This is a genomic window from Paenibacillus sp. FSL R7-0333, assembly GCF_038000365.1.
Lineage (GTDB): Bacteria > Bacillota > Bacilli > Paenibacillales > Paenibacillaceae > Paenibacillus_AQ > Paenibacillus_AQ silagei.
In genome coordinates, this window is sequence record NZ_JBBOBZ010000001.1 from 5,592,686 (window position 1) to 5,823,371 (window position 230,686).

A 230,686-nucleotide genomic window follows, 5' to 3' on the forward strand; every position below is an offset into this window, starting at 1 on the left:
CCTCTCCGTAGGGAAGCTTCACCGCCTGCCAACCGTCATGAGCTGCATACTCGAACATACCGCTCCGCTTCATCATCATCACCTGCACTGCCGGTCCGTCCGGAGGATAAAAGTCCGCCTGCTTCGTAGCCTGTTCCTCGAACACATCCGTCCAGGCACCTTGGAAATACAGCGCATTGACAAGGACGGCAACAGCCTGCGGTCCTGGCGGCTCCGTGAGCATCTCCTGAATCTTGTCCCCCGTATGGTCCGCCACCCATCCGTTAATCTCCTTCACAGACTTCTCTGCCGACAGGTCCGTGGTCTTAATCTGCGCGTCATAGAAATCCTCACCGGTCTTGAGATAGTCCCTGCGCAGCGTCAGACCCTTCATACCCCAGACCGAATTCGCGATCTTCAGCTCCACGCCCGGTCCCCCATCATTTAAGAGCTTCATTAATGACTGATGGCCGGTATTCAGCTTCTGCCGTTCGTCCGGGGTATAGCCGAGCAGCTTCCCCAGCTCCTCTGCCGTCTCTCCGGCACTGCCGTTATAGGCCAGGGCCAGAGCGGCAGCGGCACTGTACGGGGATATCGTCAGGTTCCCGCTCCCCTGCTTCCATAACTGGCTGAACAGCTTCACACCCAGCTGGTTGCTGCTGTCCGTCAGACGCGAACCGAGCTCTGCTGCGGCAGCCTGTCTCTCCGCATAATTCATGCCCGAACCTCCTTCACTGCAGCCGCCCAAGAGCAGCACGGTTAGTATAAGTGCGGATAATCTTCTGCCCATGCCAATCTCCTCCCTGTATCTCCGTAACCTCTCTACCCACTGACGCTGCGGATTGGGAAAAGTTGCAAATTCATAGCGGCAGGCATACAAAATTGCTATTCATTATATTGAAGGCTTATCTTTCTATGCCATCATTTGCTATACTCTATATTAACGAAAAAAGTTAAAAACTAAAACAAAGGGGATATCCTTGATGATTATTCAGCCAAAAACACGCGGCTTTATCTGTACAACAGCTCACCCGGAGGGATGTGCCGGACAAATACAGGAACAGATCGATTATGTACGGTCCCAAAAGAAGCTTACCGGCCCGGTGAACGTGCTGGTCATCGGCGCTTCCACAGGCTATGGACTAGCTTCGCGGATTGCCGCTGCCTTTGGCGCAGGCGCGAACACCATCGGCGTCTTCTTTGACAAGGCTGCTGAAGGCACCCGCACCGCTTCCGCAGGCTGGTACAATTCTGCTGCCTTTGAACGGGAAGCGGCCAAGCAGGGGCTGAAATCCTTCAGCATCGTCGGCGATGCCTTCTCGAATGAAATCAAGACCAAAACAATCGAGCTGATCAAGGCCGAATTCGGCACCGTTGATCTGGTCGTGTACAGCGTGGCCTCCCCGCGCCGCACCCATCCGGTAACCGGAGAGGTATTCTCCTCGGTGATTAAGCCGGTAGGCCAAGCCTACTCGAACAAGACGATGAACTTCCACACCGGAGAGGTCTCTACCGTTACCATTGAACCGGCTACAGAGGATGAAGTCCGCCAGACCATCGCCGTGATGGGGGGGGAAGACTGGGGCATGTGGATCAGCCAGATGCAGGAGGCCGGTGTGCTTGCAGTCGGAGCAACTACCGTAGCGTACTCTTATATCGGACCCAAGATTACACATCCTATCTACAAGGATGGAACCATCGGCCAGGCGAAGAATCATTTGGAGCAGACCGCCATTGCCTTGAACGAGCAGCTCTCCGCCACCGGCGGCCGGGCCTTCGTATCCGTGAATAAGGCACTGGTTACCCAGTCCAGCTCGGCGATCCCGGTGGTGCCACTGTATATCTCCGCCCTGTACAGAGTCATGAAGGAGAAGGAGCTGCACGAGAACTGCATCCAGCAGATGTACCGTCTGTTCGCAGACCATCTGTATAACGGCGGAGAAGCTGCTGCAGACGGCAGCCACCTGATCCGTATTGACGACTGGGAGATGCGCGAGGATGTGCAGATCGAGGTCATGAGACGCTGGAATGAGCTGGAGACGGATAATGTGCCTGAGCTGGCGGATCTGGCAGGCTATCAGGACGACTTCTTCCATCTGTTCGGCTTCCGTACCGAAGGCGTAGACTATGAAGCTGAGACAGACCCTGCCGTAGAGATTCCTAATATGGTATAAAAGCTTGACGTTTGCTGTACGCAGCGCAAGGAAGCCGTTCCCTCCCGGGAGCGGCTTCCTTTGCGTTCTATCCAGCCTGTGGGCGGCCTGCGCCACGAAGGGTCACAGCCACGCCGGCCTATTCGTCCCGGAGCCGCTTCTGGTACAGCACCACAGACACAAGGGCCAGCACGGCTGTCCACGCTGCAATAATTAGAAGAGGCGGCCACACCTCTCCCGCCGAATAACCGGCTGGGCTCAGGTTCAGCAAGTGCACCAGCTGGCTGCTTGGCATGTAATCCAGCACCCCGAACACCGGATAATTCTTCGCCAGTACGGCACCCCAAGGTGCGCCCATGAAGATGAAGGCTACCGGGATGATCGATAAGGACGCATCCAGTAAGGTTTTGGAATAGAGACCGCAGATCGTCCCGGCTGCCGTGTAGAGAACAATGGAAAGCACGATCGCGGCTACGAATACCCCTATATTTGCAGGCTCATAGCCAAACAATAGTGTAGAAATGGCGAGAACCACCGTCGACATGACAAAGACCAGACTGCTTTTACCCATCAGCACATCCATTGTTGTAGCCGGTGTCAGCATGAGTGTACGCAGCGTGTTGCGCTCCTTCTCTTCCGCAATCAGGCAAGCTTGGGCGAAGCAGGTCAGTAGAACAAACGAGCTGTTGAACAGAAATCCGGCGGCTCCCGGCAAGGATGCACCTGCGCTTTTGAACAGCACCGCAAACAGAATCGGAAACAGCAGCATAATGGACAGCGCATAATTGCGCGAGAATTCCTTATAATCCTTCACAAAGATCGCGCTGGCCCGCTTATAGGAGATGTTCATAGCAGCTCACTTCCCGTCATTTTGATAAAAATATCACCCAGGCTAGGTTCCTTCGTCTCTACCCGTTCAATGAGTCCGCGCTTCATCCAATCCGCGATCCGGTCCGCCGTGACCCCATCCACCGGAAGCTCATAAGCCTCTCCGCTGGTAAGCTCCACCCGGATCAGGTTCTCGCGGTGCTGCCGCTTCAGCTCCCTTGGTGAGCCGATGGTCTGGATGCGTCCCTGATAGAGAATCGCCACACGGTTACAGAGCAGCTCCGCCTCCGCCATATCATGCGTCGTGATGAAGATGGTCGTGCCCTTCTCATTCAGATAACGTAAACCTTTATAGATATGCGCTGAATTCACCGGGTCCAGTGCCGAGGTCGGCTCATCCAGGAACAACAGCTCCGGCTCATGGATAATGGCGCAGGCCAGCATCACCCGCTGACGCATCCCTTTGGACAGCGTATTTGTTTTCTTCTTGCGCTCACTGCTTAAATTAACGAACTGCAGCACCTGCTCCACCGCAGAGCGGGGAAGATCGTACAGCTTCCGGTACAGCTCCAGATTCTCCTCGATGGACAACCGCTCATACAGGCCGCTGTTATCGGTCAGAATGCCAAAACGCATCTTCTGGGCCGACTGCTGCATCGCCTCCGCCGGCTGATCGAATACTTTGGCCACTCCGCCTGTCGGCTTCAGCTGTGCAGTCAGAATCTTAATCAAGGTGGTTTTGCCTGCACCACTCGGACCGAGGAACCCGAAAATCTCCCCTTTTGGAATACTGAAGGACACCTCTGTCAGCGCATCTCTCGCCCCGAAGGTCTTGCGGACCTGTTCTACCTGAATAACCGCCATCTCACCACATCCTTATGTTGTTGATGACTTAACGTTATCCAGAATTCAGCCTTTCAGCCACCAAAACCGGGTGAATGGTACCCATTCCGGCCTGAACGGTACCTTTTACAGCTTAAGCAGCGCCTTAAGTTCCTGCAATTTGGAGCGGGATAACGGAACCACGGCCTCCTTGCCGGTGTTCAGCCGCAGACTGTAGCTGTTCTTCGTCCAGGTAATGATCTCACGTACCTTTTGCAGATTGACGATGTAGGACCGGTGGCACCTGAAGAAGCCGAAATTCAGCAGCCGCGCTTCAAGCTGGGTCAAGGTCAGGGCACAGTCATAATGCTCACCGCCGACATGCACCAGGATAGAGCCTTCTACACTTTCAATAAAATCAATCTCGGGCGGATCAAATAAAATCACCTTATCCTCCCGTTTGGTCGAGACCTTCTGCAAGGTGATGTTGGCCTCATCCTGCTTCACTGCCTCCTGCTTCTCCTCTTCCGAATCACGGATATCCAGCTGATGAAGCCCGGACCCGCTCAGCCGGTAGATGACATCACAGGAGATCAGTGCATCCTCCAGATTCGAGGTCAGAATGAGTATCCTTTTCTGCTGCGACAGGTCATCCAGTATCCGCTTCAGCTGGCGGCGGTCCTGCTCCTCCAGGTAGAAATACGGCTCCTCCAATACGAGCGTGGACTGATGGGCGAAAAAGGCCCGCAGCAGGGTCACATACACCCTTTTCGAAGAGCTGAGCTGCATCAATCTGACCTTACGTTCCTCCTTAAGCGCAAAATAATCAGTCAACACAGCCGCCCGCTCCTCCCGCCCCGACATTCGGATCAGAAACGAGATTAGCTCCTCTACCGTCAACCGCATATATTCGTTCTGCCCGGCCCACGACAAATAATTGCCGGATTCCCGGGACAATTGCTCCATTAATAACTGCTTGCGCCTCAAATCTGTGATAATACCAACCGAAGGGCTCGCAGACAGATCAAACTCAAGCTTCGGCATAATTAATTCTCCGTCTTCATATATAGGTTGAAATTGCATATCTTCCTCCCGCTCCAGACTCTCTAGGATATATAATGCAATTATAGAGTTATGCTATGTATTTGTCAGGTACGGCCACTATCAATGCTCAGGAAGGCGGATTTCTGCGATGGGACTGCATGCTCAAGGTTTTATCATCTCTTTACTCGTATTACTGCCGAATCTAATATTCATATTCTTCCCGCCCCGGAGTGTTCCCGGCTCCCTGGACTCCGTCCCGCTGATCTTTACGCTCCTGGAGCGGGCAGGTCAGATCACCTGCTTCATGATGCCCATTCTTTTAGGCCGAATGATTGCTGCTCAGCCCCTGGGAGTATCTGCTGTACTGATGGCCCTCTGCATGCTGGTTTACTACGGCTGCTGGGTGCGCTATTACCGGAGCGGGAGAGCTTTTACGGTGCTGTTCAAGCCCTGGCTGGGCATCCCCGTTCCGATGGCCGTCTTCCCGGCCCTCTACTTCCTGCTGCTTGGCGTATGGCTCCAGTCCTGGTTATTCGTTGTTCCGGCCTGTCTGTTCACCGCCGGTCATTTAGTCAACAGCTGGAGCGTCTATGGGCAGGTCCGTTCATAGCAGATCCGCAATATAACTATAGTTTTGTGCAACAAACCTACAGCTTGATCGGCTTATAATATGGTTAAGCACACTATAGCGATATGATGGAGGTTATGGCGGGTATGATGAACTGGGAGCAGGCGATTGAGCAGACGCTTACGACTACGCGGCTTAATGTGAAGCGATTTGGGAAGAGTTTTCCGATTGTAAGTATGGAGGACGGCAAATATCATCTGACCGACCACACCAACTGGACGGAGGGCTTCTGGCCCGGCATTCTATGGCTAAGCTATGAATACAGCCGGGACCCGGAGATTCATGCCGCCGCCATCCAGGCGACAGATTCCTTCAGAGGGCGCATGCTGGACGGGCAGGCGCTGGATCACCACGATATCGGCTTCCTGTACTCGCTCTCGGCCAAGGCCCGCTGGATTGCAGACAAGGATGAAGCCTCGCGTCTGCTCGCCTTGCAGGCAGCGGACCAGCTGATGAAGCGCTGGCGTCCCGGTCCGCAGCTGTTTCAGGCTTGGGGACCCGAGGGCGATGCAGACAACGGCGGACGGATCATCATCGACTGCCTGATGAATCTTCCGCTCCTCTGCTGGGCCAGCGAACAGACCGGCGATCCGGTCTATGCCAGGGCTGCCCGTATCCACGCCGAGACAAGCCGCCGTTTCCTGGTGAGGGGCGACGACTCTTCTTACCATACCTTTTACTTCGACCAGCAGACGGGGGATGCCCTTCGCGGGGGAACGGCGCAGGGGTATCAGGACGGCTCCACCTGGACGCGGGGACAGGCCTGGGGCGTCTACGGCTTCGCTCTCGCCTACCGCAGCTTCCAGGATCCGCATTATCTTGAAACCTCCAAAAGAATGGCCCGCTACTTCGTGGAGCATCTCCCCGCCGACCATGTGGCCTATTGGGATTTCGATGTCCCGCAGGAGGAAGGCACCCCGCGCGACAGCTCCGCTTCCGCTATCACAGCATGCGGACTCTTGGAGCTGCTGGAGCATCTGCCGGAGAATGATCCGGACCGGGACTATTTCAGGCACGCCGTGAACAAATCCATGGCCTCGCTGATCAATCACTACTTCACCGCAGGCCACCCATTAGAAGAGGGATTCCTGCGGCACGGCTCCTATTCCGTCAGAGGCAACGCCTCCCCGGATGACTTCATGATCTGGGGCGATTACTTTTTCCTGGAGGCGCTGCTGCGTCTTGCGCGGGGGGTTCCTGGGTATTGGTATGAGCGGGGGAGCAGAGTAAAGTGATATACTAACTAGATTTTAAGGGACGAATTAAGAACAAAATCACCCTGCGGCATCCCCATTGTGATCGGTTTTTCGACCACATTCGGCCCACACGCCTCTGCCGTACCGAATGTAGTCGGTTTTTCGACCACATCCGGCCCACACGCCTCTGCCGCACCGAATGTAGTCGGTTTTTCGACCACATCCGGCCCACACGCCTCTGCCGCACCGAATGTGATCGGTTTTTCGACCCTATCCGGCTGTTCGGTGAAATCAGCGAAGTCATTCCTATTACTGATCCAGAATATAGTCATCCTGCCGATGCTCCAAGACACTTACCCCCAACTTTATGCACAACTTTCCATATCGGACGCAAATCACAATTTCCTCTAGAGTAAAGGGCTGGAGTAACCCAGCCCCTCCTCATCAAACCGTACGTGAGGTTTTCCCTCATACGGCTTTCCGATGTTTGTCATTCATGGGCATGCAGATTACAATAGCGTTTTTAGTCCGCACTTATTGGCCATATACTTGACCTCCGGGAATGAACTCATCCATCTCCTCCGATTTCTCTTCTTTGCATACCACCGGGTGAATCGCTGCAGAATATACCAATCCAGCTTCGCTAACCTCTTTTGGCTATACTTCGTGTAATAATAATTTCTCCATCCCTGTATCTTGGGATTGAGCCATTCCACGTGTTCCTCAAACGATTTCCATCGCATGCCGGGTGGTGCTAATCGGTCTTTGACCACGCCCCGGATACGTTCCTCTGCCTTCTTCGTTAGCCACTGCTGTGTGGTATAGTACACCTTCCCTTGAGAGGTTTCTGCTTTCGTTTTTCGGTGGTGCATTCCTAAGAAGTCGAAGCCTTCGTCTCCTGTCCACAGACCTACAATGCGGGTTTTGGTCGGATGTAGCGTGAGTTCCAGACGTTCCATAATGTTGCGGATGAGTTCATACGCATGTTCCGCATCCTTTTTGGTTTTACAGACCACAACGAAGTCGTCTGCATACCTCGTCAGTTCTCCCAGCCCACTTCCGTGTTTCTCCCATAACCGGTCAAAGTAGTTCAAATAGATATTCGCCAGCAGTGGCGAAATCACGCCACCTTGGGGTGTCCCTAAATCGGAGCGCCGTACGTTTCCTTCTTCCATCACTCCCGCATGTAGCCACTTCCGTATCAGCTTCAAGATCCGCCTGTCATTGATACGCATTTGTATTAACTTCATGAGCTTCTCCTGATTGATATTGTCGAAGTAGCCTTGGATATCGATGTCGACTATCCAATTTCCTTTGCGGTTGCAGGCTTTACGAATTCGCTCCAACGCTCCTTTCGCACTTCGTTTCGGACGAAATCCGAAGGAGACTTCTTTAAAATCGGCTTCAAAGATGGGTTCAATCACCAGTTTCGTTGCCATCTGTAGGACTCGGTCACGCACGGTAGGGATGCCTAGCGGTCTTGGCTTCCCGTCTTTCTTTGGGATATAGTGCCGACGTACGGGCTGCGGATGGTAGCTGCCTTCTTTCAGTTCTCGCTCGCATTCCTTGAGGAATCTTGTTTCTCCTTGTTCTTCAATATCTGCGAGCGTTACGGCATCTACTCCCGCAGCTCCCTTATTCGCTTTCACCCGTTTCCAGGCTTCGCATAGCACATCCCACCGGTAGACTTTGTCGTACAAGGCGTGGAATTTACGCTTGTTGTTCTCCTTGGCCGCATGACCTAGCTTTTCTTGGAGTTCTTGAACTTTTTCCTTGGGTGTCGTTAGCCGTTTGGCATTCACTCACTCGTACCTCCTCCAAAAGCGTAAACAAAGCAGGGCTCCTTCCCTCCCTAAGGTTATGTTGTCCTTAGGTTCTTCGGTACTATAAGCCCCTCGGACTCCCTTCCCACAGACGGTTCACTTCGTCTTCTGGACTTATAGAGCGTCTCTTTACGGGTTCCTTTAAAAAAAATTCTTTTTTTTTTCTCCTCCCGTGTGGGGGAGGGTCTCCCCAGTTCACTGCATTATCTTTCAATCCATGCCGTTCCCTATACGCCGGAGGATTCTTCACTGCTGTTCCAAGTTCTGTACAGTTTCCTTGGCCTTCGTCTATTGATTCGAGACTCGGCATCCTCTCATCCCCTTCGCAGGGCCTTTTTGACGACGCGGCAAGATTCACTTCATGTTGCCGCCTGGATTGTTGCTCGCCCAGTCTCTGACCGGTACTTTTGTCGATGCGCTTTTACTCACAGATTTCGCCATGCGCAAGCATCCTAGCTACAAAGGTGGCTTGGTCCCTCCTTTGGTTGGACTTTCACCAACTAGATAATGCGTGCCTCTGGGCACGCAATCAAGAACAAAATCACCCTGCGGGTGAACGATGCTAATGCCTCTCTCACCGGCCGCTTTTGAGGAGCAGTAATGTTGTACTTTTGGCAGGATTTCTCTTCAAATTGAACCGTTCGCAAGCTCTGCGAATATCGCCAATTAAACGGAAATCAAATGAAAATCCAGAAAAATATTGTCTAGCGGACTCTTGTAGCGTATAGTATACTCCCATGTTGGAAGGGAGAGATTACTATGCTGAACAGGATTGAATCATTTCAAGGCTCCAGGCATTTCCGGCTGCAATATATTGCAGATAGCACCGTTGCAGCGGTTGCGGTTTCAGGCACAGGCTCACTCGCAAACGCGGCCATTATTGATCTGGGGGGACTCACTCTGGTGGTGGATACATTCGCTACGCTGGAGGCGGCTCAGGATTTGAAGGCTGCTGCTGAGCATCTCACAGGGAACCCTGTATCCTATGTAATCAATACACACTGGCACAGCGATCATACCACTGGCAATCAGGTGTTTGTGCCTGACGCTCAGCTGATTGCAACATCGGGCACTCATGAGACGATGAATTCATTCGCCAGAGACCGGGTAGCCCAGTACCAGAACAACAGAGAGAAGATGCTAGAGGCGATCGGAGAAGCTGAATTGCAATGCGAGCAGGAGACAGATACTAAGCTTCAGCAGGAAATGGCCTGGGAGAATGCAACGGACCGTGAATTTGTGAATATGCTTCCGCAGCTGGTGCATACGGTGCCGACGATAACTTTTGACCGGCAAATGACCATTCACGGCAGCAACCGCAGCGCCCAGCTCATTACATATGGCGGAGGGCATACGCAGAGCGATGCTGTTGTGTACCTTCCTGAAGATAAAGTGATCATCATCGGGGATCTGGTGCTCTCGAACCACCATCCGGTGCTGGCTAATGCCAACCCTCAGGAGTGGCTGCATATTTTGGAGCAGATTGAGCGGTTGGATGTGGAGAAGATTATACCGGGGCATGGTGAAGTATGCTCCCTGCAACAGCTTCATGAGGTGAAGGGATACATAAGCAGAATGATCGCCATCGTGACCGAAGCCGTTCAGAATCAGCAGAGTATTGAAGAGATCGAAATACCCGAAGAATACCGGGCTTGGTACTTCACAACCTATTTCAAGACAAATTTGAATAAGCTGTATGACCTGATTACTGCATCAGGGGAGTAACAGAGAGTATTCGATGTACATCTTATAACCAGACGAGGCAAGAAAAGAAGAGCATGTCCCTTCTTTTCTTGCTTTTCTCTATGCAGGCTGTGCCTTCCTAAGTACAAAACATAGCGTGTCTGCTCCCCCCGTATACGGACTCCCGCAACTATCATCGTAAACACTGTCCAGTTGAAATCCCCAAGGCAACCCTTCATCCGCAAGGGTCTCCTGTGTAAACACCGTGTTCCAGATCAACACTTAAAATAAAAGTTACTGTTTTTCGTATTTTGAACAAAATAGAATAAGAAATTGACTAATGGAAACAATAATGCATATATTAGAGGTATGATTTTGCGAAAATACTGTAAAATGAGGTGATTTAATGATTCTGGAATTTAGGGCGAAAAACTTTAAATCCTTTCAGGACGAGTTAGTTTTTTCAATGGTGCCAGCACCTAAACAAAAAGGTTTGGATTACAGTATTCTGAAGGAAAAGATCGGAGTAAAAAGTTACACCGGATTAAGTTCCGCCGTTATATATGGTCCGAATGCATCAGGAAAAACTAACATTATTGGTGCAATGGATACTTTGAAACATATCGTATTGAGAGGACATATCCGAAACGTTGATGCCAAATCTAAAGCTAATCCTGCCGCAAACCAGCTGGAATTGATACCAAACAAAAGGGATATGGATAGTACTCCCGTTGACTTTTCGATTAAATTTATCGATAGCGGCTATTTATTTGAGTATAAATTATCACTTGATCTTGGTGGTTTTTTGCAGGATGAATACAAACGCAGCATCGTATCAGAGATACTTTATGTTAACGAAAAACTAGTATTTTCTCGCGGTAAAGATTTAGAGAATCTTGAGATAAAGGTTATTAAGAAATATTCATCTATAATTAATAATGAAGAAGCCAATGTCGCCAGAAAACTTGCCCAAAACAATTTGAACAGTGAAGAGTTGTTTTTAATGAACGGCTTCAAGACAATGTTCAGTTCCAAACTGGTAGGCATCATCAATAATTGGTTTGAAGATAAGTTCTTAGTCTTTTGCAGAGCGGATGCACTACAAGTTCTGCCTTCTTTTTCAAAAAAAGATACTATCCTTATTGATAAGACAGTAAATGATGCAGCAGTTCTTTTTGGGGTAAACTCAAATGCACTGGGTTACCTTGCGCCTAATGAAGATGATGAGCCTAAGCTGTTTTCCATTTTCAACGAAAAGACTGTCATGCATGCTGAGATGTTTGAATCATATGGTACAGTACGATTCGTCAATATGTTCCCAATTGTTTTAAGAGCGCTGCTTACTGGGGGTACCTTAGTAATTGATGAATTTGATGCTTCAATTCACCCAATGGCTCTAATGAATATCATTAGCATTTTCCATAGTGATGATTATAACAAACACAAAGCACAACTAATTTTCAACACGCATAATCCAATTTTTCTTAATTCTAACCTATTTAGAAGAGATGAGATTAAGTTTGTGGAGCGGGACGAAGAGACGTCTCGTAGTAATCACTACTCCCTATCAGACTTTGGAACTAGCGGAGAAAAAGGAGTTAGAAACGGTAGCGATTACATGGCTAATTACTTTGTAAATCAATATGGAGCAATTAAGAATATCGATTTCACTCCTGTAATTGAAAAATTGCTTGACAGGGGAGTAGAATAGCTAATGTCTATTAAAAAGAAAAATAATACCTATTGGTTCACAGTAGAGGGTGAAACAGAGCAATTGTATTTGGATCGCCTTAAACAATTAATAAATACAACAGATGCAGCTACACATACTGTCACCATTGAACGAAAGGTAGAACAAAGACCCACAAAGTATGCTAAGACTATCACTGTAATAGGTAAAACTAAAAGGGAAATTACCCATTGGTTCGATTATGAGAGTAGTGAACCGGAGCATGTTACAAAGTTTAAGAATATATTGAGTGAAATTAAGGAAAGTAACAAGTTAGGAAATATGCTTAAATATCATCCGGGCTATAGTAATTTGACGTTTGAGTTATGGATGATCTTACATAAAACTGACTGCAATTTCCTCACACATCGCGATCATCACCTCCGACATATAAATAGGGCTTTTGAAGAAGAGTTTACAGAGCTTGATACCTACAAACAACGATCCAATTTCCAAAGAATACTTGGTAAAATTTCTCTGGATGATGTAAAGGCAGCAATTAGCAGAGCCAAGAATATCATGCAGCGTAATGAAGAAAATGGACTTAGATTATTAGAACACAAAGGTTTTAAATATTATTCAGACAACCCTTCCCTTACCATACATGAATCGGTAGAGAGAATTTTGAAGGAATGTGGACTTATATAACACTTTTTGATAAAGGCGACCTGCTCAGGTCGCCTTTATGCTTATAAACCTCACTGTTAATAGTTCGATTAGGCGTTATCATTAGCTCCCTGATAAAATAAACATTCCTGGTGGTTGTGTTCCCTTACACCCTCACCCGTGTTATATATGTACTTAACTGAACAAGACAAGGAGAGCCGTGAAGATGTCCAGAATCATGATTGTGGAAGATGATCCGAAGATTGCAGATCTGCTGCACTCGGCTATTGAAAAATACGGGTATGAGGCCGTAAGGGTCAGGGACTTTCGCCTGGTGTTGCAGGAATTCGAGGAGATGAGACCGGAGCTGGTTCTGCTGGATGTGAATCTGCCCAGCTATGACGGGTATTACTGGTGCCGGCAGATCCGAAAGATCTCAACTTGTCCTGTGCTGTTCATCTCGGCGCGCGATGGTGAGATGGACCAGATCATGGCGCTTGAGAACGGAGGGGATGATTATATCACCAAGCCGTTCCATTCCGGAATTGTGCTCGCCAAGATCCACAGCCATCTCCGCCGGGCCTACGGGGAATATGCGGCTAAGCGCGAGGAGCTGGTGCTCGAGAAGGAAGGGCTGATGCTGTATCCTGAAAGGCTTGAACTGCAGTACGGGCAGGCGGTCGTGCCCCTTACCCGCAAGGAATCGGATCTCATCGAGAGTCTGATGGAGCGTTACCCGAGGGTTGCCAGCCGGGAAGCGCTGCTGGAGAAGCTATGGGACCCGCAGGCTTTTGTGGATGAGAATACGCTGAATGTGAATATTGCACGGGTGCGAAAGAAATTCCAGGAGCTGGGGATGGAGGATGCCGTGCTTACCGTCAGGGGTTCGGGATACCGGCTGAACAACAGCTGGTCAGAGGTGGAGTCATGAGGCTGTTTCTCCGTGAGCATGCGTTGTTATTGGCTGTGCAGATCGTGCAATTCGGCGCTATGCTGTCCATTTACTGGCTGGACGGCTACCGCGATCTGCCGACCGCGCTCTATGCGGTCTTCATAGGCTTCTTCTTCCTCAGCTGCTACTTAATCTACCAATATATCAGCAGGCGCCGTTATTATCTTCGCCTCAGCAGACCTCTAGAGACACTGGACGAATCCTTTCAGAAGCTGGAGAACCACCCTGTATCCACAGCGCTGGAGCAGCTGCTGCACACCCAGTACGGATACTATCAGCAGCAGCTGACGGCGGTGAAGCAACAGCAGGAGCAGCATCTGACTTTCATAGACCAATGGGTCCATCAGATGAAGACGCCTTTGTCAGTCATAGAGCTGACCGTGCAGAATATGGACGAGCCGGAGTTTGCCAGCATCCGCGAGGAGCTGGAGCGTATGCGCAGCGGACTGCATACCGTGCTGTATATGGCCAGGCTGCGGGCTTTTGAGAAGGATTTCCACATCAAGCCTGTCGTCCTGCCGAAGCTGGTGAACGAGGTTGTCCATGATCACAGACGCCTGTTCATCCGCAGCCATATCTACCCCGAGGTCCACGCCTCTGCTCCGGACATTACCGCCCAGACGGATGAGAAATGGCTGTTCTTCATGCTGTCGCAGATTATGAACAATGCCATCAAATATTCAGCGGCGGCTAACACGGAGAACGGCCGGACAATCACTGTAGCCTGCTATCTCAGAGGAACGGATGCGGTCATTGAGGTCAAGGACCGGGGAATCGGGATTCAGGCGTCTGATCTCAAAAGGGTATTTGACCCTTTCTTCACCGGTGACAACGGGCGCGGACTGCGAGAGTCTACAGGAATGGGGCTGTATCTGACGAAGGAGTCCGCAGACCGTCTCGGACACCGGCTTGAGCTGGAATCGGCGGCCTGCGAGGGAACGGTGGTGCGGATTATTTTGACGGCGAATCCTTAGCTTAGCTTACAGGCATGTAATAAAAGTGAAATCTAAATCGATGGCTGAGCTGCTGCCGTCTCCGGTATATTGGTTACAGAACAAGTGTGTTGCACACATAGAAGGGGAGTACAGCCATATGCTGGAGGTAAAAAAGGTCAGTAAAATCTATGAAGGAAACGTGGCCTACCGGGCATTGACCGACATTGATTTAACCATTGCAGCCGGAGAATTCGTGGGGATAATGGGACCCTCGGGCAGCGGAAAAACCACTCTGCTGAATCTGATTGCCACAGTGGACGTTCCGACTACCGGAAGCATTAGGATTGATAACAAGGACACGGGCAAGCTGGACAAAAATGAGCTGGCGGTCTTCCGCCGCCGGGAGCTGGGGTTTGTGTTTCAGGATTTCAACCTGCTGAACACCCTGACTGTGGAGGAGAATATCGTGCTTCCGCTGACACTGGATGGAACCCGGGTCAGTGAAATGAAGCATAAGGCCCGGGAGATTGCCGGTAAGCTGGGGATCAGCGCCATTATGAAAAAACGCACCTATGAGATCTCCGGCGGACAGGCCCAGCGGACAGCAATTGCCAGAGCCATGATTCATTCGCCGAAGCTGCTGCTGGCGGATGAACCTACCGGCAATCTCGATTCCAAAGCCGCCAGGGATGTGATGGATCTGCTGGAAACGCTCAACCGTGAGCAGTCCGCGACGATGATGCTTGTTACCCATGATGCTGTAGCCGCCAGCTATTGTCACCGGGTCGTCTTCATTAAGGATGGCAGATTCTATACGGAGATTCACTGCGGGGATAACCGCCAGAGCTTTTTCCAGAAAATCATCGACACACTTTCGCTGTTAGGGGGATATAGCCATGACATTCCGCCAGTTCGCATTCCGTAATGTCACCCGGAACATGAGGCTATACACCGCCTATTTTCTCAGCAGCATGTTTACCGTGATGGTCTTCTTTACCTTTTCCATCTTTGCCTACCATCCGGTGCTGAGCGGGGACAATATTCAATCCAGTGCGGCTCTTGCGCTCTCGGTCTCCAAATGGGTGATCTATGTGTTCTCCTTCTTCTTCGTGCTCTATTCCATGAGTGCATTTCTGCAATCGCGGAAACGGGAATTCGGGCTGATGATGATGCATGGCATGACGGTCCGGCAGCTCCGGCGAATGATCTTTCTGGAGAATATGATCGTCGGGTCAGGCGCCACGTTCAGCGGCATCGGACTCGGCGTTATTTTTGCCAAGGGGATTCTGCTTGCCGGGGAGAATGTGCTTGCGCTGAACGAGCCGCTGCAATTCTATTTCCCCTTCAAGGCGATAGTACTGACGCTGATCTCCTTCCTGCTGCTGTTCGTCCTGATCTCCCTGTTCATCTCTACGGTGCTGCGCAGCGGCAAGCTGATTACGCTCATCCATTCAAACCGTCAGCCCAAGCCGGAGCCGAAGGCCTCGCTTCTGCTGTCGTTGCTGGTGGTAACACTGCTGGGAATCAGCTACTTCCTGTCTCTTCGGGCGAGCGGTCTGAGTGTGGTGCTGCTGCTCGCGCCGGTGGTCATTATGGTGTCAATCGGAACCTATCTTCTGTTCACACAGCTCAGTGTGTACCTGATCCGTAAGCTGAAGGCGCGTGAGCAGCTATTCTGGCGCAGAACCAATATGCTGCTGCTCTCTGATCTGGCCTACCGGATGAAGGACAACGCGCGTTCCTTTTTCCTGGTCGCGATCATCTCTACTGTGTCCTTCAGCGCGATAGGAGCTTTATACGGCTTCCAGTCGATGATCAACGGAGCGCTGACGCAGAAGAATCCCTATCTGTTCACCTATCAGTCCTTGGATGGAGACAGCAAGGCACAGGCCCATATACAGCTGATTGACGAGAGCCTTGGCAGAGCCGGGATTGCCGCCGAGAAAACAGGTCTGGAGCTTAACTACTATAAGGCTATGGAGGGCCGGACAATGGTTCTGGTGAAGCAATCCGAATATAACCATGTAGCCGAGATGCTGGGGCTAAATCCCATCCGGCTTACCGCAGGGAAAGCAGCCGTTGTAGATTTCGGCCTGTCCCGCGAGGGAGAAGAAATGCTCAACCAGCCAGTCGAGCTGCAGTCAGGAATCGCCATTGAGGCGGACCAGGCTATCGTATCTTGGGCCATACGGGGAGTCAGCGGTTATTACGTCGTCCCCGATGAATGGATCGGCAAGCTTGGACAGCCGCTCAAAGTGAGCCGGTATTATGCATGGCACGGAGCGATTGGACAGCCGGGTGCAGAGAAGGCAGGCGCAAAGCTGACGAATGAGCTTCCCTATGATGAGCAGTATACTTTCTATGCACTCGAGTATTTAACCTCCAAGACGAATGACGGCTTTGGCCCCGTGATGTTCATCGGTTTTTTTGTCGGGATCGTATTTTTTGTCTCTGCCGGCAGCTTCCTCTATTTCCGGCTGTACAGCGATCTGGATGAGGACAAACAGAAGTTCAGGGCCATCTCCAAGCTGGGGCTGAGTGACAAAGAGCTTCGCCGGATATTGAACCGCCAGCTCAGCCTGCTCTTCTTCGCGCCGATCGTGGTCGCCCTTATCCATGGAGCCGTTGCCCTTACAGCGTTGTCGCATATGTTCCAGTACTCCATATTCAGGGAGTCCCTGCTTGTGCTGGGCCTGTTCTTCGTCATTCAGGTAATCTACTTCTTCATTGTCCGCCTGTTCTACACGAGGCAGATCCGGTCGGCGTTGGCCGGATAGACGGCCGCGCAAGCCAAAGAAGCCGCCCCGTAAGGGAGCGGCTTCTTGCCATATCCATGGTCTATTCCAGCTGGACCCGTGGTCTATTCTAACTGCACCCGTTCGGATTCTGCGCAAGCAGCGCCCGCCCTCCGTTACGGCAGAACCGAGAAGGTGATATCGTCGAACAGCATATAAGCGAAGCCGCTGGTATAGAAGCCGACCTTGCCGGACGGGCGGTGGTTCGGATCGCTGCCGGAGAGCCTTGGCGAACCATTCACAGATACGGCGATATCTCCGCCTCTCACCGTTACCTTCACATCATATTCCGTATCCGGCAGCAGGTCATGCCCCGGCAGTACACTCTCGGTAAGCTTCTGCCACGCTATATCATACAGGATCCAGGAGGAAGATCCGTCTGCCCGGTTCCGGTAGCCGATCCGGGTGGAGCCGGAGCTGTCCTGGCGGTCGAAGATGTACAGGATGCCGTTATCTGGCATCACGGACGGCGTCTTCAGCTTGAACTCCAGCTGATAATCCGTGAAGCTGCGGTCCAGCAGGCCTGACGCGCCGTTCAGCAGCTTATAGCGGCGGTTGCCATCCGGATCAGCGGCGATGCTGCGGTTAGGGTCCACCGGCCAGCCGTTGCCCCCGTTCTCGAAGTCCGTCTCATGCATAATATTAGAGACGGTGACGGTAATATCCGCCTTGATGAGCGGATTCACCGTAGACACCGCCGAGATGACCGTCTGCCCCTCGTATACGGCATGCACAACGCCCGTATTGTCCACCGTAGCGACCGCCGGGTTGGCCGACTGCCAAGTCACGCCTGTGTCCGGCGTATCTGCAGGATCAAAGGCCACCTGCAACGGCCGCTGCTCCCCTGCGGCCAGACGCACCGCGCTCTCCGCCGGAATAATCCCGGCCAGCGTAGTCGTCAGAGCCTTGAACTGAATGTCATCGAAGTGCATCTGGCTGACATTGCTGACGTAGAAGCCGACTTTGCCCTCTGCATTGTGTCCCGGATCATTGCCCTTCAAGCGGAAGGCTCCGTCCAGATAGACGCTGATATCGCCGCCCTTCACAAGCATTTTGACACTGTATTCCGTATCCGGCTGCAGGTCATGCCCCGGCAGCTTGACTTCCTTCAGCACCGTCCAGGCCGAATTGTACAGCAGCCACGCAGAGCTGCCGTCCGCCCGGGTCTTGTAGCCGACCCGGCTGGAGCCGCTCCCGGCCTGACGGTCGAAGATATACAGGGTCGCATTATTCCCCATCACCTCCGGCGTCTTCAGCCTGAAGCTCAGCTCATAGTCGGAGAAGGTCTTGGCACTGAGCGATGAGGCCCCGTTCAGCACCTTGTACCAGCGGTTCGTGCCAATCTTCTCAATGCTGCGGTTGGCATCCTGCTGCCAGCCGTTCGCACCGGATTCGAAATCCGTGAAATCCATCACGCCGTCGCCTGCCTCCACATGAACCGTGACCGTGGCGGTCAGCAGCGGATTCTCTGCCGAGGCTACCGTAATGACCGTGCTGCCGACCGACTGGCCGGTAACATTACCTGCGCCGTCCACTGCCGCGATGGCGGGATCAGCCGAAGTGAAGGTCAGGGCGGGATGATCCGCATTCCACGGAAGCACCGCCGTGCGCAGCTTCACCGTTTTCCAGCGGTCCACGGTTATTTCATTGTCATAGACGGCAACTCCCTGCACGGGATAGCTGTCCGGACTGGTTGTCGTGCCCGCCTTGCCGTCAACGCCGATATCGTTAAACGGAATGTCAGGGAAGCCGGGAATGGCACCAAAGACATCCGCATCCGGCCGCAGCGACAGATCGCCTCCCGCCAGGTCGGTGAAGCCGGGATCTGCGGCAGTCACCCAGTTATTCGCATACTGGACCAGTCCGAACTTGTCGTAGGCCCCGTACACATTGGTCGTTACGCTGCGCGGAACCGACGGGTTGTAGACGACATTCCCCTGGAACGTATTGGTGTCGGGATAATACCGGTTCTCCGTGAAGAAATCCGCCAGCTCGGGATACTTGGTCATATAAGGGGTGCCGGTGAAATTATTGTTCGCCGCGAACAGCGCCTGCCACTTCGGCATGTAGTTGAGCGGCACCTGATCATCCGGCTCGTCGCCCAGGAACATATCCGCATAATCATAAGGAATCTTGCTGTCGATGAAGATATTGTTGCGGGTCAGGATATGGGATCCGCCGTTATTTTTAATCGCCGAATTGCCCATCTTGTAGAAAATATTCTCGTCAATGGTCAGTCCCATCGTGAAGTTGTCAGGGTATACCCCTTCTACTCCGGCTTTACTCTCGCCGATGTTATGGAAATAATTGCGCCGGATGACCGTCCCCCGCTCATGGGGCTGCTCCCCCGCATTCATATAGATCGCGCCGAGATCCGAGAAGGTGGTGCATACGTCATAGATCTCGTTATACTCCACGGTATGGTCATTGCCGAAGATCAGCACGCCGGGATGGGGCGCATCATGCAGCTCATTGTTCGACATGCGGTTGCCGACGCCGGATAGCAGCACCCCGGGATTATAGGCTTTGTGGTAGTAGGCAAAATCGTGGATATGCGAGTTCTCCACCACATTGTTCCCGGGCGCAAGCGTTGTCTTGTTGCCTCCCGCCAGCGTGACGGCAGTGCCGCCGATATGATGGATATGGCTGCTGATAATGGCATGGTCCGTACCCGGCGCCCCTTCAAAATTGTTGTAGTAGAACCGGCTCTGCGTATTGACCAGCACCCCGCTGTTGGTGAAGTTACGGATCTCGCTGTTCAGGATACGCATATGACTGCCGCCCATGAATACGGCTGCCGAATCACGGCCGTTCTCCAGAATAAGCTCGGAGAAGTCGATGTACGAAGCATTCAGTGCGTTAATCATCGGACTCTTCAGCATTGTGACTTCAATATCGGGATTCGCGGCAGCGAACTCGGCGTTCGGCAGGAAATACAGCTTGCCGGCCGGGCGGTCGATATAATATTCGCCGGGCATATCGATTTCCTCCAGCAGATTCTGCGCGAAGTGGAAGTCAGGATACCAGTTCTTGAAGATGCCGCTCATCTCCCCGTAGCGGAGGGTGATGCTCTTAGCGGCCGTATCGATGGAAGCAATCTTATTGTACGACCACTCCCAGCTGTAGCCGAAAATCCCGTCCAGCCAGATATCGTCTGCCTGCGTCCAGTACTGGGGCCGGTCATACGTATAGGTGAAGGTGCCCCCGCGCGTATGCACTTCCCCGTTCGGGTCCTTCCGGGTCGGACCGGGATCCAGGATTTCATCCATCTGGACGGTGCTCTCATTGGGCCAGCGGGCCAGGGTCATGCCCTGCCCGGCCACATACAGCTCCATCGGCGGCACCTCGCTGAGATCATTGGCCAGATAATAGCCGTGGCGGCTGAGCTGGCCGTAATCGGTGATGCCCAGTGCTCCCAGATCTGCGGCCAGCACCTTCGTTCTCGCCTCCGGGCTGATGATCCGGCCGAGAATGGCCGGATCCGTGACCGGAACGAATGCCGATTTGGCCAGCTGGCGGGAGCCTGACAGCGTAACCGACTCCCCCGGATAGGCCGTGTACGTGACCGGTTTACCGGCTTCGCCCGAATCCTGCTCCCGCAGCTCGAAGCTGGACGTCCGTTCGTACCTGCCTTCACGCAGATACACCGTGACGCCGCCTTCCGGCAGTCCCTCCTCCGTTTTGAGCGTCCGGATCGTATCGCGTGCTTTCTCAAGCGTCAGAAACGGGGCATTCAGCGTCCCGGAATTGGAATCGCTTCCATTATTGGCCACATAAAATGCGGTCCCGGACAACACCTCCTCCGCATGTACAGGGGACGCAAACGGAGTAGAGGGATTGAGCGTGAACAGCAGACTGGCCGCAAGTGCCGCAAGCAAACGTTTTTTCACCAAGGCTCCTCTTCCTTTCAACGTGGGATGTAGGGGCTTACTTCTTCAGACCTTTATCCTTAAGGAATTGTTCAAATTGTTTGGTGACTTCAGCCACGTATTTCTCTTCGCCCGCTTCCCTCAGCTTGCCGTACAGCGCAGGCCAGGTTTCTTCAAAATCAAGCGTTCCGGTCACGAGTCCGCGTTTGTATTCTCCCCACACGGCGTTCAGGTTGGCAATCTCCGTATTTACCGGCTCGGAATTGAATTTGAAGGCACCTACAGGATTAACCTCAGAACTCGAGTTGATCTTCTTGGTCTCCTCCCAGACATTCTCCGGCTGTCCTTCCTTCAGATAAGAGTTGAATACGCTGCCGAACACCCAGTCCATATTCGGCAGATAACGGGAGTCCGCTTTGGCCTTGATGTACTCCCCGTCCAACTTGTCATAGTGTTCTCCGGCAATGCCGTTGCAGAGCAGATTGTACAGCTCCTTGTCGGTATTGACCAGATTTAGCAGCATCATGGCACGCTCCGGATTAGGGGCAGTACGGCTGATCGACTGATTGGTGGTCGCTGAATAGCCGTTGGAGAACCAGTCGCTGAGCGGAACCGTAATGACATCGTTACCGCCGTTTTTGGCCTTGACCTCCGCTTCCACGCCCGGCTTCAGCGTCACGTTGAAATCGACGGCAATTTGGCCTTTGGCGAGGTAATCATTCGCTTTTTCGGTAGCGGCATCCTTGTAAATATAGCCTTCCTTATACCATTTGCTGGCCAGCCGGAAATTGTCCAGCTCTTCTTCCGGATAGCGCTGGAGCGTATACGTAGGATCATCGGTTTTGATATAGAAATGGTCATCCAGACCCGGAACTACCCAGTACTTGTCGTCATGCGACTGCGGATTGATGAAGGAAGTGCCGAATATGCCAAACGGAATGATATCCGGCTCGTTCTGCTTAATCTGGGCCAGGAACGGCTCGATGTCTTCTATTTTTTTGATGGAAGCGGTATCAAGATTATACTTGTCGGCAAAACGCTTCTGGATGATAAATCCGTAACGGGAGCCGTTGATCTGCTGGTTCGGGATACCGTAAATCTCCCCGTCCACCGAGAGGCCGTCCCACATCACCTGCGGCACCTCCGCCTTCAGCTCCGGCGCGTATTCCTCCAGCAGCTTATCCATCGGCTGAATCGCGCCCTTGCGCACCAGCTCTTCCGGCTTCAGCATGTAGCCGGTCCAGAGAATGTCGAACTTCTCGCCTGCCGCAAGCACCGTGTTCATCTTCTGCACATAATCCCCGATCGCTACAGGCATCAGCTTGACGGTGGCATTGATCTTCGCCTTCGTAATCTTGTTGACTTCCTCCTGCACCTTATCCTGATCTGCCTGAAGCTGGGACAGCGGATAGTACCAGGTTAGTTCCACCGGCTCCAGCCCGCCATCCTTCCCGCCTTCCGCAGCCGCACTTTGCGTTGCCTCCGCTCCGCTTCCTTCCGTGCCCTTAGCGGCATTACCGTTGCCGCCGTTATTGTTCCCTCCGCAGCCTGACAGCACGGATGCAGCCAGCATTACAGATGCCAAAACGCCAACCAGCCCTTTTTTCATGTAAGTGACCTCCTGTACTTAGTACATGTAATGTATGTTAACCCTTTAGGGAGCCAACCGTAAGCCCTTTGACGAAAAACCGCTGAAAAAACGGGAAGATGACCAGCATCGGTCCGCCGGCCAGTACGGCAATCGCCATCCGCGCGGAGCTGTTGGGGAAGCTGCTCAGATCAATGCCAAGCTGCCCGGTAAATTCAGAGTTCGTCGTGAGAAACTCGATGCTGTTGAGCGTCCGCACCAGCAGAAGCTGCAGCGGCACCTTGTTCGGATCATCAATGTAGAGCATCGCGTTAAACCATTCGTTCCAGTAGGTGAAGGAAATCAGCAGGCCCAGAGTAGCCAGCGCAGGCGTTGAGAGCGGCAGGATGATCCGGAAGAAAATACGGAATTCCCGTGCGCCGTCGATTTTGGCCGATTCGATGATCTCCAGCGGGATCTTGGACATGAAGCCCTTCATGACCATAATGTTGAACGGCGACAGCAGGATGGGCAGAATCAGCGCCAGCAGGCTGTCCTTCAGATGCAGATATTGCGTAATCAGAATGTAGGAAGGAACGAGCCCCCCGCTGAACAGCATGGTGAAAAATACATAAAAGGTCGTCGCCCGGTTATACCGGTAATCCTGCCTTGAAATCACGTATGCCGTCATCGCGGTCAGCAACAGCCCGGTCAGCGCGCCGATGATGGTTATCGTGAAGGTCACGCCATAGGCCCGGAGCAGGATGTCAGGCGCGTCCAGCAGATAGCGGTAGGCATCCAGACTGAAGGACTCGGGGATGAACTGGTACCCGTTTGCAGTCAGCGACTTTTCATCCGTCAGCGAGACTGCGATGACCAGCACAAACGGCAGAATGACCACCAGCGACAGCACCGTAAACAGCAGATTAATGAACAGCTTGGAAAATTCGAATGTTTTGCCCATGCTCAGGGCACCTCCTTACCACAGGGAATTATCGGGATCGACCTTGCGCACAATTCCGTTGGCCGTCAGCACCAGCACCAGACCGACCACCGACTGGTAGAAGCCTGTAGCCGCAGACATGCTTACATTGCCGACTTCACGCAGCGCGCGGTACACATAGGTATCAATGATGTCGGTAGAGCCGTAGAGAAAGCCCGAGTTGTTCGGGATGAAATAATGCAGGCCGAAGTCGCCGCGGAACATATTGCCGATAGACAGGATCAGCATAATGATGATGATCGGGGCCATCAGGGGAATCGTGATTTTGAAGGCCATCTGCCGCTTGGTCGCCCCGTCGATCCGCGCCGCCTCGTAATATTCGCTGTTAATGCCGATAATGCCGGCAAAATAAATCAGCGTGTTGAACCCCACCACTTTCCATAGCTGGACCAGAATAAGTATCACCGGCCACGGCCCGGCATCCTGGTACCAGCTCACCGGGTTCAGCCCGAAGGATTCGAGGGTGCGGTTGATAAATCCGTCCGAATGGTTCAGGAAGGCGTACGCCACATAACCTACAAGCACCCAGGACAGGAAATGCGGCAGAAACAGGGCCGTCTGGTAGAACTTGCTCCATTTCGCCTTGATTTCGTTCATCAGAATCGCCAGCAGCAGCGCTGCCGAGGTCCCCGCCAGAATGTACGCGGTATTATATAGAACCGTATTACGGGTGATCCGCCACGCCGTATCCGTAGTGAATAAGTAACGGAAATTGTCCAGTCCCACCCACTTGCTGCCGAAGATCCCGAGATCGTACCTGTAGTTCTTGAAGGCGATAATCAGGCCGATCATTGGAATATAGGCAAAAATCAATTTGTACAGCAGTCCCGGCAGTGAGAGCAGGAACAGCTCCCGGTTGCTTTTGAAATGGGCAAGCTCCCTGCCGATCCAGGATTTCTTGCGCGTAGCCGGCGGCGCCCCTGAACTTGCTTGTTGTTCCGCCAGCGGAACCTTATTCAACATAACCAAAGCCCCTTCCTTTCCTTCCTTAGCTGCAGCTGTGTGCCTGTGTCCCAGGCTTTGCACGACTAACATAGCGCAGAACCAGGCCACTGCGTTACTGTACAATTGCAAGATTGCTGTAGATCCGGGCTGTATTGTTGCCAGATTCCTGCTCCGTCCGGGCCGTGGCATGCATCGCGCAGCAAAAAGCCCGCTATAGGAACAATGTCCATTAGCGGGCCTGGCTTAAGGCTGAAAAACCTGTTTATTGGCTTTGTTTATGTGCTGCGGTCAATGGCCGATTTCAGGCGGTATTCCTTCGGCGTGGTGCCGTAGCGGCGTTTGAACAGGCGGTAGAAATAGCTTTCATTCCCGAACCCGACCTTCTCCATAATCTCTGTAACGGTCAGGTCCTTCTGCTCCAGATACTCTCTGGCGCAGGCCAGGCGGGCTGCGTTGATCTGATCAACCACCGTCGTTCCTTCCTGCGCCTTAAATACCTGGCCCAGATAGACGGAGCTCATCTTGAGCATGTCGGCGATGCGCTGCACATTAAGGTCAGGATCGGCGTAATGCTTATCAATGATTTCCTTCACGGTCTCCGCCAGCAGCCTGTTCTTGTCCTCACGCCCGCTCCGCCGCTGCTCAGCGACCTCACGCACCACCTCCAGGAGCACAGCCTCGATCTCATCCAGCGTTTCCTTTTCCAGAATACGGCGGTTGACGGCCTGCAGGTTGACTGAGACCGGGTTGACGTTGCGGCTGTTCATCTCGCCAAGCGTGTTGCTTAGCGTAACCGCAAGATGAAGCACCGCAGAGAACATATTCTCGTAGCTGAAGCTGCCCAGCAGCTCTCTCCATTTGCGGATCGTCTGCTCCGTCTCTGCCATATCCCCGCCCTTCAGTCCCTCCGTCAGCTGCCGTTCCAGCTCCTGCGGGATACGAAGGGATTCATTTGCCTCATTCTCCCGGAGCATCCCCGGCTCAAGCACCGCCCCCTTGCCGTAGATCATCCGGTAGCCGGAGTGGCGGATGGCCAGATTGTAATGCCGGGTGATGTCGCGGTAATTCGTGAACACTTCGCTCAGCGTGACTGTAAAAGTAATATGATAATAGTTGCCGATCATCTGCTGTAGCTCCCTGAACCGTTCCTCCAGCTTCGCCAGTTCCCTGTCGTCACTCCCGGCAATAAAGACCAGATGGCCGCTCTTCATATCGGCCGCTTCACAAGTGCCTTCCAGCCGCAGCTGCTCCTGGCCGATGTTGGCAATGGCGAAATACAGCAGGGACTCCATCGGCAGCCCCGGTTCGGCGGCCAGCCCCTGCAGATTGTCGATCTGCACCAGCGCCAGACGGAGCGGAGACGGATAAGCGATGTCAATGCCATGTTGCTCCCTGAGCTGCCTGAAGGCAGACTCATCCATGCTGTGGCTGGACCCGATCAGGCTGCGCAGCTGATAGAGCTTGGCAATATTCGACTGCGAGGCCCGCTCCAGCTCAAGCCCCTTCAGCTTGCTGATCATCTCGGTCACATTGGCCGCAATCAGCGACAGCTCATCCTTCGCCTGCGGAGTGCCTTGCGCCTCCTGCGGCACCAGCGTCAGCAGCTGGCCGACCGGCTTATACAGCCGCACCGCAAAGAACACGGACAACAGCACGGCCAGCAGAACAACAGACAGCGTAACCGCGATTTCCGTCCATTTCATCTGCCGGACGCTGCCCAGCACAACATCGTAATCCTGCATGCTGACAATCTGCCAGTTGTTCAGCGCTTTGCTCAGATAAGTGACCTTATACTTCCTGTCTTCATGTGTATAATTGAAGGAATCCAGCGGCTTGCCCGAGGCGCTGATCCGCGGCAGCAGCTCCCCCCTGATATTCAGCCCGGCAGGAAGCAGGCCGTCCGTAGAAATAAGCACCTCACCCTCGCTGTCCGTTACGAACAGGACATCATTCTGCCGCTCGGCCACCTGGTTAAGCGCTTTCATATTATCCAGCATCCACCCCGGCTTCACCGTCAATATCAGCACGTTGTCATTGATTGAACCCAGCGACTCCCCGTCATACAGGAAGAAGGCAAAGACGTCTATGCCCCCGCCTTTTCCGTCAAGGTCCAGGGGAATCAGCTGCAGCTTGGGCAGATCCGCCCGGGAGCCCATGTAACCCTTCAGGGAATCGTACAGAACGCGGTTATCAATCTCATGATTCAGTGACGAGAAGAACCGGTGCTGGGCGCCGTTATAGAACACGGCAGCGTGCAGATAAGGGGAAGCCGCCACGGTATGATTCAGGCGCTCGATCTTGAGAATGCTCTGCCTGTAATCCGCACCTGATTTCAGAGCCAGCAGCTCCTCATCATTGTATAAAGATACGGCCAAATCCTTAACGATGCCGTTCATGTTCTCTATATTGTAATTAATCTGGGTCAGCAGCTTACGGTCTGCCTCGTTCTGCAGGCTGAGCACCTTGCTGCGGGCGCCCGAGTTCACAAACAGCGAAGCGGCCGCCAGTGTGGCGACAACAAGCATGAAGCTGAGCAGAATCCGCTGTAAATATTTGCGCGAACGGATTGTCTGAAGTATATTCATGGTCCTCTCTCCCGGCTCTTAGGGTGACACTACTATAATCCCGCACTATTTTGCTTGTCAATCAGGGGTTCAGGAACTGGGCTGCTCCCGGAGTTCGTCCGGATCCTGGCGGAACAACTCCCGCAGCAGCACCTGCGCCATGATCCGGTGACCGGACAGATCCGGGTGGATACCGTCCCCGTAGCAGTAAGAGGCATGAAGCAGCCGCTCATGCCGGATATGCTCCAGCAGCGGTGTACGTATGTCGATGACACCGTCCGCAGGACAGCCGCCGGAGATCAGCCAGTCCGCATAACGCTCCAATACACGGTCATAATCCCGGTAAGGTGCGAGATAGCTGAAATCAGCCGCCTCTGCGGGCTGCAGCGGACCGTCCATCGAGGCGGCATCAAACGGCGGCGGTGTCAGCAGCACGGCAGCGGCTCCCGCTTCACGGATAAGAGCGCTCAGACGCTTCATCCCGGACTGATAGGCTGCAAAGCGCGCTTCCGAGAAGGGATGATAGATCCCGTCATTCATCCCGTAACAGGCAACGGCCACATCGGGACTGGCCGCCGCCAGCTCGCCTGCCAGCCGGTCATGGACACAGGGCCGCGGAAATGGATGCGCGGCTTCGCTGAGTCCCGAGACGGTCTCGCTGGGAACCCCGCACGCAAGCAGTTCCACCGCCAGCTCCGGCCGGTGCCTGCTTAAGCCTTCCCGGACCAGGCCGATATACCGGCCGTCTGCCGTAATACTGTCCCCGAGGAACAGTATCCGCAGATTTCCGGTACTTGGTTTTTCTTTATGATTCAGTACGCTGTGATTTAGTAAATGAAGCATTCTTTTCCCTCCTGACCATTACGCAGGTCCCCCCGGCTGTCCCCAGCCAGGCAAATATGCCCGCAATCTAATGGTAGCGCCGCCCGCCGTTCTCCGCCTTGACGATCCCGACCTTCTTTAGCATAATATTGCCATGACAACCAAAATACTAGCGCGGGACATTGGACTTGAGCCCGGCTTCACCTTCAGAATCCAGAAGTGCCCGCTGACCCATGATTACTACGTCCACAGCCATGACTTCTCCGAGCTGGTCGTCATCCTGTCGGGAAACGCCGTGCATATCATTGAAGGGAGAGAGTATCCGGTTACCGCCGGCCAGGTTTTTCTGATCCACAGCAACGTTTCCCATGGCTACAAGAATGTCGAAGGCATCGAATACGTCAATGTGATGTTCCAGCCTGAACAGCTGCTCCAGCAGTCCGAGCTCAGACTGCTGCCGGGGTTCCAGGCATTATTCTATATCGAGCCGTTCTACCGGAAGGAGATGTACTTCAAGGGCATGCTCTCCCTGGAAGCCGGGCAGCTCCGGGAGACGACGCGGCTGCTGGATGACATTCTGGAAGAGCATGACCGTCAGCCTGAAGGATACCGGCTGATGATCCGCACCTATTTCACCGCCTTGGTAGGCATGCTCTCACGTTATTATCAGAATAGCAGCGGCCATGAGGATAACAAGGCGCTGCGGATCGGTGAGACGGTCACCTATATCGAGGAGCATTTCCTGCAGCCGGTCACCCTGCAGTCCATGGCGGATATGGCCTATATGTCCACCCGCCAGTTCCTGAGAGTGTTCACCCGCAACTACCAGACCACGCCGATGGATTATGTGATCCGCAAGCGGCTGGATTATTCCTGCACGCTGCTGCGCAGCCCCGGCCTGAGCGTCTCCCAGGTGGCGATGGACAGCGGCTTCCATGACCAGAATTACTACTCACGCCAGTTCCGCAAAGTATTCAACTGCACCCCCACCCAGTACCGCGAGCGAATCCAGAATTCCTGACCTTATCCCCGGCCATCGCTCAGATTTCCTCCGTATCGGCGGCGGCCTCATCCCGCATGCGCTGCCGCCGCCGGTATGCCCCGGGGGTGACACCGAACCTCATGCTGAACAGGCGTGTCATATAGTTCGGGTCCTGAATACCGACCCGTTCGGCAATTTCAGCAATGTCCAGCACCGTACCGCCAAGCAGCTTCCTCGCTTCCTCCAGGCGCCGCTGCAGCACATACTGCAGCGGCGTCGTGCCGATATGCTGCTTCATGCACCTCGTAATATAATCCGCCTGGAAATGCAGCTCCTCCGCAAGCCCGGCCAGATGAAACGGCTGTCTCCAGTGGACATCCAGATAGGCAGCGGCAGCCCGGGCCAGCCGGGCCGCCGGCTCCGGCTGGCCCGTCCGCTGGCATTCCGCCTGCAGCGCCGCCAGCAGACCGGCCAGCAGCAGCTGGAGCCGGAGTGCGTTCTCTGCGCTCAGCCGGCTGTGAATCTCGTTCATCTCCTGCAGTACCGGCTCCAATGCCTCTATATCAACCGGGGCGAATTTGGGCAGGTACAGGCGCTGCTGCGCAGACGGCTCCTCATCCTCCACCGTTCCCCTAGCCAGCAGTGAAGACCAGGGGATCTCCCCGCGCCGGATATATTCCGGCTTATGCTCATGGATGAAGTGCACCCAGTAAATTTCCGTATCCTCCGCACAGGACCGGTACCCGTCATGCGGCCTTCCCGCCTCCAGCACCAGCAGTTGTCCCGCACCCACTGCGTATTCCTTACCTTCCTCTGCCATATAGAGCGTTCCCCGCTTGACCAGCAGCAGATCGTACACACCGAACGTGCGGGCGAAATGCCGGTCCCCCGGAGACCAGACCGCATGTCCCACCGTAACCAGCTGCGGCAGCGGGGGAATCGCAAATTCCAGGCACAGCATCATAGCCCCCCTTGTCTCAGGTCGATTTTGTGCTATTCAAAGTCTATATTATCACTGGCTGCCACGGCGGAAAAGAGGTACATTGACTGGGAATCCGCTTTTCATCCAATTCTCTAAGGGGTTGTGTATCCATGCGTTTCCGTCAGGTTCATCTTGATTTCCATACTTCTGAAGCCATTCCCGGCATCGGGCAGGCCTTCTCCAAATCCCAGTTCCAGTCCATGCTGCGCTCAGGTCACGTAGACTCGGTCACCGTATTCTCCAAATGCCATCACGGCTGGGCCTATCATCCCAGCGACGCCAATGAGATTCATCCCGGCCTCTCCTTTGACCTGCTGGGCGAGATGATTGAAGCCGCTCATGAAATCGGGGTCAAGACTCCGGTTTATCTGTCAGCCGGTCTTGATGAGAAGCTGGCCCGCCGTCATCCGGAGTGGCTGATCCGCGATGCCGAGGACCGTACACGCTGGGTAAAAGACTTCATGACCCCGGGCTACCATGAGTTCTGCCTGAACACGCCTTACCTGGACATCCTGCTGGCCCAGATTCATGAGGCCGTCTCCCGGTACGAGGCAGACGGTATCTTCCTCGACATTGTCGGCGTCCGCAAGTGCCGCTGCCAATACTGCGTCGCCGCCCTGCGGGCAGCCGGCCGGGACCCCCGCGACGAAGCAGCCGTCATCGCCCTCGGCGAGCAGACCTACCTGAATTATGCCCGCCGTGTGCGGGAGACGATTGATGCCGTGAAGCCCGGCCTGCCGGTCTATCACAACAACGGCCATCAGCAGCGGGGACGCCGCGATCTGGTACAGGTCAACAGCCATCTGGAGCTGGAGTCGCTTCCTACCGGAGGCTGGGGGTATGACCATTTCCCGCTGTCGGCACGGTACGCCCAGACGCTCGGCATGGAATTCCTCGGCATGACCGGCAAATTCCATACCTCCTGGGGCGAATTCGGCGGGTATAAGCATCCGAACGCGCTGCGGTTCGAAGCCGCGCTCAGCCTCGCCCATGGCGCCCGATGCTCCATCGGCGACCAGCTTCATCCTTCCGGCTGGATGGATGAAGCGACCTATGCCCTGATTGGCGCCGCCTACAGCGAGGTGGAGGCGAAAGAGGAGTGGTGCAGCGGGGTTACGTCCGTTGCAGATATTGCCGTCCTGTCCCTGGAGGCTGCACGTGAAGCCTGCCCCGGCGGACAGGCACGCAGGGGGGAACGCAATTAGCGGATGCCGGTGCGGTACGCATACTGACAGAAGGCCATTACCTGTATGACATCGTAGATACGTTCAGCGACTTTACCGCCTACAAAGTGCTGGTGCTGCCCGATGAGGTGCCCGTATGGCCGGAGCTGGCCGACGCGATCGGGTCCTTTACTGCCGGAGGCGGCAAGGTGCTGGCCACCGGACGCTCCGGCCTGAATCCGGCAGGCGATGCTTTTGCACTGAACCTGGGGATCAGCTGGCTGGGGGCCAACCCTTACCGGCCGTCTTACTTCAAGCCCCATTTCACGCCCGGCGCCCTGCTGCCTGCATCCTATGTAATGTACGGCGCGGGTCAGCTGGTGGAACTCTTGGAAGGACAATCGCTCGGTCATCTGGAGAATCCTTATTTCAACCGCGATGTCTTCACCTTCTGCTCGCACCAGCATACGCCGGGTGCACAGGAAGACAATGGGCCGGGGATGGTGGAGAGCAGCAGCGGGATCTATATTGCCTGGGATGTATTCAGCGAGTATGCGGATGCCGGCCATCTTATCCTGAAGGAAATGGTGCTGCATGCACTGTCGCGGCTGCTTCCGCTTCCTTCCCTTCGCACTACTTTGCCGGCCCGGGGCATAACGACCCTGCAGTACCAGCAGGCAGAGCAGCGCTATGTGCACCATCTGCTCTACGCCGCTCCCGCGCTCAAAGGCCGGATCGAAGTCATCGAGGATATTGTGCCGCTGCGGGACATTTCCGTCAGCCTGCGCCTCCCCTCCTCTGACCCCGTCCACCGGGTCTATCTGGCCCCGTCGATGACAGAGCTGCCGTTCACCGTCAGCAGCGGGGGCGGGATCACCTACACGATTCCTTACCTGGAGAATCATCAGATGGCGGTAATCGAGCTGGTGTAGATTAGGTCCATTTATAGTAGAATAATAAGAGCTATACCATTGCCTAGAATGAGAGGATGACCGGGATGCTTCAGTCCATTGTGCACATTGCTCTAGTCGAACAGGAGTTCTTTATCGGCAATCAGGCAGGCGGACGAGTATTCCTATTTCTGAACACCGATAACTTCTGGCGAGATTATCATCAAATGGTCTCCAGGGGGATTGAATTCGTTAGAGAACCCAAAGAAGAAGCTTATGGAATCGTTGCGGTATTCAAGGATTTGTACGGCAAACCTGTGGGACCTGCTGCAGATGAACGCAGACCACCCGATTTCCAAGCGGATACAATGATTGCACAGCACTGCAGGCCAGGTCATTGGACTCCAAATGTATCTCGCAGATAGTTATCAAGAATCTGAAGGGGCTCGTGTAACGCCTGGTTTGGAAACTTATGAGTTACCTTATAGCCTACTCTGGGGGGCACTGACACCGCCAGCTTCTGAAGAACAAATTCTCCCATCCCCTTCATATGGACGCCAATCGAAGCGGGCACAATTGTCCATTGTCTGGCATTCGTCAAAAAAGTAGTGATGAGTCCCGCTGAGTCCAGATGTACACGGGACGGACACAGCGGGTCCCACCACTGGTCATGTCTGAATTGAAACTCCCGATTCCAATTGACGAGGACTTCATGCTCTGCCGCCAATTCTTCCATTTTCACCGTATCTCCAGCCTGCCGCCCTGGTACAGCCAAGCGCAACAGCACCATTTCTTCAGTGAAAAACGGTTGAACAGTAACGCTAGGCTTTTCTTCGCTCCACCAACAGGCCGCCCATCCCTTGCTCTAATGTCTTTAAGCGGTAACTTACCGTTGCTTGTGACAGATGCAGCAGATCAACCGCTTTACTTATACTCCCAGTCCGTACGATAGCTAAAAACGCTTCTATCCCAGGAAAATACATAGAATACCTCCTCAATATATAGAAAATATTAATATAGTTCACAAAATATTTGCGTTTTACAACATTATTCTTTATGTCTAAAATTATCATTAACACAGACAAGGGGTCAAATAGTCCAGGTTATGAAAAGGTGGTTTAGCTATGAAGGTTCTCATCGTTGGTCATTTTAACGAAACTGCACAATCAAAGATTACCGGGTATTTTCCGCAAGACTGGAACGTTATCATTGTCCCGCCCGGACAAGATATGCAGCATCATATTGAAGATTGCCAGGTCCTCATTCCTGAACATATCCAAGTGGACCCTAGCCTGCTGGCTAGCGCCAAAAAATTAAAATTGGTACAGACAGGTGCAGGTTATGATAATGTCGATATCCCCGCCTGTACACAGCTCGGCATTTGGGTGGCCAATGCGGCAGGAGTGAATGCACAGGCCGTGGCCGAGCACGTAATGGCACTAATGCTGGCTTATTATAAAAACATTCCGTTTCTTGATCATTTCATGAAAAACAGGATGGATGAACATCATTTGGAGTACACAGGAAGTGAATTAGAGGGCAAAACCATGGGGATTATCGGGCTGGGCGCTATCGGAAAAAAGGTAGCTGCGTTTTGCAGCGCTTTTGATATGAATGTGTTGGCTTATGCGAGAAATACCGAAGTGCCATCTGACGGCATAGTGAAAATGACCGATTTCGATACACTCCTAAGCACATCCGACATCGTCAGTGTTCACGTACCCTTGACTGAGCAAACCAAGCACCTGATGAACAAGACGGTATTTCAAAAAATGATGAGTAGCGCTCTGTTCATCAACACGGCCCGTGGCGGGATTGTTAACCAGACAGACTTGATAGATGCCTTAAAAACCGGGGTTATTTCCGGCGCCTGCCTGGATGTGTATGAATCCGAACCCCTTCCTATAGACAGCGAGCTCCGCACGCTGGATAACGTGATCCTTACTCCCCATACCGCAGGAATGCCTGACGGCCGGAAATTTCACCAAAAAAGATATGATTTCTTCATAAAGAACATAAAACGTGTACAAAACGGGGAAGAACCTGAAAGCAGACTAAATCAGTTATTATAGTTTCAGTGCAATAAAAACAAAAAAGGTTTATGACATTGTCCAAAATACAATGTCATAAACCTTTTGGTAGTACCGGCGAGAGGACTCGAACCTCCACGGTTTCCCACTCGATTTTGAGTCGAGCGCGTCTGCCATTCCGCCACGCCGGCTTAATATCATATATATCCATCATGGATAATTAAATTTAAGATGAAAAATATTCAATAAAGTAATAATGGCGCGCCCTGAGAGATTCGAACTCCCGGCCTTTTGATTCGTAGTCAAACGCTCTATCCAGCTGAGCTAAGGGCGCAAAATATGGAGCGGACGACGGGAATCGAACCCGCGACCCTCGCCTTGGCAAGGCGATGCTCTACCGCTGAGCCACGTCCGCACACGGTATGTATTCAACTGCTTTAATGAAAATGGCGGAACCGACGGGATACTCTTCACTCCGTTACGAGATTACGAAGTATTCCTTACGATGCCTATGCTTCAACGAACCCAGGGAATTCTCATCCCTTAAGCCATTAAAAATGGCGGAACCGACGGGATTCGAACCCGCGATCTCCTGCGTGACAGGCAGGCATGTTAGGCCAACTACACCACGGTTCCAAGATAATATTGCGGGGGCAGGATTTGAACCTGCGGCCTTCGGGTTATGAGCCCGACGAGCTACCGGGCTGCTCCACCCCGCGTCAGTAAAAAAATATTCTCTTCTAGCTTACAAAGTCTGCATGGTGGAGGCTGAGGGGTTCGAACCCCCGACCCTCTGCTTGTAAGGCAGATGCTCTCTCCAGCTGAGCTAAGCCTCCATCGAAGAAGCAACTTAATGATCATAACACATTTCCATAAGATATACAACCATTAATTTTATTAAAGATGAAAGTGGTGACTCGTATGGGATTCGAACCCATGTTACCTCCGTGAAAGGGAGGTGTCTTAACCCCTTGACCAACGAGCCAGATAAGCAAACAATCTTTCGACAACAAAAGATATTATATCAAATAAAATAGTATAATACAATAGAAATATTAATATTGTATATGGTCAGTATCTACAGCATATGCGAAGTGCTTACTCCCAAGTCCTCTAAGGCACCTCTCCATCTGTAAAGCGGCCCAGGAGTCTCTGCCTTCACCACGGCTCTCCAGTCAACTGTATAGAGTCTCAGAGGAAGCAGACAAGGTAAAAGACGGACATGGAATATTGTCCCGGATATAGAAACCGGCATTTTCCAGATCAGATACAACAAAAAACCACCATTGATAATCAACAGTGGTCTTAAGTGCTTGGCAACGTCCTACTCTCCCAGGACCCTTCGGTCCAAGTACCATCGGCGCTGGAGGGCTTAACGGTCGTGTTCGGGATGGGTACGTGTGGAACCCCTCCGCTATCGCCACCAAACGGGCATTTGAATATCAAATGCTATTATTCAGGTCTCAGCATCGCCAAATGCTGAAAACAAATCTTCTTTACAGAGCTACTTGAGCTCCATAAATTACAATTTGATTCCTGAAAACTGAATCCGAAACGAATCTGCGCATTATTTTTTGGATAAGCCCTCGACCGATTAGTATTGGTCAGCTCCATGCATTGCTGCACTTCCACCTCCAACCTATCTACCTCGTCGTCTTCAAGGGGTCTTACATACTGGGAAATCTCATCTTGAGGGGGCTTCACGCTTAGATGCTTTCAGCGCTTATCCCGTCCGTACGTAGCTACTCAGCCATGCTCCTGGCGGAACAACTGATGCACCAGCGGTACGTCCATCCCGGTCCTCTCGTACTAAGGACAGCTCCTCTCAAATTTCCTGCGCCCACGACAGATAGGGACCGAACTGTCTCACGACGTTCTGAACCCAGCTCGCGTACCGCTTTAATGGGCGAACAGCCCAACCCTTGGGACCTACTTCAGCCCCAGGATGCGATGAGCCGACATCGAGGTGCCAAACCTCCCCGTCGATGTGGACTCTTGGGGGAGATAAGCCTGTTATCCCCAGGGTAGCTTTTATCCGTTGAGCGATGGCCCTTCCATGCGGTACCACCGGATCACTAAGTCCGACTTTCGTCCCTGCTCGACTTGTAGGTCTCGCAGTCAAGCTCCCTTATGCCTTTGCACTCTGCGAATGATTTCCAACCATTCTGAGGGAACCTTTGAACGCCTCCGTTACTCTTTAGGAGGCGACCGCCCCAGTCAAACTGCCCGCCTGACACGGTCCCCGTACCCGCTAAGGGCACTAGGTTAGAACCTAGATACGATCAGGGTGGTATCCCAACGGCGCCTCCGCAGAAGCTTGCGCTCCTGCCTCCACGGCTCCCACCTATCCTGTACAGATCGTACCCAAATTCAATATCAAGCTGCAGTAAAGCTCCATGGGGTCTTTCCGTCTTGTCGCGGGTAACCTGCATCTTCACAGGTATTAAAATTTCACCGGATCTCTCGTTGAGACAGCGCCCAAGTCGTTACGCCATTCGTGCGGGTCAGAATTTACCTGACAAGGAATTTCGCTACCTTAGGACCGTTATAGTTACGGCCGCCGTTTACTGGGGCTTCGGTTCACAGCTTCGGATTGCTCCTAACCGCTCCCCTTAACCTTCCAGCACCGGGCAGGCGTCAGCCCGTATACTTCGCCTTACGGCTTCGCACAGACCTGTGTTTTTGCTAAACAGTCGCTTGGGCCTTTTCACTGCGGCCCCCTCGGGCTATTCACCCTACCGAGGCACCCCTTCTCCCGAAGTTACGGGGTCATTTTGCCGAGTTCCTTAACGAGAGTTCTTCCGCGCGCCTTAGAATTCTCTTCTCGCCTACCTGTGTCGGTTTGCGGTACGGGCACCTTCTCCTGACTAGAGGCTTTTCTTGGCAGTGTGAGATCATGACCTTCGCTACTACAATTTTCGCTCCCCATCACAGCCCAGCCTTAACGATGTGCGGATTTGCCTGCACACCAGCCTCACTGCTTAGACGGACATCCATCAGTCCGCGTCACTACCCTCCTGCGTCACCCCATCGCTCATAGCGGATTACGGTGGTACAGTAATTTCAAACTGTTGTCCTTCGACTACGCCTGTCGGCCTCGCCTTAGGTCCCGACTTACCCTGAGCGGACGAGCCTTCCTCAGGAAACCTTGGGCTTTCGGCGGATCAGATTCTCACTGATCTTTTCGTTACTCATACCGGCATTCTCACTTGTATGCTGTCCAGCGCTCCTTACGGTACACCTTCAACCCACATACAACGCTCCCCTACCCCAGATGCAAAGCATCTAGCCATAGCTTCGGTGGTGTGTTTAGCCCCGTTACATTTTCGGCGCAGAGTCACTCGACCAGTGAGCTATTACGCACTCTTTCAATGGTGGCTGCTTCTAAGCCAACATCCTGGTTGTCTGTGCAACTCCACATCCTTTCCCACTTAACACACACTTGGGGACCTTAGCTGATGGTCTGGGCTGTTTCCCTTTTGACAATGGATCTTAGCACTCACTGTCTGACTCCCGGCAAGAAGTAAATGGCATTCGGAGTTTGACTGAGCTTGGTAACCCTTGCGGGCCCCGCACCCAATCAGTGCTCTACCTCCACCACTCCATTCACCGAGGCTAGCCCTAAAGCTATTTCGGGGAGAACCAGCTATCTCCGAGTTCGATTGGAATTTCTCCGCTACCCCCACCTCATCCCCGCATTTTTCAACATGCGTGGGTTCGGGCCTCCAGTGCGTGTTACCGCACCTTCACCCTGGACAGGGGTAGATCACACGGTTTCGGGTCTACGTCCACATACTTAGTCGCCCTATTCAGACTCGCTTTCGCTGCGGCTCCGGCTTCTCACCTTAACCTTGCATGTTAAACGTAACTCGCCGGTTCATTCTACAAAAGGCACGCCATCACCCATAGAAAGGGCTCTGACTTTTTGTAAGCACACGGTTTCAGGTTCTATTTCACTCCCCTTCCGGGGTGCTTTTCACCTTTCCCTCACGGTACTGTTTCACTATCGGTCGCCAGGTAGTATTTAGCCTTAGCAGATGGTCCTGCTAGATTCATACGGGGTTTCACGTGCCCCGCACTACTCGGGATCCGTCTCGGAGAGAACACAGTTTAGGCTACAGGGCTTTTACCTCTATCGCGGGCCTTTCCAGACCTCTTCACCTACCATATTCCTTTGTAACTCCATGTGAGACGTCCCACAACCCCAAGAGGCAAGCCCCTTGGTTTAGGCTGTTCCGCGTTCGCTCGCCGCTACTGACGGAATCACTATTGTTTTCTCTTCCTCAGGGTACTTAGATGTTTCAGTTCCCCTGGTCTGCCTCTGCGTATCCTATGTATTCAGATACGAGTAACTGCGAATTACCACAGCTGGGTTTCCCCATTCGGACACCCCCGGATCAAAGCTTGCTTACAGCTCCCCGAGGCAGTTTCGTTGTTCGCCACGTCCTTCGTCGGCTCCTGGCGCCTAGGCATCCTCCGTGTGCTCTTAGTAGCTTAACCAATGTGTTTTCCGTTAGGAAAACCGCTTAGCATCGCCATTAATTCAAAACTTGTTTATACAAGTTCAGCTTAAAGGAATGTTCTAAAACGCAAATTCGTTTCGGTATCCAGTTTTCAAGGATCAAGGTAAAGATGAGAGCTTAAACTCTCAAAACTGACCAACGAGTGAGTATCTAGCCGACCGGCTAGATTTAAGATTTGAATGTCACCGTTGCAGGTGACGATTCTCCATAGAAAGGAGGTGATCCAGCCGCACCTTCCGATACGGCTACCTTGTTACGACTTCACCCCAATCATCTACCCCACCTTCGGCGGCTGGCTCCCTTGCGGGTTACCCCACCGACTTCGGGTGTTGTAAACTCTCGTGGTGTGACGGGCGGTGTGTACAAGACCCGGGAACGTATTCACCGCGGCATGCTGATCCGCGATTACTAGCAATTCCGACTTCATGCAGGCGAGTTGCAGCCTGCAATCCGAACTGAGACCGGCTTTGCTGGGATTGGCTCCACCTCGCGGCTTCGCTTCCCGTTGTACCGGCCATTGTAGTACGTGTGTAGCCCAGGTCATAAGGGGCATGATGATTTGACGTCATCCCCACCTTCCTCCGGTTTGTCACCGGCAGTCACTCTAGAGTGCCCAGCTCAACCTGCTGGCAACTAAAGTCAAGGGTTGCGCTCGTTGCGGGACTTAACCCAACATCTCACGACACGAGCTGACGACAACCATGCACCACCTGTCTCAACTTTCCCCGAAGGGCACCTGATGCATCTCTGCTTCGTTAGTTGGATGTCAAGACCTGGTAAGGTTCTTCGCGTTGCTTCGAATTAAACCACATACTCCACTGCTTGTGCGGGTCCCCGTCAATTCCTTTGAGTTTCAGTCTTGCGACCGTACTCCCCAGGCGGAGTGCTTACTGTGTTAACTTCGGCACCAAGGGTATCGAAACCCCTAACACCTAGCACTCATCGTTTACGGCGTGGACTACCAGGGTATCTAATCCTGTTTGCTCCCCACGCTTTCGCGCCTCAGCGTCAGTTACAGCCCAGAAAGTCGCCTTCGCCACTGGTGTTCCTCCACATATCTACGCATTTCACCGCTACACGTGGAATTCCACTTTCCTCTTCTGTACTCAAGTCACCCAGTTTCCAGTGCGACCTCAGGTTGAGCCCAAGGTTTAAACACCAGACTTAAATAACCGCCTGCGCGCGCTTTACGCCCAATAATTCCGGACAACGCTTGCCCCCTACGTATTACCGCGGCTGCTGGCACGTAGTTAGCCGGGGCTTTCTTCTCAGGTACCGTCACTCCGGCAGCAGTTACTCTACCGGACGTTCTTCCCTGGCAACAGAGCTTTACGATCCGAAAACCTTCATCACTCACGCGGCATTGCTCCGTCAGGCTTGCGCCCATTGCGGAAGATTCCCTACTGCTGCCTCCCGTAGGAGTCTGGGCCGTGTCTCAGTCCCAGTGTGGCCGTTCACCCTCTCAGGTCGGCTACGCATCGTCGCCTTGGTGGGCCGTTACCCCACCAACTAGCTAATGCGCCGCAGGCCCATCCCCAAGCAGCAGATTGCTCCGCCTTTCATTCTTCTCTCAGGAGAAAAAAGAAATTATCCGGTATTAGCTACCGTTTCCGGTAGTTATCCCAGGCTTGAGGGCAGGTTGCCTACGTGTTACTCACCCGTCCGCCGCTAAGTCTGAAAGGAAGCAAGCTTCCTCTCAAACTCCGCTCGACTTGCATGTATTAGGCATGCCGCCAGCGTTCGTCCTGAGCCAGGATCAAACTCTCCAAATTGGTATTTAGAAAGAGCGATTGCTCATTTTGAAACATCTGACGAGAATTTACATTCTCATTTTTGGATCTCACCGAAGTGATTTCCATATACTCACTCGTTGTTCAGTTTTCAAAGATCAAGCTCGTTGTTGACATCGATTATCTCGTCATCAGCAACTTTTATAATATAACATGTTCTTCTTCTGAATGCAACACTTATTTTCGATGAAGCAAAGTGTGTATTCATCAGAGCAACATGTCCAACCTTGTGCAAGGCACCCGCCTTGCGATTGGATATATAATATAACATTATATATCCCTGCTAACAACCCTTAATTTCTACTATTTTCGAGATAGTACTATAGACTTTCATAGATATCCTATACAAGCCTCTGTGCCTGTATAACCATGCCCAAAAAGCACATGCCGGCCCTCATATCTAGCAGGACCTGCATGTGCAACTCTCCTCTTAGGGACTATCCTCTTAATTGGGAATCCAAGGAGTCTGATTCTTCTTATCTGTACTTGAACGTCCGCTTGAGCTTGAACGCGGCTTGGAGTGGGCCTTATCCTTGGCGGCAGAGTTCTGGCTGGAGGTTTTCGCTTTTGCCGCTGAAGGTTTGGATTTCCCTGGTTTTGTATCCTTTGCTGTTGTGGCCTCAGTGCGCCCCTTATCCGGCACCTCCTCCGCTTCCTCCACTACAGGCTCAGGAATCTGAATCTCGGGTACGCGGTTGTGGGCGAAATTCTCCATGCCCGGATAAGCCGGATATGGCGGAATATTCGATACCATAGGCTGTTCATACATCGGTGACACCGCGTTAGGCATGGCATTCATTCCTCCAGCATAAGGAGAAACCATCCCCATCTGCGGCATGCCGTACACCGGATACCCGTTATACATCGGCTGCTCATAAGGATAGGGCTGAATCGACATTGCGCCGCATCCGCAGGAAGGCCACGGAAGATTAACCTGCTCACTCTGGTACTGCGGAGCAAACGCAGCATTGTCACTGACAGGGCTGACTGCTGACATATTCACATTGTTATAATCCGGTTCTGCATTAGGATACCATGCTCCGGGGTATTGTCCAGGCGGACAAGGATTAACCGGCTGAGCATAGAACGGCGGGCATTCCGGCATAAACGCTGCAGGCTGAACATAACTTGGAGCGTTATTCATATTGTTCATATTCATATTGGCCATTGGCTCATATACGGGATACACGGGTGCATAATTCATAAAATACGGATTCTCGCTAAGGCCGGGATAACCATCGCTCTTTCCCCAGGGCGAGGTTTTACCCTCATCCCAGGCGGCAGGCTGAACCTCTGACTTATGATGCACTTCTTTGGTTTTCTCTTCCTGCGCGGGAACAGAGATTTGCACATACAAGCTTTGTTTCTCATAGACGGCTTCCTGAACCGGCTTGACTTCCGGCGCTTTGTTAGGTGCAGGGTTAGGTGCAGGAACCGCCAACGGAATAGGGACTGCTTCTGCAGCAGGTGCAGGAACTGGCGCTGGTGCGGGAGCCGGCTTTTCGATGACACCAGTGTAGGTTTTACCGCCAATCGCCGTTTTATCGACCACTGCCGGAGCGGTGGACTGAGCCTGAATTGGGGTCGTATTAGCTTTTACCGGATCGATGGATTGGGCCTGGATTGGAGAGGTGCTGACTTTCTTAGGGATATTCACGACTTCACCCGTCATCAGTGCATTAGGGTTCTTAAGCTGCGGGTTGGCATCAATCATATCCTTGAGTGTAACTCCCCAAGCCTTGGAGAGCTTCCATAAGGTATCGCCTTGCTTGACTGTATGCTTATAGTAGATATCGTTGTTGTCCGGAACAGGCAGAGCTACGGGCGCAGCCGGGATCTTAACCTTGTCTCCTACAGCAAGCACATCTGGATTGGTGATTTGCGGATTGGCCTCGATTATTTTTTGCAGCGGCACTCCATACTTCTGTGATAACGCGAACAGCGAATCACCTTGCTTAACAATGTGTATTTTCACGCAGCATTTACCTCCTAAAAGTATCTATTGATCGGCACTGCACCCCGGTTCAGGGATGATAGCCCTCCAGATTCGGTAGTTGCGGTACAGCCGCCTCCTTCGTTACTACATCTTATGCAGCCCATGGGCGAATGACATCCCTATATGCAAAAAAAATCCTTCCATGCTTGGCATGAAAGGATTTTTCTCTATTCGCTCACGCGAAATTACTGTACTATTCCCAAACCTTATATCCGTCTTTATCAACCACATTGCGGAATTCTTCCAGCAATTGCAGGGTAATCGGCCCGGCCTGGCCGGAACCAATGACTCTGCCGTCGATCTCACGGGCAGCAATAACTTCAGCCGCTGTTCCGGTGAAGAAGACTTCATCGGCAATATAGACATCATGCATGGTGAACGGCTCTTCCTTCAGCGGCAGTCCGAGCTTCTCACACAGCTCAATGATCGCCAGACGGGTGATTCCCTCCAGGGCACCCAGGTAACAAGGCGGTGTATAGACTACCCCTCTTTTGATAATGAAGATATTATCGCCGGAGCCTTCGGTTACATACCCTTGAGCGTTCATCATGATTGCTTCATCGGCTTCCGCCAGATTCGACTGAATCTTCACCAGAATATTGTTGAGATAGTTCAGCGATTTGATCTTCGGATTCAGGGCATCCGGAAGATTGCGGCGCTGGGAGACGGAAACGGCACGAAGACCGTTCAGATAAGCCTGCTCCGGGTAGATGGCGAGCTGCTCAACAATGATAATTACACTCGCTTTGGGGCAGCGGCGCGGATCAAGACCCAGGTTGCCGGGACCGCGTGATACGATCAGCCGGATGTACCCGTCCCGCATTTCGTTCAGGCGAATTGTCTCGGCCATAGCCTCCAGCATCTCATCATAGGCCAGCGGAATGTCCAGCATAATCGACTTCGCCGAATCATACAGCCTGTCCAGATGCTCCTTGCACTTGAAGATGTTGCCGTTATAAATACGGATACCTTCAAAAATTCCGTCTCCATATAAAAAACCGTGATCGAATACGGACACCATTGCCTTGACCTTCGTTACATGTTGTCCATCCAGATAGATCCATTGCTCAGCCATGAACTTACTGCACCTCCGCTTTCTCTTCCTCATAGGTGTATGTGGGATAGGACCCCAGAATCCGTACCTGACAGCCCAAGGCTTTGATCTCTTCAATCGCACCCGGGAGCAGTACCGATTCTATCGGTTCCAGCACATCAATATAGAAATAATAAGTACCCAGCTTCTTCTTCGTCGGCCGTGATTCAATACGGGACAAATTCAGCTTACGCCAGGCAAAAGCAGCCAGCACCTGATGCAGTGCACCAGGGAAATCCTCGGGCAGCGTAACAAGAATACTCGTCTTGTCTCCACTGCTCTTCTGCGGAAGCTCCAGCTTCTGCGGACCAACCAGCACGAACCGTGTGTAATTGTTATTATGGTCTGTAATCTGGCGTTCCACAACCTCCAGCCCGTGCGTAGCGGCTCCAAGCGCGGTACCGATGGCAGCCCAGCCTTTGCCGGGATTGCCCTTCACAATCTCAACCGCTTCAGAGGTGCTTCCCACAGACTCCAGCTCAGCCCAGGGCATAGCCTTACGGATGAACTGCGTGCATTGCGCCATAGCCACCGGATGGGACAGGATCTTGACAATCCTGGTATAATCCTTGTCCCCGTTCTCCTTCGTGAATTCCTGCGGACAGCTGATCAGATTCTGTATCGACGGAAAAATCCACTCCGCCTGCATCGGCAGATTCACTTCATTAATGAGCCAGTCGATATGCAGGCTGACCGAGCCTTCTATCGTGTTCTCAATCGGAATGACGCTGTAATCGGTGACTCCGCCAGCCGTGGACAGAAAGACATCGGAGATGAGCTTATGATGCTCCAGATGAGCAGGGTTACCGCCAAATAAATGCAGCAGCGCTTCATGCGAGACGGAGCCCTGAGGCAATAACGCTATTGATTTCATGACTGTAATTCTCCTTTTATCATATCCAAAAATGATTCGTTTTGCATCCCGTTTCTTTCAAGCAGCTCTGCCGTGACACCCGTATTGCATGGGGACAGCCATACGGTACGGGCAGAAATCCCGTTCTCCTGCATGGTCTCTGTCAAAAACAGCTCCAGCTCCTGCTTCCGCTGCTCGCTGCGGTCCACCATACATAACAGGGTCGGGCCTGCACCGCTAAGCGCAATCCCCAGCGCGCCGTGGCCCGGAGCTTCAGCCAGCAGCTTCGCCATCCCCGGCACCAGCGGTGCACGGTAGGGCTGATGCAGCCGGTCCTGCATCGCGGTGCCAATCAGGTCCAGCCGGCCTGCGGCTAACGCTGCGGTGAGCAGCGAGGTACGGCTGATATTATGAACAGCATCGCCGAGCGTAACCTCCGCAGGCAGCGCCTCTCTGGCCTTGACCGTCTCCAGCTCGAATTCAGGAATGACCACCAGAAATTCCAGCTCCTGCGGCGGCTCAATCCGGATGTAATCGGCATGTTCACCGTCCCACACGGCCGTAATAATTCCCCCGAAGAGCGAGGCTCCGACATTATCGGGATGCTTTTCGATCGTTGTAGCCATATCGAACAACTTCGCCTGACCCAGCGGTGAACCTATCATAGCATTCGCCGCAGCCAGCGCGCCAATAATGGCCGAAGCACTGCTGCCCAGCCCGCGGGTGAGCGGGATTTCCGAATACATGGAGATGGACAACTCCGGAACCTGGACCCCGGCCTCTGCAAATACCATTTGCGCAACCTTGTAGAGCAGATTGCTTTTGTCCCGGGGAAGACCGGCCATCTCATCTCCATACAGATGAAACACCGTTTCAGCGGCTTCCTCCATTTCAATCCAGGCATACAGCGACAGAGCCATGCCCAGCGTATCGAAGCCCGGACCGAGGTTGGCCGTGCTCGCAGGGACCTTCACTCTAGACCTTCCGTAAATACTCATGGCGGGTAAATCTCCTTCATTATATTTGCGCGCAAGCCCTGTGTTCCATGGACACCTGCGATAGTTAGCCTTCTACACGGTAATGGCTTTTGATGCGGTGAATGACATTCAGTTGCTCCAGATGGCGCAGCACTTTGTTCATACTCGCTCTGCTGGCGTTATGTGTGACAATGATAATTTCGGCATCAGGATTATTAGGATTGGCCTGCTGCACAACGGAATCCAGACTGACATCATATTCGGCAAACACCTGGGTAATCTTCGCCAGTACACCCGCCTTGTCATCGACATGAAGCAGCAGGAAGTTCTTGTAATAAATATCCTCGTCGCTCTTCAGCTTCTTCTGCTTGTACGGCACAATCTGCTTAAGCCCGTTGACCCCCAGCTTCAGGTTCTTGATAACCGCCACCAGATCCGCCACAATCGAGGTTGCCGTAGGCATCGCCCCTGCCCCCGCACCGTAGAACATCGTCTCTCCTACAGCCTCACCATATACATATACCGCATTAAAGACGCCGTTCACGGAGGCAATCGGGTGGTTCGTACGGATCATTGTAGGCTGGACGCTAATGCTGAATTCTTCATCCTGGCGTTCTGCAATCCCGAGCAGCTTCATCTCGTACCCCAGCCGTTTGGCAAAAGCCATATCCTCCTTGCTGACGCCGGAAATCCCGCTTACACTGACATCGCTCAGCTCTACATTGGTCCGGAAGCCCAGCGTGCCCAGAATGGCCATCTTGCGGGCTGCATCCAGTCCCTCCACATCGGACGTCGGATCAGACTCGGCATATCCCAGCTCCTGCGCTTCATGCAGTGCGTCGAGGTAAGATGCGCCTTCCTGGCTCATTTTGCTAAGGATGTAGTTGGTTGTCCCGTTCACAATCCCCATAATCTTCATAATCTTATCCGAGGAAAAGCCTTCGATCAGCGTGCGGATAATCGGAATGCCTCCCGCCACACTTGCTTCATAGAACACATCGCACTGCTTCTCCTGTGCCTTGGCCAGAATCTCCGAGCCGTGCAGAGCCATCAGGTCCTTATTGGCTGTTACGATATGCTTGCCGCGCTCCAGTGCCTCCAGAATGTAATCCTTCGTCCCTGCGATCCCGCCCATGACCTCAACAATGACATCAATCTCCGGGTCGCGGATAACGGCCCATGGATCATCGGTAATCTTGGACGGGTCCACTTCGATATCACGCGGCTTCTCCGTATTCTTCACGGCAATCCGTTCAATCAGGATCGGCGAGCCGACCTGGCTGCTCAAATCCTCCTGATTTCCTTCCACAATACGGACAACGCCCGTACCCACAGTACCCAGACCCAGCAGACCTACTTTAACCGGCTTCATTCGTATTCTCACCCCTGACCAATAATTAACGCACGCTTCACACCGGGAATTGCCTTGAGACTGTCCAGCAAGTCGCCCAGCTCTTCATTCAGATGGGAGATCTCGACAGAGATCACCACGTTCGCCCGTCCTTGCAGCGGGATACTCTGATGGATCGTCAGCACATTCGCCCCGTGAACGGCCACCGAACCGAGCACCTTGGACAGCATGCCCGACTCGTGCTCCAGATCAATCGAGATCGTCACAATGCGCTCGCGCTCCAGCTGATGAATTAAGTGTATCCCATCTTTGTATTTATAAAAAGCACTGCGGCTAAGCCCGACCTGTTCCACGCCCTCGTGTACGGTTTTGGCATCTCCTGCTTCCAGCAGCTGCTTGACCTGCATGGTCTTCAGCACCGCATCGGGCAAAATGTCCTCCCGGACCAAATAATAGCGTTCTTTCACGAACGTCCTCACCCCAAAGACTTTTGTATGTACATAGTGGACATTATACGGGATTGAAGGCTTTTATTGCAATAACTTTCTGTAAACATGGGGAAAAGACTGTCCCCCTATTAGCTAGGAGGAACAGCCTTCACCTGCAGAACCCGGTCAGCTGTAAGCAATGGTCGTCCCGCAGTAATCACAGCTGGTAGATTGGTTGGGAGCTACCGTATTCTGTGCCCCGCAGCCCGGACAACGGACAGATTTGGGAAGCTGCTGCGGCCTCGGCTGCTGATAGGACGGCTGCCCTGCAGGCGGCTTGAAGGGCGAAGCACCTGCCTGCCCCGCCTGGACCTGCGGCGCTGTATCCGCTCCCTCATGGAAGAGAAGCCCGGAGTCCAGCACCCCGTACTTCTGCAGATAGAGAAGGTCTCTATTCACATCCCCTTCACTTTGCCCGGTACGGTCCGCCAGATTCCCGGTATAACGGACTCTGCCTACGGTAATCAATTGCACATATTGATTCGCTAGCTGGGCGAACCGGAACCTGGCCTTGGCTGCGCTTCTGGCGAACGCAGCCGCAGGCAGGAGCAGCACCAAACATACGAAGATCAAACCTGATATCAGTGTGGTGGTATCCATCGCGTCATCACTGAAGATGGAAATTACGACGATACCCATTATTTGCAGGAATCCTCCCACAAATACATGGAACAACAGACTATAATTGACGGGCTTGCGGTAATTTTTATAGTGTGTGCTCAGCATGCGTACCAGCGCAAACGCAAGTCCCAACGGCATAAACAAATATCCGGCACCGATAGTTACAATATCAAAAGTAGTCCGCTCATACTTAGGCAGACTATCAGAGGGCTGTCCTTCCCGGCCCGGCAACAGTCCCCCCCGCTCATTCCCTATCCCCATTGCTGTCTATTCCTCCTATTTAAGCGCCGCCAGCTCCAGGTTACGCCGCTGGAGCGTGCTGGCAATACTCTCCGTTAACTCCTCTGTCTCCGTGTCCCAGCGGGCCGGCAGCTCCTTCAAGACAAGCAGCAGCGCCACATGGTCATGCAGCAGAGAGATCTGCTGCCTAATGATGTCTTCCGTGGCATACAATCCCGGTCTCGACACCGGGTCACTGTAGCGGAATTTCTCCTCCAGAGAATCAATCAGTTCTACCAGCCTGCTTGCCTCAGAATGCTTCCAGGTGCCGGCAATCCCTCTGATCTCCTGCAGCTCCTGCATGTGGGTACGCAGGCTCCGCGAAGCTTCCGCAGCCCTGCGCTCCCCGGAGGCGGCATTCCACCCATATCCCCCTGTAGCCACAAGGACGATGGAAGCTACAATCAGGATCAGCAGCTGCTCTCCTGCGTACCAGAGCGGACTCAGCTCCAGAATCCAGTCGAGCAGAATAGCCGAAGCAAATACCGCAGCCAGATAGAAGGCTATAATTACAGCTCCGCTGATGAATACCGGTGAAGTCCGGCCCGCTTCAGGAGCACGGCGCAGCCATAGCGTACAATACACGTAAACCACAGTCTCTGCTATACCAACAGCAAGCAGAGTCACTACGAAGCGCAGCAGCGATTCCGAGAATCCAAGCGTGAAGAAGGTACCCGCAGTAACTGCCAGAACAGCAACATAAATGCCAGTAACTAGACCCGTATATGACCTCTGCCTCTGCATTCCGTTCACCCGTTAGCCGCTCTGGTGCCGCACTCTGGACAGAATTTCTGTCCGGGCTTCAGCTCATGTCCGCAGCCTGCACACTTCAGGATCAGGCCCTCTCCACAATGCGGACAGAATTTGGCACCTGGGATGACCGCCTTACCGCAGCTATGGCATACCTTATCCTCCACCGCCGGCGGGGATTGCAGACTGCGGCCGCAGCCGGTACAGAAGCGTGCATCTGCCGGATTAAGGGTTCCGCAGTCCGAGCAGGATTTAGAAGCAGCAGGAGGTGCCGGCTGGCTGCCCGTACTGCCGTCCAGAGACATGCTACGGGTCATCCGGGTAGCTATCTCAGCCGCAGGCCCGGCCAGCCCAAAGCCCATGCCGAGCCCCAGTCCCGCATTCATCATGCCCGCCCCTATATTGCCAGGATTGCCTGCTGCCTCCTCCATAGCATCGAAGCTTCGTTCCTGCTGGTAGGTGAAGCCGATAATGTCCATCTCCGCTTTTTTGGCCAAGGCTTCCTTGAGACGTTGGGTTGCCGGATCATCATCGGGAATATTGATCGAATCAATATAGAAATTATTAAGTTCAATACCGCTGTCCAGGAACGAGGAGGATAAGCGCCCCTGAATATGCTTGGAGATTTCAACCACGTAGGCGTTGATCTCCAGGATGCTGATTTTTTTGTGCACCAGATAAGAAGAAATAAGTTCATTGATATTAGACATCAGCAGGCCGCGGAAATAACTGATCATCGTATCCTGATCGAAGACCGGCAGCGTCCCTACCAGCTTCAGCAGGAATTTGCGGGGATCTTCGATCCGCACGCCAAACTGCCCGAAGGCCCGGACCGCTACCATGATCTTGTACTTAGGGTCCTGCAGCTGCAGCGGTGCACTGGTCCCCCACTTCACATTCATGGAGTTCATCTTGTTCACAAACCATATCTCTGCGGTGAACGGAGACTTGCCGCCGAACGGCAGATTCACTACATTCGACAGAATCGGAATATTCGCTGTGCTTAAGGTGTGGCGTCCGGCTGTGAACGAATCCAGCGCCTGCCCGCCCTTGAACAGAATCGCTTCCTGGGCTTCATTCACAATCAGCTGTGTCCAGGTGCCCAGCTCCTGGTTCGGATACTTCCAGGCGAAGACACCCGGAGGTCCGTCATATTTGACTACTTCAATAATGGCCATCTGTCCATTCCCTCTTTCCTGACAGGTATGTATGATATACGCAGATTACACCCTTTGGATTCAACTTCGTGCGTCTCTTGCTATAATGATTGTAGTAAATTAATCCGGATATATAAAGAAAACTTTATTAGCAGAAATGGTTTTGCCACCTGTTAAGCAATGAAAATAGGCCGCATCTCCCTCTCGGAAGATACAGCCGATAACCTTGCTTCTCTATTAATAGTAGCTGCTGTTCTCGACAAATTCGAATTCAAAATCAGCAATGCGCACGATCGTACCTTCCACAGCGCCGCGTCTGCGCAGCTCGGCATCCACACCCATGTGACGCAAAGTACGGGCCAGCCTAAGAATCGCATCATGTGTGCTTAGCTGCATTCTCTTAATCATCCGCTCAATCCGCGGACTATTGACTACAAAGGCCTCGTTGTCACGGGTAATCGTGAATGAGTTATCCTCTTCCGCTTCCAGCTTATACACCTTGCGCTCTTTACCGGCTACTTCTTCCACCACCGGAGCCACAGGAATACTGTCAAGAATATCTGTAGCACGGTAGAGCAGCTCCTGAACGCCCTGACGGGTCAGTGAAGAGATCGGCATAATCTCAAGATCCGGGCGAAGCTCCGCGACACGCTCACGGAAGGAAGCCAGGTTCTCCTCGGAATCAGGCATATCCATCTTGTTCGCCGCCACGATCTGCGGACGGTCAATCAGCGCCGCATTGTACTGCTTCAGCTCATCGTTAATCAGTACCCAGTCTTCAAAAGGATCGCGGCCTTCCGAGCCGGACATATCCACGACATGAATGATGATACGCGTCCGTTCAACGTGGCGCAGGAACTCATGCCCAAGCCCCACCCCTTCACTCGCGCCTTCAATCAGTCCAGGCAGATCCGCCATCACAAAGCTGCGGCCGTCTCCGACATCCACTACACCCAGGTTGGGGGTAATAGTGGTAAAGTGGTACGCTCCGATCTTCGGCTGGGCAGCGGACACGACCGACAGCAGCGTAGATTTGCCCACGCTAGGGAAGCCTACAAGGCCTACGTCCGCCATGACCTTCAGCTCCATTACGATGTAACGCTCCTGACCCTCTTCCCCATTCTCCGCCAGCTCCGGCGCCGTATTGTTCGCCGTCGCAAACCGGGTATTCCCCCGGCCGCCCCGGCCGCCGCGGGCCACTACAACCTGTTGTCCATGACGGGTTAAATCGGCAAGGATCTCCTGGGTATCATCATCAATTAACACGGTTCCAGGCGGAATCCGCACGATCATATGCTCAGCGTTGGCCCCGTGCTGGCTCTTGTTGCGCCCCTTAATTCCCTTATCCGCCTTGAAGTGCCGCTGATAACGGAAATCCATCAAGGTCCGTAAGCCTTCATCCACGCGGAAGATCACATCTCCACCACGGCCGCCATCGCCGCCGGCAGGACCTCCATCCGGTACATACTTCTCCCGGCGAAATGCTACGAGACCATCTCCGCCGTCTCCGCCTTTTACATAAATCTTAGCCTTATCTACGAACATAAATGTTCACCTTCCTTACATCTCCAGCGGTAACCGCAGTTCCAAATAACCCTTGGCAGGCTGAACCTGCTCCGCCTTCATGATTTTTCCTTGTACTATATTATAAATTTGCCCCTGAAGCAGTTCGGGATTGTCTTGCTCTCCCTCACCTTTGAAAGAGATCAGAATGTCTCTTCCCTCCTGTGAAAAGCTGAGCTCAAGCTTCCGCGTGTCTCCATGCTGTGTTATTCCGCTGTACTGGTACGCTCTAACCGTCTGCATAACTACCGAAGTCAGCTCAGCTCCTACCTCTGGACTCAGCTTGTCCTCCAGCTGGAGCCCTTCCTCTACCTGTATGTCCAGCTCCAGACTGCTTCTGAACGTACGGAAGGATTGCAGATAGAACACCAGGGAAGGTACTCCCAATTTGGCAATACGGCTGTCCAGCGCAATACGCTCCTTTATTCTTTCCACACATTGTACGGATTTATCAGGCTTGCCCAGCTGGATATATCCGTAAAGCACCTGCAGATCATTCATCCAGTCATGACGATGATGATTCAGTGTCCGGTTTGCCGCCTGCTGCAGAGTATTCTCCTGTATACGCAGTTCCTCTTCATATTGACGCCGGTTGTAAACAAAGCTGAATGCAAGCACTGCCGCTACCCAGACTCCGAGCAGCAGGCATGTGAAAAGGGAGGTTTGCCAATACACGAGACCTAAAGGAAACACTGCGGATAACATGACTGCCCAGACCTTACTTTTCCAGGATTTCATTCTTTCTCCCCGTCCCTTGGTTCGCAAAATTGATTCCAATGTAAGCACTGCTTATCTTGCTTCATATTCACCATTTCCCAGTATAACACAGGCTTTCTCCGCAATCACCAGAATCCCACCACAAAGTGAGGCTTAAGCTTCGATGCTTACTCAGGTACTTTGCGGGACCCCGAAACAATTTCAAAAAAAGCCCCCGGCACTGATGCCGGAGGCTTCTCATCTTCATAGGTTCCGTAAGCTTACGCTTCCAGTGCCGCTGCTACCGGAGCGACATCCACCGGATACACGCTCACTTTTTTGCGGTCGCGTCCCCAACGTTCGAACTTCACTACGCCGTCCACAAGTGCGAACAGTGTGTCATCTTTACCGATGCCCACGTTCGTGCCCGGGTGGATTTTGGTTCCGCGTTGACGAACCAAGATGTTGCCGCCGGTTACTGCTTGACCGTCAGCCCGTTTCACGCCAAGACGCTTAGAATGGGAATCACGTCCGTTCTTTGTGGAACCAACACCTTTTTTCGATGCGAATAATTGAAGATCCAATTTCAACATGTTGTCAACCTCCTTCTTCAAATGATGACTTCCTGTATCTGAATATATTTCCTGTAGGATTTAGCAATATCCTTGAGCATCAGCACCATGGATTCCAGCAAGAGCTGTACCTTGGCGGAGACTTCGGGATCATTCACGGGAACCAGGGTTCCGCTTAAGAATCCATCCTTCATCGAAGTATCCAGAACAACTCCGGTCAGGCTCTCAATCGCATTCACAGTTCCAACGGTAACCGTCGAAACACCCGCGCAGACGATATCCTTGCCATTCCTTGCGTATTCCGCATGCCCCTTGACGGCAAAACCGACAATGACACCTTGAGCAGAAGCCCGTGTAATCCGCACGTTAATCATTAACGCACCTTCTTACGCTTGAATCTTCTCGATAGTTACTTTGGTGTACGGTTGACGATGGCCTTGTTTCTTGTGGTAGTTCTTCTTAGGTTTGTATTTGTAAACTACAACCTTATGACCCTTACCATGCTTCTCGACTTTGGCTGTTACAGACGCGCCGCTTACCAGCGGAGTTCCTGCAGTCAAACCACCTTCGTTAGAAACAGCCAAGACACGGTCAAACGTTACGCTTGCGCCGTCTTCAGCTTCCAGCTTCTCAATGAACAAAACATCGCCCTCTTGGACTTTGTATTGTTTACCGCCAGTTTCGATAATTGCATACATTGTACTTGCACCTCCTCATGTCTCAGACTCGCCTAGTCAAGGTGGCAATCCCCGGGGGAATTACGCTTCATCTACCCGATCGGAGCGGTTACAGCATGTGCAGGAATGGAACAACCAAACACATACTTGAAGATATTATCATACATATGATCCCTAGTCAATATCTCCTTACAAAACATATACAACCTGACCATCTCTTCCCTACTCCAGCCATGTCCCAACCTTGCCTGTACCGCCGCAGCACTGGCAGATCACCGGGGCAAATCCGGCGGAATCATGTCTGGCCTTCTTACGGGTCATCTCCAGCAGACCGAGATGGGTCCAGCCGAGAATATGCGTCTTGGTCCGGTCCCGGCTGATAATGCTCTCCAGCTTGTCCGTCACCTGCCTGCGGTGCTCTTCCCGCTCCATATCAATGAAATCAACAATAATAATACCGCCCGTATCCCGGAGCCGGACAAGCCGCCCGATCTCCTCCGCAGCCAGCAGGTTGGTCCGCGTTACCGTATCCTCAAGGTTCGTCCCGCCAGTGTACTGCGCTGTGTTGACGTCAATCACAGTCAAGGCCTCTGTCTCATCCCAGATGAGCGTAGCCCCGCCTTCGAGGATGATTTTACGGCTGAAGCTCTTGTGCAGTTGATCTGTCACCCCGTAAGCAGAGAAAATGGACTCCTGCCCCCTGTAGAAGCCCACAGGCTTGTACCCTTCAGGAGCCATGTCCGACAGGAAGGCTTCCGCCTCCTTCACCGCCTTGGCCGAATCAATCCGCAGCTCATCACGCTGCGGATTGAAGGCATCCCGGATGAACCGCTGGACGATACTCAGATCGCAGTGCAGCAGAGCGGGTGCCTCCACTTCCTTGGAACGCCGGGTAATCATTTCCCACTGCGCCCGCAGAAAAGCCAGATCTCCCTCCACGGCATCCAGCGGCTCGTCCTCGGAGACAGTGCGCATAATGAGTCCTTCCTCACCCTGGCGCAGCCGCTCGCCGATACCTTTGAGCCGGCTGCGCTCCGATTCCCGGCCTATTTTCTTGGAGACCCCGACATATTCGGCAAAGGGCATGTACACCATCCAGCGTCCGGGCAGTGTATAATGCGTGGTTACCCGCGCGCCCTTGCCGCCCCGCGGTTCTTTTCTCACCTGGACGACAATCTCCTGACCGGGCTGCAGCAGCATCTCAATCGAAGGCTTGACAGCCGGCTGCTTGTCCAGATGGGGATGCAATACATCATCTACGTATAGGAACGCATTCTTTTTCTGTCCGATATCTACAAAGGCCGCCTGCATACCAGGCAGCACATTCATTACCCGGCCTTTATAATAACTCCCGACCAGACCTTGCTGCTGATCGCGTTCAGCCGCATATTCCACCAGCCTCCCGTTCTCCAGAAGTGCCATGCGGGTAATATGCTGTGTACAGTGAACGATCATTTGTTTCATGGCTTCACCTCTGGTTTGAATCGTTACTCGCTTGTTACTTTCCGAAATACGAAGCAATCAGACGCTGCTCCGGCACAACAGCTACGATATCCCTGTCGTTGTTCATCACATAGATATAATGATAATGGTTACGTTTAAATAGACGCAATATCTCATCCAAAGGTTTCGCGAGCGAGGCAACTATTGGGCGGGCAATGTTCTCCGCCACTAGATACCGCTCATAAATCCGCTCACGGTTCATCAAAAAACCAACAAACCGGTACGGCAAATTACGCTGGTCCGTCCAATTAGAATAGAGCAGAAACGCTCCGATCATCAGCAGGTTAAGCCGGAGGCCGTCCCCGTTCCCAAGCGGAAGCAGGGCGTACCCTATCACAAGCAGGCTGGCCGTAATACTGACTCTGCCGGTCCACAGCAGCGTGTAATAATACGGAAGCAGCAGACTCAGGGCTGCCTGAAGGATTTTGCCACCGTCCAGCGGAAGCACCGGCAGCAGATTGAACAGAGCGATCATGGCGTTGGCTCCGATAAAATAATCCAGATAGGCGATATTTCCATACTCCACCTGCTTAAGAGCCAGCGCCATCAGAATCATAATTCCGTTCTGCAGCGGACCGGCCAGGGCAATCCCGATCTCACGGACAGCCGTAAGCCGCCCATGATCCTCTATAACCGCAACGCCGCCGAATGGCAGCAGTTGGACCGATCGTACGTTAATTCCGGCCAGCAGCGCCGCACATACATGTCCAAGCTCATGAATGAATACGATCAGAAACAAGGTAAGCAGCTCCAGGAACTGTCCGGTAAGCACGGATACCATGAGAATCAGCACGAAGAGCGGATGCAGTGACAATTCAATGCCGCAGACCCTAATCAAACGATACCACTTCGGCCGGATCAATATAAGTCTTGTCTTTCATAACTGCAAAAAACAGCAACGGGACCCGGGCATCCTCCGTCCCCTGAATCCAGCCTATTTCGTCTCCGCTCTGTACCCAGTCATCCACCGCGAGCCGTGTCCCGCTCAAATGACCGTATTCTGCCGTGATCTCCCCGGTATGGCGGACCGTAATACGGATGCCTCCCCGGGCTTCCTTTGAAACGGCCAGCACACGGCCCGTATCTACACTTTTCACCGTGACACTGGCACTTGAATCGTCTGCCGGTATAATTTCAATGCCATTAAGCGAAGTGGCAAAAGGACGCACAATACTTCCTGCAAGCGGAGCGCTAAGCTCATGGGCGGCTGTCACCTTCTCCGCCGGTACCTGTTCATCTCCGAAAATCGGAATAAAGGACGGGGCTCCATTGAAATGTTCCTCGTACCACACCTGTGCTGCTGCAAAATCCATATCATTGCTGAGGATGTCTGTAATAAAATACTGCGCCTTCACTGCCCATGGCTTCTGAACGGCAAAAATGCCCCATACAGCGCCAAAAACCAGCAGACTGGCCACTGTCCGCCGCAGCAGACCTGCACGGAATCCCCCTCCCGGTCCCCTCCCGTCTTCATCAACCCAGTGGTTACGCTGCTGCTTCCACATTGTTTCAGGGTCCGGCTCAGGGGAAGAGGCAAATTCATTCCTGTCACCCGCCCCCCATTCTCTGAATGAGGGAGGATTGTCAGACAAACGGAACCGCTCTGATGCTGCTCCAGCTGCAGGCTTCTCCTCCAGCAGATTCTGTATACGCTTCTTGCGGCGGTTCTTGGACTCTCTCGGGTATTCCATAATGATCCCTCCGGCGGGCTTGTTTTACTTCCATTTTATGAGTGGCGGAAGCCGCTTTAGAACAAGCCCTGTCCAAGTTACTGCACAACAAAAATAAGCCCGCCGGTGATTTCTCAGCAGCGGGCTCTTAACAGAAGATAGCCGTGTATAAGTGCGTGGCCGGGATTCAGCCCATTCCAAAAAATTTCTTGAGCTTCTTGAAGGCGCCCGTCTTCTGGTCAAGCTGCATCAGCGGCACCGCATCGCCAAGAATACGCCGGGCAATATTACGGTAGGCGATCGCTGCTAAGGAGTCCGGGTTCATCACGGTAGGCTCCCCGTTGTTCGCCGCCCGGATGACCTGTTCATCATCGGGTACAATCCCGATCAGATCAATATTAAGCACCTGCAGAATATCCTCGATATCAAGCATATCCCCGGACTTGATCAAGCCCTGACGAATCCGGTTGACCACCAGCTTCGGAGATTCTACCGATGACTGCTCCAAGAGACCGATAATCCGGTCCGCATCCCGCACCGCAGCATGCTCCGGAGTAGTAACTACAATTGCTTTGTCAGCACCGGCAATCGCATTGCGGAAGCCGTGCTCAATTCCCGCCGGACAATCGATCAGAACATATTCGTACTCCTTCTTAAGTTCAAGAATGATATCCTTAACCTGCTCCGGTGTAACGGCTGTCTTGTCCTTGGTCTGGGCTGCGGGCAGCATGTACAGCTCATCAAAGCGCTTGTCCTTGACCAGCGCCTGATTCAGCCGGCAGCGGCCTTCCGCCACATCGACCAGATCATAGATAATCCGGTTCTCCAGCCCCATGACAACATCCAGATTCCGCAGTCCAATGTCGGTATCCACCAGACATACTTTTTTGCCCTGCAAGGCGAGTGCGGTACCAATGTTGGCTGTTGTGGTTGTCTTGCCAACTCCGCCTTTGCCCGAGGTTACGACAATCGCTTCTCCCATGGAGGCTACACCCCTTTAAACACATTTAAATCCTGACGTAACTTCACTATATTATGAATTTTGTCGATTTGCATAGCACCGCCTGATAAGTAGGCAAATTCCATGCTGCTCTCCCGGGTTCCCCATTCATCCGGAGGCCTGCTGATAATCTCAGCAATCCGGAGCTGGGTAGGCGCGAGCAGCGAAGCGGCAATAATGGCCTCCTGGTTACCGTTGATTCCGGCGTGTGCCATCCCTTTGAGTGCTCCAAGAATATAGATATCCCCTGAACAGGTAATGGTCCCTCCCGGATTCACATCCCCGAGGAACAGCAGATTGCCCTCATGATGCAGTACCTGGCCCGAGCGGAGCATTCCGCTCATCATGAACAAGGCTTCCGTATCCTTCTCTTCAGGATCTTCAATAGCTTCAACCGAACGGATCAATAGATTCCCCTGACTCTTGAGGATCTCCAGTACCGCCTCTTTATCCTCTTCAGTAACAGCACGGTTGCCCAGCTTAATATCCACATGCACAATCGGTCCGGTCAGAATATTTTGATGGCTGTGCTCCAGCTTGTAGCGAAGCTCGCTTAAGAGATCTTCAAAGGGACACTTGTCGTCTAGCAGGAATACCAGGCCATCCTTGATGCCCTTAATCCTTACGTGCTTGGATTTAACTGTCATATGCCTGTCCCCCTATCCTCATTCATTCGTGCCGGGCCGGGCAAACTCCTTCTTTGGGTGATAAGAAAATGCTGCTGCAGCTTACGCAGCCTCCTCATCGATAGTCTCTTTCTTCAGCAGCTCCAGCTGGCGCCGGAGCGGAACGTAGAGAAGCAGGCCTGCAGCAAAATGAATGAGCATGGTAGGCAGCATATGATGCAAGAGTGCCCAATTATATGGCTCCTGGCTTAGATTAAACACATTATAGATGGCAAAAAGAATACTGTCCTCCAGCAGGCTGCCCAGCAGCACCACTGTCATCATCAGCGGCAGCGGCGCGCGGGGAATCTGGAATATCAGCCCGATCAGGTACGCAGATAAGCCCATAGCGAAGGAATGAGCACCCAGTATGCGGCCATAGAAGACCACATCATGCAGCATACCGAACGACAAGCCCAGAATAAGTGCTGTATGCCGGTGATGGTATACCGTTACGAACAGAATGACGATGAAGACGAGATTAGGAATAATCCGCATCTGCCAGCCGTCAGGAATCAGCCAGGGAAGCACTGTGCCTTCCAGAATAAATAAAATGAATAACAAAAGTACCAGGACAGGTCTGCGCATCCTCACTATTCTACACGCTCCTCCGTATAGACAACGAAGAGTTCCTTCCAGTCCTGGAATCCTGCCGCCGGCTTAATAATCGCTGTAGAGGTTAATCCGAACTGTCCGATCTTCACTTCTTCCACCGTGCCGATAGGCATACCGCGCGGATATCGTCCGCCAATCCCAGAGGAGATAATGATATCATCCTTGGCAATCGGATCGCCTACGGGAATTTTGTTCATCAGCAGCATTCCGGTCTGCTGGTCATAGCTCTCAATCATTCCAAAGGTTTTGCCTTCCTTGTTAACAGCGGTTGCTGCTATAGGAGGCTGTGAGTTGGGGTCGTTGATATCCATCATCGTCATCAGCTTCACGGTAGAGGTGAAGTTACTCACATTGCTTATAACTCCTACAAGCCCCTCGATAGAAGTTACGGACATATTCAGCCTGATGCCATCTTTTGCCCCGAGATCAATAACAAGTGTATTATTGCCCGGTTCTGTCGTTACACTGACCACATTGGAGATAAGATATTCATATTTATATATGTTCTTTTGTGCTTTAGTGAATTGAAGATCCTTTTCATATTGTTCATTCTTGGCTTTAATGAAATTAAATTGTGCCTTATCCCGGGCGTACTGTGCAGCCAGAATCTTAAGCTGCTTGTTCTCTTCGGCCAGCTCTTTCAGAGTCCCGATATCTTGGAAGAAGCCCGCTACGTATCCAGCGGGCTTGTAGAACATTTTCTGCACGAATCCGGTCGTATCTCTGAGGAAGTTCTCCGGCCAGGACAGGGTCTTCCTCTGCCCCAGGCTGAAGCCCATCAGAACGATAAACGTAACCAGCGTAATCAGCAATATAAACAGTCGTTTATTGTTAAACAGCTTGAACAATCTCGAGCACCCTCTAATAACCGTATTTCTCCAACCTCAGGGGTTGACGTTCACAGTCCGCATGATCCTAGCGTTTGGAGCGGAGGCCCGAACTGCTGCGGCTCTTGAACAAGTGGATATTCTCCAGCGCCTTGCCTGTGCCGATTGCAACACAGTCCAGCGGATTCTCGGCCACAATCACCGGCATTCCGGTCTCACGCGCCAGCAGCTTGTCCAGGTTGCGCAGAAGTGCGCCGCCGCCTGTAAGCACAATGCCGCGGTCCATAATATCGGCAGCCAGCTCCGGCGGACATTTCTCCAGTGTAACCTTCACGGCTTCAACAATTGCATTCACAGTATCGGACAGAGCTTCACAGATTTCATCGGAGGTAATGGTCAGCGTCTTCGGCAGACCGGTTACCAGATCGCGTCCGCGGATCTCCATCGTCTCAGCCTTCTCCAGCGGCAGGGCAGAGCCCACATCCATCTTGAGCTGCTCGGAGGTACGTTCACCGATCATAAGGTTATACTGACGCTTGATGTATTGGATGATAGACTCATCCGCATCATCCCCTGCCACACGTACAGAACGGCTGGTAACAATACCGCCGAGTGAGATTACCGCCACCTCGGTAGTTCCGCCGCCGATATCTACAACCATACTTCCGGTTGGCTCCCATACAGGAAGATCTGCACCGATGGCAGCGGCAAAAGGCTCCTCGATAATGTAAGCTTCCCGCGCTCCGGCCTGCTTCGTAGCATCCTCTACCGCACGCTGTTCAACGGCTGTAATTCCGGATGGCACACACACCATGACATTCGGATGGCGCTGGAACATCGAGCGCTGCTTCTGGGCCTGGCGGATGAAATATTTGATCATAGTTGCTGTAGTATCGAAATCAGCGATGACCCCGTCCTTCATTGGACGGATGGCACGGATGTTGCCCGGTGTGCGTCCGATCATTTTTTTGGCGGATTCCCCTACTGCTTCTATCGTCTTAGTATCGGTATTAATAGCAACCACGGACGGCTCTCTGACAACGATTCCTTTACCGCGCACGTAGACAAGCGTATTCGCTGTCCCCAAGTCAATTCCTAAGTCTTTCGTAAAACCACCTAACATCTTGTATGCTCCTTTTCCATGTGAATCTAGACAATTGTATTACATGTAGCCTTTCTCTTTCAAACTAACGTAGCTGCTGTCTCCGATCACCAGATGATCCAGCACATCAATGCCGACAATCTCGCCTGCCTGCATCAGCCTGGAAGTCAGTGAGATGTCTTCAGGGCTTGGTGTAGGATCACCGCTCGGATGATTATGTGCGCATATAATTGCTGCGCTGCTGCATTTCATGGCTGCCCGGAACACCTCGCGGGGATGCACAATGGAGGCATTAAGGCTACCCATGGACAATGTTTCCTGCGCAATAACATGATTCTTCGTATTCAGGAACAGACAGATAAAATGCTCCTTCTGCAAATAACGCAGCTGCTCAGTCAGAATCTCCGCCGCGTCCTGGGGACTGCGGATAATGACCGGTTCAGTAAGCCGGGAATTCGCCATACGTCTTCCCAGCTCTATGCCTGCTTTGAGTTGCACGGCCTTGGCAGGGCCGATGCCGTTAATTGTTGTCAATTCTTCAATGCTCAGATCCGCCAGTCCGCGGAGACCGCCTGCATGGCTCAAGAGCCGCTGGGCGATGAGAAGGGCTGATTCACGGTGCGCACCTGTGCGCAGCAGGATAGCCAGAAGCTCCGCTTGACTTAATGATTCCGCCCCATAATGCATCATGCGCTCTCGTGGTCGTTCTTCATGGGGGAGGTCACGCAGCATAAATGATTGCGACTCCATCCCTAACCTTCTTTCTTCGGCTACCCTTACCGGTTCAGCACCGAAATGCCAAACCCGGACAACATACCGCTCAGCAGTGACAGCGGCAGACCGACCACGTTAAAATAGCAGCCTTCAATTTCTTCCACCAGGGTGGCGCCCAGTCCTTGTATCGCGTAAGAGCCGGCTTTGTCGGCAGGCTCCCCGGTCGCTATGTAAGCGGAGATTTCCTCTTCGCTCATTGCTCTCATAGTTACAGAGGTGACCCTATGATCTACCAGGGTACGTCCCTCTGCGGAACCGATGCAGGCCACCCCGGTGTATACCTGATGCGTCCGGCCTTGCAGCATGCCCAGCATTCTGGCGCTGTCCTGCTCGTCCGCCGGCTTGCCGAGCACCATGTCGTCAAGCACAACGATCGTATCGCTGCCGATAATAACGGCATCCCGGTCTCCTGCAACAGGAATCACAGCTTCTGCCTTACGCATCGCCAGATTCCGTACAATAGCTTCAGGGCTCCATTCAGGCGGCGTACTCTCATCAGCATCGCTGGACAGCACCTCAAAGGGCAGGCCAAGCGAGGCTAACAGCTCACGCCGCCGCGGTGAACCCGAGGCCAGAATAATATGCCGCGAATTGTCATGCTCCACTGTAATTAACGTCCCTTCTTGATGCTGCCAGCTAGGGCTACAGCCTGCGGTACAGCCATACGGCTGTAATCATCCCGGCAAGACTGAGCAGGCACAGTTTCAAATGGATTGTGATGTCATAGGTTATGATGTCTAAATCGGCTTGCGGCGACCACTTGAGAACAGTCGAAGCTGTAAGAAAAGACAGAGCTTGTACAGGTTCCAGCAGCTTGGCAATCCAGGCTCCGGCCAGCCAGCCCAGAATAAGAAATAACAGCAGTGTTCCTACATTTTTCTTCTTCATTCAAGTCTTCCCTCGCCATTTTTTGACACCCTAATTATTATACGGTGAAACGGAGTGCAATACAAACTCAAAATCCATCCAGGGAATGTTTACCACGTAAGCAGCCTGCGGATCTTATCACACCGCAGGATTACGTCTGGAAATACAGCAATCCCCCGCCGGGCAAATGCCTGGTACGGGGGATCATTTATTTAGCCTATAGTCAGCGGTGCATTACGCCTCAGCTGTCAGCTCATGGCGGACAACAGGCTTTTCTGGCCGGTCAGGAAGCTCATCATGGCCTCCTGCACCTCCCAGAGCAGCCCCTCCGCCTTATTCTTATTGTATTCGTTCAGGGCGGCTATCCCCTGGCTCATGGATTTCTCCAGCCCGTCAGCGATTCTCTGCCCTTCCGGTGTGAGGCCCGGCTCCAGTGCCTTGACTGCCTGGGTCCACTGCATATGGAGATCGCTTACCGCTCCGCCAGCGTTCCCGCTGTCCCCCCCGCCAAGCAGGGAAGCAGACAAGCTGCTGAGCTCGCTTAACAGCTGGCTGCTAAGCTTGAAGTAGCTGTCCACTGCCGCCGCCGTTCCGGTATAGCGGACCTGGTTCACCGCTGGCAGGGCCACTTCTCTCACGTACAGCTCGATGCCCTGCCCCTTAAGGCCATTGCTGAGCAGCTTGGCCTGCTCACGGTCAGGAGACAATCCGGCGTACACACGGTTGCCGTCTGCCGGGTCAAGACCTGCGGCAAGACCGGCGGTCAGCAGCTCCTGCCTGGCCTGCTCCGCTCCTGCCGGTGTACTGAAGACGCCATATTGCAGCAGATAATAGCTCTGCGGCGCAACCTGAACCGGAATCTGCGTGCTCACCGCTTCTCCCGTCTGCTCAGGAGGCACGCCCGTAATATCTGCTGCGTTACCGCTGTTTGCCGCCTTTTGCCCCTGAGTGATTCCCGTCTTAACCGCTGCATCGCCGGGAGCTTTAGCAGTCTCCCCCGTCCCTCCTGTGATGAACGACAGGGCTGCGTATCCGAGCAGAATTCCCGTTCCCAGCGCTCCAGCGACGGACAGTGCGAACTTCCACCAATACGAGGGACGGCGGGTATGATAAGAGCCGCCGTAGCTATTCCCTTGAGCTCCGGATTGATCATGACTGTCTGTAGCGGATTCACGGTTATCTTCATACAGGGGGTAGTACTCATCTGCTGAATGCAGACCTTCTTCATCTGCCCCTCCATAGAAGGAATGATCCTCCGAATCTTCACTCTCTTCCCATAGATGCCTTGCAGAAGCAGGACGGACAACAGAATACAGTCCCAAATCATAGTTATCCTCAGGAGCTTTCAGTTTCCGGCGGCCGGAGCCCGGGGGCTTCAAGTAAGCTGCCTCTACAGGCCGGGGCAACTCCACCTTCTCCAGATCCACAATATATTCATCAGCCTTGGAATAGGAGGATGTCTTAATTTCCCCGCGCTGCACCTTGTCAGTGTCCTTATTCTCCAGAACCACACCGGTTTCGTTCACTTCCCGGCGCTCTGCCGTCTCTGTCCGCTGTCTGCCCTGGTTCCCGTCGAAGCGGAATGTCATTCTTCCGTTATTCAATACCCTCACCTCGCGATCTTCAGTTCTATACTGAAAGATATGAAAGATGCGAGAGAGATATGCTATTTTAATATATTTACACCAGACTAAGCAGCTTTGCCTTCACGCCGTCTGCTGCATAATGCCTGCTCAGTGTCCGGTAGGCCTGATCTGCAATAATGGAGCCAAGCTCCGGCGTGGTCAGCAGCCTGATCAGATGATCGGCAGTGCCAGCCGTTGTTCCTGCCAGCAGGATATTCCGCCCCGGCTCGCAGAGCAGCTCCTCCGAGCCCTTCAGGCTGCTGACCACCGGCGTGCGGAGGGCCCAGGCCTCCAGAATGCTGCTCTGAGCGCCGCAGTCCTCGCAGCATGAGGCAACCACAGCTCTGGCCCTGCGGATATAACCGGCTGTCTGTAAAGCTTCACTGATAATTGAAATAGAAGAGTCCTTCCGGACGGCAGCTGCGACCTCTGCATGCACCTCTCTGCTAATAATGCAGCAGCGGATATCCGGCACCGCCGCCTGAATCAGCGGATATACCTTCTTGATGAACAGCAGCGCTGCATTCTTGCCGTCAGTGGAATGCATGTCCCAGTGCAGAACGATGGAGTTATCCTTGGCAGTATCTCCCGGAGCCGCATAAGGGGGTTCACTCAAATTAATGTACGGCGGAACAACATGCACCTTACCTGCATCGGCAAAGGATAGCGCCTTAAAGGACAGCGCCTCTTCTTCTGAAGCGGCCAGCAGCAGGCTGGTCTTGTTCATTAACCGGCGCTCTTCGCGGCGGATCAGCGCATCATTCAGCTTGCGGTAGCCTGTACTTATTCCCCGCTTGCCAGCCGCCCGGCTCTGCACCCGTATGCCACCGGCACGGCGGGCGTCGGTGACGATAACAGCCCCGGGAAGCAGCGAGGCGACCAGATCCAGCCCATTGCCGAGCATGGCATATGAGACAAACACATGGCTGTAGGCATGCTGGCTGCACATCTCGGTTATTACCGCCCGCAGCGACTTGTCATTGCCGATCATCGAGGCATCCTTGCGGAGCCTGTTCAGCGGAAACAGCAGGCTTCTGCGGGTGGACGCAGGCCGCTTCACCTGATGCACGGTCAGGGCAGGACTGCGCAGAATCTGCGTCTCGCGGCGGTGGTAGCAATACTCCAGCAGATCAATATCAAACCGCTCCAGCAGCATATTAAGGAAATTCTCTGTTCTGATGTCTCCTTCCCGGTCTCCCGGTGTGTGACTACGGGCAGAAAGGAACAGCATTCTCTCTCTCATGGCTATAGCTCCTTGGTTCTATGTAAATGTGTATGAATATGTACGAAACAAAAAAGGCCGGATGACATCCAGCCCAGAAATGTGAAACTTTCGATGTAGATCTATAGTAACGCAATCCCCCTGAGAAGGTTGTCGATTTATGGGGAAAAATAATTATTTCACCTTCCATATCCCTTCAGACCAGACGAAGCAGCTTATCCTTGACACTTTCCGCCTCATAATTTGCCAGCAGAGTCTCGTATGCACGGTCCGCGAGCACTACTCCTCTTTCATGATTCTGAAGCAGCAGTGTCACACTATCGGCAAAGGAAACCGGGTCATCGGCAATCATAATATTCTGCGAATGCTCATAGAGCAGCCCTTCTGCCCCCTTGGAACTGGATACGACAGGAGTCCTCAGCGCCCAGGCTTCCAGAATTTTCAGCCTTGTCCCGCTGCCTTCCAGGAGCGGAGCTACGACCACCTGCGCCTTGCGTATATAATCCGCCACACTGTCCACATACCCGGTGATGACGATAGAGGAATCCTTCAAGGTCAGTGCCGCTACCTCCGGATGCACATCCCGTCCGACAATATACCACTTAATGTCCGGTACCCTCGCCTTAACCAGAGGATATACCTCACGGTAGAAATAGAGGGCTGCGTTAATATTAGGGAAGTAGTTCATATTACCCGGAAGAATAATCCACTGCTCCTTGGACAGCAACGTCTTGGTCCGGTAATCCTCCATGCGTATGAAATTGGGAATGACATGAACCTTCTGCGACCGGCTTGGAGCCAGTGCCTTGAAGGCCAGAGCATCCTCTTCCGAAGTAGTCAGCAGCAGATGGGTCTTGTCCATCAGCTTCAGCTCATCCCTGCGCGTCCATATAGCATTAAGGAAATAGTAGGCCTTGGCGATCCCCTTTTTGCCGTCTGCCAGCTGTGCAGACAGTCCGCTCTCGAAATTATGCGCATCGGTAATGATCACAATGTCAGGCAAGCAGCGCTGTACAATGTCGATGCAGCAGCCCAGCAGGCTGTGCGAAATAAATACATGACCGTAGGAATTCCGGCTGCAGAGCTCCATAATCTTCGCCTTCATGTCCACATCGACATGGCTCATATACGAGCAGTTCCGCCAGGTATAGAGGGAACGAAGAAGCGCTCTGCGGTAGCTGACCGTACGCTCTACTTCATACACTGTAAGTGACGGAAGTCCCTCCGGCGTCCCTGTCTTCCGGGGATTGGCATAGGTGATGAGCTCCACCTCATATTTGCCCTGCAGAAGCTTCAGAATATTGCCTGTTCTCAGCTTGCCCCCGCTATCCTGCGGATATGGATTCTCTGCGGAAATGAATAGCAACGGTTCCTTCATGGCCTCTTCTCCTACTCTCCAATGATCAATTCGCCCTGGACTGCCCGGGACATCTAGGATCTATTACCCAAGTTCGGGTGCTTGACCACGCAGTTCCTTCCCCGCTGCCGAGCTGGCGCTCAATCCTGCGATTCTATAGGGAATATAGTAACTTCGTATGCAAAAAAAACGGCCCTACACTCCCTATTAAAGGAATGTGGAGCCGTTTCTGTAATCAATGCGATGCTATCTTACCGGTTCTTCAGGCTGTCTGCCAGTGCATAACCGACCTTCCAGATATCGCCTGCACCCATGGTGATGACCAGATCACCGGGAGCAATCCGGTTCTGCAGATCTGCCAGCACAGCTTCCTTCGTCGGCAGATGCCGCGCACCGGCGTTGCTGTTCTGTACGATCAGCTCTACCAGCTTGGCGGAGGTGACGCCCTCAATCTGCTTCTCACCCGCAGGGGAGTAGATATCGGTAATAATCACTTCGTCCGCCTCGCTGAACGCACGGCTGAACGCATCCAGCAGGAAGAAGGTACGCGTGTAGCGCTGCGGCTGGAACACGGCGATAATGCGTTTGCCGGTTGCCTTGGCGGCGCTGATCGTAGCCTGAATCTCTGTGGGATGATGAGCATAATCATCAATGACGAGAATCTCGTCAACCTCGCCCAGCACCTGGAAGCGCCGTTTGGCGCCGTGGAACTTCACAATCGCAGCCGCAATGGCTTCAAAGGCAATGCCCGATTTCAGGCAGGAAATCACTGCCGCCATAGAGTTATACAGATTGTATTGTCCCGGAATAGAGAGCTCAATCCGGCCTAACACCTCAGCTCCATGGTTCATCGTATAGGATACCTGCCGGTCGCCGAGAACAATATCAGTCGCTGTATAATCAGCCGTCTCTGATTCGATCCCATAGCTGATCACTGTACCTTTTACCTTAGGCAGCAGGGATTTCAGATTCTCATCATCCGCACATACGATAGCTGTCCCGTCCTCGCGCAGCTGATTCATGAACTGAACATAAGCATCCTTCAGCTTGCCGAAGTCGCCGCCGTAGTTCTCCAGATGGTCAGCTTCTATGTTCGTAACGATTCCCAGCCAAGGATGGTATTGCAGGAACGAGCCGTCACTCTCATCGGCTTCTGCCACGACGAATTCCCCTTGTCCCGCTTTGGCATTCGTGCCGACATTCATAATCTCCCCGCCGATAATGTAGGTAGGGTCCACGCCGCAGTCTTCCATCACCAGAGCAATCATGGAAGAGGTGGTAGTCTTGCCGTGCGCTCCTGCCACCGCAACGCCCTTGCGTTCATTCAGCAGCCGGGCCAGCATCTGCGAGCGGTGCAGAATCGGAATTTTCAAACGCTCCGCTTCCACCCATTCCACATTATCCGCGGCAAGCGCCGTGGAATAGACGACCAGATCCGCGCCTTTTACCTGCTCCGCCGTATGCCCGATGAAGACCTTGGCACCTTTGGCAATCAATTTCTCCGTTAACTCCTGGGCAGCTACGTCAGAGCCTGTAACTGTATATCCCATCTCCAGCATCACCCGGGCAATCGCGCTCATACCATAGCCGCCGATCCCTATAAAATGCACACGTTCAGTAGTATCCAACAGTTCGTCACCAGCCTTTTTCAGAATCGGGTTGCCGTAAAAGCGTACTGCGCACATCAGAAATCAAATACAGCGTTCCGGACACAACTGCAAGGTCATCGTCCGCTGTGATCGTCTGCAGCTTCTGCAGCGCTTGGCCCCAATTACGTTCTACTATGATTTCCAAGTTTTCCTTGGCATATTTACTCCGCAGACTTTCTGCGATCGCCTGCAGATCTTCCGCGTCCATTTTCTTACGGAAATCCGGTTCGGTCAGGATGAGCGTATCCACTATAGGCAGTATATGCTTGAGATACGACTCGTGATGCTTATTTGCCAGCATCCCCATGAGCAAATTTAATTTACCGTAAGGCTGGAACTGTGGAAGGCTCTTCGCAAGGCTCTCAGCCCCTTCCGGATTGTGCGCGCCGTCCAGAATAATTCTGGGCGAGACGCTCACTTCCTCCAGTCTTCCGGCCCAGAATGTGCCCCGGAAGCCCTCCAGCACATCCTCGTCCTCCAGCATGAAGGCCATATACTGCCTCAGCACCTCAAGCGTCATCATGGCCCCGGCCGCATTCTCCAGCTGGTGCTCGCCTTTCATAGCAATATCCAGCTCAAGCCCGCGGAATGGCCCATTGAAGGTAAAGTGCTGGCAGCCGTCTCTCTGCTCAACATTACTATAGCTGAAATCTTCTCCCGCTAAATAGAGTGTCGAACGGGTAGCCGCCGCTTTGGCCTTCAATACAGCTACAGCCTCGGGCTGGCTCACACAGCTGACTACAGGAACGCCCGGCTTAATAATCCCGGCTTTCTCGCCGGCAATCAGCGTAAGCGTATCTCCCAGCACATCGGTATGGTCATGTCCCACATTGGTAATGACCGACACAACCGGAGTAACGATATTCGTTACATCCAGCCTTCCCCCAAGCCCCGTCTCCCATACGACTACATCGGGATAACAGACTTCGCCGTAATAGAGAATCGCGAGCGCCGTCGCCACCTCGAACATGGTCGGTGAGCCCAGCTCAGTGCCCGCAATCTCCTCTACCAGCGGGCGCAGCTGATTGGCAAGCGCAAGCAGCGTCTCCTCAGGAATATCCGTCCCGTTGTACTGGAACCGGTTCGTGAACTTCGTGATATAAGGAGAGGTGAAGGTCCCCACCGAATATCCGCTCTGAATAAGGGCCGAGGTCAAAAAGGCGCAGGTTGAGCCCTTGCCGTTGGTCCCCGCCACATGAATGAACTTAAGCTTCCGGTGCGGATGTCCGAGCTTCTCCATTAGCAGCTCTATCCGCTCCAGACCCGGCCGGATTCCAAAAGGAATCAGGCTGTTGATCCAGTCTACAGCTTCTGTATAAGAACTTAAGGGAGCGGCAGCGCCGCTCCGGGTGATCTCTTCCATGTCTGTTATCCTCTCAGTTCTGCAATACGGGCCAGCACCTTCTCGCGTCTGTCGGAATAATCCGCCTGCTTCGCCCGTTCCTCTTCGATGACTTTCGCCGGAGCTTTGGCCACAAAGCCCTGATTACTGAGCTTCTTCTCCACACGCTCCACTTCGCTGTTCAGGGTCTGAACTTCTTTTTCGAGACGAATAATCTCCTGATCGATATCAATCAGACCGGACAGCGGCAGAAGCAGCTCCGCTCCGGTAACCACGGCGGACATCATTTTATCCGGCGTCTGCGGCGCAAGGCCTGCTTCGAAGGAAGAGGTGTTGCAGAAGCGCCCGATGTAATTGTCGTTGCGGGAAATAATGTCCAGGGTGTCCTGGCTGCCGGCCTTGATAATCAGCTCGACCTTCTTGCTCATTGGCGCATTTACTTCCGCACGGATCCCGCGAACGGCCCGGATAATATCCATCAGCAGGTTCATCTCTGATACTGCCTGCGGATTCTCAAGCGCCGCATCGTACTTCGGCCACTCGGCCAAGGTGATGGATTCGCCCTGATGCGGCAGATGCTGCCAGATTTCCTCTGTAATGAACGGCATGAACGGGTGAATCAGCCGCAGTGTGCGGTCCAGCACGTAAGCCAGAACAGACTGAGTCTTGGCCTTGGCAGCTGCGTCCGCTCCGTATAACGAGAGCTTGGCGAATTCGATATACCAGTCACACAGATCATCCCAGATGAAGTTGTAGAGCAGGCGCCCGGTCTCGCCGAACTCGTACGAGTCAATTAGACGCGTAATATCGCGGGAAGTTTCGTTCAGGCGGTGCAGAATCCAGCGGTCCGCTGTGCCAAGCTCACCTGTAATGTCAATATCTTCAAAGGCTACGCCTTCCAGATTCATCAGCGCGAACCGGGAGGCATTCCAGATCTTGTTGGCAAAATTACGCGCCTGCTCTACCTTTTCCATACGGAACCGCAGATCCTGGCCCGCTGTGCTGCCGGTAGTAATCATATAGCGCATGGCGTCAGCGCCGTACTGCTCGATAACATCCAGCGGATCAATACCGTTGCCCAGAGACTTGGACATCTTGCGTCCTTCGGCATCGCGTACGAGTCCGTGCATCAGCACATCGGAGAACGGCTTCTGGCCAGTGAATTCCATGGCTGAGAAAATCATGCGCGCTACCCAGAAGTAGATGATATCGTAGCCGGTAACCAGTACATTGTTCGGATAGTAACGCTGATAGTCGCTGCTGTCCTGATCAGGCCAGCCTAAGGTAGCGAACGGCCAGAGGTTCGAGCTGAACCAGGTATCCAGAACATCCTCATCCTGCTTCAGGTCGGACAGCCCGCTGATGCGGCGTGCTTCTTCTTCATCATGTGCAACTACAAGCTCCCCGGTGGATTCAGAGTACCAGGCCGGAATACGGTGGCCCCACCACAATTGGCGGGAGATACACCAGTCGCGGACATTCTCGATCCAGTTCAGGTACGTCTTCTCGAAGCGGTCCGGCACGAAGTGGACCCCGTCACCGTCCTTCTGTGCAGCGATGGCTGCTTCTGCCAGCGGCTGCATTTTGACGAACCACTGGGTGGACAGATAAGGCTCTACTACGGCCCCGGAACGCTCACTGTGCCCAACCTGGTGTACATGATCCTCAATGGAGATCAGCACGCCTTGCTCCTTCAGGTCGGCTACGATGGCCTTACGGCAGTCGCTGCGGTCCATTCCCTGGTAAGCGCCCGCTTCCTCATTCATCACTCCGCCTTCATCCATTACGTTGATCTGCGGAAGGTTATGGCGGACTCCCATCTCGAAGTCGTTCGGATCATGCGCCGGTGTAATTTTAACTGCACCGCTGCCGAAATCCTTATCTACGTATTCATCGGCAATAACCGGAATCTCACGTAAGGTAACCGGCAGAATCAGCGTCTTACCGATCAGATCCTTATAGCGCTCATCCTCCGGATGTACCGCTACCGCTGTATCGCCCAGCATCGTCTCGGGCCGCGTGGTAGCCACCGTGATATGGCCGCTGCCATCCTTCAGCGGATAACGCAGATGGTACAGATGCCCGTTCACTTCCTTGTATTCAACCTCGATATCCGATAGCGCTGTACGGGCAGCCGGGTCCCAGTTAATAATCCGCTTGCCGCGATAGATCAGGCCCTTCTGGTACAGCTCCACAAATACCTTGCTTACCGCCTTCTTCATTCCATCATCAAAGGTAAAGCGTTCGCGGGAGTAATCGAGGGACAGGCCCATCTTGGCCCACTGGTCATGAATTGTCTCTGCATATTGGTCTTTCCAGGCCCACACCTGCTCCAGGAACTTCTCGCGTCCCAGATCATGGCGGGAGATTCCCTGCTGGCGCAGCTTCTGCTCTACCTTGGTCTGTGTAGCAATCCCTGCATGGTCCGTACCCGGCAGCCACAGGGTATCATATCCCTGCATCCGCTTGGTGCGGATCAGCACATCCTGAAGCGTGAAATCCAGCGCATGTCCGATATGCAGCATTCCTGTTACATTCGGCGGCGGAATCACGATGCTGTAAGGCTCCGCATCCGGCCGCTTGCCGGCTTCGAAGAAGCCCTTCTCCATCCAGTACGCATACCATTTCTTCTCTGCCGCTCCCGGATCATATGTAGTCGGCATGTCGCTCTGCTTGTGATTAGCTGAAGCGGTAGCTTCTGCCGCTTCCTGCCCGTTCGGCAGCTCTGCTGCTGCATTGTTGTTATCAGCCATTGTGAACCCTCCACTGTTAAATGTATTGAGTAGCTAGCGGTTTCTGAGAATACAAAAAGGCCCTTCGTCTCAAAGGACGAAAGGCCATTCTTTCGCGGTACCACCTTTGTTTCGCGCCAATAAAAAATAAACCACTGCCTTAAGTTCCCTTACAGGTTCCTGAAGCTTAGCGCGACACTCATGCAGGGTAACGGCTGCAACCGGCCGCATCCTAACCCGTCTTCATGATGAAGACAAGCTCAGAAGGGCAACTCCGGGGCGACTTCGGGGGCTGCATCCTGCGGGAATTCACACCAATGATAATCCCGCTCTCTGAAGGGCTGACCGCCTACTCTTCCCGTTCCCAGTCTTTATGCTAGTTATTACTTAGTTCAATAATACATTCAGTGTTATCCCTAGTCAACCAGCATATACACAAAGGGCGCGAAGCAGACGTACATTGATGCCTACTCCCCGCTCCAGATCACTTGAACCACATTGAAGCCCTGATGGCTGCCCGTTCCGGGAGCGCCATCCAGCGTAACAGAGAATGTGCTTCCGGCATCAATAATCGAGAAGGCTGAGGCGGAGACTTCCTCAGACTTGGAGGTAGCTCCTTTTTGCACAAAATAGTCCTTGTACGTATTGCCGAGCGTCTCCAGGCTCTGCTTCGTACGGTAGCTGAAGGTTGCGGACGGCTTACCGGTCGCCGAGCCTTCAATCAGATCAAATATCTTCGCGTCCGCCGGAAGCGGGAAATCCGCCGGCAGGCTCTTCGGCCGCTTCACAGAATCTGCTGGTGTTCCAGTGGACGAGCCTCCGGAGGAGACAGCCGGAGCTGCAGCATCACCGATGATGACCCGGCTGGTTGCAGCATCGTAAGTAACAGCAGTGTTCAGCGCTTCGCCGATGGAGCGTACAGGCAGATAAGTGATGCCGTTGTAGGTAATCGGGGCGAGGGTTTTGCCATTGCCGTCTTTGGGCGTGTACGCCTGGCCGTTCACGACGATCCCGATTTTGTTGTTCAGGAGCGCCTTGATCTCCTGCAGATTACTGGCGGCGTAGACACCGGCCGAGACTGTGAGCGTCAAGCTTAGTGCGGCCGCAGTGGCTGCCACTTTTCTCTTCATGTGAGTTATCATCCTTCCAGAAGTAGTGTACCAGCGCATAGCTGCCTGAATGTGTAATGTATGTAGGCCGGTAGTGACTATTACCCCCGGCTGAACGGTTTGTAAACCAGAAGCGGATTTCACAAAGAAACAGGAACAGCCCCATCCGTAAGGCAAGGGCTGTTCCTGTTAAGCCTGAATTCTCCGCACACCGTCAATCTCAAGGAATGTATAATACCTGTCCTTCTTCTACAATCTGACCGGACAGCCGGTTATACATAGTCAGCTCCCGGGTGCTTAGCTGGTATTTCTCGGCTATGGTATCCAGCGTCTCTTCCCGCTGCACGATACAGAGCCGTACCTTGCGGAACAGCTCTGTCCCGCCCATCCCGCCGATGAACCGGCTCTTCCACGCTGTATCATTGCCTGCCTCAGGAACAGCCTGCGCTACAGAGTCTATATTGCCCGAAAGCAGCTCCTCCTGCTCTCTGTTGGCGCGGCTTGCGCTGAGCAGCGAGGAGAAGGTGAGCGGCTCCTGCTCGGCGGCTCCCGGTTCTTTTTTGCTGCCAAGGGCAACCTTGAGATCCTGCTTCTCCTCCTGGGGAGACAAAGATTCCGCAGACAGGAAGACTTCATTGTCTGTGGCCTGGATCTCTTCTGCCGCCTCCCCTCCTTCGTTCCCTTCAAACAGCGCAGCAGCATCGTTGGCAGCGGAGGTAAGCACCGGCTCCGGCTGCGACACGGCATGAAGCTTCGCATTGCCCCAATGATCCACAGTGTTCAAGGCAGCGGTGCCTGTCTGAAGCGTGGTGTCCTCCTGAACCGAGCCGTTCACAGCCGCTGGTGCCGTCTTCTCTCTGGAGGTGAGGAAGTGAGCGGAGGCCTTATCAGCCGCCGGCTTGCTGCCTGCCGAAGAAGCCGTATCCAGGCTATGGGTCCTTACTCTGGGTTCCTTGTCCTTCAGGGGTGTGGAGAGATAGGCTGCGGGCTGGCTGTAAGAAGTATCTTCCGCGTACAGCGGCTCAGCTGCTGCCTCAGCCGGACCAGCGGAGTTCTGATCTTCCGCAGAGCCCTCTGCAGTCCCTTCGCCATAGGTCCAGAGCGAATTTTCATACAGGGTGTCATTCTCCGGATTGCGGATTTGCTCCTCAGCCGCCCTGCTGTCTCCTGCCTCCGGCGAATACGCTACCGTGTATTCCTCCTGCTGCCAGGCCGGCTGTACATCTGCACTTCCGATTCCGCGCAGCGAGAGCACTCCGGTAATGTTGACGGTTCGCATCGTCAGCAGATCAATATCGAAATTCTCGATCTCCACCCCTATGTCATCAAGTGAGCTGACCCGGGTCAGCGGAACAGTGATTTCAACAGGAATTGCATGCTCCAGACGCTGTGTAAGGTCATCCTCCCCCCGGTAGAGTCCGGTGAGCAGCAGCTGTCCGTGCAGCTCGGCACGGTCCTCCCGCTGGATGACCTGGATGTCGGGAACCAGCTCGACTTCCTCCAGCTCTGCTATTCCCGGAAGCTCTTCCGAAAGGTGAATGCGTTCATAAATATCAAACCGCAAGCCATGGGACTGGTCAAACACGGGAAATGTCCTCCTTCTTGGCATAATCTATCCCTGAGACAAGCCCAGAGTATAAGCCCAAAATGTTACTCCCCACATGTATATGCTTCAATCAGGCAGGCATGACAACTTTGCCGCTTCAATTGCGGACAGCGCCTATCCCAGGGGAGGAAGGGCCGTACGTGCATCAGGAATAGAGTAGTGCTGCGGAAGCTTGACACGCATCGTTACGGCAAGCGGATTCCCCGGATCACACTGGTTAAGCACATCTGCCGGATGAAAAGCTGCCGGCAGCGCACCCGCGCCCGGTTCTTCCTCAAACCGGAGATGATCCGGAATTCCCGGCCGGCCCGCCCGCAGATTGACCGCTCTCTGGTATACATGCAGCGTACCCGCAGCCATGACATCCAGCGAACGGGTCTGCTCTGCCCAGTGCTTAGCCTGGAGGCCGGTGCGTCTTCTCAGCTCCTCATCCCCCAGCAGCTGCTCCATCTGCAGGGCGAGCTGAGCGGCATCTCCGGGAGGAACAATCCAGCCCGTCTCTCCCTGCCGGACCATCTCCGGCATGCCTGCGGTTCCGGCGACAATCGGCGCGATCCCGGCAAGCTGCGCTTCTGTAACCGAGAAGGGCTGCGTATCCTGGAGTGAGGGCTGCACATAGATGTCGGCAGCCCGGAGTGCAGCCGGAATATTGTTCAATTTCCCGGTGAAATGGACCTTCCCCGCGATACCCAGCAGGCGGGCCTGCTCCATGAGCTCCTCCAGGAGGCTGCCGATTCCGGCCACCGCACAGATCCACTGCTGACAGCGCTGCTGTAGAATGCCTAGCGCCTCTATCAGCACATGGACGCCTTTGATATATTCAAGACGTCCGGCATACATGATTACAGGGATTCCTTCTGCAAATTGAAGCGGCGGCGTCTCTGCGGCCCGGGCTGCATATTGATGCAGGTCCAGCCCGTACGGCAAGGTATGAATACGATCCGGGCTGACCCCCAGGCTCTGCGTAAGCTGTCCGATCCACTCCGAAGAGACCAGAATCTGGTCAGCCGCCTGGGCACCCAATGTCTCAAGCCTGCGGAAATAGCTCCAGATCGGCCGCTGCTCATAGGCCTCCCGGGTCAGTCCGGGCTCAAGCCCCTTGTACTCATAGTAGGTCTCCTTGGTCAATGCCCCATGAACACTTGCGACCAGCGGAACAGGACGGCGCATGATCCGCCGTATTGCATATGAGGCTATAGGGTCCTGGGCATGAATGACATCATATTCCTCCAGCCCCAGCACAGCGGCGCCGCCCTCGAATACGTAACGCCCCAGCTCAAAGCTGAAGATGCCATGCTCCAGATGCAGCGAGGGGAACCGGCCGATATCAAGCTGGGGGAGCAGCAGCGAATAGAACGCTTTTTTATCAAAAAACTCCGTCCGGTTGAGCAAATACAATGTATTGTTCTCCACATGGCTGCCCATCAGTGTAACGGAATGGCCCTGCTCGCCCAGCTTGTCGGCCAGTTGCTTCATATACGTCCAAATTCCGCCCATATTGGTAAGGCCCCAGTAGGTGACCAGCAATATCTTCATGCATTCCTCTCCCCGGCTATAGATGTATTTAGGTGCAGGAGCAGTCTGCTCCACCCTAATCAGAATAGTATATGTAGGCTGCGGGCAGGCGGAAAGGGATATATGATCATTCCCTGCAAATTTCAAAAATATCTTTTAATCAAGAATCATCTTTTCGGGTATAATCGGTATAAATCCTGAAAGGAAATTTCCGACATGTCAAAAGCGAGGGTATTTGACCTTTTCCTATTTGTCGCATCCCTGGCTATAGCCTTCATTCCCGCGCATGCTGTAGTCCTGGACGCTACCTATATAAAAGCATTACTGCTATACACTATCTTCTCCAGCATCTACTTCCAATTGCGGATTGTGACCCGGAGCGGGAATTCTACAATCGATTATGCCATCAGCTATACCTCCTCCTTCGGGATTTTTGCCGGTCCGCTCGGCACGCTCCTGTTCGAGACTGTATACCGGTTCATCGTATATTTCTATAAAAAGAAAACAAAAACCGCCGATCCCGGAGAGTTCCTGGATACCTTCTACAATATCGGTTCGTTCACACTGGGCGGCTCTGCGGCGTACTATCTGTATACGGCACTCTCTCCCCTGGCGGACAAGCTTCCGCTCGGATACTGGCTGCTGTTCCTGCTCGTGGTCTGCGTTACCACCCTGCTGTCCTCCACCTTCCTTGTGCTGACCTTTGCCTTGTCGGGAGATATCAAGACACGCCGGGAAGCGAGGAACCTGCTGCTGCGGAGCCGGAATCTGCTGGACTTCAGCAAGGTGGCTCTTAGTAACGCTCTGCTGCTGCGGCTGCTGCAAATGGAGAAATGGGAGATGCTGATCGCCCTGTTCCTGCTCAACTATGTAGTCAGTATCTCGTTCTATTCCAAATCGCAGAGTGCCCAGCACAAGTATGAACGCGACAAATTCGAGCAGATGGCTTACCGCGACTTCCTGACCGGCACCTACAACCGGGCGCATATGGACAAGATGATGAAGGAGCTGAACCAGAGCGGGGAGTATATCGGGATTGTAGTGGCGGATATCGACCGGTTCAAAAAAATCAATGACAGCTACAACCACGCCGTTGGTGACCGGGTCATTGTTCATTTTGCCAAGACGCTGCAGAAGCATCTGCAGGAGCAGGATGTTCTGTTCCGCAGCGGCGGGGAAGAGTTCACGCTCTTCCTAAGGGACAAGACCTTCGAGGAGTGCAGGACGCAGATTCAGGAAATTCTGGACAGCCTTCACGGTCACACCGTAAGTGCAGAATTCGAGGAGCAGATCATCCGCGTGCCCTATTCGGCATCCTTCGGACTCTTTTACTATAAGGCAGACCCGGACCAGAAGACCTCTATGGAAAAAGGGTACGTCTACGCCGACCAGCTCCTGCTGGAGTCCAAGAAGCTTGGCCGCAACCGTCTGTCTTACCGGAACGATGTGCAGCCTTGACACTCGTTTCCGCGCAGAGGGGGACGGCCTATGAGGGCGTGGCAGAACCCGCCGAATGTATACTGTTTTTGGCATACATTTGGCCCGTGCGCCTGCGCGGCAGCACATTGTATGCTGTTTTTGGCATACATTTGGTCCGTGCGCCTGCGCGGGAGCACATTGTATGCTGTTTTTGGCATACATTTGGTCCGTGCGCCTGCGCGGGAGCACATTGTATGCTGTTTTTGGCATACATTCGGCCCGTGCGCCTGCGCGGCAGCACATTGTATGCTGTTTTTGGCATACATTCGGCCCGTGCGCCTGCGCGGCAGCACATGTATGCTGTTTTTGGCATACATTTGGCCCGTGCGCCTGTGCGGCAGCACATGTATGCTGTTTTTGGCATACATTTGGCCCGTGCGCCTGCGCGGCAGCACATGTATGCTGTTTTTGGCATACATTCGGGCCGTGCGCCTGTGCGGCAGCACATGTATGCTGTTTTTGGCATACAGCCCAGCTTCCGGCGGAGCAGAAACGGCTCCTCATCATAATATCCCTAATAAGAACAAGAGCCGCTCTCCGGCAACCGGAAGAGCGGCTCTTGGTGTTCCTGATGCAGGCTGCTACAGTTCAGCAGCCTTGAAGGTATCTCCACCGGCAATCGTGCCGGAGTTAAAACCCTTGTAGAACCAGCGCTTGCGCTGTTCAGACGTTCCGTGCGTGAAGCTGTCGGGCACCACATATCCCTGCGCCCGCTTCTGGATCGTATCATCCCCGACTGCGCTTGCTGCCGTCAGAGCCTCATCCAAGTCTCCCTCCTCCAGCAGATTCTCGCCCTGGACATGATGCGCCCACACTCCGGCATAATAATCGGCCTGCAGCTCGAAGCGGACCTGAACCTTGTTGAATTCAGTCTCGCTGAGGCGCTGGCGCTCTGAATTCAGTTGCTCGGAAGCGCCCAGCAGCGTCTGCACATGGTGGCCCACCTCGTGGGCAATCACATACGCCATGGCGAAGTCGCCCGGCGCCTTGAACTGCTGCTGCAGCTCATCATAGAAGCTGAGGTCGATATACAGCTTGGCGTCTCCCGGACAATAGAACGGGCCGACGGCCGAGCTCGCGGTTCCGCAGGCAGAATTCACGCTGCCGCTGTAGAGCACAAGCGTCGGGTCCTGATAAGTCATCCCCTGCTCCTTGAAGATATCGGACCAGACATCCTCGGTATCGGCCAGCACCACGGATACGAACTCGGATAACTCCTTCTCCTGGGCGCTCTGTTCATAAGGGACACTTGAGTTCGTGCCCGAGCCTGTTGAGGTCAAATTCCCCATAATATCGCCGATATTCCCTCCGCTCAGCAGCGTAACAATCACTATAATTACAATCCCGCTGATTCCGCCGCCGATCAGCTTGCCCCCGCCTCCACCGCCGCGGCCTCTGCGGTCCTCCACATTAGAACTGCCTCTTCTGCCCTGCCATTTCATGGCCTTCCCCCCAGTTATGAATACTCGCGAATGCAGATATCTTTGTACTTATTAGTGTTATACCCATAATTGCAGGGGTGCCACTCTCTTGAACAGCGAAGCCGGTCTGTCGACAAATGGAAACAGCATAGCAAAACCCCTCCACAGCCGCAGCCATGAAGGGGTTAACATCGTTTAAATGATGGAACAGCTGTTTATTTTGCAGCTTTGGCCGCGCTTAGAATGGCTTTCAGGTAACCCTGGGTATCCACCAGAGTTGCACCGCTTACAGCATCAACGACTTGCTCTTTTGTTTTTTTAGTCAGTGTAGCTTCAAGGGATTTAATCGTTTTGCCAGTTGCAAATTTCTCGATAGCCGCCAGGTTCTTGTCATAGGCTACTGTCGATTTGGCTTCTTCCGTCATGTGCTCGCTGTAATATTTGGCGTTGGTCTTTTTGGAGGCCAGCACCATATTCGGATCTTTGTAATTCTTGCCGAAGTCCTTGTCCGAGTTCGGTACGCCAGTAGCTACATCGCTACCCAGGAACTGATAATCATCCAGCGAAGCCGCAACGATTACGCCATTCTGGACTACAGCAACCGCAACGGTGAAGCATTTGGTGCCATGGGCAGCCGCTTCCACCCGGCCTACCTTAAGCGGTGCGCTCGCTGCCGAAGTGACATTGTTCAGGGCGCCGCTGTTCCCTACCCCGACAAGTGCCAACGAGATGCCGGCCACGAGCATTAACTTAGTAACTTTTTTCACAAATATTCCCCCAGTTCATCAAATAGACTGCGCTTACATACTATTTTTATCAATATATTGGAAGCCCGTCAGTTACAAATGTTACTGGAAATCTGCAAATATCTGGATTGTAAATGCGCAGAGGGAAATTAAAGGGGATATTTGGAGACCAAGCTGCCAAAATAGCAGTCAGCCTCCATAGATTAGCTACAATTCTCTTTAACCGTCACCTTGTCATTCGTGATTATTACCTTGGAATATCCGGATAAAGTCTCGGTGTAGGAGCATACTCCGATGGTTTTGGGAACGTCCGGTTCTCTCGGGTCTGAATACTTCAGATAAATTCCGCCTTCACCGCTTAAGGTCAGCCGGGGCTTAATTTTTAATGTTTTTCCGCTTTTGAGTATCTTGCCAACTTCGTCTGCTGACGCCTCCGCTGCTGCGCCGGTTACCACTCCTGTCTCCTGAATACTCAGCTCAAAGTCCGATTGATTGTCTACCGTCACCCGGAAGCTCTGAAGCTGGGCAACCAGACCCAGTACACCGTAGTTGTTGTTCAGTTGCACAACCACCATTATTCCGGCGGCAATCACCAGGGTCGAGGCGGCTAAGATTCCTAACACTCTGCGATTCCATCTCAATCTCACAGCCAGATCATCTCCTCATATTAGTAAGACGGGCTTGAGCGCGGAAATGTATCAGAGGACACGTGGGCTAACTGGTGGCTACAATGAAATAAGAGGAAAAAGGGCAACTGTTCACCAGTAAATCTACGAATATCCGGAAACAGTTGGCAAAACAACACTTATATAAGCTGAAAATAAACATTATAGGACATATTGAGAAAATTAGATGCCCTAAATCCACTTAACGTTCCCCTGGGAGAGTAATGATGCGTAAATTAAATAACATAAATCCACTTATTGTTCGATGTTTCGGCTGGAGGAGGTCGCACTGAACAACAACTAAAAAGCCGAGCCGCAATCCTCCAGATATCAGAGAAACGCGGCCCGGCTGGGCATGGCTTACATTGACTTATCTTAACTTCACAGAGCCGATTGACTAATGGCCTACTCCTGAGCTGTGCCACCGATTTGCTCGCGCAGGCGACGCATATCCTCCGGCCAGGGATCAGATACCTCGATCTTGCTTCGGGTCCAGGGGTGGGCGAAAATCAGCTTCTCGCCATGCAGTGCCTGGCGGTCGGAACTCTCCTGCTTCACCTTGACTCCCGGCTTGGAAGGTGGAGCCGGCGGCTGCTTGCCGTGGACGTGCAGACCAGGGGTGAGGCCTGCCTTCTCCTGCTCTTCGAACCAGGCCGTAATGGCAGACTTCACCTGACCAGGCTCCGAACGAAGGGGCTGCTTCTCCTTAAGGCTGTTGCCGGAAGGAATACCCGCAGTATGCCAGCCCGGTCCGCCGTAGAGGTCATCCCCGAAGAGCGGATGCCCCGCATGGCTGAGGTGGACACGAATCTGGTGCGTGCGGCCCGTCTCCAGCTGCAGCTTCACTACGGTTCCGCCGGGCAGGGCTTCACGCCCTACAATCCGTGTTACCGCCGCTTGCCCTCCAGGGGATACCCGTCTGCGCGCCGCATGATGGCGGTCACGGCCGATGGGGGCATCGATCACCGTAAGCTCAGGCGGCACTGTGCCTTCAACAATCGCCGCGTACAGGCGGGATACGTTCTTCTCACGCATCTCTTCATCCAGCACAAGCTGGGCATATTCGTTCTTCGCATACAGCACGGGTCCGGTAGTATCCTTGTCCAGCCGGTGGATATGACGGACGGCAATGCCTCCGCCGGAAGCCGCATAATGCGCAGCTACGATATGATCCAGCGTTACCTCCGTGCCGCTGCCATCCGGATGAAGCGCCATGCCCGCAGGCTTGTGGACCACCAGGCAGAAGTCGTCCTCGAACAGCACCTCAGCCGCAGCTTCCTGCCACACAGGCTCTATTCCCGCTTCCCTGTGAGGAAAAAGAGCCAGCCGCAGCCGGTCGCCCCTCCACTGGATGCCATCCTCGCGGCGCAGCCGGGCGTGCAGCTTCTCCGGCATTCCGGCTGCGCCCAGCAGCCAGGCATCGATGGCTGCCACTCTGTCGGCAGCCCCCGTAATGACCCGGCCAGGCATGGCTTCCAGCCATTCCCCGCGCCGGGTCCATTTGCCGCCGCCCGCGAAGCCGGCGGCGGTACCCGATGGGTCTGCGCCTGCACGGCGGGCAACGCCCTCCATTTCTGCGCGTTGCCCGCCGGACCGGTCCTCCGGTCCAGCCGTCATAGCGATTTCAGGGCCTGGTAATGGCCCGCAATCGTATCGTCAATATCCTGCTCGCTGTGCGCAGCGGATACGAACATTCCCTCGAACTGGGAGGGCGGAACACTGATGCCCTGATCCAGCATTTTACCGAAATAACGCTTGAACAGCTCCAGGTTACTGGTCTTGGCCGTCTCGAAGTTAATGACCGGCTCTTCTGTGAAGAACGGGCACACCATGGAGCCCACGCGGTTAATCGTCAGCGGAATCCCCGTCTCCTGCGCATTGCGCTTAAGCCCGGCTTCCAGTCTCGCGCCAAGCGACTCCAGACGGGTGTAGACCTCAGGGGTCAGCAGCGCAAGCGTGCTGTAGCCCGCCGCCATCGCCAGCGGATTCCCGCTGAGTGTGCCCGCCTGATAGATCGGGCCGGACGGGGCGATCTGCTCCATGATCTCTCTTTTGCCGCCGTAAGCCCCTACAGGCAGCCCGCCGCCGATAACCTTGCCGAAGCAGGTCAGATCCGGGTCCATCCCGAACAGCCCCTGCGCACATCCCCGGTCCACACGGAAGCCGGTCATCACCTCGTCAAAAATCAGCAAAGCCCCGTACCCCGTAGTCACCTTGCGGAGACCTTCCAGGAATCCCGGAAGCGGAGGCACAACGCCCATATTTCCGGCGATCGGCTCCACGATGATAGCGGCAATCTCGTTGCCGAAGCGCTCAAACGCGATTTTGACCCCGTCCAGGTCATTATAAGGTACCGTGATCGTATTCACCGCCACACCTTCCGGCACGCCCGGACTATCCGGCAGCCCCAGGGTCGCCACCCCGGAACCGGCCTTAATCAGCAGGCTGTCGGCATGGCCGTGATAGGAGCCTTCGAATTTGAGGATTTTGCTGCGTCCGGTATAGCCGCGGGCCAGTCTGATCGCGCTCATCGTCGCTTCCGTTCCCGAGTTCACCATGCGGACAATGTCCACCGAGGCTACGCGTTCTACCACGGTTTTGGCCATTGCGGTCTCAAGCAGGGTCGGCGCGCCGAAGCTTGTCCCTCTGGCCGCAGTCTCCTGCAGCGCCTTCACCACCTCAGGATGGGCATGTCCCATAATCAGCGGTCCCCACGAGCAGACGTAGTCAATGAAGCTGTTGCCGTCAATATCGTAGATCCGTGAGCCTTCGCCCCTCTCCACATAGACCGGGGTCAATCCTACGGACTTGAATGCCCGGACCGGGCTGTTCACCCCGCCGGGAATATATTGTTTTGCCTCTTCAAAAGCCATGCGGGAAGCCTCTTCCCGGCGGTTCAACGGCATGTTGTCCATGCTTGTTCCCTCCTGATCCTAGCCGCGCAGCCAGCGGGCTGCGTCCTTGGCGAAATAGGTAATAATTATATCTGCTCCGGCGCGCTTCATGCCGGTCAGCATCTCCAGCACAACCGCCTGCTCATCGATCCAGCCCTGCTGTGCAGCAGCCTTGACCATCGAGTACTCACCACTGACGTTGTAGGCTACAAGCGGCAGATCGAACTGGTCGCGGATAGTGCGGATAACATCCAGATAAGCCAGCGCAGGCTTCACCATCAGCATGTCCGCGCCTTCCAGCACATCGGAATCCGCTTCGCGAACCGCTTCCCGCAGGTTGGCAGGGTCCATCTGGTACGTCTTGCGGTTGCCGAACTGGGGAGCGGAATCCGCCGCTTCGCGGAACGGGCCGTAGAAGGCGGAGGCGTATTTTACCGAATAGGACATGATCGGCACCTGCTCGAAGCCATTCGCATCGAGTCCGGCACGGATCGCCTGCACGAATCCGTCCATCATGTTGGACGGCGCGATAATATCCGCCCCTGCCCGGGCCTGCGAGACCGCCGTGCGGGTCAGCAGCTCAAGCGAAGCATCGTTAATTACATCCCCGTGCACCACACCGTCTACCGTATGGGTATGCACCATGCCGCAGTGGCCATGGTCGGTGAATTCACACAGGCAGGTATCGGCGACAACCAGCAGTTCGGGATACCATTTTTTGATCAGACGCGTGGCTTCCTGCACAATGCCATCGTCTGCGAAGCCGGACGAGCCAACCGCATCCTTCGTCTCGGGAATACCGAACAGCAGTACCGCCGGAATGCCGAGGGAAGCAATCTCATCCACCTCCGCCTTCAGCGTATCCAGCGAGAAATGATAGACGCCGGGCATGGAGCTGATCTCATTCTTTACACCCGTTCCATAGGTTACAAAAATCGGCTGGATGAAATCCAGCACATGGAGTACGGTCTCGCGCACCATGCCGCGAATACCGGCGGACCCGCGCAAACGGCGGTGTCTGGTTATTGGAAAGCTCATTGCTGCAAACCCCCTGTTCAGTAAGTATATACACACATCTATTCGTCTTAAGCAGTATTGAGATGTTAAAGCTATTGCTGCTAGTAGGCCAGGCCCGATTGCAATGCTCAAAAGCAGCGCTGACAGATCCGGCAGGAACAGGCTATCTCAGCCTTGTCGATTCATTCCAGCGGCACAGCTCCTGCACCAGTCCTTCGATGGTGGCTTCTTCCGGGAGCAGTCCCGGAGTGAGGCCCGCTTCGACTGCGGTCTGCTCGGTAACCGGGCCGATGCAGGCAATCTTGACACCCGCCAGCAGAGTAAGCGGATCTTCCAGGCCCATCCGCTTGAGTATGCCGAGGAAATTGCGCACCGTGGACGAGCTGGTGAAGGTTACCGCATGGATGCGCTTCTCCTCCAGCAGCTTCACCAGCTCAATATCATCCTCCCCAGTGACAATCGTCTCATACGTATCCACCTCGGTCACTTCCAGCCCCAGCTCCCTCAGCTTTGCCGGCAGCCACTCACGCGCCAGGTCGCCGCGCGGAAGCAGCACCTTCTGCCCTGGCAGCAGCTGTGAGCCGAAGGCTTCAATCAGCCCTTCGGCCTGGAAGCGGCCGGGCAGCTCCTCGGAGATCAGCCCGCGCTCTGCGAGCGCCGCAGCCGTCCCCGGTCCCACAGCGCACAGCCGCGCCCCGTGCAAACTGCGAATATCCAGCTTCTGCTGCGTCAGATGACTCATGAAGAAGTCCACGCCGTTCGGACTGGTGAAGAACACCCAGTCGTACGCCGCAAGCCCGCCAAGAGCCGCAGCGATCTCCGCCTGCTTGCCCGCATCCCGCTGCATCACCGTCTCAATGACCGGGAACTCGTACGGCTCGCCGCCCAGCTCCTCGATCCGGTCCACCAGCTCACTTGCCTGCGCACGCGCCCGCGTCACTACAATGCGCTTGCCGAACAGCGGCAGCGCCTCCACCCACATCAGGTGCTCCCGCTGGAGCACAACATCACCGACCACAATAACCGCCGGCGGCTGAAAATCCGCTGCCGTAACCTTCGCCTCAATATCGGCCAGCGTGCCGGTCAGCGTCTCCTGATCCGCACGGGTCCCCCAGCGCACCAGTGCCACCGGGGTTTCCGGCGGACGGCCGTGCTTCATCAGCTGGGCGCTGATATAGCCGATTTTGGCGACACCCATCAGGAATACCAGCGTGCCTGTCGCATTCGTTACTTTATCCCATTGAATGGAATGATCCAGCTTATCCGGGCTCTCATGGCCGGTAATAATCGACAGGGAAGACGATGCCTCCCGGTGGGTCACCGGAATCCCGGCATATGCCGGGACGCTGATGGCCGAGGTAATGCCAGGCACAATCTCATAATAGATGCCATTCCTGCGCAGCAGCTCCGCTTCTTCACCCACCCGGCCAAAAATCACGGGGTCCCCGCCCTTCAGACGCACCACCGTTTTGCCCTCCAGAGCGAGATCCACCAGCAGCTGATTAATATCCTCCTGCTTCATCGTATGGCGGTCCGAAAGCTTGCCTACGTATATTTTCTCGCCGCCGGGCTTCATCCATTTCAGCAGCCTTGGACTGGCCAGCCTGTCATAGACCAGCACATCGGCCTTCCGGATACACTCCAGCCCCTTGACTGTAATCAGCTTCGCATCCCCCGGACCTGCACCTACCAGATATACCTTCCCCGCCATCTCCGTCATCCCCTTATCCCTCTACACATGCGATTCTGGCCTGCATAAGCTTCTCCTGAGCCCACACTATTCCCTGTCTAACCCTTACCCCTTATTCCCTTACATCCGCCAAAATCTTCTCCGCACCTCTGGCCACCAGCTTACGCGCGACCTCCGAACCCAGCTCCACCGGATCATTGCCGGTGCAGGTCTCCTTCAGAATGACTGTGCCGTCCGGTGTTCCGACCATTCCGGTTAAAGTTATGGACGGACCCGCAGCTTCGCCTTCCGGCTCAAGGATCGCGTAAGCGCCGATCGGCACCTGACAGCCACCGTTCAGGGCGCCCAGGAAGGTCCGCTCCGCTGTCACCGTGAGTGCCGTGCGCTTATCATTATACAGCGCCAGCAGCTTGCGCAGCTCCTCATCGTCCTCACGGCACTCAATACCGAGTGCTCCTTGGCCTACAGCGGGCAGGCAGACCTCAGGCGGCAAATATGCCGTAATCCGGTCCTGCCAGCCCATCCGCGACAGCCCCGCTGCTGCCAGCAGAATCGCGTCATATTCGCCGCTCTCCAGCTTCTTCAGCCGCGAATCAATATTGCCGCGTACCGGCTCAATAAGCAGATCCGGCCGGAGTGCAGCCAGTTGGCTGGAGCGCCGCAGACTGCTTGTGCCTACGCGCGCGCCTTGCGGCAGACCCTCCAGGCCCGCTCCGCTATTAGAGATCAGAACGTCGCGCGGATCTTCACGCTTCGGCACCGCACCATTCATCAAGCCTTCCGGCAATTCGGAAGGCATATCCTTCATGCTATGTACTGCCATATCAATATCCTTCGCCAGCATCGCCTGTTCAATTTCCTTGACGAACAGACCTTTGCCGCCCACTTTGGACAGGGTCACATTGAGAATCCGGTCACCCTTGGTCACAATCTTATGCACCTCAAAAGTAAAATCAAACCCATGCTCTCCGCTAAGCCGCTCCAGATCGGCAATCACATGCCCCGTCTGCGTTAAAGCCAGCGCACTTTGTCTGCTGCCCACGATAATCTTCCGCATGCCCACTCCCCCTGTTCAAGTCAGTCCCTTACTTCAGCCGCCGCCATAACTAACCCCTGAATTTGCTCGCTTGAGCTGATTCGGCCGAATTCAAAGGCATTTATACACTTCATTTGCTCAACTGAGCTGATTTGGCGGAATTCAGGTGTATTTATACACTTCATTTGCTCGATTGAGCTGATTTGGCCGTATTCAGGTGTATTTATACACCTCATTTGCTCAACTGAGCCACTTCGCCCGTATTCAGGTGTATTTATACACCTAATTTGCTAGACTGAGCTGATTCGGCCGAATTCAGGTGTATTTATACACCTAATTTGCTCCACAGAGCGCCTTTGGCCGAATTCAAGGGCATTTTTGCCCTTGCTTTGTTCGTCTCGATGGCCCAGCCACTTAAGCCCCCTATTCCTCCCGGTTGCGCGCCACCCAAGCCTCAATCTCCTCGGCCGTCCATGGTATAAAGGTGCCCTGCCGCAGCTCATTCAACACATCCAGCTTCCCCAGCCGCCGCAAAAGCCGCGAACGGTTCTCTGCCGCTGGCTCCAGCTGCTTGATGGCCGTCCGCAGCTCATGCAGGAAATCCAGATACGGCTCGTATTCCTCGCCGAGCAGCCCCGCAATCTGCTGCGTAATCCCCGCAGCCGCAGACGGTCCCGCCCCGGAGGTCGAGACCGCAACCGTGAGGCGCCCGCGGCGGAGCACGCCGGGCGTAATGAACGTGCCCGCCTCCGCATGGCTGGCCACATTAACGGGCAGCCCCAGCTGCCGGGCTTCCGCGGCAACGGCCTCGTTCACCGCCCTGTTATCGCTGGCGGCATAGACCAGCACAGCTCCCTGGAGATCCCCGGGAGCATAGGGGCGGCTGATCCATTGCAGCCGCCCCTCATCAGCCATCGCAGCCAGCGTCCCGCTGAGCGAGGGGCTGATCACCACCAGCTCCGCGCCTGCTTCCAGCAGCGGGACGGCCTTGCGCGCAGCCACCGCCCCACCGCCAACCACCACCACTCGCCTGCCTTCCACATCCAGCAGGATCGGCAAATATTTATTCATCCTGCTCACTCCAGCTCTTATCGCGAAGTTAATGTTAAATGCACCACAGTGACGATCAGCCCCGAACCACACCAATCAGCCTCGAACTACACCAATCATCCCGAACCACACCAATCAGCCTCGAACCACACCAATCAGCCCCGAACCACACCAATCAGCCCGAACTACACCAATCAGCCTCGAACTACACCAATCAGCCTCGAACCACACCAATCAGCCCCGAACCACACTGTCAGCCTCGAACCACACCATCAGCCTCGAACTACACCATTAGCCAACGACCAACCATCAGCCCCGAACCACACCAATCATCCGCGCCCCACACTATCAGCCACACCAAACCAACGTTCCCTTACTCCCCGCCCCAGCCATGGAACTCCGACCAGGAATTCAGCAGGAAGTTAAGAATAATGAAGCCGTACCCGGCAATCGCCCAGCGGGCCATGACGGTACCGCTTCGGCGGCCGGAGAACTTCAGCACAAGGTAGACGATATAGACACCCAGGCCCGTAAGCGTAGTCAGGACCTTCGTATCCTGAAAAAGCGGTGTCCGCTCTTCCGCGACAATCGACAGACCCGCCAGAATAAGCGAGGCCAGCAGCAGCGGAACTCCGGCCAGAATCGCCGTGTAGGAATATTTGTCCATCGTCTCCAGGCTGGGCAGCCTGCGGACACGGTCATCCCACTTCTTATTCTTCAGCTTCGTATGCAGGAATAGATACATTATCGCAAATACCGTCCCAAGTGTCAGTGCGGCAAAGCTCAGATTCGCCAAAATCACATGCATCGCCAGCCACCCGTGCACCGCACTCCAGCTCTGCAGCGTATGATCCTCCGCCGTCAGCCATACCCGGTTCAGCAGGAATACACTGAAGCCCGCCATGCTGAGCAGCAGGACGGTGAACTCGCCGCCGCGCATATAGGCCACCGCAAACGAGGTGACCACCATGCTGAAGGAGAACCAGAACAGGAAGTCGTAAGGCGTAAAGATCGGCAAGCCGCCCTCCTGGGAGAAGCGGATGGCCAGGCCCCCAAGCTGAAGCAGGCCGACAACAGCAAGAAGCCCTGTGCCCAGCCGCTTTCCGCCCGGATTGCGCCGAAGGCAATCCGAGAAAACAAACAGCAGGCTCAGGGCATATAGCAGCAGAGCGGCATCATATATTCCGTTCAGCAGCATGTGGCTCACCCGCCCAGCAGACCGGCTGGGGTAAGCACCGCTCCCGGCACACGGATCTCTCCGCCGGAGGGCCGTTCAGCAGAGCTGCGCTCAAGCGGTTCAACACTTTCACCGGCCGGACCTGCATCCAGCTGCTCCTGCAGGGCGAAGATTTGAGTGAAATACTCCAGTGCTTCATTCCCTTGCTTGCCGCCGGACATCTCCTTGATCACATTGATCGGATCATGCATCATCTGGTTGACAATGCTCTTGGTCAGCCGGCGGATCACCTTGCGCTGATGCTCATCCAGCTCAGGCAGCTTGTTGAACAGACTACCCATCGTTTCTTCATATATTCCGTTTGACTTGTCCTGCAGCGCACGGATCACCGGTCTGACGCCCAGCGTCTTCAGCCATTGCTGGAAATCCGCCATCTCGCCTTCAATCATAACCTCGATCTTGGCAGCTTCACTGCGGCGCATCTCCAGATTGCTCTCCACAATGCCTTCCAGATCATCGATATCATAGAGGAATACATCCGGCACACTGGCAGCAGCAGGGTCAATATCGCGCGGCACAGCAATGTCGATCATGAACAGCGGCCGTGAAGGGCGGCGCTTCATGCCCTCGGCTACCTGGGCAGCCGTCAGCACATAGCCGTCTGCACCTGTAGAGCTGATCACAATATCCACTTCATCCAGAGACTTCAGCGCCTCTTCAATCGTGCTGGGCTTACCCGAGAATTTCTCGGCCAGCTCGATAGCACGGGACAAGGTACGGTTGGCGACAATCACTTCCGCCGCGCCGCTGCTGTACAGATGCTTCACCGTCAGCTCGCTCATTTTGCCGGCGCCGAGAATGAGCACTCTTTTGCCGGTGAACATGCCAAAGATCCGCTTCCCCAGCTCCACGGCCGCATAGCTGACCGACACCGCGCTCTCACCAATCGAGGTCTCACTATGCGCACGCTTGCCGAGCGTCACCGCCTGCTTGAACAGCCGGTTAAACCAGGTTCCGGTAACCCCTTCCGCCTGAGCCGTCAGGAAGGCACTGCGCACCTGACCCAGAATCTGCGTCTCGCCAATCACCATGGAATCCAGACCGCAGGTGACACGCATCAGATGGGCAATCGCCTGCTCGTCTTCATATATATACATATGTTGCGTAAATACATCGCTTCTTACTCCGAACCACTGCTCCATGAAGCTGCGGATGAAATATCCGCACATATGAAGGCGGTCCACGACCACATAAATTTCCGTCCGGTTACAGGTGGCGACAACGACCCCTTCCAGAACGCTCTTCGTCTGCAGCAGCTGATGAAGCGCAGCAGGCAGATCCTTCTCGGCAAAAGCGAACTGTTCCCTCACCTCTACGGGAGCCGTACGGTAATTCAGGCCAACGACGACAATATGCATCGCTTGTTCACCATCCTAATCTATATTCATTGGTGTAGGCTCTGTTACTGCTTAGCAGCAAATATTAGTATCAATTTCACAAGATCTCAAATCGCTGTGTTAAGTATATCACATCAAAATACGGCTTTTAACAAAACCTTTGAACTATTTATGAATTGCAGATAATAATTATTATAAACAAGTATTTAAGTCATTTAATATAACACAATGATGAAATATTGACACACTTTATTACGGATGATAGCATATAACAAATGATCTGAGTTAACTTTTATAACATAAGTAGCAAAAATGATCTGATTCTCCGTCCCTAAGTTAACATCGCGTCAGTTATCCCCCTTCAAACCTCTCTTGTATAAGCCCGTTAATCCGGAATGGGCGTATCTACAGGCAACCGTAAATTGCCCCAGGCTACAAGAGGCCAGCCCCCTGCTGGATGTATCAGCGTGAGCTCACGGGCGAAACCGTGCTTTTCTACGCTGATGTATCCTGCTTTGGACTGCGCCTCCTTTAGCCTGGGGTTTTTGGCATCCATTATAATAGAAGGAGTGAGGGCAAATGAGTGCTTCCTACGCAAGCTTAAGTGAATCGATTCGTAAGGCCAGAAATGTGAGAATCTACAAGAATAAGGACACCGCCTATGACTTCAAGCTCTACCCCTTCGGAGAACGCGGTACGTACATTGCCCCCGAGCTAATCCGTGAAATCACTCACAATCTGGCGGATGCTGTAACGGAGCAGTTTCCCGATTTTGATTACATTGTCTCCCCTGAACCCGGCGGTCATACCTGGGGGATGCTGGCTGCCTATAAGCTGATGAAGCCGATGAATATTCTGCGCCTCAGCACTGAGCTGTACGAGAATTATGAGGTTAGTGTGAGACGCGAGACGGCGTATAATGAGAATTATATTTATTTTGACGGCTTCTCCGCCGGTGACCGGGTGCTGCTGCTGGATGATGTGATCAGTTCCGGCGCTACGATCCGCTGCATTGCTGCTCAGTTGTCCGTGATGGGCATAGAGCTTGTCGGCGTGCAGGCGATTCTGGCCAAAGGAGAGCATTACAAGCAACTGGAAGCGGACATTGGAGTACCCGTCAGATTTCTGTCCCAGGTATGAGTTGTGAAAAAATAGCAGGGGAGTGACAAGCCATGGCTTTTTATTACGAGCAGCCTTCAAGAACCTTCAGTGAGTTCCTGCTGGTACCCAGTCTGACCACCAAAGATTGCATACCCGGCAATGTGGATCTTAGCACACCGGTAACCAAGTTCCGCCGGGGAGAGACTCCCGCACTGACCATGAACCTCCCCGTGACTTCGGCGGTAATGCAGGCGGTATCCGACCACAACATGGCGATTGCGCTGGCCAAAAGCGGGGGCATCTCCTTCATCTACGGCTCCCAGTCCATCGGCCAGCAGGTCGAAATGGTCCGCCGGGTCAAAAAGTTCAAAGCAGGATTCGTACTCAGCGACTCCAACCTGCGCCCGGAAGATACGCTTCAGGATGTGCTGATGCTGAAGGCGCGCAGCGGCCACTCCACCATTGCGATCACAGACAACGGAGAACCGACAGGCAGACTGATGGGCATCGTCACCAGCCGGGATTACCGCGAGAACCGCCTCCCGCCGGATTGTCCGATTACGGAGTTCATGACCCCGCTCGCTTCGCTGATCTACGCCGAAGAAGGTATTACCCTGACCGAAGCGAACGACATGATCTGGGATCATAAGCTGAACTGCCTGCCGATTGTGAATGCCAGCGGCCATCTCGTCCATTTGGTCTTCCGCAAGGATTATGACAGCCATCAGGAGTATCCGCTGGAGCTGCATGACGACAACAAGCAGCTCATTGTAGGCGCAGGAATTAATTCGCGGGATTATAAGGAGCGTGTGCCAGCGCTGGTGGAAGCGGGGGCAGATATCCTGTGCATCGATTCTTCTGACGGGTACTCGGAGTGGCAGGCGGAGACCATCCATTATATTAAGGAGACTTTCGGGGAGAGCGTGAAGGTCGGTGCGGGCAATGTTGTTGACAAGGAAGGATTCCTGTACCTCGTAGAGGCAGGAGCGGATTTCATCAAAGTCGGCATCGGCGGCGGCTCCATTTGCATCACCCGCGAGCAAAAGGGCATCGGTCGGGGCCAGGCTTCCTCTGTCATCGAAGTGGCGGCGGCCCGCCAGGAATATTACGAGCAGACCGGCATCTATGTCCCCATCTGCTCGGACGGCGGGATTGTCCATGATTATCATATTGTGCTGGCGTTGGCGATGGGCGCTGACTTCGTGATGCTTGGCCGCTATTTTGCCAGATTCGATGAGAGCCCCGGACGCAAGCTGCTGGTCGGCGGGAACTTCGTGAAGGAATATTGGGGCGAAGGCTCCAGCCGTGCCCGCAACTGGCAGCGTTATGACTTCGGCAATACCGATAAGGAGAGCAAGCTGGAGTTCGAGGAAGGCGTGGATTCTTTCATTCCCTATGCGGGACGGCTTAAGGACAATCTCGATCTCAGCATCAGCAAAATCAAGTCCACCATGTGCAATTGCGGCTCGCTGACCATCCCGGAACTACAGCAGAAGGCCAAGATTACCCTGGTTTCCTCGACAACGATCTTTGAAGGAGGCGCACATGATGTTATGCTTAAGGAAAAGGACAGATCATCCTCGTGATCACATCCTAATCCATAAGGAGCGTCAACCATGACCCAAATTACCAAAGTTCTGGTCAGCAAGGACCAACTGCAGCAGCGAGTACAGGAACTGGGCGCTGAAATATCGCGCGATTACGAAGGCAAGGAACTGGTGCTTATCGGCATTCTTAAGGGCGGGGCCGTCTTCATGTCTGATCTGATGCGTGAGATCACCTTCCCGGTCGGCGTCGACTATATGTCGGTGTCCAGCTACGGGGCAAGCTCCACCTCCTCCGGCGTCATTACGATCAAGAAGGATATCGACATGGATATCCGCGGCAAGCATATCCTGCTGGTCGAGGATCTGATCGACACCGGCCTGACGCTTCAGCATCTGAAGGAGCTGTTCGCCCTGCGCGAGGCGGCAAGCGTGCGGATCTGCACTATCCTCAGCAAGCCTTCCCGCCGCCTCGTCGATGTTCCCATTGACTACAGCGGGATTGACATCCCGGACGAATTTGTCGTCGGCTATGGCCTGGATTACGCCGAGCAGTACCGCAATCTGCCGGAGGTCTGGATCGTAGAGACCGGGGACTAATACGGGGCTGTCCCAAAAGCTTCAAACGTTAAGAAAGCAGCGATTCTCATTATTGGAGAACCGCTGCTTTTTGTTTTTTGGTCCATTTCCCCTAAAATTATCCTGAAAAATTCAAAGCCCGCTCAGCAAATCAATATTCAGATAGTTCGTATTTCCGAGCGCACTGTTATACCCGAGTTGAATGGTGTTCGAGCCTGCGTTCAACGGTACCGCGACGGATACCGTTCCGTATGCGCTCCAGCTGGAGGTGGAATTGAACACCAGATTGGAGGTAGTAACCACTCCGTTCACTTTCACGTAGCGGGAAGCATTGCCTGCCGCCGCCGCGTAGCGGAAGGTGACAGTTCTGGTTCCTGCTGCATTCTGGTTGACATAGAAATCAATGGAGGTGCCGCTTGTGTTCCAGCCCCCGACATACCCTCTTCCGGTAAAGCCGGCATTGGTGCTCTCATTGATCATCCCGCCTCCGCCGACCAGCGTCCGCGCGGCATTCTCCGCTTCATAAGCCCCGTTGCCCGCAATGTACCCGGTGTAGCCGTCAGCGGGAACGAGCTGAAGAATAGAAGCGCCCGCAGCGGCGGCCAGGCTCTGCACATAGGAGGAGCCTGTATTACGCAGCCAGTCGCTGCCGATGATTCCGTCGCTCATGCGGCGGTGATTCCAGGCCTGCGTTGCATTCTGCTGAAGAAAGCTTAAGTATTGCGACTGTCCGCCCAGCGTACGGAGACGGTTCAGATTGCGGGCAAAGACCATTTTGAAGCCCGCGGCATCATTCTCCCCTTCATACAACAGAGTCTGGGCGGAAACCATTTTATTAACGGCATACCCGGCTGCATTGTTGGCATCCGTTAGGTAGGCGGAAGCTCCGGTAGCCTGGTACAGGGATACAGCCGCCCCCAGGAACGTTCCGTAATTGTAAGTGAAGTCCCAATCCTTAACGATACCGCTGCCTGCACCTTCAATATGATCGTTGATTTTGCTGCCACCAACTAGGGTAGATTTGGTCCAGTTATAGATTTGAGTAGCCTTGGTCAGATAAGTAGGATCATTGTAGGCACTAGACAGCTTGACTGCGGTCATAACCATCGGGGCATTCGTGGCCATATTCTTCTGGGCGTTGGCCTGGCCCGGCACATGGGCGTCCCTTCTCCACCAGATCCCGCCGCCGTACGTGCTGTCCCATTCGCTGTAGATTTGGCCAAACAGGAAGCTGGCACGGTTCAGATACTCCGTCGTTCCCGTCAGTTCATAGGCTCTTGCGCAGGCCAGCGCCCACCAGCCCAGGTCGTCGTTGAACGGATTTGTCATCATATCCGGATATTTGGCGTTGAATCCGGTGTAGATCTCATCGATCATCGTGCGGTAGACATTGCTGCCCGTGCGCTCGTAGGCATCCATTACGGTCTCCCAGAGCTGTGCCTCCCACCAGAAGTCGGTGTAGAGACCCCCGTTCGGCCCGTGAGCATGTTCGGAATGAATCAGATGATCGCTGTTGGTATAGAAGTATTTGGCGGAAGAATCATAGAATACTTGCACAAAAGAGTTCATTGCAGCATCAGCATTAGAGACGGTGAATGCCTCTGCCGTACCTCCTGCACCGGGAGACGGCACAGACACAGACAGAGACAGGGACAACAGACAGAGAACAGCAGCACTTCTTATTTTCTTCCAGGTGAACATTTCCGGGTACCCCCTTCATTTGTACATCCAGTCCATAACCGTCAGGCGGCAATACGCTAATGATCAAGCTTGGCTACTCCCTCCAGCAGCATCAGACCGCTGAGCTGTACACTGAGCTGTAACGGCAACCCGGGAACCTGCTCCCAAGAGGGTCCGCACAGGCCCAGCGTCCGGTCCAGCCCTTGCCCCCATAGCGTCCGGGCATTGGCCCATATGACTTCACGGACCCGGTCATTTCCGGGGAAATGCTGCTCCAGCTGTACCAGATAGCGGATCAGAATTCCCTTGAACAATCCGGTGTCGTCAATCCCTTCATCCGGCAGCAGCAGCGATTCAGAATGGCATAAGCGGTCTATGCAGGCCTCAGCGGTCCGGCGGGCATCTGCGGCATAGCCGGAATCGCCGGTGACACGGCAGAGCTCTATCCCCGCCCCCACGAACACGCCCTGACAGTAAGTGAATTCCCAGTCGTAATCTATCTGCCCATCCCCCTGCCGGTTCATTCCATCCCATACGAATCCGGTGTCCGGGTCCACCAGATTGGCCTGGTTCCAGCGGTAAATCCGGATCGCCCAGTTCAAATCCTCCTCCTGTCCACGCAGCGAGTATAGGCGGGCGGCCAGAATAGCGGCCGGGGCATTCGCTGGAGTGTTCTTATAATCCAGCTGATCCTTTTTCCAGGCCATGCCGCCCCCGCAGTGCTCATTCCAGGCCGTCTGAATATCCGCCCATAATTCAAGTACAGCATTCAGGTATTCCGCTTCGCCGGTAGCCTGATACGCCCGCAGCAGCGCAAGGGCGGTCCATTCCATGTCATCATAATAATTATGCTTGAACGTCCCGCCGTTATAGGCGTGCAAGCTGCGGCTCAGACTGCGGATGCGTTCGGCATACCTGGAATCCCGTGTCCGTTCGTAAGCATCGGTCAGAACATCAATGACATGAGCCTGCCACCAGTAGTAGAAATTGTCGCCTGCCCTGCTGTATTCTCGCGGATACCATTGGTTCATAATTCCGCTGTCCACATTATAGTAGTGCCGCCAGAGAGAGTCTTGAAGCCAGTCCGCACGTTCTGCCCAGTTCTCTGCTAATGATGTCCCGTTAGAATGATCCATAAGCCCACCTCCTCCTATTTTAAAATGAGGGTTGAGCCCTCGGCTGCCCCGTCCCTGCAAGCACAGCCATCCGCTCCAGCAGCTTGATGCCGCTGAGCTGGGTGCTCAATTGCACAGTGTCCGAAGGTGCCTTTGTCCAATCGGGTCCGAACAGCACCCGGTCTGCCGGCTTCCCCTGGTGCCACAGCAGCTCTGCGTTACTGCGCAGGAAGGCCTCGACAGCTCCGTCTGTCTGATCGGCCTGTGCCAGTTCTGCCGCATAGCGGACCAGAATGCCCTTGAAGAGACCGGCATCGCCGCCGCCCTCATCCGGGAGCATGCCGGAATTCTGGCCAGCGAGCTCCTTGACCGCTGCGCCGAACGTGCGCCGGGCCTCCTCCAGATAGTCACAGCTCCCAGTAACCCGGTACAGCTCGATAGCCGCACCGATATAAACACCCTGATTGTACGTATATTTCCAATCCTTATCGATCCTGCCGTCACCGGTACGGTTCATTCCATCCCAGACGAAGCCCGTCTCCGGGTCCACCAGATGGGACTGCTGCCAGTTATACAGCGTATGTGCCCACTCCAGGTCCTGTGGATCTCCAAAGGCCTGATACAGGCGGGCGGCAAGGATAGCAGCCGGTGCATTAGCGGGGGTGTTCTTGTAATCCAGCTGCGATTTCTGCCAGGCGATACCGCCCCCTGAATGGCTGTTCCAGCCGGTTCTGATATCCGTCCAGAGGATAAGAACCGTCTCTTTGTAGAGCTCATCTCCGGTTGCCTGATATGCGCGAAGCCAGGCCAAGGCCATCCACTCCATGTCGTCGTACAACTCATTGGGCCACAAGCCGCCATTACGGCGGAGCAATCCCGCATGTAGAGCGGACAGTCGTTCGCGGTACTTAGCAGCCCCAGTCCGCAGCAAGCCGTCCACCAGCACATCCACGGCATGGGCCATCCACCAATAATGAAAGACAGTATTACATGAGCCTTCCGGACAAGGTGTCTCAATGTCATACATTCCGATATCTTCGTTCCAGAAGCATTCATCCAGCGCTTCCTGCGCCGAGTCTGCCCGTTCCGTCCATTGTTCAAGCTCTATTTGCTTCATATGGTGTCTCTCTCCCCGTAAATGATTTGCCATCGACAGCTGACTTAGCCTTTGATGCCGCTGAAGGCAATCCCCTGTACAAAATAACGCTGCAGCGCCAGGAACAACACCAGTATCGGCAGAATCGCCACCAGCGCTCCGGCCATCATCGGCCCGTAGTCCGTCTGGAAATTATAAGAAAAAGCCTGCAGCCCCATCTGAATCGTTGCCTTGTCCGGATCATTCAGCACAATCATCGGCCACAGGAAGCTGTTCCAACCGGCCTGGAAGGTGAAGATGCTCAAGGTCGCCAGCGCCGGGCGGGTAAGCGGCAGATAAATCCGCCAGAAAATTTTAAATTCCCCGCAGCCCTCAATCCGGGCCATCTCCAGCATGTCAGTGGGGAGCGTAAGAAAAAATTGCCGCATAAAGAATACAGCGAAGCTCCCGGAAGCGCCGGGAAGAATAATGCCCCAGAAGGAGTTCATCAGTCCATTGCCGCCTCCGCCAAAAAGATCATTACCCCCGGCAAACGGAATATGGCGCATCACATACACTGTCGGGATCATGGTCACAATGCCGGGAATCATCATTGCCGCCAGCAGTACGCGGAACACCGGCTTGTTCAGCCTGAATCTTAGCTTCGCAAAGGCATAGCCGCTAAGAGATCCGAAAAACAGGTTAGCCAGGACGCCCGACACCGCCAGCACGAGCGAATTCCAGAAGAATAAAGCGAATGGCACCGTTGAAAAGGCTTTGCGGTAATGCTCAAAGGTCAGATGCTTCGGAAACCACTGAATCGGCATTGCAAAAATCTCATCATCCGGCTTGAGTGAGGTTAGCAAACTCCAGTAGAATGGCAGAAACATAACAACCGCTATAAGGATACATACAATATAGAAAATGAGCTTGTAGAGGCCCTGCTTCAAGGCCGAACCGCCAGTAACACCCATCCTGCAAACCTCCTTTTCCTGGACAAGCTGCTCTAAATGATCGATTCCTCCGCTTTGGAGACCCGCATATTAATCAGCGAGAAAATAAGAATGGCTACAGCAAGCACAAAGGCCTGCGCCGAGGCATAGCCCATCTGCAGCTGATTGAAGCCCTGCTGATAGATTAGGTAGACCGGAGTCTTCGTCACATTGGCCGGACCGCCCTGCGTCAGCACAAAGGCCTGGTCGAACAGCTGCAATGCGCCGATAATCGCCATCGTACTGACCAGGAAGGTCGTAGGCCGCAGCTGCGGCCAAGTGATGTAGCGGAAGCTGGCCCATTTGTTCGCCCCGTCCAGCCGTGCCGATTCATAGAGATAATCCGGGACCCCCTGCAGACCGGCCAGATAAATAATCATATTGGAGCCGACGGATTGCCAGAGGGTGAGCATGACAATGGACAGCATCGCCGTGCTTGTCTCGGACAGCCAGGCAGGACCGGTAATGCCCACATAAGACAACAAGCCGTTCACCAGACCGAATTCCGGATGCAGCAGCCAGATCCATACGGTTGCCGCCGCTACAGCCGAGGTCAGCGTGGGCAGATAATAGAAGGTGCGGAACAGCTTGACGCCCCGCCACGCCCTGCTCAGCAGCATGGACAGCAGGAGGGAAATGATAATATTCAGCGGAACAAAAATAATCGAGTAGAAGAACACATTCTTGAATGTCTTCCACAGCAGACTGTCTTCAATCAGGCGGCGGTAGTTGTCCAGGCCGACCCAGTCATTCTGGCTTAGTACATCATAGTTGGTGAAGCTTAAATACAGGGCCATCACTACAGGTATAACTGTAAACACAGTGAACAGCAGCACCGTAGGCGTAATGAATACATAAGCCGTCCGGGCTTCGTGCCGTTCCACTTTTCTCATGGAAGCCATACAACTCCCCCTCTCATCCTCCGGCAAGGCTCCATGGCAGCAGGGAGGCACCGCCTCCCCGCGGCATCAGGCTGGTTACTTAACAACCGCGTTATCCTTCAGCATCTTGTCGCCTTGTTCCTGAGCCTTTTTCAGCGTGTCTTCAATGCTCTGCTTGTTCTGCTGGTTCAGCTGAAGATTAGGCGCAAGCGCATCGGTCTCCATCACGGAATAGCCGGGATGAGTCGGGCGGATTTTGGCAAATTCCAGCGTATCCAGAAACGGCTTCCACTGCGGGTCATCCTGGAAAAACGGATCTTCCATCGAAGGCTTGAAGCCCGGAAGATTCAGACTGGTCTTGGCCCACATCAAGGCATTATCCTTGTTCGCGGTCCACCATTTAATGAATTCCCATGCCTCATCATGATGCTTGGAGCCCTCCGGAATCACGAGTCCGAAGCCGCCCATCACACTGCCCTTGTCGCCGTTCGGCCCGGCAGGAGGCGGTACAATGCCATAGTCGAGATCTTTACCGTATTTGTTATAGGTACTGAGCATCCAGGGCCCAGAATAGAGCATGGCAACCTTGCCTGTAACGAAGGCATCCTGCCCTTCGCCAAGCCCCAGCTCAAAGCCAACCTTATACACCTTGTCTTTGTTCATCAGGCGGTCCCAGAATTCAAGCACCTGCTTGCCTTGCTCATTATTGAAATTGGTTTTGCCGTCCTCTGTAAGCATCTGGCCGCCCGCCTGCTGGAGATACATATTGAACAGGCCAAGATCGCCCATGGAGAAACCTGCCACCTCCAGCTTGTCGCCGTTCCACTTGGTCAGCTTGGCGGCAGCCTGCTCCAGCTCATCCCAGGTAGCCGGAGGCTGAAGCCCCGCTTCGTCCAGCAGCTTCTTATTGTAGAATAAGGCCCGGGCATCAACGGTCAGCGGAAGCCCGTATAACTTATTGTCATGGGAGAGCTCAGTCAATGACTCGCTGTAGAAATCATCCTTGGAAATGCCGTCACGTGTTAAGTACTCATCCACCGGATGCAGCACGTTCTTGGGAGCATACAGCGAGGTCCGCCAGCGGTCCCAGAACAGCACATCGGGAGCACCGCCATTCGTAGCCGCCGTCAGGAATTTGGTGATCATATCCTGCTGCAGCACATATTTCACATGAATCTTGTCTTGTGATTTGTTGAAGGCATCCACCATGGTCTCGAACTGCTTCTGGCCTTCACCGCCCCAGTCGCCCCAGAACGTAAGCTCCGTCTTCTTCCCGCTGCTGCCGCTTCCGTCTTTGCCGTCATTTGCAGGGCTTTCTTTTCCCGAATTGCCGCTGCAGCCAGCCGCCAAGGCAGCGACCATCATCACCGAAAGTGCCGTAACCCATCCTTTTTTCATTGCTTCATCCCCTTAATTTGTATTTGTCTGTTATAGGAGCCAACGCTGCTCAGCCTCGCTTCACCTCAATTCCGCAGCGCATAAGCAGCAGCTCGCAGAACATCATATTGGCCCAGGAGAACCAGGGTCTGGTATACCTCTGCGGATCATCCGCATGAAAAGCCTCATGCATGAATCCGGTCCCGGCATCCGTCTGTTCCAGCAGCTCAAGCAGAGCCTCCTGCTCCTCCCTCTTCCCGGAGGTCATTCCCTGAACCGCCAAGGCGATAGGCCATATATAATGCGGAGGGGTATGCGGACTTCCAATACCCGCTGCGGCTTTGCCTTCATAGAAATAAGGATTGGTCCGGCTTAAAATAAGCTTGCGGGTGTTGAGATACACCGGATCATCTGCAGGCGCATAGCCAAGGTAAGGAATGGACAGCAGGCTGGGCACATTGGCGTCATCCATAAGGTTCACCCCTCCCAGGCCATCGGTCTCATAGGCGTATACCGGGCCATATTCAGGGTGCTGTACAATGCCATACCGCTTGATCCCCCCGTTAATCTGCTCAGCCAAATCTTCCGCTGCCTGTGCAAGCTCCGGGTTGCCAAGCACATCAGATGCGATTTCGCTAACGTACCGCAGGACCACGACGGCGAACATATTGGCAGGAACCAGGTAACCGTATTCGCAGGCATCATCACTTGGGCGGAAGCCTGACCAGGTCATTCCGGTATAGGCGGTCAATGAGCCTTTACCCCCGCGGACAAGGGTATCGGTCGGTGCGCAGTTCATGCGTTCAAAAACATAATCGGAACCGCTCTCATGATTCTGCTCCCTGATCCACAGCTTAATAATCTGCCACACTCCGGCTTCAAACGCTGAATTGAACTGCGTGACCCGCCCGGTGTTTTTCCATAGCAGATAGCTAAGCTGAATGGGATAGCAGAGGGAATCGATTTCGTATTTCCGTTCCCAAATCCATGGATTCATCATTGTCTTGTCTTCCTGGTGACCCCGTCCATCCGCTTCCCGGTTGAACGCATTTGCATAGGGATCAAGGGCAATATAGGCGAATTGCTGTGCGATAAGCCCTTCAATCATGCCGGCCATCTCTTCATCTTCGGAGGCGGGGATGAGGAAGGGGCGGACTTGTGCGGTGGAATCCCGCAGCCACATGGCCGGGATATCACCGGTAATGACAAAGGTGGTTCCATCCGGATTGCGCTTGATCGTTGTGTTCCAGGTGTTGAGCATACACTGTTCAAACATATCTGCCAGGTGCGGATGGCTGGGCAGTTTTTGACGTACACGGCCAGCCAGCTCCTGCAGGGAATCAGGTGTTTCCTTCATCGCTTTCAATCGGAATGACCTCCTCTGTAATGAATGAAGCGCTTTCACAAATGAGTATATTGGCATGTAAATGATATGTCAATATGTATTTTTAGATAATAATATATTAATATATGAAATACACTGATATTGACTAGACTAGGCTAACTTGCAAGCTTAAGCTTCAGGCCGGAAACAGATCACTTTGGACACAGCAAAAAAACCCATCCGGCGGAATGGGTTTTCGGATTATAACAGCTAGTTGTTACGGACAGGACCGGTCGAATTCCCGGGCACCAGTTCAGCTTCCAGCATCACCTTATTGGGGACGGCTTGCCCGTTCATAATACTGAGCACATTCTCCAGGGCCATCCGGCCCATCTCCTCTTCATTCTGCCGCATATGGGTGAAGGCATACCCGCCTCCCAGATGTGTCGGCGGACTGTCGAAGCAGATAATGGAGATATCCTCAGGTATGCGCAGCCCCAGACGTTCCACCGCCGTCTTCGCGAGCAGCGCAATATTGTATTCAATGGCAAATAACGCCGTTACGGACGGATGGCTCTGCAGATGGGTGACCAGCCGCGAGATGTCCCGCTCAATATTATCCGCATGAAAAAACTTCGGCAGCGTCGATGTTAAATCACTGACCCACAGTTCCTTATCAACCACGACTCCCCGCTGGGCATGAGCCTGAATGAAGCCCTCAATCCGGTCCTCCACCGCAGTGGTATCCACGGGAGGCGGAGACAGAAACGAAATATGCGTATGCCCGAGGTCAAATAAATACTCCGTCGCTTCAAGAGCTGCCTGCAGATTATCGGTGCTGATGGAGGCCGCAGCTACTCCCTTTAAATGTCTGTCTACCAGCACGAGCGGGAAACGTCCGATGACCAGCTTCAGAATTCCCGCATTGAAATACTCGCCCTGGGCCGGGAAAATAATCAGACCGTCCACACCCAGATTCAGCAGCTTCTGGACCGCCTGCTCTTCATTCTCCGGAACACCGAAGGTTCTGCGCAGCACCAGAAAGCAGTCATTGTCGCGTGAAGCCTGCTCCATCCCGTAAATCAGCCCTGTCCCGTAGCTGTTGCCAAAGTCGGTGATAATCAGGCCGATTGTTTTCTCATTGGCACGAATATTCTTCGCAGCCGGGGCTGTAAGGCTCATCCCCGGGTCAGGCTGCTTAGCGGAACCATCGGCCACGAACGAGCCGCGGCCGGGCTTACGGACGATCAGCCGTTCGGCGGCAAGCATCTCAAGTGCTTTTTTGCTGGTGATGCGGCTGACACTATAGGTCTCGGCCAGCTCTTTCTCGGAAGGAACCCGCTCTCCGGGTTTATAAGCCTCCGTAAGGATGCTCTCCTTCACTTCATCAAAGATCTTCTCATACATCGGCTTGGAAGAGGTTGATTCAGCCATAACGTTCCTGGTCCCCTGACGTTCATTTTTCGGTATCATACATAATAATATATCATGATATATTGTAATTGTCGATCCGGGTCACCAGAACTTGTCTACCAATAACGCCGCCACTCTCCAAGCACCCGCATCAAGGCCTCACAGTAGAAGTAATCCCCCCAGAGGGTGCATTCATCAATCCCCCAGCCCCGTGGTTTGTTATAGACACCATGCAGCAGAATTCCGTTGGAATGGGGATGCTCCTTCGTTGTGTACCGTTCAGCGAGTATAACCAGCATCTCCAGGGCAGCCTCCCTGTATCCGGCTGCACCCTGATCTTCATCGGGTAATTGCCGGCACAGCTCCAGCAGCCCGCAGACGGCAATCGCGGCGGCTGAGCTGTCTTTTTCCTGACGGTCACCATCCGTAAATATCAGATCCCAATAGACAATGCCGTCTGCCGGAAGTTTGGACAGGAAATAGTCGGCCAGCTGCCTGGAGGCGTCAAGCAGCGATGAATCGCCCGTATGCGCGTAGGCAAGCGCGAAGCCGTATATGCCCCAGGCCTGCCCTCTTGCCCAGCAGGAATCATCAGCATACCCCTGATGAGTGTTGCCGTACAGCGGCTTGCCCGTTTCCGCGTCCATATAATAGGTGTGATAGGAGGTATGGTCTGGACGGACCAGATACCGGGCTGATTGCCGGGCGTGTCGGTGGGCTATGGATGCCAGGGCGCTGTCCCCGGTCTCTTCAGCAGCCCAGTGGAGCAGCGGAAGATTCAGCAGGCAGTCGATAATCATCCGGCCGCGCTGCGCCGGGTCATTCAGATCTCCCCATGCCTGAATGATTCCAGCCTCGGGAAAGTAACGGTCCGCCAGCAGTCCGGCCGCTTCCAGCGCCATCTCCCGCGCCGCCGGATTGCCGGTAATCCGGTGAGCAGCAACCGCCGAGAGGCTGTACAGAAACCCCAGATCATGCGTATCCACCGCGATCCGCTCCTCCACCCGCCGCCGGAAGCTGTCCAGCTGCTCTTCTGCCGCTTCCCGGTACCTGCTGTCTCCGGTCCATTCATACGCCAGCCAGACCATGCCGGTCCAGAAGCTGGCCGTCCAGTCCGTATTCTCTATCGCGGGATAGACCAGATCTTGGCTGGCGGACGCCGGGAACAGCTCCGTAAATACGGGCAGATTCTGCTCAATTTTACCTACCGCAAACTTCAGGGCCTGTTCGAAGAACAGACGCTCATCCGCCTTAAGTTCACGCAGTACTTTATGCATGGCCTTCCAGCCTCCTTTTTAAGCGGAGTGTAAGTCCGATTGTCTGCCGGCCGCCGGTCAGATTGAATCTGAGGAAGGCAAGCTTATCCTTAATCAGCTTAACTTCAGCACCGTCTGAACATGCGCTGACTTCATAGCCCGCCAGATCATCCCAGTACACTAACCCGAACGGAACAGCGCTGATGCTCCCAATCTCATATTCAAGCTCAATCACCGTATCTGTCTTCAGATACTTCGTCACGAATACCGGCGGAACAGCTTCTGTGAAATCATCGTTCATGTTCAGCTTGCCGATATAATTGCGCAGCAGACGGGGCCTGCATTCTCCCTCCACGAAGGACAGCTGGCACTCTTTATCATAGTATAGAAAGGTTTCCGGCCAAGGGCCGAAACCCACTCCGCCCAGAGTCATGGTGTATTCGTTAACCTCCGGCCGTACCGGATAATCATGGGTCAGCATATAGGACGGTGCCGTGTATTCATTCTGCTCTTTATACAGGCGTACAGCATGAGGTAAAGTCGTTAAGGTAATAGGATAGCTGGTAATATAGTTGAAAAAGAGATCCAGCATCCCAGCACATTCCTCGACATGGGAAGCCGGGAATACAGTGAACCGGTCTGTGAACTCCATCTCATGGCCTTCCTGCTGCTGGAGGAAAAACACCTGCCCGTTATGATCTGTATTGAACAAATATTCATCGAACAGATGCTTCCAGTAGTCGATATTCTCTCCCGTACACAGACCGGCGCGCAGCACATCGTTGGGGTCCGTGGAATAGATGACCGGGCTGCCGGTATGGTAGGTGGAGTGCAGGTCCCGGGCGGTCCATTCACAGGCCACCACCTGGCCCCGGCCGGGATGCGGCACCTTGAAGCTTCCGCTGTCCACATACCAGGACCCCCAGGGAATGCCCTTATGGGTGATGCCATCCCACCAGAACTGCTCATAGCAATACCCCCACATGCCTTCAAAATCCAGTTCCTCCAGCACTTCAATCACTTCATTGTATATCTTCCCCCTTGCGGCCACCTTGGTGGCGGCCCATGGGAATGCCTCCTGCAACAGCGACCAATCTTCTTCCAGCCGCCGCTTCAGCACCTCCTTGGAGGAGCCAGCCTCCTCTTCGAAAAAGGGGCATTGCAGGATGACCTCATCGCCGTAGGCCGCATGCCATTCCCCGATCCGTTCCCGCAGGACCGGAATCGAGCCCCGGTTGACGATCCAGGTTACGGGAATCGCATATTTATGCGCAAGCTCCGCAGTCCGCTCAATCCCGTCAAGGGCGACACCCTTGCCCCAGTCTGCATCATAATGGGCAGCGTAGCTGACGAAGGTATAAATAAGTCGTTCCGGTTTCAACACAATCCCTCCAGATATTCATAGTTTGTTCCTGCCGGACCCTGCCCGGCGCGGCTTCTCCGCCGCTGCCCTAGTTATCTTCATACTCTCCCGGAAACCGGAGGGTTACGGCGGTAAGCTTGTAGGGCTCGCTCTCCAGCTCCATTACGGCTTTGTCCCCATAGTGCAGGCGCAGCCGGGTGTAGACATTCCGCAGAGCGTAGCCGCCATGCTCCTGCCCGGTTGCTGAGACAAGTCCGGCTTCTACCCGCTCCTTGTCGAAGCCTTCCCCGTTGTCCTCCACCTTACAGACGATGAAGGTCCCTTCCCGGTACACGCGGATGATGATCCGTCCGGTATGGCCTTCACTCCTGAATCCGTGGAGAATCGAGTTCTCCACCAGGGGCTGGAGCAGGATTTTTAGCAGCGGCTGCTCGTCCAGCCCCTCCTCCACCGTAATCTCATAGGTGAACAGCTCCTCGTAGCACTGCTGCTGTAGGCTTAAGTAACGGGTGACATGATCTACTTCCTTGGCTACGGTTGTCAGATCATGGCCGTTATTAAGCCCAAGCCGGAACAGCTGGGACAGGGAGACAATCATCTCCTTCACATCCTCCTGCTTGCGGGATTCCGATTTCCAGAGAATCGTATTTAAGGTGTTGTAGAGAAAATGAGGATCAATCTGCGCCTGTAGCGCCTTGACCTCAGAGACGCGCTTCTGCTTCTCCGCCTCGGTGACGTTCTGGATGAGCTGCTCAATTTTGACCAGCATGATGTTGAAACGTTCGCCCACCTGTGCCACCTCATCCTTGTAATCGCTGGAGAAGCGCACGGAGAGATCATTGTCACCGGCTCTGGACATCAGACGCTGCAGCCGGTAGAGAGGGCGGATCAGCAGGCCGGTCATCCACTTCGACAGAATCAGTGCCAGCGGAATGAGCGCGAGAACGATTATAAGTGTGGCCCACCACATGTAACGGATATCCTTCAGCAGCACAGCCTTGGGCTGGAAGTAGAAGATCATCCAATTATCGGGAAAGGTCACCTTGGCCCAATTGACCAGATATTCCTTCCCTTCGAACCTGTATTCAAAATGATTGCGCCCTGTGTTAACCTCGCTCTGGAAGGCCGCTTCCCGCATGGGGGCCACGAAGCGTGAATGCTCATCCATCACCGGATTACCTCCTGCGTCAATGACTGCAATGCTTCCGCTGTCGCCGACCACATTCGTCTCGGCATATTCCTTGATGGCAGACTCCCGCACATTGACGACCACCTGCACATCGGTTCCCCGATAGGCCGAGATCGGCTCAATCAGCAGGCTGAGTACACGGCCGCTGTTCTCGAACAGCCCGTCACGGTGGGCCGGAACCCAGAGCGGCAGCGTCTTCTCCTGCATAATCCGGCTTAGCGGAGTGTCCGCGAAATCCAGATTCGTCCGCTTCGCCCCGGTGACAGAATAGAATTCACTAATGGGCGTGGACACAAGCACCGAATCAATGGATGGCTCGATTAGCTGCATCTGGACCAGGGGCACCTGCAGCGCGTTGTTCAGCGCGAAATAAGAATAGTAGCTGGCCTCTGTTCCCGGCGAGGCGCGGAGAATATCCTCGAAGGGCGGACTCATCATAAAGGTCAGGACCGACAGCCGGACCTTGCGCAGCTTCTCCTCCAGCGCCTGGGCCGATTTGCCGATCATCATCTGGCTGAGCTCTGCCGTCTTGCGCTCCAGAAGCCGCGAAGCCAAGTATTGCGAGGAGACGCCTGTAACCCATATCGCCAGAATCACGATGGACACAATGCCGATCCAGAGCCTGGTTTTGAAGGTGGAATTGTGCAGGAATGTCCGCAAAATCGGCTTTCTCATCCGTTGCCCTGTCTGGGCCCATAGGCCGCCCGGAATTCCGTGGGCGTCATGCCAGTCGTTTTCTTAAAGACATCGCTGAAATAGGAGCGCTCCTCATAGCCGAGGCTTTCGGCAATTTCGGCGATGGGCCGGTCACCGGCCAACTGCAGCTTAGCCTGCTCCATCTTCTCCTGGATGACGAAAGCGCCGACAGAGAGCCCGGTCACCTTCTTGAACAGGTTGGAGAAATAGCTGGTGCTCAGGTGAACATGGGCAGCATAGTCGCCGACCAGCAGATTGAGATGTAGATGCTCACGAATGAAGCGGATAGCCGCCTGAATCGCCTCTTGGGCGCTGAATTGCAGCCGGGACTGGACCTGCGCACAGCTCAGCTTGCACAGCTGCTTCAGCGATTCGCGCAGATCGCTCAGCACCGCGCGGGGCGAGGTCAATACCTTCATTAGCTCGGTCAGCTCCGGACTCCCGGCCAGTTCAGGCACCGCATTGCGGATCAGAGCGGCAAGCTCTACACAGAGCGCCTTCGCACTGTCCGGCGAAGGCAGGGCTTCTGTCTTCCCGGCAGTTTCCAGCAGCATCAGCAGCAACTTCTCGGCCTGCCCGGCATTACCGGAGCGCAGCGCATAGACCAGTTCCTTCTCCAGATCGGCATCAGGACGCGGAAGCACCTCGGGGCGCTGCGTGATATGCTCCCAGAAGAATACACTGTTGCCGCCGGTATAGAAGGTGTAGGTTAGTGCCTCTACCGCCTGCTGATAGGCAACGGGAAGCTCATCCAGCTCCTGAACCGTCCGGCTTACGCCTGCCGATACCGTGCATTTGGAGTAACGCTCGGCGTTCTCCCGGCATTCCTCGGCGATTCCCAGTGCGCTGGCCCCGTCCCCTGTGTTGACAATGAGCACGAAGCGGTGAACCGATTCGCGGAACAGCGTTCCCTTAGCCACCCGGAGCACAGTCTCCTCTACGATGTTCTGCACGGCAAACCGCAGCAGCTCCGCATCATTAACCGGAATCTCCTCGCTTTTCTGTACGAAATGGTCAATCTCCAGCACCACGACGGCGAGCGGAGAGGACTGCATATCCATCTGCAGAAATTCCCAGCGCCTGCGCAGCGTCTCCGGTTGGGCCGAGAAGCGGACTAGCAGGCTGAGGTATTCCTGGCGCAATAACGGCATGCTCTCCCGCAGCTTCTGCTGCATGTCGCTCAGCTCCTCGCTGTGCTGCCGCTCTCTCTCCAGCTCCTCCGCAGCCTTCTTCACCACTTCGGCCAGCTGACTCGGCGTGAAGGGCTTGAGGATATAATCGAAGGCGCCCAGACGAAGCGCTTCCTGCGCATGATCGAAATCGGAATAGCCGCTGATGAAGATAAATTTGGCCTGCGGGAGCTGCGGCCGCAGCTCCCGCATCATCTCAATGCCGCTCAGTCTGGGCATACGGATATCCGTCACAATGATATCGGGCAGCTTCTTCTTCACGAGCGCCAGACCTCCCTCGCCGCTGGATGCCGTGCCCACGATGTCTATCCCCAGTTCGCTCCAGTCCATATCCCGGGAGATCCCGTTCACGACAGCGCGGATATCATCAATTACGACCATGGTATATGTCCGCTTGATCATAGGTGCCTCCTCCTTCAAAAGCCTCCTCCGGCCGGAGGAGGCGGAACTGATTATTGTTGTTCCAGATAACGCGCGTAAGCCGTATTATAGATTTCCAGTACTTCATCCAGCTTCAGCTGCTTCAGCTGCTGAACGAATGCGTCATAGCTGCCCTCCACTGCCTCTCCGCCCATGAACCACTTCTGCGAAGTTTCCATCACATAGGTTTCGATCGGCGGGAACAGCTCCTTAATCTTCTTGTCCTCGTCCAGGGTGAAGTTCAGCTGCGGCACCTGGTACTCCGGGGCGAAGTAGTTATTGTCCACATACATTTTCACGCCTTCCAGAGCGATCTTATTCGTCCATTGCTCTTCGTAGGCGAAATCCTGATGTCCGCCGATCGTCAACTGGGCACCGGTGGTCTTGATCAGATAATCGACTACAGCAGGCTCATTCAATACCTTCTCGGTGAATACCGGCTTGCCGTCCACCACCGTGTACGTTTCGCCTTCGATTCCAAAGTTATGCAGACGGCGTCCCTCTTCAGTCCACCAGAAGTCCATATAACGCAGTACAGCCGCCGGGTCCTTGGCATTCGCTGAAATCGCCCAGCCGGCATCGTTGCCCAGCGGATTGCGCTTGGTTACTTCAAATACCTTGCCGGAGATGCTGGCCGGAGGTGCGATAGGACGCAGCGAGAAATCCGGCAGAGTCGGCTGGAGCTTATTGTTGTAATTGGCGGTGCTGGCGAACCAGTCATGTACAGAACCCCCGGTATCATTCGCAAAGAGAATATCCCGTGCGGTATTGCCGCGGGTGAAGATCTCCTTATCAATCAGCCCTTCCTTGTACCACTTAGCTGTCTCGGTCGCAGCCGTCTTATACTCCGGCTCGTTCGGCCCGTATACGATCTTGCCGTCCTTCAGCTTGAAGGACAGCGAGGCATCCCACAGCGGAAACAGGGAAGCGAAGCCAGAAGTAGCATTGCGGGAGAAGAAAGGCACCTCGTCCTTCTTGCCGTTTCCGTTAGGGTCCTGTTCACGGAACGCCTTCAGCACCTCGTAGTACTCCTGAACCGTTGCCGGAGCCTTCAGCCCCAGCTTGTCGAGCCAATCCTGACGGATATACCAGCCCTCCTGGGCTTCCCCGTCAGACACGAACGGCACGACATAAATCTTGCCGTCTGAGGCAGTGATAGCACTCTTAACCGCCTTGTTCCCGTCCAGGAACGCCTTGAAGTTCGGAGCATTCTCGGCCAGCAGATCATCCAGCGGCACAAGCGCGCCCTGAACAGCGATATTATTAAGTCCGGACAGCTGGTAAGCCACAATATCAGGCAGTTCACCCGAAGCGAGCAGCAGATTCCACGCCTGGGCATCGTCGCCTCCGGTCGGAGCTACATTCTTCAGTGTGACGCCGGTAGCCTTGGCCGCTTCCTGAAAAATCGGCAAATCGCCGTTAATCTGAAGCGCCTGGCTATAATAATAGAAGTTAAGGTTTCGCGGTTCCACATTTGCTGCCGGTGTTGCGGCAGGTGAAGCAGAGGCGGCAGGCGAAACGCCTGAATTATTCGCTGACGGGGATGGGGCTGCCCCCTCGTTGCCGCCGCAGCCTGATACCAGGACGGCCATAAGCGCTGGTGCAAGCAGCAGGCTTTTCATCTTTTTCATGTACAATAATCCTCCCTTTTATCTAGTATATCTTATCCCTTTTCTATGCAAACAAGTACGCCTCCGGTCAAGGCTTCCCTGGCGGCACCGCTACTGGCTTCAGCCCTTGATGGAACCGATCATGACTCCGTGTACGAAATACTTCTGGATAAACGGATAGAAGAGCATCATCGGAAGAACGGCAACCACAATCGTGGCGTAGATGACCGTTTCTGCAATCAGATAGGAGCTGTCCGTGACCATCATGGAATCGCTCGGCTTCATCTGTACCACCAGACGGTTCAGCAGCACCTGCAGCGGCACCTTGTCCTCACTGCGCAGCAGCACCATGGCCCAGAAGTATCCGTTCCAGCGCCCTACCGCATAGAAGAGCGTAACTGTCGCCAAGGCAGCCTTGGACAAGGGCAGCATAATCCGCAGCAGAATGGTGGCCTCGCTCGCCCCGTCAATGCGGGCTGCCTCCTCCAGCTCTTCGGGAACAGACTGGAAGAAGGTGCGCAGGATAATAACATTAAAGGTCGAAATAGCGAAGCCGAAGATGATTGCACTCCGCGTATCGAGCATGTCCAGGCTGCGGAAGTTCATATAGATAGGGATAATGCCCGCATTGAAGACAAGCGTGAAGGATATCATCAGATTGATCGCCTTCCGGCCTTTGAGCCTGCGCTTAGACAAGCTGTATGCACCGCAGATCGTAAGTACCATACTGACCAGTGTACCTGCGACAGTATAAAATAGCGTATTGGCGTACCCGAGCCAAATGGTCGGCTCCCGGAAGACCGCCTTATAAGCGTCCAGTGTCGGCTCGACGGGGAACAGAATCACCCGGCCTGACACCACCGCATCCGGAGAACTGAAGGAAGCGGACAGCACATAGAGTACAGGGAACAGGACAATGATCATCAGAAGCGTCAGGAATACATAATTGAAGCGGTAAAAAATCTTTTCGCCGCGGCTTTCTGTCATGATTTCTTCACCTACCAGAGACCGTTGCCGGTGTATTTTTTGCTGAGCCGGTTAGAGATTACAATGAGGAGCAGGCCCACAACCGAGTTGAATAATCCGACTGCTGTAGCCATGTCGTAACGGCCGTTCAAGATCCCTTCCCTGTAGACATAGCTGTTAATGACGTCTGCCGTCTCGTAGGTTGCAGGCTGATAGAGCAGAATAATCGCCTCATAGCCGACCTCCAGCAGACTGCCGATCTTCAGAATCAGCATGATCATGATCGTAGGCAGAATTCCCGGCAGGGTCACATTTAGCATACGCTTCCATTTATTAGCTCCGTCTACCACCGCCGCCTCATACAGATCCGTATTGATGCCTGCCAGCGCTGCAATGTAGATAATGGCAGAGAAGCCCATTTCCTGCCAGATGCCCATCGAGACGAAGATGGTGCGGAAATACTCCGGCACGGCGAGGAAATAAATTTTCTCGAAGCCCAGCTGCTCCAGCAGAAGGTTAACAATCCCGTTGCCGGGTGCAAGCAGATTGGTTACGATGCCGCACACAACGACAACAGAGATAAAGTGGGGCAGGTAAGTAATGGTCTGCACCGTTTTTTTGAACATGGCGTTCTTCACATCATTAAGCAGCAATGCCAGCAGGATCGGTGCCGGAAATGCGAATAACAGGCTGTACAAGCTGATCAGCAGCGTGTTCTTCAGCACCCGCAGGAAGTAATCACTCTGCAGGAATGCTTCAAAGTGGCTGAAGCCTGCCCACGGACTGCCCGCGATGCCCTGAAAAACGCTGTAATCCTTGAAGGCAATCTGCAGCCCGTACATCGGCTTAAAGGCAAACAGGATATACCATAATACAAAAGGCACAAGGATCGCATACAGGAACCAGTCCCTGCGCAGTGTCTTCCCCAGGCCCCCGGTCTTGACCGGTATTGCCGGCAAGCCGTTCTGACTCTCCTTAATCCGAAGTTTCATCACTCTTCTCTTCCTTCCTTGGCTGCCTGCTCGGCCGCCGCTGTCGTAACTTTATTATAAGTAGCGGCACTGCAAGCCATAAGGCAAAATCCGATTGTGAGGGACGGTTATTCAACTGTAACCGGGTTCATCCGGATCTGCCCGAGTTATCCGAAGGCTGGTGTAAGCCACATTCTGCCCACAGCAAAAAACACCCGCTGCAGGAGACCCATCTCCAGTCTGCGGGTGTTCGGGTAATATCGTTTATCCCTGCCAGGATCAAGGGCAGGCTTAGAAGCTGCGGCTGTCCTGAACATGAATATAATTAACGCCTTGCGCAGTCAGTTTAGAGCCGCTTGTATTCGCGACGCGGACCGCCTTCTTACCTTTACCGCTGAGGGAGAAGCTGATGTTATTCGCCAGTTTGTTCTCCACAATCTGTTCGAGTGCACTGTGGAAGCCCCCGACCGTAACACCCTCCAGGTTCTCCAGTACCGGTTCTTTGCCCTCTTCAATCGTCTTGAGAATTTGATAAATTAACGACTTGCTTCCGTCCATCCTGATTCGCCTCCTGCATCTATTGTGAGCGTTTACACAACACTAGCCTTACATGCGAACTTTTCACTCTGTATATCTATTCTTTTATTCGACAACACAGACCTTTTACCTCTTATTGGAATCTAATCTTCAATAAAAAGTCTCATCTATATGTCCTCCGCTCATGCTGCTGACTCCGACTAGTCTGAACACTCCATTCACTTTGGCATAGGTATAGTTCTGACTGGGTTCATCCTTATAGCGTACCACCGCTTCATAATCGCCCGATTTCAAGCTATAGACTCCTCGGATCTCTTGAATATCTGCTGCAGGGTAAGCTCTGGTATGAATCAGGTATGCTTTGACCTCATTAGCGATGTGGCTTCTTTTATAAGGTAACCCGGTTAGCGACAGGTAGATCCCTCCTGCAACAACAACGAGTACCAGCAGAGCTATTATCGTCCCCCGGTTAGTAAGCCTCATGCGGATAACCTCCGTTCAAAGATAGGATTTTAGCTCAGAGTGAGAATAACATATTTTTACATGTTTCAATTCATTTTATCACACTGGTGAATGCCGGCAAACATACATTTCGGACTACTCATATACTCTTTCAGCTTGCGTCCGGTGAAATCAGTGAACTCCCACTCTTTTTGCCCTTGCTTCACTCTTAACGCAAAAAAGCACCCCTCAAGGTGCTTCCTGCCACTCTTTCTGCCACTCTTCCCGCCACTCTGCATCCTTATGCGTTCTGGCGGTATACCGGTGCGCCCAGCGGCGAGCTGCCTGCACCGCCGTCTACGGCGATATCTGCGCCTTGGATATATGACGAATCCTCGGAGGCCAGGAACAGCGCTACCTTAGCGATCTCTTCGGGTACACCCGCGCGGCCCAGCGGAATCGACAGTGCCATGCCTGCCTCGACCTGCTTCCAGTTATCCATCGCCGACTCTCCCCAGATCGGAGTGCGCGTTACGCCGGGCGCGATGTTGTTGACCCGGATGCCCAGCGGAGACAGCTCGGAGGCCAGCACCTTCGTCATGCTGCTGACCGCTCCTTTGCTGGCGGCATAGGCGGAATTGCCGGGTCTTCCGGCCTTGGCTAACACGGAGCCGGTCAGAATGACTGAAGCTCCAGCCTTCAGATGAGGCAGAGCTGCCTGGACGGTGAAGAAGGTACCGGTCACATTGACCCGGAGCACTTCCTCGAAGGTGGCAAGCTCTGTGCTGCCCAGCGGTGTATAGCCCGCGATTCCTGCATTCGCATAGACCACATCCAGTCTGCCGAAGGCCTCTATTGCTGCATTCACAGCCTTCACCGCACTCTGCGGATCAGTCGCATCCGCCTGGACAGCAACTACGTGCTCCGCACCCAGCTCTTCTACCGCCGCCTGCAGAGATACCGGATTACGGCCGGTAATGACCACTCTGGCGCCCTCCGCCACAAATAACCTGGCACTAGCCAGCCCAATCCCGCTATTTCCTCCAGTAATCAATGCAACTTTCCCGTCAAGCTTCCCCATCGTTAACACTCCTCATCTGTTTCATTTGAGACCGTTCGTTCTACTATAGTCAAAAAAATAATCTGTCGCGTACCAGCATCTTAGCATATTCGAGAACGATCAGTAAAGTATTATTTTTACCGGACGTTCTCGAATAGCATCAGCCTTGCAAAAAGCAGAAAATATCCCCCAATCCACAGCAGTGCCCCTATCATGATGAAGATTCCTATGTACCCCGCCCAGCCTGGCGGTTTCCTTGTGTACTTCAACAGAAGAAGCGACGCAACAACCAAAACCGCAGAGGGGATGCCTAATATCTGGAGCAGCATTATATTTACAACATCCAGGATAAACCCTTGGCTGAACCCCGGGCTCGTCTGTAACAGAAAGAGGGCCAATCCTACGATATTCACCACTACAGCGCTTATCCAGAGTATTCTAACGGGTCTAACCATACTTCACCCCCTATGCTATCCCATTACCCGCTAGTCAGAAGTATTACACCAAAGCTAACATTGTTTCCACAATACCTGTTCATCTGCTGCACCACAGTAGAAACGGCTTTCCCGTCCATTTAAAGGACGGTATCGTTTCAGCCGAACACAACGTATGCTGTTTTCCACATACATTCAGGCCGGGCCTGCTTGCGAGCACCGAATGTAATCGAAAAACCGATTACAATGGGACGGCGAGCGGCGCGTAGACCGAATGTAATCGAAAAACCGATTACAATGGGACGGCGAGCGGCGCGTGGGCCGATTGTAATCGAAAAACCGATTACAACGGGACGGCGAGCGGCGCGTAGACCGAATGTAATCGAAAAACCGATTACAATGGGACGGCGAGCGGCGCGTGGGCCGAATGTAATCGAAAAACCGATTACAATGGGACGGCGAGCGGCGCGTGGGCCGATTGTAATCGAAAAACCGATTACAATGGGACGGCGAGCGGCGCGTGGGCCGAATGTAATCGAAAAACCGATTACAACGGGGACGGCGAGCGGCGCGTGGGCCGATTGTAATCGAAAAACCGATTACAACGGGACGGCGAGCGGCGCGTGGGCCGATTGTAATCGAAAAACCGATTACAATGGGACGGCGAGCGGCGCGTGGGCCGATTGCTCCTATTACAACAAGCAAGACGGGCCCGCCCCCATAGGGAGAAGACCCGTCTTTGTCTTTGTCTTTGCCTTTGACCTTCGTCATTTGTCATTTGTCATTCATCTTCGTCATTCATTCTTTCCTGCGTCATTCGCCATTATCTTACGGACAACCTACCGCCCTGCCGTCTCAAAAGAAAACCGCGCTGTCCAGGTAGCACCTGCATCCTTAGTCACGTAGAGGGTGGAGCTGTTCAAATCCTTGACCGCCAGCCAGCCCTGGTTGGCATCGGTGAACGAGATCGTTCCTTCGAAGCCGGGAACGGTCTGCTGATTCTTCCAGCTCTGTCCGTTGTTCTTGGTGAGCCCGATGCCCACTTGCTCCGCTGCCGGCTGGTACCCTGCCAGGAAGGCAGTCTGTGTGCCGATCAGCACCATATTGCCAGGGGTGCCCGAAGCGGGGCCCTTCTTCGCTACGGCTGCGCCGCTGCCCGGAGCCGGACCGCCGCCTGCGGTCTCCTGGGCAATCACCCGGGTCCAGCTGCCGCCGGAGTTAGAGCTGCCGTAGAGGGAATAAGAGGTCTGCGACATGCCGACGCCGCCGTACAGCAGAGCATACACCTGACTGCCCTTGGCGTAGATCTGTCCGTAATTCGCCTCAGGGGTGGAGGCGCTAACTACCTGCTTCCAGGCTGCTCCGCCGTTAGTTGTCTTCATTACCCGATAGCCGCTCCCGGGAACAACTACCACAGCCCAGCCGTTATTCCTGCTGATGAATTCTGCTCCGCGTGTGTTGGCAGGCGTCTTGATCAGACTCCAGCTCTCCCCGCCATCCTTCGTATAATATGTAGATGCGCGGTTGTAGCCGAAGCCCTGGCTGCTGTCCAGGAACTCTATCCGTTCAAAGGTTACTGCCTGGTTCCACAGCCTTGTCCAGGTAGAGCCGCCATCTGCTGTTCTTAGCAGATATTTAGCCTGCCCGTCCTTGACCGTGGCAAGTGCCCAGCCGTGAACATTATCCGGGAAATCAATCTGCTGGAAGCTCCACTGTCCTTCATAGATCTTTTGGAAATGGCAGCCGCCGTCCGAGGTTCCAATCAGGAAGCCGTTCCCGGCTGCGCGCCCGATATTCGCGTTCAGAAACTCCACATCCGAGAAGGTAAGCGGAATGCTGTCAGCTCCGCTATGTGCCTTTTGCAAATCCTGAAGCAGTCCGTGATCTCCAGTCCCGCAAGCCGGTGCCGCGGCCGAAGCTGCCGCCGCCTGAACCGGGAAAGCCGCCGCTCCCCAGCCTGACAGGGTAACTAGACCTGCGATAAGAAGAGTTACGGTTATCTGCTGTAATCTGGTCGTTCTATTCATCGGTAACACCTCCTACATATATATACCCTCTCTACAGAATGCCACTCCGAAGGCATATGAATATTGTAGCCAGAGCTTCTGATTCACATGATATAAAAAGACCGCATTCCGTCACTAAAGTAACAGAATGCAGCCTATTCATTTGTCTCTTCTTTGCTCATTTCAGTTTTAAAGGATTCGACTCGTTCATCTGCCCAATTGTATACCTTATCTTTATCACGAGGACCTATAGCAATAATCTCCATACGAATCATTCCATTAGACTGCAGAACCGGTCTGTAAACAATCCGCAACGCCATTGCTTTGGGTTTTATTTTTGTAAAACCCAACAGCTTTCCAATAAGAGGTTCGCCATAACCATCAGGTTTGATCAGCGGCCCTCTCAGTGCCTGCTTATAGATTAAGGCCAATATGGTGGTGATCTCTTTTCGGTAGCTCTTTAAATCATTAAGCGCACCTGATCCTAAAACAACTTCAACATTAGTATCGGCAAGTAGCTGCTGTAATTTATTCTCTATTTCGGATGGCTGCATCAACTATATCTCCAATTCATCCGCCATATCTTGAATTTCCTGAAGATTTATATCCGTTACACCGATCTCATCTAAAGCGTGTGCCAAAGAGACGTTAGGTTCGAAGGTTTCCAGCCGCTGTAAGGCTGTAGCTTCTACTGCCTTATCCATGGCCTCGTAATACTTATCACGCAGTTGAAGTAATTCAGTCAGAAATTCCACGTTAATTATCGCACCCATGGAGTCCCTCTGACGGCCACTCTTCACTAAGAAGATTTCTTCACTTTTTTGATCATTAAAGGTTTCGAGTATTTCTGACAGCTTATTTTTACGAGTCAATTCTGTAATCGAGAGTACATTATTTTTGGCAAAGTTTATCATTGAGGTTGTGATGTTCTTAGGATCACTTGTCATTGAATGCACCGCCTTGTGACGAATGGTATTCATATGGGCTATCGACCTCCCCTTCTACTTTTACCTTGATATGCTAAGATTATTCTTACACGCACTTAGTTGTGTCGAAGTATACACATATAATAACACATTTATTATTTATCCTAAACATTCTTGGCCAGCCTGCATAATCCAATTTGAATCCATGACTATCACTCATAGCGCTTCCACCTCTTCAGACAGCGCTATTAACAATATACCTCCATCAGCCGAATGTAAATAAGAAATGGTACAAAACTGTAACCATTTTTGCTGTTAAAATCTCCTATTCGTGTTTAATAATAAGTACAGAGCTTTACAAGCATACTGCATTCGAGGAGGAAGTGAACGGTATGATTAAACAGGATATTCAACATGCACTTCTCTCCAATCTATGCCAGCGCGTGCATTTAATCAGCGGAGAAACGTACACCGGAGTATGCCAAATCGATCATTCCGCAGATGCACTGCATATTGAAACGAATAAAGGGACCTTCACCGTCCCCTATTGGACCATCAAGCGATTCATCTAATCACATAACTACAACCAAAAAGACCTCACGGCCACATCCGCAGATGTGAATCATGAGGTCTTTCTTGTATACTCATACAACCGGATTGGGTATCATACTGCCGCCCCGGCAATGCTTCAGGTAATTCAGCGCATGGACCTGGCCTGTCATCTCCAGCTCGTCCCGGTAGACCGGATCATGCCAGCCTTCAATATCAATCGTGCCCTGATAGCCGCCCTGCCGGAGAATGGTGATAATATCCGTCCAGTTCGTATCCCCGAAGCCCGGCGTCCGGTCCCACACATAAGGCTTCGGACCATGAATTCCGTACTCCTTGACTATGTCCCAGGCAATCGTCACATCCTTGCCATGGACATGGAAGATCTTATCCACCCATTTGCGCAGCTGCGGGATCGGATCAATCAGCGCGGTGAGCTGATGGGCAGGCTCCCATTCCAGCCCGAGATTGTCTGCCGTAACGGCGTTGAACATTTTCTCCCAAGCTGTAGGGTTATGGGCGATATTCCAGTCACCCTTCTGCCAGCTCCCGCCCATCGCACAGTTCTCAAAAGCAATCCGCAGACCCTTATCTGCCGCCCGCTTCGACAATTCGCCGAACACCTCGGCGAATCTCGGAAGCGATTCGTCAATCGACGAGCCGGGCAGCCGTCCGGTGAAGCCGCCAATAATGTCCGTCCCGAACAAGTGAGCGTGCTCAATCAGCTGCTCCCAGCCCGCCAAGGTGGCCTCCGTCTCAGCCTCCGGCCCGCCGCCAAGCGGATTACCATAGATCCCGACAGATGAGATCACGAAGTGATGTTCAGCAGCCAGCTCCCGAATCCGTGCCGCCGTCTCCACCAGATCGGTATCGCCAACCGTCTGCCAGAAATTCAGTTGAAAGGATTCGAAGCCATGCTCCACAATCTGCGGAATGACCTGGACGGCTTCGCCGCCGCGTACAAGCGTCCCTATTCTTAGTGAATCTTGCATGATTTTGTCAACTCCAGTTAGTTTTATAGTCAGCGCCCTGCTGTTACCGGCCCTTAATCATCTTGCAAGAGCCGCGCTTGAGCAATACCGCATCATAGACAATATGCTGATGGGAGGAATGTTTGGTAATCAGGTCAAACAGCACACCCACACTGGACAGTGCCATTTCGGTGCCCGGCTGGCTGATCGTATCCAGCGCAGGATGATAGTATTCGGCCATCTCAATACCGTCGAAGCCGATGATCGAAATATCATCGGGGATAGATAAGCCTGCGGTAAGCACAGCTTTGGCCGCACCGATCGCAATCGTATCGGAGGCCGCAAAGATAGCAGTTACGGTTCTGTCGCGGTTCAGCAGTCTGCGTGCAGCGTTGAAGCCCGAGCTTGGACTGTATTCACAATCCTCTACGAATCCCGAATGATAAGGTATGTTATGTTCTTCCAGCGCCATCTTGTAGCCAAGAAGGCGGCGGCTGCCTGTGGTGTCTTCCAGTAAAGGAGATTTGGCGAGAAAGCCGATGTTTCGATGTCCAAGCGAAATTAAATATGAGGTTGCCTTATAAGCTTCCTTGGATTCATCGATCGTTACGCTTGAGAAGATGGACGGGTCCACTTCCTGTGAGGTAGTGATGGTCGTGAGTACGAATGGAACCGTTAACTGCTTGAATTTCTCTTCGGAGTGATTATAGGTACCGCCCATGAAAATGATTCCGCTAAGATTCTTCTCCTTCACCAGCTGAATGGCAGCGTTGATCTCATCGGTGCCGTCCTCTACCTGATGGATGAGAAACGGATAGCCGCGCAGATTGACCTGACGTTCAATCTCCTTAATCATAATGGAGAAAAACGGGTTAGTAATCCCTTTAACCATAAGTGCAATATTTTTGGATTGGGTTGTTTTCAGATTTCGGGCATTGGAATTGGGAATATAGTTATATTCCTTGACGACACTCAGAACCTTCTCCCGGGTGGCATCGCTCACCAGCCCCTTATTATTAATGACTCTGGATACTGTTGAGATGCCGACACCGGATATCCTCGCGATATCCTTAATGTTTACGTCCACTCTACTCCCCCATTTATAGGTAAGGGAGCTATAAGATATAGCTCCCCTGTAACCTATACATTCTTTTAGTTAACAGGTGTAAATTCTGCCAATTGTTTCTCTACTTCGGCAATGACCTTGTCAACTCCTGCTTTTTTCAGCTGATCGCGGTATTCTGCTACAGCCGTTTTTGGATCTTTATTTGTTTTACCCAGCATGAGCTGAATACCAAGCTGTGCATTCACGTTCGAGATTGAAGCAATTTCGGTAGTTACATTAGCCGGGTCGAAGCTGAAGCCGTTGTACGGATCATCGATCGCTTCTTTATCCCATGCAGCGAACAGGTCTTTACGGACCGGATTCTCAGTATCACTAGGAATCACGAACTTGTCGTTTCTGAGCGACCAAGCCGAGAAGCCGCCGCCGTCTGTTTTTTCATTGAAGCCTGCGGGCTGTTTCTTGACACCATCTTCAATAACGTAGTGCTTGCCTTCAATACCGTACTGCATCAGGTTGTAGTAGCTTTCATCCGTCATGAATTTCTCAATAACCATCAGAGAACGCTCTGGGTTAGAGGAGTTCGCACTGATGACTGTTGAGTTGTCTACACCCATCTTACGTTTGATTTTCTTGTTGGCTTCAGCAAAAGTATAGAAGGCTGTAGGAGAATTAGGCAGCGCCTTGATATCTCCGCCATACTGCCCGATCCAGTCCTGGGCATGAGTCAGATAACCCGCAGAGTTCGCGGCTCTGAAGTTGTCTTTGCTGCCGAGGGAAGCGGACAGAACGTCTTTGCCCCAGTAGCCCTTGTCGCCCCACTCACGCATTTTCACAGCCCAATCCTCGAATTCCTGAGTGAAGGCCGGATGGAATACAGTCTTGTAATCCTCTGGGCTCTTAGTGACCAGGTTCAATTCATTAAGCGAGATACCAGGTGCGTTCAGCCACATGCCTGTAGTATCTACGAGCATTCTGTACATGTTCTGTGCATCCTCGGCCTTACCGTTAATTGGCGGGAAGGATTCATTGGCAACCACATTATCCATGTATTTAACCATATCATCAATCGACTTAATTTCAGTCATGCCGTATTTCTTCAGCAGGTCAGTACGGTAGGCATAACCGGCAGGCGTGTATTCACTGAACAGACTCGGTACGCCGTAGATTTTGCCATCCACCTTCGTGTTCTGCCAGGAGGATTCTGGAATCTCCGCTTTCAGCTTAGGCGCTACCTTGTCCAGCATGTCGGTAATGTCGGTCAGCGCACCTTCAGTAGCCAGAGTGTAGTAAGACACAGGAGCACCCGGAGAAGCATGCGACAGATCGAACGATTCGCCGGAAGCGAACAGCAGCGGATACTTGGTCGCTACGTCTCCCCAGTCAATATATTTGATTTCAAGCGTAGTATTCAGATCGGCCTTAAGCTTCTTGTTAATCTCAGCCAGAATGTCTTTATTGGTAACTCCCTCACTGCCCCACAGGTAGTACGTCAACTTCGCTTCCTTAGAAGTGTCTACGCCTCCGGAATTAGTGGAAGTGGACGGAGTGTTCGACGAGCCTGTATTTCCACCATTTGCATTATTGCTTGACGAACAAGCGGATAGCACTCCAGTAAGCATGAGGACAGCGGCTAGAGAAGAAGCAATCTTTTTACCTTTCATTCGGTAAGCCTCCCTTTTCTTTTCTATATTATGGTTTTTGCATCTATAACAAACACCCTTCATTTGAAGCAGGCGTCCATTAACCCTTGACAGCACCGATGGTAAGACCGGTTACGAAGTAACGCTGAATGAATGGATACAGGAGAATGATCGGGCCTGTGGCCAGCACGGCTGTAGCCATTTTGATCGATTGGGTCGGCAGATCGGCTGTATTAATGACCGCCCCCGAGTTGATGAGACTGCCCATATTCGCCTGGTTGATCATGCGCTGCAGGAAGTACTGGAGCGGGAACTTGCTCTGAGTGTCCATGTACAGCATTCCGTTGTACCACTCATTCCAGAAGCCTAGTGCCGAGAACAGTCCGATCGTTGCCAGTGACGGAACCGCCAGCGGCATGAAGATCCGCCAGTAGATGCGGAAATCGCCTGCGCCGTCAATCGTCGCTGATTCATACAGGGAATCCGGGATCGCCTTCATGAAGTTACGCATCAGGAAGATCGACCACGCCCCTACCACCGCCGGCAGGATCATGGCGAACAGATTGTCCTTGAGGTGCAGATGCTTAACCATCAGAATGTAAGTCGGAATCAATCCTCCGCTGAACAAGGTGGTGAAATAGATCAGGAAGGAGAAGAAGTTACGGTATTTGAAATCCTTGCGGTTCAGGACAAATCCGGCCATGGACATCATGAACAGCCCGAGCACCGTACCGACGACTGTGATAAAGATCGTTACCTGATAAGCATCCACCAGCTTGGAGGAGTTACTGAGCAACAATTCATAGGCCTTGAAAGAGATCTCATTCGGTATCAGCTTGTACCCCTCGCGGATAATCTCCTGCTCATTCATGAAGGAGGAAGAGATCATCAGCGCAAACGGAAACACACAGAACAGGGCAAATACGGAGATGCAAATGTAGCTGATCACCTTAATGAAAATGCTGCCTGAATCCTGTTTAATAGTATTACTTGCCATATTAACACCCCTGTTTCTTATCTTGTCTTAGAACAACGCGCTATCCGGTTCAACCTTGCGCACAATAAAGTTAACGACAAGCACCAGAACCAGACCGAATAAGGATTGGTAGAAGCCTACTGCTGCACCCATGGAGAAGTTAAATTGTCCGACGAGCGACCGGAAGACATAAGTATCTATAATATCCGTCTGCGGATACAGCACGGAGTTTGTTCCAATCAAATTGTAGAAGAGGTCGAAGGAGCCTTTGAGAATTCCGCCCATACCGAACAGGAGGAGCAGAATGAAGGTTGGCTTCAGAATCGGCAGAGTCATATAACGGATACGCTGCCAGGTAGTGGCGCCGTCCATATAGGCCGCTTCATAAAGATCATGGTTAATCCCCGTTATAGCTGCCAGATAGACAATCATACCGTAACCGGTACTTGCCCAGATCTTGAATGCTACAATGATGTATTTCCAGATTCCAGCGTCGGAGTAGAACTCAATCTTGTCTAAGCCCGTACTGGTAAGCATCGTATTGATAAACCCGGAGTTGAAATTGAACAGGTTATACGCGAACACGCCGACGATAACCATCGAGATGAAGTTTGGAAGCAGAATAACCGACTGGGAGATCTTCTTGAACCACTTGCCCGCAATCTCCGATAGCATGATGGCAAATACAATCTGGATGATGTTACCCAGTGCAAGGAACACCAGATTGTAGAGCAAAGTATTCTTGGTGATATTCCAGAGGTCTCCGTTCTGAATCAGGAACTCGAAATTCTTGAGTCCGATAAAGTCACTGCCAAAGATCCCTTTGTTGAGCTTGTAATCTACGAATGCAACGTACGCGCCAGGCATTACCGCATAATGAAACACAGCAAAATACACAATGACAGGCAGCAGCATGAGATACAGCACTTTGTTCTTCACTAATTCCCGGACAACATTTCCGCCCGATTGTACAAATCTTGCCAATGAACCCACCTCCAAATTAAACATTGCATTCCACTGCAACTAATTAAGCATTCTACTGCAACTAATTAACCCTTTTCGACCATATAGAAACGTTTCCATTATTTCTTTGTGTTTCCCCTTGCTCAGAGCATACTCCTTCCTTGTATACGCTGTCAAACATTTTTTATTTTTAAATAACAAGTAATAAAATTACATTTTGCTGTTCATAATAGATGAAAAGGCGTTTTTTTTATAGATAATTGACTTTTTTCAGTCAAAAGTCTAAACTCGAAATGTATCGCCTATGGAAACGTTTCTATTTATTCTTTACATGGACATGTCAGCCCTTTTTTGTGACATCTGATGATGAATTCCCCCGTTCTGATCGATTTCATGTCCTAACTTAAGCACTGGAAAGCGAGGCTCGATATGATATTCAAACAACAAATGAACATGATTACCTTAACCCGGGATGACCTGTCGTATACATTCCTGCCTACAGGAGATATTTTTGAATTCACGCAGGGCTCCACTCTTATTAATCTGTTCCAGGGTAATCCGGCAGACGGCTCTTCCAATAATATCTATCTGCGCGTATATACGGAGCAAGGAATCCAGAGCTATCCGCTGCTGGGTATTAAGTCGGGCTCCACGCTGTCCCGTACAGATGACAAACTGATTTTTGAAGGTTCTATAGAAGCAATCAGCTACCGCGTTACCTTCGCACCGGCCAAGGACGGCATCTGGTTCTGGCAGCTTCAGCTCTCCGGCAACGGTGAGACTGTAGATGTAGTGTATGGCCAGGATGTGGGCATTGCAGACAAAGGCGGCATTCTCGCCAATGAGCTTTACATGAGCCAATATCTGGATCACAGCATCTGGGAAGGCCCGCAGGGCTACGCCGTATGCTCGCGCCAGAACCAGCCGCAGGGAACGGACTTCCCGTATCTCCAACAGGGTGTAGTCGGTTCACGGGCTGTAGGCTATTCCACCGATGGTATGCAATTCTTCGGCATTTCCTATAAAGGAAGCTATGTGCCGGAGGCGCTGAACGGCAATCTGCAGAACCGTAATTATCAATACGAGCTGGCTTATACCGCACTCCAGACCGAGACTATGGTCCTGTCGGCTCCAGTTGATTTCGCCTTCTACGGCCTGTTCCGTCCGAATCATCCTGCTGCTGTAACCGGGCTTGAATTCCAGGCTGAGCTGCAGGCAGCTTATGCAGAGATCGACTGGAGCAGCAAGGAAGCCGTGCCAAGCCGGGATGTTCCTGTGCTGAGTGACGACATCGGCAAGCCTTATGTCTCCCCACAGTGGTCACAGGCCGAGATTGATGCTGCCTTCCCTAACCGGAAGCTTGAAGAGATGGAGAACGGCCAGCTGCTCTCTTTCTTCACAGACGGGCATGTCCATGTGGTTCTGCAGCCTAAGGAGCTGCTGGTGGAACGTCCGCATGGCCATATTATCACCTCGCTGCTGGGCGACAAGCAGGTAGACAACAACCTGATCTCCTCCACTAACTATATGTACGGTATTTTCAACGGTCAGACTGTGGTGGGGAATACCTCTTTCCATAAAGGGCTCTCCACGCCGCGCGGCCTGCTGAATATCCAGCGGAACAGCGGTCAGCGGATCTATGTCCGCATGGACGGGGTCTACCGGATTCTTACACTGCCGGCGGCTTACGAGATGGGCGTGAATTTTGCGAAATGGCATTATCAGCTGGAAGACGATGTACTGACCGTTACTTCGATCGCAGCAGCAGGCCAGCCGGATGTCGCGCTTCAGGTACAGTCGAAGCTGGGCAAATCCTATGATTATCTGATCACGAACCAGCTGGTTATGGGCGAGCATGAATTCCGGCACCCGGTACGGGTGGAAGAGAAGGACGGCATCCTGCGTCTGCTTCCTGATGAAGCGTCCCTCCAGAAGCTTCCTTATCCGGGCCTGCATTTCGATATCCAGTTGCCGGGAACCGCATATACGTACAGTGATGACCGGATGTTCTTTGCCGACAGACAGCCGCGCAACGGCACTCTGCTTACCTTATCGGTAACGCAGTCCTCCGGCTTCCAGCTCGTGCTTCAGGGCAGACTTACAGCAGCAGAGGCTCTTCCGCTGACGGTCCCTTACACACTGGAGAAGGAGCAGGCACAGTATAACGAATTCTACGCTTCGTTCACCTCCGGCTTCCAGCTTGAGCTGGATGGCGCGGAGCAGTCCCGGATTGATATCCTGAACGAGACGGCATGGTGGTACACCCATAATGCGATGACCCACTTCATCATGCCGCACGGCCTTGAACAGCCGGGCGGAGCAGCCTGGGGTACACGTGATGTCTGCCAGGGGCCAATGGAATACTTCCTGATGACCCAGCACTATGAGCTGGCCCGCAATGTTCTGCTGAAGATCTACTCGCATCAGCTGTGGGAGAGCAAGGAATGGCCGCAATGGTTCATGTTCGACCAGCATCCGGTCCAGGCCCATGAATGGCATGGCGATGTGGTGCTCTGGCCGCTGAAATGCATCAGCGATTACATCATGGCTACCGGAGACTACTCGATTCTCCAGGAAGAAATCGGTTATCACCATCTGGCGGATGCTCAGCCAAGCCAGCAGACCGCAACCGTCCTTGCGCATGTCAAGGCTGCGGTAGAGACCATCCGTGAACGCTTCGTGCCGGGCACAGCCCTGATCAATTATGCAGGCGGCGACTGGGATGATACCCTTCAACCTGCGAATGAAGCACTGAAGACCAAGCTGGTAAGTGCATGGACGGTAGCGCTCGCCTTCCAGGTGATCCGCAATCTGTCTCAGGTGACTTCTGCCGATCCTGAATTCTCCGCCAGCCTTGCTGCTATGGCGGAAGAGATGAAGGAATCGTTCCGTACGCTCCTGATCAAGGATGGAGTCATTGCCGGCTTCGCTTACTTCCAGGAGGACGGCAGCATTGATTATATGCTTCACCCGCTGGATACAGAGACCGGCATTCATTACCGGTTATTGCCGATGACCCGCAGTATTATTGCGGAGCTGGTTACTCCGGAGCAGGCGGCAGAGAACCTGCGCCTGATCGACGAGCATCTGAACTGCCCGGATGGAGTGCGCCTGATGGACCGTCCTGCCCGCTATGAAGGCGGCGTAAGCACCATCTTCCGCCGTGCGGAGCAAGCAGCCAGCGTCGGCCGTGAGATCAGCCTGCAATATGTACATGCCCATATCCGCTATATTGAAGCTTCCGCCAAGCTGGGCGAAGCGAAGCGTGCCTGGGACGGCCTGTTCCAGATCAACCCGATCAATATCCGGCAGAGCGTGCCGAATGCCCAGCTGCGCCAGAGCAACATGTACTTCAGCAGCTCGGACGGCGACTTCCCTGACCGCTACAGCTATCAGGAGAACTTCGACCAGCTGCGTGACGGCAGCGTAGAGGTTAAGGGCGGCTGGCGCCTGTATTCCAGCGGTCCCGGGATCTACCTGAATCAGCTTATCTCGGCAGTTCTGGGTATCCGCTTCAGTGAAGAAGAACTGGTCATTGACCCGGTACTCCCGGCAACTCTTGACGGGCTGCGATTCACTTACGAGTGCTTCGGCAAGAAGATGACCTTCGTCTATCACATCAGCGCAGGTGAGGCCCGCACCCCTGAAGTGCAGGCAGCAGGCGTTGCTGTTACCGGTCAGGTACTACCGAATCCATACCGCCCGGGCGCGGTAAGCATTGCCAAGAATCACCTGCTGAGCCTGCCCGGCGATGAGCTGCATATCTATGTAACACAATAACTTTCAGTACGCTTACGAAGGAGTTAGCCATGACTAAACCGTTTATCCAGGATCTCGTGAACGATATGACACTAGACGAGAAGTTAGCCCAGCTTACCCAGCTTGGTCCATACTATTGGGGTCTGGATGATACCGTGGATTTGACGGGTCCATTCAAAGAGCTTAATATCGAGCCGCAGGTGATCAAAAGCATCGGAAGCGTTCTGAACGGAATCGGCGCACGGAATGTCATTGAGCTGCAGACCCGGCATCTGGAATCCAGCCGCTTGAAGATCCCGCTGATCTTCATGGCCGATGTCATTCACGGCTACCGGACCATTCTGCCGATTCCGCTCGCCATGGGCTGTTCTTTCGATCTTGATGCCTGTGAGCAGTTCGCTGAAGTAGCTGCGCGGGAGAGCGCTGCCGCCGGCATTCACCTCACCTTCTCTCCGATGACCGACCTCGTGCGCGATCCGCGCTGGGGCCGGGTCATGGAGACCTCCGGTGAGGACCCTTACCTGAACGCCCGGGTGACTGAGAGCATGGTCCGGGGCTACCAGGGCAAGGATCTGAAGGAGCCGGGGCGGATCGCTGCCTGCGTGAAGCATTTCGCCGGCTACGGCGCGCCTGAAGGCGGCCGTGAATATAACACGGTGGACATGTCCACCGGCGTGCTCCGCGAGTTCTATCTGCCAGCCTACAAGGCGGCAGTAGATGCCGGTGTCGCTATGGTGATGGCTGCGTTCAATACCATCGACCGCATTCCGTCCAGCGGCAACAGCAAGCTCCTGCGCGGTATTCTCCGCGAGGAATGGGGCTTCGATGGCGTAACCATCGCCGATTTCAACTCCGTGAACGAGCTGGTGCCCCACGGCGCAGCGCAAGACGGACGTGAAGCTGCCCTGAAGAGCCTGGTAGCGGGACTGGATATCGAGATGATGTCCACCCACTATCTGAACCACGCTGCTAAACTGATTGAGGAAGGGCTGCTCGACCTCCGTCTGATCGACGAAGCGGTTACCCGGGTACTGGAGCTTAAGGATGCCCTCGGCCTGTTCGACAATCCGTTTAAGGATGCCGACCCTGTAGCTGACGAAGCCGATAAGCCAAGTCCTGAGCACCTTCAGGCGGCACGCGAGATGGGCGCCCGCTCGATCGTTCTGCTGAAGAACGAAGGCGGAGTCCTGCCGCTTAAGCGCGGCATGAAGATCGGCCTCGCCGGTCCCTTCGCTACCTCAATCAATGTTCTTGGCGGCTGGGCCGGTACCGAGAAAGACCCTGCGGTCTCCCTATACACGGGCATCACGGGCAAAATCCCGGCAGCGGACCTGCTCACAGCCATGACCGGCGAGCTAGGAAGCATGCTGGAGGGTGTATTCGATGTGGAGGATGCTTCCGAAGCGGCTTACGAGCAGCTGAAGGACTGCGACGTCATTCTGGCCGCAGTCGGCGAGAACCAGCAGGATACCGGGGAAGGCGGCAGCAAGGCCAGCCTGCGGCTGTCCGCCAATCAGGAGAAGCTGATCCACCGCCTCAAGGCAACCGGCAAGCCGGTGGTCACCATTGTGTTCAGCGGCCGCCCGCTGGAGCTTGCGCCAGTGCTTGAGTCCAGTGACGCACTGGTACAGGCCTGGTTCCTTGGCACCGAGTCGGGAAATTCCATTGCAGATGTGCTGTTCGGAGATTATAATCCGTCCGGACGCCTCTCCATGAGCTTCCCTTACTCCGTGGGACAGATTCCGGTGTACTATAACGCTTATCAGACGGGACGCCCTTATGATCCCCAGTATCCAAATGTGCGTTATGTAACCCGCTATCTGGATATTCCGAATGATCCGCTGTTCTGCTTCGGCTACGGCCTGAGCTATTCTACGTTTGCCTACAGCGGCTTTACGGTAGAAGCTGCGGCAGACAGCAAGGTGCTTGCCTCCATCCAGGTGGAGAACACCTCGGAGGTTACCGGCAAGGAGACCGTTCAGCTCTATATCCGCGATGTTACCGCAAGTGTGGTCCGTCCCGGCAAAGAGCTGAAGGGCTTCAAGCAGATTACCCTTGCCCCGCATGAGAAGCAGACGGTGTCCTTCGAGATCACCAGAGACATGCTCATGTTCTATGGCCAGGATGATCAGCTCGTGTTCGAGCCTGGAGACTTCGATATTATGCTCGGCGCAAGCTCCAGCGACCATAGCACGCAGCGGATCTGGATCGGCTGACCCTACCCATAGACATAACAAATAGCGCCAATCCTACACTTCATAAGTGTAAGGATTGGCGCTATTTATATTGCATAGCTCTGCGTTACGCCCCGGTCAGCAGCTCGATATCCAGCCGGGCAAAGGTATCCTTCCATTCCGCAGAGCAGCCGCTGTCCGTCAGCACCATGGAGATATGCTCGAGCGGAGCGATCTGGGCAAAGGTAGTGATGCCGAATTTGGAATGATCCGCGACCAGAATGGATTCCTCGGCCCGTTCCATCATTTTGCGGGAGATGAGGGCTTCCTCCAGGTGGTAGTCGGTGATTCCCTCCGAGAGCGAGATCCCTCCGGCAGAGATGAACGCCTTATTCACCTTGAACTGACCCAGCAGATCATGCGCGGTGCCCCCTACTGCCGCCTGATACCCTGCATTCACCTCGCCCCCGGCAAAAATAACCTTCCCCGCAAACTGCTCCAGCGCACAATTCAGCACGGGAACAGAGTTCGTAATCACCGTCACCTGTGTACGGTCCTTCAGCGCGCGCATAATCTCAAGGGTCGTTGTCCCGTTGTCGAGGATCACCGTCTCACCATCTTGAATGAGTGAGGCTGCCAGCTTGCCGATGGCCTGCTTGCCCGGCAGATGCATCTGGGCGCGCTTCATGAACGTAGGCTCATGATTCTCCGAGCGGATTCGCACCGCTCCCCCGTACACCTTGCGCAGCCGCCCTTCCTTCTCCAGCCGGTCAAGATCGCGCCGGATCGTCTCCGTCGTCACCCCGAACCGTTCCGCAAGAAAATGCACCTGCACCTTGCCCTCAAGGTCCAGCTGGGACAGAATCGTGTGCTTGCGTTCTTCATAGGTCAGCGACATCCTTGCTTCCTCCTATCGTTGTGGATTTTATATAGATTGTACTTTTATTTTTTCTATGATGGGATTGGCCGTGACACCAGAGAATAGTTGCCCCTCCAGCCGCTGTTGTCCCAGATTCCCTTGATTCAGCCACTTTTCGCGGGAGAAATCCGATGACGGCTGCTGCACGAAGGTAATCCGGCCCTATGTATGCTAAAAACAGCATACATTCTGCTGCACGAACTAGTAGAGCATCAGAATAAAACCCAAAATCTAACGGACCGGAGAGATCTTATCCCCGCGAAAACGCCACTTTTTGCGGCTTAACGGACCCAGTGGACCTTATAGTCTCTCTATGAGACGTTTCGGAGTTGAAGTGCAAAGGATAAGGCCTGTGGAGTCCGTTACTCGCCCAATTGGCGACTTTCTTCCCAAATAAGAGCACCTCAGTCCGGTACGCTAAGCCAAACGCCCCTGAAGAACAAGGCCCGCTTGGAAAAAGATGTAATTTGAAGGGGTATTGCGTCTGCTCCACTATTTTAAAATACGATAAGGTACTAGTTAGTAAACTCAAATGTATGTTGGGTATCTCTAGTCAAAATGTTGTTTCTAGTGTATTGATGTTGTTTTCACCAGTATATGAATCTGAATTCTACTTGTCAATGCGAGACCCCTACCACAGAAATATCCTTGGTAGCTATGTAGGTCTAGCACACATTGTACTTCATACAGCAGATTACTCCAAAATCGTCCGAAAAATGGCCTCTGCTGCACTTTGTACACTAGAATTCTGCTAAGAAGAGGTTTTGAAGCTATATTAGTGAAATCTAATGTATGAACTACAGCAGAATGAGCTTTTGCCTAATATCGTGCTAATTCTATTGCAGAGAATACAACCAGCACGAAATGAAGCTTGACAGAATAACCATCCGAGCCTAAAATCAACATGAAACAACATAAAGAAACACGAATCAACAACACATTGAATCAACAACACATTGAATCAACAAACACGCACTATTACATCACCACACGCCTTACCGCTTAACCCATAATCGGATTGACAAGAGAGGGGATTTCCCGCATGAACAGTAAATTATCATTTCGGCCAGACGGCACCTTCACCATTGCACAGTTCACCGACCTCCACTGGATGGATGGAAGAGCAGAGGATCAGCAGACCCGGGAGCTGATGGAGCTGGTGCTGAATGCGGAGCAGCCGGACCTGGTTATTTTCACAGGAGATACGATCTATACGGGGCCAGTCCGTGAAGGCGAGCTTCCTTGCCAGGACCCCCAGCAGGCCTTCCGCGATGCAGTGGCTGCTGTAGTGAATTCCGGTGTGCCTTGGGCGTTCGTATTCGGCAACCATGACACGGAGAACGGAGTGACCTACAGCGAGCTGATGGAGATTGCGCAGGAGTCTCCGCACTGTCTGGCTGAGGCTGGTCCGGCGGAGCTTGCCGGTTCAAGCAATTACGTCCTGGAGATTGAGGGCGCAGGCAATCATACGGGAGCCATCCTCTATATGCTCGATACTGGTGCCTACTCTCCGCTGGAGCAGATTCCCGGGTATAGCTGGGTCCGGCGCAACCAGATGGATTGGCTGGCAGAGCAGTCTGCGCGGCTGAATCCCGGAGAAGGTCAGGCGAAGCGGCAAGCACTGGCGTTCTTCCATATCCCGCTGCCCGAATATGACGAAATGTGGAACACCCAGGTCTGCTACGGACATAAGTATGAACGGGTCTGCGCTCCGGTGCTGAATTCAGGGTTATTCGCTACGCTCGTAGAGATGGGCGATGTGGCGGGCACCTTTTGCGGACATGACCATATCAATGATTTCACCGGTACGCTGCATGGCATCCGCCTCAGCTATGGCCGGGCAACCGGCTATAATACCTACGGGCACGACAACCTCAAGCGGGGCGCGCGCATCATCCGTCTAGAGCAGGACCATCCGTCCTTCGACACCTGGCTCCGGCTGGCAGACGGCTCCCGGTGCACTGAACAGCCTGCCCATACGCCTCTCTCTGCTGCCGATTCACAACACTAACTACTTCCTGAGGGGTTGACTATCCATGCTGCTGCCAATTCTTTTGGTGCTGGCTTCCGGAATATGCCACGCGGTGTGGAGCATGTTCACCAAAAGAAGCCTGAATAAAAGTATCTTCCTGTGGTCGATCATGATGGTCTCCACGGTGCTGCTGCTACCGGTCCTGCTGATCGAGCTGTGGACACAGCCGCTGGCCGCCGGTGCTTACGCCCTGCTGCTGCTGTCTGTGGCGCTGCAGGCCTTATATTCCTGGCTTTTATCCATAACCTATGAGATGGGCGACCTGTCCCAGATCTACCCGGTGATGCGGGGGACAAGCACGCTGCTTATTCCGCTGATCGGCGTTATTTTCCTGAAGGAATCCTTGTCTGTCTACGGCTGGATCGGGATCTGCTGCATGCTAGGCGGCTTCGCTGTCCTCAGCGGAATCGGCGCAAGAAGAAGACTCCCGGCTTCCTCCGACCCCGGCACCCCCTTAGGCTACTATACACCGATACTCATGGCCCTCTGCGTAGGATTATGCACCACCTGCTACGTATTCGTCGATAAGCTGAACCTTCAGCATATGTCGCCGCTCGCGCTGCTTGAGGTGACCAATATCGGCTTCGTTGCCGGACTGACCCCTGCGGTCCTGAGATCGCGGAAGCTGCTTGAAGAGTGGCGCCGCAACAAGTTCACCATTCTGCTGGGCAGCGTGCTGAATCCGGGCTCCTATCTGCTGTTCCTGTTCGCACTTCAGCAGGCACCGCTCGCCCATATCAGCCCGCTGAGAGAGATCGGCACCATATTTGCTACTCTCCTCGGTGTGCTTCTCTTGAAGGAGCGTCAGGGCGTGCGGCGGATGATATGCTCGGTCGTCATTTTCTGCGGAATTCTGCTAATTGGCATCTGGGGGTAAGCAGGATAAGGATCACAGATGTCGAATTGAAACCGTATGATGAAGACAACCTCGATGAGTACACACCTAATGAAGGCCAAAGCCAGATTCAACCCGAAGCAGGCTCTCTTGCTGCTTCTCTATCTAACCATTCTGATCAGTCTGCGCTATCTGTGGTTCAATGCCAATACAGCGTCTGAGCATCCCGAAGCACAGCAAGGGGTACTGGATATGCGGGGCTGGGACTTCGAGCATTCCCCGTCCATTCAGCTGGATGGAGAATGGGAGTTCTATCCCGGCCAGTTCATCGGCTATGAGGATTCCGCCGGACAGGCTGCGGCCGCCCCCCATTTCGTCAAGGTTCCAGGTGACTGGAGCAGCGGCTTCCCGGAAGGGGAGCAATCCTCTCTGGGCTATGGCACATACAAGCTGCGTATCCTTATAGATCCGTCACAGAATGAGCCTTACGGCTTCTGGATTCAGCGGATTCAGGCCACCTCCAGCATTGATATTAACGAGCAGAGAGAGACCAGCTTCGGGAAGCTGGCCGTAAGCAGCGGGGACTATATCCCTAAGGCGGTCTCTTACACCGCAGCCTACGACGAGCCGGGAAGGCAGGAGATTGTCCTCCTTGTCCGGGCCGCCAACTACGACCATCCGCTGGAGGGCGGGATTGTCCGGTCGATCCGGTTCGGCTCCAAGGCAGCCGTGGATACTGAACGGATGTATTCGATCGGCTTCCAGCTGGTTACCTTCGTGATCATGCTGCTGCATGCGCTGTATGCGGGGATTTTATTCTTTTTTAACCGGCGGCAACGGTCATTCCTGCTCTTCTTCCTCCTGCTGCTGGCAGTAGCAACTACCATTGTAGCCGATAACGATACGATCCTGCTGCTCTGGTTCCCTATTAACTATACATGGGCGCTGAAGCTCAAACTGCTGGCCTATCCTGCGTTATCGCTGTTCATGCTGCTGCTGACACGCAGCTTCTCTGCCTACGAACGTCCTGGCTGGCTGTTCAAAATCTATCTGCTGGTTCTGCTGCTCTATACCGCCTATGTTCTGATCTTACCGGCACATTACGTGGTCTATGCCAGACCCTTCTTCTCCGTCCTCTACCTGCTTCCAGTAGTCGGGGTAATCTATTCTATCGGACGGATGGTCATGCGGCAGGAACAGGATTCCTTCTTCCTGCTGTTTGCCGCCGCCGCCATCGGCTCCAGCGTCATTAGCGGGGCCATGGAATCGAATGCCAAAGGCAGTATCCTGTATTATCCTATAGATGTCATTGCCGCCATTATCGGCTTCTCCTCCTACTGGTTCAAGCGGTACTTCCGCAATGCAGAGGAGAACCGCCTGCTCAACCAGCAGCTCAAGGAGAGCGACCAGAAGAAAGACCAGTTCCTGGCGAATACCTCCCATGAGCTGCGGACACCGCTGCACGGCATTATCAGTATTGCCCAGACCGTAGCCTCCAAGGAGCAAGCTTCGCTGGACGAACAAAGCTCTAAGGATCTGGAGCTGCTCATTACGATCAGCCGCAGAATGTCCCTAATGCTTAACGATCTGCTCGATGTGACCCGTCTGCAGGAGAAGCGGATTATTCTCCAGCGGGAGCCGCTGGCCATGAGTTCACTGGTCTCAGGCGTGCTGGGAATGTTCGAATTCATGATTGAAGGCAAACGGCTCCAGCTGCGTAATGAGCTTCCCGCTTCATTGCCGCCGGTCTGGGGGGATGAGAAGCGGATTGTACAGATCCTCTATAACCTGCTGCACAATGCCATCAAGTACACGCAGGCCGGAACGGTCACCGTATCCGCTGCAGCCGACGGCAAGCTTGCATGGATCAGCGTAGCTGATACCGGAGCAGGGATCGACAAGGAGACGCAGGCGCGGATCTTCTCGCCGTATGAACAAGGCAGCAAAGGCATCATAGACGGCGGCGGCATCGGTCTCGGCTTAAGCATCAGCAAGCAGCTGACCGAGCTGCACGGAGGAGACCTCACGGTTGATTCAGAGCCGGGTAAAGGCTCGGTGTTCACCTTCACCCTTCCGCTGGCTTCCTCTGCCGTGGCCCGGGAGATGACGGATCAGGAGCCAGCCGCCGCAAGGCAGCCGGACCACCCGGATCTAAAGGGATTGCTGCTTGAGGAAGGCCGGCTGTTATTACAGCAGGCGGATATCATCAATCTCACAGTCCCTATAGAGTTAACGGCTCCGCCGCAGATACAGGACGCCTCTCAGTCGGCCAAGTCTCTGATCCTGGCTGTCGATGATGATCCGGTCAATCTAAAGGTGCTCTCCAGCATGCTCTCGGCAGAGCATTATCAATTGGTCACCGCTACCAGCGCCGGGGAAGCCTTGGAGCTGCTTGGCACCGAGCCGTGGGATCTGCTGATCGCCGATGTGATGATGCCATACATGTCCGGCTATGAATTAACACGGATCGTCCGGCAGCGCTTCTCCCTCTCGGAGCTGCCGATCCTGCTGCTCACCGCCCGCAACCAGCCAGCGGACATCTATACCGGCTTCCTGGCCGGGGCCAACGATTATGTCGCCAAGCCGGTGGACGCGCTGGAGCTGAAGTACCGGGTCCGCTCGCTAACCGGACTGAAGCAGTCCATCAACCAGAGCCTGCGGATGGAGGCAGCTTACCTGCAGGCACAGATTCAGCCGCACTTCCTGTTTAACACGCTGAACGCGCTGATGGCGCTGAGTGAATTCGACCAGCCGAAGATGCGCGATCTCGGAGAAGCCTTCTCCTCCTACCTCCGCATCAGCTTCGATTATATGAATTCGCAGCAGCTCGTTGGACTCTCCCATGAGCTGGAGCTGGTAGAATCCTATCTCTTCATTGAGAAGGCGCGCTTCGAGGAACGTCTGCAGATCGAATGGGAGGTTGATCCCGGCATCGAGCTGCTGCTTCCTCCGCTCACCCTACAGCCGCTAGTGGAGAACGCCGTCAGACACGGCCTGCTGAGCCGCAAAGCCGGAGGCAAGCTCCAGGTCCGCATTCACCGCCAGAAGGGATACACCTCCTTCGAAGTGGAGGACAACGGCAAGGGCATGAGCGGGGAACAGGTGGCCCGTCTGCTCGACGACACCTTCCGGGCCCACCGCGGCATCGGCCTGCTGAACACCAATCGCCGCCTGACCCAGCTCTACGGCGAAGGTCTCGTCATCCGCAGCCAGCCCGAAGTTGGCACTACAGTATCCTTTGTGATTCCTGAGCGGAGGCGGGAGTGATCCTGTAGTTATACAGCTCAGACTTTTGACCACAACACAAAGCAGCGATTCTCCAATACCGGGAGAACCGCTGCTTTTTTGAGTTTAGATATAATTCAGTATTTCAACTGATATAACCGGTAGATCAAGGCCGCAGCCTCTGCTTTACTGGCGGTCTGGGCAGGACGGAAGCTCTGATCCCCGAAGCCTTCGAACAGATGCATACTCTTGGTCAATGCCACACTGGATGCCGCCCATTTCGATATTTTGGCTCCATCTGTGAAGGAGGCAATCAATGCTTCCGGCTGGGTAACAGCCATTTTACCGTTAGACGCTGTAAGTGCACGTGCAAGCATTGTTGCCATCTCTTCACGTGTGATGGTTGCCTCAGGGTCAAAAGCTGCCGGTGATTTGCCGTTAATGATCCCGGCTGCATAAGCCGCAGCAATCTCATCCGCATAAGGATTCGTTGTCTTGATATCCTTAAACGGCAAGACCACTCCCTCACCATTCAGTCCGTAAGCTCTGGCGATCATTGCCGCGAACTGCTCGCGGGTAATCTTGTCAGATGGAGCAAATGCTCCGCCTTCGTCCAGGATTCCCTTGGTCAACAGGTAGTTGATCTCTTTCACTGCCCAGTGACTGGCAGGCACATCTGTGAATGCAGCAGCTCCAAGCATCACAGTGTACTTGCTGAAGTGTCCTCTCGGCGCAGTTACAGTTTGAGTAACAGGATCATATTTACCCCCAACCGCTTCCCAGGTAAGACTCTCCTCATTCAGGACGTACACGGTCAGATTCTCCAGATTCGCCTCCGAATATTTCGAAATATCAATGGCTGACACATCAAAGGTCACATCGATCGGCTTAGCGAAGCTCTTCACCGGCTGGCCGCCAACAGAAGCACTGAATTCCATCACTGGGATGTTAGCCAGCGGTTCTGCCTGACGGGGTTTATTAATCACAGCATTCTGTACAACTTCTGCTGCCAGATTAATCTTCTGGCCTGCCTCAACCTTACCGAAGGTATCCGGCTCAATGGTGAATGCCGTCTGATCCATTTGAATCTTCAATCCGGCAATATCATTCTCCCGCACCAGGGTAAGAATCTCGGAGGGAAGCGAGGTGTTGAGCTTATGAATCCCTTTATCAACCGGAGGTACCTTCACTGTCAGGCTCAGCTTGAGGTCAGCAGCTGTTCCTGCCCCAAGCTTGCTTGTCAGCTCTCCAGCGACTGATGCTAATGCCTTCTTGGCCGTTTCAATCTGTGCGCTGATAAATCCCGAATCCAGCTGTGAAGAGACGGCATTTCCTTCTACACTTACATTTTCTTTGGCTATTGTAACTTCGCCAGCCTTGTTAAGCGCGGCCTGGCTGGAATGAATAACAGCATCCTTCAGCTTCTGAACCTCTTCAGCCTTGATGCCCTGCGCGTTATTCAGCACCGCAGCCGCATTATTAATAAGGGTCTGGGCAACCTCTACTGCCTTGCTGGAGCTATCCAGCTTGTTCAGTAAATAAGGCGCACTTCCTATCAATTGAGTAATTGAACTCACAATCTTCTGTTTCTCTGCGGAATCCTGAATAGTTCCCAGGAGCTGCGCTGCCGTATCCATAGCCTGAGACAGACTCTTACTGTTCTGTTCAGCTTGTTCAGGCGTATTAGCCGATTTGAGTGACTCGGCAATACTGGACAGCGCATTCTGGGCAGCCGAAGCCTTCTCTGCTGCGGAGCCGGAAGTGTTCTTCAGCAAGTCTTGCAGCTTATCATTCTGCTGTTGAATCTTCTCGTTATTCCCCGTTGATGCAGCAGGAGCTGGAGCAGCCGGTGTTGCTGCAGGTCCAGGTGCTCCTGGCCCGCTTCCTCCTGGTGCCGGTGCAGGATTTGGATTCGTACCGGTATTGCCGCCGCTACCACCATTATCACTTCCCGGCGGGTTCGGGGCCGGATTAACCACAGTACCTCCAGACGACTCCAGGATTACTTTTTTGTCCAGGGTATAGGTCTGTCCATCAATAGTCATCGAAGCTTTGATCACATAAGTACCGTCAGTCAAAAGCTTGTTATCTGTATTATCATAAGTAATTGCTCTTAGCGGGTATACCAGAAAAGCCTCTTTGGATAGCACTTTCCCCGCTTCGTTCTGAATCTCATAAGTAGCCTTGTCCGGGTACAGACTCATGCTGCCACTGCTTGTTCCGCCATTGGCAACCAGAATTTGCGGCTTCTTGATTTGTCCGATGAAGTTGCCTGCCGTATCGACCAGTCCAATCTCAAGCAAGGTCGAACCAGCGGGCCTGATTAATTTACCATTCTGCAACCCCACAATATCCAGCCCTTTCAAGGCCAGTGGCGTAATCTGTGTGAGTGTGCCTGCCTGCAGCGTTCCAGGTGCGAAATGAATATCGTACTGGTATTCGATGGCACCCTTGATTTGGTCTACAGATACTACTACATCACCAGGGGTAATTTGCACCTGATTGGCATTGAACGCATAGCCTTGGAGTGTCGATTTGCCCGATGTCATATATTTAACCGCATAGATGGTCCCCGATTCAGGCGCCACCAGCGTAGCCAGCGCGGACGCACTATCATCCATCGACAAGCTATTGTCTCCTGCATCGATTACAACCTGATCACGGTATACAAAAGTGTCTGACCGGGTATGTGCCAGCATACTGTAGGTTCCTTGAGTTGCGTAGAAATAATTCTCACCTGCAGGATTGTTGTCGATCACATAAGGAATATAATCTGCCCCTGCCAAATCCTGGCGTACCACATACAGCTCATCTGTCGGCTGATCCAATATAACCTTGCTGACTTCCTGAAGCTCTTGTCTGGCGTCCAGCACCAGCGAATAATCCTTGCCGGGTTCTGTATTAATGGAGCCAAACATGTAGTAACCGTATTTGGCCTCCACTCCGTTATGGCTTCTGTTATATCGCATGAAGTCTACATCTACGGATGAAGGAGAATCTACCACCAGGAATCCCTGCGACCCAGGAGTGCGAATATAAGAATTGACAACGTAAGAAATCCCGTCGCTTCTTTTCACTGTAGCCTGGATATTCGCATCATCCAGCGGAACCCCGCCCGCATAGTTACCGCCTTCAGCCTTATCGAGGCCCCGCACACGGATGACAGCCTGCGATTGCGGATCAATCACCGCTACGTTCACACTTTTAGATAAATAATCAGCTTTCTTAAAGTACAGCTCACCTATATAAACAGCCTTGTCAGCCGGAATGGTGAACGTTCCCTGCTCATCGGTGGTGCCAAGCACCTCCCCATAACCGCTGATTTGCACTCCAGCCACCGGTTGCCCCTGGGCACCCGTATCATGCTGGCGTACAGTAATCGTTACCTTCTGCGCCTGGTCAACGGTCAGGTATGGCTTGTCTACCAGATCCACCAGCTTGCCATCATTGTCTCTAATCTCTATATCCAATTCGTTCTTCGGCAGAACCTTCAGCTCAGCCTCACTCAGCAATTCTCCCAGAACATAACCACCATTTTTATAAGTGTTTGGGAATAATTGAACCTTATACGTCCCTGATTTGGCAGGCTTCCAATTCCGCATGTTGATCCGCTGCAGCTTCCCTTCCTGTTCCTCAGTGGACCAATACAGAGATTCATCCGAGATCACTGCGCCGCTCTCATCTGTGATGATCAGCTTATAATTACTGCTGAGATCCAGACGATTCTCATACTCATCTGTCACTTTCACCAGAATATTCACACTCTCACCCAGAACAACCTGATTGCGGAGTTCAGCCCCATCGTAGTAACTGGAGCCTGGCACCAGGAGACTGATCCCGGCCTTAAAAGTACTGCCGCCACGGATGTTATACTCATCGTCAACCGGAGTGAAATACGAATTCAGTACAAGTTCATTCGGGTTGCTGCTAGAATCCGTACCGCCAAAAGTGGTGTTTGCCGTCAGACGGTGAATTTGTTCGCCCTTAGGTACATACAGATGATCATCTACGGCAAGACCCATACTGATCTGGTTATAGTTATATCTTTCGTTCAGATAAGAAATGTTTATTTTACCATGTCCCATCCCCATAGCCGGTATCTGAAGTTGCAGCTTGCTGAAATCCCGGGAATGACCCTCATAGAATATTTCATGTTTTGCTTCGGTTGGCGTGATTTTATTGCGGAATAAGATATTGACGCCGGTATCACGATTTCTTGCAAGCGACGTGAATTCATATTCCTTATTCTTCTCCAGATAGATACTTTGCCCGAAAAAGAGCTGAGAACCTCTCACATTGTCTATCTGTTTGTATCTGGTATTATCAATGAGAGAATAGTTCTCTACATATACAGGCTCACCGTCCAAGGAAGCACGGAAGCTAATCCGGCTGTAGTCACTGGCATCCTTGATGATTTCTTTGTGTATCCCTTCTTCCGTTGCGTACAATGAAGAGGCAGGAATCTGGAACATATAAGCTTCACGGTTCTCAGTGGCTATATAAGCTTTATAGTCTCCAGGCACCTCTCCCGTTCTGAATACCAGCACCGTATATCCCGGCACAGCAAACTGATTCGCCAATCCCCTGAGTCCGGAGTTGGTCAGAAACGGCTGGGTGAACAGCTTCCCCTTGGCATCCAGATAACGAACAGCCACCATATACGTACCCGCTTGCTCCCGGTCAGTTACATAGATAGGCTTAGCCTCATACTGTTCGCTTCCCTGCTTAAGCAATACGAACATTACCGGACTATTCATAGATAATTGATGATTATCCCTAAGCTGAATCTGTCCGTTCGCATCCGTGGTATAGTTAAAGGACTGATAATTCATCCATACCGCCACAGATCCATTCACAAGCGGAACACCATTATTCAGGATGGTAAGCCTTACATTCTTATCATCGCTGCGGATCTCCGATTGTGTAGCACTTTCATATGTATTGGAATCCTTAGTCATCCGTTCTACAGAGATATCAATCCCCGTAGCTGAAGGCACCCGGATACTCTGCGGGGGTGTCACCACCAGCCCCTGCTCGCCCGTATATTCGGCATGAAGAGAATATTCCTCACCGGCAGCCAGCCCTTCAAAAGAAAGATAATTGTACTCCATAGAAGTATACACCGCATCCAGCACAGTCAGCTTGGCCTCACTTCTCGCCTTCACCTTACTGGCTATCTGGGCATCTTCTTTCATAAGTACGAACTTAACCTCATTTAGAACCTTAAGATCGCTATATGTCACATCTACTACACTATTGACCGTAATCCTTTGTGTGCCGTCCGGGAGCCGGTCATTCGAGATTACCCCTGCTCTGAACGGGGCGGCTGATACCTCAAGCACACTTAATAACGATAATAATACAACCATAACCATTGAAACTGCCGTTCTTAATTTCTTCGAATACATATTCCATCTCCTTCTCCCCAGTTCAATCCATACACTTTACCTTATAGTTAGATTATTACTCCCTCCCCAGTTAATCCTATTCAGAAGACTCACAACAAGGATGTTACATTTTTTTCGCGAAAATGTCTATTACTTCCTTAACAGGGTCCCGGAAAGTTAGCTGCCCCCTGCGTTTTGTCACATTTTGTCTAATATAATTCCAAAAAACATACAAAAAAAGACGAAGACTCTAAGGTCCCCGCCGTTTCATTCTACTATTCCTCACAACACCAAAGCCGCCGTCTCCCGCTTCAGCCAAGCCCGGTGCTCCTCATCCAGCAGCGGAGCCAGCTTATCGTACACCTCAGTATGATAATGGTTCACCCAATCCAGCTCCTCCCTGCTTAGCATAGACGGCTCAATCGCCCGGAGGTCTATCGGCAAATAACAGAGGTCTTCAAATTTCAGGAATCTTCCGAACTCCGTAGTCACATCCTCCGTAATCAGCAGCGTGTTCTCCGTACGGATCCCATGACGGCCTTCCTTATAGACTCCCGGCTCTACCGTGATAATCATCCCTGGTTCCAGGACGACAGGATTCGACTTGAAGCTGAACCGCTGCGGCTCCTCATGCACATTGGAGTAATAGCCCACCCCATGTCCGGTGCCGCACTTGTAATCGAGGCCATTGTCCCACATCGGCTTGCGGGCGAGAATGTCGAGGGTAGATCCGGTGGAGCCATAGAGGAACTTGGCCGTAGACAGCGCAATCACAGACTTCAGCACCAGTGTAAAATCTCTCTTCTCCTCATCCGTCAGCGCGCCAAGCGCCAGTGTGCGGGTGATATCCGTTGTCCCGTTCTGGAAGTGCGAGCCCGAATCCAGCAGATACAGGCCTCTGGCTTCCAGCTCTACCGGATGATCGGCGGACGGCGAGTAGTGCATCATCGCAGCATTCGCGCCGTAGGCAGAGATACTGGAGAAGCTTAGCTCAGCGAACAAAGGCTGCTGCCGCCGCAGCTCCAGCCCCTTCTGGTCTGCTTCCACCTCTGTCACCGGACGCACGGGGACGGTCTCCTGCAGCCATTTGAACAATCCTACAAGGGCAACGGCATCCTTCAAATAGACATCACGGATATTACGGATCTCCACCTCGTTCTTGATCGACTTAAGGGCCACCACAAGACCCGGCGCTTCCATAATAGAAGCGGATTCCGGGATGGCAGCCGCCAGGCTATATCCGGTTTTATTCGGATCGTACAGCACGGAAGCCGCTTCAGGGAGCGTCTGCAGGAACGGAAGGATGTCCTCATACTCCCTGATCTCCACGCCATCCCGGGCCAGCGTCTCCTTATCTTCCGTGATGGCCTTATGCCCTCCGGCGAACAAGATTGCATGATGTACCCCTACTACGGCAAAAGCGGTCACATACGGATTGAACGGGATATCCCGTCCCCGGATGTTGAACAGCCAGCACAGATCATCCAGCGCGGACAGCACATAATAATCAGCGCCTTGACGCTTCATGGCCATCCGGACCTGCGCCAGCTTGTCTACCCGGCTGAGGCCCGCATATTGTTCATCATGCAGCATTAGCGGCTCGGCCGGAATCGCCGGTCTGTCCGTCCAGATCGCCCCTACGGGGTCGAGATCAGTGATCGTCTGAATCCCTTTCTCCGCGAACTTGGCCTGCAAGCCCTTCATAGCGGTTACGGACAACGTTCTGCCGTCTACCGCCATACGTGCGCCCTGCGGCAATTGCTCGGCCAGCCATTCATCCCATTGCAGGACGCCCGGCTCGGCCATACGGAACATACGGATGCCCGAGCCCGCAAGCTCCCGCTCCGCCTGAATGTAATACCGGCCATCCGTCCACAAGCCTGCGTCCGTTGCCGTGATCACAGCCGTTCCGGCGGAACCGGTGAAGCCGGTAATCCAGCGGCGGCTTTTCCAATGCTCCCCCTCATATTCACTGATGTGAGCATCCCCGCTGGGTACCACGCAGGCCTCGATCCCGCGCTCCGCCATCCATTCTCTTAGCTTATGTACTTTCTCCTTAGGCAACATACCAGCATCTCCTTCTCTCTATCTAGTCTACTGAACCATCATACACCTGCATTTCCTATAAAAAAAGATGAAGACCCTCAGGTCTCCATCGTCTCATTGTCATCTTTCCGTACCAGCTTCCGCCGCTGCTTCCCCTTCTTGATCCACAGCCGGTCCTGGTCATCCCGGTAGAATCTGATCCCGAACAAGCGCAGCGGTGTCCACATTTCCCTAAAATAATAATTAGGCATGGTCCATTTCTCCCAGACTATAAGTAGATTTGCTCCTAATTATAGACCGGGATACCTGGTTTGTTTGTCGCATTGTGGAGGGCAATGGGGAATAGCATTACTTTTTTTGTAAAAAGGCCCTTTATAGGTATGCTTCAATTTGAACTTTGTATTGTTCGTTCTCTTCTTCATTTGCTTGATGTCGATGCTGCCCAAACAGATCGACACATTTGATTACATTGCTCTCGTTATTGATTCTAGCGGAGGTTTCCAAACTTTGCAGAATAAATCCAATTCCTTCTTTGCGCTTGTTATTTAAATAATAGGCTGCTAATTCAGCGAGGAATTGAGTGTGTTGGTCCAACATAACCTGCCTATTATAATCGCCAAATTCTGTAGAATACGTCCGGTATGGAATATAGGCAGCAAATCTCTCCAGAATAGAATCAACATTCCAATTGTAGCGGTTAGCCGATGTGATAATATTGTGTAAAGCTATGAATATCTCATCTGGTCGCTCAGAGATAAATTCGACATATTCAGAGAGGGCCTCATATTGGCCTCCCATCACCCGATGGAGCAGTCTGTTTGCGGTACCCCACTCCTGGAACTGAGCCATAGTCCGCTTCACTTCTTCATTGTCCTCCTGTATCCAGCTCCCATCCATATAGAGGAACACCCAATCTAATGCCGATTGATAGTCTCCTAATTTCTCATACACAGTTGAACGGATAAGCTGAGCGTACAGGATATAGAAGTACAGGGGTTTCTCGGTTTTTTTCTCGTTACTCTCTCTACGGTCCGACTGAAGCTGAAGATTATAAAGAAGAGTTGCTAAACGCAGCATTTTCTTCGCCAATTCATCCACTTTATTCCACCGATGCATTGTAGCATATACATGACCCAAATGCTTCAACCCGTCTAATTGATCCGCTTCATCCAGCCGGTCCAGGTAACATTCGAAGAGTAGCGCCGCCTGCAAATTCTGCGTCTGGTCATCACCAATGGCGATTTGGAATAGACGGTATTGGCATAATGCGAGTCGCTCGGAATTCTGATACTTCTCACTGACACTCACATTCTTATACAGCAGCTCGGCAGCTTGCCACAGCCCCTCTTGAAACAGTCCTTCAGCCACTTCGAACAGCATGGGGGCATAGACCAGATTCTCTAGCAGATTCTGAACCACCTGTTCAACGCAATCCAGACGGCCCAGCTCAGCGGAGCGCACAAGAAAAGGCCGCAGACGCCGCCAGGTGGGTGACGAGAAATAGAAACATTCATCCACATATAAACTGTAAAAATGATCCTCCGGCAGATCCATCGCCTTGGTAATTATCTCCAGATGGTTCATCGCAATGGGCTGCTGACCACTAAGTATCCGGCTGAGCGTTCCTGAATTAATTCCGGATTGTCCCGAGAATTGATTAATAGGCATTCCCTTCTGCGACAAATACAACGCTAATTGATCGCGAATCATAGTTCTAGTAGGGACCATGCAAACACCACCTAACTGGAATCCAAAAATTATTTGTTTATTGTATAGATGTAATAATATGTCACATTATACCAATGGTCAATAACATAGAGTACTTCAGATTAGTCTAATCCGTGAACTACAGGCAACCGGTTTGCCATGATGGCAAAAAAATAGAGACCCTTAATAGTCTCATAAGGTCTCTGTTGTCCCGATATCACATTTGCGAAGCCGCTGTCTCTGCTGCTGTCTCTGATGTTCCCCCCGCTTCACCTACTGCCGATCCGCAATATTCCGCTAGAACCGATCTGTATCCATCACGAAGGTGTCGTGCCTTATCGGCGGAACCAGCGCTTAACAGCTATAAAAAAGCAGAGTGAAGGTCTATTTTAGAAGACTTTTCGCTCTGTTTTTTTAAAAATAAGTGCTACTGGAAAACCAAACGAAATTTACAAGACACTTAATTATATATCTCGTACAACAAACAGGAGGTGTCCCGTTCAGCTTTATTATAGCTAAACGGGACACCTCTGAAGGATTAATCTGTTTTTCTTTTGAGATATTCATCTAAATACGATTGGGCAAATTCGTCCGTAGGACGTAGCCCTAAATTTTCATACTTCCAAATTGTAAATTGTTCAGCAGGGGAGAACTGAACTTCATCGTAACTATAATCAATATTAAATTTTCCGGATTGATCTAAATACATTGTAAGATTCGTCCAAGGTTCAGGAGAACTTTTAAGTGATTCTTGATTTAGCTCAACGAAATACTCTACTAACTCTCTGTCCAACCTATTATATATTTGATCGTCTACCCCATATATCTCAGGAATAGATTGACCAAATATCAACTCGTTTCGGGTGGTAGAATTGTAATAAAAATAGACTATTCTTGATCCTGGCAATATCTCAGCATAGAGATAAATTTTATCCCATTCATCAGGAATTATTCCTACGAGCTTATTCCCTATACGCTGATACAATTCTTCAATCTTATTCACAGATAGGTTAACCTCCAACTTGATTTAAGATTGTTACTTTAGGATATGCAACATTATTAATCTTATATATAACTTCAAAAGAAGATGGTCTTTGTGATATAGCAGAATAAATTGGCATTATTTTAACATTAACACTCCCATTTGCTTGTAGCGCTTTCCTCCAATCTTCCTCCATTTTGTACCACTTTCCTGATGCTCCATTAATTTGTGCATTCATAGCAACCAGATTATCCAATTCACCAGATCCATTAAACGAAGAAGCTATTAAATGCCCTCCTACATCAGGATTATCCAGTTCTCGTACACGATCTTGTCTGCCCACTATACCTTGGGCATATTCATTTCTTGGCGCTGCTTTTAGTACAAGATCTCCTTCTACTTTAGCAATTCTACCAAGATTATCAGTGGAATAAGTATATCCATTTACTTTATAAGTTGTACTCGCTTTAAGCACTTTGATTCTACCACTCTTCGTAAAATGCTGTCCAGTCATTGCATCTTCATAAGTTGTATTAATTTGGGGAGTTGTTTCAGCCCATTTTGTCTCTAAAAAGTTTTTATATCTAGCCTGTGCAACTTCATTAGTTCCTTCAATTAATTGAGCTTGATTAAAATTCATTCGCCCAACGTCTGCGAACTCAAGTTCTATTCTTCCATTATACCCTGAGTAAACATTGGTGATTAGTGAATTCAAGTCACTTGACGTATTTTTTATGGCCGACTTTAAATTACTTATCGAGCTTCCTGCTTTTTGTAGAATCGTATTCACTTTTGTTGAGTTATAAACTCTTAGTATAGCGCTTCCTGCATAGTTGGTGAATTTCCCAATGACTGGACCAGCAGCAGTAAAACCAGCCGCAAGAGCAGCATCTTTTGTGTTTCCTGATACGAAACTAATAATTATACTTCCACTTCCCGCAACAACACCAACTAATGGGAAAACAGAAATTAAATCAAGACTTTTCTGAAGATCTCTTAACGCATCTGAATTTGTATATGCAAGATATTCGGTTTCCCACAAGGGGCCCATGGAATTTATAAAAGTATTGATATCGACCCAACTACCATTTCTATTTCCACCAAAAACGTTATATTGCGACATACCATCTACCTTATAGAAAGTCCCTGACGATTCAGCCCCCCATTGTCTTACATAGACACCACTATTCTTCTTCTTTTCAAAGTATTTTGCTAATGCTGCTTTAATACTCTGCGGGGTAGCAAAATATCCTGCTTTGTATAGAGTCATCTCCATAGGTATTGTGATATCTTCATAGGTTTTCCCTGTGAAAGTATTATTAATCCAAGCTCTTATAGTAAGCTGATTGTTTCCGACAAATTGAACTTGTCCCCAACCATTTTTAAATCTATTGATTGATAGATACGTTCTGATGTGTACCATTCCTGCTGGAGCTTGCTGAGTTGACGTCTTTTTTCCCGTCGTATCTGTTTTCATATGTTTCGCAGACATTTCGATATTATCATAAGGGTTAATTGTTGCACCCATAGGAGTAATAGTATTTAATGAGTTAAATGTTTCAACCTGGGTTTGTGATGTAAACATTGGCTCATTATCTATTCTTTTTAATTCTCCATTATCTAAGGCAAGCAAAACTTCTCGCTTTAAATCTTCCATCCAACCGTCTGGTAATTTCCTTCCATTTAATTTTGTGGTATACAAAAGTCCTATTGATCTTCCAGCGAAGTTATTATATAAATCCATTATTTTTTGGTCCGCTGGATTATTAGGTTCCCCCTCTTCATGCGCTGTTCCCCATCTACCAGCCCAATTATAGCCAACATAAGAAGAATCAGCGGCCATCAGTGCTCCCCAGTAAGCGTGTCTAAATGCATCGCCATTTCCATTACTTAATTCACTTATGTCAAACATGTTCTCTGCACTAACTAATGCTAGTGCACCTAAAGCCAAAGACCAAAATGCTTTTGTTGGGTTTTCTTTCTCCAATGCCAATTCTTGAGAATTCAAAGGACCAGGTTCGTAACCACTATCGGATGTAGTACTGTTTGCACTAAATGAACCGGTTTGTAATGCAGATTTCTCAGTAATCTTTAAATTATTATTCATCTTTACTCTTAAAGATTTGAAAAATTCATTTATTTCATCCCCACTAGAATCGGGATGAGTATACAGATAATCATATACCTCCTGTAATTTACCATCAAAGTCATAATCGGATATGCTTCTCGCACCGTAAACATTTTCTGATACAGACGGGATAATCGAAAATTCGTATACACTTTCCGATACACTTAAAAATTGCACATTATTCATGGTTGCATCTGTTCTAGGAGTAAGGGACACTGTATCAGATGTCTCTGTTACATTCATTTGTTGCAATAAGTAGTTTGTAGAGTACCAATAATCCATGCCTTCTTTTATGTAATCTATACCTTCGACTAATCCATTGATATCACCAGTCAGGCCGGAAATATTTACATAAGTTTTACCATTCCGATAGGTTCTTGCATTATATGCTCCTTCATTGGTAGAGAGCCCATCTACTTTGACTTCTAGATTCTTATTAATATAACCATCAGTCGTGACTTGAAGGACTTCACTAGAATGTGATCTATTCCCTAGGAGGTCAAATGCAGTTACTGCATAGGAATAGGTTGAAGAACTTTTCAAATCATTGATGGTGTATTTAGGTTCAGTTGATATGTATGCTTTGCCTGTCTTTTGATCATGAATTATATATTTACTAATTCCCGAACTATCAGTTGATGGTGTCCAATATAATGTAACACTATTTAACTTAACATCTCTATAAGCTAAATTGGTCGGTGTAGTTGGACGCGTGGTGTCGCTAAAATCAATAATACTGATATTACTTGCCAAAGATATATTATTTGCTTCATCAACTGCCTTTACCTTGAATCTGTTGATAGATGGCACACTAATGTTAGGGACTAAAAAATTCGTATTTGGTGTCACCCCAATCAATGAGTCACCATTGTAAATGTTATACTGCTTTATACCTACATTGTCTGTCGCTGCACTCCAAGATAGGTAAACGTTAGTATAATCAAAGGTTTCTGACACTAATCCCGTTGGAGCACTTGGAGCTTCTGTGTCTCCATAAGAAGTATTTAAAGTTATAAGTTTCTCATGACGATTCCAATCACTAGTACTATCTGCATACCACACCTGCTGAATTGTGTATATAGTGTTAGGCTTCAAGTCATATATTTCATAAAATCCGCTAGAAACGCTCCAACTCTTACCTATGTCAGACCAAGTATTTGTACTATGGTCAAGTAGAAATAACCCATTTCCGTGCTGATTTGGTATGGGATAATTAACGAAAACAATTAATGAAGTTGAACTAGAACGCATTACAATTAATTCTGGAGCAATAGTCTTAGTTTTTGCGTAAGCAAAATTCTCTTGTCTAGTCCAAGAGTGTGTGTCATCTGTATACCAATACATCTGTGCAGCATAGGATCTTCCTGGGATAAGACCTGTAACCTTATATGTACCTGTTTTGGCATAATAAGAACCATAAACATCTTTCCATTCCATTGTGGTTTGATCTTGAATTGCCAATCCATTTCCGAACTGACCATCAATCGGATATGTTACATTAATATTAAGGGAGTACTCTGTTACATCACTTACACTTATTGTTGGGGTGGATTGTAAAGTAGACACTCCTTTTAAAGACATTTTTTTCACAATATTCTTCGGTTTAACTGGAGCACTCAATGGCGCAGCCGTTTCAACCTTTTTTTTCGCTTCCTGTTCAGCTTTTTTTAGTCCATCAAGAATTTCTTTTGGATACTCAGGGAGGCCTGAAGTGGGGAGGTCCGAGGATGCATTTGCCAAGTTCGGAACAATAAGCATAAATACCAGGTTCAATACTAAAAGTACTTTTAATAATTTAAAATTTCTATTACCTTTTTTAAATTCCATTTACAATCTCCTTTTATATGTTTTTAACAAATCAAAAGTCAATAGTTAATTACTCACTAATATCTCCTCCTTTAGTATCCATTAGGCCAACTTTTCCAATATACAGCATAGTATAATTTTTAGTAAAGAGTTTTTTTACATATCTTTTGTATAATTCCTTTGATAATTAATAGTATTTATATTAATCATTCGTCTTTTGTAAATCCAAACCAAGCTAACATGGTGGCAAAAAAATAGAGACCAAGTGGTCTCGTAAGTATCCATCGTCTTGATATTACGTTTGCGAAGCCGCTGTCTCTGCTATTTCCCCCGCTTCACCCAACGCTGATCCGCAACTTCCCGCTAGAACCATCCAGACTTCTTTTGTTGTCAGAACTACCTTACCTGCGGAACCAGCGCTTGATCTGCTCCAGCGCCCCCTTCGCTTCCGGGCCATTATAGCCGAAGGCATTACCAATCATCTTGATATATTCGTTAAAAGTCGTCTCCCGGCTATACCGGTCACTCCACCACGCCTTCGCGTTATAGCCCGAGTCCGCCCCGATATAAGTCAGCTCAATCCCCGACTTCTTATACACATGATCAAATATAAACTTCACCCGCCGCATATGAAAATCCGACGACACCACAATCGCCGACTTGAATCCCTCCTGCTGCATGATCGGAAGCGTGAGCTGCGCGTTTTGGTAGGTGCTCTCGGCAGCGTCCTCCGTCAGAATAGCGGATTCCGGGATGCCTAAGGAGAGGGCGGTTTCGCGCATGTCGCCGGCGGGGCCGGTGATCTCTTTAGCGTTAGACAGCAGGATCTGCGGCGCGTTGCCTTCTTGAAACAGCTGAACCCCTTGCTCCACCCGCCCTCCCCCGCCGCTGAGGATGATGATAACGTCTGCTTGCTTGGGAGCCTCAGTTACGGGAAGGAAGAGCCCGGCGCACAGGAACAGAAAGAGCATTAACAGAAGGGGCAAGTACAGAAAGAGAATTCTTTTTCTGCGCTTGCCCATCTTGGTCCTAGTTAGGTTACGGCTCATAAGCTAATTCCGGTACTCGCCGCTAAGAATCTGTTCCCACCACTGTGCATTCTCGGTATACCACTGGATGGTCTGGGCGATCCCGGTCTCGAACGTATACGTAGGCTTCCAGCCCAATCTCTCCAGCTTAGCCGGATCAATCGCATAACGTTTATCATGACCCAGCCGGTCGGTAACGAATTCAATCAAATCCTCGGATTTCCCCAAAGTATGAATAATCGTCTTCACAACCTCAAGATTGGTGCGTTCATTATGCCCGCCTACGTTGTACACCTCACCGCTTACGCCCTTATGCAGCACCAGGTCAATCGCAGCACAATGATCCCACACATGCAGCCAATCCCGGATATTCGCACCATCTCCATAAACAGGAACCTTCTGTTCATTCAGGACCTTAGAGATCGTAAGAGGAATGAGCTTCTCGGGGAAGTGGTATGGGCCATAATTATTAGAGCAACGGGTAATGTTCATCGGCAAGCCGAAGGTCTCGTGATACGCACGGACTAACAGATCGGACGACGCTTTGCTGGCACTATAAGGACTATTAGGCTGCAATGGCGTCTCTTCCGTGAAGAATACCGTAGGGTCCCAGTCCAGCTCACCATACACTTCATCCGTAGACACATGAACGAACTTAGTCATTCCAATAGCACGGGAAGCATCCAGCAGCACCTGGGTTCCCATCACATTCGTGCGGACGAATACCGCCGGATCGGTAATAGAGCGGTCCACATGACTCTCGGCTGCGAAATGAACCACATAATCAAATCGCTCTTTTGCAAAAAGTGACTGAACAGCCTCACGGTCAGCAATATCCGCCTGGATGAAGTGGTAGTTCTCCCGATCTTCAATCTCCTTGTGCTTGGAGAGATCACCCGCATAGGTCAACAGATCCAGGTTATAGACATCGTAATCAGAGTACTTATCGATCATGTACTGCACGAAATTCCCGCCAATGAAACCGGCACCTCCGGTAACCAGCAATTTCTTTCTATTCATCAATTATTACACCTCAGAATCATTCAATTTGATTTCGACCTGCTTCAGGGAGTACAGGTAAAATTCAGAACAGCATCTTGCAGCAACGGAGCCTGCTCGTCTTTGCCGGAGAGAATGGGGGTAACGTGGAGGGGCCACTCAATCCCGATAGCCGGATCATTCCAGAGAATGCCGCCATCACAGTCTGGAGCATACAGCTCATCACACTTATACTGAACTTCAACATCCTCGGTCAGCGTCATGAACCCGTGGGCGAACCCTTTGGGAATGAGCAGTTGCTTCTTATTCTCTGCGCTTAGTTCAACACCGAACCACTTGCCGTAAGCGGGACTGCCTGCTCTGACATCCACGGCCACATCGAAGATGACCCCACGGGTGCAACGCACCAGCTTGGTCTGAGCTTTGGGATTGAGCTGATAATGCAGGCCGCGCAAGGTGCCCTTAACCGCAGAATAGGACTGATTATCCTGTACAAAAGCAATATCGATCCCATTCTCCCTGAACTTCGCATCACTGAACGTCTCCATGAACCATCCCCGGTGGTCCCCAAATACCGCAGGTTCAACTATATACACGCCTGGAAGCGCTGTTTCTGTTAACTTCATATCCTCTACACCTCTACTGCTTAATATTGAATTTTCCCGGTAGCAACCTTGATCAGGTACTGCCCGTAGCCCGTCTTGCTCAGCTTCTGCCCGCAATGGAGCAGGTGCTCCTTCGTAATCCATCCGTTAATATATGCAATCTCTTCGAGCGCGGCAATCTTAATCCCCTGATGATCTTCAATCGTCCGGACAAAATTAGTGGCATCCACCAGACTCTGATGAGTCCCCGTATCTAGCCAGGTAAAGCCGCGGCCCAGGAGTTCCACATCCAGTTCTCCCATCTTAAGATATGCTTCATTAATAGAAGTGATCTCAAGTTCACCCCGGGAAGAAGGCTGCACGTTCTTGGCAATCTCCACAACACGGTTATCATAGAAGTAGAGACCCGTAATCGCATAATTAGACTTAGGCTGTACCGGCTTCTCTTCCACACTCAGTACCTTGCCTTCATCATTGAACTCCACCACACCGAACCGTTCCGGATCATGGACATGATACCCAAACACAGTCGCCCCCTGCGCCTTCCCGGAAGCACGCTGAAGCATCTTACGAATGCCATTCCCATAATAAATATTATCGCCAAGAATCATAGCCACAGAGTCATTCCCAATGAACGATTCGCCCAAAATAAAAGCCTGAGCTAAACCGTCAGGACTAGGTTGAACTATGTATTGTAGGGAAATGCCGAACTGAGAGCCATCCCCCAAAAGACTCTCAAATCTTGGAGTATCCTCAGGTGTGGAGATGATAAGAATGTCTCTAATCCCCGCGAGCATTAAGGTGGATAAGGGGTAATAAATCATGGGCTTGTCGTAAACAGGCAGCAGCTGCTTACTGGTGACCATGGTTAATGGATAGAGCCGGGTGCCGGAGCCTCCGGCTAGGATTATGCCTTTCATAAGGTTCACCTCACTTATTATTTGGCTTCATAATATTTAACATACCAGTCAGTAAATTTCTGCAATCCTTCTTCAATAGATGTGCTCGGCTTAAACCCCACCGCGGCTTGCAATAGCTCAGTAGATGCATAGGTTGCTGGTACATCTCCAGGTTTGATGGGTTCAAATATTTTATTAAATTCAACCTCTCTGCCCAGACTCTTCCCTAAACACTTCTCTAAGGTCTCTATGAAGAACATCAGCTTCTCAGGATTGTTATTACCTATGTTAAAAATCTTATGTGGTACAGCATCCTCAGGAGCCTTACTCAGAATTCTGCGAATCCCTTCAACAATATCATCAATGTATGTAAAGTCACGATACAAATCATGGTTGAAATCTCCGTTATTAAATATTCTTATCGGTTCTCCATTAAAGTATTTCTGGGTAAATCCGAAGTAAGCCATATCCGGTCTCCCTAATGGACCATAGACAGTAAAAAAGCGCAGGGCTGTTGTTGGTATTTTATAGAGGTGACTATAGGTATACGCCATTAATTCATTCGATTTCTTAGTAGCAGCATATAAAGATTCTGGATGATCTACTACATCCGTTTCTTCAAACGGGACCTTCTCATTCGAACCATAAATAGAACTGGATGAGGCGTATACCAGATGATTGACGGGATTATATCTACAAGCTTCAAGGATATTAAAAAAACCTACAACGTTACTCTGAATGTATACATCCGGATTATCTATGGAATGTCTAACTCCAGCTTGAGCTGCCAGATTAATGACAATGTTGGGCTTATGCTCTTCAAATAGACTTAATATCAATTCTTTATCAGCAATATCACCTTTAATAAAGCTAAAATCCTCATAAGGTGTAAGTTGCTCAAGCCGTGTGTACTTTAGATTGATATCATAATAATCATTGATATTATCGATACCAATGACCTCACACCCGTGTTCAAGAAGTTTTTTAGCTAAACTTGATCCTATAAAACCTGCTACTCCGGTTACTAAGTATTTCTGCTCTGTGTCTAAAGGAATATAGTCCAACTAACTCGTCTCCTCTATATTTATATGGATTTATGCAAAGGCTGATTACCTCCCGATAGAGTAGTATTCAATACCTGCTTCTCTCATCTCATCAACATTGAAAATGTTTCTGCCATCATAAAGCAGTGGTGTTCTCATCAGCTTTTTAAACTCTACAGGTGAGACAGCCTTAATTGATGCCCATTCGGTCATAATGAAGCAGACATTGGCGCCATTAAGTGCTTCATCAATATTCTCAACATAGTGGATCTTTCCAATTCCATGGATACCTTCAGGATACTTTTGAGCAAAATTTTCTTTTCCCACAGGATCATATGCATAAATATCTGCACCTTGTTCTAGTAATAAGGGGATATTCTCTAGTGAAGCAGCCTCTCTTAAATCATCTGTTCCTGGTTTAAAGGTAAGTCCCAGCACTGCCACTTTTAGGCCATTAAAGGTAATCAGCCTTTTAGATGCCTTCTTAAATAGAACGGTCTTTTGACTAGTATTCACATCTATAGCAGCCTTGACTGTCTTAAGCTCATACCCATGTTGCCGGGCAAGATACTCCAGAGCCTTCGTGTCCTTCGGAAAGCAGCTTCCCCCGTATCCGATGCCTGCATTTAAGAATTTGCTGCCGATGCGCTCATCAAAAGACATACCTCTGGCAACATCCTGGATATCGGCACCTACTAACTCACAGAGATTGGCGATATCATTCATGTAAGATATTTTCAATGCCAAAAAGTCATTGGACGCATACTTGATCATCTCTGCCGATCTACGTCTTACAGGAACAATAGGGATATTGAAGGGCTCATAAATGCGCATTAAAATATCTTCTGCCCATTTACTTTCAGTTCCAATAATAATCCTTGCTGCTTGTAGGGTGTCCTTGACCGCTGTACCTTGAGCAAGAAATTCAGGATTAGAGGCCACTTCTACTCTGATCTTCTGTCCAATTCCATTACCAATCAGTTCTTCACCATTATGTGGCAAGAAATCGTGAATGAATTGTTCTACCTTATCATTAGTTCCAACTGGAACTGTAGATTTCACTACAACCAAACAATCCTTCTCTATAGTTTCTGCAATTTGTCTGGCAACAGTTGCTATGTATGATAGATTGGCTGATCCATCCGGCTGTTCAGGCGTACCTACACCTATAAAAATAGCATCTGCATTTTTATATGCTTCAGCATAATTAGTAGTGTAATCGATTCTTCCAGCAGCGTAATTCTTCTGCATAAGTTCTTCGAGATCAGCTTCATATATGGGCGAAACTCCAGATTTCATAAGCTGAACCTTATCTTCATCAATATCTACACATACGACTTGATGGCCTACTTCTGCGAAGCATACGCCGGCTACTAAGCCGACGTAGCCAGTTCCGGCTACTGCGATATTAAACATATTGATATGCCATCCTTCACATTCAAATTCAAAAAAATCAACAATTTTGATAGAATATTAATATAACAAAAGGAATTTAAACTACAAGTTTATAAAAGTTCAAAGTATCACATGAGACATATCCCAATTTAAAAATCTCCATTATTTATAATAAGTTTAATGTCTTTGGCAGCCTGAAATAACTCTTTCCGATTAACAAATAAGTATAACACGTAAATAAAACTGTAGAAAACAACTGGAAATAATGAATGTGTTACTCCGCCAAACCAACCAATTACAATAAACATAAAGATAATAATTGATTCTAAAACAACATTTTTAAAAATTGATATTGAAAGGATTTTTGATAAATACCACTCGGCAAGTATAGTTCTGAAGGCCAAGATAACCACTATAGATAGTATTGCGAGTGTTAGATTTTTTAATATTATTGTAGAAAGGAGGGTTAATAGGACACTTAAACCTAAAGAAATCAAGTTTATTTGTAGCATCAATTTTTCTTTTCTTAGAGTTTTAAGATACGTATTTATTAAAAGCGCCATTTTCCCTTCATATACAAACATTGGAAAGACCAAAGCCATGTACAGTATACTATCTGAATATTCTGTTAACCAAGAATTAAGAATTATTTTTAGGGGATAATAACTTATTAATAATCCTAAAAATATAGTCATTAGTAATGGACTAATTGTGACGTAAATTTTATTTAATTTGTTTTGATTAACTCTTCTTAAAACAGGAAAAAGAACTATTCCCACTGCATTTATAAAAATCATCATCATATTTGATATACTTAATGTAAGCGATACTTTACCGAAAGTTGATACATCCCAAGAGTGTTCTATACCAAACCTAACAACACCTAATATTAACAAACTTGCAATATTCGCAAACATAAGATTGATACCAACATTAATATTAGTTGTTATTTCTCTGAAAATAATCCTTAAAGAATGAAATTTATGAAAGATAATATCCTTACAACAATACATGGCATATAACAATGAAACTAATTTGCCAAGTAAATCAGCATAAATCATTATTCTAAATTCATTAATACCAAGTAGTAAAAAAGAAAATATTAAAACAAAATACAAAACCCTTCCTATAATGGTGATCTGAGCAAATTCTTTAATTTTATTTGTAGCTTGTAGTATAAAGAGAGGCATTGCTCTAACACCCACTACTATTAAACATAGAGCCGTCATTAATAGTATAAATTTCCTATCAACATCATTAATCAAATAAGAAGATAAGAAAATAATAATTATAGCAATTACCGTTTGCGAAATAAACAATAACCAAAATTGTGCAGAGAAAACTCCTTTATTTAAATTTTCATACTCATTGCCTCCATAGCGTAAGTATATTCCGTCATTCCATCCAAATTGTAAGAACCCTACATATGACGTATAGAATAAATACAATTGCCAGTAACCATAATCTTCGACTCCTATCATTCTTGGTACAATTAAAACTACTAAAGTTGAGATAAGTAAAGATATTAAATTTGAAGATACTGCATATGAAAAATCTTTAAAAAACCTCAATGATTTTCGACTAATACTCTTCTTTTTATATATCATATAAGATCCAAAATTAATTTATTTTTCAGCATATCCGAATTTAATTCTGTATATAAGAATTCCATGTTATCTATTATTGTAATTTCATTCAATTTTTTAAAATCAATTTGTAACAATTTATTAATAATATCTTCAGAAAATCTAAATTTAATTATTCTCCCCCCTCCAAAAATTGCATAGGGAGGAATATCTTTCGACACTATTGAACCAGCAGCAATAACAGCACCCTGTCCAACTTTAACACCAGACATAATAAAACTACCTTGACCAATCCAAACATCATCGCCAATACTAATATTACCTTTACTAAATGCCTCTTTTTGTTTTAACAATTGTGATCTAAATGGATAGGTAGAAAATGTTTTATAATTATGTTCACCACATAATAGAAATTGAACATCTTTAGCTAAAGAACAAAAGTTTCCAATAGTCAACTTCCCGTCACTATTAAAAGCAGTAATATTTAAATCACCATAAGTGTAATTACCAACCTCAATATCGTTGATCGGAAATATAGTTTTTGCGACTGTGTAATTATTTTTATTTTTGCTTCTCCATTTCCTATTAAACAAGACTAATTTGAAATGCTTGTTTATAGGCATCAGTAGCTCTTTTATCAAATCGATCACCACTTTTATCAAAAATATGTTTATTAGTTGCCCTTGATATGCCTCATTACAAAAATAATCATTGTAATTTTAAAAGCCTCTTACTTAATTAAGAAAAGCGATATTATCTTCTTCAACCCTGACTAACTTTTTGGTTTCAATAATAAATGATAAATACATAACTATAAAACTCCCAAAGGCAATCTCTGTCCCTAATGTTGAGACCAGAAGTATTAACAAAGAAACCCTACTATAACCTTGTTTTTTCAAAAAAGTTTTTAAACTATATAAAATAAATAAAAACAAACCACTAGTTCCAAAATAAAAATAGATTCTTGGAATAGTAGGGATATATTCTTCAAATCGTACCATACCATGTCCAAAAATCCTTTCAACTTTATTCAAATATGGATTACTGAAAACATCTACATAGTTCCCAAATCTCCCAGTGGTAGCTGTTTTACTCGCAAATGTTCTATCCATAAAACTATTGAAAATCTGTGTTTTAGTAAACATCCAAAAACATATCATTAAAAATAAAATTATCATAAAAATGTTAATAACTTTTTTGATGTCATTAACCTGCTTTAGCAGTCTCCCCAACCACAGTACAACTAGTCCAATTGCTATTAATATCCCTGTTGAAGAGCCTGACAAAATAAGAGCTATACCAATCACGATTAAACCAAACTTATCTTTTTTATTATCGCTAAATAATGCTATTCCAAAATACAAAAGTACATAACTTGCAAAATGAGCAGGTTCTTGAAAAATCGAAGTTGGTCTTCTAGCAAATCCCAATATGTATTGTCTCCCCAATTCATGCATTGATTCGATAGAAAGTGGTAACCCTGGAATAAATCCCGACAAATAATAATTTGCATTGTTTAATAATATGAATTGGATAATTAAAAAAACAGAAGAGAATACTGATATATATTTTAGTAATTTCATTCCTAACTGAACATCAAAGTAATTACGGGCAAACATGCCTACAAACAATAAATATGATATATATCGTAAAGTCCTCAAAACAGTATCATTTTGCAATACAATTGAACCAAATGGTACTAATATTATTAGATGCAGTAAAATCCCGAAGGCTATTAATATTATTTTTTTATTAACAGATTTTTTCCTTTTAGTCATTAGCTTATTAATCAAGAGTATGGGCGAGATACATAGTAATAAAGAATCGGCTAATGTGAACGTCATTATATTAATTTTGTATATTGTTAAAGGTACAAATAGAAGTATTATACATGTATATATTTTCTTCAGCATTAATAGTCACCTTTTAATTTCCGAGTTTCTTGACAATATAAAGTGATAAAAAATCCAATTCAAATTAAAGAAATTTCAGGTTGTAAACCCTATTTTTTTAGTTGAATAATTATTTTATCCTAAGTTTAATTTTCATTGATACATTCTTTAATAGCCTCTAGATAAGAGTAACCATTTTTCTCATCAGGCTCTAAATAAGCACCCTCGCTCCATTCATTCCATGCGGTAATAAAAATAAACTCAGTTTTGAAATTCTTGCTTCTTTCTAGTTGTCTTTTTAAATATTCCTTGAATTTAAGAGGGGAGGCTCCTATGTGAACGATCCCTTTTTTCCCCCATCTTGCAGTTGTATCCCAGTCATTATAGGCCCCTAAAAAAGTTTTCACACCATTATTTGGTGTTTGTAGCCCTATTCTACTCCAAACCTTGTCATAACTAACCCTACACGGAATATTTAGTGCATCTTTGCAAATAAGTCTCTTAATGTTATACCATTTAGCATAATCAAATTTCCGGGCTTTTGCTAAAGCGAATGTTGGTTGATATTCAAATTGTGCATCAAACTTTTTTTCACATGAAAATTGAACATCCACTTCATGTTTTAAAGTTGTAACATAATAAAGTCCATTCCATCCATTTTCTAAAGCCAATCTATCCCATGTAAGCTTCATTTCATCCCAACAACCTATATTGACAGCATCATATATAACAATCATAGGCTTGCCATTTACTTTAATATATCTATCATCTTTGAATAGTTTTTTCAAATAATCAAAGTGCTCTATCCAATCTTTTTCAGTTCCGTATTTTTGCTCAATAAGAATTGTACGATTTTTCCTAGCAGTACTATTTGACCAAGAATGATTAGCCCATGAAACACAAAAAGGCAAATCTATTTTTTTATTTTTCAACATATTGCTAATAGGTTGTTCAAGTAACTGCTTTCCAGAGAACCAATAATGATAATAACAAAATCCGTAAACGCCATACTCTTTAGCAATTTTTGCTTGGTTAATTTGAGCTTCCATATCTAAAAGGTTATAATAATTATTTTCAAGAGGAACTCTTGGCTGGTTTTGCCCTTTAAATAAAGGCTTAGCTTTTTTACAACTTTCCCACTCTGTATGACCTTTTCCCCACCATTCATTATTTTCAGGTATTTCATGAAATTGCGGTAGATACATTGCTAATATATTTGCCATATTTCCCTACAACACTCCTTATGTTTTAGAATCTACATTCACCCATAATGCCCTTTTTAGCATCTCTGTAACCTTTAATTGCCATGCTTAGTTTCTGGAATTTCCGATCTTCAAAACAAAGAATTTTTATTATGAACTTATATAAATTCACACCAATATATTTTTTTTGATTTGGGAATTTATTTTCTAAGTATTTTTGATTTCTAAATATATAGTAAGTTCTATTTGGATTTGCAAAAGACGGGTGAACAGTTTTCCATAAAAGTCTCCTGGGCTTCGAATTCCCAAATGTTTGAAAAAGCTTTGAATCTCTTATTTTAATTATTTTCTTACCGAGTAAATGAAACTGTATGCAAATATCAATATCTATATGAGCTATAAATAACGATTCATCAAAACCAGTAGTCATTGAGTAATCATTTAAGCACATCATACTCCCAGAAGTCATAACCCAATTACATACTTTATTCTCCTCAGAAAGCTCAGTATACGCAATTTTAGTTTCGTTCGATTGTTCATCGACATATATCGATATTGCATTAGAGGCGACAATTGCATAATGATCTTTAGAATTTTCAATAAAGTCAATAAGATATCTTGCTGAATCGCCTTGAAAATACGAATCTTGATCCATTGTTAGAACATAATCAAATCCCTCTTTTTTAATTAGTTCGCAACCTATTCTTAAAGCTTTTGCTAATCCCTTATTTCCTCCCAAACTAATATATTCAATTTTATCATTAAGGCAAATAATCTCTTTAAGATTAGCATTTACACATGTCGAATTATCAATAACGTATAACTTATCTATAATATGGATATATGTTTCAATGTTATCTTTAACCGAAGATTCTTCCGGATTATACAGCACAACAATACCAGCATATTTAAGCAAACTTAGTGCACCCCAGCTTTATCCAAATAGAATTTTTGTAACCACATTGAAGTTTGTTTAATATCATAACCTGATTTAATAATTTCTTTTCTTAAATTCTCTCTTTTATAAGTAGGCGAGTCTATTACTTGTTTCGCCCAATGAGAGGAAGAATTATTCAAAGGAAGGAATCGAATCTTCCCTGAAATATCTGTATCACTAGGAATTGTATCCGCAGCGATACACATTAATCCTGTTGCCTGCGCTTCAATTATTACAATTCCTAAACCTTCATATAATGAAGGAAAAACAAAAGCATCCATTGCTTGCATTAATTCTGCTACATGAGGAGTACTGCCAATAAACAATATTTTATCTAAAACACCTAACTTATCTGCTTTGTCTTTAATATATTCCTTTAAAGGACCATCCCCTACAAGCATCAATCTAGTACTAGGATTTAGCTTATATGCTTCATAAAATACCTCTATTAGGAATTCATGATTCTTTTGTGGGTGGAACCTTCCCACATGTCCGATAACAAAGTTGTCTAAGAGACTTAATTTTTTTCTGTATTCTATTCTCGTTTCATTGCTAAAATCAAATTTTTCACTATCCACAGCATTTTTAAGGATAAAGTAATTCTCACTTTTTAATATCTTTTTCCCAAATAGCCAAACTCCTGCTTCTTTTGAACAAGCAAAAAAATAATCCGCAGAATATCTAATAGGATATTGCATTACGTTTTTCACAATAGCTGATATCCCTCTCCCAGAGGAGGTGTTATGACTATGTGCAATTGTGATAATCCCATTTTTTTTTGCGATATTCAAATAAATTGACGCTGTACTTCTAACATGACCATGTATAATTTTATATTCACAATGAGTTTTTATAAACTTATTCCAAGCAAAAATATAATTAATATGATTTTTGCCTAAGTATCTTGGTATTCTATATATTTTACCTCCTAACTCTTCAATTTCTTTTTCATATTCACCTTTTTCATTTGTATGCACTATGAAATCAAATTGTATTCTTGAGCGGTTAATTTTACGATAAATATTCATAATCATCGTTTCAGCGCCACCTCTATTTAAACTTCCAAATACATGCAGCACTCTTATTGCATCGTTCATAATCAATCTCCTATGTCTTACTGCTAATAGACAAAAAATTCAATTTGTAATTTTCATAATTTTCTTAAGGTAAATATCGACAACTAATCTCCGATCGAATTCTTTCTCCACTTTCAATCGAGACTCTTTACCCATTTGCACTTTCTCTATATATGATAAATTTATAAATTTCTCCAATTTAACTACTAAGTCATTTGTTTCTTTTGCTTTGAATGTAAATCCATTACTTCCCTCGTTAATAGTTTCCCGACATCCTGGAATATCAGAAGCAATCAGTGCACGGCCTGTAGCTGCTGTTTCTAACAATACATTTGATAATCCCTCTCCTCCATGCGAGGCTTGTATAATACAATGGGCTTGTTCAATATAGGGTTTAACATTTGATTGATATCCACAATAGGTTATGTATCCTTGTTCACTGTATTCCTTAATCATTTCGTTATAATGGGGATGTGTTGTTTCAATGAATCCAATGACATTAAATGTTGTCATCGGATACTTTTCCTTAATTATTTTTGCTGCCTCTAAGTATTGGTCTATCCCCTTATCCTTCATAATTCTACCAATAAATATAAAAGTCGTATCTTGCTCTTCTGGAGGGAAAGTTTTATATTCAAATTCTTTCAGGTTGACTCCCGAACCAGGAATTAACTCATGATTGCTTCTAATAATCCCACTTTTCAATAGTGTATTGCGGTCTTCAGTATTTTGAAAGAACACACAATATGATTTTTTCAAACTCACCTTGTAGAGCAAAGATAAGAAACTTTTAAGCATAGAGTTATGCCCAAAACCACTTCCCAATCCAGTAATGTTGTTTACACATGGGATTCCCAAAATTCTGCAAGCAAGTCCACCATATAGATTAGGTTTTATGGTATAGGTAAGTACAACATCGGGTTTAATTGTCTTAAGAATTTTAATATAATGAAGAATCAATTTTAAGTCTGCAAAGGGATTAGTACCTCTTCTATCTACTTTAGTTTCAATGAACTTACAGCCCCAGCTAACCATAATATCTACTTTTTCATCGTATGGTAAAGAGATGTAAACCTCATAATCTTGCCTTAAAAGCTCTTGTATTAATTCCTTTCGAAAATTGTATATTACAAATCCATGATTACCTAATAACAGTATTTTTTTCTTCATCAAATTCTCCACCTAATTACATGCTTATTTTTATAGATTCTTCAAACCCCGTTACACAATAATCAAACGGTGGAATAAGCGCCTGATCGTAAGTCTTGTTCCCAAATATTTTATTAACAAAGTTTATTTTGCTAGACATTATTTTTAATGTTGGATTGAAAATTTTCACTAGCCTTACGTTTTTATTCATTGTAGAAGCCATAATTCTGATAATTTCAGTTGTGCATACATATTCTTTATTTTGCGGAAAAAACATTCCTATTAATTCTCTGTCAATAGTTATTCTTAGAAATTCACATAGATTACTAACAAAGATCATACTTCTTTGATTTTGGATATCTGGAAATATGGGAAGTTTTCCAGCTAACAATTTTAATTTAGGGAAATTCCCCTTACAATTCGGTCCGTATACCATAGGTATTCTCACAGAAACTACTTTGAAGTGGAGACTATTCAACTTTTGGATAGCAACATCTGCTTCAAGTTTACTTCTTCCATAAAAATCGTTAGGATTAGGAACGGTATACTCATAAATTATTTTCTCCTCACCAATCTTACCGTCTGAACCGTACACAATAATACTACTCATAAAAATAAACTGCCTTACCCCATCTTGCTTTGCCTTACTAGCTACTTCTATCGTTAAATCCCGATTAACTCTATAGTACTCCTGTTCCATGCTTGGATCAGTCGACACATGCGCTATACCAGCTACATGCAGTACAACATCATAAGCTGAGAAGTCATGTTTTCTCCAAGCCTCGCCTCTTACAGACAACTCTTCAACCTCGTATTGCTCAGGCCATTGCTTTACCCAGTTGATAAAGCTTGTACCTACATAACTCCCCTTACCTGTGATAAGAATTCTTTTCTTCTCCATTTATAACGAGGCTCCTTTGGTGTTGGGGGGTGCTTCTGTGCTCACTGCGCCTTCTCTAACCCCATCTGACTTCAGCACACTGAGGATCGTCATGCAGAATACTTTAAGATCCAATCCTACAGAGATTCTCCGTGTGTACTCTCCATCAAGCTTAGCCTTCACTTCGTTCGGTAGCTCATCTCGCCCATTAACCTGCGCCCACCCGGTAAGCCCAGGCTTAATATTATTCGCTCCATACTTGTCCCGCTCTGCGATCAGGTCATACTGGTTCCACAGCGCAGGACGCGGGCCTACTATGCTCATGTCGCCTTTGAGAATATTTATAATCTGAGGAAGCTCATCGAGGCTTGTCTTCCTGAGGAATTTGCCTACTTTGGTAATGAAGAAATCAGGATCTTGTAGCAGATGTGTAGGCATATCACTTGGTGTATCTGTCCGCATCGTTCTGAACTTGAGAATATAGAATTCTTTCTTGTTCCTGCCTAACCGCTTTTGCCGGAATAGAACAGGTCCTTTAGATGTAGACTTGATCACCATGGCGATAATCAAGAAAAAAGGCCATAACAGGAGCATTCCGATTAGAGCCAATATGAAATCTAAAGTTTGTTTGACGATCATATAAGGCTTCATACATTCACCTTGTCCTTGAGATACTATGGTTTACAGCTACGGTTGAATAGAATGCATCCTACAACTGTAAACCATGTTTGTTCTGATATTGATACTTTTTTAAATCTATTATTTCCCCATACCCTCAGCGATAGCTCTTCCCTTATCCAGATCAGCCTCGAAGGCCGCTCTATACTGAGCAATAATAGCTGTGCTATATCCATTAGTGTTTAGTTTTTGTTCAGCGTCAGCAATTATACTGTTAAATGAGGCTTTGAAAGAAGCTAGTTGCTCTAGCCCTTTGGCCTTGATACTTTGCTTGGTTGCTGCATCTGTAGCACCCACATATTCAAAGGCAATTGCTAACAATGTAGATGTACTCTGTGCCTGTAGCGCGCTCAGCTTCGCTTCGGTCTCACTGGTAATACTCTCATAAGAAACCTTACCGGACCCTGTTCCTGCCGATCCTGAACCGCCTGCTGCTCCACCTGGTTCAGCTGTTGGAGTTGCTGCTGGTGCCGGTGTTGCACTTGCAGATGGGCTAGGACCCTTGTCGGTTGGTTTCGCAGAAGCCGTATTTTCTTCGTAGTTCTTGGAATTTGCTGTAATGGTCTTTGTTTTCGGATTCCAGCTAATGGAATTTCCTACAGATTCCGATAAGAATCTTAGAGGGACATAGATCGAGCCGTTCAGCAGATAACTGGACTGGCCTGCTGGCAACGCCTTAGTGCTCCCGCTAAATACATAACTTGCATTAACGTTGTTCAGGGTAATATTCTTGGCTGTAAAAGAAGGACTGGAAGTCGCATTCATCAGGTATTCCTTGATGACTACCATCTCTGAGCTGCTTGGCTCCGCTACGGTTACCTTCAGATTCTTGGCATCCCAGCTCACGCTCTTCTGCAGGGCATACGACATGAAGCGCAAAGGGACATAGGTAGTGTTATTGTACATGAACACATGTTGTCCAGCCGGCGGCTGTAGTGCTACACCATCGAATAGCATGGTTACATCCACATTCTGTACTTTGATAGAATTGGACGCCTTGAGAGGCGCTGCTGTTGCAGTCGCTACAGGAGTAGCTGCCGCTACGGTGGTAACCGGAGCCGATGCTGTCAGGGGTTCACAGCCCATTAAGGCTACGCTCAGAAGTGCTGCTGCTGGAATCTTGATTTTGAACATGCCTATTCACTTCCTTTTTCTTGGGCTTTAAGCTTTTCTTCTTCAGCCAGGATCTGATCCCGGGTCTTGCCTTGGCTGACGCCGTACTTCTTGGCAATCTGAGCTAATTCGTTATACTGCTCTTCCGTGACCTTGCCGAGGATAATACTGCGGGCTTCCCGCTTCTCTTCATTGGTTAGTCCGCCTTGGGCTAACTCTTGCAATCTCTTAATATCTGATACACTGAGCTGCTTGGCTACGATGCCTGCCACATTCGCTTTATCTGTGATCGTTACGTTCTCTTGAACTTCCTTGGCCTTATCCGTTGAAATATGGGCTAGTCCATCCACACCCGCAGGTGTTGGAGCCGGAGTGCTTGCAGGCTTATCTGTATTGGCAGGCTTGTCCTTACCACTAGCAGTCTGATTTCCGGTCCCGCTGGTTGCAGGCGTACTATCTGGTGCAGCGCTTGAAGCCGGATCAACGGAAGCTGCTGGCTCCGTAGACGGGTCGCTATCTGCTACCACTGGATCAATCACTTGTCCTTGAGGGACACTGGGCGTATTGCCAGCTTCCACATCGAAGCCGCCTGCCATAGAATTCATCAGCTTGTCGACAGCATAATTGGCCGCGAATAGTCCGCCAACTCCTAACACCACGATGACCGACAGCGTCCAGATCAATACTTTTTTCCATCTTTTCACTTCAGGTACCTCCACATCTCTAATTAGCTAATGGCTGCCTGGATCACTGGCTGCATCGGTACGATCTGGTTAATCACTTCACGGATAGCTTCCGCATCTTCGGTGATAACCCGTTCTAACCGTTTGAATTCTAGCTCCATCTGGCTCCGGGTGATGACATTAGGTCTGCCGATGAAGATCCGGTCATGCTGAGTGGAACCCAGGTTCTCCTCATCGGTCAACAGTTCTTCATACAGCTTCTCGCCTTCACGGATGCCTGAGAAGGTGATGTCGATGTCCTTGTAAGGCTCGTAACCGGACAGTGTGATTAAGTCCTCGGCCAGAGTCAGGATCCTAACTGGTGCTCCCATATCCAGGACAAATACTTCTCCGCCATTCGCGAAGGAACCGGACTGGATCACCAGTTGAACCGCCTCGGGAATAGTCATGAAGTAACGGACCATCTCGGGATGCGTTACGGTGACAGGCCCACCGGCGGCAATCTGTTGCTTGAAGGCGGGAATGACACTGCCCCGGCTGCCTAGTACGTTACCGAAGCGTACCGCAGAGAACTTGGTAGGGCTTGTTACATTGAGACTCTGCACATACATCTCGGCAATCCGCTTCGTGGCTCCCATGACGCTGGTAGGGTTCACGGCCTTGTCGGACGAGATCATCACGAAGCGCTCTGCACCATACATGTCTGCACAGTCGGCTACATTGCGGGTCCCGAAGACATTATTCTTGATGGCCTCGGAAGGGTTGCGCTCCATCAGAGGAACGTGCTTATGTGCTGCTGCATGAAAGACCACCTGCGGCTTGTAGCTCTGGAATACATCCATTAACCGGGTGCGGTCCTGAATATCAGCAATTACGGTCACGATCTCCAGGTAAGGGAAGCTCTTGCGCAGCTCCATCTCAATCGTATAGATACTGTTCTCGCCGTGTCCCAGAATTAACAGCTTGTCCGGTGCAAAAGGAGCGATCTGGCGGCATAGCTCTGATCCGATCGAACCGCCTGCGCCCGTTACCAGTACGGTCTTGTTATGAACATAGCCCAGAATACTGTTCATGTCTGCAACAATCGGCTCACGGCCCAGAAGGTCTTCTACGCTGACATCGCGGAGCTTCTTGACAGAGATCTTACCAGCAATCAGGTCATTCAGTGCCGGAATAATCTTCAGCTTCGCACCTGTAGCCTTGGCCAGATTAATAATCTCGGATATTTGGGTTCTGGAGACCGAGGGCATCGCGATAATAATCTCGTGAATCTCCTTCTCCTTCACAATCCGCGGAATATCATAACGGTTACCCAGTACAGGTACACCCAGAATGGACAGGTGATACTTATCTGCACTGTCATCAATGAATCCAACCAGCCGGGTGCCCGCGAAGGAAGGTCCCGTCAGTTCTTTGGCAATCAGGATTCCGCAATCTCCGGCCCCGACAATAAGCGTATGAAGCTCAGTATTTTTATTATTGCTCCGGTCACTGCGGAAGACTCTCCAGAAGAAACGGACGCCCCCCACCAGCAGCAGAACCGTCTCCATCGATCGGACTTCTATGCTGAATGGCACGCGCTCGGGCAGGATCAGATATGCGGCAGCGTAAGATAACACCGCTCCTACTACAATAGCTTTGAGAACCGATATAATCTCGTTAATACTGGCATATTGCCACATTCTGCGGTAGAGTCCGAAATAGACCAGGCTTCCCCCGATGGCCACCGTGGAGATTACACCGAACACGATCATCTGTACCACATATTCCGGCGGAATCTCATTGTAGAACCGGAACAGGTAGGACGTCACGATGCTGAACCATATGATCGCAACATCGATCATGAATAATACCAACACTCTGGTTTTCGCTGTCATTTTCAGTGCCTCCAAAAATAACATTTTATCTATTAAACAATTCAATTGCCATAGTAGTAATAGTAATAGCCTTCACTGGCCTTGCGCTTCACGTTGTTAAGGACCACGCCCAGCATCCTAGCCCCGACCCGGTCCAGATTGTCCTTGGCCTTAGCGGCAATATCGCGCTTCACCTTACCGTAGCTGACCACCATGATTACGCCATCACTCTTGGAGGCAACAATCTGTGCATCTGTAACGGCCAATAGCGGCGGAGTATCAATCAGAATCACATCATATAATTGACGCAGCTCCTGCAGCACCGCACTCATCCGGTTGGAGGCCATCATCTCAGCGGGATTCGGAGGAATCGGGCCAGATGTCATCAGATACAGGTTGTTCACACCGGATTCCTGAATCACATCGGACAGATTCGCCTGCTGCGAGAGCAAGGAGGACAACCCATACCGGTTACTCAGTGTAAAAGTCTTATGCGCTGTAGGCTTACGCAAGTCACCGTCGATCAGCAGCACCTTCTTATCCGCTTGCGCGTACGCAGCGGCCAGGTTAGCAGTAACGGTAGACTTTCCTTCCTCCGGTCCGGAAGAAGTGACCATAATAATCTGGATATGTTCATCTACAGAGGAGAAATCTATGTTCGTGCGCAGTGCCCGAAAGGCTTCGGATACCGGCGAACGCGGGTTGGTCACGGTGATCAGATGGCGTTGTTTATTTGGCTGCTGTGACATGCTCGAGTTCCCCCGCCTTTCTGCTCTGTGTCTGAACCTGCTGCCCGGTGGTCTTGGTCTCTTCCTGGCCCAGGCGGGTAATCATAGCTATAGTCGGAAGTCCAAGGTATTTCTTAATGTCGTCTTCTGTCTTCAGCGTATCATCGAGATACTCCAGCAGGAAGGCAATCCCCAGACCAATCATCAGGGATACGATAAAAGCAATGGCGAGGTTCATGACCACATTCGGCTCTACCGGTCCTGGTGCAACTGGCGGATTAAGCTTGGCTTCGTTGAGGATGGACACATTCTGTACGTTGAACAAGGACGGAATCTCCTGCTTAAATACAAGTGATATGGCATTCACGATCTCTGCGGCTCTCTGGTATGAATTATCTCGAACGACAAGTGTCATCACCTGCGTATTATTTACAGAACTCACGTTAACCTTCTTCAGCATTTCCTCTGCCGTAATCCCGAACTGCGGGTAGTTCTTAGCCACAACATCGAGGATCGCCGGAGTCTTGATAATTTCCTTGTACGTATTGATCAGCTGAATGTTGGTATTGATCTGATTCAGATCCAGCTGTGCTGCCGTAGCTTGGGTAGGCGTCTGATTAACAATGATCTTCGTTGAAGCTTCATAGACCGGATTCTTGATATATAAGCTGTAGATCCCGGCAAGAACACAAGCCACGATAACAATGCTGATAATCATCCACAGTCTCTTCCTGACAATCTGGAAATAATCGCGCAAATCCAATTCTTGTGCTGACAAGTGCATTTCCCTCCAAGCTGTAAATTCTTATACCCTATATCCTAAAAAAGTGCCTCCTCTCTAAACGACGAGAGGAGGCTCTCCACAATACTATTTACTTACTTGAAGTTGATCGTACGGTAGATAATAACTGCAGCTTCAGCACGTGTAGCTGTGTTGTTGGGATTAAACTTGCCGGCGTTACCGATAACCAGATTATTGCTGGCAGCGAAGGCTACTCCGTCTTTCAGGGAAGCAGCGATCTTGCCTGCATCGGAGAACTGGCTCAGGGAGCTGACACTAGTTGCAGCATCTGGCTTCTGCGACTTCACGGCACGGGCAATCATCGTTGCCATTTCCGCACGGGTAATCGTTGCATTAGGATCGAACTGGGCTGCACTGCGTCCAGTAATGATTCCCTTCTCAGCAGCAACAGCTACGTAAGGAGCATACCAGGCAGTGGAGCTTACATCGCCGAAGCTCTGCTTCGCGGAGTTGTTCTCCAGGTTCAGTGCGCGGATCAGCATCTTGGCGAATTCTGCACGGGTTACATTGTTCTTCGGAGCAAAGTTGCCGTTGCCTACGCCTTCAATAGCGCCCTTGGCTGCTACGACTGAAATCTGTCTTCCAGCCCAGGCTTGTACACTGGCAATATCCTTGAAGCTGACTTTGTTCTCCAGTACAGCATAGGAAGAGAAGACAGGACGCGGTTCAATGATATGTTCGCCGTCTACAACACCACCCTGGTATTGCAGTTCTTCGTAGACTACCTTCGCAACGGACAGCAGTTCACGGTCAAGGCCTTCTGTATTCTTAAGCGGCAGCTTGATGATGATTGGCTCCTTGAAAGTGGTTGTAACCACACCGCCCACAGTCAGTTCGAAGTCATATACGCTGGATGCCAGCTTCATGCTGGACAAGGAAGTTACAGTTGTATCTGCTACAGTCGAAGTGGTCAGTGCAATAGCTTCACTGAACTGTCCTACCGGAATCGTTACGGTCAAGCCGTTGAAGGTAATGGCGATGTTGGCAATGCCTTTCGCCTTGGCTGCTTCGATGATTGCTTTGGACAATGGCACTTCTACCGTTGCCGCATTTACTGTACCCAGGTCCAGGGTAAGGGTAAGACCTGTCTTACCGGCATTGGCAGCAACCAGTGCATCGAAGGCTTTCAGTACGTCAGCATCTACAAGCTTCAGGGTTGCTTTGTCGCCTACAACCGTTACTAGCTTAGATACATCGTACAGACCTGGTGTAGCTGTAGGATTCGTAACTGGAGTTGTTACTGTGCCGCCGCCACCACCGCCGTTTCCGCCATTGTTGCCGCCAGGGGTTCCAGGCTCAGTAGTTCCGCCATCGTTGATGTAAGCTCTCACATAAGCTAAAGCGAGGGCTTCCACTGCTGGCCGGGCGGTCGGAAGGGTATCCTTCAGGTTCTTCAGACTGAGCTTAATATCTCCAGGAGTAATGTTAAGGTTGTACACAACCTGGCTTACGGTCAGGCCACCCTCAACTGTGTTGTGATTCAGAACCTTGGTAATGGCTTCATCCAGCAATGTATTCAGAACCTCATCCTTGCTAGAAGCATTAGCGATCAGGTTCAACAAATCAGTCTTGGACTTATTGCTGATCATTGCGCCAAGTTCAGCTTCAATGCTGAACAGGAATTTAGTGAAATCGTCAGCTGTAAGATTCTTTACGCCAGCCTTGTCCGCAATCTTCTTCAACAGGGCCACGTTATCCACATTGTAACGGATATCCTTAATTGCAGTGTAATCCTTGTCATAGACATCATAGACTACACTGGATACACTCTTGAAAGCTTCATGGGCAGTTACCACATCAGCAGGATCTAAGGCTAGCTTGTCCAGCACTGGCTTGAATATCTGTTCGAAAGTTCCAGCGGTGATATTTCCTGCTTCCTGCTCATAAGCAAGAAGCGCTTGTCTCTCTTTTTCTGTAAGCTGAGCATAAATCTTCTCAACCTTCGCCTTCACTTCTGCATTAGTTGCCGCTGCTGCGGAAGCTGTACTCACTCCAAAATGTTCAGCCAGCCCCTTGCTGCTGAACGGGAATCCGGCAACGGATGCCGCTGCCATGCTTACTGCTAGTGTAGATACTGCTAATTTTTTCTTCAAAGTCACTTGTCATCCACCTCTTGGTATGTATTTGTATTAATAATAGTGCAAGAATCCAGTAATACCCATTCTACCATTAATGACACAGAAGGTCACCCTTTACGAGAAAAAAATCCGAACAATCTATGAAGTTTGCTGTTAGATTGAATAGAATTAACTCGAATAATCTCTTTATTTGCAAGGATATCGCGCGCATTTTGCTGAAAAAAGTCGACTGAATCTTCTCCTAATTCCCGCTGCACCACTCCATAAGCTTCGCTTAATCCAAAGGGACGATGCACAGAATCATGCGCATCTGATGCAATAATATGCACGGCATGCTGGCGGCATAATTCGAGCGACAGCTTCTGCAGCTTACTCCCGAAGACGCCGGCCATACTCTGTGCGGTTACCTGTCCCAGGGCACCAAGCTCTATTAAACGCAGCAGCTTGGACGGATCGGCAGTAACCTCCGCATTGCGCTCCGGGTGGGCGATAACCGGCACCATGCCCTGGATGACCAGCTCATGGCAGGTCTCTTCCATCGTGCGGGGCACCCGCGAAGAGGGCATCTCCAGCAAAATATAGCGGGAACCGGCAAGCGTCAGCAGTTGTCCGCGCTCCAGATCATCGAGCAGCTCTCCGTAGATCCGGATCTCCTGCCCCGGCAGCACGACCAGCGGATTGCCTGCCTCCTGCAGCTTCGCATTCAGCACCCGCACCGCCGCTTCAATCTCCGGGGCCGGATTCATATAGACTCCGTTCGCATGGTGGGGGGTAGCCACTACAGTTGTAATACCATCGTTATGGGCGTCAAGCGCCATGGCGAGAGCGGCGTCGTAATCAGCGGCTCCGTCATCCATGAAGGGTAGAATGTGGCTATGGATATCTATCATATGTTGTTTATCGGTCCTTTCGTAGAGGATATGTATAGTTTTCGCAAAAAAATACAACCATTTCACTAGGAAATGATTGCCAAATTTTAAAACAATATCATTTATGCTTCCAGTCGGAACAGCCGGCCGGCCGCCTCAGCAAGTCTCTTATCGACTTCATTAATCACTGCCTCTTGCTGACTACGGTTGCGCATATCGAGCAGTCTATCAATCTCTTGCCGGAGCTGCTCAATCTCACATTCTACGTCCTGACGCTTGTAGACAGCCAGCATCTCTGCCACTGAATATTTATGCTGATAGATCAGCTTGGTGCCGCCCGGCCTCACTTCCGAGATCCGGCGTACCGAGCCGCCTTCATAGTAGTACATCATTGTAAGATCCTTATAAATCCGGTTTACGGTCCCCGTGCCCTTATACATGAAGAATAGTTTGCGGACTGCATTAATCAGATGAGGATTCACCACCCTGCAGGACAAGGAACCCATATAGATGCCGCCTTTGCGTTCAAAAGACAGATGGACCTCCTCGCCTCCGGCCTCCTCCAGCACAATCTCCTGTTCGCCCGCGCCTAGTACCTTCACACGGTGACTGATATAGCTGGTATCCGCGGTCAACAGAAACTGGTTCAGCTGAAATTCGGTCATTTGCATCGTTGCATTCACATATTCCATCGCCAGACGCTGAGCCATAAACATCCCTCAATTCTTAATGACAAACCCTTAAGTCTCGGAAGGCGCTTCGTGCTGCGGTTCATCCCCGGAATCCTGATCATCCGGTTCTGCCGGAAGCTCTTCTTCGGTGGGTAGAGTATGTCTATCTATAAGTTCCCATAATTCGTCTTTGCCAAGTCCAATTTCTGATGAATACGCAATGAAGCTGTCTCCCGGCAGCACACCGAGCTCCTGCTTCATTACCTTGATATGCTTCGGCCAGCGGGTCTTCGGAATTTTGTCCGCTTTGGTAGCCACTACGCAGAGCGGCAGATCGTAGTGCTTCAGCCAGTCAAACATCATCTTGTCATTGGCCGTCGGCGGGTGGCGCAGATCCACGACAAGCAGGACCATCTTCAGCGTCTCGCGCTCCGCCATGTACTTCTCGACCATTTTGCCCCAGGAGGCGCGCTGTGTCTTCGAGACCTTGGCGTAGCCATAGCCCGGGAAGTCAACGAAATACATGCTCTCATTCACAAGATAATAGTTCATATGCTGCGTCTTGCCCGGCGTAGAACTGGTGCGGGCCAGATTCTTGCGGTTAATCATGCGGTTGATCAGAGAGGACTTCCCTACATTGGAGCGCCCTGCCAGAGCAATCTCCGGCAAGGCATCCACAGGGTATTGGTCAGGGCCTACGGCGCTGATAATAAATTCGGCGTTGTTAACTTTCATAAGACTTCCTTTCTAATGCACACTACTGGGCGCTTCAATGCTTATTTCTGTATCTGTATCTGAGTCTGAGCCGGTGTAACGTCTTCTGCATGATCTACGAGCGCGTGCTTCAGCACCTGGTCCATATGGGATACCGGCACGAACTCGACATCATTACGGACACTCTCAGGAATATCCTTGAGGTCGCGTTCATTGTCCTTCGGCATAAGAATCTTCTTGTAGCCTGCACGGTGGGCGGCCAGGGACTTCTCCTTCAGGCCTCCGATCGGCAATACGCGGCCGCGCAGCGTGATCTCGCCGGTCATGGCCACATGCTTGGAGACATAACGCTTGGTGAGCGCGGAGATCAGCGCCGTGGCGATGGTAATCCCTGCGGACGGACCGTCCTTGGGAATCGCACCTTCGGGAATATGGATGTGAATATCGTTCTTCTCGTGAAAATCAGGGGCAAGCCCCAGCTCCTCCGCCTTCGAGCGGGTATAGCTGAAGGCGGCCTGCGCCGACTCCTTCATTACATCGCCGAGCTGTCCGGTCAGCGTCAGCTTCCCGGTGCCCTGAACCACCGTGACTTCAATCAGCAGCGTATCACCGCCAACCTCTGTCCAGGCCAGCCCGGTAACGGTACCGATCTGATCCTCCAGCTCAGCCATTCCATAACGGAACTTGGAGGCTCCCAAATAATCCTTGATCTCCTCCGGAAGAATGCTGACGCGTTCCTTCTCTTCCGAGACAATCTGCTTCGCCGCCTTGCGGCAGAGGGCAGCAATCTGCTGCTCCAGATTCCGCACCCCGGATTCGCGGGTGTACTCGCGGACAATCTTCAGCAGCGTATCGTCTCCGATGGACAGCTGCTCTTCCGCAAGGCCATGGCTCTTGCGCTGCTTCGGCAGCAGATAACGGCTGGCAATCTGCAGCTTCTCCAGCTCCGTATAGCCGGGAATGAACAGCATCTCCATCCGGTCCAGCAGCGGACGCGGAATGTTATGCACGGCATTCGCCGTAGTGACGAACATGACGTTCGACAGGTCGAACGGCAGCTCTACGAAGTGATCGCTGAACGTATTGTTCTGTTCCGGGTCCAGCACCTCCAGCAGGGCCGCCGACGGATCGCCGCGGAAATCCGCTGCCATCTTGTCGATCTCATCCAGCAGGAAGACCGGGTTGATGCTGCCTGCCGTCTTCATCCCCTGGATAATCCGGCCCGGCATTGCGCCGACATACGTGCGGCGGTGACCCCGGATCTCGGCTTCATCCCGCACGCCGCCCAGCGAGATGCGGACGAACTTGCGGTTCAGGGAGCGGGCGATGGAGCGGGCGAGCGAGGTTTTGCCGACGCCCGGAGGACCTACCAGACACAGAATCGGCCCCTTCAGACCCTTGACCAGCTTCTGCACGGCCAGGTATTCCAGCACACGTTCCTTCGGCTTCTCCAGACCGTAGTGGTCTGCGTCCAGCACTTCTTCCGCCTTGCGGATATCCAGATCATCTTCCGTGGCTTCGCTCCAGGGCAGACCGAGCAGCCAATCCACGTAGTTGCGGATGACGCTGCCTTCGGCCGAGCTTGCCGGCATTTTCTCCAGACGGTCGATCTCCTTCAGGATCTTCTCCTGCACCCGTTCCGGCAGATTCTTCTCTTCCATCTGGGTGCGCAGCTCATCGGCTTCACCGGCCCGGCCTTCCTTCTCGCCAAGCTCCTTCTGGATCGCTTTCATCTGCTCGCGCAGGTAATACTCCTTCTGGGTCTTCTCCATCTGCTTCTTCACACGCTGGCTGATCTTGCGTTCCAGCTCCAACACTTCGCGCTCATTATTGAGAATATCGAGCAGCTTCTCCAGACGCTTGCTGACGTCAATGGTCTCCAGGATCTCCTGTTTGTCCTTGATCTTCAGCGCCAGATGACTGGTGATGACATCCGCCAGCCGCCCAGGCTCCTCGATATCGGAGACCGCAGCAAGTGTCTCTGGAGTTACTTTTTTGGACAAAGTGATGTAGTGTTCAAACTGGCTCAGTACGCTGCGCATCAGGGCATCGCTCTCCTGGTCCACATCCTCCTGCTCCGGCAGCTCACGCGCCATCACCTCGTAGTACTCCTCGTTGTCCGTATAATGAATGATCTCAGCCCGCTCTACGCCTTCCACCAGCACACGGATCGTACCATTGGGAAGCTTCAGCATCTGCCGCACATTCGCCACTGTACCCACGCGGAATATATCCTCTTGCCCCGGCTCCTCAATATTAACTTCCGATTGGGAGCAGAGGAGAATAAGATTATCTTCAACCATAGCTTTCTCTAGTGCCCGGACGGACTTCTCACGGCCTACATCCAGATGCAGAACCATACTGGGATATACAAGAAGACCTCTAAGCGGTAATAAAGGAAAACGACGACCTTTGGATTTATTTTGTATCATCGCTTTCGCACCTCCCATGGTTCATAAGTAGTGTCATATGCATTCATTCTAACAAAAGCCGCATGAAAACACCAACAACCCGTGTCCGCAATTGGCGTTATTGGCATAGTCGCCCTTTAGTATTCGCTGAACTTCAGAGGACTATCCCGTTTGCCGGATTCAGAGGAAGCCCGTCTGCATACAAAGAAAGAACGTCCTGCGGACGTCCTTCAGAATTATGGTCTTGTAGAGCAGGCTGTCCGGTTATACCCTATACCTGGAACCCTTCAGATTTGCGGTCCTGTCTGGCATGAAGAAGCTTCATACCAAATCGGGCTATCGGCTGCGCCACTAGCAGTTCAATCCAGAAGGCTACACCGAAGTTCCTCGGCCAGATGTGAAGGAAGTTCTTAATGGGCTCCAGGCTTATCCGTCTCATGCCGACCCAGGGCCCGATCACAGACAGCAGTATGGATAATACGGTGACATTCAGTACAATATTCAATAGAACCCTGGCATTAAATCCATCCGTGCGTCCTATGAATCTCGGCATTACGATGCCAACCAGAGGTCCGGCAACCAGCTTCACCAGCAGAACGACGATTATCCACATGAAGGGAATGACCTTCAGGGTATCCAGATATACTTCCTTGCTGAACCCGAGTTCCAGTCCCACAATCACAGGCGCAATGGTGTTGACCGATAGGATCGAAATAATGAGTAAAAATAAAATACCTTCCTTGGCGTTTCTAGGCAGTCTTGTCTCTCCGTGCATGTACGTCATCTCCATTGACACAGTATTTCAGAGGGTAGACGTATCCTGAGACATATATTTTTAGCCGGTCAAGCAGACTAATATCTCCACACACTGATCTAATAATTATATCATATCAGCAAGATCAACAAGCAAGTGGAAAAAGGTGTCTTAATTCTCCCGTTTCTGAGGGATAGACTGAAGTAATTGGAAAAACAGCATCTAATATTGTTGGTTATAGTAACTGTGGGGGAAACGGGTGGATTTAAGTGCTGTTTTTCCAACTCCTATTGTAGCAGGGCTCTATCGTTCATCAGCAAGTGGAGAATATCCAACTACTATTTCAGGATCGTGTGGAGCCTATAAATTCTCGGCAAAAAGAAGCCCCGGCAGAGATTCCGGAGGCTTCCCTTCATGTAAACAATGTTCAGCCGTCCACTATCCCGGCAGACTCTCCCCCGAAGCATCCGCCTTCAGCAGCGAAGGCGACGAGGAGAACGTCTCGCCGGATACGGCGGGCATTCTGATGTCCGCCGTATCGGTGCCGAACAGGTGGCGGAAGACTTCCTCCACCGTGTCCACAGGGATCACCCGCAGCGCGCCGAGATCGGCGAACAGCGACTGCCAGTTCTCCTTCGGAATCAGCACAGTCGTTGCTCCCGCCTGGAAGGCAGCCTCCACCTTGGCGACCACACCGCCGACCGGCTTCACCCGGCCATGGATGCCGACCTCCCCGGTGATCGCCACCGTGTTGTCCACCGGCAGCTGCCGGATGGCCGAGACAATGGCCACCGCCATGGCCACCCCGGCGGACGGACCGTCAATCGGCGTCCCGCCGGGGAAGTTAATGTGCAGGTCATACTTATCCGGCTCCAGCTTCATGGAGCGCAGGACGGTCAGCACATTCTCAATCGAGCCCCGGGCCATGCTCTTGCGCCGCACAGTCCGCGAGCCTCCGCGTGTCTCCTCTTCATCGACTACCCCGGTGATATTCAGCCTGCCCGGCCCGTTAAGGGATGGCGCGGCTGAGACCTCAATCTCCAGCAGTGTGCCCATGCCGGGCCCGTAGACGGCAAGGCCGTTGACCAGTCCGACCTGTGGGGCGGATGGTATCTTACGCTCCGTCCGCAGCGGCAGCTGGCTGCTGCTGGCGACCCATTCCACTTCCGCAGCGCTCAGCGTATCCCGGCCTTCGGTCAAGGCAAGGCCCGCAGCCAGCTGAATCATATTCACCGCCTCGCGGCCGTTCGTAGCATACTGCTGCACGACCTCGACCGCTTCGGGGCTTGGCTTCAGCCCGATCTTCTGGACGGCATCCCGTCCGATCACGGCAATCTCCTCCGGCAACAGCGGACGGAAATAAATCTCCATGCAGCGCGAACGCAGCGCAGGCGAGATCTCGTCCGGCGACCTTGTAGTGGCTCCAACCAGCCGGAAATCGGCAGGCAGGCCATTCTGAAAGATATCATGGATATACGCAGGCGTATTGTTATCCTCAGAGTTGTAATAGGCGCTCTCCAGCAGCACCTTGCGGTCCTCCAGCACCTTCAGAAGCTTATTCATCTGAATCGGATGCAGCTCGCCGATCTCATCGAGGAACAGAATGCCGCCATGCGCCTTGGTTACCGCTCCCGGCTTAGGCTGCGGAACACCAGCCACCCCCATGGCCCCCGCACCCTGATAGATCGGATCATGCACAGAGCCGATCAGCGGATCGGCAATTCCGCGCTCGTCAAAGCGCGCCGTAGTGGCGTCGATCTCGGTGAATTTGGCATCGCGTTTGAATGGCGATAACGCATTCTTCTTCGCTTCTTCCATAACTACCCGCGCCGCTGCCGTCTTGCCCACACCCGGCGGGCCATAGATAATGACATGCTGCGGATTGGCACTGCATAACGCGGCCTTCAAGGCGCGCAGCCCGTCCTTCTGTCCGACGATATCGTCGATGGAGGCCGGACGCGTCTTTTCCGAGAGCGGCTTGGTCAGTGAGATCATCCGCATTTTGCGCAGCTTGTCCAGCTCCTTGCGTGATTCCCGGTCCACCGCTGTCTTATTGGTCTTCTGTCCCCGCAGCAGATTCCAAAAATAAACGCCGATGACCAGCGCGAAAAAGAGCTGCACGACCATCAGCAATATACTTAGTTCCATAGGTCACCCTCCTGTATCCTTCCGTCTATCTATCCTGTATTCAACTACTACTAGGTAGTATAGCCGTTTCACTCATTAGTAAACGCCTGCGCCAAAAAAACAGAGCCAGCGCCGCCCTCGTTGTCCCTCAATTGCATACGATTCCCACAATCGGAAAGACTATACGGAACAACAGGAGGCGAATGCACATGACACCACTTGAACAGGCAGAATCGCCGCAGGAGGAGCTGCCGGAATCTCTGTCCTCCGTGATTGAGGGAATGCAAGCCCGCATGGGCAAAAGCGCAGATATCATCTACCGATTCATCTCGCTCGGCCCCTTGTCCGCTGTAATCATATTTATTGAAGGACTGTCGGAGCCGCGGGAGTTGATCCAGGCCATCCACGAGGATGCCAATCTGTTCCATGAGATGGACGACTTCCATCCGCAGACCTGTCTTAAGCTGCTGCAGGAACGGACACTTACCCTCGGCAAGGTGGGGGAGATCTGCAACTATACAGAAGCTGAGAATGAAATTCTGTCCGGCAACACCATTCTCTTCATTGAAGGGAGCAGGGTGGCGCTGTCTGCCGGTACAGAAGCGCTGAAGCAGCGTGCGGTAGAAGATGCCGTATCCCAATCCGTGGTGCGGGGGCCGCGCGAGGGCTTCACGGAATCCCTGCGGGAGAACACCGCTCTGATCCGCCGGAGAATCCATAACCCGAAGCTGCGCATTGAAGAGCGAAGGCTCGGTGAACAGACACAGACCAATATAGCTGTGATGTATATAGAAGACAATGCCGACCCCGTCGTCTTGCAGGAGCTGCGCAGCCGGCTGGATAAGGCCAGACTGGACAGCGTGCTGGAGAGCAATTATATCGAGGAGGTCATTCAGGATAAGCATTATAGCCCTTTCCCTACCGTTTATAATACAGAGCGTCCCGATGTTACGGCTTCGGCACTGTTGGAAGGGCGTATCGCCATTCTCACCGAAGGCACTCCGTTCGTACTCGTAGTTCCTGCGCTGCTGGTCCAGTTCTTCCAGTCCAGCGAGGATTATTATCAGCGGAGTGATTTTGCCAGTCTGGTGCGGCTGCTCCGGTACTTCTGCTTCGCCGTTGCGCTGCTGACTCCTTCCTTCTATATCGCAATCACTACTTTTCATCAGGAGATGATTCCGACCACTCTGCTGATCAGTCTGATCGGACAGCGCGAGGGCATTCCCTTTCCGGCCTTCCTTGAAGCATTCATCATGGAGATTACGTTCGAGGTTCTCCGCGAAGCGGGTATCCGGCTGCCCAAGTCGATCGGCCAGTCCGTCTCTATCGTCGGAACGCTGGTTATTGGCCAGGCTGCTGTCGATGCCGGACTCGTCTCAGCCGCTATGGTCATCGTGGTGTCTATCACAGCCATTGCTAATTTCGCGCTGCCGGCCTTCAATGTTGGAATCTCTGTACGGATGCTGCGTTTTGTGCTGATGGCGATTGCCGCTTCCTTCGGCCTGTACGGGATGATTATCGCAATGATTATGCTGGGTCTGCATCTGTGCAGCCTGGACTCGGTGGGCGTTCCTTACATGACCTCCTTGGCCCCTATGCGCTGGCAGAGCCAGAAGGATACCTTCATCCGTGTCTCGCGGCGCGGGATGAAGAAGTATTTCGGACGCAATTAGGGGAAATATGCGAATCCATACTGGAAAGGAATGCTGCCTGATGCGTGGAAGACGCATAGTTACGCTTCTCTTGCTCCTGAGTCTCCTGCCGCTAACTGGATGCTGGAGCCGCAAGGAACTGAATGATCTCGCTCTGGTCATGGCGCTCGGGATTGATCTGGACCCGGAAGGCTATGCGATTACTGTTCAGGTTATGAATCCCAGCGAAGCCGGCAACCAGAAGGGTGCCTCCTCCGGAAGCCTACCTGTCGCTACCTACAAGTCGGTAGGCAAGACCGTCCCCGATGCCCTGCAGCGGATGCTCAGCTTAACCCCCCGTATGTTATACCTGTCTCATATCCGCGTGCTTGTGTTCGGGGAAGCGCTGGCCCGCAGCGGGGTCAGCGATGCGCTGGATTACATCTCACGCGATAATCAGCTTCGTACCGACTTTTATCTGCTCGTAGCTAAGAATGCCAAAGCTTCAAAGATTCTGGAGGTGATCACGCCCTTCGAGCATATTCCGGCGAACTCCCTGTACTCTTCGATTCTGGTCTCCCATAAGAAATGGGCAGCCACCGGGAAGGTTACGCTACAGCAATTCATTACCGAGCTTGAACGCGGCGGCTCTAATCCGATCATGTCAGGGGTACAGTTACAAGGAGAGGTACAGGACGCAGAGACGACCGAGAATGTACGGAGCATCAGCCCGAAGGCGCTGATCGAGCACGCCGGGATTGCTGTATTCAAAAAAGACAAGCTGGTCGGATGGCTGGGAGAACCGCTTAGCAAGACTGTCAATTATACGCTGAACAACGTGGATTCCACGGCTGGAAATGTTCCTGCCCCGGATGGCGGCACTGCGGGATTCATTGTTACCCGTGCAGACACCTCAATAAAGATCAGACTGAATGAACAGGACAAACCGGCATTCACTGTGCGGCTGAACATAGAAGGAAATCTGACGACCGTGGAGGGCACGCTGGATCTGAACAAGCCCTCCAGCATCGAGGGTATTGAGAAGAATCTGGAGAAGCGCTACAATGAGCGGTTGTCCGGTGATATCCGAGTGATCCAGCAGCGGTACAATTCGGATATCTTCGGCTTCGGAGAAGCGCTGCACCGGCACTACCCCCATCTGTGGAAGGAGTACCGCCAGCATTGGGAGGACAGCTTCAAGACGGTTAAGGTCCATGTTCAGTCCAATGTGGTGATCCGGCGCATAGGCTCGGTCATCCAGCCGCTCCGAAGGGAGCTTGAGGAGAAATGAACTGGAGTCTGCTGCTGCTGTGCTTCCTGCTGTTTGTCTTATTCCTGCAAACCCCGGCCATCCTCAAGCTCCGCTCGGTCCGGGACGCCACCATTTACTATGGGATCTGGACTCTGAGCGTCATGGCCGTTCTAGCAGAGCAGGCCAAGCTGCCCCAGTTCAGACCGCTCGACTGGGTCCGCAGCATCATGGAGCTGCTGCTCTGAATACTTTTGTGCGTACAGGAGGTGAGAATTAGAGGTGAAGAGCTATACCGGTATTGCCCCAAGGCAGTTCTACATCATGACATTCGGTTTAACCATCGGCACCTCCATTCTGGTCATCCCGAGCGGACTTGCGCATACCGCCAGAGAAGATGCCTGGATCGCCTCGCTCGCAAGCCTTATGATCAACCTCATCATGGTGGTGCTGTATCTGTTCATTGCCCGGCTTCACCCTGGCAGACATCTCTTTGAGATTCATGAAGCTGCCTTCGGCAAGTGGCCCGGTAAAATAATCTCCCTGCTGTATCTGTTCTATTTCTTCATTCTCACCGGCACTTTGCTGGGCGACCTCGGATTCTTCATTTCCAGTGAGATCATGCCGGAGACCCCGATTGAGGCCATCCAGATCGCGTTCCTGTTCGCTGCGGTGATGAGTGCCAGTATGGGAGTGATCATCCTCGCCAGATTGGGGGAGCTGCTTTTTCCGTGGGTAGTGTTTCTATTCCTGATCCTTGTGCTGACCCTGATCCCCCAGATCGAGTGGAATCATATCAAGCCTGTTCTGGAGGGTGGCATCCGTCCTGTCTTCCAGGCCGGGGGTCAGGCGGCTATGTTTCAGGAGCTTATCGTAATGATGACATTCCTGCCTCTGGTCCATAAGCGGTCAAGCGGGGAGAAGGCCTTCCTCTGGGGTACGATTACAGGCGGTGCCGCGCTGCTCCTGATCGTGCTGCTCAGCATCCTTATCCTGGGCATTGAACAGACGGAGAACAGTACCTTTCCTGCCTTCGCTTTGGCCAAAACCATCAATATCGGGAACATCCTGCAGCGCGTTGAGGGCATACTGATCACCATCTGGGTATTAACCTTTTTCATCAAAATCTCACTGCTCTACCTCTCCATTCTGAAAGGAATTCAGACCGTCTTCCGGGTCAAGTCTCCTGGACATCTAATTTATCCGCTGGCGGTATTGTTCCTCATCATCGCCTGGAGCACCTATATCAATACTGTCTATGTCAACAACATTATCGGCACGGTATGGGGGAAATTCGCCTTCCTGTTCCTGGTGCTGATCCCTTCCCTGGTCTATGTAACAACCCTGCTTAAGAAGGTCCTCTTCCGAAAAAACGTATGAAAAAACGCCCGGCCGCAGACGACCTGATGATATCAGGGCCGCTGTGGCCGGGCGCTACATGTATATAACCTAGTGACTAGAATGAGTTCAGTTAATTGCTGCTCTCCGGGTTACCGGCAACTACCGCCGGAGCCAGTCCGGCATGACTACGGCCGGGAATCTCGCCAGTCGCCTCAAAGTGCTCCACAATAATGTCAATCTCCTTCTTCAGCTCGGAGACCAGCTCCGCCTCAGGCACCTTGCGGATCATCTTGCCGTAACGGAACAACAGCCCTTCTCCGCGCGCACCGGCGATGCCGATGTCTGCTTCTCTGGCTTCCCCCGGACCATTCACCGCACAGCCGAGGACGGATACCTTAATCGGCACCTTCAGCTTGGAGATGTACTCCTCCACTTCGTTCGCAATCGAGAAGAGGTCAATATCCAGGCGTCCGCAGGTCGGGCAGGAGATCAGAGTTGCCGCATTCGAGATCAGACCGAAGGTCTTCAGCAGCTCACGCGCTACCTTCACTTCCTCCACCGGATCAGCACTCAGGGAGATCCGCACTGTACTGCCGATGCCCATGGAGAGCAGCGCGCCGATCCCGGCCGAGCTCTTCACTGTTCCGGCGAACAGAGTACCGGACTCGGTAATCCCCAGATGCAGCGGATAAGGAATGACCTCCGCTGCCTTGCGGTAGGCTTCGATGGCCATCGGCACATCGGACGCCTTCAGCGATACGATAATATCGTGGAAGTCCAGCTCCTCCAGAATGCCGATATGGTACAAGGCACTCTCAACCATCGCCTCCGGTGTAGGATAACCGTATTTCTCCAGCAGGTGATTCTCCAGTGAACCGGCGTTAACCCCGATACGGATCGGGATCCCCTTCTCCTTACAGGCCTTAACGACAGCTTCCACCTTATCACGGCGTCCGATATTGCCGGGATTGATCCGCACCTTGTCGATGCCGTTCTCAATCGCCAGCAGGGCCAGCTTGTAATTGAAATGAATATCCGCTACGAGCGGGATATGAATCTGCTTCTTGATCTCCTTAATCGCTGCTGCCGCTTCTTCATTGTTGACCGTTACACGCACGAGCTGACAGCCGGCTTCCTCCAGCCGCAGAATCTCGGCCACGGTTGCCTCCACATCAGCGGTCTTGGTCGTACACATGCTTTGGATGGCAACCTCGTTGTTACCCCCGATAATCACTCCGCCAACATTGACGGGACGGGTCTGGTGTCTCAGGAACATGGTTTTCTCCCCCATAACGATCAAAGCTCCACCCTCCCCGCCCCCGCAGGTCATGCGGGGTGTGCGGGAGAAAGTGGAGACCCTGAGCTGTATTGTTAAGCCGTGTCAGGCCCGGTTATTTAAGCCTGGCTTACGCGCTTTCTTCTTTTTTCTTATCCTTCTTGAGACTAAGCTCCGGCAGGGACTTCTCCTTAACAACCTGCTCGGTAATGACACAATCCTTAATGTCATCCCGTGAAGGCACCTCGTACATCACATCAAGCATAATGCTCTCAATGATGGCACGCAGTCCACGGGCACCGGTGTTGCGCTTGATCGCTTCCTTCGCAATCGCTTCAAGAGCAAGCGGTTCGAACTTCAGAGCTACATTATCCATCTCCAGCAGCTTCACATACTGCTTCACGAGCGCATTCTTAGGCTCGGAGAGAATACGTACCAGGGTGCTCTCATCAAGCGGCTCCAAGGTCGAGATCACCGGCAGACGGCCGACGAACTCTGGGATAAGACCGAACTTCAGCAGATCCTCAGGTAATACCATGGACAGGTATTCACCGGCCTTGAGGTCCTTCTGTCCTTCAACCGCAGCGTTGAAGCCGATGACTTTTTTGCCGATACGGCGCTTGATCATCTGCTCCAGGCCGTCGAAGGCACCGCCTACGATGAACAGAATGTTCGTAGTATCAATCTGGATGAATTCCTGATGAGGATGCTTGCGTCCGCCTTGCGGTGGAACTGAAGCGACTGTACCTTCCAGAATCTTCAGCAGCGCCTGCTGAACGCCTTCACCGGATACGTCACGGGTAATGGACGGGTTCTCGGATTTACGCGCTACCTTGTCAATTTCGTCTATATAGATAATGCCGCGTTCGGCTTTCTCCACATCATAATCAGCCGCTTGAATCAGCTTCAGGAGAATGTTCTCAACATCTTCACCCACATAACCGGCTTCCGTAAGGGAAGTGGCATCTGCAATGGCAAAAGGCACGTTGATGATCTTCGCCATCGTCTGCGCCAGCAGGGTCTTACCGGAGCCTGTAGGTCCGAGCAGCAGAATGTTGCTCTTCGTCAGCTCCACATCTTCAATCTTGCTCTGGCTGTTCACACGCTTGTAGTGATTGTATACAGCGACGGAGAGCGATTTCTTCGCTTGCTCCTGGCCGATAACGTATTGATCCAGAATATCACGGATTTCCTTCGGTTTCGGAATATCCTTCATATCCAGCTCTTCCTCGTGGCCCAGCTCCTCTTCCACAATCTCCGTGCACAGCTCGATGCATTCGTCACATATATAAACGCCAGGTCCCGCTACGAGCTTACGAACCTGCTCTTGTGATTTGCCGCAAAAGGAACATTTCAATTGTCCTTTTTCATCGTTAAATTTAAACATCTTACCACCCCTTTAAGATATGATCGGTGAAGAGAGTACCTGGTCAATGAGCCCGTATTCCTTCGCTTCTTCCGCGCTCATGAAGTTATCGCGGTCTGTATCCCGTTCGATTTTGTCAAGGGGCTGACCTGTGCGCTCTACATAAATCTGATTCAGCTTCGCCTTGGTCTTGAGAATCCAGTCGGTATGAATCCAGATGTCGGACGCCTGCCCCTGAACGCCGCCAAGCGGCTGATGAATCATAACCTCGCTGTTGGTCAGCGCATATCTCTTGCCGGGCGCTCCGGCTGTCAGGAGCAATGATCCCATACTGGCTGCCATCCCTACGCAAATCGTTGAAACATCCGGTTTGATATATTGCATCGTATCATATATACCCATGCCGGCTGTGACAGAACCACCGGGCGAGTTGAGGTACAAGTGAATGTCTTTTTCGGGGTCATCTGCTGCCAGGAACAGCAACTGCGCAATAACCAGATTGGCGACATCATCGTCAATCGCACTGCTCAGGAAGATGATGCGATCCTTGAGCAATCTGGAATAGATATCGTATGAGCGTTCTCCCCGGCTTGTCGTTTCCACAACCATTGGTACCAGACTCATGCCACCAACCTCTTTTCTCTATACAGATTAGTCTTTCCGTTTCAGAAATATTTTAACACGTTCAAAGCGGGATGTCATTTATTCACTGGGTCCCTAAACCGCATTGTTCATGTGCATGCCATTATAACGCAATTCCACGGACAATGCCAATTGAAGGGTTCATGATATGTACTACTAAACGCCCGGCCCCCGATAAAAATAAGGCACGTAACAAAAACTTACGTGCCTTATCAAATCTCTATGGAGGCTAATGGATAGCCGTTCTAGGTAAAGGATTGAAGCTTACTCAGCCTTTGCTTCTTCTGCTGCCGCTTCTTCTGCAGGTGCTGCCGGAGCTTCAACTTCCACGCTGTTGCTAACGAGGAATTCGATGGTCTTGCGCAGGGAGATCTCATCGTTCAGGCTGCTCAGGGAACCGTTGGCTGCCAGAATGCTGCGGATTTCTTCAGGAGTACGCTTGTAAGCTTCAGCCATAGTAGCAAGCTCTTGCGTAACTTCTTCTTCCGACACTTCGATCTTCTCTTCCTTAGCAATAACTTCCAGAACAAGGTTGTTACGAACGCGCTTCTCAGCATCGCCCTTCATTTGTCCCTGCAGGTCTTCACGAGTCTGGCCCGAGAAGCTGAGGAACATATCCATGTTCATGCCCTGCTGGCGGAGACGGGTATCGAAGTCACGAACCATGTTCTCCACTTCGCTGGCGATCATGGCCTCAGGAATTTCCACTTCAGCATTTGCTGCTGCTGCGTCAACTACCGCGGATTCACGAACGCTCTTCAGCTCTTCCTGCTTGCGGGATTCGAGCTGTGCCTTCAGGTCTGCTTTGTATTCTTTGAGAGTGTCGAATTCACTAACATCCTTGGCGAATTCATCATCCAGCTCAGGAAGCTGTTTGCGCTTGATTTCGTGCAGCTTCACTTTGAATACAGCAGCTTTGCCTGCGAGTTCAGCAGCGTGGTAAGTCTCAGGGAAGGTTACTTCAACATCCTTGAAGTCTCCAGTGGACATGCCCACTACCTGCTCTTCGAATCCTGGAATGAAGGAATTGCTGCCCAGCTCCAGGGAATGACGCTCAGCCTGTCCGCCTTCGAATGGAACGCCATCAACCGAACCGTCAAAATCAATTACTGTGATGTCGCCGTTCGCTGCTGCTCCTTCTTCGATGACAACAAGCTCAGCGTGACGCTCTTGCAGACGCTTCAGTTCAGCATTCAGCTCTTCGTCAGTGACTTCCGCCTTCTGTACTGGTACTTCCAGACCTTTGTACTCGCCCAGCTTCACTTCTGGCTTAACTGTGATCTTCGCTTTGAAGATGAACGGCTGGCCCTTGGCGAATTGCTCGATGTCCACTTCAGGACGGTCTACAGGGAAGATGTCAGTCTGTTCAACGGCTTCGCCGTAAGCTTCAGGAAGAAGAATGTCGATAGCATCCTGATACAGGCTTTCAACACCGAAACGGGATTCAAAAATCGGCCGCGGTACTTTACCTTTACGGAATCCAGGTACGTTTGCTTTCTTTACCACTTTATTAAAGGCTTTGTCGAGTGCTGCAGCTACGCGGTCTGCTTCTACTTCGACTTCAAGAACTCCGAGGTTCTTCTCTATCTTTTCCCAAGTTGCTTTCATAATATACTTTTCCCTCCAAAAATAGGTTACATGTTTACTTAAATAGTCCAACATTTCACGCACAGAATAACCACTATATTATATACAACATTACTTTATTTATCAAGTAGAGAACTCTTCACGAATCCCCTGAGCGAACGGTAGGCCCCCTCAAATTGGAAGCGCATGCTATCGGTGATGCCGTACATCCCCCGTGTTTCCTCTTCTTTGCGGTTCCCGTTCAGGCTCTCCGACACCATCTGGTGCAGGGCCCCCGCCCAAATATCCAGCTGCGAATACTCCCCGTCCAGCAGCTTGCGGTAATCCGCCGTCCCGTAGATGGACATGACGAACTGCCCCCACAGCTCCTGGGCAAAATAATACAGCGTCGGCTCATGCACCTCCGCCTGCTCCGCCACCCGTTCCAGCACCTGGCTGATCTGCGGCGGGAACTCGTCGTTCTGCAGCGGTACGGTCTCGATCTCCACCTCAGCGGCCTCATGGCCCCGGCTCAGCCTGATTGCCCCCTGAGCCCCTCTGCGCCGCAGCGTCTGCAGCGTGCGGAACTGCAGCAGCGGATGCACCTCAGCCTGCTGCAGCCAGCCGGTCAGCGCTTCATCCACCCCGCTCCCCTCCAGGTAGGAGAGCTGCTCCAGCGCCAGCACTGTCGCTTCAGACAGCGGTTCGTTCATCACCCGCTTCAGCAGCTTATCCGGGTACTCCGCATCCTCCTCCAGCTTGGATCTGGCCAGAATCCGGGCCATGTCCTCTTCCCCCAGATCCATCTCCTCCGCATCCGGGGCATCGTCCCCGTCACCGCCCTGCGCCGCGTAGGGGAAGGCCGCCACCAGCCATTCCAGCAGCGACCGCCATTCCTCGTAGTGCCGCTCTTCCTGTCCCTGGCACTGCAGCAAAAAACGCAGCAGCTCCATCGCTTCCCCGTAACGTTCATTCTCCAGCATAACTGTGAGCTGAATCTGGTAGTAATCCAGGGTCTTGGGAAACAGCACGATGTTCTCTTTGGCGGGGGAATTGAATTGATTCATGAGGGCACCTCCTTTTCTCCGAACTGTAATCGCTTCTGAACCTTAATCAATTGTAGATTATAGCATATCCCTGCCCGGTTTCAAAAAAACAAGTTGAAAAAGTTAACTATGTATGATAACATAATTTTTGCTTGCTTTTAAGTCAGTGTCCATGTCCCGGTAGCTCAGCTGGATAGAGCATGCGCCTTCTAAGCGCACGGTCAGGGGTTCGAATCCCTTCCGGGACGTCATAGAAACAGCCTTCCTTCGGGAGGGCTGTTTTGTCGTCCGGGGGATGAGAACCCCCTTTTATTTTGAGCGGGATGTTCTTTTGTCGCTTGGGTGAACGCTGCGCGAACGGACCGTTGTTACAATCGCTGTTGTCTCCAGATTTTATTTATTTCCCTAATCGGTAAAAATCCGGAGACAAAGGCGAACGCTATCGCTTTTCCGCGGGTCGTTCCGTCCTCTCCGCTGTTTGAGCGGGAAATGAACTTCACAGACCCGCCCTCATTCTTTAGTAGTGGAGGAATAAGAACCATGCACGTACTATGCGGACTGGAGATCCCTTATTCCGGCGGATCCCGCCTGTCCGCAGGGTCATGCGGACTCAGGGGCCGTTAAGTAACCCGGTTCTCCGCTTTTTCTGCTCGAATGAACAGTTTAACGTCCTCTGAGTCCGTTTAAGACAGAAAAGTTAGTTTTTTCGGCGAATAGCGTACCCTCAATCCGCATAGCTCAGCTGGTGGCTACATTCTATTCGTTCACTTTGTTGTCCACGTTGAACCGGCTACCTGGGGAGGATGCCGGAGTAACAGCGAACCGTGCACGTACTATGCGGACTGGAGATCCCTTATTCCGGCGGATCACGCCTATCCGCAGGGCCATGCGGACTCAGTGGCCGTTAAGTAACCTGTTTCTCCGCATTTCCTGCTCGAATGCACAGTTTAACGTCCTCTGAGTCCGTTTAAGACAGAAAAGTTGGTTTTTTCGGCGAATAGCGTACCCTCAGTCCGCATAGCTCAGCTGGTGGCTACATTCTATTCGTTCACTTTGTCGTCCACGTTGAACCGGCTACCTGGTGAGGATGCCGGAGTAACAGCGAACCGTGCACGTACTATGCGGACTGGAGATTCCTTATTCCGGCGGATCACGCCTATCCGCAGGGCCATGCGGACTCAATGGCCGTTAAGTAACCTGTTTCTCCGCATTTCCTGCTCGAATGCACAGTTTAACGTCCTCTGAGTCCGTTTAAGACAGAAAAGTTGGTTTTTTCGACGAATAGCGTACCCTCAGTCCGGATAGCTCAGCTGGTGGCTACATTCTATTCGTTCACCTTGTTGTCCACGTTGAACCGGCTACCTGGGGAGGATGCCGGAGTAACAACGAACCGTGCACGTACTATGCGGACTGGAGATCCCTTATTCCGGCGGATCACGCCTATCCGCAGAGCTTGTTATTACATAATGTGTCGAATAACGCTGTTCCATCGTTGGATCTCCGGTCTTCGAGAAGCGAAGCGGACGCTTGGGGCCCTTGCCCCACTTCATATAAACGGTGTGAGATGGCTTCAGTTCATGCTCCCGTGCCTTCTGACGGATCAGTGAGAGGATGAAGTTGAACTGCGACAGGTTGCCGCGAAGGACCCGTTCCAGATAAGGAACTTTGCCCAGACGCCACTCTTCTACCTGTTCAGGACTGACTGCTCCAAGTCTGAGGAAGACTTCCAACGGAGCGACAACGCCCTTTCCTGCAATGAGCTTCTTAACAATTTCGCCCACTTTCTTGTTCAATTCCTGCCTATTCATGCATGCCGTCCTCCGTATTCCTGCAACGCCCGCACTTCTCCGGAAAATAAATGCCGTCTGCCCGGTAGCAGCTAAAATCAAGGTGATCGAATACAAACGGACCGTCGCATTCCTGACACATAAGTATAACGGGATCTCGCGAACGTACAATCAGCGATTGCGCACGTTCACGCAGCAGCTCATGCCACTCTATCTCCCCGAGCCGTTCACGCTCATTCAGTTCTGCTATTACCTGCCGGATCTCAGCCCGTACCTTCCTGAACTCTATGGGCTCCCATTGCTGTAAAAAAGGAATGTATTTCCGGTCACCGGAACACAGGATTTTGAACAGAAACAACAGAATCATGCCACGGTTCCGTTCCTTCAGATACTCCATACTGACCGGCGTGATCCCTTGGTCCAGCCACTTCTCCCACTCCCGCAGCAGCTCCTCCGCCACCCGTTCCCGCCGGACGGTCCAGCCGTAGACGGTGAACTCGATCATGGGAAGCTTCCCGTACAGCCCGGTCTTCAGGTACCCGGCTTTTATGAGGACGTCCACCTTCTCCATGGTCTGCTCCATCGTCAGTTCGCGGTAAAAGCCATAGGCGGGCGTGTGATCCAGGCCGAGTTCGAGCAGCTTCTTCTCCTTCGAGCCCTTCAGGATCTTGGCCAAAAGCGTACGCCCTCCTGCGCCGATAATCTCATCAGCTGCCTGCAGAATGGCAAGCAGCTCCGGTCTTGGCAGCGGTGTATTCAAGGGATACACGGGCGCCTGCTTCCGGCCCGGCTTACTGCGGTTGGTCTTCTGCGTACTCACAGCGTTCTGCCTCCTTGTCCTTATCATGGGCACAGGCTAGTCCAGCCTGCACTTATTTTATAGCCGAATTATAACATATCCAGACCCGGAAACAGGAAATTCAGGGTGAATTACAGCGCTTTCCTAAGCACTCCTAAGCTCCCTCCATTACACAGCAAACAGGCTGCCCGCCATGGATTGTCCATAGCAGAGCAGCCTGTTCTTACAGGGTTATAGCGATAGCGTGAATCCGCGCATCCGCATCCCTCTCAGCGTCCCCGGCGGCGGTTGCCCAGCCACAGCGGGAAGCGGAACATAAAGTTGATCAGCAGCACGACAAAGACCAGCACAGCGGCAGACTTATCCGCGATTTGCCGCGCATCCTCGACGATGGCCTCAGACTGCACGTACCACAGATGCACAGCCAGAGTCTCGCCCGGTGAGAAGAGGTTGAAGTCCCACATCTCGCCGGATGTGCTGAGCCCGGCGGTCAGGATAATGACCGCCGATTCCCCGAAGGCGCGTCCGGCCACCAGGCAGACGCCTGTGACGATGGCCGGAAGGGCTACCGGCACGACGACCTTGCGGATGACATGGAATTTCGTCATGCCGAGGGCGTAGCCGGCTTCTCGGATCTCGCCGGGGACCGCTCGCACTGCTTCCTCCGTGACGCGGGCCAGCATCGGCAGATTCAGCAGCGCCAGGCTGACACCCCCGCCGAGGATAGTCAGGCCGACGCCGAAATATTCGGCGAAGATCGCCAGGCCCAACAGGCCGAACACGATGGACGGCACCGAGGACAGGGATTCCACGCAGATGCGCAGCGCACCCGTGAAGGCATTATCCGGCGCGTACTCCGCCATATAGATCCCTGCCCCGATCCCGATCGGAACGGAGATCAGGAGCGAGATGAACAGGATATAGAAGGAGTTGAACAGGACGGGACCAATCCCGCCGCCGGGATCGATCTCCTCCGGCTGCTTGAGCAGGAAGTCCAGTCTGAGCGAAGGCAAGCCTTTGCTTAGAATGGTGAACAGCAGCCAGAAGATCAGCAGCATGACCAGAACGCCCAGCGTATAGAAGCCGATGGTCGCCAGTTTATTGCGCCGCTGGGCTCTGGCTGTATGGCGTGTGCGCGTGAATCCGTTCATCAGGCATCCCTCCGTTTGCGGCCCAGGAGCCGGATAATCAGAATTAGTACAAACGAGATCAGCAGCAGCAGGAAGGCCATCATATGCAGGGAGTAGTTCCAGGTGGAGTCGAACTCCACGTTGGAGATCTGCATCACGATATTACTGGTCAGCACCGAGGTGGGTGCGAACAGGCTTTTCGCCAGCTGCGGCGTATTGCCGATGACCATCACCACCGCCATGGTCTCCCCCACTGCGCGGGTCATGCCAAGAATGACCGCCGAGATAATGCCCCGGCTGGCCGCGGGCAGAACGACGCGCATAATGACCTGAAGCCGGGTCGATCCGAGCGCATAGGCAGCGTCACGGTATTTGCGCGGAACAGAGACAATCGCATCATCGCTGATCCGGCAGATGGTCGGCAGTACCATCAATGCCAGCACGAGTGCGGCGGCAAGCAGCCCGTCCCCGAGACCTTCTCCACTGACTCTGCGCAGGAAGGGCAGCAGCACGGTCAAGCCCAGATAGCCGTATACAATAGAAGGAATACCGACCAGCAGATCAAGCACCGGACGGATAAAGCTCTTCAGCCAATTCGGGGCAATCTCCGCACAGAGTACAGCCATCCCGACCGAGATGGGCACGGCAATGACCAGGGTCAGCGCGGTAAGCGACAATGTATTTACGATGAAGGCGGCGGCGCCGAAGGCATCCTCTTCCGGCGTCCAGTTGAACGAGAAGAAGAAGTCCTGCGGGGAGATGCGGGTGAAGAGCAGCAGCGCCGTTTTGCCGATGAATACAATAACTAGTCCCAGCACAAGACAGAGCGCAAGGATGCTGAATAAGAAATAATAACGGGAGATGCTGTTGCCCAGCAGATGTCTGCGGTGCCGCTTGGTGTTACGTTTAACTTCCTCTAGGCTTGTCTGTGCCTTAGCGCTCAGGCTATGAACCGGTGCCCCCATACTTTCCCTCCTGTAAGAGGCCAACCCCGTAGTTCCCGGAGCTGGCCGCTGTTACCTATCAATCTATTATGCTTGTTTGGTTCAAGGATCTTAGGATTGCATCGCAGAGATTGGAATGAACTTGAGCTTCTTAAGCGAGCCCTGCTGGAACTTCTTGCTCTGTACATATTCGATGAATTCTTTGGTCGCGCCGGTCGGCTGGCCCTTCGTCATGTAGTAGCCGTAGGCCCAGATCTTGTACGAGCCGTTGATCACGTTATCCGTAGTAGCTTCCACACCATTGAACTTTACAGCCTTGATATCATTGCCGGTTACATAGACAAGGTCGATGTAGCCGATAGCGTTAGGCGTTGTACCTACAGCTGTTTTCATGTCGCCGCTGGAGCCGGTTTCCTTGTAGTTCTTCTCTTTCTTCACGATATCTCCGCCGCCCAGCGCCTTGGCCTGATAGTTCACGCGGGTACCGGAGCCGAAGGCACGGGTGATCACTACGATATTCGCGTCCGATCCGCCGACCTCTTTCCAGTTGGTGATTTTACCGGCGTAGATGCCTTTAAGCTGCTCTGTAGTCAGGTTGTCGACTCCGACATTCTTATTAACAATGGTTGCAAAAGGAATCACCGCGACCTTGTTCGCCACCTGTCCGTCAAAGGCCTTGAAGCCCGGAACATCAATGCTGGCATCCCAGTCGCAGGCTCCGATATCGGCAATCCCCTTCTTCACGGCCTGCGGTCCAGTCACGGAGCCCTTGCCGGAAGCGGCAATCTTCACTTTAGGGTGAAGCTTCTGGAATTCCTTAGCGGCCTGCAGCGTCAGCGGAAGCAGGGCCGTAGAACCGTTAACGGTGATTTTACCTTTGAGGCTGTCCGCTGCTGCGGCTGCCCCTGCAAAGGATGCGGTAACCGCGATCACCGCGGTAAGTGCTGTAACTGTGAATTTTTTGAACATCTTCATGTCTGAATTCTCCTCCCGGCGGTGTGCGCCGATAAATGTTGTAATTAATTAGCAGCTTCCGGTGAGACTGACAATTGCAGCGCTTTGCCGTTCTGAATGACCAGTACCTTGCCGTCGCTGATAATAGCCAGCTTGCTGCCGTCTGCCGATACCGCCACTTCCGATACATCTTCAGCTGTCCGGTACAGTTCAACCGGAGCTGCACTGCCTGCAATAGAGTAAATTACCGTGTTGCCGTCCGCTGTAGTCCCGGAGACAACGAGGCCCGTGCTAACCCCTATAGACCAGTTCGCTTCTGCACCGAGGGCGACATCTGTGCTTTTACCGTCTGCTGCAATCAGCTTCAGTGTGTTAGCCGCATTGCCGTCTGCATCTGCACTCAGGTAGGTCACGCTGCCGCCAGCCAGAATCTCAGGATACAGCTTGTTGTCAGGCGTAGTAGTCAAGGCTGCCGGCTTAGCACCTTTGGTCGTAAGATCCAGCTTATAGAGCTGTTCTCCGGCCTTGCTGAAGTCTACGGTAAGTGAATCTTCTGTGCTGTCGGCATCATTCTTCGCGGTACCGGTGATGTTGACGATGTACACTGCACTTTTGCCGTCTGCCGATATGCGAAGCTCCGATTTGTTCTCCACTTTATCTTCAAGCAGAGCCTTGATCTCTCCGGTCTCTACTGAAATCTGTGCCAGCTTCTCCTGCTTGTCGCCCTGGACGAAATAGAGCGTCTTGCCGTCACTGGACCACACGATATCTGTCTTCACGCTGGTGTCCTTGCCGAGCGGACTGATTAAGCCGGTGGATAGGTTGATCAGCTTCAGCTGGCCGGTCTCATCGCTGAATGCGCCCCACTGCTGGTCGGCGGAGACTGCGAAATCCACCGCGCCTTCGCTGGAAGAGAACAGATCATAGTTGCCTGGAGTCTGGGTGAATTTATAGAGCAGGGAGGATTCAGCGTCGCTTCTGTTCGCAATCAGGCTGCCGTCAGCGCTCCAGTGAAGGGTATCAAATGAACCTGCGGGCCGGGCAAAGCTCAGAATCGTATGGGCATCGGCCGCAAGCTCACCGCCAAGCGCCGTAACCAGCTTCGTCAGCTCCACATAGGTTTTGCCGTTACGTACAACCGGGGCCACTGTGAATTCCAGGGTTTCGCCATCCACCTGATAGCTTTTCACGCCAGGCTGGAGCTGCACACTATGTAGACCTTTGCTGTCATTCAGCTGGATTCCGCTGCTGCCGTGCACAAGTCCTGCTCCCAGCTCTGCGGCTACCTGGCTCAATGAATAGAGCTTGTATCCGCCGCTGTTAATTGTGCTGAGTGTAACCGGCGTACCGTTGATGCTCCAGGACATGCTGCCCTCTACGGCTGCTGTGTTCACAGCTGCGGCACTTACTTGGCTGCTTGTGGCCAGAACACTAACAGCTCCCCCTGTTACGAGAAGTGCAGAAGCCAGAGCCGCGCCGATCCATTTACTATTCTTCAATTAGATTCACCCTTTTCCTATAGGTAACTGCTAATGTTATTTTCGTCTACGAGTGTCAATTCTGTTGCGCAGGAATGTTATGGAAATATTAACTGTAAAAATAATTACAAGCCCAAACCAAAGAAGACCCGCCCGGGAACCCTCCCGGACCGGCCTATTGTAAATCCTGTGTTAATTCACAATCCACGTCACGATAATCTCGTTCCCGCCGCGCTTTGATTCCGAGGGACTGCCAATAATAGAATACGAATAAGAGCCGTTCACTTTGCCGTTAATCAGCAGGTTATGGCTGTCGACAATCTCTGTACCGAGTTCCAGCTCCTTCTCTCTTACATACTTCTGATATGTAGTTCCAAGAGCGGCCATACTCTCCTTCGTCTGATAGATCAGCATGGAGGATTTCTTCCCCTCTGACTGTTCACCTTGGGTAAAAGTAATGCCTGCCCCTTCGGGAATCGGCAGATCCTCCGGCAAATATTGCCTTGCCTCCGTCTTCTCGTCTGCCAAGGTATGAAACCGTCCGCCACTGCCAGACTTGTCCGCATCGCCGCAGCCGCTAAGTCCAGCCGCAGCCAGCAGAGCTGCCAGAGGAAGGAGCAGCTTATGTCCTGCCATAATTCCACCGCCTTTAGTGAATTGGGTTTCAGGATGCCGGTAACCATAGGATGTTCCTTTTATTACCCGGATAAAGAGCAGGAGTAACGGATAATCCTTACAATTTTATTTACTTTTGAGCAGGGAATCATTAGTATAATGAGTGAGCACTCACTCATTATTATGGCGGATGGAGGAGATTGGTATGGATGAGGGGAAGCCTGTCATTGCGATTACTCATGTGAACCGGGCTTTTGGCAATAAAACGGTGTTGAAGGATATTACGCTTCAGGTGAATCAGGCAGAGACCTTCGGGATTCTGGGGCCATCCGGCTCCGGCAAAACCACGCTGGTCAAGCTGCTTACAGGTATAGACGAGGTAACCTCCGGTGAGGTCACCGTGCTGGGGGTGCGGATGCCGAAGCTTGCCATGCTCCAGCAAATCGGATATATGGCCCAGTCGGATGCCTTGTATACCGAGCTTAGCGCCAAGGAGAATCTGGAGTTCTTCGCCGCGCTCTATGGACTGAAGGGCGGCAACCGCACGCGGCGGATCGGGGATGTGATGGAGCTGGTGAATCTGCAGGAGCATCTGCGGAAGCGGGTGGACCAATATTCCGGCGGTATGAAGCGCCGGCTGTCCCTGGCGATTGCCCTGCTGCATGAGCCGCCGCTGCTGCTGCTGGATGAACCGACGGTCGGCATCGATCCGGTGCTGCGCCAGTCCATCTGGAAGGAGCTGAAGGCGCTGAACCGCAAGGGAACGACGATTGTGCTGACCACACATGTGATGGATGAGGCGGAGAAATGTGACCGGCTGGCGATGATCCGGGACGGCGTGCTGCTGGCGGCTGATACCCCGGCCGGACTGCTTCAGGCTACCGACACCGCCAGCATTGAAGAAGCCTTCCTCTGCTATGGAGGTGTACGCCGATGAGAATCCGGGCGATTACCCTGAGAATTCTGCAGCAGTTCATCCATGACCGGAGAACCATGGCGCTGATGTTCATCGCTCCCCTGCTGGTGCTTAGCCTGATGAGCCTGGTGTTCGGCAGCGATGCTTATGAGCCTAGAATCGGCGTCTCGGGGGATACGGCAGTGTTCAGTTCAGCACTGAAAACCCGGCAGGCTGAGGTTACCAGCTATGCCGATGAAGCATCCGGGCAGGCCGCCCTGAAGGCGGGAGCCATCGATGCTCTCCTTACAATGAAGGGAGACGCTCCTGCTGTTGTCCTTGAAGGCAGCAATCCGGCAGCTAACCGCGCTGTGATCATGGCGCTCCAGGAAGCTGCGCAGAGCCTCCGGCCGCAAGCTCCGGGTGGCGGGCAGCTCCAGCCGCAGATCAGCTATCTCTATGGCGCGGAGGATATGAAGACGATCGACCGCTTCGGCCCGATTATGATCGGGGTATTCGTGTTCTTCTTTGTCTTCCTGATTGCCGGTGTCTCCTTCCTGCGCGAACGGACTACGGGCACACTGGAGCGTCTGCTCTCCACCCCGCTGAAGCGCTGGGAGATCGTCACCGGATATGTGTGCGGCTTCGGCCTCTTCACGGTCTTCCAGGCTCTGCTGATCTCCTGGTTCTCCATCCAGGTGCTGGGGATTATGATGACAGGCAGCTTCGGTTACGTGCTGCTGATGACGCTGCTGCTGTCCATGTCTGCGCTGACCCTCGGCACCCTGCTCTCGGCATTCGCCGCCAATGAGCTGCAGATGATCCAGTTCATCCCCCTGGTCATTGTGCCGCAGATCTTCCTGAGCGGATTATTTCCGCTGGATACCCTGCCGCTCTGGCTCCAGCGGATTGGACTTGCCACTCCCATGTACTACGGTTCACAGGCGCTGATGGACATCATGCTGCGCGGCAGAGGCTGGAGTGATATCGCAGGGGATGTGTTCATGCTGATCGGCTTCTCCCTGCTGTTCATGCTGCTGAATGTACTGGCTCTGCGCAAGCACCGCAGAATGTAAAGGGTGAACAGGCTATGGTACACTAGGAGGAACTGCAAGAGTCTGGAGGTTCTATTGATGGAGAATAACCCTGCTGCCGATCAGGGGCAGCTGGAGCAAGACCAGTGGGTCCATGAACTGCTGGACCTCAGCGAGAAGGAGCAGGTCACGCCCAAGCAGCTGTCCATTCTGCGGGCGGCGATTGATGTTTTTGCAGAGAAGGGATTCTCGGCAGCCGCCACTAGCGAGATTGCCCAGAAGGCTGGCGTGGCCGAAGGCACGATCTTCCGTTATTACCGGACCAAAAAAGATCTGCTGCTCGCCATCGTTGTGCCCACCATGAGCCGGATGATCGCCCCGTTCGTGCTGCGCAACTTCAGCGGTGTACTGGATGTGCCGTTCGAGAGCTACGAAGCCTTCCTTAAGGCCTTCATGGTGAACCGGCTGGAGTTCGTCCGCAGGAATCTGAAAATCGTCAAAATTCTCATTCAGGAGATCCCCTTCCAGCCTGCGCTGAAGGAGCAGCTGACCGAGAATATCTTCGAGCAGGTTCTGGCGCGTGTCACTGCAATTACCGAGCACTTCAAGGCGGAAGGTGAAGTGATTGATGCGCCCACTCCTGCGATTATCCGCTTTACCATCTCCGCGATTGCCGGATACCTGCTGACCCGGCTGGTGCTGATGCCGGAGCAGGACTGGAATGATGAGGCAGAGATTGAACAGACGATAAGCTTCATTCTGCACGGGATCGGCGGGAATGGATAATCTTTAAGTACGATATCCCCCGTGGGGGTGGCTTAGATAGAAGCAATAAAAGGAAGTGAGTATACGTGGGTTATCAGGTGCCGGAACGGGTAATCAAGCTGCTGTGCGGCAATGCTGCTTTTGACCAGGGAGTGGCTTATTATCATGCCCATAAGGTGGATCTTGTCTATACGGAGCATAACGAGGAAGACGAATATTCCAAATACCGCGCTGAGGTCCATGGGCTGGAGAGCCATGAGATCGCGCTGATTATCGACAGTGACGGGGATGTGCAGGGGGAATGCACCTGCCCGGCTTACTATCACGGCGGCCCCTTCTGCAAGCATATTGCGGCGGCGCTGGTGGCGGTCCTCTACCGCAGCCGGGCTGCCGGAGCTGACCAGGCGGCGGATATTCAGGCAGATGCGGAGGAGATTTATCCCGCAAGGGACGGCAGTCTGCCGCTCGTGCAAGGCAGCTCTCCCCTCTCCGGGGCAGAGCACAGGGAGCGCAGCGCAGACCGGCAGCTGGTGAACAGCATGCTCGGAATATTCACCGGAGGGCGGCAGCTGCCAAGCGGTGCCGGCACGTATATCGACCTGCGGACACCGCTCCAGGTCGAGTTCATCTGCCGGCCCTTCAACATCGGCTACAACAGCACGATGCTTGGAATCGAAGTGAAGCTGGGCCCCAAGCGCCTCTATATCGCGCAGAAGATCAGACCTTTTCTGGAGCAGGTTCGCCGGGGCAAGCCTTTTGAGTTCACAGCGCACTTCAGCTATGATCCCGCCCTGCACAGCTTCTCCAAGGAAGATAATGAGGTCCTGCTGAAGCTGATTGAGATCATGCAGAATGAGAAGGTCTACAACAGCCTCAACAATCCGTATGCTACCGGCTCCAGCCATCCGGGAAATGACCGGCTGTTGCCGGTGGCCCCTTTTTTCTGGAAGAGTCTGTACCCCCTGCTAGAAGCAGCACCTGCCGTACGTCTTCAGCATGGACAGCTTCTGCTGGACCGCTTGTCCCTCTCGGAGGAGCCGCTGCCGCTCAGCTTCCAATTCGATCAAGCACAGGAGGAAGGCTACCGGCTGGACGTCCGGGGGCTTGAGCAGCTTACGATTCTGGAGAGCTACGGGCTGGTCTTGACCGAAGGCAGGCTGCTGAAGCTCCCGGCGCAGGAATGCGGGCGTCTCTCCGAGCTGAAGCGGATGCTCAGCGGCAGCCGGCGGGATAGCCTGGCGATTGCACCTGAGCAGATGGAGCCCTTCATGGAGACGGTCATTCCCGGACTGAAGAAGCTTGGCAGGGTAAGCATTGCCGACGCCATCGCGGACCGGATCGTCCAGACCCGGCTACACGCCAGACTCTACCTGGACCGGGTAAGGGACCGGCTGTTGGCCGGGCTGGAATTCCAGTACGGCGGGATCGTCATCAATCCGCTGGAGGAGAAGGCGCATGAGCGGAGCAGCGAGGTCATACTGATGCGGGACGGGGAAGCGGAGCGGCGGATTCTGGACCTGATGGCGCATGAGTCCTTCTCGCGGACCGAGAGCGGATATATCATGCGTGACGAGGACGGGGAATTCGACTTCCTGCACCATACCATCCCGCTCTTGGAACCGCTGCTTCAGGTCTATGCGACCACTGCGGTCAAGCAGCGGGTGCTTACGGAGCATGCAGCGCCCAAGGTCAGCCTGAGCTGGAACGAGAAGACCGACTGGCTGGACTTCAAGTTCGCCATGGAGGGCATTACGGAGAAGGACATTACAGAGGTCCTGAAATCTCTCCAGGAAAAGCGTAAATATCACCGGCTCAAGGACGGAGCCCTGCTCCCGCTGGATACCGCTGAGTTCCAGGAGATTATCGCGCTGATGAACGAGCTGGGCGTCCGCAGCGTGGATATCCGGAGTACCGAGTTCTCCCTGCCGCTGGTCCGCGCCCTTCATCTCCATGCAGGCACCGTCCAGGGGCAGACCATCCAGACCGGACGCTCCTTCAGGCGGCTGCTGGCCAACATGGCGAGTCCCGAGAATCTGGACTTCCCAGTGCCGGAGAGTCTGGCTCCCGTGCTGCGGGATTACCAGCAGTACGGCTTCCAGTGGATGAGGACGCTGGCCCATTACCGCTTCGGCGGGATTCTGGCGGACGATATGGGCCTTGGCAAAACACTGCAGAGCATCACCTTCCTGCTCTCGATGCGGGAAGACATCCGGCAGAGCGGCGTGCCTGCGCTTATTGTGGCGCCGGCCTCCCTGCTCTATAACTGGCTTAACGAGCTGAAGCGCTTTGCCCCGGAGCTTCAGGCGGTCATTGCCGACGGCACCGCCGGTGAACGCAGCCGGGCCCTGCGGAACACGGCCGGGCATGATGTCATCATCACCTCGTACCCGCTGCTGCGCAGAGATGTGGATGAGTATGCCAAGCAGTCGTTCCATACGCTCATTCTGGATGAAGCGCAGATGATTAAGAATCATGAGACCCAGACCGCGCAGGCGGTCAGATTGCTTCAGGCCCGCTACCGCTTTGCGCTGACCGGTACACCGGTGGAGAATGCACTGGAGGACCTGTGGTCGATCTTCAGCGTCGTTTTCCCCGGCCTGTTCCCCGGGAAGAAGGCGTTCCATGACCTTCCCCGGGAGACGGTCGCCAGGCGCGCCCGCCCCTTCCTGCTGCGCCGCCTGAAGAGCGATGTGCTGAAGGAGCTGCCGGACAAAATCGAGTCCCTCCAGGCCTCCGAGCTGCTGCCGGAGCAGAAAAGGCTCTATGTCGCCTACCTGGCCAGATTGCGCAAAGAAGCGCTTAAGCATCTGGACAGCGACAGCTTCGGGAACGGCCGGCTCAAGGTGCTGGCCGGACTGACCCGGCTTCGCCAGCTGTGCTGCCATCCCGCCCTGTTCGTGGACGGATATACCGGAGGCTCCGGCAAATTCGAGCAGCTGCTGGAGATCATCGACGAATGCCGCAGCTCCGGCAAGCGGATGCTGATCTTCTCGCAGTTCACGCAGATGCTCGGTATGATCGGGCGCGAGCTGGCGCTGCTCGGGATTCCGCATTTCTATCTGGATGGACAGACCCCGGCCTCCCAGCGGGTTGAGCTGTGCAGCCGCTTCAATGAAGGCGAGCGCGACCTGTTCCTGATCTCACTGAAGGCGGGCGGCACCGGCCTCAACCTGACCGGCGCCGATACGGTCATTCTCTATGACCTGTGGTGGAACCCTGCGGTCGAACAGCAGGCCGCCGACCGCGCCCACCGGATCGGGCAGAAAAAGATCGTCCAGGTCATCCGCCTGGTCGCCCAGGGTACGGTGGAGGATAAAATGTACGAGCTGCAGCAGAAAAAGAAAAACCTGATTGACGAGGTGATCCAGCCGGGGCAGGAGGCGTTGTCGAGCCTCAGCGAGCATGATATACGTGAGATCTTGTCGATCTGACCTGCCAGTGTCTGTGGCAGGTTGGTACTCATGCCAACGCAGCCTGAGGCTGGTGAATTAATGCATGCTGCTCAACCCTTCCTCAGCTCTGCTGTACTTTGTGCAACAGAACACTTCCAAAATCGTTGAGAAATTGAACCTGCTGTACTTCGTACACTAGAATTTCGGGTCAACGCTGTTTTTGAGCAGAAATCCGGGAATCAAGTGTATGAAGTGCAATAGAATGCTTTTCTGAGCGGAAAAGTACGGTTTCTATTGCACAAAGTGCAATCACCTCGAAAGGCAACAGGGACTCTCCTAAGCGATCACGCTCGGGAGGTCCCTGTTCTTTATATCCTATGGCATACCGCTACTGAATTAGACGATGGTAAGTCCTGCACTGGCATAACCAGGAATAGTTACCGCTGCATCTGTTCCACCTGTATTTGCAGCAGAGAAGACCATCAGCAGACGGGTTCCGGCAGTTACCGGTATTGACAGCCCTGCAGTTAATCCACTGCTGATCGTACCTAGGGTAACAGGACCTGTCAACGCAGGGGCTAACGTGACCAACGCTCCGGTAATAGGGGTGAACGCATTATTCGGAGTAACCGATTGATACAATTGTGCCGTTACAGTCATTGTAGATCCTGTGAGTGCGACTGTATCCGATGTGCTGAAATAAGCTGCCAGCGAAGTTATGGTGCCATCGTGGGGCACAGAGAAGGCAACATTGAGCATTGTGCCCGCCGAACCAGTCAGATCAATGGTTCCGGCTGGCACGCCTGCGACACCTGTCACGGTGTTGCCGAAGCCCACCAGACTGGAGGTATTGTTCACTCCTCCCACGACAGTCGTCATTTCTGCAGGAATCCCGGATGCATAAGGGATAATTGCCCCTGAGCCTGTAGCTCCGGTCATGCCGGTCGGCCCAGTCTCACCTGCTCCTGTCACACCGGTCGGCCCTGTTATTCCTGTCATGCCGGTCTCGCCTGTCGCTCCAGTCTCACCTGCTCCTGTCACACCAGTCGGCCCTGTTATTCCTGTCATACCGGTCTCACCGGTCGCTCCAGTTTCACCAGCACCTGTCACACCTGTCACGCCTGTAGCTCCGGTCATACCGGTCTCACCGGTCGCTCCAGTTTCGCCTGCGCCTGTTACTCCTGTAACTCCGGTCATACCGGTATCACCGACTGCTCCGCCTCCAGCGCCCGTAGCTCCTTTAGCCCCGGTCTCACCCGGATTGCCTGTAGCCCCTGTAGCCCCAGTCAGACCTGTGGCCCCTGTAGCTCCGGTTGCTCCGGTATCTCCGCCGCCAGAACCAGCAGGACCTGTTGCTCCTGCCGGACCTGCTGGACCTGCTGGACCTGTTGCTCCTGCCGGACCGGTGGTTCCGGCAGTGCCGGAACCTTCCCCTAGCAATTCTTCTGAGACCAGGCGGTGAGCAGTAACCAGCGCACCGGTACTGCTCTTGCCCCAGACCGATACCTGGATTGGGTCATCCGCAGTCACAGATGTCACAAATGTAAATTCAAAAGCGTCCAGATCGGCATAATAGGTTTTAGTTACCGACTGATTCGGGTTAACATTATTCGCCTCGCTGACATACAGATTTCTCACTCCGCCGCTCAAATAATAACCTTTAACTGTTATTGTTGAGGCAGTAGTTTCGCTGCGGTTATCAATCCTTACCGTAACCTGGGTAGTTGGTCTCACTCCGTTAACCCTATTATTTTCTATGGGTCCCGTGGATAAAAAGGTCATTGTGTTCAGTCCTCCTGTTTATAATCATTTTTAACGGGAATTTATACTTCCGGGTTTAGTTGCTCATGTGCAACCACACGATGAGCATTCACCAGCTGACCGGATGATGTTTTTCCCCATACTGAAATTCCGATTTCCTCTTCATCTGCTTCTTCAGTCGTAAATACAAATTCATAGGCATCCAGATCGGCAAAATAACTTCTGGTCACCGCTTCATTAGGGGCAACATTAATAAGTTCACTTACATACAGCGTTCTTGTCGTTCCCAGTACATAACCCTGAATGCTGACAGCCGAAGTGACAGCCGTATCCCGCTTCACTATTCTTACTGTTACAGTCTGTGTAGGTCTGACTCCTGAAACGGCATTATTCTCAATAGGTCCTGTTGATAATATCGCCATCCCGCTCCCTCCCTTCTGCCTCTAAACTCAGTCACGGCGATTGAGTTTAATCGCTCGACATATTCATATTCAAGTATTGGTATAACGGTGTGGACACAGGCCTTAGCCTATTCACCAATATCTGCAGAGACGCATATCTTTTACTAAGGAATACCGCCCACGCTGCGCTTCCCCTACGAACGCCGAACGGAAGAAGGGACTCCCATGCCCCCTCCAGGAAAAGGAAAGAAGCCCGCCGCCAAAAAAACACCGTCCAGCTCCAAAACCCAGACACCTAAGGGGCTTGAATTTGCCGTAGCTGCCCTTCTGTTGACCGGCAAGCTGAAAGTAGACTCTATCCAGATGTACACGGACGCGTCGATGTTCGTCAGTCTGGTAGGCAAATATAAAACCTTAAGCGAGCTAAGTAGTGACAACGTCGATAAGCTGGTCAGCTTCCTCGATGACAACAGCAGCCTGACGCTGAACGAGATCATGGCCGCTTTGAAAAAGAAAGCCGAAAACACCTGAACACATACGGAAGTGAAAGTGAGGGAACGGGGCTATGGACAGTTTTGACGGAGAAGGATTTGCCGGCGGACTCCTGCTGGTCATTGTAATTATGCTGCTGATTTATGGTTCAACGGACATCAAGAATCTGACAGGGGCGCCTAGTGACGTGTAATTCTTAACCGGAGGACTCCTGCTGCACAGCAATCTGCTCTTGCTTTCTTTCAGAAATTCGCTATACTGATACAAATCCATATTCAATCGATGACCGGGAGAGTAATGGTCTTATATCTAGTCCCCAGCGAGCCGGGAAAGTGGAAGCCGGTACAGATTAGAACCATGAAGCGCACCCGTGAGATGGACTTCTGAACCTTGTAGTAGGAAGCCCCGGCCGAGGACCGTTAACCTGTAAGGTGGCTGAACCGCAAGGCTCAGCAACAAGAGTGGTACCGCGAGCGCACAAGCCTCGTCTCTTAGGAGATGAAGGCTTTTTTTGTCGTTATTTTATTCAGGAGGTTGTTATTCATGCCAATGCTAAGTGAGCTAATCCAAGAAAGCCTGAAGCAGTCTGTTCACAAAATCGCGCTAACCCTGGGCGTGCCCGCCATCGCTGAAGTAAATGTTGCCCTGGAGCAGCCGGCGAGTGCTGACCACGGGGATTATTCAAGCAATATCGCCATGCAGCTGGCCCGCCACTTGCGCAAAGCTCCGCTTGCCATCGCCGGGCTGATCGTCGCTGAGCTCGAAGCTTCGGGCTCTGTTCACGGACTGGTGCTGAGAACCGAGGTTGCCGGTCCGGGGTTTATTAATATGTATCTGGATTGGCAGGCCTGGGCACGGGCGAAGGGGAATTTCACTCTGCCTCAGCATACAGTAGGGTCGAAGGTGATCGTCGAGCATACCTCCGTCAACCCCAATAAAAGTATGCATATCGGCCACCTGAGAAACTCCTGTATCGGGGACGCGCTGGTGAGAGTACTGCGGGCGACCGGCCATACTGTTGAGGTACACAACTATGTCGATGATCTCGGCAATCAGCTGGCAGATACCGTAGCCGGCCTGCTGAATGTTCCGCTGGTGGGAGCCCATGTCCGGTTCGGAGACTACTGCTGGGACATCTATGCCGAGATTAACAAAACGTACGCGCAGCAGCCGGAAATGGTGCAGAAGCGGACTGAGATTCTTCACGCTCTGGAAGAGGGCCATGGCAACACCGCCTGGATTGGCACACTCGTCGCCGGGCAGATCGTGAGAGAGCATGTAGAGGAGATGCGGGGGTTCGGCATTGACTACGATCTGCTGGTGTGGGAGAGCAACATTCTGAAGGAGGGCTTCTGGGCCTCGGCATTCGAGCTTCTGTCGCAGACGGAGATCTTCGTGCAGGAGACGGAAGGCAAGCTGGCAGGCTGCTGGATTCTGAAGCAACCCGCTGAAGACGCTAGACCAGACACGCTGGAGGAGCATCAGAAGGATAAGGTACTGGTGCGTTCGAACGGAATTCTGACCTATACTGCCAAGGACATCGCCTATCATCTGTGGAAGTTCGGACTGCTGGAGAAGGACTTCAGCTACAGTGAATTTCAGAGCGGGCTGTGGACGACCGGCTTGAGCGGACAGGTTCTGCCTTTTGGACGGGCGGACCAGGTCGTGAACGTCATCGATTACCGGCAGGAATATCCGCAGCAGATGGTCAAGCAGGCGCTCAAGGCACTGGGATTCGGTGCGCAGGCAGACGCGCTGCATCATGTCAGCTATGGGGTGGTCTCGCTGAGTCCCGCTGCTGCGGCCGGGCTGGGCATTGATACCTCCAGCGGCAAAAGCTCCTACGCCATGTCCGGGCGCCAGGGAATTGGCATTAAGGTAACCGAGCTGGTCCGGCTCATGGAAGACATGATTGAATCCACCCGTTCGGACAAAAACGGCCTGTCCAGCCGGCTCATCGCCACCGCTGCCATCCGTTACTACCTGCTGCGCTTCAATCTGGGCACCGAGATTGTGTTCGACTTCAAGCAGGCGATGGAAATCTCCGGAAACACCGGCGTCTACCTGATGTACGCCTATGCCCGGGCGCAGCGCGTGCTTAGTAAGGCCGCTTCGGCGGGTGGCGGGAGCGGTGTCAGCGAGTCCGGCGCTAGCGAGTCTGACGTTGGAGAGTCTGATGTGGGCGAGTTCGACGCTAGCGAGTCTGGCGGTGGCGAGTTCGGCGGTGGCGAGTTCGGCGGTGGCGAGTCCGGCGGTGGCGAGTCCGGCGGTGGCGAGTTCGGCGCTAGCGAGTCTGGCGGTGGCGAGTCCGGCGGTGGCGAGTTCGGCGGTGGCGAGTTCGGCGGTGGCGAGTTCGGCGGTGGCGAGTCCGGCGGTGGCGAGTCCGACGTTGGCGAGGTGCCGCTGTTCCCGGCGCAGCTTGAAGCGGCTGAGCTTGCCCTGCTGAGACAGCTCAGCTTGTGGCAAGACACACTCTACACAGCAAGCCGGGAGCTTACGCCGAATACAATCTGTAACTATGCCTATTCCCTGGCCTCGTTGTTCAGTAACTTCTACTCAGCTTGTCCGATTCTCAAGGGCGAGGAAGCCCGCATTACCTTCCGCCTGTGGCTGACCCGGAGCTTCACCGAGACGCTCGGCGAGGCGCTCGACGTACTCGGTCTGCCTAAGCCGGAGCGGATGTAGACGCGCTGAGTCTACATCCGTTTAAGAACATACCTGCTCTATGGGATGAATGAGCAGGAACCTATGCGGGTCTGTGCAGCTTGCACGGCTCCCCCTTCTCCATCCGCCCACTTCTGGGTGCATCCTGTGTAATGAGGTGCACTTGTACCAATGTCATTAAGATAAGTTCAAAGATAAGTTTGGAATTAATAAAGAGAATCCAAAACGGTATGGGGGAAACGTCCTATGCCGTTTGTTTTTGGTGTAAGGAAGGAAAAAAGCGCATAGCAAACAAAGCGGATGGAAGATCCACTTAAAAAAATGTTCATGCGAACCGAATTATGCTACTCTGTAGACGAAGCTAATGGCGGATTTGCTACGTATTCTGCGTGTATTCCTTTGCCCAGGACGGGTGAGACGAATCGGCAAAATATTTTTGCGAATCAAAGCTTCCACATCAGGCGGGGGTCCATCGCCCTTGGAGCGCAGGAAATGTCTACAGACGTGAACGGCCACCGTGAAGTTGACTTGGTAGAGGTGCCGTTTATCCTTTTGGGAAATGACTACGTGCGAGGTAATCATTTCAGCGAAATTGTAGAGGATCATTCTTGCGAATATCTCTTGGGTAATGGACTCTTGCTTCTTTGCGTGAAAATGGGTCAGACCGATGGTGTATTTTAAGGCCCGGAAAGAGGTCTCAATCCCCCATCGCAGGTGATACAGTTCCCGGAGTTCATCCGGTGAGAATTCAGCAGCCGGTAGATTGGTAATGACGGTTTCATAATCGCCACTGGGCAGGAGGAAACGAACCACCCGAAAGGAAATCGGGTAAAACAGGTTCTTTTGCATGTCCAGAAAATCAAAGCTAGAGGTGGCCGGAAGAATTTTATAGATTTCGGGGTGATCCCTGAACGCTTTCGTTCGTTTTTTAGTCAGCGTCAGGTGAATCTCCTGATCAAACGCCCCTTCAAAGGTCAAGTGCAAGCCCGAAAGAATGCCATTCGTATGCAAATCCTTGACCCGTATGACGTACTTCCATCCTTTCCGTTCCAGATGCGCGAACGTATTGTAGCTTTCCAATCCTCGATCCGCCAACACAATGACGTTCCCCTGAATAGGGGACCGATCCACCATCGTGGACAGCGCCCTTCCTTCGTTGCGCAGCTTTCGAGGTTGAAGGATGGCGTCCACGTAAAGCCGGTTACAGAGGTCATAAGCAGCGTTCAAGTGCAGAAGGTTAAAGCCTTTCGAGTGGGGCTGACTTTGAGAATAGGTCAACGGGTCCGCAGGATCTGTTGCAATATGCAGATCGGAACCGTCAATGGCCAATAATCGATAGCCTCGATAATCCTTGAATTCCGTATGGGACGCGGTAAAGGTGTGAAACAAAGATTCGACCGCAGACGGCAAAATTTTATTTCTTTGCTGAACAAAAGCAGAAGAAGTTGCGGTGTTAACGTCATAGCCCTGCGATTCCAACAGTTCCTTATAGAGGCTGTTGCCGCCCATAAAGATCAGGGTTTGCATAACCATTTCAAAGGGTAGTTTTTTCGTTCGGGTAAAATCCTTTCCCGGGTTTCTGACGTAAGGCGCGGGGGCAGCCGCCATCTCACGGATGAGAGATGTCAGTCTGTCTTTCAGCGAATTTGCATAAGCATTCATTGGCGTAACCTCCTCGTTTTTTCAAGGGGCTTCGCCACACGTTTTCTACGGATTGTCAAGATTTTTGTGTGCAAAAAAAGAGCAGGCTATCTTTTCGATAACCTGCCTTTTTCTTGTTTTTGGCTCTATATCTTAACTTAATGACATTGGCACTTGTACACCTTATTTCCGCATTTGGTCCGCATCCGGTGAATTCAGGGGCACTTCTGCACCTCATTTCCGCATTTGGCCCGCATCCGGTGAATTCAGGGGCACTTCTGCACCTTATTTCCGCATTTGGTCCGCATCCGCTGAATTCAGGTGCACTTCTGCACCTTATTTCCGCATTTGGCCCGCATCCGCTGAATTCAGGGGCACTTCTGCACCTTATTTCCGCATTTGGCCCGCATCCGCTGAATTCAAGTGCACATGTGCTCCTCATTTGCTCATTTGGCTCACATCTGGTGAACTCAGGGGTACTTATACACTACATTCGCTCATTTGGGCTGCATTCAATAAATTCAGTGTACTAAGATCACTTTGGGATGGATGGTTTTGGGCTCTTTAGAATGTTATGAATTTCGCATCTCGCTTAAACAGCGGAGAGAACGGAACGACCCGCGGAAAAGCGATAGCGGTCGCCTTTGTCTCCGGATTTTTACCGATTAGGGAAATAAATAAAATTTGGAGACAACAGCGATTGTAACAACGGTCCGTTCGCGGAGCGTCCACCCAAGCGTCTACGTTGATCCTACTCAAAATAAAAGGGGGTTCTCATCCTCCGGACGTCAAAACAGCCCTCCCGAAGGAAGGCTGTTTCTATGACGTCCCGGAAGGGATTCGAACCCCCGACCGTGCGCTTAGAAGGCGCATGCTCTATCCAACTGAGCTACCGGGACATGTAGGATAACGTTGTATCACTTGAAGCTTTTGAAGAGATATGTATTAACGCAACGTTATTTATTATACCTGATTCACCAGAATTAGCAAGACCAAACTCTTCCAGTTAAGAAGCTTCCCGCAACCACCGTCACGGAAAGCCTCCTGCTCTATAGTTAAGCCTGGACATGACCTGCGGAAGATGTGGGCTCAGGGAACCTGCCGGAAGTGCTCGCCCAGTTGCCGCTTCAGATCGCCGAAGATCAGCAGCTCGCGCTGGAACTTGGAGCGTTCATCCTCCGGGGTCATCACCGTACTGCCGGTGAAGCCGCTGACCGTAACGTCCTGGAAGGCATCATGCAGATTATTGTCGAACCAGTCGGTGGCCGTATCCGCATCATTCGTCAGAATCCGGACAATTTCATAGCCCTCCTCGCGCTGATCCTCAACAATATACACCAGCAGTGCGGAATCGCCCACAGCTCCCGGCAATACGCCAACCTCTGCGCAAGGCGCACCGTCGTAATCAGTCATTCTGCGGATTTTGGCGTCTTTAATGTAATACACTTGTCATCATCCCTCCTGGCAAATTTCCCTCTCCCCTAGTGTTCGGATAAGGACATACATTTTATCCCTTCAATCGGCATATATCTGTATTACTTGGCAAAAAAGAAAGGACAGACAACAATCGCACAAAAGAGAGGATGAATCAGACATGTGCGGAATAACCGGATTTGTCCAGTGGCGCGGTGATCTTACCGGGCAATCGCAGCTGCTCGTCAGAATGACCGAAACGTTAGCCAACCGCGGACCGGATGCAGCCGGAACCTGGATTTCAGGGCCTATTGCCTTCGGACACCGCCGACTCAGCGTCATCGATCCCGAGAACGGTGCACAGCCGATGATTGCCCGCCATGAGGATAAGTTATACGCTATAGTATATAACGGCGAGCTATATAATGCCCCTGAGCTGAAAAAAGAACTGAAGCAGCGCGGGCATCATTTTCTCACGGAATGCGATACCGAGGTTCTGCTGCATGCCTACATCGAATGGGGGCCGGATTGCACGGAGAAGCTCAATGGCATCTTCGCCTTCGCCGTCTGGGACAGCTTGCGCGATCAGGTGTTCCTGGCCCGCGACCGTCTGGGCGTGAAGCCGCTGTTCTACAGCCAAGTGGAGGACGTCTTCGTCTTCGGGTCCGAGCCCAAGGCGCTGCTGCAGCATCCCCTCGTCCAGCCGAAGGTCGGGCCGGAGGGTCTGGCCGAGATTTTCATTATTGGCCCGGCACGGACCCCGGGACAAGGGGTATACAAAGATATATTCGAGCTTCGTCCTGGGTCTGCCATGATTTACAGCCGCAGCGGAATCCGCAGCTATGCTTACTGGAAGCTGGAGAGCGTCCAGCATACCGATAACGTGGATGCGACGGCAGCACGGGTGCGTGAATTGCTTCAGGATACGCTGGAGCGCCAGCTGGTCTCCGATGTTCCGGTCTGCTCGCTGCTCTCCGGCGGACTCGATTCCAGCGCCCTGACTGCGCTTGCCGTGGATTATTACAAGCGGACCGGCCAGGGCCGGGTCGATACCTTCTCGGTCGATTATGTAGACAACGATAAGCATTTCAAAAGCCATTCCTTCCAGCCCGGAGCCGACGGTCCCTGGATTCAGCGGATGGTCGATGAGCTGGACACGAACCATCACTTTATCGCTTTTGACACACCGGAGCTGGTAGCCGCTCTCGATAATGCCCTGTACTCCCGCGATTTGCCGGGGATGACCGACGTGGATTCCTCACTCTATTTGTTCTGCCAGGAGATCAAAAAGAAGGCCACAGTAGCCATCTCAGGCGAAGCAGCAGACGAAATCTTCGGCGGCTATCCCTGGTTCCACCGTGAGGAGATGTTATCTTCCGGTACCTTCCCCTGGTCAGTGGCCCCCAATATGCGTGCCGGATTATTATCGCCGGAAATCCGGGAGTGGATACGTCCGCTGGAATATTTAGGAGACCGGTACAGCGATGCGGTGGCTGAGGTACCGAAGCTTGACGGCGAGACCGGCAAACAGGCACAGATGCGGGTGATGTCCTATCTCAACATAACCCGCTTCATGCCGACCCTGCTGGACCGTAAGGACCGGATGAGCATGGGCGTGGGACTGGAGGTACGCGTTCCGTATTGTGACCACCGGCTGGTGCAATATGTTTTTAACATTCCATGGGAGATTAAGATGGTAGGCAACCGGGAGAAAGGCATCCTGCGCAAGGCACTGGAGGGCGTACTGCCGGACGATGTGCTCTACCGCAAAAAAAGCCCGTACCCCAAAACGCATAACCCTGCCTATCTGAACAAGGTGCGCTCACAGGTATTAAGCATTCTGGACGATCCTTCCTCCCCCATTCTCCCGCTCCTTGATCCGGACAAAATCAGAGAAATCGCGGCATCGCCAGAGTCCTCCACCAATCTGCCGTGGTTCGGCCAGCTGATGTCCGGCCCGCAATTATTCGCTTATCTGGCCCAGGTCAACCTGTGGCTGAAGACATACAATGTGTCGATCGGCTGATGCGCTTCAAACCAAAAACAGCGGCTCTCATCAAAGAGAGTCGCTGTTTTTATTTTACATTTTAGCAAGCCGGTCCGCCTTATTTTTCAGCGCAAATCATGAACAACGGAGTTGACCGGTACAAGACCTGCTGTTGCTCATCCAACACCTGGCCGTTCAGATTCTCTTCCGTATAGACAGCAGAGAAGCCCAGCTCTGTGAGTGTCCGTACATCCCACTCCGGCCGCCACTCTCTGGTCAGTGGTAAGGCCAGGCTCAGACGGTCGGTCTCTTCGATGTTCGTATGATGCGGAAGCTCACCATAGCCCTTATCGATATAGGCCTGCTGATCCTCCCTATGCTTCCGCGCCATCTCTTCATCCCATAGATGACGGTTCCAGTTGGCATCGAAGACCAGCAGCCGTCCCCCGGGCTTGAGTACTCTTGCCCACTCCTTGTAGGCTGACTGCGGAGCGGCAAGACTCCAAGTGACATTGCGGCACACGATGAGATCAAAGCTCTCCGCAGCAAAATCCAGCTTATGCGAGTCCATCTTGCGGAACGTTACATCGACTCCTTCCCGGCTGGAGTGCAGACGCGCCTCTTCCAGCATATTGTCTGTACAATCTATGGCCGTAACCAAATGTCCGGCACTTGAGAGAATGACGGAGAAGAAGCCGGGACCACAGCCAATATCCAGAACATGCAGGCTGTCCTTCTGCGGAGCATGATCAAGGATAAGCTTCAGCCAGGCCTCCCGCTGGAAGCCGTTCAGCTCCTTCTGGATTCCTTCACTATACAGCTCTGCTTCGCCTTCCCAATACTGTTCTACCTCTTGTTGTATACTCATTATCATTCACTCCTTCTTGGCAAGTACTGTATCTTATCATTTACTGTCCACATCCAGCTGGTTCCAAAAGACAGGTGTGAACGTGGTGTACCCCGGCTTGAATCCGGTCACTCTATGATTTACAGCCAATATGTCATCAGGGAAATACACAGCTGCAAACATTGCATCCTGATACATTCTTAAAAATATGGAATCATAAGCACTCTGACGTTCTTGAATATCCATGGCTCCGACTGCGTTATCAATCTGTGCTTCCAGCTCCGTATCAGACCATACCACAGCAGGTGCTTCAGTGGTTCGGTGGAACAGGGACAACAGGAACGAATGCGGATTATAAGCATCATCATAGGTCCGGTACAGGATGAGATCGTAAGCTTTGCTTGTCCATAAGGCATCATAATAAGCATTCGGCTCAAGCACCTGAAGCTTGACGTCAATGCCAATCTCCTTGAGTTCGGACTGAATCAGCTCACTGATGGTCTTCCATTCAGGATATTCCGCCTGCTGAAGTACGAAATTGAATTCAAGCGGGTTTCCGTCCTTCTCGGCAATCCCATCTCCGTCCGCATCCTTATAGCCGGCAGCTGCCAGCAGTTGCTTCGCTTCCCCGGGATCGAAGCCGTACCATGTGTTATTTGACTCTGTGACATAGGGAACGGTCAACGGGAATAGCCCTTTTGCCTCCTGTCCAATACCATTCATGAGATCGTTCACAATGCTTTTTTTGTTCATCGCCAAATTAATTGCTTTGCGGACATTCAGGTCTTGCAGAGCAGGTGTATTATAATTAAAAATCATGAAATGCGAGCTTGTTCCTGGTGACTTTTGCAGAGTTAGTGATGCATCTGCTTCGATCACGGGTACACTTTCGACTGGAAGCTTCCCCATTTGTCCCCCGGCAATATCTACATCCCCGCTTTGCAGCGCCAGTACTCTGGACTGCGGATCAGGAATGACCTTCATAATAATTTTGGACAGCTTCGGCATGTCTCCCCAATAATTAGGATTGCTGACCAGTACGGCTTCCTGATCCGTCTTATAGCTCTCTGCCATCCAAGGACCGGTTCCAATCGCCCGGACGAATGTACCGTTAATATCACCTGCTGGCTCCACTGCGGTAGGGCTGATAATCCGTACCGGTCTTGCAAAGGATAGCTCGGTCAGGAAAGGATAATAGGCTTTGTTAAATGTCATAGTAATCGTATGCTTGTCTGCGACCTCAAGAGATTCCATGGCGGTAGCTACATTCAGTGAATTGGCCGGATCTTTAACCCACCGTTCGAAGGAGAACTTGACTGCATCCGCATTAAATTCCGTACCGTCCGAGAATTTGACACCCTGACGAAGATGGAAGGTATAGACCTTCCCATCCTCAGAGATGTCCCATGACTCCGCAAGCGAAGGCAGGATTTCGCCCTTCTCGCCGTACTCAACTAATCCGTCGTATATCATCGCATGTACATTCATCGAACCCTCATAGGCACCGGCATCCAGCCGGTCAAGACCGGCATCAGCCGCTATGGCAACAGTAATCGCCTTGTCCCCGGAGTCAGAGGCTTGGGCTGCTCTATCAGAATGACCACACCCTGATATCCCCATTATTAATACAAGAAGCAGGATGAATAGTGATGTTGTTAATACAGTTTTTGACTTTGAGCTGGCTCTCATTCTCTGTACTCCTTTTCTCTATCTTTTCTCCTTAAGCGGGGGTCTTGCACAGGTATCGAGGAGAGCAATTTCCGTGTATAAGGGTGGTCTGCTTGCTGCATGAGCCCCTCACCTGATTGCTTCTCCACAATCTCCCCTTGAACCATCACAGCTACACTGTCGCAAAAACGGTTCAAGACCGACAAGTCATGTGTAATGAACACGTAGGATAATTCCAGCTCACGCTTCAATGCCTGCAACAGATCCATCATCTGCTTACGCAAGGTGACATCGAGACTGGAGAACGGTTCATCACAGATGATCAGCTCCGGACGCAGTGCAATAGCTCTCGCAATTCCGACCCGTTGCTGCTGTCCGCCGCTGAGTTCATGCGGATAACTGTGAATGTGCTTCCGCTCAAGTCCAACAAGCTCAAGCGTGTCAGCTATCAGAACTCTGCGCGCGCCGGCTTTCCTCTCCCCGTAGTTCCGCAGAGGCTCTCCGATAATTTGCTCTACTGTGAACAGTGGATTAAAGGAAGCCAGACTGTTCTGGAACACCATTTGCATCCTGCTGCGGATCTGACGCATCTCACTGAAGCTCCAGTCTGTATAATCCATACTCCGGTACAGCATTCTTCCAGAGGACGGTTTCTCCAGTCCCAGCAAGAGTCTGGCTAAGGTACTCTTCCCGCAGCCGCTTTCACCCACCAGTCCCAGGATTTCTCCGCTCTCCAGACTGAAGGACAGATTCTTCACAGCATGCACTCTCCTGATATCAGATGTGAACCACCCCCTTGTCATTCCATACTTCTTATTCAGGCTTACCGCCTCCAGCAGCTTCATGGATCACCACCTCCCCAGTAGAACATGTAATTTCATAGTTGTTATCTGCAACTCATTAAGTATTTAGTGTAGGGATGCAATGGACGCGAAAAGATGTCAAAGACATTTCCTGATTCCACAATCCTTCCGGATTTCATCACATATACATAATCTGCAAGCTCGGCGACAACGCCGAGATCATGCGTAATGAGCAGGATGCCCATATGATTCGCCCATCTGATCCGGTCCAGCTCCGTAAGTATCTGTGCTTGGATGGTTACATCCAGAGCCGTTGTAGGTTCATCTGCAATAAGTAAGCTTGCCCCGGAAGCCAGCGCGATAGCGATCATGACCCGTTGGCACATCCCGCCGCTAATTTGAAAAGGATATTTATTGAATAGCTGCGCCGGATCGTTAAGGCCCGCTTGCTGCATCTGCTTCATAGCCAGTTGCTTTGCTTCTTGCCCAGTGACTTGCCGGTGCAGTGCGATCGTCTCCATGATCTGCCTTCCAACCGGAAGCACCGGATTCAGCGCGTTCATGGGATCTTGAAAAATAACCGCCATTTCTGTTCCGCGGAGCTTCCTTAGCTGGCGGGCAGAGCACTCCCTGAGGTTGTGGCCGCGAAGCCATATCTCTCCGCTATCAACGACGCCTGGAGGATCTACCAAGCCAAGAATAGACATCGCCGTAACACTTTTCCCACTGCCGCTCTCGCCGACCAAAGCAACAATCTGCCCGGACCTCACTTCGAGACTGACATCCTCTACAGCCCTGACTTGCTGACTTCCGGTATGGAAGCTGGTCGATAAGTGACTAACCTTCAGCAGGGTGGATTCACTGTTCATTTACCGGACGCTCACCTCCCGGGTATCGTAATCACGCGCTGAGCGGCGCAAGCCTTCCCCCAACAGATTGAAGCCCAGCACCGCCAGCAGGATGGCCATTCCCGGGAAGAGCATGAGCCGCGGCTCAGTCTGAATATAGGCACGGCTGTCGTTCAGCATCATCCCCCATTCCGGTGTAGGCGGCTGGGCTCCCAGACCAAGGAAGGACAAGCCCGCAATCGAGAGCATAATCGTCCCCACCTCCATAGAAGCCAGAACGAGAATAGGACGGGCTGCAACCGGCAGGATATGCCTGAGCACAATTTGCAGATGCGAAGTGCCTGATGCTGCGGCGGCTGCGATATATCCGCCTTCCTTGATCTGAAGCACCAGGCTGCGGATCACTCTGGCATATCCCGTCCACCAGACGGCTGCAAAGGCGATTAACAGATTCTTCATACTGGCGCCCAACATGGCTGTAATTGCGAGCGATAGAATTAAGCTGGGAAAAGCAAGTAAGATGTCGATGATCCGCATAATCAATTGATCAATTTTGCCGCCAGCGTAACCAGCCAGTAAACCAACGGGGATGCTAATAGCAAAAACTACAGTCAAAACGGCAAACGAATAGTAAAGCGTAGTTCTTGTCCCATAGATTATGCGGGATAGCACACAGCGCCCCAGATGATCCGTACCCAGCGGATAATCCCAGGAAGGCATACTCAGCTTATGCTCCATGTGAATCTGCAGCGGGTCAGAAGGGGAGAGCCAGGGGGCAAAGAGTCCGGCGCCAATGAACAAAAGGATAATCCCTGCCCCGAGCTTCGCTCCGTTATTCTTAAATAAGCTACTTCGAAACATAATACCTTACTCCTTTTACAGCGTCACCGCAGCCTGATTCGCGGGTCCAGCATCAGATGCAGTGAATCTACTGCCAGGTTAATCAGAACAACGACGACAGCCATCCATAATACATAACCCTGAATGACAATATAGTCTTTTGCAAAAATCGCCTCAATCACATACTTTCCAATCCCCGGCCAGGAAAATATAGTCTCTACGACCACAGAGCCGCCGAGAAGCCCTGCTATGTTAACCCCAAGTAAGGTAAGACTCGGAAGAAGTGCATTACGAAGCGCATGTCTGGTGATGACTCTCCATTCCTGCAGCCCCTTGGCCCTCGCCGCCTTGATGTAGAGCGTAGACAGAACGTCCAGCAGACTGGAACGAATCAAACGGATATACACCCCTGCCATGCCAAACCCAAGTGTAAAAGCAGGCAGAATGACACTGGAGACCCCATCCATTCCCGTTACAGGTAATAGCTTCAGCTTCACTGAACCATAATAAATCAGGAGCAGACCCAGCCAGTAGCCTGGCATGGATACGCTAAACAGAGCACATACTCTTCCCAGCCGGTCAAACCATTTCCCCGTATATAATGCAGAGCCTACACCCATAGGCAGAGCAATAAGAATAGCAGCCAATAAGGAACAAGCGCTCAATAGCGCAGTAGCCGGGAAACGACTCATAAGCTCTGTGAATACCGGACGATTGCTGCTGTAGGATATGCCTAAATCGAGGTGGAGCACACGGTACAACCAATGAACATATTGCATATATACAGGTCCATCCAGACCCAGTGCAATTCTTGCCGCCTCAATGGCTTCATATGTAGGCTTAATACCGTCAGTACGCAGCATAATCTCTGCAGAATCACCTGGGGTTAGGTGCATCAGCGCAAAGGTTATGACTGAGATGCCTAGCAGCACAGGAATGAGCTGCAATAAACGTTGCAACAAAGTTCGTATAATGGCATTCAACTCCATGTCTTTAATCGTAATTATTACGATTATAACATAAAAATTTTAAATGAATAGTCCTAATAAAAAAATAGCATGCTGCCGCCAAATGCAAAAAGCAGCCCCCCTTGAGGAGGCCGCTCTGTGCATCTACAGCTTATAATGCTCTATCTGTCAGCTTAGAAGTTGAAATTATCCGGGTCGGGGCCGAAGCGGCGGTTCTGGTTCAGATTCTCGATCGCCTTGACATCATCATCACTTAACGTGAAGTCAAAGAATCCCGCATTCTCGATGATCCGCTCCTGATGGACCGACTTCGGAATGGTGATGACACCCTGCTGCAGATCCCAGCGCAGAACAATCTGTGCTACCGTCTTGCCGTAACGCTCCGCCAATTCCTTCAGCAGCGGCAGGTCCAGATTACCCTGCATGAGCGGACTCCAGGCTTCCAGCTGGATATCATGCTCCCGTGCATACTTCAGCAATTCACGCTGGGTCAGCAGCGGATGGAATTCCACCTGGTCCACCACCGGCACCACGCCGCTGTCCTCGATGATATCCTCCAGATGATGCGGCTGGAAGTTGCTCACCCCGATGGATTTGACCAGCCCTTCCTTTTGCAGATGGATCAGCGCTTTCCAGGTTTCTTTATATTTGCCGGCCACCGGCCAGTGGATCAGATACAAATCTACCTGCTCCAGGCCCAGCTTCTTGCGGCTGACTTCAAAGGCCTTCAGTGTCGATTCATAGCCCTGATCCGGGTTGCGGACCTTGGTGGTAATAAACAGCTCTTCCCGGGGGACTCCGCATTCACGGATTGCCTGCCCCACACCCTCTTCATTGTTATAGCCGGCAGCCGTATCAATACTGCGGTACCCCGTCTCCACCGCAGACTTCACCGCACGGATAACCTCCTCGCCATCCTTGGTCTGCCATACGCCAAGACCCAGCCACGGCATAGTTACTCCATCGTTCAAGGTAGGCCCGCCTGTAAATGGTGCGTTCATTTCACTCATATGGATACCCTCCAAGCCTAATTTGAATTCAACAAGCTTCCTTAACCGTATTACCGCTCTCATAATCATCCAATTGCGAAATCCGTTCCCGTTATAGCGAATAGGTTGCCAAATCGTGAAGATTGTATGCCTCTTATGTACAAAAATGGAGCACAGCCCCTTCCCGGCCGTACTCCATTACATACCTGCTTATTTCTTGTCAATCAGCTTGAAATCGTCAAAGTGGAACTCCGGCGATACGATGCAGGAGACGAGCGCCGGTTCTTCGCCGAGCGGGCGGGCTGCCTGCCATACGCCTGGAGGAATCACTACCTGCGGCTGCTGGCCTGCAGCGATATCCAGACCCAGGATAACCTCCGTTACGTTCTCCGGCTCTGCGCCATTGCCTCCCAGACTAAGCACGATCGGGCTGCCGGAATGATACAGCCAGATTTCGGAGGACAACACAGTATGCCAATCCGAACTCTCGTCAGCATGAAGCAGGAAATAGATCGATGAAGCTGATGCGCGCGGGCCCGAATAAGCCTCGCCCAACGTGTCCTGAGGAATCTCAAACGGAGAATTCCACAGTCTCTTGTACCATCCGCCTTCCACGTGGGGCTGTAGCCCCAAGGTTTCTACGAGCGGGGAAATTTCTTTTTGCGTCACGGTATCTTCTCCTTTAAGTTTTGCACAGCGGCAAAACAGTCTTCATAAGCAAAGGCTTAAGAGGTACAAGCGTACCTGCTAAGCCTCAGCCTGATTGTGCTATTAACTGTAACGGATCCTGCAGCAATTGTAAATTGTCTTACGCTTATTTGCCTTCTTTGCTGGCCTTGAATACTTCGGCGATCGCTCCCAGGCTGCCCAGTGTCTCCACCGCACTAGTCGGCAGGAATATTTTGTTCGCTGGTCCCTTAGAGATGTCAGTCAAGGCTTCAAAGGATTGATAAGCCAGCACTCTTTCATCCAGTCCTGCACTGGCGATCATGGCAATCCGGGCCTTCTCGGCCATCGCCACTGCTTCGATCGCCTTGGCCTGACCGAGAGCTTCCAGCTCCTGCGCCTGACCGAGACCTTCCGCCTGACGGATGCGGGCTTCCTTATCCCCTTCCGCCTTCAGGATCTTACTCTGCTTATCCCCTTCAGCACGAAGGATCATATCCTGCTTGGCGGCTTCCGCCTCCAGGACAATCGCACGCTTGCTGCGTTCTGCCTTCATCTGTTTGTCCATGGCTTCCTGGATATCGAGCGGCGGCTTGATGTCGATCACTTCGACACGCTCAATGCGCACGCCCCACTTCTCTGTCGCTTCATCCAGCGCGAGACGGATGTCGGAGGAGATTTTCTCACGGCCGGACAAGGTCTCATCCAGCTCCAGCTTACCGATAATCTGACGCATGGTGGCTGTGGAGATATTCCGTACCCCGTACACATAATCGGAGATTCCGTACGTTGCTTCTTCCGGACCTACCACCTGATAGAAGATAATCGTATCGATCTGCACCTGCACGTTATCCTTCGTGATTACCGTCTGCGGCGGTACATTCGCCTGTTGAATCCGCAGGTCATGATAGACCCGCACCTGATCAATTACCGGAATAAGAATGTTCAGACCTGGTGTGAGCAGGCGGTGGAATTTACCCAGACGCTCTACAACCCCAACTCTTTGCTGCGGGACAATCTTGATCGTCATTGCGATAAATACTACGACGACAACAATAATAATTCCGATAATTATCAATTCCATTAGTACATATCCCCCCATCGTTCTACTTCAATAATGGTAGTGCTTCTTCTTACTACAATTACCTGCTGACCCTTACCCAGTGCCACTGTTGAGGTTGCACTCCATGTATCGCCGCCAATCTTGACCTGCCCGTAACGGCCAGGCTCAATCGGTTCGGTCACCAGACCCTGTCTGCCGATAATCTCGGTACCCGTATCCTTGAAGCCCCGCGCATTGCGCAGCCGCTCAGACAAAGGCTTGGTGAAGAACGTCAGGACCAGGGCTAACAGCGAACCTGCTACGACCTGCAGCAGCCATGCATCCGGCAGCACAAGCGCAACCAGTCCGGCAGCCAAGGCTCCCAGGCTAAGCCATAACAAATAGAATGTAAACGTAAACATCTCTACAACAAACAAGACGCCAGCGGCAATTAACCACAATACCCACATACTCATTGGTGAACCCACCACCTTCCGCTATATACTACTATAACGAAATAATCGGCATCACGTTTCACAAATTTTTAGAGGCCGGGACAGCCGCCTGTCTGTTCATTATATTTCAGCCTGTGGAAGCTTATGAACCTTAAGCGGGATACAGGACGGCTAAATTGTATTTAAACATAAATATATCCAATCGAAGCGCAAAAAACTCATTACCCAAATTTCCGTCCCCCGGAATCCTGCTTCCAAAACCTCCAAGGAACGGAATTAGTTATAAAGATAGTGCAAACCACCGCGCTGGGACTGAAACCTGAGATTATGCGGTGAGGGGCTGACGGGTGTATGAATAGTTACGCTAGACAATAACACTGTGTCGTTTCAGCACAACTTGATGTACTTTATCTGTTAGTTTGAACCGCGGCGGATGAAGCAAGTGGATATTGTACATCTAATTCGGGGTCATTGTGGCACATAGAGAAATCAGTTGGAAAAACAACACTTAATCGATCCGTTTTTTCATGAATCGAGAGAGTTCGGCGGATTAACTGTACTTTTTCCAACTACTCCCTTCAATGACCGCGTTTCAGCGAAAATAAATGCCTTTTTTCCAACTGTGTTCGCACTCTATTCATAATAGCAAGCAGACTAAACAGCAGGATCGCTCGTATCAACGTTCTAAAAAGCACTAAAAAACGGTGCCAGACTAAAGTCGGCACCGTTCCTTCTTCTATACTTAGGCATACTCATGCCCTATCGCTGGATTCCTACGGATGAACGTTATCGCTGTATCACCCTATAGTCAGCTTCTTCCTATTCTCCTCCTGAAGGGCGCTGCCCGCTCCGCCTTTAGTTCAGCTTCCAGAGCGCAGGAGTGACATTCGGCTCCCAGCCGGCCAGAGAGGTATGCGCCTGCAGGCAGGTGTAGGATTGCCCGCTGTAAGTTACGATATTGCCGACACTATAAGCGGTGCCCGCTTTCCAGGCAGCAGCGCCTGGGGTAGCCGAAGGGACTGGCGTCACTACAGGAGTAGAGGTTGGCGCTACTGTCGGCGTAGCCGAAGGGCTTACTGTCGGGAGTGGCGTAGCTGTCGGCTGCGGAGTAGCGTTACCGCAGGTTCCGGTCACCCGCCACACCCCGAAAGCTCCGCTAAGATCCGGCCGGTCCCCTTGCGTCCACCACTGGGCCTGATAGATCAGCCCTCCATAGGAGACCTGCTGCCCCTGTGTGTAGACAGCGGTGGAACTCCACGCATTGGCCGTGCATTGACCTGGTGTCGCAGTCGGCGTTGCTGTTGCGGTCGGCGTGGCCGATGGCTTCACTGTTGCGGTTGGTGTCACTGTTGCCGTAGGTGTTGCTGACGGCTTCACTGTCGCGGTCGGCGTTGCTGTTGCGGTCGGCGTGGCCGATGGCTTCACCGTTGCGGTCGGCACCGGCGTAGCCGTTGGCGTCACTACTCCGCCGCCCAGTTCAGCGCTGAGCTTGGTCTGCAGCGTCTTGTTGCGGTCTCCGCTGGTCTCCCAGAACATTGCCCCGGCGAGGCCTTTACTCTTGAGATAGCTGGCCTTGAAGCCGATGGATTCGGCATCATCATAGCTGATGAAGGTTTGATTGGACGGGTTATAGAGATAAGGGACCTTGGAGGTGTTGTTCCAGTAACGGGTGTAGCCGTTCTTATTGATATAATTGGCCTCCAGATCACTGAAATCGTAGTTGCCCTTCTCCCAGGTTCCGGTCTGGGAGATCCCCGCAGATACCTGATATTGCCCGTTGCCCGCAGCAGGGGCCCCGCCCCAGCCCCGGCCGTAGAACGGCATGCCGAGCACCAGCTTATTAGCCGGTACGCCTGCACTCAGATAGCTGGTCACCGCCTTGTCGATATTATAGTTCGCCGGCTCGGTCAGCCCTGACGATGCGGCTGCCGGGTCATAATACAGCGGCGCATTGTGGCCGGTAGTAGGGTTCCAGCTGCCGTTGAAGTCGTAGGTCATAATGTTAATCCAGTCCACCACAGAGGCGATTCCGCTAAGATTGTTATTCTGGATGTAGGTCGGTCCGGCACCGGAAGCGATGGTCAGCAGATACGTTTTGCCGTCGGCAGCTCCTGCGGCATTCAGCTTTTCCCGAATCTTCTGGAGCAGCAGGATGTAGTTCTGCTTATCCTCGGGGCGGTAGCTGTTGCCCGCAAGTCCGCCGCTGACCGGGTATTCCCAATCCAGATCGACACCGTCCATCTTGTATTTGCGGATGAAATCGACGGAAGAATTGGCGAACACCTCACGGGTTGCCGCCGTGGCAGCCACATCCGAGAAGCGGTTGGACCAGGTCCAGCCCCCGACGGAGATCATCGTTTTCAGATTCGGATTCTTTTCCTTCAGCTTCCAGAGCTGCTTCAGATTCCCCTTGATCGGGTCATCCCATTTATCATCGCCGAAGCTTTTCTGGGCATCGATCCAGGGATCGCCCAGCACTACGGTGCCATTGGGAACGCTGATCGCCTGTCCCTGCTCGTTCTGGCAGGACCAGGTGACCGGATTCGGCCCGGTCGGATCGGGATTGCCGTGTATGCCGTTCCAGCAGATGTCGGCAAAGGCATAGTTGATGACATTCATTTTGCCGGGATCGATATCCGTTACATTATAAGCCCGCCCGTAGGCGGCCCATGAAGCATAGTAGCCGACAATCTTGTAGTCTCCGGCTGCCTGAACAGTTCTGCTGTTTGCACCAAAAGCCGAAAAAAGAGTAAGGAAAAGGACTGCCGCCAAGCCAAGCACAAAGGATTTGCTTTTGATAAAGGCCATTTCGTGATTACCTCCCCGGTTCAATGCGTAACCTGTAAGCCTGCTTCAAGGACATTCATGCGTCTTTGCCATCAAGGATATTAAGTGACCGTTCTTCCCTTGCCGCGCATGAGAAAGCTCAGCGTTCACCTCCCGGACCCGATTGGCCTTGACCTTCACCCTGTGAAACTATTAAACTCCTGGCAATCTGACTGGTAGAATAGTGAAATACAGCTCAAAAAAAGCGCAGTTCAGCAGCATACGGATCACTCGCTCCGCTACGGCCTACGTTGTTGTTTGGTACAGGGCAGGGTGGGTGGATTGCGACGATTTGCGGAAGGATGCAGGACCTGCGAAGGGGTGAAGTCAACTCTTATTCTCATACAAAGCCGGAGGATATGCTAGGGATAAATTTCCATAATCAGGGGGGATTATTATCTAAAAAAACAGAAGCAGCCCCGAGCATATTCTGCTTACGGGCTGCTTCCAAGATTCCAACTCTTCTATTTACCGCCGCTCTGCGCAGCAGCAAGCTTCTCGGTCAGACGCCGCAGCGCCGTCCCGCGGTGGCTGATCGACTGCTTCTCCTCAAGCGTCAGCTCAGCCATCGTCTTCCCGTATTCCGGGAGATAGAACAGCGGGTCATAGCCGAACCCACCGGCACCCGCCGGCTCTGAGGTAATCCAGCCTTCAACCGTACCCTCAGCCGTCCATTCCCGGCCGTCTGCCGGATCATAAAGCGACAGGGCACAGACGAACCGGGCGGGACTCAGCAGCGGCTGTCCGGTATCCTCCCCCTGCTTTAGCCGCTCCAGCTCGCTCATCAGCTTCAGATTATTCTCCTCATCATCCGCCGCCTCGCCGGCATAACGGGCCGAGTATACGCCGGGGCTTCCGTCCAGCGCCTCTACACAGAGACCGGAATCGTCTGCCAGTACCGGCAGTCCAAGAACGTCCCCTACAGCGCGGGATTTCTTGAAGGCATTCTCGGCAAAAGTGGCCCCGTCCTCGACCACATCCGGCAGATCCGGGTAGTCATACATGCTTTTGACCGTAAGTCCCAAGGGAGCAAAGGCATGCTGGAACTCCCGAACCTTGCCTTTGTTCTTCGTCGCGACAATCAGAATTCCGCTGCCGGACTTCATCCTACACCTCTTGACCGGGCTGGCCGGCAGGGATTTTGAGCGCGATGGCGCCAAGGACTTCTTTTTGCACAGCGATCAGCTCGTAGATCCCTTTCTCTCCGAGACCCAGCAGCTGGTCCAGCTCCTGGCGGGTGAACGGGCGCTCTTCGCCTGTGCCCTGAACCTCAACGAAAGCGCCGCTGCCCGTCATGACCACGTTCATATCCACCTTCGCCTTGGAATCCTCTTCATAATTCAGATCGAGCAGCGTCTTGTCGCCAACGACACCCACACTGATGGCTGCCAGGTAGTCTGTAATCGGGAAGACCGTCAGCTTATTCTGGAGGGCAAGCTTGTTCATGGCGAAGGCCATCGCTACAAAAGCACCCGTGATCGAAGCCGTCCGCGTTCCCCCGTCTGCCTGAATGACATCGCAGTCCAGCGTAATGCTGCGTTCGCCGAGCGCCTGCAGGTTCACCACCGAACGCAGGGCCCGTCCGATCAGGCGCTGGATTTCCATGGTCCGCCCGGTCAGCTTGCCGCGTGCGGCTTCACGCTGGTTGCGGGTCTGGGTCGCGCGGGGAAGCATCGAATATTCGGCGGTTACCCAGCCCTTGCCTTGACCCTTCAGAAACGGCGGGACCTTCTCATCCACGGTTGCCGTACAGATAACCTTGGTATCTCCCATCTCAATGATGACGGAGCCTTCTGCATATTTGTTGGTCTGGGTCGTTATCGTCAGTGGCCGGAGCTGGTCTTCGTTGCG

At 51.9% G+C, this 230,686-nt stretch carries 184 protein-coding genes, 9 tRNA genes, 3 rRNA genes, 2 pseudogenes, 1 riboswitch and 3 other annotated features (2 of these 202 cut by a window edge); of the genes and pseudogenes, 37 read left to right on the forward strand and 161 right to left on the reverse strand.

Annotated features, from left to right (window positions below; genetic code table 11):
* Positions 1–769, reverse strand: the 5' portion of a protein-coding gene (locus MKY86_RS23590; RefSeq protein ID WP_076081685.1) for a serpin family protein. 473 nt of this gene lie to the left of the window's left edge; 769 of the gene's 1,242 nt are visible here — the first part of the coding sequence; it begins with the start codon at positions 767–769; the stop codon falls past the left edge of the window.
* A gap of 193 nt (positions 770–962) precedes the next feature.
* On the opposite strand from MKY86_RS23590, the gene fabV reads away from it, so the two are divergent.
* Positions 963–2,153: an enoyl-ACP reductase FabV gene (gene fabV, locus MKY86_RS23595; RefSeq protein WP_076081686.1), complete on the forward strand. Its 1,191-nt coding sequence runs from the start codon at positions 963–965 to the stop codon at positions 2,151–2,153.
* 118 nt (positions 2,154–2,271) lie between these two features.
* On the opposite strand, the gene MKY86_RS23600 is transcribed toward fabV, so the two are convergent.
* From MKY86_RS23600 to MKY86_RS23610, 3 genes are all read right to left on the reverse strand, one after another.
* The gene (locus MKY86_RS23600; protein ID WP_076081687.1) at positions 2,272–2,982 is read right to left on the reverse strand and encodes an ABC transporter permease; all 711 of its coding nucleotides are present in this window, start codon (positions 2,980–2,982) and stop codon (positions 2,272–2,274) included.
* Positions 2,979–3,824: an ABC transporter ATP-binding protein gene (locus MKY86_RS23605; protein ID WP_076081688.1), complete on the reverse strand. Its 846-nt coding sequence runs from the start codon at positions 3,822–3,824 to the stop codon at positions 2,979–2,981. Before MKY86_RS23605 ends, MKY86_RS23600 begins: the two co-directional genes overlap by 4 nt.
* A 105-nt stretch (positions 3,825–3,929) precedes the next feature.
* Positions 3,930–4,865, reverse strand: coding sequence for a LytTR family transcriptional regulator DNA-binding domain-containing protein (locus tag MKY86_RS23610; RefSeq protein WP_083685461.1), 936 nt, complete (start codon positions 4,863–4,865; stop codon positions 3,930–3,932).
* Positions 4,866–4,974: 109 nt separating this feature from the next.
* Between MKY86_RS23610 and MKY86_RS23615 the strand changes: the two genes are divergently transcribed.
* Both MKY86_RS23615 and MKY86_RS23620 read left to right on the forward strand, forming a co-directional pair.
* Entirely contained in the window at positions 4,975–5,436 is a 462-nt protein-coding gene (locus MKY86_RS23615) for a hypothetical protein (RefSeq protein ID WP_076081690.1), read from the forward strand.
* A gap of 107 nt (positions 5,437–5,543) precedes the next feature.
* Positions 5,544–6,689: a glycoside hydrolase family 88 protein gene (locus tag MKY86_RS23620; RefSeq protein ID WP_445669939.1), complete on the forward strand. Its 1,146-nt coding sequence runs from the start codon at positions 5,544–5,546 to the stop codon at positions 6,687–6,689.
* Between the two features lie 8 nt (positions 6,690–6,697).
* Here the strand turns inward: MKY86_RS23620 and MKY86_RS23625 are convergent, their stop codons facing one another.
* Positions 6,698–6,982, reverse strand: a complete 285-nt coding sequence (locus tag MKY86_RS23625; protein WP_076081692.1) for a hypothetical protein — start codon at positions 6,980–6,982, stop codon at positions 6,698–6,700.
* A 177-nt stretch (positions 6,983–7,159) separates the two neighbouring features.
* Positions 7,160–8,452, reverse strand: coding sequence for a group II intron reverse transcriptase/maturase (ltrA, locus tag MKY86_RS23630; RefSeq protein ID WP_340825768.1), 1,293 nt, complete (start codon positions 8,450–8,452; stop codon positions 7,160–7,162).
* Between the two features lie 780 nt (positions 8,453–9,232).
* Here ltrA and MKY86_RS23635 point away from each other — a divergent pair.
* The 7 genes from MKY86_RS23635 to MKY86_RS23665 all read left to right on the forward strand — a co-directional run bounded on the left by MKY86_RS23635 (position 9,233) and on the right by MKY86_RS23665 (position 17,155).
* On the forward strand, positions 9,233–10,198 hold the full coding sequence (locus tag MKY86_RS23635; protein WP_076085981.1) for an MBL fold metallo-hydrolase: 966 nt from the start codon (positions 9,233–9,235) through the stop codon (positions 10,196–10,198).
* Positions 10,199–10,562: 364 nt separating this feature from the next.
* Positions 10,563–11,867, forward strand: coding sequence for an AAA family ATPase (locus MKY86_RS23640; protein WP_076085984.1), 1,305 nt, complete (start codon positions 10,563–10,565; stop codon positions 11,865–11,867).
* Positions 11,868–11,870: 3 nt separating this feature from the next.
* Positions 11,871–12,533, forward strand: coding sequence for an RloB domain-containing protein (locus MKY86_RS23645; RefSeq protein ID WP_076085987.1), 663 nt, complete (start codon positions 11,871–11,873; stop codon positions 12,531–12,533).
* A 184-nt stretch (positions 12,534–12,717) separates the two neighbouring features.
* Complete coding sequence (locus tag MKY86_RS23650; RefSeq protein ID WP_076085990.1) at positions 12,718–13,422, forward strand: response regulator transcription factor; 705 nt, start codon at positions 12,718–12,720, stop codon at positions 13,420–13,422.
* On the forward strand, positions 13,419–14,417 hold the full coding sequence (locus tag MKY86_RS23655) for a sensor histidine kinase (RefSeq protein WP_076086011.1): 999 nt from the start codon (positions 13,419–13,421) through the stop codon (positions 14,415–14,417). The genes MKY86_RS23650 and MKY86_RS23655 overlap by 4 nt, the downstream gene beginning before the upstream one ends.
* 118 nt (positions 14,418–14,535) lie before the next feature.
* Positions 14,536–15,303, forward strand: coding sequence for an ABC transporter ATP-binding protein (locus MKY86_RS23660; protein ID WP_036732423.1), 768 nt, complete (start codon positions 14,536–14,538; stop codon positions 15,301–15,303).
* Positions 15,275–17,155 carry an FtsX-like permease family protein gene (locus MKY86_RS23665; RefSeq protein WP_076086014.1) on the forward strand — a complete coding sequence of 627 codons (1,881 nt, stop codon included), beginning with the start codon at positions 15,275–15,277 and terminating at the stop codon, positions 17,153–17,155. The genes MKY86_RS23660 and MKY86_RS23665 overlap by 29 nt, the downstream gene beginning before the upstream one ends.
* A gap of 134 nt (positions 17,156–17,289) precedes the next feature.
* Here the strand turns inward: MKY86_RS23665 and MKY86_RS23670 are convergent, their stop codons facing one another.
* The 6 genes from MKY86_RS23670 to MKY86_RS23695 all read right to left on the reverse strand — a co-directional run bounded on the left by MKY86_RS23670 (position 17,290) and on the right by MKY86_RS23695 (position 27,964).
* A complete protein-coding gene (locus tag MKY86_RS23670) occupies positions 17,290–21,063 on the reverse strand; it encodes an Ig-like domain-containing protein (protein ID WP_076086041.1) in 3,774 nt (1,257 codons plus the stop codon).
* A 37-nt stretch (positions 21,064–21,100) separates the two neighbouring features.
* Positions 21,101–22,651, reverse strand: coding sequence for an ABC transporter substrate-binding protein (locus MKY86_RS23675; RefSeq protein WP_076086017.1), 1,551 nt, complete (start codon positions 22,649–22,651; stop codon positions 21,101–21,103).
* A gap of 37 nt (positions 22,652–22,688) precedes the next feature.
* A complete protein-coding gene (locus MKY86_RS23680) occupies positions 22,689–23,573 on the reverse strand; it encodes a carbohydrate ABC transporter permease (protein ID WP_036732429.1) in 885 nt (294 codons plus the stop codon).
* Between the two features lie 15 nt (positions 23,574–23,588).
* Entirely contained in the window at positions 23,589–24,575 is a 987-nt protein-coding gene (locus MKY86_RS23685) for an ABC transporter permease (protein WP_076086020.1), read from the reverse strand.
* Positions 24,576–24,832: 257 nt separating this feature from the next.
* Entirely contained in the window at positions 24,833–27,142 is a 2,310-nt protein-coding gene (locus MKY86_RS23690; RefSeq protein WP_076086023.1) for a helix-turn-helix domain-containing protein, read from the reverse strand.
* Positions 27,143–27,211: 69 nt separating this feature from the next.
* A complete protein-coding gene (locus MKY86_RS23695; protein WP_076086026.1) occupies positions 27,212–27,964 on the reverse strand; it encodes a GDSL-type esterase/lipase family protein in 753 nt (250 codons plus the stop codon).
* A gap of 133 nt (positions 27,965–28,097) precedes the next feature.
* Between MKY86_RS23695 and MKY86_RS23700 the strand changes: the two genes are divergently transcribed.
* Complete coding sequence (locus MKY86_RS23700) at positions 28,098–28,964, forward strand: helix-turn-helix domain-containing protein (RefSeq protein ID WP_076086029.1); 867 nt, start codon at positions 28,098–28,100, stop codon at positions 28,962–28,964.
* A 19-nt stretch (positions 28,965–28,983) separates the two neighbouring features.
* Here the strand turns inward: MKY86_RS23700 and MKY86_RS23705 are convergent, their stop codons facing one another.
* Positions 28,984–29,886 (reverse strand): AraC family transcriptional regulator, encoded by a 903-nt coding sequence (locus MKY86_RS23705; protein ID WP_076086032.1) that lies wholly within the window; start codon positions 29,884–29,886, stop codon positions 28,984–28,986.
* 131 nt (positions 29,887–30,017) lie between these two features.
* On the opposite strand from MKY86_RS23705, the gene MKY86_RS34210 reads away from it, so the two are divergent.
* From MKY86_RS34210 to MKY86_RS23715, 3 genes and pseudogenes are all read left to right on the forward strand, one after another.
* The gene (locus MKY86_RS34210) at positions 30,018–31,112 is read left to right on the forward strand and encodes a hypothetical protein (protein ID WP_445669909.1); all 1,095 of its coding nucleotides are present in this window, start codon (positions 30,018–30,020) and stop codon (positions 31,110–31,112) included.
* A 92-nt stretch (positions 31,113–31,204) separates the two neighbouring features.
* Positions 31,205–32,002 (forward strand): hypothetical protein, encoded by a 798-nt coding sequence (locus tag MKY86_RS34215; RefSeq protein ID WP_445669910.1) that lies wholly within the window; start codon positions 31,205–31,207, stop codon positions 32,000–32,002.
* Between the two features lie 98 nt (positions 32,003–32,100).
* A pseudogene (locus MKY86_RS23715) lies at positions 32,101–32,332 on the forward strand (VOC family protein); the annotation flags it as partial.
* Between the two features lie 22 nt (positions 32,333–32,354).
* On the opposite strand, the gene MKY86_RS23720 reads toward MKY86_RS23715, so the two are convergent.
* Both MKY86_RS23720 and MKY86_RS23725 read right to left on the reverse strand, forming a co-directional pair.
* Positions 32,355–32,735, reverse strand: coding sequence for a hypothetical protein (locus MKY86_RS23720; protein WP_340827533.1), 381 nt, complete (start codon positions 32,733–32,735; stop codon positions 32,355–32,357).
* 46 nt (positions 32,736–32,781) lie between these two features.
* Entirely contained in the window at positions 32,782–33,033 is a 252-nt protein-coding gene (locus tag MKY86_RS23725) for a helix-turn-helix domain-containing protein (RefSeq protein WP_340827869.1), read from the reverse strand.
* A gap of 51 nt (positions 33,034–33,084) precedes the next feature.
* On the opposite strand from MKY86_RS23725, the gene MKY86_RS23730 reads away from it, so the two are divergent.
* Complete coding sequence (locus tag MKY86_RS23730) at positions 33,085–34,032, forward strand: NAD(P)-dependent oxidoreductase (protein WP_076086038.1); 948 nt, start codon at positions 33,085–33,087, stop codon at positions 34,030–34,032.
* Between the two features lie 70 nt (positions 34,033–34,102).
* Here MKY86_RS23730 and MKY86_RS23735 read toward each other — a convergent pair.
* The 44 genes from MKY86_RS23735 to MKY86_RS23950 all read right to left on the reverse strand — a co-directional run bounded on the left by MKY86_RS23735 (position 34,103) and on the right by MKY86_RS23950 (position 76,577).
* Positions 34,103–34,181 (reverse strand) — tRNA-Leu (locus MKY86_RS23735).
* A gap of 66 nt (positions 34,182–34,247) precedes the next feature.
* Positions 34,248–34,324: transfer RNA gene (locus MKY86_RS23740), tRNA-Arg, on the reverse strand.
* 6 nt (positions 34,325–34,330) lie between these two features.
* Positions 34,331–34,405, reverse strand: a tRNA-Gly gene (locus MKY86_RS23745).
* A 143-nt stretch (positions 34,406–34,548) separates the two neighbouring features.
* Positions 34,549–34,626 (reverse strand) — tRNA-Asp (locus tag MKY86_RS23750).
* Positions 34,627–34,635: 9 nt separating this feature from the next.
* Positions 34,636–34,709 (reverse strand) — tRNA-Met (locus MKY86_RS23755).
* A 40-nt stretch (positions 34,710–34,749) separates the two neighbouring features.
* Positions 34,750–34,826, reverse strand: a tRNA-Val gene (locus MKY86_RS23760).
* Positions 34,827–34,900: 74 nt separating this feature from the next.
* Positions 34,901–34,975, reverse strand: a tRNA-Glu gene (locus MKY86_RS23765).
* Between the two features lie 326 nt (positions 34,976–35,301).
* Positions 35,302–35,418, reverse strand: a 5S ribosomal RNA gene (gene rrf, locus MKY86_RS23770).
* Positions 35,419–35,564: 146 nt separating this feature from the next.
* Positions 35,565–38,490, reverse strand: a 23S ribosomal RNA gene (locus MKY86_RS23775).
* A gap of 234 nt (positions 38,491–38,724) precedes the next feature.
* Positions 38,725–40,285 (reverse strand): 16S ribosomal RNA (locus MKY86_RS23780).
* Together the 16S, 23S and 5S rRNA genes with 7 tRNA genes alongside form the textbook arrangement of a ribosomal RNA operon.
* A gap of 463 nt (positions 40,286–40,748) precedes the next feature.
* Positions 40,749–42,278: a LysM peptidoglycan-binding domain-containing protein gene (locus MKY86_RS23785; RefSeq protein ID WP_076079465.1), complete on the reverse strand. Its 1,530-nt coding sequence runs from the start codon at positions 42,276–42,278 to the stop codon at positions 40,749–40,751.
* 214 nt (positions 42,279–42,492) lie between these two features.
* Entirely contained in the window at positions 42,493–43,374 is an 882-nt protein-coding gene (gene ilvE, locus MKY86_RS23790) for a branched-chain-amino-acid transaminase (protein WP_076079464.1), read from the reverse strand.
* A 4-nt stretch (positions 43,375–43,378) separates the two neighbouring features.
* Positions 43,379–44,266, reverse strand: a complete 888-nt coding sequence (gene pheA, locus MKY86_RS23795; RefSeq protein ID WP_076079463.1) for a prephenate dehydratase — start codon at positions 44,264–44,266, stop codon at positions 43,379–43,381.
* Positions 44,263–45,243: a homoserine kinase gene (gene thrB, locus MKY86_RS23800; protein WP_076079462.1), complete on the reverse strand. Its 981-nt coding sequence runs from the start codon at positions 45,241–45,243 to the stop codon at positions 44,263–44,265. Before thrB ends, pheA begins: the two co-directional genes overlap by 4 nt.
* A gap of 64 nt (positions 45,244–45,307) precedes the next feature.
* A complete protein-coding gene (locus MKY86_RS23805) occupies positions 45,308–46,594 on the reverse strand; it encodes a homoserine dehydrogenase (RefSeq protein WP_076079461.1) in 1,287 nt (428 codons plus the stop codon).
* 8 nt (positions 46,595–46,602) lie between these two features.
* The gene (locus MKY86_RS23810) at positions 46,603–47,040 is read right to left on the reverse strand and encodes an ACT domain-containing protein (RefSeq protein WP_036698990.1); all 438 of its coding nucleotides are present in this window, start codon (positions 47,038–47,040) and stop codon (positions 46,603–46,605) included.
* A 147-nt stretch (positions 47,041–47,187) separates the two neighbouring features.
* Positions 47,188–47,943, reverse strand: coding sequence for a hypothetical protein (locus MKY86_RS23815; protein WP_076079460.1), 756 nt, complete (start codon positions 47,941–47,943; stop codon positions 47,188–47,190).
* Between the two features lie 15 nt (positions 47,944–47,958).
* The gene (locus tag MKY86_RS23820; protein ID WP_143803726.1) at positions 47,959–48,705 is read right to left on the reverse strand and encodes a hypothetical protein; all 747 of its coding nucleotides are present in this window, start codon (positions 48,703–48,705) and stop codon (positions 47,959–47,961) included.
* Between the two features lie 5 nt (positions 48,706–48,710).
* The gene (locus tag MKY86_RS23825; protein ID WP_076079458.1) at positions 48,711–49,889 is read right to left on the reverse strand and encodes an SPFH domain-containing protein; all 1,179 of its coding nucleotides are present in this window, start codon (positions 49,887–49,889) and stop codon (positions 48,711–48,713) included.
* Positions 49,890–50,105: 216 nt separating this feature from the next.
* On the reverse strand, positions 50,106–51,413 hold the full coding sequence (gene obgE, locus MKY86_RS23830) for a GTPase ObgE (RefSeq protein ID WP_076079457.1): 1,308 nt from the start codon (positions 51,411–51,413) through the stop codon (positions 50,106–50,108).
* A gap of 15 nt (positions 51,414–51,428) precedes the next feature.
* Entirely contained in the window at positions 51,429–52,169 is a 741-nt protein-coding gene (locus tag MKY86_RS23835; protein ID WP_076079456.1) for a Spo0B domain-containing protein, read from the reverse strand.
* Positions 52,170–52,408: 239 nt separating this feature from the next.
* Positions 52,409–52,720, reverse strand: coding sequence for a 50S ribosomal protein L27 (rpmA, locus tag MKY86_RS23840; protein ID WP_020429282.1), 312 nt, complete (start codon positions 52,718–52,720; stop codon positions 52,409–52,411).
* A 17-nt stretch (positions 52,721–52,737) separates the two neighbouring features.
* Positions 52,738–53,073 (reverse strand): ribosomal-processing cysteine protease Prp, encoded by a 336-nt coding sequence (locus MKY86_RS23845; protein ID WP_036725900.1) that lies wholly within the window; start codon positions 53,071–53,073, stop codon positions 52,738–52,740.
* 12 nt (positions 53,074–53,085) lie between these two features.
* Positions 53,086–53,397 (reverse strand): 50S ribosomal protein L21, encoded by a 312-nt coding sequence (rplU, locus tag MKY86_RS23850; protein WP_036698983.1) that lies wholly within the window; start codon positions 53,395–53,397, stop codon positions 53,086–53,088.
* A 14-nt stretch (positions 53,398–53,411) separates the two neighbouring features.
* Positions 53,412–53,497: a sequence feature (ribosomal protein L21 leader region), on the reverse strand.
* Positions 53,498–53,598: 101 nt separating this feature from the next.
* Complete coding sequence (locus MKY86_RS23855) at positions 53,599–54,840, reverse strand: Rne/Rng family ribonuclease (RefSeq protein ID WP_076079455.1); 1,242 nt, start codon at positions 54,838–54,840, stop codon at positions 53,599–53,601.
* A gap of 34 nt (positions 54,841–54,874) precedes the next feature.
* Positions 54,875–55,717, reverse strand: a complete 843-nt coding sequence (locus tag MKY86_RS23860; RefSeq protein ID WP_076079454.1) for a M50 family metallopeptidase — start codon at positions 55,715–55,717, stop codon at positions 54,875–54,877.
* The gene (locus MKY86_RS23865) at positions 55,710–56,570 is read right to left on the reverse strand and encodes a M23 family metallopeptidase (RefSeq protein ID WP_076079453.1); all 861 of its coding nucleotides are present in this window, start codon (positions 56,568–56,570) and stop codon (positions 55,710–55,712) included. The genes MKY86_RS23860 and MKY86_RS23865 overlap by 8 nt, the downstream gene beginning before the upstream one ends.
* Before the next feature lie 166 nt (positions 56,571–56,736).
* Positions 56,737–57,531 carry a septum site-determining protein MinD gene (gene minD, locus MKY86_RS23870; protein ID WP_076079452.1) on the reverse strand — a complete coding sequence of 265 codons (795 nt, stop codon included), beginning with the start codon at positions 57,529–57,531 and terminating at the stop codon, positions 56,737–56,739.
* A gap of 5 nt (positions 57,532–57,536) precedes the next feature.
* Positions 57,537–58,196, reverse strand: coding sequence for a septum site-determining protein MinC (gene minC, locus MKY86_RS23875; RefSeq protein ID WP_036698972.1), 660 nt, complete (start codon positions 58,194–58,196; stop codon positions 57,537–57,539).
* An 81-nt stretch (positions 58,197–58,277) separates the two neighbouring features.
* A complete protein-coding gene (gene mreD, locus MKY86_RS23880) occupies positions 58,278–58,808 on the reverse strand; it encodes a rod shape-determining protein MreD (protein ID WP_083685133.1) in 531 nt (176 codons plus the stop codon).
* On the reverse strand, positions 58,808–59,677 hold the full coding sequence (gene mreC / locus MKY86_RS23885; RefSeq protein ID WP_340827534.1) for a rod shape-determining protein MreC: 870 nt from the start codon (positions 59,675–59,677) through the stop codon (positions 58,808–58,810). Before mreC ends, mreD begins: the two co-directional genes overlap by 1 nt.
* 67 nt (positions 59,678–59,744) lie before the next feature.
* Positions 59,745–60,779, reverse strand: a complete 1,035-nt coding sequence (locus tag MKY86_RS23890) for a rod shape-determining protein (RefSeq protein WP_036725912.1) — start codon at positions 60,777–60,779, stop codon at positions 59,745–59,747.
* Between the two features lie 39 nt (positions 60,780–60,818).
* Positions 60,819–61,508 (reverse strand): RadC family protein, encoded by a 690-nt coding sequence (radC, locus tag MKY86_RS23895; protein ID WP_036725914.1) that lies wholly within the window; start codon positions 61,506–61,508, stop codon positions 60,819–60,821.
* A gap of 26 nt (positions 61,509–61,534) precedes the next feature.
* Positions 61,535–62,137, reverse strand: coding sequence for a Maf family protein (locus tag MKY86_RS23900; protein ID WP_076079450.1), 603 nt, complete (start codon positions 62,135–62,137; stop codon positions 61,535–61,537).
* Between the two features lie 37 nt (positions 62,138–62,174).
* Positions 62,175–62,420 carry a DUF4321 domain-containing protein gene (locus MKY86_RS23905; protein ID WP_076079449.1) on the reverse strand — a complete coding sequence of 82 codons (246 nt, stop codon included), beginning with the start codon at positions 62,418–62,420 and terminating at the stop codon, positions 62,175–62,177.
* Positions 62,421–62,647: 227 nt separating this feature from the next.
* Positions 62,648–64,003, reverse strand: a complete 1,356-nt coding sequence (locus MKY86_RS23910) for an SPOR domain-containing protein (RefSeq protein WP_076079448.1) — start codon at positions 64,001–64,003, stop codon at positions 62,648–62,650.
* Positions 64,004–64,079: 76 nt separating this feature from the next.
* Positions 64,080–65,267 carry a glycosyltransferase gene (locus MKY86_RS23915; RefSeq protein ID WP_076079447.1) on the reverse strand — a complete coding sequence of 396 codons (1,188 nt, stop codon included), beginning with the start codon at positions 65,265–65,267 and terminating at the stop codon, positions 64,080–64,082.
* Between the two features lie 175 nt (positions 65,268–65,442).
* Positions 65,443–66,624 carry a glycosyltransferase family 4 protein gene (locus MKY86_RS23920; RefSeq protein ID WP_076079446.1) on the reverse strand — a complete coding sequence of 394 codons (1,182 nt, stop codon included), beginning with the start codon at positions 66,622–66,624 and terminating at the stop codon, positions 65,443–65,445.
* A gap of 230 nt (positions 66,625–66,854) precedes the next feature.
* Positions 66,855–68,231 carry a UDP-N-acetylmuramate--L-alanine ligase gene (murC, locus tag MKY86_RS23925; RefSeq protein ID WP_076079445.1) on the reverse strand — a complete coding sequence of 459 codons (1,377 nt, stop codon included), beginning with the start codon at positions 68,229–68,231 and terminating at the stop codon, positions 66,855–66,857.
* A 7-nt stretch (positions 68,232–68,238) separates the two neighbouring features.
* Positions 68,239–69,615 (reverse strand): bifunctional folylpolyglutamate synthase/dihydrofolate synthase, encoded by a 1,377-nt coding sequence (locus MKY86_RS23930; RefSeq protein ID WP_076079444.1) that lies wholly within the window; start codon positions 69,613–69,615, stop codon positions 68,239–68,241.
* 5 nt (positions 69,616–69,620) lie between these two features.
* Positions 69,621–72,257, reverse strand: a complete 2,637-nt coding sequence (locus tag MKY86_RS23935; RefSeq protein WP_076079479.1) for a valine--tRNA ligase — start codon at positions 72,255–72,257, stop codon at positions 69,621–69,623.
* A gap of 159 nt (positions 72,258–72,416) precedes the next feature.
* Positions 72,417–72,701 (reverse strand) — a binding site (T-box leader).
* Positions 72,702–72,793: 92 nt separating this feature from the next.
* Positions 72,794–73,456 carry a stalk domain-containing protein gene (locus MKY86_RS23940; protein ID WP_051478057.1) on the reverse strand — a complete coding sequence of 221 codons (663 nt, stop codon included), beginning with the start codon at positions 73,454–73,456 and terminating at the stop codon, positions 72,794–72,796.
* Between the two features lie 199 nt (positions 73,457–73,655).
* Positions 73,656–75,020, reverse strand: coding sequence for a LysM peptidoglycan-binding domain-containing protein (locus tag MKY86_RS23945; protein WP_076079443.1), 1,365 nt, complete (start codon positions 75,018–75,020; stop codon positions 73,656–73,658).
* A 135-nt stretch (positions 75,021–75,155) separates the two neighbouring features.
* A complete protein-coding gene (locus MKY86_RS23950; protein WP_076079442.1) occupies positions 75,156–76,577 on the reverse strand; it encodes a glycosyltransferase family 4 protein in 1,422 nt (473 codons plus the stop codon).
* Between the two features lie 195 nt (positions 76,578–76,772).
* Between MKY86_RS23950 and MKY86_RS23955 the strand changes: the two genes are divergently transcribed.
* Positions 76,773–78,014, forward strand: coding sequence for a GGDEF domain-containing protein (locus MKY86_RS23955; protein WP_076079441.1), 1,242 nt, complete (start codon positions 76,773–76,775; stop codon positions 78,012–78,014).
* A gap of 602 nt (positions 78,015–78,616) precedes the next feature.
* Here MKY86_RS23955 and ypfJ read toward each other — a convergent pair.
* The 11 genes and pseudogenes from ypfJ to hemA all read right to left on the reverse strand — a co-directional run bounded on the left by ypfJ (position 78,617) and on the right by hemA (position 91,149).
* Positions 78,617–79,477: a KPN_02809 family neutral zinc metallopeptidase gene (gene ypfJ, locus MKY86_RS23960; protein WP_076079440.1), complete on the reverse strand. Its 861-nt coding sequence runs from the start codon at positions 79,475–79,477 to the stop codon at positions 78,617–78,619.
* 194 nt (positions 79,478–79,671) lie between these two features.
* Positions 79,672–80,223 (reverse strand): hypothetical protein, encoded by a 552-nt coding sequence (locus MKY86_RS23965; RefSeq protein ID WP_076079439.1) that lies wholly within the window; start codon positions 80,221–80,223, stop codon positions 79,672–79,674.
* Between the two features lie 182 nt (positions 80,224–80,405).
* The gene (locus MKY86_RS23970) at positions 80,406–80,849 is read right to left on the reverse strand and encodes a hypothetical protein (RefSeq protein ID WP_155991463.1); all 444 of its coding nucleotides are present in this window, start codon (positions 80,847–80,849) and stop codon (positions 80,406–80,408) included.
* Between the two features lie 768 nt (positions 80,850–81,617).
* A pseudogene (locus tag MKY86_RS23975) lies at positions 81,618–82,337 on the reverse strand (RluA family pseudouridine synthase); the annotation flags it as partial.
* Positions 82,338–82,480: 143 nt separating this feature from the next.
* The gene (gene hemL / locus MKY86_RS23980; RefSeq protein WP_083685118.1) at positions 82,481–83,782 is read right to left on the reverse strand and encodes a glutamate-1-semialdehyde 2,1-aminomutase; all 1,302 of its coding nucleotides are present in this window, start codon (positions 83,780–83,782) and stop codon (positions 82,481–82,483) included.
* A gap of 18 nt (positions 83,783–83,800) precedes the next feature.
* Positions 83,801–84,799: a porphobilinogen synthase gene (hemB, locus tag MKY86_RS23985; RefSeq protein WP_076079438.1), complete on the reverse strand. Its 999-nt coding sequence runs from the start codon at positions 84,797–84,799 to the stop codon at positions 83,801–83,803.
* Positions 84,800–84,941: 142 nt separating this feature from the next.
* Positions 84,942–86,489 (reverse strand): uroporphyrinogen-III C-methyltransferase, encoded by a 1,548-nt coding sequence (gene cobA, locus MKY86_RS23990; RefSeq protein ID WP_076079477.1) that lies wholly within the window; start codon positions 86,487–86,489, stop codon positions 84,942–84,944.
* A gap of 91 nt (positions 86,490–86,580) precedes the next feature.
* Positions 86,581–87,525 carry a hydroxymethylbilane synthase gene (hemC, locus tag MKY86_RS23995; protein ID WP_076079437.1) on the reverse strand — a complete coding sequence of 315 codons (945 nt, stop codon included), beginning with the start codon at positions 87,523–87,525 and terminating at the stop codon, positions 86,581–86,583.
* 402 nt (positions 87,526–87,927) lie between these two features.
* Positions 87,928–88,575, reverse strand: a complete 648-nt coding sequence (locus MKY86_RS24000; RefSeq protein ID WP_076079436.1) for a precorrin-2 dehydrogenase/sirohydrochlorin ferrochelatase family protein — start codon at positions 88,573–88,575, stop codon at positions 87,928–87,930.
* Between the two features lie 352 nt (positions 88,576–88,927).
* Positions 88,928–89,752, reverse strand: a complete 825-nt coding sequence (ccsA, locus tag MKY86_RS24005) for a cytochrome c biogenesis protein CcsA (RefSeq protein WP_076079435.1) — start codon at positions 89,750–89,752, stop codon at positions 88,928–88,930.
* A 5-nt stretch (positions 89,753–89,757) separates the two neighbouring features.
* Positions 89,758–91,149, reverse strand: coding sequence for a glutamyl-tRNA reductase (gene hemA, locus MKY86_RS24010; RefSeq protein ID WP_076079434.1), 1,392 nt, complete (start codon positions 91,147–91,149; stop codon positions 89,758–89,760).
* 331 nt (positions 91,150–91,480) lie between these two features.
* A riboswitch (purine riboswitch) is annotated at positions 91,481–91,583 on the forward strand.
* A 124-nt stretch (positions 91,584–91,707) separates the two neighbouring features.
* On the opposite strand from hemA, the gene MKY86_RS24015 reads away from it, so the two are divergent.
* From MKY86_RS24015 to hpt, 3 genes are read left to right on the forward strand one after another with little or no spacing between them, the layout of a single operon-like run.
* Positions 91,708–92,268 carry a phosphoribosyltransferase gene (locus MKY86_RS24015; RefSeq protein WP_076079433.1) on the forward strand — a complete coding sequence of 187 codons (561 nt, stop codon included), beginning with the start codon at positions 91,708–91,710 and terminating at the stop codon, positions 92,266–92,268.
* 32 nt (positions 92,269–92,300) lie between these two features.
* The gene (locus tag MKY86_RS24020; protein ID WP_076079432.1) at positions 92,301–93,815 is read left to right on the forward strand and encodes an IMP dehydrogenase; all 1,515 of its coding nucleotides are present in this window, start codon (positions 92,301–92,303) and stop codon (positions 93,813–93,815) included.
* Positions 93,816–93,845: 30 nt separating this feature from the next.
* Positions 93,846–94,373: a hypoxanthine phosphoribosyltransferase gene (hpt, locus tag MKY86_RS24025; RefSeq protein WP_076079431.1), complete on the forward strand. Its 528-nt coding sequence runs from the start codon at positions 93,846–93,848 to the stop codon at positions 94,371–94,373.
* A gap of 111 nt (positions 94,374–94,484) precedes the next feature.
* Here hpt and MKY86_RS24030 read toward each other — a convergent pair whose 3' ends face one another.
* The 22 genes from MKY86_RS24030 to MKY86_RS24135 all read right to left on the reverse strand — a co-directional run bounded on the left by MKY86_RS24030 (position 94,485) and on the right by MKY86_RS24135 (position 119,328).
* On the reverse strand, positions 94,485–96,053 hold the full coding sequence (locus MKY86_RS24030; protein WP_076079430.1) for a glycoside hydrolase family 76 protein: 1,569 nt from the start codon (positions 96,051–96,053) through the stop codon (positions 94,485–94,487).
* A gap of 56 nt (positions 96,054–96,109) precedes the next feature.
* Positions 96,110–97,168 (reverse strand): glycoside hydrolase family 76 protein, encoded by a 1,059-nt coding sequence (locus MKY86_RS24035; protein ID WP_076079429.1) that lies wholly within the window; start codon positions 97,166–97,168, stop codon positions 96,110–96,112.
* 19 nt (positions 97,169–97,187) lie between these two features.
* Positions 97,188–98,264: a glycoside hydrolase family 76 protein gene (locus MKY86_RS24040; protein ID WP_076079428.1), complete on the reverse strand. Its 1,077-nt coding sequence runs from the start codon at positions 98,262–98,264 to the stop codon at positions 97,188–97,190.
* 44 nt (positions 98,265–98,308) lie between these two features.
* Positions 98,309–99,196 carry a carbohydrate ABC transporter permease gene (locus tag MKY86_RS24045; RefSeq protein ID WP_076079427.1) on the reverse strand — a complete coding sequence of 296 codons (888 nt, stop codon included), beginning with the start codon at positions 99,194–99,196 and terminating at the stop codon, positions 98,309–98,311.
* 32 nt (positions 99,197–99,228) lie between these two features.
* On the reverse strand, positions 99,229–100,116 hold the full coding sequence (locus MKY86_RS24050) for a carbohydrate ABC transporter permease (RefSeq protein ID WP_076079426.1): 888 nt from the start codon (positions 100,114–100,116) through the stop codon (positions 99,229–99,231).
* Positions 100,117–100,191: 75 nt separating this feature from the next.
* Complete coding sequence (locus MKY86_RS24055; RefSeq protein WP_076079425.1) at positions 100,192–101,493, reverse strand: ABC transporter substrate-binding protein; 1,302 nt, start codon at positions 101,491–101,493, stop codon at positions 100,192–100,194.
* Between the two features lie 49 nt (positions 101,494–101,542).
* Positions 101,543–102,829 carry a glycoside hydrolase family 125 protein gene (locus MKY86_RS24060; RefSeq protein WP_076079476.1) on the reverse strand — a complete coding sequence of 429 codons (1,287 nt, stop codon included), beginning with the start codon at positions 102,827–102,829 and terminating at the stop codon, positions 101,543–101,545.
* 237 nt (positions 102,830–103,066) lie between these two features.
* Positions 103,067–104,230 (reverse strand): GntR family transcriptional regulator, encoded by a 1,164-nt coding sequence (locus tag MKY86_RS24065; RefSeq protein ID WP_076079424.1) that lies wholly within the window; start codon positions 104,228–104,230, stop codon positions 103,067–103,069.
* 95 nt (positions 104,231–104,325) lie between these two features.
* On the reverse strand, positions 104,326–105,486 hold the full coding sequence (locus MKY86_RS24070; protein WP_076079423.1) for a glycoside hydrolase family 88 protein: 1,161 nt from the start codon (positions 105,484–105,486) through the stop codon (positions 104,326–104,328).
* Entirely contained in the window at positions 105,479–106,846 is a 1,368-nt protein-coding gene (locus MKY86_RS24075; protein ID WP_076079422.1) for a hypothetical protein, read from the reverse strand. The genes MKY86_RS24070 and MKY86_RS24075 overlap by 8 nt, the downstream gene beginning before the upstream one ends.
* 70 nt (positions 106,847–106,916) lie before the next feature.
* A complete protein-coding gene (locus MKY86_RS24080; protein WP_076079421.1) occupies positions 106,917–108,692 on the reverse strand; it encodes a cache domain-containing sensor histidine kinase in 1,776 nt (591 codons plus the stop codon).
* On the reverse strand, positions 108,689–110,305 hold the full coding sequence (locus MKY86_RS24085; RefSeq protein WP_076079420.1) for a response regulator: 1,617 nt from the start codon (positions 110,303–110,305) through the stop codon (positions 108,689–108,691). Before MKY86_RS24085 ends, MKY86_RS24080 begins: the two co-directional genes overlap by 4 nt.
* Before the next feature lie 50 nt (positions 110,306–110,355).
* Positions 110,356–111,954, reverse strand: coding sequence for an extracellular solute-binding protein (locus MKY86_RS24090; RefSeq protein ID WP_083685115.1), 1,599 nt, complete (start codon positions 111,952–111,954; stop codon positions 110,356–110,358).
* A gap of 99 nt (positions 111,955–112,053) precedes the next feature.
* The gene (locus tag MKY86_RS24095) at positions 112,054–112,920 is read right to left on the reverse strand and encodes a carbohydrate ABC transporter permease (RefSeq protein ID WP_076079419.1); all 867 of its coding nucleotides are present in this window, start codon (positions 112,918–112,920) and stop codon (positions 112,054–112,056) included.
* An 11-nt stretch (positions 112,921–112,931) separates the two neighbouring features.
* Positions 112,932–113,891: an ABC transporter permease subunit gene (locus MKY86_RS24100; RefSeq protein ID WP_083685112.1), complete on the reverse strand. Its 960-nt coding sequence runs from the start codon at positions 113,889–113,891 to the stop codon at positions 112,932–112,934.
* A gap of 270 nt (positions 113,892–114,161) precedes the next feature.
* On the reverse strand, positions 114,162–114,428 hold the full coding sequence (locus MKY86_RS24105) for a hypothetical protein (RefSeq protein WP_076079418.1): 267 nt from the start codon (positions 114,426–114,428) through the stop codon (positions 114,162–114,164).
* Positions 114,429–114,557: 129 nt separating this feature from the next.
* On the reverse strand, positions 114,558–114,890 hold the full coding sequence (locus MKY86_RS24110) for a DUF3139 domain-containing protein (RefSeq protein WP_076079417.1): 333 nt from the start codon (positions 114,888–114,890) through the stop codon (positions 114,558–114,560).
* A 259-nt stretch (positions 114,891–115,149) separates the two neighbouring features.
* Positions 115,150–115,929, reverse strand: a complete 780-nt coding sequence (locus MKY86_RS24115) for an SDR family NAD(P)-dependent oxidoreductase (protein WP_076079415.1) — start codon at positions 115,927–115,929, stop codon at positions 115,150–115,152.
* 116 nt (positions 115,930–116,045) lie between these two features.
* Positions 116,046–116,363 carry a hypothetical protein gene (locus tag MKY86_RS24120; protein WP_076079414.1) on the reverse strand — a complete coding sequence of 106 codons (318 nt, stop codon included), beginning with the start codon at positions 116,361–116,363 and terminating at the stop codon, positions 116,046–116,048.
* Between the two features lie 818 nt (positions 116,364–117,181).
* Complete coding sequence (locus tag MKY86_RS24125) at positions 117,182–118,369, reverse strand: hypothetical protein (protein ID WP_076079413.1); 1,188 nt, start codon at positions 118,367–118,369, stop codon at positions 117,182–117,184.
* Positions 118,370–118,503: 134 nt separating this feature from the next.
* A complete protein-coding gene (locus MKY86_RS24130) occupies positions 118,504–118,902 on the reverse strand; it encodes a hypothetical protein (protein ID WP_076079412.1) in 399 nt (132 codons plus the stop codon).
* 3 nt (positions 118,903–118,905) lie between these two features.
* Positions 118,906–119,328, reverse strand: coding sequence for a hypothetical protein (locus tag MKY86_RS24135; RefSeq protein ID WP_076079411.1), 423 nt, complete (start codon positions 119,326–119,328; stop codon positions 118,906–118,908).
* 338 nt (positions 119,329–119,666) lie between these two features.
* On the opposite strand from MKY86_RS24135, the gene MKY86_RS24140 reads away from it, so the two are divergent.
* The gene (locus MKY86_RS24140) at positions 119,667–119,846 is read left to right on the forward strand and encodes a hypothetical protein (RefSeq protein ID WP_036697495.1); all 180 of its coding nucleotides are present in this window, start codon (positions 119,667–119,669) and stop codon (positions 119,844–119,846) included.
* Positions 119,847–119,918: 72 nt separating this feature from the next.
* On the opposite strand, the gene MKY86_RS24145 is transcribed toward MKY86_RS24140, so the two are convergent.
* The 5 genes from MKY86_RS24145 to MKY86_RS24165 all read right to left on the reverse strand — a co-directional run bounded on the left by MKY86_RS24145 (position 119,919) and on the right by MKY86_RS24165 (position 125,460).
* A complete protein-coding gene (locus MKY86_RS24145; protein ID WP_076079410.1) occupies positions 119,919–120,815 on the reverse strand; it encodes a sugar phosphate isomerase/epimerase family protein in 897 nt (298 codons plus the stop codon).
* A 43-nt stretch (positions 120,816–120,858) separates the two neighbouring features.
* Positions 120,859–121,881 carry a LacI family DNA-binding transcriptional regulator gene (locus tag MKY86_RS24150; protein ID WP_076079409.1) on the reverse strand — a complete coding sequence of 341 codons (1,023 nt, stop codon included), beginning with the start codon at positions 121,879–121,881 and terminating at the stop codon, positions 120,859–120,861.
* 65 nt (positions 121,882–121,946) lie between these two features.
* On the reverse strand, positions 121,947–123,521 hold the full coding sequence (locus MKY86_RS24155) for a DUF3502 domain-containing protein (RefSeq protein WP_340827537.1): 1,575 nt from the start codon (positions 123,519–123,521) through the stop codon (positions 121,947–121,949).
* A 79-nt stretch (positions 123,522–123,600) separates the two neighbouring features.
* Positions 123,601–124,497: a carbohydrate ABC transporter permease gene (locus tag MKY86_RS24160; RefSeq protein ID WP_036725974.1), complete on the reverse strand. Its 897-nt coding sequence runs from the start codon at positions 124,495–124,497 to the stop codon at positions 123,601–123,603.
* A gap of 27 nt (positions 124,498–124,524) precedes the next feature.
* Positions 124,525–125,460, reverse strand: a complete 936-nt coding sequence (locus tag MKY86_RS24165; RefSeq protein ID WP_340827539.1) for an ABC transporter permease — start codon at positions 125,458–125,460, stop codon at positions 124,525–124,527.
* A 408-nt stretch (positions 125,461–125,868) separates the two neighbouring features.
* On the opposite strand from MKY86_RS24165, the gene MKY86_RS24170 reads away from it, so the two are divergent.
* Both MKY86_RS24170 and bglX read left to right on the forward strand, forming a co-directional pair.
* The gene (locus MKY86_RS24170; RefSeq protein ID WP_083685106.1) at positions 125,869–129,219 is read left to right on the forward strand and encodes a GH36-type glycosyl hydrolase domain-containing protein; all 3,351 of its coding nucleotides are present in this window, start codon (positions 125,869–125,871) and stop codon (positions 129,217–129,219) included.
* Between the two features lie 29 nt (positions 129,220–129,248).
* Positions 129,249–131,414 carry a beta-glucosidase BglX gene (bglX, locus tag MKY86_RS24175; protein ID WP_076079407.1) on the forward strand — a complete coding sequence of 722 codons (2,166 nt, stop codon included), beginning with the start codon at positions 129,249–129,251 and terminating at the stop codon, positions 131,412–131,414.
* A gap of 85 nt (positions 131,415–131,499) precedes the next feature.
* Here bglX and MKY86_RS24180 read toward each other — a convergent pair whose 3' ends face one another.
* Positions 131,500–132,270 (reverse strand): DeoR/GlpR family DNA-binding transcription regulator, encoded by a 771-nt coding sequence (locus MKY86_RS24180; protein WP_076079406.1) that lies wholly within the window; start codon positions 132,268–132,270, stop codon positions 131,500–131,502.
* Positions 132,271–133,333: 1,063 nt separating this feature from the next.
* Here MKY86_RS24180 and MKY86_RS24185 point away from each other — a divergent pair.
* The 3 genes from MKY86_RS24185 to MKY86_RS24195 are packed head-to-tail and all read left to right on the forward strand — an operon-like array spanning position 133,334 to position 138,425.
* Complete coding sequence (locus MKY86_RS24185) at positions 133,334–134,302, forward strand: metallophosphoesterase family protein (RefSeq protein ID WP_076079405.1); 969 nt, start codon at positions 133,334–133,336, stop codon at positions 134,300–134,302.
* A gap of 25 nt (positions 134,303–134,327) precedes the next feature.
* Entirely contained in the window at positions 134,328–135,200 is an 873-nt protein-coding gene (locus tag MKY86_RS24190) for an EamA family transporter (RefSeq protein WP_076079404.1), read from the forward strand.
* 54 nt (positions 135,201–135,254) lie between these two features.
* Positions 135,255–138,425: a hybrid sensor histidine kinase/response regulator gene (locus MKY86_RS24195; protein WP_340827540.1), complete on the forward strand. Its 3,171-nt coding sequence runs from the start codon at positions 135,255–135,257 to the stop codon at positions 138,423–138,425.
* Positions 138,426–138,520: 95 nt separating this feature from the next.
* Here MKY86_RS24195 and MKY86_RS24200 read toward each other — a convergent pair whose 3' ends face one another.
* The 33 genes from MKY86_RS24200 to lonB all read right to left on the reverse strand — a co-directional run bounded on the left by MKY86_RS24200 (position 138,521) and on the right by lonB (position 182,635).
* A complete protein-coding gene (locus MKY86_RS24200) occupies positions 138,521–143,791 on the reverse strand; it encodes an S-layer homology domain-containing protein (protein ID WP_076079402.1) in 5,271 nt (1,756 codons plus the stop codon).
* Positions 143,792–144,052: 261 nt separating this feature from the next.
* Entirely contained in the window at positions 144,053–145,837 is a 1,785-nt protein-coding gene (locus MKY86_RS24205) for an aminopeptidase P family protein (RefSeq protein WP_076079401.1), read from the reverse strand.
* Positions 145,838–145,914: 77 nt separating this feature from the next.
* Positions 145,915–146,067, reverse strand: coding sequence for a hypothetical protein (locus MKY86_RS24210; protein WP_340827541.1), 153 nt, complete (start codon positions 146,065–146,067; stop codon positions 145,915–145,917).
* A 121-nt stretch (positions 146,068–146,188) separates the two neighbouring features.
* Entirely contained in the window at positions 146,189–147,544 is a 1,356-nt protein-coding gene (locus MKY86_RS24215; protein ID WP_083685103.1) for a helix-turn-helix transcriptional regulator, read from the reverse strand.
* 517 nt (positions 147,545–148,061) lie between these two features.
* A complete protein-coding gene (locus MKY86_RS24220; RefSeq protein WP_340827542.1) occupies positions 148,062–148,526 on the reverse strand; it encodes an immunity protein YezG family protein in 465 nt (154 codons plus the stop codon).
* 7 nt (positions 148,527–148,533) lie between these two features.
* Complete coding sequence (locus MKY86_RS24225) at positions 148,534–152,460, reverse strand: DNA/RNA non-specific endonuclease (RefSeq protein ID WP_076079400.1); 3,927 nt, start codon at positions 152,458–152,460, stop codon at positions 148,534–148,536.
* 380 nt (positions 152,461–152,840) lie between these two features.
* Positions 152,841–153,488, reverse strand: a complete 648-nt coding sequence (locus MKY86_RS24230; protein ID WP_076079399.1) for a YdcF family protein — start codon at positions 153,486–153,488, stop codon at positions 152,841–152,843.
* A gap of 3 nt (positions 153,489–153,491) precedes the next feature.
* Complete coding sequence (gene rfbB, locus MKY86_RS24235; protein ID WP_076079398.1) at positions 153,492–154,487, reverse strand: dTDP-glucose 4,6-dehydratase; 996 nt, start codon at positions 154,485–154,487, stop codon at positions 153,492–153,494.
* Between the two features lie 44 nt (positions 154,488–154,531).
* Positions 154,532–155,092, reverse strand: coding sequence for a dTDP-4-dehydrorhamnose 3,5-epimerase (gene rfbC / locus MKY86_RS24240; protein ID WP_076079397.1), 561 nt, complete (start codon positions 155,090–155,092; stop codon positions 154,532–154,534).
* A 20-nt stretch (positions 155,093–155,112) separates the two neighbouring features.
* On the reverse strand, positions 155,113–155,991 hold the full coding sequence (gene rfbA, locus MKY86_RS24245) for a glucose-1-phosphate thymidylyltransferase RfbA (RefSeq protein ID WP_076079396.1): 879 nt from the start codon (positions 155,989–155,991) through the stop codon (positions 155,113–155,115).
* Between the two features lie 17 nt (positions 155,992–156,008).
* Entirely contained in the window at positions 156,009–157,034 is a 1,026-nt protein-coding gene (locus MKY86_RS24250; protein WP_076079395.1) for a GDP-mannose 4,6-dehydratase, read from the reverse strand.
* A gap of 45 nt (positions 157,035–157,079) precedes the next feature.
* On the reverse strand, positions 157,080–158,429 hold the full coding sequence (locus MKY86_RS24255; RefSeq protein WP_076079394.1) for a UDP-glucose dehydrogenase family protein: 1,350 nt from the start codon (positions 158,427–158,429) through the stop codon (positions 157,080–157,082).
* Between the two features lie 128 nt (positions 158,430–158,557).
* Positions 158,558–160,015: an oligosaccharide flippase family protein gene (locus MKY86_RS24260; protein ID WP_340827543.1), complete on the reverse strand. Its 1,458-nt coding sequence runs from the start codon at positions 160,013–160,015 to the stop codon at positions 158,558–158,560.
* Positions 160,012–160,635, reverse strand: a complete 624-nt coding sequence (locus MKY86_RS24265) for a CatB-related O-acetyltransferase (protein WP_340827544.1) — start codon at positions 160,633–160,635, stop codon at positions 160,012–160,014. Before MKY86_RS24265 ends, MKY86_RS24260 begins: the two co-directional genes overlap by 4 nt.
* Positions 160,636–160,728: 93 nt before the next feature.
* Positions 160,729–161,772, reverse strand: a complete 1,044-nt coding sequence (locus tag MKY86_RS24270; protein WP_143803724.1) for a hypothetical protein — start codon at positions 161,770–161,772, stop codon at positions 160,729–160,731.
* 260 nt (positions 161,773–162,032) lie between these two features.
* Positions 162,033–163,109, reverse strand: coding sequence for a glycosyltransferase WbsX family protein (locus tag MKY86_RS24275; RefSeq protein WP_076079392.1), 1,077 nt, complete (start codon positions 163,107–163,109; stop codon positions 162,033–162,035).
* Positions 163,110–163,134: 25 nt separating this feature from the next.
* Positions 163,135–164,004 (reverse strand): glycosyltransferase, encoded by an 870-nt coding sequence (locus tag MKY86_RS24280; protein WP_076079391.1) that lies wholly within the window; start codon positions 164,002–164,004, stop codon positions 163,135–163,137.
* A 2-nt stretch (positions 164,005–164,006) separates the two neighbouring features.
* Entirely contained in the window at positions 164,007–165,122 is a 1,116-nt protein-coding gene (locus MKY86_RS24285) for a glycosyltransferase family 1 protein (RefSeq protein ID WP_076079390.1), read from the reverse strand.
* A 39-nt stretch (positions 165,123–165,161) separates the two neighbouring features.
* Positions 165,162–166,271: a glycosyltransferase family 4 protein gene (locus MKY86_RS24290; RefSeq protein ID WP_076079389.1), complete on the reverse strand. Its 1,110-nt coding sequence runs from the start codon at positions 166,269–166,271 to the stop codon at positions 165,162–165,164.
* 16 nt (positions 166,272–166,287) lie between these two features.
* The gene (locus MKY86_RS24295; RefSeq protein WP_076079388.1) at positions 166,288–167,151 is read right to left on the reverse strand and encodes an NAD-dependent epimerase/dehydratase family protein; all 864 of its coding nucleotides are present in this window, start codon (positions 167,149–167,151) and stop codon (positions 166,288–166,290) included.
* Positions 167,152–167,781 (reverse strand): sugar transferase, encoded by a 630-nt coding sequence (locus MKY86_RS24300; protein ID WP_076079387.1) that lies wholly within the window; start codon positions 167,779–167,781, stop codon positions 167,152–167,154.
* Between the two features lie 108 nt (positions 167,782–167,889).
* Entirely contained in the window at positions 167,890–168,942 is a 1,053-nt protein-coding gene (locus MKY86_RS24305; protein ID WP_076079386.1) for a stalk domain-containing protein, read from the reverse strand.
* A 2-nt stretch (positions 168,943–168,944) separates the two neighbouring features.
* Positions 168,945–169,625 carry a hypothetical protein gene (locus MKY86_RS24310; RefSeq protein WP_076079385.1) on the reverse strand — a complete coding sequence of 227 codons (681 nt, stop codon included), beginning with the start codon at positions 169,623–169,625 and terminating at the stop codon, positions 168,945–168,947.
* Positions 169,626–169,648: 23 nt separating this feature from the next.
* Positions 169,649–171,481 carry a polysaccharide biosynthesis protein gene (locus MKY86_RS24315; RefSeq protein WP_076079384.1) on the reverse strand — a complete coding sequence of 611 codons (1,833 nt, stop codon included), beginning with the start codon at positions 171,479–171,481 and terminating at the stop codon, positions 169,649–169,651.
* A gap of 41 nt (positions 171,482–171,522) precedes the next feature.
* Positions 171,523–172,209: a CpsD/CapB family tyrosine-protein kinase gene (locus MKY86_RS24320; protein WP_076079383.1), complete on the reverse strand. Its 687-nt coding sequence runs from the start codon at positions 172,207–172,209 to the stop codon at positions 171,523–171,525.
* On the reverse strand, positions 172,190–172,966 hold the full coding sequence (locus MKY86_RS24325) for a Wzz/FepE/Etk N-terminal domain-containing protein (RefSeq protein ID WP_083685094.1): 777 nt from the start codon (positions 172,964–172,966) through the stop codon (positions 172,190–172,192). Before MKY86_RS24325 ends, MKY86_RS24320 begins: the two co-directional genes overlap by 20 nt.
* A 98-nt stretch (positions 172,967–173,064) precedes the next feature.
* On the reverse strand, positions 173,065–175,089 hold the full coding sequence (locus MKY86_RS24330; protein ID WP_076079381.1) for an S-layer homology domain-containing protein: 2,025 nt from the start codon (positions 175,087–175,089) through the stop codon (positions 173,065–173,067).
* 86 nt (positions 175,090–175,175) lie between these two features.
* On the reverse strand, positions 175,176–175,958 hold the full coding sequence (locus MKY86_RS24335) for a tyrosine-protein phosphatase (RefSeq protein WP_076079380.1): 783 nt from the start codon (positions 175,956–175,958) through the stop codon (positions 175,176–175,178).
* 101 nt (positions 175,959–176,059) lie between these two features.
* The gene (locus MKY86_RS24340) at positions 176,060–176,647 is read right to left on the reverse strand and encodes a non-ribosomal peptide synthetase module (RefSeq protein ID WP_076079379.1); all 588 of its coding nucleotides are present in this window, start codon (positions 176,645–176,647) and stop codon (positions 176,060–176,062) included.
* Positions 176,648–176,677: 30 nt separating this feature from the next.
* Complete coding sequence (yihA, locus tag MKY86_RS24345) at positions 176,678–177,343, reverse strand: ribosome biogenesis GTP-binding protein YihA/YsxC (RefSeq protein ID WP_036726020.1); 666 nt, start codon at positions 177,341–177,343, stop codon at positions 176,678–176,680.
* Positions 177,344–177,384: 41 nt separating this feature from the next.
* Positions 177,385–179,754, reverse strand: coding sequence for an endopeptidase La (gene lon, locus MKY86_RS24350; protein WP_076079378.1), 2,370 nt, complete (start codon positions 179,752–179,754; stop codon positions 177,385–177,387).
* Between the two features lie 250 nt (positions 179,755–180,004).
* Positions 180,005–180,508: a hypothetical protein gene (locus MKY86_RS24355; RefSeq protein WP_076079377.1), complete on the reverse strand. Its 504-nt coding sequence runs from the start codon at positions 180,506–180,508 to the stop codon at positions 180,005–180,007.
* Positions 180,509–180,925: 417 nt separating this feature from the next.
* Positions 180,926–182,635 carry an ATP-dependent protease LonB gene (gene lonB, locus MKY86_RS24360; protein ID WP_076079376.1) on the reverse strand — a complete coding sequence of 570 codons (1,710 nt, stop codon included), beginning with the start codon at positions 182,633–182,635 and terminating at the stop codon, positions 180,926–180,928.
* 182 nt (positions 182,636–182,817) lie between these two features.
* Here lonB and MKY86_RS24365 point away from each other — a divergent pair, with 182 nt between their 5' ends.
* The 4 genes from MKY86_RS24365 to MKY86_RS24380 are packed head-to-tail and all read left to right on the forward strand — an operon-like array spanning position 182,818 to position 186,874.
* A complete protein-coding gene (locus MKY86_RS24365) occupies positions 182,818–184,287 on the forward strand; it encodes a spore germination protein (RefSeq protein ID WP_076079375.1) in 1,470 nt (489 codons plus the stop codon).
* Positions 184,288–184,327: 40 nt separating this feature from the next.
* A complete protein-coding gene (locus MKY86_RS24370) occupies positions 184,328–185,536 on the forward strand; it encodes a Ger(x)C family spore germination protein (RefSeq protein ID WP_076079374.1) in 1,209 nt (402 codons plus the stop codon).
* Positions 185,533–185,742, forward strand: a complete 210-nt coding sequence (locus MKY86_RS24375; RefSeq protein WP_076079373.1) for a hypothetical protein — start codon at positions 185,533–185,535, stop codon at positions 185,740–185,742. The genes MKY86_RS24370 and MKY86_RS24375 overlap by 4 nt, the downstream gene beginning before the upstream one ends.
* A 34-nt stretch (positions 185,743–185,776) precedes the next feature.
* Positions 185,777–186,874: an endospore germination permease gene (locus MKY86_RS24380; protein WP_143803722.1), complete on the forward strand. Its 1,098-nt coding sequence runs from the start codon at positions 185,777–185,779 to the stop codon at positions 186,872–186,874.
* Positions 186,875–186,965: 91 nt separating this feature from the next.
* Here the strand turns inward: MKY86_RS24380 and ispG are convergent, their stop codons facing one another.
* From ispG to MKY86_RS24405, 5 genes are all read right to left on the reverse strand, one after another.
* Positions 186,966–188,111 (reverse strand): flavodoxin-dependent (E)-4-hydroxy-3-methylbut-2-enyl-diphosphate synthase, encoded by a 1,146-nt coding sequence (gene ispG, locus MKY86_RS24385; RefSeq protein WP_076079467.1) that lies wholly within the window; start codon positions 188,109–188,111, stop codon positions 186,966–186,968.
* Positions 188,112–188,241: 130 nt separating this feature from the next.
* Positions 188,242–189,498: an ATP-dependent Clp protease ATP-binding subunit ClpX gene (gene clpX, locus MKY86_RS24390; protein ID WP_036697574.1), complete on the reverse strand. Its 1,257-nt coding sequence runs from the start codon at positions 189,496–189,498 to the stop codon at positions 188,242–188,244.
* A gap of 12 nt (positions 189,499–189,510) precedes the next feature.
* Complete coding sequence (clpP, locus tag MKY86_RS24395; RefSeq protein WP_036726029.1) at positions 189,511–190,101, reverse strand: ATP-dependent Clp endopeptidase proteolytic subunit ClpP; 591 nt, start codon at positions 190,099–190,101, stop codon at positions 189,511–189,513.
* Between the two features lie 282 nt (positions 190,102–190,383).
* Positions 190,384–191,727, reverse strand: coding sequence for a trigger factor (tig, locus tag MKY86_RS24400; protein ID WP_076079372.1), 1,344 nt, complete (start codon positions 191,725–191,727; stop codon positions 190,384–190,386).
* 95 nt (positions 191,728–191,822) lie between these two features.
* Positions 191,823–192,752 carry a hypothetical protein gene (locus tag MKY86_RS24405; protein WP_076079371.1) on the reverse strand — a complete coding sequence of 310 codons (930 nt, stop codon included), beginning with the start codon at positions 192,750–192,752 and terminating at the stop codon, positions 191,823–191,825.
* Positions 192,753–192,905: 153 nt separating this feature from the next.
* Here MKY86_RS24405 and MKY86_RS24410 point away from each other — a divergent pair.
* Positions 192,906–192,979, forward strand: a tRNA-Arg gene (locus MKY86_RS24410).
* A gap of 1,173 nt (positions 192,980–194,152) precedes the next feature.
* Here MKY86_RS24410 and MKY86_RS24415 read toward each other — a convergent pair.
* The 7 genes from MKY86_RS24415 to MKY86_RS24445 form a co-directional block, all read right to left on the reverse strand.
* Positions 194,153–194,539, reverse strand: a complete 387-nt coding sequence (locus MKY86_RS24415) for a hypothetical protein (RefSeq protein WP_076086483.1) — start codon at positions 194,537–194,539, stop codon at positions 194,153–194,155.
* Entirely contained in the window at positions 194,532–195,338 is an 807-nt protein-coding gene (locus tag MKY86_RS24420; protein WP_340827547.1) for an RQC-minor-1 family DNA-binding protein, read from the reverse strand. Before MKY86_RS24420 ends, MKY86_RS24415 begins: the two co-directional genes overlap by 8 nt.
* A 248-nt stretch (positions 195,339–195,586) precedes the next feature.
* The gene (gene pstA / locus MKY86_RS24425; RefSeq protein ID WP_076086486.1) at positions 195,587–196,468 is read right to left on the reverse strand and encodes a phosphate ABC transporter permease PstA; all 882 of its coding nucleotides are present in this window, start codon (positions 196,466–196,468) and stop codon (positions 195,587–195,589) included.
* On the reverse strand, positions 196,468–197,412 hold the full coding sequence (gene pstC / locus MKY86_RS24430; protein ID WP_036726035.1) for a phosphate ABC transporter permease subunit PstC: 945 nt from the start codon (positions 197,410–197,412) through the stop codon (positions 196,468–196,470). The genes pstA and pstC overlap by 1 nt, the downstream gene beginning before the upstream one ends.
* 90 nt (positions 197,413–197,502) lie before the next feature.
* Positions 197,503–198,366 (reverse strand): phosphate ABC transporter substrate-binding protein, encoded by an 864-nt coding sequence (locus MKY86_RS24435; protein ID WP_076086489.1) that lies wholly within the window; start codon positions 198,364–198,366, stop codon positions 197,503–197,505.
* Between the two features lie 44 nt (positions 198,367–198,410).
* Entirely contained in the window at positions 198,411–199,844 is a 1,434-nt protein-coding gene (locus MKY86_RS24440) for a stalk domain-containing protein (protein WP_076086492.1), read from the reverse strand.
* A gap of 171 nt (positions 199,845–200,015) precedes the next feature.
* Positions 200,016–200,459, reverse strand: coding sequence for a hypothetical protein (locus tag MKY86_RS24445; protein ID WP_076086495.1), 444 nt, complete (start codon positions 200,457–200,459; stop codon positions 200,016–200,018).
* Between the two features lie 184 nt (positions 200,460–200,643).
* Here MKY86_RS24445 and MKY86_RS24450 point away from each other — a divergent pair, with 184 nt between their 5' ends.
* The 4 genes from MKY86_RS24450 to MKY86_RS24465 all read left to right on the forward strand — a co-directional run bounded on the left by MKY86_RS24450 (position 200,644) and on the right by MKY86_RS24465 (position 206,563).
* Positions 200,644–201,375 (forward strand): ABC transporter ATP-binding protein, encoded by a 732-nt coding sequence (locus MKY86_RS24450; RefSeq protein WP_076086498.1) that lies wholly within the window; start codon positions 200,644–200,646, stop codon positions 201,373–201,375.
* A complete protein-coding gene (locus tag MKY86_RS24455) occupies positions 201,372–202,409 on the forward strand; it encodes an ABC transporter permease (RefSeq protein ID WP_076086501.1) in 1,038 nt (345 codons plus the stop codon). The genes MKY86_RS24450 and MKY86_RS24455 overlap by 4 nt, the downstream gene beginning before the upstream one ends.
* Before the next feature lie 57 nt (positions 202,410–202,466).
* Positions 202,467–203,153, forward strand: coding sequence for a TetR/AcrR family transcriptional regulator (locus tag MKY86_RS24460; RefSeq protein ID WP_076086504.1), 687 nt, complete (start codon positions 202,467–202,469; stop codon positions 203,151–203,153).
* A gap of 65 nt (positions 203,154–203,218) precedes the next feature.
* Positions 203,219–206,563 carry a DEAD/DEAH box helicase gene (locus MKY86_RS24465; RefSeq protein ID WP_076086507.1) on the forward strand — a complete coding sequence of 1,115 codons (3,345 nt, stop codon included), beginning with the start codon at positions 203,219–203,221 and terminating at the stop codon, positions 206,561–206,563.
* Positions 206,564–206,920: 357 nt separating this feature from the next.
* Here MKY86_RS24465 and MKY86_RS24470 read toward each other — a convergent pair whose 3' ends face one another.
* Both MKY86_RS24470 and MKY86_RS24475 read right to left on the reverse strand, forming a co-directional pair.
* Complete coding sequence (locus MKY86_RS24470) at positions 206,921–208,306, reverse strand: exosporium glycoprotein BclB-related protein (protein WP_076086510.1); 1,386 nt, start codon at positions 208,304–208,306, stop codon at positions 206,921–206,923.
* 41 nt (positions 208,307–208,347) lie between these two features.
* A complete protein-coding gene (locus MKY86_RS24475) occupies positions 208,348–208,707 on the reverse strand; it encodes a hypothetical protein (RefSeq protein WP_076086513.1) in 360 nt (119 codons plus the stop codon).
* 204 nt (positions 208,708–208,911) lie between these two features.
* Between MKY86_RS24475 and MKY86_RS24480 the strand changes: the two genes are divergently transcribed.
* A complete protein-coding gene (locus MKY86_RS24480; RefSeq protein ID WP_076086516.1) occupies positions 208,912–209,217 on the forward strand; it encodes a hypothetical protein in 306 nt (101 codons plus the stop codon).
* Between the two features lie 234 nt (positions 209,218–209,451).
* Positions 209,452–209,673: a binding site (T-box leader), on the forward strand.
* 54 nt (positions 209,674–209,727) lie between these two features.
* On the forward strand, positions 209,728–211,863 hold the full coding sequence (locus tag MKY86_RS24485; protein ID WP_340827872.1) for an arginine--tRNA ligase: 2,136 nt from the start codon (positions 209,728–209,730) through the stop codon (positions 211,861–211,863).
* A 318-nt stretch (positions 211,864–212,181) separates the two neighbouring features.
* On the opposite strand, the gene MKY86_RS24490 is transcribed toward MKY86_RS24485, so the two are convergent.
* From MKY86_RS24490 to MKY86_RS24500, 3 genes are all read right to left on the reverse strand, one after another.
* On the reverse strand, positions 212,182–213,504 hold the full coding sequence (locus MKY86_RS24490; RefSeq protein WP_340827549.1) for an IS4 family transposase: 1,323 nt from the start codon (positions 213,502–213,504) through the stop codon (positions 212,182–212,184).
* Positions 213,505–214,308: 804 nt separating this feature from the next.
* Positions 214,309–214,382, reverse strand: a tRNA-Arg gene (locus MKY86_RS24495).
* Between the two features lie 190 nt (positions 214,383–214,572).
* The gene (locus tag MKY86_RS24500; RefSeq protein WP_076083164.1) at positions 214,573–214,929 is read right to left on the reverse strand and encodes a hypothetical protein; all 357 of its coding nucleotides are present in this window, start codon (positions 214,927–214,929) and stop codon (positions 214,573–214,575) included.
* Between the two features lie 148 nt (positions 214,930–215,077).
* Between MKY86_RS24500 and asnB the strand changes: the two genes are divergently transcribed.
* Positions 215,078–216,922, forward strand: coding sequence for an asparagine synthase (glutamine-hydrolyzing) (gene asnB, locus MKY86_RS24505; RefSeq protein WP_076083161.1), 1,845 nt, complete (start codon positions 215,078–215,080; stop codon positions 216,920–216,922).
* A gap of 79 nt (positions 216,923–217,001) precedes the next feature.
* Here the strand turns inward: asnB and MKY86_RS24510 are convergent, their stop codons facing one another.
* From MKY86_RS24510 to rph, 13 genes are all read right to left on the reverse strand, one after another.
* Complete coding sequence (locus MKY86_RS24510) at positions 217,002–217,751, reverse strand: class I SAM-dependent methyltransferase (RefSeq protein ID WP_076083158.1); 750 nt, start codon at positions 217,749–217,751, stop codon at positions 217,002–217,004.
* A 36-nt stretch (positions 217,752–217,787) separates the two neighbouring features.
* Positions 217,788–219,419: a nickel ABC transporter substrate-binding protein gene (locus tag MKY86_RS24515; RefSeq protein WP_076083155.1), complete on the reverse strand. Its 1,632-nt coding sequence runs from the start codon at positions 219,417–219,419 to the stop codon at positions 217,788–217,790.
* On the reverse strand, positions 219,416–220,243 hold the full coding sequence (locus tag MKY86_RS24520; protein WP_076083152.1) for an ATP-binding cassette domain-containing protein: 828 nt from the start codon (positions 220,241–220,243) through the stop codon (positions 219,416–219,418). Before MKY86_RS24520 ends, MKY86_RS24515 begins: the two co-directional genes overlap by 4 nt.
* 41 nt (positions 220,244–220,284) lie before the next feature.
* Positions 220,285–221,070, reverse strand: coding sequence for an ABC transporter ATP-binding protein (locus tag MKY86_RS24525; RefSeq protein WP_076083149.1), 786 nt, complete (start codon positions 221,068–221,070; stop codon positions 220,285–220,287).
* The gene (gene nikC / locus MKY86_RS24530) at positions 221,071–221,910 is read right to left on the reverse strand and encodes a nickel transporter permease (RefSeq protein ID WP_076083146.1); all 840 of its coding nucleotides are present in this window, start codon (positions 221,908–221,910) and stop codon (positions 221,071–221,073) included.
* Positions 221,911–221,933: 23 nt separating this feature from the next.
* A complete protein-coding gene (gene nikB / locus MKY86_RS24535) occupies positions 221,934–222,878 on the reverse strand; it encodes a nickel ABC transporter permease (protein ID WP_076083143.1) in 945 nt (314 codons plus the stop codon).
* A gap of 152 nt (positions 222,879–223,030) precedes the next feature.
* Positions 223,031–223,867: an aldo/keto reductase gene (locus MKY86_RS24540; RefSeq protein ID WP_083685601.1), complete on the reverse strand. Its 837-nt coding sequence runs from the start codon at positions 223,865–223,867 to the stop codon at positions 223,031–223,033.
* Positions 223,868–224,056: 189 nt separating this feature from the next.
* Entirely contained in the window at positions 224,057–224,515 is a 459-nt protein-coding gene (locus MKY86_RS24545) for a cupin domain-containing protein (protein ID WP_076083140.1), read from the reverse strand.
* Between the two features lie 145 nt (positions 224,516–224,660).
* Positions 224,661–225,596 (reverse strand): SPFH domain-containing protein, encoded by a 936-nt coding sequence (locus MKY86_RS24550; RefSeq protein ID WP_083685599.1) that lies wholly within the window; start codon positions 225,594–225,596, stop codon positions 224,661–224,663.
* Positions 225,596–226,030, reverse strand: a complete 435-nt coding sequence (locus MKY86_RS24555) for an NfeD family protein (protein ID WP_076083137.1) — start codon at positions 226,028–226,030, stop codon at positions 225,596–225,598. The genes MKY86_RS24550 and MKY86_RS24555 overlap by 1 nt, the downstream gene beginning before the upstream one ends.
* 834 nt (positions 226,031–226,864) lie before the next feature.
* Positions 226,865–228,817 carry a glycosyl hydrolase family 18 protein gene (locus MKY86_RS24560; RefSeq protein ID WP_076083134.1) on the reverse strand — a complete coding sequence of 651 codons (1,953 nt, stop codon included), beginning with the start codon at positions 228,815–228,817 and terminating at the stop codon, positions 226,865–226,867.
* Positions 228,818–229,299: 482 nt separating this feature from the next.
* Positions 229,300–229,941, reverse strand: a complete 642-nt coding sequence (locus tag MKY86_RS24565; protein ID WP_076083131.1) for an XTP/dITP diphosphatase — start codon at positions 229,939–229,941, stop codon at positions 229,300–229,302.
* A gap of 1 nt (position 229,942) precedes the next feature.
* Positions 229,943–230,686, reverse strand: the 3' portion of a protein-coding gene (gene rph, locus MKY86_RS24570) for a ribonuclease PH (RefSeq protein ID WP_076083128.1). 15 nt of this gene lie beyond the right edge of the window; the window shows 744 of its 759 coding nt (coding positions 16–759); its start codon lies beyond the right edge, outside the window; it ends in the stop codon at positions 229,943–229,945.

Bases quoted from the DNA above. Each gene is read 5' to 3' on its own strand.
- fabV (WP_076081686.1), top strand. From the start codon at position 963: ATGATTATTCAGCCAAAAACACGCGGCTTTATCTGTACAACAGCTCAC.
- MKY86_RS23600 (WP_076081687.1), bottom strand. From the start codon at position 2,982: ATGAACATCTCCTATAAGCGGGCCAGCGCGATCTTTGTGAAGGATTAT.
- MKY86_RS23605 (WP_076081688.1), bottom strand. From the start codon at position 3,824: ATGGCGGTTATTCAGGTAGAACAGGTCCGCAAGACCTTCGGGGCGAGA.
- MKY86_RS23610 (WP_083685461.1), bottom strand. From the start codon at position 4,865: ATGCAATTTCAACCTATATATGAAGACGGAGAATTAATTATGCCGAAG.
- MKY86_RS23615 (WP_076081690.1), top strand. From the start codon at position 4,975: ATGGGACTGCATGCTCAAGGTTTTATCATCTCTTTACTCGTATTACTG.
- MKY86_RS23620 (WP_445669939.1), top strand. From the start codon at position 5,544: ATGAACTGGGAGCAGGCGATTGAGCAGACGCTTACGACTACGCGGCTT.
- MKY86_RS23625 (WP_076081692.1), bottom strand. From the start codon at position 6,982: ATGACTATATTCTGGATCAGTAATAGGAATGACTTCGCTGATTTCACC.
- MKY86_RS23635 (WP_076085981.1), top strand. From the start codon at position 9,233: ATGCTGAACAGGATTGAATCATTTCAAGGCTCCAGGCATTTCCGGCTG.
- MKY86_RS23640 (WP_076085984.1), top strand. From the start codon at position 10,563: ATGATTCTGGAATTTAGGGCGAAAAACTTTAAATCCTTTCAGGACGAG.
- MKY86_RS23645 (WP_076085987.1), top strand. From the start codon at position 11,871: ATGTCTATTAAAAAGAAAAATAATACCTATTGGTTCACAGTAGAGGGT.
- MKY86_RS23650 (WP_076085990.1), top strand. From the start codon at position 12,718: ATGTCCAGAATCATGATTGTGGAAGATGATCCGAAGATTGCAGATCTG.
- MKY86_RS23655 (WP_076086011.1), top strand. From the start codon at position 13,419: ATGAGGCTGTTTCTCCGTGAGCATGCGTTGTTATTGGCTGTGCAGATC.
- MKY86_RS23660 (WP_036732423.1), top strand. From the start codon at position 14,536: ATGCTGGAGGTAAAAAAGGTCAGTAAAATCTATGAAGGAAACGTGGCC.
- MKY86_RS23665 (WP_076086014.1), top strand. From the start codon at position 15,275: ATGACATTCCGCCAGTTCGCATTCCGTAATGTCACCCGGAACATGAGG.
- MKY86_RS23675 (WP_076086017.1), bottom strand. From the start codon at position 22,651: ATGAAAAAAGGGCTGGTTGGCGTTTTGGCATCTGTAATGCTGGCTGCA.
- MKY86_RS23680 (WP_036732429.1), bottom strand. From the start codon at position 23,573: ATGGGCAAAACATTCGAATTTTCCAAGCTGTTCATTAATCTGCTGTTT.
- MKY86_RS23685 (WP_076086020.1), bottom strand. From the start codon at position 24,575: ATGTTGAATAAGGTTCCGCTGGCGGAACAACAAGCAAGTTCAGGGGCG.
- MKY86_RS23690 (WP_076086023.1), bottom strand. From the start codon at position 27,142: ATGAATATACTTCAGACAATCCGTTCGCGCAAATATTTACAGCGGATT.
- MKY86_RS23695 (WP_076086026.1), bottom strand. From the start codon at position 27,964: ATGCTTCATTTACTAAATCACAGCGTACTGAATCATAAAGAAAAACCA.
- MKY86_RS23700 (WP_076086029.1), top strand. From the start codon at position 28,098: ATGACAACCAAAATACTAGCGCGGGACATTGGACTTGAGCCCGGCTTC.
- MKY86_RS23705 (WP_076086032.1), bottom strand. From the start codon at position 29,886: ATGCTGTGCCTGGAATTTGCGATTCCCCCGCTGCCGCAGCTGGTTACG.
- MKY86_RS34210 (WP_445669909.1), top strand. From the start codon at position 30,018: ATGCGTTTCCGTCAGGTTCATCTTGATTTCCATACTTCTGAAGCCATT.
- MKY86_RS23725 (WP_340827869.1), bottom strand. From the start codon at position 33,033: ATGATAATTTTAGACATAAAGAATAATGTTGTAAAACGCAAATATTTT.
- MKY86_RS23730 (WP_076086038.1), top strand. From the start codon at position 33,085: ATGAAGGTTCTCATCGTTGGTCATTTTAACGAAACTGCACAATCAAAG.
- ilvE (WP_076079464.1), bottom strand. From the start codon at position 43,374: ATGGCTGAGCAATGGATCTATCTGGATGGACAACATGTAACGAAGGTC.
- pheA (WP_076079463.1), bottom strand. From the start codon at position 44,266: ATGAAATCAATAGCGTTATTGCCTCAGGGCTCCGTCTCGCATGAAGCG.
- thrB (WP_076079462.1), bottom strand. From the start codon at position 45,243: ATGAGTATTTACGGAAGGTCTAGAGTGAAGGTCCCTGCGAGCACGGCC.
- MKY86_RS23805 (WP_076079461.1), bottom strand. From the start codon at position 46,594: ATGAAGCCGGTTAAAGTAGGTCTGCTGGGTCTGGGTACTGTGGGTACG.
- MKY86_RS23815 (WP_076079460.1), bottom strand. From the start codon at position 47,943: ATGGGGATAGGGAATGAGCGGGGGGGACTGTTGCCGGGCCGGGAAGGA.
- MKY86_RS23820 (WP_143803726.1), bottom strand. From the start codon at position 48,705: ATGCAGAGGCAGAGGTCATATACGGGTCTAGTTACTGGCATTTATGTT.
- MKY86_RS23825 (WP_076079458.1), bottom strand. From the start codon at position 49,889: ATGGCCATTATTGAAGTAGTCAAATATGACGGACCTCCGGGTGTCTTC.
- obgE (WP_076079457.1), bottom strand. From the start codon at position 51,413: ATGTTCGTAGATAAGGCTAAGATTTATGTAAAAGGCGGAGACGGCGGA.
- MKY86_RS23835 (WP_076079456.1), bottom strand. From the start codon at position 52,169: ATGAAATCCTGGAAAAGTAAGGTCTGGGCAGTCATGTTATCCGCAGTG.
- rpmA (WP_020429282.1), bottom strand. From the start codon at position 52,720: ATGTTGAAATTGGATCTTCAATTATTCGCATCGAAAAAAGGTGTTGGT.
- MKY86_RS23845 (WP_036725900.1), bottom strand. From the start codon at position 53,073: ATGATTAACGTGCGGATTACACGGGCTTCTGCTCAAGGTGTCATTGTC.
- rplU (WP_036698983.1), bottom strand. From the start codon at position 53,397: ATGTATGCAATTATCGAAACTGGCGGTAAACAATACAAAGTCCAAGAG.
- MKY86_RS23855 (WP_076079455.1), bottom strand. From the start codon at position 54,840: ATGAAACAAATGATCGTTCACTGTACACAGCATATTACCCGCATGGCA.
- MKY86_RS23865 (WP_076079453.1), bottom strand. From the start codon at position 56,570: ATGGAATACCCGAGAGAGTCCAAGAACCGCCGCAAGAAGCGTATACAG.
- minD (WP_076079452.1), bottom strand. From the start codon at position 57,531: ATGGGAGAAGCGATTGTCGTAACCTCGGGCAAAGGCGGAGTTGGCAAG.
- minC (WP_036698972.1), bottom strand. From the start codon at position 58,196: ATGACAGTTAAATCCAAGCACGTAAGGATTAAGGGCATCAAGGATGGC.
- MKY86_RS23890 (WP_036725912.1), bottom strand. From the start codon at position 60,779: ATGTTAGGTGGTTTTACGAAAGACTTAGGAATTGACTTGGGGACAGCG.
- radC (WP_036725914.1), bottom strand. From the start codon at position 61,508: ATGGAGTCGCAATCATTTATGCTGCGTGACCTCCCCCATGAAGAACGA.
- MKY86_RS23905 (WP_076079449.1), bottom strand. From the start codon at position 62,420: ATGAAGAAGAAAAATGTAGGAACACTGCTGTTATTTCTTATTCTGGGC.
- MKY86_RS23915 (WP_076079447.1), bottom strand. From the start codon at position 65,267: ATGAGAGAGAGAATGCTGTTCCTTTCTGCCCGTAGTCACACACCGGGA.
- MKY86_RS23920 (WP_076079446.1), bottom strand. From the start codon at position 66,624: ATGAAGGAACCGTTGCTATTCATTTCCGCAGAGAATCCATATCCGCAG.
- MKY86_RS23930 (WP_076079444.1), bottom strand. From the start codon at position 69,615: ATGGAAGAGATCACCCGGAGCGGCGCTGCCGCTCCCTTAAGTTCTTAT.
- MKY86_RS23935 (WP_076079479.1), bottom strand. From the start codon at position 72,257: ATGCCGACTACATATGATCCGGGAGCGGCAGAGAAGAAATGGTATGCG.
- MKY86_RS23940 (WP_051478057.1), bottom strand. From the start codon at position 73,456: ATGAAGAGAAAAGTGGCAGCCACTGCGGCCGCACTAAGCTTGACGCTC.
- MKY86_RS23950 (WP_076079442.1), bottom strand. From the start codon at position 76,577: ATGAAGATATTGCTGGTCACCTACTGGGGCCTTACCAATATGGGCGGA.
- MKY86_RS23955 (WP_076079441.1), top strand. From the start codon at position 76,773: ATGTCAAAAGCGAGGGTATTTGACCTTTTCCTATTTGTCGCATCCCTG.
- ypfJ (WP_076079440.1), bottom strand. From the start codon at position 79,477: ATGAAATGGCAGGGCAGAAGAGGCAGTTCTAATGTGGAGGACCGCAGA.
- hemL (WP_083685118.1), bottom strand. From the start codon at position 83,782: ATGGACAACATGCCGTTGAACCGCCGGGAAGAGGCTTCCCGCATGGCT.
- hemB (WP_076079438.1), bottom strand. From the start codon at position 84,799: ATGAGCTTTCCAATAACCAGACACCGCCGTTTGCGCGGGTCCGCCGGT.
- cobA (WP_076079477.1), bottom strand. From the start codon at position 86,489: ATGGCGGGGAAGGTATATCTGGTAGGTGCAGGTCCGGGGGATGCGAAG.
- hemC (WP_076079437.1), bottom strand. From the start codon at position 87,525: ATGCGGAAGATTATCGTGGGCAGCAGACAAAGTGCGCTGGCTTTAACG.
- MKY86_RS24000 (WP_076079436.1), bottom strand. From the start codon at position 88,575: ATGAATAAATATTTGCCGATCCTGCTGGATGTGGAAGGCAGGCGAGTG.
- ccsA (WP_076079435.1), bottom strand. From the start codon at position 89,752: ATGCTGCTGAACGGAATATATGATGCCGCTCTGCTGCTATATGCCCTG.
- hemA (WP_076079434.1), bottom strand. From the start codon at position 91,149: ATGCATATTGTCGTCGTTGGCCTGAATTACCGTACGGCTCCCGTAGAG.
- MKY86_RS24015 (WP_076079433.1), top strand. From the start codon at position 91,708: ATGAGTGCTTCCTACGCAAGCTTAAGTGAATCGATTCGTAAGGCCAGA.
- MKY86_RS24020 (WP_076079432.1), top strand. From the start codon at position 92,301: ATGGCTTTTTATTACGAGCAGCCTTCAAGAACCTTCAGTGAGTTCCTG.
- hpt (WP_076079431.1), top strand. From the start codon at position 93,846: ATGACCCAAATTACCAAAGTTCTGGTCAGCAAGGACCAACTGCAGCAG.
- MKY86_RS24030 (WP_076079430.1), bottom strand. From the start codon at position 96,053: ATGTTCACCTGGAAGAAAATAAGAAGTGCTGCTGTTCTCTGTCTGTTG.
- MKY86_RS24035 (WP_076079429.1), bottom strand. From the start codon at position 97,168: ATGGATCATTCTAACGGGACATCATTAGCAGAGAACTGGGCAGAACGT.
- MKY86_RS24040 (WP_076079428.1), bottom strand. From the start codon at position 98,264: ATGAAGCAAATAGAGCTTGAACAATGGACGGAACGGGCAGACTCGGCG.
- MKY86_RS24045 (WP_076079427.1), bottom strand. From the start codon at position 99,196: ATGGGTGTTACTGGCGGTTCGGCCTTGAAGCAGGGCCTCTACAAGCTC.
- MKY86_RS24050 (WP_076079426.1), bottom strand. From the start codon at position 100,116: ATGGCTTCCATGAGAAAAGTGGAACGGCACGAAGCCCGGACGGCTTAT.
- MKY86_RS24055 (WP_076079425.1), bottom strand. From the start codon at position 101,493: ATGAAAAAAGGATGGGTTACGGCACTTTCGGTGATGATGGTCGCTGCC.
- MKY86_RS24060 (WP_076079476.1), bottom strand. From the start codon at position 102,829: ATGAAGGAAACACCTGATTCCCTGCAGGAGCTGGCTGGCCGTGTACGT.
- MKY86_RS24065 (WP_076079424.1), bottom strand. From the start codon at position 104,230: ATGGCTGAATCAACCTCTTCCAAGCCGATGTATGAGAAGATCTTTGAT.
- MKY86_RS24070 (WP_076079423.1), bottom strand. From the start codon at position 105,486: ATGCATAAAGTACTGCGTGAACTTAAGGCGGATGAGCGTCTGTTCTTC.
- MKY86_RS24080 (WP_076079421.1), bottom strand. From the start codon at position 108,692: ATGAGAAAGCCGATTTTGCGGACATTCCTGCACAATTCCACCTTCAAA.
- MKY86_RS24085 (WP_076079420.1), bottom strand. From the start codon at position 110,305: ATGATCAAGCGGACATATACCATGGTCGTAATTGATGATATCCGCGCT.
- MKY86_RS24090 (WP_083685115.1), bottom strand. From the start codon at position 111,954: ATGAAAAAGATGAAAAGCCTGCTGCTTGCACCAGCGCTTATGGCCGTC.
- MKY86_RS24095 (WP_076079419.1), bottom strand. From the start codon at position 112,920: ATGACAGAAAGCCGCGGCGAAAAGATTTTTTACCGCTTCAATTATGTA.
- MKY86_RS24100 (WP_083685112.1), bottom strand. From the start codon at position 113,891: ATGAAACTTCGGATTAAGGAGAGTCAGAACGGCTTGCCGGCAATACCG.
- MKY86_RS24105 (WP_076079418.1), bottom strand. From the start codon at position 114,428: ATGGACGGAAGCAAGTCGTTAATTTATCAAATTCTCAAGACGATTGAA.
- MKY86_RS24110 (WP_076079417.1), bottom strand. From the start codon at position 114,890: ATGAGGCTTACTAACCGGGGGACGATAATAGCTCTGCTGGTACTCGTT.
- MKY86_RS24115 (WP_076079415.1), bottom strand. From the start codon at position 115,929: ATGGGGAAGCTTGACGGGAAAGTTGCATTGATTACTGGAGGAAATAGC.
- MKY86_RS24120 (WP_076079414.1), bottom strand. From the start codon at position 116,363: ATGGTTAGACCCGTTAGAATACTCTGGATAAGCGCTGTAGTGGTGAAT.
- MKY86_RS24125 (WP_076079413.1), bottom strand. From the start codon at position 118,369: ATGAATAGAACGACCAGATTACAGCAGATAACCGTAACTCTTCTTATC.
- MKY86_RS24130 (WP_076079412.1), bottom strand. From the start codon at position 118,902: ATGCAGCCATCCGAAATAGAGAATAAATTACAGCAGCTACTTGCCGAT.
- MKY86_RS24135 (WP_076079411.1), bottom strand. From the start codon at position 119,328: ATGAATACCATTCGTCACAAGGCGGTGCATTCAATGACAAGTGATCCT.
- MKY86_RS24140 (WP_036697495.1), top strand. From the start codon at position 119,667: ATGATTAAACAGGATATTCAACATGCACTTCTCTCCAATCTATGCCAG.
- MKY86_RS24145 (WP_076079410.1), bottom strand. From the start codon at position 120,815: ATGCAAGATTCACTAAGAATAGGGACGCTTGTACGCGGCGGCGAAGCC.
- MKY86_RS24155 (WP_340827537.1), bottom strand. From the start codon at position 123,521: ATGAAAGGTAAAAAGATTGCTTCTTCTCTAGCCGCTGTCCTCATGCTT.
- MKY86_RS24160 (WP_036725974.1), bottom strand. From the start codon at position 124,497: ATGGCAAGTAATACTATTAAACAGGATTCAGGCAGCATTTTCATTAAG.
- MKY86_RS24170 (WP_083685106.1), top strand. From the start codon at position 125,869: ATGATATTCAAACAACAAATGAACATGATTACCTTAACCCGGGATGAC.
- bglX (WP_076079407.1), top strand. From the start codon at position 129,249: ATGACTAAACCGTTTATCCAGGATCTCGTGAACGATATGACACTAGAC.
- MKY86_RS24180 (WP_076079406.1), bottom strand. From the start codon at position 132,270: ATGTCGCTGACCTATGAAGAACGCAAGCACACGATTCTGTCCCAGCTG.
- MKY86_RS24185 (WP_076079405.1), top strand. From the start codon at position 133,334: ATGAACAGTAAATTATCATTTCGGCCAGACGGCACCTTCACCATTGCA.
- MKY86_RS24190 (WP_076079404.1), top strand. From the start codon at position 134,328: ATGCTGCTGCCAATTCTTTTGGTGCTGGCTTCCGGAATATGCCACGCG.
- MKY86_RS24195 (WP_340827540.1), top strand. From the start codon at position 135,255: ATGAGTACACACCTAATGAAGGCCAAAGCCAGATTCAACCCGAAGCAG.
- MKY86_RS24200 (WP_076079402.1), bottom strand. From the start codon at position 143,791: ATGTATTCGAAGAAATTAAGAACGGCAGTTTCAATGGTTATGGTTGTA.
- MKY86_RS24205 (WP_076079401.1), bottom strand. From the start codon at position 145,837: ATGTTGCCTAAGGAGAAAGTACATAAGCTAAGAGAATGGATGGCGGAG.
- MKY86_RS24210 (WP_340827541.1), bottom strand. From the start codon at position 146,067: ATGCCTAATTATTATTTTAGGGAAATGTGGACACCGCTGCGCTTGTTC.
- MKY86_RS24215 (WP_083685103.1), bottom strand. From the start codon at position 147,544: ATGGTCCCTACTAGAACTATGATTCGCGATCAATTAGCGTTGTATTTG.
- MKY86_RS24225 (WP_076079400.1), bottom strand. From the start codon at position 152,460: ATGGAATTTAAAAAAGGTAATAGAAATTTTAAATTATTAAAAGTACTT.
- MKY86_RS24230 (WP_076079399.1), bottom strand. From the start codon at position 153,488: ATGAGCCGTAACCTAACTAGGACCAAGATGGGCAAGCGCAGAAAAAGA.
- rfbB (WP_076079398.1), bottom strand. From the start codon at position 154,487: ATGAATAGAAAGAAATTGCTGGTTACCGGAGGTGCCGGTTTCATTGGC.
- rfbC (WP_076079397.1), bottom strand. From the start codon at position 155,092: ATGAAGTTAACAGAAACAGCGCTTCCAGGCGTGTATATAGTTGAACCT.
- rfbA (WP_076079396.1), bottom strand. From the start codon at position 155,991: ATGAAAGGCATAATCCTAGCCGGAGGCTCCGGCACCCGGCTCTATCCA.
- MKY86_RS24255 (WP_076079394.1), bottom strand. From the start codon at position 158,429: ATGTTTAATATCGCAGTAGCCGGAACTGGCTACGTCGGCTTAGTAGCC.
- MKY86_RS24260 (WP_340827543.1), bottom strand. From the start codon at position 160,015: ATGATATATAAAAAGAAGAGTATTAGTCGAAAATCATTGAGGTTTTTT.
- MKY86_RS24270 (WP_143803724.1), bottom strand. From the start codon at position 161,772: ATGACTAAAAGGAAAAAATCTGTTAATAAAAAAATAATATTAATAGCC.
- MKY86_RS24275 (WP_076079392.1), bottom strand. From the start codon at position 163,109: ATGGCAAATATATTAGCAATGTATCTACCGCAATTTCATGAAATACCT.
- MKY86_RS24285 (WP_076079390.1), bottom strand. From the start codon at position 165,122: ATGAACGATGCAATAAGAGTGCTGCATGTATTTGGAAGTTTAAATAGA.
- MKY86_RS24290 (WP_076079389.1), bottom strand. From the start codon at position 166,271: ATGAAGAAAAAAATACTGTTATTAGGTAATCATGGATTTGTAATATAC.
- MKY86_RS24295 (WP_076079388.1), bottom strand. From the start codon at position 167,151: ATGGAGAAGAAAAGAATTCTTATCACAGGTAAGGGGAGTTATGTAGGT.
- MKY86_RS24300 (WP_076079387.1), bottom strand. From the start codon at position 167,781: ATGAAGCCTTATATGATCGTCAAACAAACTTTAGATTTCATATTGGCT.
- MKY86_RS24305 (WP_076079386.1), bottom strand. From the start codon at position 168,942: ATGTTCAAAATCAAGATTCCAGCAGCAGCACTTCTGAGCGTAGCCTTA.
- MKY86_RS24315 (WP_076079384.1), bottom strand. From the start codon at position 171,481: ATGACAGCGAAAACCAGAGTGTTGGTATTATTCATGATCGATGTTGCG.
- MKY86_RS24320 (WP_076079383.1), bottom strand. From the start codon at position 172,209: ATGTCACAGCAGCCAAATAAACAACGCCATCTGATCACCGTGACCAAC.
- MKY86_RS24335 (WP_076079380.1), bottom strand. From the start codon at position 175,958: ATGATAGATATCCATAGCCACATTCTACCCTTCATGGATGACGGAGCC.
- MKY86_RS24340 (WP_076079379.1), bottom strand. From the start codon at position 176,647: ATGGCTCAGCGTCTGGCGATGGAATATGTGAATGCAACGATGCAAATG.
- yihA (WP_036726020.1), bottom strand. From the start codon at position 177,343: ATGAAAGTTAACAACGCCGAATTTATTATCAGCGCCGTAGGCCCTGAC.
- lon (WP_076079378.1), bottom strand. From the start codon at position 179,754: ATGATACAAAATAAATCCAAAGGTCGTCGTTTTCCTTTATTACCGCTT.
- MKY86_RS24355 (WP_076079377.1), bottom strand. From the start codon at position 180,508: ATGCACGGAGAGACAAGACTGCCTAGAAACGCCAAGGAAGGTATTTTA.
- lonB (WP_076079376.1), bottom strand. From the start codon at position 182,635: ATGGAACTAAGTATATTGCTGATGGTCGTGCAGCTCTTTTTCGCGCTG.
- MKY86_RS24365 (WP_076079375.1), top strand. From the start codon at position 182,818: ATGCACATGACACCACTTGAACAGGCAGAATCGCCGCAGGAGGAGCTG.
- MKY86_RS24370 (WP_076079374.1), top strand. From the start codon at position 184,328: ATGCGTGGAAGACGCATAGTTACGCTTCTCTTGCTCCTGAGTCTCCTG.
- MKY86_RS24375 (WP_076079373.1), top strand. From the start codon at position 185,533: ATGAACTGGAGTCTGCTGCTGCTGTGCTTCCTGCTGTTTGTCTTATTC.
- ispG (WP_076079467.1), bottom strand. From the start codon at position 188,111: ATGTTCCTGAGACACCAGACCCGTCCCGTCAATGTTGGCGGAGTGATT.
- clpX (WP_036697574.1), bottom strand. From the start codon at position 189,498: ATGTTTAAATTTAACGATGAAAAAGGACAATTGAAATGTTCCTTTTGC.
- clpP (WP_036726029.1), bottom strand. From the start codon at position 190,101: ATGAGTCTGGTACCAATGGTTGTGGAAACGACAAGCCGGGGAGAACGC.
- tig (WP_076079372.1), bottom strand. From the start codon at position 191,727: ATGAAAGCAACTTGGGAAAAGATAGAGAAGAACCTCGGAGTTCTTGAA.
- MKY86_RS24405 (WP_076079371.1), bottom strand. From the start codon at position 192,752: ATGAATCAATTCAATTCCCCCGCCAAAGAGAACATCGTGCTGTTTCCC.
- MKY86_RS24415 (WP_076086483.1), bottom strand. From the start codon at position 194,539: ATGAATAGGCAGGAATTGAACAAGAAAGTGGGCGAAATTGTTAAGAAG.
- pstA (WP_076086486.1), bottom strand. From the start codon at position 196,468: ATGAACGGATTCACGCGCACACGCCATACAGCCAGAGCCCAGCGGCGC.
- pstC (WP_036726035.1), bottom strand. From the start codon at position 197,412: ATGGGGGCACCGGTTCATAGCCTGAGCGCTAAGGCACAGACAAGCCTA.
- MKY86_RS24435 (WP_076086489.1), bottom strand. From the start codon at position 198,366: ATGAAGATGTTCAAAAAATTCACAGTTACAGCACTTACCGCGGTGATC.
- MKY86_RS24445 (WP_076086495.1), bottom strand. From the start codon at position 200,459: ATGGCAGGACATAAGCTGCTCCTTCCTCTGGCAGCTCTGCTGGCTGCG.
- MKY86_RS24450 (WP_076086498.1), top strand. From the start codon at position 200,644: ATGGATGAGGGGAAGCCTGTCATTGCGATTACTCATGTGAACCGGGCT.
- MKY86_RS24455 (WP_076086501.1), top strand. From the start codon at position 201,372: ATGAGAATCCGGGCGATTACCCTGAGAATTCTGCAGCAGTTCATCCAT.
- MKY86_RS24460 (WP_076086504.1), top strand. From the start codon at position 202,467: ATGGAGAATAACCCTGCTGCCGATCAGGGGCAGCTGGAGCAAGACCAG.
- MKY86_RS24470 (WP_076086510.1), bottom strand. From the start codon at position 208,306: ATGACCTTTTTATCCACGGGACCCATAGAAAATAATAGGGTTAACGGA.
- MKY86_RS24475 (WP_076086513.1), bottom strand. From the start codon at position 208,707: ATGGCGATATTATCAACAGGACCTATTGAGAATAATGCCGTTTCAGGA.
- MKY86_RS24480 (WP_076086516.1), top strand. From the start codon at position 208,912: ATGCCCCCTCCAGGAAAAGGAAAGAAGCCCGCCGCCAAAAAAACACCG.
- MKY86_RS24485 (WP_340827872.1), top strand. From the start codon at position 209,728: ATGCTAAGTGAGCTAATCCAAGAAAGCCTGAAGCAGTCTGTTCACAAA.
- MKY86_RS24490 (WP_340827549.1), bottom strand. From the start codon at position 213,504: ATGAATGCTTATGCAAATTCGCTGAAAGACAGACTGACATCTCTCATC.
- asnB (WP_076083161.1), top strand. From the start codon at position 215,078: ATGTGCGGAATAACCGGATTTGTCCAGTGGCGCGGTGATCTTACCGGG.
- MKY86_RS24510 (WP_076083158.1), bottom strand. From the start codon at position 217,751: ATGAGTATACAACAAGAGGTAGAACAGTATTGGGAAGGCGAAGCAGAG.
- MKY86_RS24515 (WP_076083155.1), bottom strand. From the start codon at position 219,419: ATGAGAGCCAGCTCAAAGTCAAAAACTGTATTAACAACATCACTATTC.
- MKY86_RS24520 (WP_076083152.1), bottom strand. From the start codon at position 220,243: ATGAAGCTGCTGGAGGCGGTAAGCCTGAATAAGAAGTATGGAATGACA.
- MKY86_RS24525 (WP_076083149.1), bottom strand. From the start codon at position 221,070: ATGAACAGTGAATCCACCCTGCTGAAGGTTAGTCACTTATCGACCAGC.
- nikC (WP_076083146.1), bottom strand. From the start codon at position 221,910: ATGTTTCGAAGTAGCTTATTTAAGAATAACGGAGCGAAGCTCGGGGCA.
- nikB (WP_076083143.1), bottom strand. From the start codon at position 222,878: ATGGAGTTGAATGCCATTATACGAACTTTGTTGCAACGTTTATTGCAG.
- MKY86_RS24540 (WP_083685601.1), bottom strand. From the start codon at position 223,867: ATGAGTGAAATGAACGCACCATTTACAGGCGGGCCTACCTTGAACGAT.
- MKY86_RS24550 (WP_083685599.1), bottom strand. From the start codon at position 225,596: ATGGAATTGATAATTATCGGAATTATTATTGTTGTCGTCGTAGTATTT.
- MKY86_RS24555 (WP_076083137.1), bottom strand. From the start codon at position 226,030: ATGAGTATGTGGGTATTGTGGTTAATTGCCGCTGGCGTCTTGTTTGTT.
- MKY86_RS24560 (WP_076083134.1), bottom strand. From the start codon at position 228,817: ATGGCCTTTATCAAAAGCAAATCCTTTGTGCTTGGCTTGGCGGCAGTC.
- MKY86_RS24565 (WP_076083131.1), bottom strand. From the start codon at position 229,941: ATGAAGTCCGGCAGCGGAATTCTGATTGTCGCGACGAAGAACAAAGGC.